The following is a 230,686-nucleotide window of genomic DNA, read 5'->3' as shown; positions in this document are numbered from 1 at the left end:
GCCTTCGACATGCTCGGCGAGGCCCAGGCCTTCAGCAACGAGACCTTCACCACCGAGGCGCTCACCGTCGTGGGCGTGGCCTTCATCGTCATCGCCTACCCCGCCTCCCTCCTGATCCGAGCCCTGGAGCGACGCCTTGTCCGCTGACACCAATCCCGCAGAGAACACCGAACTCCTCGCCAATCCGCCGGTGGACGGCAGTGAACTGATCCGGTTCGACAAGGTCACCAAGCGCTTCGGCGACAACACCGTCCTCGACCGGCTCGACTTCTCCGTCGACTCCGGCAAGCACGTCACACTGATCGGCCCGTCGGGCTCCGGCAAGACGACGATCCTGCGGCTGCTGATGACCCTGACCGAGCCCGACGAGGGCACGATCAGGGTGGGCGGCGACTACCTGACCCACGAGGAGCGGAACGGGAAGCTGGTCCGGGCCGGCGAGAAGCACATCCGTGAGGTCCGCAAGAACATCGGGATGGTCTTCCAGCAGTTCAATCTCTTCCCGAACATGAAAGTGCTGCGCAACATCACCGAGGCTCCGGTCACCGTCCTCGGCCTGTCCAAGGACGAGGCCGAGCAGCGGGCCCGCGACCTGCTCGAACTGGTGGGCCTGACGGAGCACATCGACAAGTACCCGACCCAGCTGTCCGGCGGCCAGCAGCAGCGGGTGGCGATCGCCCGGGCGCTGGCGATGCGACCGCAGGTCCTCCTGCTGGACGAGGTGACCTCCGCGCTGGACCCGGAGCTGGTGGCCGGCGTCCTGGACGTGCTGCGGGACATCGCCCGCACCACCGACATCACGATGCTCTGCGTGACCCACGAGATGAGCTTCGCCCGGGACATCTCGGACCAGGTCCTGATGTTCGACTCGGGTCGTGTCATCGAGTCGGGCCCGCCGGAGAAGATCTTCAGCGAACCGGAGCAGGAGCGGACGCGGGAGTTCCTCAGCGCCGTGCTGTGAGGCTCGGGGAGGGGCGCCACCCCGAGTGGCGCCCCTCCCTCTCCCCCGGCGACCCGCATCACTCGGTGCGCGGAAACCCCCGCCCGGACCCAGGCATGCTGCTGACATATGCCATGGGAGCAACCCCCTTGCCGCGAGGGGGTAATCCCCTCAACACCCCTCCCCACGAGCCGGTTGCCGGATATCGTGGAGGGTGATTCGCTGGCAGGATCAGGGATCACGGCCATGAGGCGACCAGGGGGGAAACCGTGGCGCTGAAGCACGAGCCGACCGTGCCGTACCACTCGGCCCAGGAAGCGTTGCGCGTCCTGGAGACGGTGGCGCGGCACTCCACCGGTGTCACCGACGCCGAACTCGCCCGCCAGACCGGACTCACCCCGGAGCGGCTGACCGCGCTCCTGCGCATGCTGCGCCGCGAGGGCTACGTCGAGCAGATCGCCGACGGGGCGTACGTCACGGGCGACGCCCTGACCCGCCTGGGCTCCGCGCACCATCGCGCGCAGGCCCTGCGCGACCAGCTCCAGCACACCCTCGACCGGCTCCGTGACTCCGTCGGCGCCGCCGTCTACATCAGCCGGTACGTCGACGGCGAGGTCACGATCACCCAGTACGCCGACGGCCCGGCCACACCGTCCGTCAACGAGTGGGTCGACTTCCGCTCCTCCGCGCACGCCACAGCGCTCGGCAAGAGCCTGCTGGGCCAGCTCGACCACAACGGCCGGCGCGACCACCTCTCCCGGCACAAGATGGCCCGGCTCACCTCGCGCACCATCACCAGCGACAAGCTGCTGCTCTCCCGCCTGGAGGCCCAGCCGCCCACCGTCCCGACGCTCGACCTCCAGGAGTACGCGATCGGCACGGTCTGCGCGGCCGTCCCGATCACCGCCGGCTCCATGGCGGGCTGCCTCGCCCTCTCCCTGCCCGTCGAGCACGCCCACCGGCTCCGCCAGGCCGCCGAGACCCTGAACAGGAACGCGGCACCGGTACTGCTGTCGCTCGCGATCTGACGCCCGTCCGACCGTTGGCCCGGCGGGTGCTCCCGGCATGGTCCGGAGCACCCCCGCGGACCGGGTAGTATTTTCTCCGTCGTCAGCCGCCGAAGGCGGAGGACGGGAGTCATGCGCCGCTAGCTCAGTTGGTTAGAGCAGCTGACTCTTAATCAGCGGGTCCGGGGTTCGAGTCCCTGGCGGCGCACCGATGAAGGGCCTCTCGTGACACGAGGGGCCCTTCGGCGTTCCCCCCGGTCCCCATGCTGTCGGCGTCCGCCGTCGTCAGCCGTCGGTACGTCGCCCCGCCCGGCGGCCGCCACCACACCGGATCGGCGCACCGGATCCCCTCCCGCCGCAGCAGTGCCCGGTGGATCTTGTTCGTGGCGGTGACGGGCATCCGCTCCAGGACCCGTACGAACCGGGGCGCCATCTTCGTCCCCAGATCCGGCTGGGCGAGCAGGAACTCGGCGAAACCGAGCGGATCGAAGGATCCCGCCAGCGCCGCCATCACCTGGTCCCCGGTCACCGGATCCGGCACCGCGTAGACGGCCACGGCGGCCGCCCCCTCGTACCGGGCGAGGATGTTCTCGATCATCGCGGCGGCCAGGTTCTCGCCGTCGACGCGGAGCCGGTCGTCGGTGCGGCCCGCGAAGTAGAGGAAGCCTTCGCGGTCGCGGTAGAAGAGGTCGCCGGTCCAGTACTCCCCGTCGGTCCGGCGCCGCTCCGCCTCGGCCGCCGGGTTGCGCCAGTAGCCCTCGAAGGGGTTGGGTCCCCGGTTGACCAGCTCGCCGATCGCCTCTTCGCCGTTCAGCAGCCGACCGGCCGGGTCGAGAACGGCCGGCGGACACTCGGCGCGGGTCTCCCGGTCGAGGACGACGAGACCGGGCGCCGCCCGCCCGACCGCCCCCGCCGGAGTCCCCGGCGACCACTGCACGGCCGCCCCGCCCTCCGAGGAGCCGTACCCCTCCACCAGCCGCACCCCGAACCGTCGCTCGAAGGCCGCCGCGTCCACCGCCCCCGCCTCGGTGCCGAAACCGAGCCGCAGGGTGTGCTCCCGGTCGTCCGGGCGCGGCTCGGTGGCCAGGACGTACTGGATCGCCCGGCCCACGTAGGTGAAGTACGTCGCCCGGTAGCGCCGTACGTCCGCCAGGAACCCGGACGCCGAGAACCGCCGCCGCAGCGCCACCCCGGCCCCGGCCGCCAGCGCGGGCGCCCAGTCGGCGATCACCGCGTTGCCGTGGAACATCGGCATGCAGACGTAGTGCACGTCGTCCCGCCGCACGGAGAAGTGTCCGGCCAGCGAGCGCCCCGCGGCGGCCAGCCGGCCCTGGGTGCAGATCGCCGCCTTGGGCGCGCCGGTCGAGCCGGAGGTGAAGTAGAGGAGGAGCCGGTCGGCGGGGCCGGCCCGGGAGGCGTCGGGGCGGGCGTCCGCGTACGGGGCGAGCAGGTCGTCGTACTCCGGGGTGCCGGTGATCAGCAGGCGGACCCCGGGCAGGTCGAGGCCCCTGAGGAGGGGGAGATGGGTGTGCTCGGTGATCAGCAGCCCGCACTCGGTGTGCAGGATGTCCCGGGCCAGTTCGGGGCCCCGCCGGGTGGGGTTGATCCCGGCGACGGCCGCGCCGGCGAGGGCGGCGGCCGACAGCCAGAGCGGGAACTCCAAGGTGTTGTCCAGCAGGACCCCGACATGGGGCGGACCGCCCGACGGCAGCAGGTCGGCCAGCAGCGCCGCACGGGCGGCGGCACCAGCGGCGACCTGGTGGTGGGTGAGGACGGTGCTCCCGGTGTCCTCGGGATTGCCGGTGCCCTCGGGGTTCCCGGGGTTCTGGCACCACAGCCCGGGACGGTGGTCGCCCCACCGGGCCGCTACGAGTTCGGCGACGGACTCCATGGCGGCGCACGGTAGTTGACGTTCCGTCAGATGTGGAGGGCTACGGCATGAAGTCGTCGGCCTCGGCGAACATCCAGTGGGCGGTGACCATGAAGAAGACGCAGAAGGCGATGGCCACGCCGAGGAAGAGCAGCAGACAGCCCGACTCGGCGAGGAGCCTGCCGCGGGCGGGCGCCTTGGCCGTGGCCTCCTCGGGGTGCCCGGCCGCGTAGTGGACGGTGACGATGTCGCCCTCGATCGTCGTCCCCGGGCCGTTCGCCTCCTCGAAGCGGACGGCCCGGCCCTCGCGGGTGGTGAACTCGTAGACGTGGTGCAGGGTCGTGCTGACCATGGTGTCGCCGCCGCCGCTGGTCGTCGTGTACGACCGCAGACAGCGCGCCTGCGCGGTGAGGCCGCCGTTCCAGGCCCGGGCGACCCGCCGGGAGCGGCGGACCAGCCCGAACACGCCGAACAGCAGGCCGGCGATCATGATCGACGGCACGAGGTAGAAGAAGGCTTCCATGAGCTCCCCCGAGGTCCGGTCGCCGACCTGGTCGTGCCGGCGTGCAGGGAACGTACCCGCGCGCGGACCCGGGGGAGCTCAAGCCATGCTCAGAACGTGACGTCGGAGCAGGCGTAGAACGCGTTGGTCGTGTCGGCGACCGTCCACACCGCGACGATCACGTGACGTCCGCTGAGCCCGGACGGCAGCGTGCCGCTGTGCGAGAGGGTGGACGGGGGCCGCTGACCGCCGTAGGGCACGGTCAGGAACGGGGTGAGGTTGAGGTCGGAGCGGGCCAGGTTGTGGTTCTGGTTCCAGCCCTGCTTGGTGACGTAGTACTTGAAGTCGCTCGTGGCGTGCATGGCGGTGAACTGCCACCGGAAGGTGTAGCTCTGGCCACCGGTCACCTTGGTGGCCGGCCACGCCGCGCCCGAGGGGGTCTTCGGGCTGTCGAGCTGGGCGAAGCGGGTGTTGTTCGCGGAGCAGATCCTTCCGTCGGCCGCGCCGGACGCCGGGAAGCCCTTCGGGCCCTCGACGCTCTGCGGCTCCCACTGGATGTCACCGCAGTTGGGGACGGAGCCGTTCTGGCAGAGCTTCTGCCGGCTGATGGGGAGGTCGGTGTAGCCGTGGCCGCTCGCACCCCCGGCGGTGAGCACGAAGGCTCCCGCCGTGGTGAGTCCGAGCGCGGCGGCGTACCACTTGGTCTTTTTGCGCATGCTGCCGCTCCTGGAGAACGTGGGGAGTTCGGTGAGGAGTTCAGTGAGCTCATGCGTGCAGGTCTAGACCAAGTTCGAGATTATTGCCGTTTCTTGGCTGTGTCCATATCAAAGACGCGTCCGGCCCCCGTCGCGGCCGCCCGCGTCAAGGCCGCCCGTCACGGCCCCTGTTCCCCGCGCCCCGAGCAGAAGGCGACGGTCAGGTCCTTCACCAGCGCCTTGCGTTCGTAGTCGTCGAGTTCCACGAGTCCGCGCATGGTCAGCCGGGTCACCGTGTCCTCCACCGAGTCCACGACCGAGGTCAGCACGCTCGCCCGGTGCTGGGCGTCGAGTGCGGCGATCCGGCGGCGGTGCATCGCGGCGGCGACCTCGGGGGCGTACTCGATCCGCAGCGGCCGCACCGAGAACACCTCCAGTCCGATCGCGCCCGCGTCCTGCGCGACCCGCCGGGTCAGCACCTCCCCCGCCGCCTCCACCGAACCGCGTCCCGCTCCGGGCGTCTCCACCGGGATCCGGGCCAGGGCCGCCTCGACGCACTCGCGCAGATACGTCTCGTGGTCCTCCACGCCGAGCGTGGCCCGCGCGGTGTCCCGCACCCGCCACACCACGAGCGTCACCACCCGCAGCGCGACCCCGCTGCCGTCGGCGGCGGGCAGCGGCTCGCTGCGCCAGTGCCGCAGCCGTACGTCCACCCGGCGGCGCAGCAGCAGCGGGTTGACCCACAGCAGGCCGGTGCGCCGCACGGTCCCCCGGTAGCGGCCGAACAGACCGAGCACCCAGGCCCGTCCGGTCCGCCCGCGAGCCAGACCGCCGAAGCCGAACAGCCCCAGGGCGCCCGCCCCCGCGTACGCCGCCCACTGCGCCGGACCGAGACCGGCGCCCGCGAACTCCGGCAGCCGCAGCACCTGCGAAGCGTGCGACGGCAGCACCCCGGCCCACCAGGAGGCGGCCACACAACCGGCCGCCCCGCACATGCCGGCGAACACCCCCGCCGCGCCGGGCAGCACCCGGGCCGGCCGTTCCGCCAGGTCCGGGTCGACCTGCGCCACCGGGCGGGGCTTGGCCGGCGTCGGCCGGCGCAGTCGCGGCTGCTCGCCGGTGCCCGTCCGGCTGCCCACCACGGCCGCGCCGAGCGGCACGGGCCGCGGCTCGGGCTCGTCCCGGAACAGCAGATGGACGGGGATCTCGGTGGTCACCTCGTTCTGGATGAGCCGAGTGGGTCTGGACGGTCCCTCGGACTCGGGTGTCTGTGAAGTGGTCGTGTTCATTGCGTGCCTCCAGCCTCCGCGCCAGATACGCCATGACAGTGAGATGGATCGAGCGATCAGAGAGGGATCAGGAAAGTGACCGGGCCCCGGCAGGTCCCGAGCGGGTTTCGTGCGGCTGCCGCGCCGGGCCGCGAGAACCGGGCTACGAGAAGAGCCGCCGCCAGGTCTCCGGGCCCGGGTAGCCGTCCGCCGCGCCGCCCCGCCAGCCCTGGGCGCGCTGGAAGGCCTCGACCCCTCGCCGGTCCGCCTCGCCCCAGCGCGGTCCGGGCCCCGTCGTGTAGTACTTGCCGAACCCCTTCTTCACCAGCTGCCTCCCCAGCTGCGTGACGTACGCGTTCTGCGCGCCGGGCCGGAACATGCCCCGGCCGGGGTACGCGGGGACGCGCGGGGACGCGGGCGCGCCGGCCGCCCCGGTCGCGGGATACCCGCCGATCGCGCCGCCGGAGCCCTGGCCGGTGCCGGTCGTCGGGGGCCGTCCGGGGTCGATGTCCCTGCCCCGGCCGGAGATCAGCAGGGCCCAGGTGCTCGGGCCGGGGATGCCGTCGGCGTCGGCGCCGCGCCAGCCCTGGGCCTCCTGGAAGGCCACGGTGGCCCAGCCGTCGGACGCCGACCACCTCGGGCCCGGACCCGAGGCGTAGAAGCGCGCTCCGCCGCGCTCGACGAGGAGCCGGCCGAGCTGGGTGACGTACGGGTTGTTCGCACCGGGTCCGAAGGCCGCCCGCCCCGGGAACGGCGTCGTCGTGGCGGTACCCCCGGCGCCGGGCCTGTTCCCGCCGCCGGTGCTCGTGCCGACCTGTTCCCCGGCGCCGGGAGCGACCGTCGTGAGGCCCTTGTAGCGGTAGGGCACGTAGCGGTCGGAATTGCTCCAGTAGGCGTAGGGAGTGGTCTGCCGGCGCGTGGTCGGGCGGGTCTGCTCGTAGACGAGGTAGTAGCTGTGCGTGTAGTCCGTCCAGCCTCCGAAAATGACGACGTGCGAGCCTTTCTCGGGGTCGGACGGATTGTGGAACAGCAGAATGTCGCCGGGCTGGAGCTCCTCCTTGGTAATCCGTGTCCCGTACTGGTGGAGACTGCCCGTCCACTCGTTGCCGGACAGGTTCCAGGCCTTGGACACGAAGCCGGAGCAGTCCTGCCGGTAACCGTCGTACCAGTAGCTGCTCATGCTGTACGGGACCTCTGCCGAAACCCATTCCTTGGCCCGCCTGATGATGTCCGCCCGGGTCGTCGGGGGCGTTTTCACCGGTCCCGCCAGTCCCCCCGGCCGGGCCGGCTGCCCGGCGGGACCGTGCAGCGGCGCCTTGCCGCCCTGCGGGGTCTCGGGCTCGTCACCTGCGGGTACGCCGGGCCGGTCGGAGGTCTGCGGGGCCGCGAGGGCGGGCACCGCGTGGGCGGCGCCGAGCGCCGCGGCCGCCGCCGTGGCGACGACCACGACACGATGGGCGGCCGGGTGACCGCCGAACCGGGCGGGCGGGGAATTCGACCCCACCCGCCGCCGGGATACGCATCCGGGGCACTCGCAGTCGCTCTCCGGATCGAATTCCTCGAATACCGGAGAGCCCATGCGATTCCCCTCACACTCCAGCTGGAAATGTCCGCGACTGTGCACGTTCGCCAGTTTCTCAACTGTCTTCCCGACGCGCATGCTGACGGTCCGAATGATGTACGCGACACCCGCCCGGCCCAGCGCCGCGGCGGACCGGCGGCCGGGTGGTCCGGGGCACCCCCCAAGGTCCTGTAGAGTTATCCCGTCAGCAGGCGCCGCTAGCTCAGTTGGTTAGAGCAGCTGACTCTTAATCAGCGGGTCCGGGGTTCGAGTCCCTGGCGGCGCACAGACACCGAAGGCCCCTCGCGAAAGCGAGGGGCCTTCGTTCGTATGCGCGCCGGACCGAGCGCGGCCGGCCGGGCCCGCCATTGCCCGTGAGCCGCACCAGCACGGGCCGTGACCGGCGAATCGGCTACTCGACCGGATGACGGTGCGCCTTGCTCCAGGCGATGCGGCGGTCGAGTTCGGTCAGGAGCCCGCCGGCGGCCCAGGTGGCCTGGGGCTCGTGCCCCTGCTCGGCCAGTCGGCGCACCAGGTCGGCATCGACCCGCTGCCCGGCGATGGCTGAATTGACCCGTCTGTCCCATAACCCCCTTGTTCGACCCTGGCATGGGAGCGGCGACTCCCACGAGAGTGCCGGAAAGCGGTCGTCACCGCCGTCCACGGGGTAGAGGAACCCCACAGCCTCCCGCGCCGGTCGCCGGGCTACTCCCGCAGCCCGGGCGCGCGCGGTCGAGGACCTGCCCGGTCGGCGGTTTCGGGGGAGCGGGCCGTCGACCGGGCCAGGTGACGTCGGATCAGACGCCCGTGCCCGTCAGATACGCCGACACGATCACGTTCGCCGTGTAGCTGCGGCTCACCCGGTCGAAGGTGCCGCCGCAGGTGATCAGACGCAGTTCGGCGCGGTCCGGCTGCCGGGGGCCGTAGGCCTGGCGGGCGTCGAAGCGATCGCGCCTGACCACCTCGACGTCGTCGACGGTGAACTCGGCGACCTTCCCGTCGTCGCGGACCACCCGTACCGTCTCGCCGGCCTTGAGCGTGCTGAGCTTGTAGAAGACGGCGGGCCTGGTCTCGGTGTCGACGTGCCCGACCAGCAGGGCCGTGCCCCGGGCGCCGGGTTTCGCGCCGGCGGCGTACCAGCCGACGACGCCCGCCTGGTCGAAGGGCGGCGGGTCGATACCCCCCTCGGGGTCCAGCCCGCGGGCGACGACCGGCGCCTGCACACCCAGGTGGGGGATGTCGATACGTTGCGGCAGCGCCTGCCCCAACGGCTTCGCGGCGGGCGGCAGTTCGGCATCCGGTGGGCGGCCCACCGCGGCCATGTCACCGGTGGCCGGGGCGGATGCGCCGTGCCGTACGTCGGTCACCTCGCGCCCCCACAGCCACAGCCCGAGCAGCAGTACCGCCCAGGCCAGGCCGGTGAGGAAGCGGCCGGAAGAGCGTTCGCGGTCGGACATGCTCAATCCGTCCTGCGTCTCCGGTGCACCCCGCGGAAGACGACGGCGGCCGCGGCGACACCCGCGAGCACCAGCCCGACGACCGCCTGCGCGGTACCGGGACCATGGCCCTCCGCCTGTGCCTCGTCGGCGGCGGCGAGCGGGGCGAGGGCTGCGGTACCGCCGCCGCCGGCGTGCACCGGGGCGACGGGAGAGGCGGGCGTGGACGGCTCGTACGGCTCCGACGACCCGAAGTCCGACGACCTCGACGGCTCCGACGTCCGCGAGGACTCGGCGGGCGACGAGGCGACGACCTTGACACGGCCCTTCACCTTGAAGTCGACGCAGGTGATCTGCACGTCGTAGGTGCCCGCCCCGATCGAGGAGCGGACCCGGGTGTCGCCGACGAGCGTGCCGCCCGCGCCGGCGAGCTGCGCGTCCGCGACGAAGGCGACCGAGGCCGCGGTGGCCGTTCGGCCGCCGCAGCCGCTGACCTTCAGGGTGACCTCGGCGCCGGGTGCGGGCGTGGACGGTGTGATCGAGACGCTGCCGCCTCTGTCCCCGCTGCCTTCGCCCGAGGCGTACGCCGTCGGGATGAGCACCGCGGCGACGGCCGCGACCCCCGCACAGAGAGTGATTTTCAATGAACCCATCGTGAACCTCCAGCTAGATGGAGACTCCCCCGCCGGGGCCCGGCGCGCATCCCCGGGCGGGACATCACTGCTCCGTACGGGTGGCTCACACCGTGTTACGGGTTTCGGAGCTGCGGGTTTCAGATCCGGTCGACGAGATCCGCGATCGAGTCCACGACCTTCGACGGGCGGTACGGGAAGTTCTCGACCTGCTCGGGCCGGGTCAGCCCGGTGAGCACCAGGAACGTCTGCATGCCGGCCTCCATGCCCGCGAGGACGTCGGTGTCCATGCGGTCGCCGATCATCGCGCTGTTCTCGGAGTGGGCGCCGATGGCGTTCAGACCGGTGCGCATCATCAGCGGGTTCGGCTTGCCCGCGAAGTACGGGTGCTTGCCGGTCGCCTTGGTGATCAGCGCGGCGACGGCTCCGGTGGCCGGCAGCGCGCCCTCGGCGGAGGGGCCGGTCTCGTCCGGGTTGGTGCAGATGAAACGGGCGCCGTCGTTGATGAGCCGGACGGCCTTCGTCATCGCCTCGAACGAGTAGGTGCGGGTCTCGCCGAGGACGACGTAGTCGGGTTCGTGGTCGGTGAGGATGTACCCGATGTCGTGCAGCGCGGTGGTCAGACCGGCCTCGCCGATGACGTACGCCGTGCCTTCGGGCCGCTGGTCGTCCAGGAACTGGGCGGTGGCGAGCGCGGACGTCCAGATGTTCTCGATCGGCACGTCCAGGCCCATGCGGCGCAGCCGGGCGTGCAGGTCGCGCGGGGTGTAGATCGAGTTGTTCGTCAGGACCAGGAACGGCTTGCCCGAATCGCGGAGCTTCTTGAGGAAGGCGTCGGCGCCGGGGATCGGTACGCCCTCGTGGATGAGCACACCGTCCATGTCGGTGAGCCACGACTCGATGGGCTTGCGGTCTGCCATGTGCGGGATCTCCCTGCCGTACGCGAACGCGAGTACGCGGTGGCCGCGCCGGTGCGCGGTGCTGCGCCGGCACGCGGTTGCCGCGTGCGCCCCAGCCTAAGCACAGGCCCGATCTTGAGGGAATGGCCGGTGGTGAGGCGTCCACCGGCTGGGATGGCCTCGCTTCAACGGCGCCGCCGGGCCAGTCGGCGGGCCAGCAGCAGGGCCGTCCCGGCGGCGAGGAGACAGGCGGTGGCGCCGACGAGTACGGCGGGTGAGCCGAGGCCGGTGCGGGCGAGTTCCTCGGCCTCGTCGGCGAGGGAGAGCCGGCCGGTGTCCGCGGCGGAGGCGTTCGGGGCGGGAGTGGCGGAGGAGGTGGCGGTGGCGGAGGGGGCGTGAGTCGGAGCGGGGGTGGGGGCGGCCGGGTCCAGGCCGGGGGCGGTGCCGGGATCGGCATCGGGATCAGGGTCGGCATCGGCGTCAGGGGCGGTGCCGGGGCCGGAGCCGGCCTCGACGGCGAAGCGGTAGTCGTTCGACTGTCCGACCCAGTCGCCGTCGTCACCGTGCCGCTGGACGACCGCCGCGTTGGCCGTGATGTCGTTGGGCGCGGTGTCCGAGGTGAGGGCGAGGCGCAGCTTGACGGTGAGGGTCCGGCCGGGGCCCACGGTGAATCCGGGAAAGCCACCGGCACCGTCGGCCTGCCCGTCGGCCTCCCCGGCGGCGGGGGCGTCGGTGGGACCGCCGGTGGGCCCCTCGGTGAAGGCTCCGACCAGTTCGTCCTCGTCGGTGGGATCGAAGTGGACCGGGTGCGGTTGTCCGTCGGCGTAGAACTCCAGGCGCGCCTGGGACGGCTTCAGGGTGCGCCCGGTGTCGACCAGGACGACGACCGGGTGGATCCCGTCACAGGTGAGGCGGGTGGTGTTGGTGAGGTCGAGATACCAGATGCCGTAACCACCCCCGGCCCGGTAGGAGTCCGGACCCCCGTGCAGCCGGGTGGTGAGGGGGAAGTCCGCGCCGTCGGGACCGGCGCAACTCGGGCCGGCCACCGCCTGGGCGGGCGCGGGGAGCAGGGCGGCGGCCACGGCGAGGCAGAGGGAGACAGGCGGGCACAGTCGCATGAACACGTGAGCCTGCACGAGGGAACCCGCCCAGCAGCGACGGCACACCGTACGACCGTACGAATCCCCTCGTTCGGCGGAGGCGGCTCCGATCGGTCTGCTCAGCCGTCCCGCCGTCCGAACACCGGACCCAGCAGCAGCTGTGCCGCGCCCTCCGCGACGGCGCGGGCCCCGCCGGGGGCGAGACGTACCGGCACGGCGCCCTCCCGCGATCCCTCGCGGCGCGCATGGGCCTCGAGGACGACGGCGACCCCCCGGACGAAGGGCTCCGGTGCGGCCATGATGGTGCGCCCGCCGAGCAGGACGGCGTCGATGTCGAGCAGGCCGGCCAGGTTCGCGGCGCCCTCGCCGAGCACCCGCGCCGCCTCGGCCACGTCCCCCCGGTCCATGGCAGCCAGGCACAGCGCCTCGACACAGCCCCGGTTGCCGCAGGAGCAGAGCGGCCCGTCCAGCTGGATGACCTGGTGCCCGAACTCCCCCGCGCCGGTGCGGGCACCCCGGTGCACGACGTCGCCGATCACCAGACCGGCGCCGAGGCCCGTCCCGAGGTACAGACAGGCGAAGGAGCCGCGTTCGCCGCCGACGGCGAGGCCGAGCGCGGCGGCGTTGGTGTCCTTGTCGACCACCACCGGCACGCCGAGCCGGGCCGCCAGCACGTCCCGCAACGGGAAACCGTCCCACTCGGGAAAGCCCGTGACCCGGTGCAGCACCCCGCGCGTATGGTCGAGCGGACCCGGGAGCGCCACCCCGACGCCGAGCGGAGCCGCGAGGGCGCCGCTCCCTAGGGCCTCCGACAGGACCTCCGTCACCTCGCCGAGCAGCGCGTCCAGGACCGCCTCCGCCCCGGCGCCCAGGGACAGCGGGGCACGCCGCTCGCCCACCACGCGTCCGTCGAGGTCGACCAGCACCACCCTCAGTTCGTCCCGGTCGAGGTGGACGCCGACCGCGTGACCGGCCTCGGGGACCAGCCGCAGGACCGTGCGCGGCTTGCCGCCGGTGGACGCGCGCCGGCCGGCCTCCGTCGCCAGTCCCTCCTCCCGCAGCCGGGCGGTGATCTTGCTGACCGCCTGTGGGGTGAGACCGGAGCGTTCGGCGAGCTCCAGCCGGCTGATGCCCTCGGGCCCGGCTGTGCGCAGCAGGTCGAGCACGAGCGCGGCGTTGTGGCTGCGCAGGGCCAGCAGGTTCACGCCCGCGGCCCGGCGCGTCGCGGCATCCGCCGGACGCTCGGGCGCGCGGCCGGTTTCCGGACCCGGCTCATGGTCCGGCGGGAGTCCCCATGCGGACCCCGCGCCGGACCCCGTCGCGGGCTCCGCCCCGGACTCCGGCGGGCGGTCCGTGTCGCCTCCGTCGTTCGTCCTCTTCACCATGCCATTGTCCCTCGCGCTTGCACTTTGGCAACAGCGTTGCCAAAGTGGTCCGCATGACTGGACGCACGACTGACGACACCGGCTCCGAAACAGGCCCCGACACCGGCACCGGATCCGGCACCCACCCGGCCGTCGCCCCGCTCCGCGTGGGCCTGATCGGCTACGGCCTCGCGGGCTCCGTGTTCCACGCCCCGCTGATCGCCGCGACCGAGGGCCTCGCCCTCGACACGGTGGTCACCTCGAACCCCGAGCGGCAGGAGCAGGCCCGCGCCGAGTTCCCGGACGTACGCGTCGCCGCCACCCCCGACGACCTCCTCGCCCGGGCCGACGAGCTGGACCTGGTCGTCATCGCGTCCCCGAACAAGACGCACGTCCCGCTCGCGACCGCCGCACTGAAGGCCGGGCTGCCGGTCGTCGTCGACAAGCCGGTCGCCGGCACCGCGGCCGAGGCGCGCGAGCTGGCCGCCCTCGCCGAGGAGCGCGGACTGCTGCTCTCCGTCTTCCAGAACCGCCGCTGGGACAACGACTTCCTGACCCTCCGCAAGCTGCTCGCCGAAGGCGAACTGGGCGACGTATGGCGCTTCGAGTCCCGCTTCGAGCGGTGGCGGCCGCTGCCGAAGGGCGGCTGGCGGGAGTCCGGTGACCCCGCAGAGATCGGAGGTCTCCTCTACGACCTCGGCAGTCACCTCGTCGATCAGGCGCTGGTGCTGTTCGGCCCGGTGGTCTCCGTCTACGCCGAGGCGGACGTCCGGCGGCCGGGCGCGGAGACCGACGACGACACCTTCATCGCCCTGACGCACGCGAGCGGTGTCCGCTCCCACCTCTACGCCTCGGCGACGACGTCCCAGCTCGGCCCGCGTTTCCGGGTGCTGGGCTCGAAGGCGGGCTATGTGAAGTACGGCCTGGATCCGCAGGAGGCGGCCCTGCGGGAGGGCGCGCGGCCGGACGGCACCCCCGGCTGGGGCACCGAGCCGGCGGAGCTGTGGGGCCGCGTCGGCGCCGGGGAGTCCCCGCTGACCGGCGGCGGACGACCCGAACAGACCCTCCCCGGCGACTACCCGGCCTACTACGCTGCGGTGGCCAGGGCACTGATCGACGGCGGACCCAATCCGGTGACCGCCGCCGAGGCGGCCGCCGCCCTGGACGTACTGGAGGCGGCCCGCCGTTCGGCACGAGACAAGGTGGCGGTGACGCTGTAATGGGAACCCACCAGATGACCCCGAAGTTCACCCCGGAGATCACCCCGACCCTGGAGGAGCTCCAGGCCCAGGAACGCCGGCTGGTCTTCCGCCAGTTCACGAACGACGACGCGTGGGAGCTCGGCTCACTGCTGGTGGAGCTGGCCCGCGAGCGCCAGGCGCCGGTCGCCGTCGACATCCACCGGGCCGGCCAGCAGCTCTTCCACGCGGCCCTTCCCGGTTCGACGCCCGACAACGACGCCTGGATCGCCCGCAAGCGCCGGGTGGTGGAACGCTTCGGCGCCTCCTCCTACCTGGTGGGCTCCCGCTTCCGCGCCAAGGGCACGACGTTCGAGGACTCCTCCCGCCTCGACCCCGACGAGTACGCGGCGCACGGCGGCTCCTTCCCCGTCAACGTGGAGGGCGTGGGCATCATCGGCGCCGTGACGGTGTCGGGCCTGCCCCAGCTGGAGGACCACCGGTTCGTGGTCGAGGTGCTGGAACAGTTCCTGGAGAAGTACCTGAACTGACGCGCCCGCAGGGGCGCGGGTGAAGCGCGCCCGACGGGGCGCGGGGAACTGCGCCCGCAGGGGCGCGGGGAACTGCGCGACCGGCCACGGACCGGCCCGCAGCCGACAACCGACCCGGTTCCCCGCACCCCGGCGGAGCGCTTACGCGTCCTTGAACTCCTGGCGCTGGCGTCCGAGCCCGGCGATCTCCAGCTCCACCACGTCCCCGGCCCGCAGGTACGGCTTGGGCTCCGGCTCGCCCAGGGCGACCCCGGCGGGCGTCCCGGTGTTGATGACGTCCCCCGGGTAGAGCGTCATGAACTGGCTGACGTACCGGACGACCTCCCCCACCGGGAAGATCTGCTCACGCGTGGTCCCGTCCTGCTTCAACTCCCCGTTGACCCAGAGCTTCAGGGAGAGGTCCTGCGGGTCGGCGACCTCGTCGGCCGTCACCAGCCACGGGCCCAGCGGATTGAACGTCTCGCAGTTCTTCCCCTTGTCCCAGGTCCCGCCCCGCTCGATCTGGAACTCCCGCTCCGACACGTCGTGCGCGACGGCGTATCCCGCGACATGCGCGAGCCCGTCCTGCGCCGACTCCAGGTAGCGGGCCGTGCGGCCGATGACGACCGCCAGCTCCACCTCCCAGTCGGTCTTGAGGGACCGGCGCGGCACGAGGACGGTGTCGTAGGGACCCACGACCGTGTCCGCCGCCTTGAAGAAGACGACGGGCTCGGCGGGCGGCTCGGCGCCGGTCTCCCTGGCGTGGTCGTGGTAGTTCAGCCCGATGCACACGATCTTGCCGATCCGGGCCAGCGGCGGCCCGATCCGCAGCCCGGTCGCGTCCAGCACCGGCAGCTCCCCGGACTCGGCGGCCTCCCGGACCCGGCCGAGCGCCTCGTCGTCGGCGAGCAGCGCCCCGTCGATGTCCGGGACGACCCCGGAGAGGTCCCGCAGGGCCCCCTCGGGGTCGAGCAGCGCGGGCCGCTCCGTTCCCGCCGTACCGACTCGCAGCAGCTTCATGGTCACTATCTCCCTCGATCGCGGGGCACCCGTCCGATGGGTGCAGCCATCGGAGGACTGGTCGATCCTCCAAGCTCGCGATTCGGTCCGCAAGCCCCCGTTCACGGACTGGACCGTCACCTGCTCGGGGCCCTCACCTGTACAGAACCGCCCGTTCGAGCGCGCTCCACGTCGTGCTCGTGATCACGTACAGCGCGGCGGCCAGCGGTACCACGGCCACGGTGACCAGCGTGAAGAAGGACAGGAACGGCATGACCTTGGCGATCGTGCCGACCCCGGGCAGCTCCTCACCGCCGCCGACCTGGGGCAGCGGCACCCGCTTCGCCCGGACGAAGTTGAAGGAGGCGACGGCCGCGACGACGGCGAACAGCCCGAGGTAGACCAGTCCGGCCGCGCCGAACACCCCGCCGCCCGCCAGCGCGTCCGCCCAGCGGTCGCCGAGGGGCGCGGCGAACAGCCGATGACCGAGCAGGCCGTTGTCCTCGCCGCCGATCGAGGAGCTGGAGAAGAGGTGGTAGAGCAGGAAGAAGGCCGGTATCTGGCAGAGGCTGGGCAGCAGTCCGGACAGCGGCGACACCTTCTCCTCGGCGTGCAGTTCCAGCACCGCCCGCTGGAGTTTCTCGGGGTTCTCGGAGTGCTTCCTGCGCAGTTCGGCGATCCTCGGCTGCAACGCCGTACGGGCCTTCTGGCCGCGGGCGGCCGCGCGGGACAAGGGGTGCACGAGGAGTCGTACGAGTGCGGTGAACAGGACGATCGCGGCGGCCGCCGCGGTCGCGCCGAACAGGGGGTCGAGCAGGTCGGCGAGCCGCTCGACCAGACTGGCGAAAACGGACATGGGTGGGGAGCCCTCCGGGGGTCTCGTCGTGCCGGGAAACGGGATGACGGCATGACGACCCGCGCGGGTCACCCACGTGAAAGGTGGAGAGCGGCCCTACGCGACGGTCGTCGGGAGGGCGTGGCCGGGCGCCCTGGGCCGGCGGCGGCCGGAGGCGTCGGGGTCGCGTTGCGGCAGGAAGGCCGTACGGCGGGCCCGGTCCCTGATGGCCGTACGCACCCGGGTGGGCGGGACGGCGGGAGCGCTGCGCGCGGCGACGAGGGTGCAGACGGCCAGGGCGGAGCCGGCCGCGGCGGTCGCGGCGAGCGCGACGGCGGCGGAGAGGCTGCCGGCGTCCAGGAGGACGACGTCCAGGAAGAGGAGGAACAGGACGAGGGCGGGACGCGGGACGAACCGACTGCGGATCACTCTCTCCCCCCTTCCCTCCCCGGGCTCCCCGGCGCTCTCCGGTGCCATTTGGCGCCCTGGGACGCTCTTCGGCTCCGGTCTCTGTCTGTTTGTCTGATGTCGGTTATACCTGACCGGCCTCGATCGGCTCCAGCAGCCGTTTGGGCTTCAGCAGCGCCCGGCTGACCGGATCCGCCGGATCGGGGTCGAGCCCCGGCCCCGGCACCATGAGGACGTCCGGGACCGGTACGACAGTTCCGCAGGTGGGACATTCGCCGTACGGAACGTCCCCGATGGCCACCGCCTGGCTGTTCCTCCTCTGGTCCGGCCTGTCCTTCGTGGTCGCCCTCCAGGCCCGCCGGCCGGCAGGCCGGGTCCCGACCCGGGTCCAGCTCGCCCTCGGCCTCACCCTGCACGCGGCGGGCGTCCTGACCATGCTCGGCGCGGTGCACGCGAGCTCCTGGCACCGGATGCTGCCGGGTCTCGTCCTCGCCGGTATCGGCAGCGGCCTCCTAACGCGGCGCTGCCCCTGCCGGCGGTCGAGTCGGTGCCGGCGGCACGCGCGGCGATGGGATCGGGCGCGCAGCAGACACTGCGCTACGTCGGCTCGTGCGCCGGCGTGGCGCTGACCATCGCCATCGCCACCGGAACGGGCGGCGGGCTCGCCCACGGCACCGACGTGGCGATGACGGTGTCGGCGGGCCTGGCGATCCTCGGGGCGGTGGGCGTGCTGGGTGCCCTGGGCGTGGCGCGCACGGCGGCCGCGGCGAGGGGCTTGGCCACGTCGGGTTCCCGGGACCGGACCTGACGGGGCCGACGGCTCACGGCTGACGGCTGACGGGTGACGGCTGACGGGTCTGACGGGTCTGACGGACAGTCACCCCCGAGCCGAGTACTTGTATCAACTCATTGACACAAGATCCGGCTCCCGGCATCTTGTACTCACCACTTGATACAAGTACTCACCGGGGGACCCGACATGCTGGACACCGTTCCACCTGAGCGACTGCTCGCCCGCGCCGACCTCTGCGCCCGCTGGGCCGGGCTGACCCTCGGTGCCGTCGTCGCACAGCAACTGGCGGTGCGGGACAGCGACGACGGCGCCATGACCTTCCTCAGCGCGGTCACCGCGTTCGGACTGTGCGCGGTCGGCGGCGTGCTGCTCGGCGACTCCCTCACCCCCGCCCCCCTCGAAGCGGTCCGCACCGCCAGCCTCGCCCCGCGCCGGGTCCGCGACCACGTACCGCCCCGGATGGCACCCCTGCTGCTCTTCCAGACGGCGTGCCTCGTCGTCCTCCTCGCGATCGGGGCCGCCGCGGCCTCTCCCGACACCATGGGCCGGGCGGGCCGGGCCGTCACCGTGACGTGCCGGGGCGTGACCAGACCCCTCGGCCCCTGGCCCGGCATCTTCTACGCCACCCCGATCCTCGCCTCCCTCGCCCTCGGAACCGCCGCCTGCGTGTGGGCCCTGCGTCGCATCGCCCACCGCCCGGGCGAGAACCAGCAGCGCCACGACCGCTCGTGGGCGATCACCGCGGCCTGGGGACTGCTGGTCTCCAGCCAGCTGCTGCTCGTCCTCGGCATGATCGGCAGGGTGCTGTCCCGTACGACCTGCGCCGGCATGCTGGGCAACGTCACCGCCCTGGTGATCTACCCCCTGGGCCTGCTCAGCCTGTTCTCGCTGGGCTGGTGCCTGTTCACCATCGTGATCCCCCGGGCCGTCGGCGATGAGTGAACCCGCGGTCCGTGTGGACACCACGAGCCAGGTGCCGCCGTTCGAGCAGATCCGAGCCCAGCTCGCCGCCCTGATCGTCACCGGCCGACTGACGGAGGGCGAACGCCTGCCGACCGTGCGCCAGCTGGCCTCCGACCTGGGTCTGGCGCCGGGAACCGTGGCCCGCGCCTACCGCGAGCTGGAGGCCGCCGAGCTGATCCGCACCCGTCGGGGCGCGGGCACCCGGGTGGCGGCGCCCCCGTCCGAGCCGGCCCGTCCCGACCCCGACCAACTCGCCACTCTGGCTCGCGACTTCACCTCCTCCGCCCGCGCCCTCGGCGCGGACACCGAGGCCGTCCTGACCGCCGTACGAGAGGCACTGGAGGAAGGGTCGTAAACCGGGGCGGCAACCGAGGCCGCGATGCCACGGGCGCAGACCCGCGACGCACCGCGCAACCGCCGCCCCCGCCACACCGCTCTACATGACCATGCACAGGACGACCACGCACGGAGCTACCACGGGCAGAGCGACCAGGGGCGAAGCGACCAGGGCGCGGCAACCGCAGCATGCGGAGCAGCCACGGACGCGACGGGCATACCCGTGACAGCCGCTGACGGAACGGCCACGCCCGGAACGGCCACAGGCGCGATGGCCACGCCCGGAACAGCCGCAGGCGCGACGACCGCGCGCGGGATCAGACAGCGGGCAGAAACGTTCGCTCGGCAGTTGGTGCGCTTCGGCCTGCTCCAGGCGCGCTGCTGCGCGTTCGCGGTCGCGCTGCTCGGCGGCATGGCCGTCTCGACACTCCTCCCGTCCCTGCCGGTGACCCGCTACGACCTGCTGCTCGCCTACGGCGTGCTGCTGACCGCCGTCGGTTTCCTGCTCGGCTGGGAGACCCGGCGGGAGGTCGCGGTCGTCGCCGCCTGCCATGTGCTGGGGCTCGCCTTCGAGATGGTCAAGGTGCGTGTGGGGTCGTGGAGTTACCCCGAGCCGGGACTGGCGAAGATCGCCGGGGTGCCGCTGTACGGAGGCTTCATGTACGCGGCCGTCGGCAGCTATGTCTGCCGGGCCCGGCGACTGCTCGACCTGGCCGTCACCGGCTACCGCGCCCGCGCCACCGCCGCGCTGGCCGTGTTGCTGTACCTCAACTTCCTGACCCATCACTGGCTGCCCGACCTGCGACTGCCCCTCGGCGCCCTGCTGCTGGCCGCGACCACGGGAACCTGGGTGCACTACACGGTCGTCGAGCGCCGGCACCGGATGCCCCTGGCGGTGTCCTTCGCGCTGATCGGCTTCTTCCTCTGGCTGGCGGAGAACATCGCCACGTACCTCGGAGCCTGGAGATACCCGTACCAGCTCCACGGCTGGGAACCCGTGTCGGTGTCCAAGTGGGTCTCCTGGGCCCTGCTGATCAGCGTCACCTTCGTCATCTGCGGGACCGGGCGGCGCGACGGCGCGCTAGCCCCGGGGCAGGGTCGCGACGAGCCTGCCCCAGACGACCAGGCGGTACCGGGAGGTGTACTCGGGCGTGCAGGTGGTGAGGGTGAGGTAGCGGCCGGGGGTGTCGTAGCCGTAGGCGGGCTCGGTGAGGGAACGGGGCACGGGCCGGATGACGCCCGAGTCACGGGGTGAGGTCTGCGGCAGGATCTTGTCGACGAGGTAGGTGTAGGTCGCCTTCCTGGTCGCCACCTCCACCTTGTCGCCCTTCCTGAGGCGGTTGAGATAACGGAAGGGCTCACCGTGGGTGTTGCGGTGCCCGGCGACCGCGAAGTTGCCTTCCTGACCCGGCTGTTCGGTGCCGGCGTAGTGCCCGACGTACCCCTTGTTGAGCACGTTCTGCTTGCTGGTGCCCTCGGCGACGGGGACGCGGAGATCGAGCCGCGGGATGCGGAGCACGGCGTAGGCCTGAGAGGAGCGCGGCTCGACGGACGACGCGTTCGCCCCGCCCTGCCCGGTGCCACCGCCGGATACCGAAGGCGCACCCCCGGCCTCGTCGGCCCCGTCCCCGGTGGCGGGGCCGGTCCCGGGTTCGCCGCCGGTACCGCCGGAGTCACCGGTGCCCGTGACGGCCCCCCATTCGCGCTCCAGCGCCTCCACCCTCCGCTCGGCGCCGTCCTTCGCCTCCCGGTTGGTCCACCACAGCTGATGCGCGACGAGGAGCAGCACCAACACCCCTGCCGTGACGAGAACTTCGGCACCGCTCCAGAGCACCCGCCGGTAACGGGCGTGCCGCCGCCTGGTGCTGTGCTGCACAAGGGGGATCCGCTGCCCGAGAAAGCTCCGCCGTACGAGGGGAATCCGCACGCGGGCACCATAAGGGGAGGGGGACAAGGTCTCCAGACCCGTACATACACGGCCCGTTCCCACCCCGCCCGTTCGTCCCCTCGAACCCCTTCCCAGCCCTTTCTCCACAGGTTTGAGAAAGGGCTGTCACAACTCTCGACAACACCACGGACCGCACCCGATGCTTCGTGACGCACTGAGCCTCCAGTGCGCTCACGCACCCGATCGCCGCCGGCAGGGACAACCGGGAGTCGATCGGAACGAGCCGATTGCTCCACGTGATCGAAGCGGAGAAGTGATGATCCGACGCAGGACACTGCTGGCGGCCACGGGCGGCGCGCTCTTCGGGAGCGCCCTCGCGACGGGCACCGCCCACGCCGACGCGACGATTTCCGTCAACCCGTCGACGACGTCCGGAACCTGGGAGGGCTGGGGCACCTCCCTCGCCTGGTGGGCGAACGTCTTCGGCGCCCGGGACGACTTCGCCGACATCTTCTTCACGACCAAGTCGGTGTCCTACAACGGCAAGACCCTCCCCGGTCTCGGCCTCAACATCGCCCGCTACAACCTGGGTGCGTGCAGCTGGAACACGGTCAGCGGCGCCGGCATGGTGGCCTCCGCCAACATCCCGGGGTTCAAGCAGATCGAGGGCTACTGGCAGGACTGGAACAACGAGGACCCCACCTCCTCGGCCTGGGACTGGACGGCGGACGCGGCCCAGCGCGCGATGCTCCAGAAAGCGGTGTCGCGCGGCGCGACGACCGAGCTCTTCGCCAACTCCCCCATGTGGTGGATGTGCTCGAACCACAACCCCTCCGGCGCCTCGGGCGGCGGCAACAACCTCCAGACCTGGAACTACCGCCAGCACGCCTCCCACCTGGCGGCGGTCGCGCTGTACGCGAAGTCGAACTGGGGCGTGAACTTCGCGACGGTCGATCCCTTCAACGAGCCGTCGTCGTCCTGGTGGACCGCGACCGGCACGCAGGAGGGCTGCCACATGGACGCGACCGTCCAGTCGGCCGTACTCCCGTACATGCGCAGCGAGTTGGACAAGCGCGGCCTGACCGCGACGAAGATCTCGGCGTCGGACGAGACGAGCTACGACCTCGCCCGCACCACGTGGAACTCCTTCTCGTCGACGACGAAGGGGTACGTGAACCGGGTCAACGTGCACGGCTACCAGGGCTCGGGCGGCCGCCGCGACCTGCTCTACACCGACGTGGTGACCACGGCCGGCAAGGCGTTGTGGAACTCGGAAACGGGCGACAACGACGGCACCGGCCTGTCGATGGCGAGCAACCTGCTCTACGACTTCCGCTGGCTGCACCCGACGGCCTGGGTCTACTGGCAGGTCATGGATCCGTCGGCGAACTGGGCGATGATCGCGTACGACGCGAGCACCCTGGCGGCGGGCGCGGTCACCACCAAGTACTACGTGATGGCCCAGTTCAGCCGGCACATCCGCCCCGGCATGACGATCCTCGACACGGGCGTGAGCTACGCGGCCGCGGCGATCGACAAGACGGCGAAGCGGCTGGTGATCGTCGCGGCGAACACCTCCACCTCGGCCCAGACCCTGACCTTCGACCTCTCCCGCTTCACGACGGTGACGGGCGGCTCGTCGGGCCTGGTCCCCCGCTGGAACACCGTGACGAGCGGCTCGGGCGACCTCTACACCGCCCGCTCGGACACCTACCTGAGCGGCAAGACGATCAGCGTGCCGTTCGCGGCGGGCGCGGTGCAGACGCTTCAGGTGGACGGGGTGACGATCTAGGGAGCGCGAGCCGGGGGTCGGCCCTGGCCTGCACCTATCTCCTTTTTGTCAGCGGCGGGCAGTACGGTGTCGTGCATGCGCCCCGACACGCCTGCCGAGAACGTCGACCACACCGCCGAAGCGGCACGCCTGGAGCGGACCGCCGGTCTGTACCCCGAGGACGCGGAAGCCCTGCTGTTGCAGGCCGCGGCCCACCTGGAACTGGCCGGCGATCGCCCCGCCGCGACGACCTTGTACGACCGTCTCCTGTCCTCCGCGGAGGGTCCGGAGAACCTGGACGCCCCCCACCTGGTCCGCGCCCTGAAGGCCGCCAACCTGTGGGAGTACGGCCACGAGGCCGAGGCCCGGGCCATCATCGACGGCATCCGGGCCACGGCCCCCCGCGACCCGGCCCCCTGGGTCATCGTCGCGGAGTCGCTGGAAGCCCACGACGAGCTGGAGGCGGCGCAGAAGACGTTCACGGAGGGGGCGACCCTGCTCCTGGCGGACGTGCCGGAACCCCCGCACGCCGCCCACCCGCTGCTCTTCGGCCGCCACCGGGTACGCCGGATGCTGGGCGCGGCGCACGACGAATGGGACCTGCTGGCGGACACCCTCCACTCGCTGCCCGTCTCCCTGGACGAGCTCCACGACCCCAAGCGCGTCTGGTCCCTGGGCTCGGACAACCCGGCGGAACTGGAAGCCGAGATCTCCCGCCTCCGCGCGGAGCTGGGCGCGTACCGGGAGGAACTGTCCCGCCCTTTCCCGGTCGCCGTCCTCCACTGGCCGGCGGACGAACTGGCGGAGCTGATCGCCGCGTACCCGTCCCTGTCGGAGGAGTACCCCTCCCACGGCGAGCACCTGGCCGGCATAGAGGCGTCCCTGACCGAACTGGCCGCCTCGGGCACGGCCAACCTCGGCATCGTCACCGGCACGGTCCCGTCCTACGAGGCCTTCGCAGCCTCGGAGGGCACGTCCCCGGCCGACACGGACCTGCTCCCGCAGTACGCCACGACCTTGGCGGCCCGCGGACGGGCTGTGGGGTGGCCGCCGGAGCGGGGGGCTGCTTGCTGGTGCGGGTCGGGGAACAGCTACGAAGCGTGTCACGGCGCCCCGACGGCCTGATTCTCTGCGCAAGACGATCATCGACCGTGACCACACGCATTCTTGAGGCGAGACGACAGTGAACAGCGTGACGCCTTCCTCTCCCGGCGTCTCGGCCCGCATGAGCAGGCAGGCGAGCAAGGACACCGGTGTCGAGCTGGCGGTACGACGTCTGCTCCACGCGACCGGCATGCGCTACCGCGTGGAGTACCCCGTCCCCGGCATGCCGCGACGGCGGATCGACGTGGCGTTCCCCCGGGCGAAGGTGGCGGTCCTCATCGACGGCTGCTTCTGGCACGGCTGCCCGCTGCACGCCACCCACCCCAAGTCGAACGCGGAGTGGTGGCGGACCAAGCTGGAACGCAACATGGCGCGGGACATGGAGACCACGGAGCACCTCATGGCCGCCGGGTGGGAAGTCCTGCGGTTCTGGGAGCATGAGGCTCCGGAGGATGTGGCCCTTCGCATCGCGGCGGCGGTGACGCACCGAAGGGCCCAACGGGGACGGGTGACGAATCGATGAGCCGGCTGACCTTTGTCGACGTGTGCTCAGGGGCGGGTGGGCTCGGCCTGGGACTGGAGCGGGCGGGCTTCGAGCCGACACTGCTCCTGGACGAGGACGCCAACGCCTGCCGGACCCTACGGACCAACCGACCGTAATGGAATGTGCTGCAAGCGGACCTCATGGACCTCGACCCCAGCGAGCACCCGGAAAGCTACGACGTAGACCTGCTGTCCGCGGGACTGCCCCGGGTGAAGTCCAACGCCACGGCCGCCAGGACGGAGTCGGGCGAGGAGGAACGGCTGCTGACGGCCGCCGTCTACCTCGCCCACGCCGTCAGGCCTCGGGCCCTGCTCCTCGAGAATGTGCCCGCCCTCGCGGACTCGGACAGGTTCCACGACTTCCGTGAGTTCGCCCGGGCCGAGCTGGAGCATCTCGGATACGAGTTCAGCTGGTTCGTCCTCAACGCCGCCGACTTCGCAGGACCGCAAGAGCAAGCAGGGGATTCTGGTGGCTCAAGAAGGGGTGGTTCTCCTCGTTCCGGTCCCCCTCCCCCACGGTGACGGACCATGTGTCGGCCGGCGAGACCCTGGCATCCTCCATGCGGTCGGCTGGTTGGAGGGACGCCGACCGATGGGCGGCCCAGGCGACCTCGGTCGCTCCGACACTGGTCGGTGGGTCGAAGAATCGAGGTGGAGCCGACCTGGAGCCTGCCGGAACCAAACGAAAATGGGAGAAAATGGGGGTGAACGCTCACTCACTGGGCGACGAGATCCCCGGACCGGACTTCGTGTGGTCCCCGGAGCTCGGCAAGGACGGCATGGTGCGGCTCACAGTGAACCAGGCCGCTCTGCTCCAGGGCTTCCCGAAGGACTGGGAGATCGCCGGAAGGAAGACGGCCCGCTACCGGCAGATCATCGGCCACGCCTCCCCGCCGCCGGTGGGCGAGGCGCTCGGGTTGGCGAGCGCCCACGCACTCCGTTCCTGAACGAAGAACTTCCTGGTCAGAGCAGAAATCGCGGGCCCTCCACCGGCCTCACGATACGGACGTAGGCACCTTCCCCGGCCGGCTACACTTTCACCTCATGGCCCGAGCACCTCATCCGGACGCGAAGCAGGATCCGCCCGTCATCGTCGATCTCTTCGCGGGACCGGGTGGCCTGGACATCGCGGCAGAGGTACTCGGAGTACCCAGCATCGGTGTGGAGTGGGAGAAGTCGACCCGAGCGACCCGGCACGCAGCCGGTCTACGCACCACCGAAGTGGGCGACGTGGCGAAGGTGAACCCACTCGACCCCGAAGTTCGCTCGGCCAGCGTCCTCACCGGGGGTCCGCCCTGCCAGACCTACTCGGTGGCGGGCAACCGAGAGGGCCACAAAGCCCTCGAAGAGGTGATGGACCTGGCCGAGATCGTGGGGAACGGCAAGAGCATCGAGGAGCTGGAAAAGGCTTGGGCCGAGGTGGAGCGGAGGGCCCACGAACTGGCCTGGGCCGACGAGCGCACCGGGCTCGTGCTCCAACCGCTTCGGTGGATCGTCGAGAAGAAGCTCAAGGCCGACCCCTACGAGGTGGTGGTGCTGGAGCAGGTCCCCACCGTCCTCCCCGTCTGGAAGAAGTATCGCGAGATCCTTCGCGAACTCGGATATGACGCCGACTGTCACATTCTGCACACCGAGGAGTACGGGGTGCCACAGACGCGTCGTCGCGCGGTGCTGATCGCCCGATACCAGGGGGACGGCAGGGGCCAAGGTGTCGAGTTCCCGCCGCTGACCCATCAGCGCTATCGCAAGGGGGCGAAGCGCCTCCCTGCGGTTCCGGAACCCACGGTGCGGACACAGGCCCTCCAGCAGAGCCCGCTCTTCGACCCCCCGGCGCCAGCCGCCCAGTCGGTGAAGCCATGGGTCTCCATGGGTGACGCGCTCAAGGATTCGCGTTCCACGGACTTCGTGGTCCGCTCCAACTACGGGTCGGGCGGTGACCCCAAGAAGCGAGGACTCCGCGCCTCCGACGTGCCGTCCGCCACCGTCACCGGCAAGGTGCGCCGCAACACGGTGTTCGGCCTCAAGGGCTTCAACGCGGACGGCGAGCCCGAACTGGGTCCGGAACAGGACCGTTTCACGTTCCGCGAGGTCGGTCTGCTGCAGACCTTCCCGGTCGAGTACCCCTGGCAAGGCACCGACGTCGCACAGCAGATCGGCAACGCGATCCCGCCGCTCCTCGCCCTCCACGTCCTGTGCACGGCACTGGGACTGGACGAGAGCCGGAAGGAACGAGCCATCGAGGCGCTGAAGTCCTGGCGCCCTCCCCACCTGTAGGACGAAGGGCTCGGATCAGTCCTCCCTACCTTGTTGTTCGAGATGAGCGAGCCATTCGTAGGGTTGGCTCACCCAGGGGGTCCGGGTGTGGCTTTCAGTTCTCTGCCGTTGGTGGCTACCGAGGTTTCGCCGCCGGGCCCCCACGACGACTCGGCTGCTCATTAGGAATTGCGGCACTGATCGCTCAGTAGGGACTCGACAGCGAGGTCGTCCGTGGTACCTGTACGAACACGACCTGCAGAGAAGCGAGTGACAGCGATCTGGGCCGGTATCGACGCCGGCAAGACCCATCACCACTGCGTGGTGATCGACGACACCGGCCGGCGGCTGCTGTCCCGGCGGGTGGCGAACGAGGAGACAGAACTGCTCCAGCTCCTCGGCGACGTTCTGGACCTAGGCAAGGTGGCGGCCTGCGGCATCGACCTGGCCGACGGCGGGGCCGGCCTCGTGATCGCGGTCCTGCTCAACCACGGCCAGCACCTGCTAAATCCCCGGCCGGGCCGTCAACCGGGCCTCCGAGGGCTACCGGGACGACGGCAAGACCGATACCAAGGACGCCGCGTTCATCGCCGACCAGGCCCGCGTCCGCCGTGACCTGATGCCCCTGCGGCCCAGCGACGAGCTGGTCACCGAGCTGAAGGTGCTCACCGGCCGCCACCGTGACCTCAGCGACGACCGCACGGGAGCCGTCAACCGGCTGCGTGGGCCTATGACGGGATCTTCCTCGGTCTGGAGCGCGACCCCGGCAGCCATCCGTCGCACGGGCGTCAGGCGGCTGGCCGCCTGGCTGCGCAACCGCAAGGTCCGCGGCGCCGACCAGCTCGCCGCCCCAACCGTCCAGGCCGCCGGGAACCAGCACACCGCCGTTCCCAGCGAGAAGATCACCGCTCAGGTCGTGCACTCCCTCGCACGGAAGGTGATGGCCCTCAACGAGAAGATCACCGAGACCGATAAGCTCATCGAGGGCCGGTTTCGCGAGCACCGGCACGCGGAAGTGATCACCAGCATGCCCGGCATCGGGCCCCTGCTGGGAGCCGAGTTCCTCGCGGCCACCGGCGGCGACATGGACGCCTTCGACAGCGCCGACCGCCTCGCCGGGTTCACCGGCGTCGCTCCCGCCGCACGTGACTCGGGCAAGATCAGCGGCAATCTGCACCGGCCCAAGCGTTACAGCCGACGTCTCCAACGCGTCCTCTACACCTCCGCGTTGATCAGCATCCGCTGCTGCGACGAGTCCCGCCGCTTCTACGACCGCAAGCGCGACAAAGGTAAACGTCCAAGCCGTACTCGCGCTCGCCGGCCGACGGGTCAACGTCCGGTGGGCCCTCCTGCGTGACGGACGGTGCTACAACCCCATACCGCCCGTCACGTCCGCCGCTTGACAACTCCATTAGGAATCCTCCGGCCCCTTCTCGCTCTCTTCTTTACCTCGTACGGGCGCGTCCGCGAAATGATCCGTCAAGCGCTCCACCGAATCGTAGGGGGCGCGCTCCTCTCGGCAGGCCCGACAGGGAGAGGGCGGTGGTGCACTGCCATGCCTTCCTCATCCTCAAATCAACCACTCAGCAGTTGTCCACTCCGCCGAGTTCGGCCCACGCGATGGTGGGACGCAGGCCGGAGCGCGCATCGAACTGCGCCCAGCGCCCGCAAACGCGCCCTCTCCGTCCTGCGGTCCCTCTAAGCGTGCGCCGTCCCGGACCGAGCCCGGTCACGCAACGGCGCCTCTGCGGCGAATCGCTCGAACATCCGCGACAGTACCTCGCAGGAGGAACGCCGGGCGGTGCCGTCGTCCGGCCCTCCGGGAAGCCGGTCCCACGGAACCGCCGGTGCCGATTCCGCATCGTCGATCCAGTCGGTGAGTGCGTGGTGGTCGGGCGCCTCGTCCGGAGCGATCACCTCGTACATGAGCGTGCTGCCGGCCGTATTGACTGCCGTACAGAGCGCGTTGACCCGATCCCCGAGTCGTGTGGCCCCCTCGTCGGCCAGCCCTTTGAGGACCCGCACCAGGGCCAGTGCTGTGGGCTTGTGATCGATGACAGCGAGCCGGAGCGCAGTGTTGGTCATGTCCTGATTGCGGCAGGCGATTTCCGCGGGGGTGTAATCAGGCCCGTCCCGGAACATCTCGGCGGCCCACCACAGTCGGGCGAAGGCCTGGCTGTAGTGAGGGCCTACGAATCTGGCGCTGTTGACCTTCCTGGGCGTGCCGTCGCCGGCCTCCCCGGGCGGCATGTGCCGCCACAAGACAAAGTCCGGTGCCACGGCCAACGCCAGGAAGTTCCACAGATCCGGGGTCGCCGCCTCAGCACGGGTCATCCGCAGGGTCGCGTGCAGCCGAGGCGCCAGCCAGGCATCGGCGTCGGTCCGCGCCGCATCAAACCTGTGCATGGCCTCCTCGACGATCTCCCGCACCGGGGCGGCGCTCCACCGGACGGAGTCACTCTCGATCTGCGTGCTCGCCCGGAGAATCGCCACCTGTGGCAGGCCCTCCTGCCCCGCGCGTACCCCATGGGTGAGGAAGGCCGTGCCGAGGTGACCGGGGAGCAGCGCGAGCCGTTCGGGGGGCTCGATGCGGAGTCGGCTCATCGGCTCACTTCCTGGGCACGGGTTACGGCACGGATGGCCGCCGTCAGATTCTTGGGCACCTGGCCGCGTCTTCCGGCTGCGAACTGAATCCGCGACTGGACCTCTGCCCATCCTCGGCCGTCACCTCGACGGCTGTGGGCCTCGCCCAAGGCCTCGGAGAGGGGCAGCCCGGGAAACACCTCGGGAAGCATGGAGCGCAGCACTGACTCCCGCCATCCACCAGGAAAGCGCGGGGTGCCATCTTCATCGCATTCGAGGTCGCTCAGCGCGGAGTGGAACATCGTCGCCCAGGCCTCTCCCGCAATCTGTGCGGCCACCAGTCCCGCGGTTGCCTTCTCCAACGGGCCACGAGCACCGGACAGCAGCTCGGGAAGACCTTCGAAGGACGTGTTGAGCAGGACGGCCGGCACGTCTCCGGTGGTGTCGATCAACCAAGGCGCATCCATGAACGGACGCAGCCACTCCTGCGGACCGTCCCGGAAATCCTCCTCCAGGATCTCCAGATCGCGTTGTCTCGTGGGAGTGCGGGCAAGGAGCTCCACGATCCAGGGCGTATCCGTGGTACCGAGGACACGCCCGTCAACTCCACCGTGACTGCCGACGACACATACGTCCAGGACGGCGCGCGCCACATGCGTGGAGCGGCGTACTCGGACCTCACCTCGCCAATGGGTGTCGTCACGACGGCGTTCCAGACGACTCACTCTGCGGGTGTTGGTGGCTCCCTCGGACAGTACGGCGACGCAGGTGACTCCGGACCATGGGCCGTCGGCCAATTCATCCATGGGGAGGGAGACTTCGAGATCGAGAACGCCTTCGGTCCAGTCGTTCCGCTCGATCTGATGAAGGGCGACGACCTGATCGCATTGGGAGATCAGCGAGAGCTGCAGTGGCTTCCCATCTATGCTCGCCCCTCGGACGGTGACCTCGATCTTCCCCACCAAAGTCGGGTACGCGTACACGGTGCTCACGCAGAAGCCTCCCGTGCCTGTTGGATATCCACGATCACACCGGCCATGGCGGCGGCCACCGGGTGGCTGCCGACAGCCGTGACGCCACCGAAGCGCGCCGACCGCACGTCCGGATCGATGAGCAGCCTGCCGTCGACGATCTCGCAGTTCTCCTTCGCGGACAGTTCCGCCCACTCCAATGAAGGACGCCCCCCTGATCGCACATCGAACTTGACCACCGGCAGTAGCTGCCAACGGTCGTCGCGCTGCGGGACGGTCAGCGTCACGTCCAAGGTCCAGGCCCCGTCTCTGTCCACCTTCCCGACGACCCGGTCCACGAGCGGGTGTCCCTGGCCACGACGACCACTCACCGCGGCGGGCGCATCAAGGCGCAGCAGCCTCCGGAGGACCTCGGATCCGGCCGATTCTTGACCGGCAGTCCGCCGCCCCATCACGCCCCGCAACGCTGCGTCCATGGCCGCGTTGAACTCGGTCAATCGCCGAGGTGCGTTGGCATAGGCGGCGGTGAGTTCCTCTGTCGCCCCCCACCTGTCGTGCTCCGGCGGCTCGGCGGCCCGTAGGAACGCTTCGGCGGCATGGGTCGCCACGCCGTCGTCGCCAGTGGCGAAACCGGCGAGCAAAACAGCCTGGAAGGGGTCCCCTCCCGGCCGCAGGCCGCGCGGACGCCGGGCCGTGACAGTCATCCGAGTGCCGCGCATGCAGGTGATACGGCTGTGCTCCTCGTCCTTGTCGGCGGCTGGAGTGACCAGGAGTACGGCACGGTGACTGTGTCCTTCAGCCCTACGCCCGGCGGCCCGCAGCGGCGGGACGACGAGGGCGACGTCCACGGCGGCGACCTGTCCGGTGGCCGTGAGCTCGTCGACCGTCTCGCCGTCGATGTACGCCCGGAGCGCGTGGGCCAGCGCCGGGTGCCGATCGAGCGGATCGACCCGCTGCTCCGGAACCACAGATTCGCCGTTGCGAAGAGCACGGACCGATGCTTCCAGCACGGCCGACGTCGTACGGCCAGAGGTCATGGCGGCCCAGAAGTTGTCGGCCAGCGCCCGGCTGAGGGCCTCGTGCAGATCTTCCAGGGTGTCGTTGTTGCCGGCCGCGTCGTGGGCGCCGACGACGAGGAAGGAAGTTCCCGGATCGTCGCTGTCCCGATCGAGTCGCAGATCGGCGACGGTACGCTCGTCCGCCCACCAGGAGCGGGAGACACCTTCGTGCTCCTTCTCCGTGTCCGCCTCACCGAGCCATGCAGGCCCTGCGTATGCGACTCCGTCGACCTCTCGCCAAGGAAGGTCGAGACGTCCCACTACCCGACGCGCCGTCCGCCCCTCATGCGTCTCGGACAGGGTGCTGTTGATCAGCACCAGACCCAGCCGACTCGCTGCCCACAGGGTGGCCTTCCCCAGCCCGTACGAACCACCGGCCCGGTCGTTGCTTTTGTGGCTGTCGAGCTGCCGGCGAACCACAGCGGCGTATCGGCCGTCCCCGTACTCGGGCCCAGTCAGCCCCGAGGCGTTGTAGTCGTCCACCCGGAGAAGCAGAAGAGAGGACCCCTCGCGCAACGCCCGTAGCCCCTCGCCGAGGACCCGGCCGACCTTCTGCCGAGACTGTGCCGCCGCCGTGTAATGGGGCTCCAGCTCGTCCCACTTCAGCGCGGAGAGGAAGGAGTGCAGGTGTTCGCCGGTCAGCTCATGCAGGGTGAAGCGCACGCGCACCGGGCGTCGCGGGTCCAGCCGCTCGTCCAGGGAGTTCTGTGTGACCTCCCGGGCCAGCACGGCCAGGTTCGCGTCGAATGCGAAGGCGGCCGCGTTGCCGTACTCCCGACCTCCGTCGTGATGGGCGATCCGGTGATACCAGCCAATCGGTCGGGCCGATCCGACGTCGGCGTCCCTGGTGACCAGGGTGGCAACGTCCGTCTCCAGGATCTCGGCGATCCTGACCATCATCTCCGCCCGCGGCCGTGCCCTGCCGGTGACCCACGCCGACACCGCCGCGCGCGTCAGGTCCCCCAGTTGCTTGGCAAACTCCGCCTGCGAGATCCCCTTGCGGCGCAGCTGGCGCCCAAGCCACAGGCCGAAGTCCTCGGTGTCGTCCTCCATAGCCCCACTTCCCCATCGGTTCCGGGCAGCGTCACGATAGCACCGCGATTGACGTCAACGGCACTGTCAAATTTCAATAGACATACGCGATCGATTCGAGCGCCAGCGAGGGTGGATTGAATTTTCTTCCGATCTTCAGATCGGCACACAAGCTGCGTGCTAGGCTCCTCCTGGGCAACTCCCCACGTGGCAAAGGCCGTTGAGGATGCGCTTGCTCCGGGGGGCGGAGAGCTCTGTCCTCAGACCAGTTGCACAGTTTTGTTTGCATTGCGTCATCCAGTCACGGGCGCTCGTTGGCACGCCCACAGGGAGGGGACCCACATGAACGACGATGAGACCTGGATGGCGTGGTTCATCAAGGAGTACGACAACACGGAGGACCCCGATCTCCGCGCAGAGCTCCTGATGTGTCACGGTATCCACCCCCAGGTCCTCGCGTCGGAGCGGCGGCATCTCGCCCGCCGCGCACAGAGCAAGCCCACGGAGCAGACGACCACCCCCTTCGTCCCGCCCGTGCCCCGCACGTCCCGTGCTACCCGTCGCCCCACCACACCTCGGCGCGCCGGTAGCCCCCGCACCTACCAGATCAAGGTCACCCGCACCAAGAGGATCCGCTCGGCCAAGCGGACCGCGACGGTCGTGACCGTGACGACGACCTTCACCACGATCACGACCGTCACCACGGTCACCACCATCGACAGCTGATCCCCCTCATTCCTCATAAGCTGTCCTGATTTGCTTCAGCCGGGGGTGCCGGCTTCATAACCGGTACCCCCTCCCCCACGGTGTCCTCGGTTCGTTTCTCTCGTTCGAGACAGGTGCCTCATGACCGACCGGCAGTTGGCCGACCCTTCGCTCCCGCCCGTGATCGACACCGTGATCCGACAGTCCTCGACCGTCCTGAAGACGTATCAGGTCGACCCGGGGCTGATACAGGAGCATGCCAACGGTGAGCGCCGTATTACCCAGGGTGGCTACGGCGAAAGGCAATTGCTCGAACTCGTCCAGAACGCGGCGGACGAGATCGCGGCATCACCCGGCGGCAAACTGCACGTCGTCCTGACCGAGAACCACCTCTATTGCGCGAACGAAGGCACCCCGGTCACGCCGGAGGGCGCCGAGACCATCCTGCGCATGAGTGTCTCGCGCAAGCGCGGCGGGCAGATCGGCCGCTTCGGCGTCGGCGTCAAGTCCGTGCTCTCCGTGAGCGACTCGCCCCAATTCTTCAGCGGGAACGGTGCCTTCGGTTTCGGCTTCGACCGGGACTGGTCCACCGCCGAGATCGCCCAGGCCATCGGCCGGCAGGGCGACATTGGAATGGACACCCCGGTGCTCCGTATGGCCCGGCCCCTCGATGTCGAACAGGAGCGCGCCGACGACAACGTGCTCGACAAGCTCCTGCGCTGGGCCACCACCGTCGTCCGCCTGCCCCTCAAGCCCGGTGCGGCAGAGCGTCTCGGACGGGACATCAGCGGGTATAGGAGCCGCAGTGGGCGAGTGACGGAAGCTTTTCCCGCTCACTTCCAGTTGTTCTCCTCCCACGTGGGCCAGGTACTGCTGCACGACGAGCGGACCATGCCGCCCGCACGGCGGGAAATCTCGATCGAACCCAAGGGCATCCACCGCACCCTCAAGGAAGTGGCACGCGGCGCCAAGCAGACCACCGAGCAGTGGAAGGTGTTCTCTGTCGCCCATTCCCCCACCGCCAATGTCGCGGACAGCGCTGGCGAGTTGCACAACCGACCGGTGCTGGAGATCTCTTGGGCTGTGCCTGAATACACCGTCCGCAACGGCCTGTACACCACTCCCGTCGGCAGGGGATCATTCTGGGCGTTCTTCCCGACGAAGTATGAGGTGTCGCTGACAGGCATCCTGAACGCCCCGTGGAAGACAAACGAGGACCGACAGCACCTTCTGGACGGCAGCCCCTTCAACCGGGAGCTGCTGCAGGTCGCGGCCCGGTTGGTGATCGATACCCTGCCCCAACTCGTGCCCACCGAGGACCCTGCCGCATACCTTCCCCTGCTGCCGGGCCGCACAAAGGAGAAGCTCAACTGGGCCGACGATTATTTCCTCCGGCAAGTATGGGAAATAGCTGCCCAGCGCCCCTCGCTACCTGATCAGAACGGTGAACTCCAGGTCCCTCGGGACCTGTTCATCACGCCGTCGGATCTTGACAAGGAATGGGTCCGGATCTGGTCGGAGTACACCGGCCGCCCCACCAACTGGTTGCACGCATCCGTCGACGCCTCCGACACTGCCCTTCGCCGCGGCAAGATGAAGCAGATCCTGGACGCAGCAGGGAAGTCACCCGAAAACGTCAAGGACTGGCTCGAGGCGCTCGTCGCCGACGGCTCCGCAGAGGCCTCGTGCCACGCCATCGAGATCCTGTCGCTGATGGTGCTCAAGGATCAGGCCGCGCGCTTGCGTGGGGACTCCGATCTCACTGCCGAGGCTCGCAGGGCCCGAGTCGTGCTGACCGAGGAGCACGGGGTCGTCGCCCCCGTAGCCGGTGAGATCTTCCACCGGACCTCCGCCGACAGCCTCCGCGATGACATGGTCTACGTCCACCCGTCGATCTCCGAGCGCCCCGAAATGGCGCGGCATCTGCACAACATCGGCATCCGGGTCGCCGATGCGCAGGGACGGTTCGAGGGCGTCCTCGATCAGGGCTTCGACAACTACGACAACAACGCATGGTCGAACTTCTGGATCCTGCTGCGCAGCGCCGGCGGCAGCGCGAACGTCGACCGCATTCGTGCCAAGGTGCCCAGGCCGCTGACGACGCTGCGCGTTCGTACCATGGACGGTCGTTACAGGCTGATGCGCGACTGTCTCCTGCCCGGACCGGTGGTGCCCGGCGACGGAAGCCGCGACGAGGCCATCGCCGTCGACCTGGATTTCCACGAGAGTGACAGAGCGGTCTTCCGCGACCTCGGGCTGTTCGACCGCCCCACCGGGGGATACCGGCCCCAGGAGGAGACATGGTTCGAGGAATTCCGGCGAATCGTCCACGACCAGCACCTCCGCAGTCTGCCGAGCGCCGCTCCCCGACCCAGCATCTCCCGCCTTTCCGTCGAGGGTGCTCCGACGTTGGGACCGCTGCACCTGCTGCCCGCGCTGTCCGAGGAGGGCCGCGCGGCCTTCGTAGCGGCGCTGCCGGCATCCGACATCTCGCAGCACTGGCAGCTGCAGTACGGAACCACCGCCAGTACCCGCAAGGCCGTGATGTCCCCGCTGCGCTGGATGATCTCCAAGCACGGCCTCGTGAAGACCTCCTTGGGACTGACCCGGGTGGCCGAGGCCGTCGGTCCGCAGCTCAAGGCGTTTCGTGCTGTTCTCCCTGTCGCCGAGATCTCGGAGGAGGCGGCGCGAAGGCTCAACATGCCCACGACCTCCGACGAGGTGCCCACCCGGCGTTGGAACAAGCTGTTGGACCTTGTGCTCGAGAGCGAGGACGACGCGTTCATCGGCCGCGCTTACGCCCTCCTGCACAGGGTCGGCTTCGAGTTCCCGGAAGGCGTTCCCACCCGATGCCGCGTGGGAGCTGCCTGGGAGGGACGCCCCGACAGCGAGATCGCCGTCGCGCTGAACGAGGTGGAGTTCAAGGAGCTCGTCCGTGAGCGCCTCCCCGCGCTCCTGGTCACCGACAAGGCGGACGTGGCCACGGCGAAGGAGATGATCGAGGAATGGGGCATGCTCAAGGTCTCCGACGTCATCAGCAGAGAGATCGAGCCCGTCAAGACCGGGCGGGCCGTGTCGCTGTTCGAGGAGTTCACGACGGTCAAGGCCCGCCTCGGTCAGGCGGGCAGCAGCTACAAGATCCAGCGCTGTTCCGAGCTTGAGCAAGTGGTGCGCACACCCATGGGCAGCAAGCGGAAGTCGCTCAAGTTCGCGAGGAAGGGCCAGACCCTTTTCGTACTGGACTCCCTTGACCGGCTGCAGGTTCTGCGCGCCGCCGATGAGGAGTTCAAGTGGGGTTTCGGCATGGCCGGTTGCAGCCAGGCTCTAGCTCTCCAGGACAGGCAGGAGCAGGACCAAGCCCTGCTGGGGCGACTGCGCGCTGTGCGGGAAAGCGAGAGTGTCATCGACAAGATCGCTCTGCTGATCGGTGAGGAAGCCCTGCGTGGCGAACTTCCGCCCGGCCTCATGGAGAGCGAGATCCAGGAGCAGGGCACCGAGCCGAACCTTCGGCGCATCGCTGAGATGGCCTTCAACGCCCACGGTGAAGCGATCCTTCGGGTCCACTCCCGGGATCTTGCTCTGGACTTCCCCACCCGCGCCCCCAGCTCCTTCACCGGGAACACGAAGGCCTTGCGCTTCGTCACCGACCTCGGGTTCCCGGACTCCTTCGCGGGCGCCCAGGTGCCCTCGCTGGAGCCCCGCCTCGAGGTCGACGGTCCGTCCGAGTTCCCTTCCCTGCATCCCTATCAGGAGGAACTCGCGCAGGCGCTGCTCGCTGTGCTGGAGAACCCCATGCCCCAGCGCGGCATGCTCAGCCTGCCGACCGGATCCGGCAAGACCCGAGTCACAGCGGAGGGAGTGATCCGGTGGATCCGTGATCGGAAGGATCTACCCGGTCCGGTCCTGTGGATCGCCCAGACCGAAGAGCTGTGCGAGCAGGCCGTGCAGAGCTGGAAATTTGTCTGGTCGAAGGTGGGTCCCGAGCTTCCCCTGGTCATCAGCCGGCTCTGGGCCTCGAACGAGGCGACGCCCGTCGACGGACGTCCGCACCTTGTCGTCGCCACCGACGCCAAACTGGACAGCTGCCTGGAAAAGGAGGACTACGCCTGGCTGCGGGAAGCAGCCGAACTCGTCATCATCGACGAGGCTCACACCGCGATGTCGCCGCGCTACACACGACTGCTCGAACAGCTTGACCTCACGCACCGCCGTACCGGTCGTCACCTGATCGGACTCACCGCGACCCCGTACCGGAACAATGCGGAACTGACCCGGCTGCTGGTGCAGCGGTTCGGCAACCGCCTCGACACCGGCGTCTTCGACGGCGATCTGTCCGTCGCCATCAAGGGGCTACAACAGATCGGTGTTCTGTCCCAGGTCAAGCACCGAGAGCTGGTGGGCGCCGACATCGCGCTGACGGCGGACGAGCGTGCCCAGTCTGAGAAGTTCTCGACCTTGCCCAAGGGCGCCGAGCAGCGGCTGGCCGAGGACCACGGACGCAGCCAGCGAATCGTCGACGAGATCGCCGCCATGCCCTCCGACTGGCCTGTTCTGGTGTTCGCCACCTCCGTGGCCCACGCGAAGCTGCTGGCCGCCAAGCTCGGTGACCGGGACATCAAGGCCGCCGCGATCGACTCGACCACGCCCCCCAATGAACGCCGTAAGCAGATCGACGACTTTCGCAAGGGCAGGATCCAGGTCCTGACCAACTACGGCGTGCTCACCCAGGGCTTCGACGCTCCGGCCACCCGTGTCGTGGTAGTAGCCCGTCCGACCTACAGCCCGAACATCTACCAGCAGATGATCGGACGCGGTCTGCGCGGCCCGAAGAACGGTGGCAAGGAGAGCTGCCTGATCCTGAACGTGCGGGACAACATCACGAACTTCGGTGAGGAACTCGCTTTCACCGAGTTCGAGTACCTGTGGAACGAGGCCCAGTGACCTTCACCCCGCTCGCCGAGCATCGGCTCACCGCCGCACAGCAGGCCGTGGTGGACCAGCCCTGGGACGCCCGGGTACTGGTCACGGCCGGTGCCGGCGCCGGCAAGACGCACACCCTCGTACGGCGGCTCGACGTGTTGGTGGAGCGCGAGGAACTGGAGGCCGGGGAGATCCTGGTGCTCAGCTTCTCCCGTGCCGCCGTGCGCGAACTCACCGAGCGGATCGAGCGGCACGCCGCCGCCGCGCAGCGGATTCGTGTGCAGACCTTCGACGCCTGGGCCGCAGCCCTGCTCAACCGCGCCTACCCGGACACGGACTGGGGAACATACACCTTCGACGAACGCATCGAGGCCGCCACTGAGGCCATCGACAAGGGGGCGGTCGAGGGCGGCGAGTACCTGCCCGCCCATGTGGTGATCGATGAGGTTCAGGACCTCGTGGGGGTCCGTCGGGAGATGGTCGAGGCCCTGCTCGACCGATTCCAGGAGAACAGCGGCTTCACCGTGGTGGGTGATTCGGCTCAGGCGGTGTACGGATTCCAGGTGTCCGATCCGGATCAGCGGGCCGAGGAGACCGACCGCTTCCTGGCCTGGGTGCGTGCCACCTTCGGTGAGGACCTGGTGGAACTCCACCTGGGCGACAACTTCCGGGCCCGCAGCGAGGCTGCCCGAATGGCCCTGCCCTACGGCGCCCGGTTGCAGCGGCTGCCCCGCGATCGGGCCGTGGCCGCCGCCGAGGCCGAGCGTATCCACGGCGACCTGCGTGCTCTGCTGCTCTCGGCACCGAACTTCGGGAGCCTGGAGGACGAGTTCGTGCTGGCAGCGCTGCGCGACTATCCTGACACCACCACCATCCTGTGCCGCGACAACGGCCAGGCACTGACGTTGTCCGGCATGTTGGCCGAAGCCGATGTCCCCCACACATTGCAGCGGTCGGCGCGCGAGCGCTCGGCCCCTGTGTGGATCGCCGAACTCCTCGCCTCGACCGGCGCCTCCACTCTGAGCCGGGAGCGCTTCGAAGAACTGCTGGTCGACCTGAGAGTCCCTGACGGCAGCACACCGGAGGCGCTCTGGCGGTCGGTGCGCAAGGTGGCGCGGGGCAGCGGCCGCCGCACCGTCGATGTCGTCGGGCTGCACCGGGCACTCGTCGAGGGCCGGCTGCCCGACGAGCTCACTGCGGCTCAGTCGTCCTCGCTCGTGATCTCGACCGTGCACCGGGCCAAGGGCCTGGAGTTCGACCGGGTCCTGATCGTCGAACCACGCGTGCTGAAAGAGCCGGCCCAAGTCCGGAAGAAGAAGTACGACTACGACCCGGCGGCGGAAGCCCGGCTGCTGTATGTGGCCATGACCCGGACCCGGGACGATCTGTACGTCCTGGACGCCCCCAACTCGTGGCTCCTCCGCAAGGACAAGAGGATCGACCGCTGGTACCTGGGTGGTCGCAGCACCTGGGCCCGCAACGGCATCGAGCTGATCGGCTCGGACGTGTCCCACGAGCAGCCTCCGGGCACGGAGGGAATTCACCAGGACGCTGCGGAGGTGTCACGGTACCTCCTGGCCGACGTCACCGCCGGTGCCGAGGCGGAGCTCGTGCTGCTGCACGGCATCCCCGTCGCCGCCGACCAGTCCCCACCGTACGCAGTGGTGGTCGGCGGCCGACAGATCGCGGTGATGTCGGAGCGCTTCCGTACCGACCTGCACCGAATGCTGCGCCGCACCGCGCACTCTGAGGTCGATCGCTGGCCGCCGCTGATCACGGGTATACGGGTCGAATGCGTGGAGAGCGTGGCGGGCAGTCCTGCGGCGACAGACGCCGCCGGGCTGGGTAGGCACGGCGCGTGGGTCGCACCCCGGTTGTGCGGTCTGGGGCGCTTCCACTGGCACACGGACGGACCGAAAGGGAACGAAGGATGAGCGGGTCGACTCACCAGGCACATTACGAGGTGTGCGATTCGCTCCTCGGCGCCCTGCGGCAAGACCTGCTCGGCCCCGTGGGTGGTCCGGACGAGGTTCTCACGGACGATGCGCCAATCACCATGTACCCGATCGGCGTGCTCTTCCCGCGCTCGCAGCCGGACCGGTCCGGTGTCTCGCCCCAAAGTGGTCCGGCCGAACAGGGGGAGCTGGAGTACGAGCGGGACGGGCTCGACGTGGTGTCACTCGGCACCCGTCGAGACATCGAGGAAGGCCCCGGCGATCTGGGCGTCTCGCTGGCGAACGTCCGGATGCCGTCGTCCATCGGTTTGACATTCGCCGTGGACCCGACCGTATCGGGGCGAATTCGATTGACCGTACACACTGCCGTCTACACCCCCGAGGACGCCGAGGGAAACCCGGTGTCCGCCAAGCGGACCGAGGCACGCAGCACGAAGGCCCAGCGGGAACATTGGCGTCGTTCCGCCCTGCGGATCGAACCCGTCGACGTGGACGTCACGCAGTCCGGCCTGCTCGCCCCCTTCGGCCTCCATCCCGGGCTGGAATTGCGTGTACTGGTCCGCCCCCGGTCCGAGTCGGACGGGACGGTGACCGTGACGGCCACGGTCGTCAACAGTCTGCAGGTCGGCCAGTTCGACCTCCGGGACGCGCACTGCTTCTACCAACCGGAGCTGATCGTCACCGCTGAGGACGGCAGCAGCTCCGTGTTCGTGGCACGGCCGACCGCTCTGGACGCGGTCGACTCGGAACATGCGCTGAGCCGCCTCCTGTACCGCCATGCTCCGAGCTTCGCCACCGGCCATGGCTGCGCGGCGCATTGGGACTGGCCGCCACCTCCGGTGGGATCCGTATCGACCGATCGTCCGGCCGTTGCCACCCTGCGGACCGAGTTCGTCCCCTCCCAGGAAGTGTTGCTGACGGACTCCAACCCGGAGATCGACGACAAGGCGCTGGCCATGTACCGGCTGGGAACCGACCCGGCCCACGAGGTCGTCTCGGCCCTTCGTACCTTGCTGAGCGGATACGAGCGGTGGATCGAGACCCAAGAGGGTCAGGCTCGCCTGCTGCACGACACGGAGCACGGCAAGATCGCGGCCGAACAGGTCCGGCTCTGCCGGCAAGCCCTGCGCCGGATGCGCGAAGGTGTGGATCTGTTGGATGACACCGAGCAGCCGAACATTCTGCGCGCGTTCCGGCTGGCGAACCTCGCGATGGCCGACCAGCGGGCACGTACCGCGTGGATCAAGGACGGCAGGTCAGGCGAACCGGACAACCAGGCCGGGCGGTGGCGGCCCTTCCAGATCGCCTTCATCCTGCTCTGCCTGGCCGGGATCGTCGCTCCGGACCACGAAGACCGAAAGGTCTCCGACCTGCTGTGGTTCCCCACAGGTGGTGGCAAGACGGAGGCGTACCTCGGCCTGATCGCCTTCACCACCTTCCTGAGGCGCCTCCGGGGCGGGGATGCCGGGGCCGGCGTCACGGTGCTCATGCGGTACACGCTCCGACTACTCACCCTCCAACAGTTCGAGCGCGCAGCGGCGCTCATCTGCGCGATGGAACTACTGCGGGCAGCCGACCCGGCGAGCCTGGGGCACGAGGAGATCTCCATCGGCATGTGGGTGGGTCGTTCGGCGACCCCCAACACCTTGGCGGTCGCCACGAGCAAGCTGGCCGATCTCGTGCGCAACGAGAATTTCCAGTTGGAGACCGAGAACCCGGTCCAACTGCGCAACTGCCCTTGGTGCGGCGAATCGTTGCGGGCGGCGGACTACTCGGTCGATGAAAGCGCCGTTCGCATGACCGTCAACTGCCCCTCCGGCACGTGCGACTTCCACTGGGGGGGACTGCCGATACACCTCATCGACGAAGCCATCTACGCCCATCGACCGACCTTGGTCATCGCAACGGTCGACAAGTTCGCCTCGATGCCGTGGCGACCCGCGTCGGCGGCCCTGTTCAACCGGGACGTGGACGGAGTGCGACCGCCCGAGCTCATCGTCCAGGACGAGCTCCATCTGATCTCGGGCCCGCTCGGCACGCTGACCGGCCTGTACGAGACGGCCGTGGACGCCTTGGCGGATGGCCCCAAGGTCGTCGCCTCGACCGCGACCATCCGACGCGCCGACGAGCAGGGCACCCGACTGTTCGCCCGTTCGGTGGAGCAGTTTCCGCCCTCGGGCCTCGACTCCCGGGATTCCTGGTTCGCCGTGGAGACGCCACGGGAGCGGAAGGCGGCCCGCCGCTACGTCGGCCTGTTGACCTCCAGCACCAGTCAGGCCACGTTGCTGATCCGGGTGTACGCGTCGCTGCTCCATCGGGCTCACACTCATGATGCTCCGCCTGAGGTGAAGGACGCGTATTGGACCCTGATCGGCTACTTCAACAGCCTGCGACTGCTTTCCGCGGCGGAGCTCCAGGTCCTTGACGACGTCCAAGAGCGTCTGGGACACCTCGCGCTGCGTGACGGAGTCAAAGTACGCCGCGCCGACGCCCTCACAGAGTTGAGCAGCCGGGCGAATTCCAGCGACATCTCCCGCCGGCTCAAGGCCATGGAACGACATCTCCCTATGCCGGACGTACTGGATGTGTTGCTCGCCACCAACATGATCTCCGTGGGAGTCGACGTGGACCGACTGGGGCTGATGGCAGTGATGGGTCAACCGCAGACCACTGCGGAGTACATCCAGGCGACGAGCCGGGTCGGCCGGCAACATCCCGGTCTCGTCGCGATCATGCTCAACTCCACTCGCTCACGGGACCGTTCGCACTACGAGGACTTCCAGAGCTTCCACTCGGCCCTGTACCGCGAGGTGGAGTCCACCAGCGTGACCCCCTTCTCCGCCCGGGCCCGCGACCGAGGACTGCACTCCGTGGTGGTGGCTCTGGCCCGGTTGATGTTGCCGGCCGCACGGGACAACGACGCGGCATCACGCGTGGAGGACTTCGTGGTGGACCTCCGCGAGACGGTCGGTACCCTCGTGCTCGACCGGGTGGCGGTGGTCGAGCCGGCCGAGCTCGAGTCCACCACAGCGGCCTTCGAGGACTTCGTCGGATGGTGGCAGGACGAAGCGCTGGCAAGCCCGAACCTCGTGTACGAGGCTCCGCGCGGCTCCCGCGTGCCCGCCCTCTTGGCCAACTACGACGACGAGTCACCCGACGCCTCGCCGTGGAAGACACTGTGGAGTCTGCGCGACGTCGACGCCTCGTCCACCGTCTTCGAGGAGCGCTGAACCATGAGCCCCGCCCCGCCTCGCACCCGTCGCCGTGGCCTCCCGTCGACCCCGGCCCGTACCGCCCGCAGGCTCGGAGAGATCCGCCGGGCCCAGCTCATCACGACGTACGGCGTCGGAGCCATGATCGCGGTGGAGAACGAGTCCTTCCTCGTCCGCGGCATCGACTCGTGGGACATCTCCGAGGCTCCCGTCATCTCGGAGCCCCGTCTGGCCTGGCAGTTGGGCGTCTCCGGCTTCCGGATGCCACCGGCTCCCGATCCCGACAAGGCCCGGGACGGCGTACGGGCAGTGCGCTTCCCGGAGATGTACTCATGCCCCAACTGCCATCAACTGCAGCCCTTCCGCAAGTTCAACTCGCCCGCCGGTCGGGCCGAGTGCTCGACCTGTCAGGAGAACCTGGTCCCGTCCCGTTTCGTGATCGCGTGCACGCACGGCCATCTGGAGGATTTCCCCTACTGGAAGTGGCTCCATAGGGGCAACCGGACGACATCCGGGGCCTGCGGGGGGCAACTGACGTTCCGGGCCGACGGCTCGACCGCATCACTGCGTGCCGTGTTGATCGGTTGCAGTTGTGGGGTGGAGGAGGTGTCCATGGAAGGGTCGTTCCGACGGCAGGCCCTCAGGGACCTCGGCATCCGGTGTGCCGGCCGTAGCCCCTGGCTCAAGGACGCTCCCGCCGTGAGCTGCCAGGAGCCACCGCGCACCCTCCAGCGCGGTTCCTCCTCGGTGTGGTTCCCGGTCATGTACTCGGCTCTGTCCATCCCCCCGTGGAGCCAAGGCATCGCCAAGATCGTCGCGCCGTACTACGAAATCTTCAAGCATGAGGATGCCGCCTCCATCGAGGCGTACGTGCGCATGCAGAAACTGCTGCGTCACCACCCGGAGTACACCGGGAAGGACGTGGTGGCCGAGGTGGAGCGGAGGCGCACGGCCGAGGCCGCCGCGACGGAGCCGGCCGATGGTACGAAGATCGCCAAGCACGCACGCAACTACCGGCAGGAGATCTACGAGGGCGAGTACCAGAGCCTGTCCACGCCGCACCCCGAGGTCGCGGACCAGGAGCAGGAGTTCGTCTGCGAGCCCCCCACCACTCCGATCGGTGCTCTGCTCTCGTCCCGTGGCCTGGCTCAGGTGATGCTGGTCAAGCGGCTGCGCGAGGTTCGGGCACTGCAGTCGTTCCGGCGCGTGGAGGAACCGAGTCCGGCGGACTCACCACTGCGCGAGGCCGCGATCTCTCTGGACCGGCCTAGTTGGCTGCCGGCTTTCGAAGTGAGCGGTGAAGGGGTGTTCGTTCGTCTCAACCCCGAGCGGCTGCGAGTCTGGGAGCAGGAACCGGGGCAGGTCGCTCGCGCCGCCCGGATCCGGGAAAATCACGAGAGGTTGCTGGCAGCACGCGTCGGCGACTCGGACAAGCCGGTTCCGCCCTCCCCCGCCACGCCCCGTTTTCTCCTTCTGCATGCCCTGGCACACATATTGATCAACGAGTGGAGCCTGGACGGCGGTTACCCGGCAGCTTCCCTTCGCGAGCGGATCTACGGCGAGGAAGACATGGCAGGCGTACTCGTCTACACGGCCACCAGCGACTCCGCCGGCAGCCTCGGCGGCGTCGTCGCCCAGGGTGAACCGGACCGTCTCGAAGGCTCGCTCCGGGCTGCCCTGCACAGAGCAAGCTGGTGCTCTAATGACCCCCTGTGCATGGAGTCCGAGTCGAGCGGCGCGGACAGCCTGAACGTGGCCGCCTGCCATGCCTGTCTACTGCTCCCCGAGACGAGCTGCGAGAACAACAACATCCTGCTCGACCGGGCGGCCCTCGTCGGGACACCGGACGGTCGAGTGCCAGGCTTCTTCACTCGCTGACGCCTTGGCCGTTCGGGGCCGGTACGCCAGCCACCGGATCGGCTCACGTTGCAAGAACTTGCGGACGAGCGCGTCCCGGACGGGGAGTGTCGGCTTAACCTCGCGCTTTCGCGTGCAGGGCGTCCGATGGGTGATCAGAAACGCAGAGAGTACTCCTGACCTGCAACGATGGGACTTTTCTAGGGTCCAGGTCGTCGCCTGAAAGAAGCACTCTCCGGGTGAAGAAGCTGATCGAGACGGTCCGCAAGACCGGCCTGGACCGAGCGATATCGGCGGCGCTCGCACCGTGGCGGTGTCCTCGGGCTGTGCACGATCCAGGCAAGATTGAGCTGGATGTGGCCCTGGCGGTGGCGCGGGGCGGGGACTGCCTGGCCGATGTGGGCATGCTGGCGTTAATGGTCTGATCCGGCCCCACTTTTCCGGGGCGGGTCACACCGGCAGCAAACCCATGGCGATCACCCGGGATCTCCACCACGAGCTTCCTGCCGATGTGAACTCTTACGCCTCGATTGGTGGGGATTACGGAGCACCAACACCACTTGCGCGCAATCTCGGACTGTCGCCTGGTGGGCACAATCCGCTGTAATCCATGGGTACGTCTGGGGGCCGTCCACCCATCCTGGTATTCCAGTGACCACAAACGGAGGGTGACATGCCACTCAGGTTCATCGGCACGACCAGCGAGGACGGCGACTGCCCCACCTTGTACGACATCGAGGGCACGGACGAGATCCTCGTCCAGGGTGAGCGAGAGACCGACCCGGAGCACCTGGTCCAACTGCGGGACGTCAAGGAGTCGGAGACGTTCGTCCGCGTCCCCCGCAACCTGCTGACCCGCTATGCACCCAGGAGCGAAGCCCCCGAACTCCAGCCGTTCTCCTCGGTCTCCGGGCTGTTCCGGGACTTCAAGCACACCGCTTGGCGTCTGGAGACCCGCCGCGGATATGCCTCTGACCGCAACAGTCCCAAGTGGGCCCGATTCCTCGCGGGCGAAGACGTCTCCCGCGATCCGGACAACGCCTGGCGGAAGAACGTCCGTACGCAGACGGCACAAGGCAAGCGGTTCGAGCGTGTGCGCGTCGTCGACGAACCGCTCAGCCAAGGGCAGGAGTTTCTTCTCGCGACCGCGCCCGGCAACATCGCCGCAGGCGAGGACATCCGCAACCTGACTCGCGCCCAGGCACAGGAACTGAGGCTGCCGGAGAGCGACTTCTGGCTCTTGGACTCGAAGGTCCTCGCCCGCTTCGCGTTCGACGACCACGACACCACCCTGGGTGTGTACGTGACCGAAGACTCGGCGGAGGTGCTCGCCGCCTGCCAGGCCAGAGATGCCGCCTGGCATCATGCCATCCGTTTCGGAGACCGTTCCGAAGAGTTCGCCCGGCGGGTACGTTCCAGCATGTGAGCACGGACTTCCAGACCGCCAGAGAAGCCCTGGGCGCGCGACTGCGCGAGCTGCGCGCCGAGGCCGGCCTGGAGGGCAGGCATCTTGCCGCCAAGCTCGGCTGCCAGCCTTCCAAGGTCTCCCGTCTTCAGAACGGCAAACAGACCCCGGCCGCAGCCGACCTGACCGCGTGGGCGTCGGCTTGTGGCAGGCCGGATACCGAGGCCGAACTCCAGGGCCTGCTGGCCGGGCTTGAGATGAAGCAGCGGCACCGCTCCTGGCGACGCCAATTGGCAGGCGGGCACCGAGGCCGCCAGGAGATCGCCGTCCGGCAGACCGAGACCACGAAGTCGATCCGCGGGCTCGAGGTCTCGCGCGTTCCGGGGCTGTTCCAGACGCCGGAGTACGCCCGCGTCATCTTCGACGCCAACGCGGAGTTCCGGGCCATCAAACCAACGACCGAGGCTGCCGTCGAAGCCCGGATGCGCCGCCAAGAGGCCCTGTACGACACGGAGAAGTCGTTCCGATTCCTCGTGTGCGAGGCCGCCCTCTACCATCGCGCATGTCCTGCGGACGTGATGGCCGAGCAACTGGACCGGTTGTACAACCTGGTGGGCCGAAGCCGGATCGAGCTCGGCATCCTGCCCTTCGGTGCGCAGCTCCGGCGCACGGCCCCGCATGCCTTCTGGATCTACGACCGGCGGCTGGTCATCGTCGAAACGATCAGCGAAGAGCTGTGGCTCAACGGCGAGGACGACATCCAGCTGTACGAGAGGGCATGGGACTGGTTGGCCGAGTCGGCCGAGTACGGTGCGCCCGCGCGTCGCCTGATCGGCCGCGCGAGGGCGTCCTTGGCTCTCCCGTAGGCAATCGGCCGCAAGCGTCACACCAGCGTCGGCAATCACGCGCAATCGGCGCGCATACGCACAATTGCGCCGCCTAACGTCCAGGTCATGGTCATCAAGCCCGCCCGGTCCACCCGGCAGGCAGGCCAGGACTGGCTCCTGGCCTGCACTCGAAACCCTTCTGATGTGTGTCGCGCGTGGGCCGCCGAGGAGCTTGCGCGAATTCCCAGCGGGGAGCACTGGCGCGTAGCCGAGGGGCCCTTGCTCCCATCGCTCAGAGCCATGAAACACCTGGGCGGTCGGCGGCTCGGCCCTGTTCTGGTGGATGTGAGGGTGGGGCGGTCCTGGTGGCTTCTGGCTGCGGGTCTCAGTGACGAACTGGACGACGTGCCGCTGTTGACCGTGCACTCGCCGGGCTGGCCGCTCGTCAGTCCACCGGTCCTGTGCCCGATCGGCGAGCGTGGATGGCTGGAGCACCCGGACGGCTCCGGCCACCTCACCGACCCGGCAGCCCTCGGTGTCGCGTTCGGCGTGAGTGAACGGCTTCTCACGGAAGCACTCGCGTGACGACTCCTACAGCCTCCGCAGACACGGCGGCTGACGAGAGTGACAGTCCGACGCTCGGCGAGCTTCTGCTGCGATCGTCGGTCGGTCTGCGCGAACGCGTCGCGGTGCAGGCTCTCGTCGAAGAGCAGGAGCTCCTCGCCCGGGACAACCTGCGTACAGCGCTCGTGACGAAACGCGACGGCGCCATGACCTGCCGGTGGGAAGCCCTTGCCAAGCGCCTCCACACTCTTGGGTTCGACGACAGTGAGCGCGAGTTTCTTGGCTTGGTGCTGTCAATCGTGGGTGCTCGGCGGAGCTCCCTCGCCGCGGTGGAGTACCTCGGCGAGCACCGGTTGCAGATCGTTCTCCAGGCGATGATCCGGTTGGCCGGCACCGACTGGATCGCCATCGGCATGCGGCTGTGAGCAGCCGTCGGCCTTCCGGTTGATCCCACCCTCACTGCTTCCCGCTGCCCACGGCCTTCGCCATGCCACGCGGCGGGTGCAAGCGCCCCTCCCCCCAGCACGCGACAGGCATGCGGCACTCCGGGAGCGGGCTGTCCGAAGTCTTCCGACCGCGAGGTGAACTCATGTTCCACATCACCCTGTTACTCCCCTCCGCACCCTGCGGTTCGGCCTGGTCCAGCAACGGTGCCGGTGCGAAGAAGGTCACGCGATGACTCCCACAGCCAACGCCACCGCGACCCGCACCGGCCGCTCACTCGTCACCGATGTCGAGTTCGAGACTCTCACCGCGTTCTGTGCCGACGAGTACGGCCTGGAGCGCTGTGTCGCCGACCGGGTCGTCGACCAGGCCCTCGCTCTCGTCTTCGTCATGGGGTCGAGCGGTGAGGGCATGAGCATGGCGCCGTCGCAGCAGGTCGACCCCGGGTGGCACACGCTCATCCTGCACACCGGCTGGTACGCCGACTGGTGCGAGCGCAGCTTCGGCTACTTCCTGCACCACCAGCCGAACTCCAAGGTCCGAACGCGCGGGCTGATGGTCGACGTCGTCGGCAGAATCCGGGCCGCGGGCTTCGACGTCGACGAACGGCTGTGGGGTACGGCCGCCGAGTGCAACCCGCCCGCCTGCTGCGGCGACGGCCCCTGCTGCTGAGCGTCCCCGTTCCCTGCCATGCGCGCCGGCCGTCCCCACGGTCGGCCCGCCCCGCCTCACGCCAGAACGGACTCGCGCCCGTGTCTCTGACCGAGCTGACCGCGATCAGCCGCGTGACCGTCTTTCCCCTCGAAGGCCTCAGCGTCGCCTACACCACCCACTCCAGCGACACCCGCGGACTGGGCGACGTCGGGCTCGTCATGGTCGTCGACGATCAGAGCGACGGCGACGAACTGTGGCGGCTGGCACGCGTCCTGGGCGGTCGCCTCAACGTCGGCGACCAGGCCCGATGGATTCTCACCCAGGCGAGCCGCGCCCGGATGGTCATGGCGTACACGGACCTGCCGGACACCTCGTGGACGGCGTACATCCGTCGGCACGTCGGACTCGAGATGCTCTTCGCCAATCACGAATCCTTGATGACCGGCCGGATCACCATGCCGAGGAATCACTGACGTCGGGCTGTTCGACGAGCGGCTGAGGGCCCAACACCGCCAGGAGTTCCAGGCGTTCCGCGTCCTCCGTGCCCGGTTCGGCGGTGTAGATCATGATGCGGAGGTCGGTGCCGGCGACGGTGAGGACGTCGCAGTCCAGGGTGAGGGTGCCCACCTGGGGGTGGTCGACCGTCTTGCGGGAGGCCTCGTGGTGGCCGACGACCCCGGAGTCCCAGAGTTCGGCGAAGCGGGCGCTGTTCGCTCGGAGATCCGCGATGAGCTGGCGTAGACGCCGGTCCGCCGGGTAGCGGCTCGCCGCCGTGCGCAGGTCGGCGGTGACCGCGGCCTCCAGGGCCCGGCGGGACTCCGGTGTGTGGCGGACGCGGCCGCCCGAGCCGAGGAACGCGCGCCAGGCGCCGTTGCGTTCGCGGCCGTGCCGTTCGCCCATGAGGGCTGTGTAGAGCGGGTTGGTGAGGAGCAGCGTCCAGGACGCGTCCGAGACCGCCACCGGTGTGCCCGTCAGGCGGTCCAGCATCCGGTGGACGCTCGGCGCGATGTACGCCGGGACCGTGCCCCGTCCGGGCGGTACGAGGCCCGCGCTGTGGAAAAGGTGCTCACGTTCGGCCGGGGAGACGCGCAGCGCCCGTCCGAGGGCCTCGACGACCTGCTCCGACGGGTTCTCCGCCCGGCCCTGTTCCAGGCGGGTGACGTAGTCGACCGAGATGCCCGCCAGCATCGCCAGTTCCTCGCGGCGCAGTCCGGGGGCGCGCCGGTGGCCGCCCGAGGGCAGTCCCGCCGCCTCCGGCGCGACCCGGTCCCGCCACCGTCGTACCGTACGTCCGAAGTCCGTGCTCGCCATGTCTCCACTGTGCACCGGCCCGGCCGGGTCTTCCTGGTACCGGCGGTCCCAGGAAGACGGGGCTCCTGGCTGCTCCGCCGCCCTCGGCCGCAGCCTGGAGCCATGACAACAACGAACAGGACCACGACACTCGTCACCGGGGGCAACAAGGGGCTCGGTTTCGAGACCGCTCGCCGACTCGTCGGCGCGGGGCACATCGTCTACGTCGGCAGCCGCGACGCCGAGCGCGGGCGGCGGGCCGCCGAACGGCTGGGCGCGCGGTGGGTCCGGCTCGACGTCACCGACGACGACTCCGTCGAGACCGCGGCCAAGGCCATCGAGGCCCACGGCGGCCTGGACGTACTGATCAACAACGCGGGCATCGAGAGCCGGGGCGCCGACAACGGCATCGTCGGTGCCGCGGAGGTCACCGCCGAGCACATGCGTCAGGTGTTCGAGACGAACGTGTTCGGCGTCGTGCGGGTCACCCACGCGTTCCTGCCGTTGCTGCGGCGCTCCGCCGCGCCGGTCGTCGTCAACGTCAGCAGCGGACTGGCCTCCCTGAGCCGCGTCACCGACGCGGGCACCCCGGCGTACGCCTATCCGGGCGTCGCCTACCCGGCCTCGAAGACCACGGTCAACATGATCACCGTGCAGTACGCGAAGGCGTTCCCGGCCATGCGGATCAACGCGGTGGAGCCCGGCTTCACCAAGACCGACCTCAACGGGAACACCGGCGTCCAGAGCGTCGAGGAGGGCGCCGAGATCATCGTCCGGATGGCGCAGGTGGGTCCCGACGGGCCGACCGGCGGGTACTTCGACGCGGCGGGGACACTGCCCTGGTAGCCCACGCCCGCCCCGGTTCGGAGGAGTGTGATCCACGGCACTGGAACTGTCTCCCCCGGGCCGGAGAGGTAGGGGTGTGAGTTCCCACGATGGCGATGACGATGACGATGGCGAGAGCCGTGAGGGTGATGGCCGTGACGACGACGGGCGTGACGACGACGGGCGTGACGACGACGGGCGTCTGCGGGCGCGGGTGCGGGGTGGGGAGCGGGCGGCGTTCGCCGAGCTCTACGAGTTGTACGCGGCGGCCGTGTACCACCACGCCCTCCGGCTGACCGGTGACTGGTCCGTCGCCGAGGAGGTCATGTCGGAGACGTTCCTCGCCGCGTGGCGGGGGCGCGGGGCCGTGGAGGCCGAGGGCGGGTCGTTGCGGCCCTGGCTGTTCGGGATCGCCACCAACAAGGCGCGCAACGCCGACCGGAGTCTTCGTCGTCGGCTCGCCTTTCTCGCCCGGCGGGCCGAGGCCGGAGCCGGTACCGGAGGCGACGACGCCGTCGGTGACTTCGCCGAGGACGTCGTCGGGCGGATCGACGACGCCCGGCGGCTCGCGGAAGTGCGGCGGGTGCTCGGGCGGTTGCGGCGCCACGAGCGGGAGGTCATCGCCCTGTGCGTGTGGGGCGGGCTCGACTACGCGCAGGCCGCGGAGGCGCTCGGCGTGCCCGTCGGAACCGTTCGGTCCCGGTTGTCCCGGGCTCGTGCCCGGCTTCGGGAGATCGTCGAGCGGGAGACCCGGCAGTCCGGGCGTACGGAGCGACGTACAGAACGGCGTACGGAACCCCGCTCCCGCCGCGGAGAGGTAGAGAGCGAGACCGCGTTCGCGGTCCTGCCCATTCAGGAGGAAGCCCGATGAACGCCACTCCCGCCGGGTCCGAGCAGGAGGAGCGCGCGGAACTCGACGAACTGCGGCGGCTGTTGCCGGCCGGTCCCGTCGAGCGGCAGGTGCTGTCTCCCGGGCGTCGCTCCCATCACAAGGACGTTCTGATGCAGCTCATCGACCGCGACCACGAGAGAGGCGACGCCGATTCGCCGGTGCGGCCCCGCCCGCGGCTTGCGCGGCTTCCGCGGCCCGCTCTCGTCGCCGGATCCGTCGCCGTCGCCGTCGCGTTGGCCGTCGGGCTCACCGTCGGCATCGGTGCGGGGCGGGGCGACGGTGGTACGGCGGCCCGGCCCGGTGCGAGCAGTACGGCGGGCGGGGGCGGAAGCCGTGGCGCGGTCGTGATCCTCGACCGTATCGCCGCGGTCGCCCTGCGGACGGACGTCGAGCCCGTGGGCGACGGTCAGTTCGTGTACGTGCGCAGCAGGGGCGCCGGGAACGAGGGCGTCTTCGACGGGCCCGTCGTGCTCGGGAAGATGCACGAGCGGCAGGTGTGGTTCTCGCAGCGGCAGGGGCCCGTGACCGACGTCGGGTTGATCCGCGAGTACGGGCAGGACTGGCCGATCGAGGTCGGTGTGCCGGACGGCACGGATCCGAAGGACGCCGCGGTGCCGGCCGGGTTCGACCGGCCCACGTACGCCTGGCTCGCCGCGCTGCCCACCGATCCCGACGCCCTGCTGAAGCTGCTCTACGCCGATACCCGGGTCGAGGAGGGGGAGGACGAGGATCAGGAGGTCTTCGGCCGGATCGGCGATCTCATCGGCGAGCAGATCATGCCGTCCGCGACCGCGGCCGCGTTCTACAAGGCCACCGCCCGGATCCCCGGCGTGACCGAGGTGGCCGACGCGGTGGACGCCGTCGGCCGGCACGGTATCGCCATCGCCCGGGAGGACACCCGGCACGGCACCCGCACCGAGTGGATCTTCGATCCCGGCACGCTCGACTACCTCGGCGTACGCACCGTCTTCAGCCGGGACACCGAGCGGGCCGAGGCGGGGACGGTCTACGACACCAGTGCGGTGCTGGAGCGGGCCGTCGTCGACAGGAGCGGGCAGGAACCGGGTGAGCGGCGCCGGACCGGGCGAGGCTAGCCCCTGACGCCGGACGGCGCCCCGGCTGCCCGGGAGTTCGGGGGCCGGCGGCCCGGTGCCGGTGGGGGCGGGGCCTGGCACCCCCGGTGGTGCTGGGGCTCGGGGAAGCGTCGGGATGTGGTTGCCTCGGCGCTCCCCCGAGCCCGTCAGGCACCCGTCATCCGCTGAGCTGCCTGCGGTCGCTCCTCGCGCCGCCCGTGATCTGGATACGGCGCGGCTTGGCCTGTTCGGCCACCGGGATGCGCAGGGTCAGAACGCCTGCCTCGTAGGACGCGTCGATGCGGTCCGTGTCGAGGGTCTCGCCCAGGAAGAGCTGGCGGGTGAAGGTGCCGGTCGAACGCTCGGCGACGATCAGCTCAGCTCCCTCGGGGGCGGGGGAACGGCGCTCGGCGCGCACGTTGAGGACATTGCGTTCGACGTCGAGTTCGATCGTCTCCGGGTCGATGCCGGGGAGGTCGAAGTGGACGAGGAACTCGTCGCCCGAACGGTAGGCGTCCATCGCCATCGCCGCGGGGTGGTGGTCGGTGCCTGCGGCGGTGCCGGGGCCGAAGAACTGCTGGGCGAGTCGGTCGAATTCACGGAACGGGTCGGTCCGCATGAGCATCACGGGTCACTCCTTTCCTGGGTGCTGGGTGCGATGCCCTACGCCTTCTTATATAGCTCGCGGGAGGAAAGTTGACAAGCCTCGGCTCATGTTCGTGGTGTCGGCGGGTCCGCGCGTTAGCCTCGGGGCGACCGAGGAGAGGGCAGGCAGACATGGCGAAGGTTCCCAGTGCGGTGATCGCAGCGGGCGGGTTGGTCGGCGGGTACGGCGTGGCCCGGTGGACGAGGAAGCGGCCGCTGGGCGGGGCCGTCCTCGCCGTCGCGGGGGCCGCGGCCGCGCAGCAGTGGCGGCGGCAGGCGGGCGGGAAGGCGGCGGGGGCGCTGACCGTCGCGTACGTCGCCGCCTTCGCGGGGTCGCATCCGCTGGCGAAGAAGGTCGGCGCCTGGCCGTCGGTGTTCGGCGTGGCGGGCGCGGTCGCGCTCGCGTCGTGGGCCGTCGCCGACCGGCGCGCCTGAGCGGAGGCCTGGCTCAGGGCGAAGACGGCGGGTACGGAGGGTAGGGCGTCGAGGGGGCCGAGGGCGCGGCGTACGGCGACGGGGCTCCGTAGCCGGGCTCCTGGCCCGCCACCGGCGCCGTCGGCTCCCACTCCGGATCCGGCGCCCGCCGCGGCTCTCGTCCCAGCGCCGACGTGAACGTCATCCCGTACCGCTGGTCGAGCCGTCGTATCTCCCACACCGACAGAGCCGTCACCGACAGGGGACCGCCCAGCAGGAACGGGTAGAGGACGAGCGGCGGTGCGGCCACTTCGGGGCCGTCCAGGCAGCTCAGGACGAACAGGGACCACACCAGGACCGGGGAGACCAGCGCGGGCAGCAACTCGTGCACATCGCCGACACGGAAGCAGGAGTTGAAGGAGTACCAGACGCAACTCAGCACCGAGAAAGCCCCCATGACCACGAGGACGAGGCAGACGGGGAGGACGAGGACGAGAAACGGCACGAACGCCGCCACCGTGGCGAGTATGCCGTGGGAGTGGATCTCGCTCCACGGGATGATCTCCCCCCGCAGCAGCTTGGCCAGCAGCGTGCCACCGCCACCGGCCATGATCGCGCCGATCAGCAGAGCGCGAAGCGTCTCTCCCGGCGCCTTGAGACGGCTGACGTAGACGCGACGCAGCGGGGGACGCGTCGCGGTGATGAAGACCGCCACGGCGAGAAGACCGGCCACGCAGAGAATTCCGAAACCGGCCACCAGGTCCACCAGCTTGCCCAGGACGAACTCCGCGCGCCCTTCGGCCAGCGGGTAGGACACCAGCATCCATCCCGTCGCCGTGAACCCTGCCAGCGTACGGCCGGACCGGAGCCGTTCGATGACCGGATCCTGGATCCGGCCCGGGCGCGGGTCGGCGGCCCCGGCGCCGATCTCGAGGAACTCGCGAACCGTACGGAACATGCCGTTGAGATCCCTGCCGTCGCTGCTGACCAAGACGTTCGGCGGATCACCTTATACGATCTTTACTCCCTCGGGCTCGGCTGCCGCCAACTGTCCCTGCGTCCCCCTGCGTCCCTCTGTGTCCCTGTGTCCCTCGGGTCCCTCGGGTCCCTCCCCTGACCGGAACGCCCGCCGATACCCCTGGGGGCTGGTGCCGACCACCTTGCGGAAGCGTTCGCGGAATGCCGTCGGGGAGCCGAAACCCGCCTGGGTGGCGATGCGTTCGACCGGGTACGCCGTCGACTCCAGCAGGTACTGCGCGCGCCGCACCCGCGCCCGGTGCAGCCAGCGCAGCGGTGTCGTGCCGGTCTGTTCGCGGAAGCGGCGGTTGAGGGTGCGGGTGCTCATGCCGGCCCGCCCGGCGATCTGCTCCAGGGTCACCTCCCGGCCGCAGTTGTCCTCCAGCCAGGCCAGCACGGGTTCGAGGGTCGCCCCGGCGGGCGTCGGCGGCAGGTCGTGGACGATGAACTGGGCCTGGCCTCCCTCCCGTTCGAGCGGCATGACCGACATCCGGGCCGCCTGCGCGGCGACCGCCGAACCGTAGTCGCCGCGAATCATGTGCAGGCACATGTCGAGGGCCGCGGCGGCGCCCGCCGAGGTGAGGAACCGGCCGTTGTCGACGTAGAGGACGTTCGGGTCGACCGTCACCTTCGGGTAGCGCTCGGCCAGCTCCCGCGCCGCGATCCAGTGCGTCGTCGCGCGCAGTCCGTCCAGCAGACCCGTCGCGGCGAACAGGAACGCGCCGACGCAGACCGAGGCGATCCGGGTGCCGCCCGCCGCCGCGTCCCGCAGGGCCTCCGCGACGCCGATCGGCAGCTCGTCCGGCGGGTCCGCCACCCCGGGCAGGATGATCGTGTCCGCCTCGGCCAGCGCCTCGAGCCCGTACGGCGCCCGCACGGTGAACGCCCCCGCGCTCACCTCCCCGGTGGGGGACGGCGAGCAGACCCTGACCCGGTATGCCGGGCGCCCGTCGGGCAGCCGCGGCCGGCCGAAGGCGTCGATCGGGGCGGACAGGTCGAACGGGACGACCCCGTCCAGGACCAGTACGACGACGGTGTGCATGGCAAAAGAGTAGGTGTACGACGGATTACGGCCACCCCGACCCCCTGGCGAGAACCCGTCGCCTTCTGGCATTTCCGCCGCTTCTGCGGGACGCTCGCGCCGCCTAGCGTCGGTGCGTGACCAAGTTCCTCCTCGCCGTGCACGTCCTCGCCGCGATCGTCGCGATCGGGCCCGTCACCGTCGCCGCCAGCATGTTCCCGCCCGCCGCGCGCCGCGCCCTGGCCGCGCCCGACGACGCCCGCGCGAGCGAGACCGTACGGCTGCTGCACCGCATCTGCCAGGTGTACGCGGCCGTCGGTCTCGCCGTCCCCGTGTTCGGGTTCGCCACGGCGGGCGCGATGGGCGTGATGGGCGACCCCTGGCTGATCGCGTCGATCGTGCTGACCGTGCTGGCCGCGGGTGTGCTGCTGGTCCTCGTGCTGCCCCGGCAGGAGGTGCTCGTCGAGGGCGCGGGGGCACGGGAGACCACGGTTCGACTCGCCATGTTCACCGGGGTGTTCAACCTCCTGTGGGCGACCGTGACGATCCTGATGATCGTCCGGCCGGGGTCGACGACGGGCGCCTGACCCCAAACCGGCCGCCGGCCGCCGGCCAGGTTTTCGTTATCGGCGCGGCCCCTCGTCCGTCTCCCCGGCATGCATCTGCAACCGCACCTGACCCGACCCGGACAGACCGGCCGCGGCCGGATCGGCCGCTACGAGACCGGCAGCCATCAGATCAGCCGCCGCGGCCTGCTGAAGGCCGCGGGCACGGCGGCCGGAGCCGTCGGGGTGGCCGCGGCTCTCCCCGCGGCCCCCGCCGCCGCCGTCGGATACGCGCACCCGGGCCTGCTGCACACCGGTGCCGACCTGGCCCGTATGGCCGCCAAGGTGAAGGCCGGCGCCGCGCCCTACACCGCCGGATACGCCCGGCTCACCGCCAACCGGCATGCGCAGAGCGGCTGGACGGCCAACCCGCAGGCGACCGTGTACCGGGGTTCGGGCTCACCGCAGAACTACACGATCCTCTACAACGATCTCCACGCCGCCTACCAGAACGGTCTGCGGTTCCACGTCAGCGGTGAGAGCGCGTACGCCGACACCGCCGTCGCGATCCTCAACGCCTGGTCGGCGAAGCTCACTTCGCTCGCGGGCTCGGCCGACCGGTTCCTCGCGGCCGGGCTGTACGGCTACCAGGCCGCCAACGCCGCCGAACTCGTCCGCGACCACGCCGGCTTCGAGCTCGAACGCTTCCGGATGATGCTGACCACCGTCTTCTCGCCGCTCAGCGAGAGCTTCCTCGTCGGGCACAACGGCGCCGTGATCACCAACTACTGGCCCAACTGGGACCTCACCGCGATGGCCTGCGTCCTCGCCACCGGCATCTTCTGCGACGACGGCGCCAGAGTGGAACAGGCCGTCGAGTACTTCAAGAGCGGCTCCGGGCTCGGTGCCGTCAGGAAGGCCATCCCCGTGGTGCACGACGACGGTCTCGCCGAGTGGCTGGAGGCGGGCCGCGACCAGGGGCACGCGCTGCTCGGCGTCGGCCTCATGGGCACCTTCTGCGAGATGGCCTGGAACCAGGGCATCGACCTCTACGGCTACGACGACAACCGTTTCCTCAAGGGCGCCCAGTACGTGGCGAAGTGGAGCCTCGGCGGCGATGTCGCCTACACGGCCAACACCCGGGCGAAGGGCGCCGTGGGCGGCTGGTCGGGCAGCGAGACCGCCTCCGGCGCGGCCGGCGTCGACCCGGCGATGACCCGGCCGATCTGGGCGATGATCGCCAACCACTACACCAAGCGCCGGGGGCTGTCCGCGTCCTACCTCACCCGCATCGCCGCCCAGGCGGGACCCGAGGGCGGCGGCGGGGACTACGGACCCAACAGCGGCGGCTACGACCAACTCGGCTTCGGGACACTGGCGTTCACCCGGGACCGGTCGACGACGAGTGCGGGCGGCTCCTCGACCGGTCCGTCCCCCTCGGTGTCCTCCTCCCTCTCCCCGTCCCCGTCCGGTGCCGCGCCATCGGACGCCGCCGCGTCGGGCGGATCGGCCGCGCCCTCCGCCCCGGCGGCGCCGACCGGTACGGAGGCCGCCGCCGCAAAGAGCGGCGGCCTCGCCTCCACCGGCTCCACCGACCTCGTCGCGTGGACCGCGGCCACCGGCCTCACCGCCCTGGCCGGCGGCCTGCTGTTGCTGCGCCGACGGGGCCGGCCCAGGGACGACGCCGAAGGCGGGACCGCGGGCGAGGCCCAGTAGGAGGGGCAGAAGGGGCAGGCAGGAGGGGCAGGAGGCGTCGAGGGCACCCGCGTGGGGCGGCCGCCGGAGCGACCGCGCACCCTCAGGCGGTGGCCTTCCGCGGCCCACCCGGCGTCGGCCCACCCGGAGTCGTCGCCTCGCGTGCCTTCGCCGCCGCCGTCAGCGGCTGGGCGATGTCCTCCAGGGAGCGTCGCTCGGCCTTGACCGCGAGGAACACCGCCACCACACCCGCCGCGCACATCAGCGCCGCGCCGATGCAGAAGGCGAGGACCGTGTCGCCGACCTTGCCCGTGTCGGTGAGCTCGGCGAACAGCAGGGGGCCGCTGATGCCGCCGGCCGCGGTGCCGAGGGCGTAGAAGAAGGCGATGGACATCGCGCGGGTCTCCATCGGGAAGACCTCGGACACCGTCAGATAGGCGCTCGACGCGCCCGCCGAGGCGAAGAACAGCACCGCGCACCAGCAGGCCGTCATCGTCGTCGCGGTCAGCGAGCCCTGGTCGAACAGCCAGGCCGTGCCGAACAGCAGCACACCGGAGAGCAGATACGTCGAGGAGATCATCACCCGCCGGCCCACCGTGTCGAACAGCTTGCCCAGCAGCAGCGGACCGCAGAAGTTGCCGATGGCGATGACGGCGAAGTAGTAGCCGGTGTTGCCGCTCGGCACGTCGAAGAACTTGGTCAGGATCGCGCCGAAGCCGAAGGTGATCGCGTTGTAGAGGAAGGCCTGCCCGATGAAGAGGGAGAAGCCGAGGACCGCGCGGCGCCGGTAGGAGGAGAACACCGTACGGGCGATCTCGACGAAGGAGACGCTGCGGCGCTGGTGGATGGTGAGCTCACCCTCGGCCCGGGGCAGCCGCTCCCCGTTCTCCTCCTCGATCTGCCGTTCGATCGAGGTGACGATCTCCTCGGCCTCCCGGTCCCGGCCGTGGATCAGCAGCCAGCGCGGGCTCTCCGGGACGTGGCGCCGTACGAGCAGGATCACCAGGGCGAGGACGGCGCCCAGCGCGAACGTCAGCCGCCAGCCCACGTCCGCCGCGAAGATGTCCGTGTTCAGCGCGACGATCGACAGCAGCGAACCCGCGACCGCGCCCAGCCAGAAGCTGCCGTTGATGATCAGGTCGACGCGGCCCCGGTACTGCGCGGGGATCAGCTCGTCGATCGCGGAGTTGATGGCCGCGTACTCGCCGCCGATGCCGAAACCGGTGAGGAACCGGAAGAGCAGGAACCACCAGGTGTCGAAGGAGATCGCGGTCAGGGCGGTGGCCGCCAGATACACCGCGAGGGTGATCATGAACAGCTTCTTGCGGCCCCACTTGTCGGTCAGCCGGCCCCAGAACAGGGCGCCGATACAGGCGCCCGCCACGTACAGCGCGGCCGCGATACCGGTGACCTGCCCGGAGGTGATCGGCAGGCCGCTTCCCGGCTCCGACAGCCGGCTCGCGATGTTCCCGACGACCGTGACCTCCAGGCCGTCCAGGATCCACACGGTGCCGAGTCCGAAGACGATGGTCCAGTGCCAGCGCGACCAGGGCAGCCGGTCGAGGCGGGCAGGGATGTCGGTGGTGATCGTGCGGTCCTTCTCGGCCGGCACGGCGGCGTCTGCGCTGGTCATGGGCTCCCTCCTCGGCACGCTCCCCATCGGGCGGCACGCGGATCAGGTTCCCGCGACCGGCCGATTCACGCCCCGAGGGCGCGCGCCACGGTGTAGATCAGCACCCCGGCCAGCGAGCCCACCACGGTGCCGTTGATCCGGATGAACTGGAGGTCGCGGCCGATGTTGGCCTCGATCTTGCGGGTGGTGTGCTCCGCGTCCCAGCCCGCGACCGTGTCGGTGATCAGGGAGGTGATCTCCCTCCGGTACGTCGTCACCACGTGCACCGCCGCGCCCTCGACCCAGCTGTCCACCTTCTCCTGGACCTTGCGCTCGGTGGCCATCCGGGCCCCCAGGGACAGCAGCGAGGCCCGCACCCGAAGCCGCAGCTCACTGCGCTCGTCCTCCGCCGCCGCGACGATCATGGAGCGCACGGCGGTCCAGGCGGACGCGATCAGGTCCTGCACCTCGCCCCGGCCCAGCACCTCGCCCTTGAGCCGCTCCACCCGTGCCCGGGTGTCCGTGTCGGACTGGAGGTCGGAGGCGAAGTCGGTGAGGAACCGGTCGAGGGCGCCCCGGGCCGGATGGGACGGCATGTCCCGCATCTCCCCGCAGAACCGCAGCAGCTCCTTGTAGACGCGCTCACCGATCCGTTTGTCGACGAAACGGGGGGTCCAGCCGGGCGCACCGCCCTCCACCGCGCCCATCACCGAGTCGCCGTGCAGCACCAGCCAGTCGTACGCCCGGGTCACCACCAGGTCCACGGCCCGCCGGTGACCGCCGTCCACGACGACCTTCTCCAGCATCTTCCCGATGCCCGGCGCGATCTCCTGCGCGTCCGCACGCCGCGTGATCGCCTCCCCCACCACCGCCTGCACATCCGAGTCGCGCAGCACCGTGAGCGCGCCCCGCAGCGCCGTCGCCAGCTCGGCCGTCACCCGGTCGGCGTGCTCCGGATCGGCCAGCCAGGCGCCCAGCCGGGTGCCGATGCCGACCGCGCGCAGCCGCTGCCGTACGACGTCCTCGGAGAGGAAGTTCTCCCCGACGAACTCGCCCAGCGAGACGCCCAGTTGGTCCTTCTTGTTCGGGATGATCGCGGTGTGCGGGATGGGCAGGCCCAGCGGGTGGCGGAAGAGTGCCGTGACCGCGAACCAGTCGGCGAGCGCACCGACCATGCCCGCCTCCGCGGCGGCCGCCACATAACCCGCCCAGGGGCCCGCGCCCCGATGGGAGGCCCACTCGGCGAGCACGTACACCACGGCCACGAACAGCAGCAGCCCGGCCGCGGTCAGTTTCATCCGGCGCACCCCGCGCCGCTTCTCCTCGTCGGCGGCGCTGAAGACGGTCATCGTGCGCGCCGCCCCGGTGCCGGCCGGCCGCTCCGCTTCCGTACGATCCATCCGTTCCATCCGTTCCGGTCGACGCCCCGTGCCACCCGTGTCCCGCACGCAGATATTGTCCCTGCTTGACCGACTCCTGGAACGGAACAAGAGTTCCCGGCGTCTCTCAGGTGGGGAGCTCAACGGCGAACTCCTGCGTGAACACATCACCGCATGAACGCTGAACGCATCCACGCATGACCGCATGATCCGGAGCCGCGCCGCTCCCTTCACCGAGGAGAACCCCCAGCATGACCAGGCCACACGTTGGGGGTGTGGGGGTGTCCCCCACAAGACACGGCGCCCTCCTGTCGGCGATCATCGCCCTTGTCGTGGGCCTGTCCGCCGCCATATACGTCTCCGCCGCCTCCGACCACGGTCCCGGACTCGACCCCCGGGCCGTCACCCGCGCCGCGGCACCCGGCCCCGGCAGCGCCGCCCCCATCTCGACGGGCGTCTGGGTCGGCACCTGGGCGGCCTCCCCGGTCAGCGGCGAACCCGGCACCGAGACCGACGGCATGGCCGGCCGCACGGTCCGCAACGTCGTACACACCAGCGTCGGCGGAACGAGTGCCCGCGTCACGCTGTCCAACCTCTACGGCACCGGACCGCTCACCGTGACACACGCCACCCTCGCCGTCTCGGCCGGCGGCGGGAGCGCGGCAGCGGTCCCCGACACGCTGCGCCGGCTCACCTTCGGCGGCGCCACCACCGTCGTCGTCCCGGCCGGCGGGCAGACGGTCAGCGACGCCGTCACCGTCGTCGTCCCGCACGACTCCGACGTCCTGGTCAGCACCTACTCGCCCACCTCCGCCGGGCCGGTCACCTACCACCCGCACGCCCGGCAGACCAACTACGTCGCCGAGGGCGAGTCCACCGAGGACGCCAGCGGCGCCGCGTTCACCGCGGCCGGCGACCGCTGGCGCTACCTGACCGCCCTCGACGTGCTCAGCAACGAGGCCGACGGCACTCTCGTCGCCCTCGGCGACTCCATCACCGACGGCGTCACCTCCACCGCGGGCGCGAACCGCCGCTGGCCCGACGTCCTCGCCGACCGGCTGCGGGCGAGCGTCGCCGCCGGCAGGGACGCGCCCCGCTACGGCGTCGTCAACGAGGGCATCAGCGGCAACCGGGTCCTCACCGACGACTCCCGCCGCGGCGCCGCCGCCGTCAACCGCTTCGAACGGGACGTCCTCGGCCGCACCGACGTCAAGGTCGTCGTCATCGACCTCGGCATCAACGACATCCTGCGCGACCCGGGGCTCGCCGACCCGCAGACCGTCGTGGACGGCCTACGCACCCTCGTCGACCGCGCCCACGCCCACGGCATCAGGGTCGTCGGCACCACCCTCATGCCGTTCCGCGGCCACCGCGGCTACAACGACGGCCGCGAGGACGTACGGCAACGCGTCAACCAGGCGATCCGGGCGGACGGGGTGTTCGACACCGTCGTCGACCTGGACCGTGCGCTGCGCGACCCGTACGACCCGCGCAGCCTGCGCCCGGAGTACGACTCGGGCGACCATCTCCACCCCAGCGACCGGGGCTACCGCAAAATGGCGGAGACCGTCGACCTGGCGAAACTGACGGGAGCGGCACCCGCCCGGCTGTGACATCCGCCGAGCCCCACGCAGGGCTCAGAGCGAGCGGCTCCCGGGACGGGCTCAGTCCTCGTAGCGGCGCTCGCGCTTTTCGTCCCGGGGCCCGGCCGCCGCACCGTGGCCCCGGCCGAGGCCGTGCCCGTGCAGGAGGTCCTTGTGGTCCTCCAGTATCCGGCGGTGGGTCTCCCCCTCGTCGTCCCGGGCCGACGACTGCAGCTCGCGCTTCGCCGCCTTGCGGTCCAGCTTCTCCTGCCGCCGGGCGGCCCGCGTCTTCTTGCGCTCGATGCCGACCCCACCCCAGAAGGCGAACCCGCCGACGACCACCCGCGGCGCGCCCGGGTCACCGGGAACACCGGTCTCCCGCTGGTCGAAGCCGCCCATCACGCCGATCCCGCGGACCACGACCTCGACCCCCGGCGGCACCGTGATCTGCACCCCGCCCATGATCGCGACACAGTTGATCTCGATCTCACCGGCGGCGAAGTTCGCCTCACGCAGATCGATCTCCCCACCGCCCCAGAAGGCGAAGCAGTTGAACCGCCGGGGCGCCGTCCAGCGGCCCCTGCGCTGGAAGCCGGACATCACGGCCACCGCCCAGGCCGACGAACCCTCGCCGCCCACGATCCGCCCGGCCCAACTCCCCTCCTCGATCGGCTCCTTGTGCAGCGACACGACGGGCGGCGGCATGACCCCGGCGACCGGCAGATCCCGGGTGATCGGCGCCAACTCCCCGTACGTGCGCGCCTTGTACGTCTCCTCCAGCCGTTCCTCGAACTCCGTCATGTCGAGCCGGCCCTCCGCGAGGGCGTCCCGCAGGACCTCGGCGACCCGCTCGCGATCGGCGTCGGAGGCACGGAGATCCGGCAGGCCCGGGGCTGCGTCGTCGGTCATATCAGCAGCCTACGAGTTCCCGGGCGCCGGCACTACGGTCTCCCTCGGCGTCTCCCGGTCCTGGTACATCCTGGCGATCACGGCCTCGATGTCCGGCTCCCGCACCGACAGGTCCACCAGCGGATACTCCGCCGCGATCCGGGCGACGAGCGGAGCCGCCGACTCCGACGCCGGGAACGCCAGCCACTGCCTCGGCCCGTCCACCTTCACCACCCGCGCCGCCTCCCCCACCTCGACCGGCGGCAGCTCCCGCTCCAGGTCCACCACCAGCGTCCGCTCGCTCTCCCCCGCCTCGTGCAGCCCGGCCAGCGCACCGTCGTAGACCAGACGACCGTGGTCGATGACCATCACCCGCGAGCACAACTGCTCGATGTCCTGGAGGTCGTGCGTGGTGAGCAGGACCGTCGTGCCGCGCTCGGTGTTCAGCTCGCGCAGGAACTCCCGCACCCGCGCCTTGGAGACCACGTCCAGACCGATCGTCGGCTCGTCCAGATAGAGCACCTCGGGATCGTGCAGCAGAGCCGCCGCGATGTCCCCGCGCATCCGCTGGCCGAGCGACAGCTGACGCACCGGCACCTCCAACAACGCAGACAGATCGAGTAGTTCGACCAGCCGGTCGAGGTTCTCCCGGTAACGGCCGTCCGGGATCCGGTACATGCGATGCATCAGCCGGTAGGAGTCGATCAGCGGGAGGTCCCACCACAGCGTCGTACGCTGCCCGAACACCACCCCTATGCGATGCGCCAGCCGCGTCCGCTCACGGGACGGGTCGATCCCGGCGACCCGCAACCGGCCCCCGCTCGGCGTCAGGATCCCCGTCAGCATCTTGATCGTCGTCGACTTCCCCGCGCCGTTCGGCCCGATGTACCCGACCATCTCACCGCGCGCCACGGTGAACGAGATCGCGTCCACCGCCCGCACCCGCCGCAGCTCCCGCTGCAGAAAACCGGTCCTCCTGCGCACGTCGAAGACCTTCTCGACCCGGTCCACCTCGATGAACGCGCTCTCCGACACCGTCGCACCCTCAGACACGGCTCTCCTCAACTCCCCGTACTCCGATACGTCCGCAGCCCCGCCCGCCACGCCGACCCCGCCACCGCACAGCACGCCACCGCCACCAGCGGCGGAGCGAACGCCGCCCACTCCGGCAGCCCCAGCGGATAGGGCCGCCCCAACACATAGGCCGCCGGTACCCAGTTGACGAACGCCAACGGCAGCACGAACGTCACCCCGCGCACCAGCTCCGTACCGAACACGGTCGGCGGATACTGCAACAACGTCTGACCGCCGTACGTGAACGCGGCCTGCACCTCGGACGCGTCCTGCGCCACGAACTGGAACGCCGCGCCCGCCACGAACACCGCCGCGAAGATCAACCCGCCGCACACCAGCATCACCGGCACCAGCGCCACCTTCGCCGGCGTCCAGTCGACGTCCAGCGCCACCCACGCGTAGCCCAGCACCAGCGTGCCCTGGATCAGCCGGGCCACCCGACGCAGCGCGAACCGGTCCGCGGCGACCTGGGCCAGCACCGGCGCGGGCCGCACCAGCAACGTGTCGAGCGTGCCGTCCCGCACCCGCGAACCCAGCCGGCCCGCCGAACCGATCGACAGGTCGGCGAGCCCGAACGAGGTCGCCGACAACCCGTACAGAAACGCGACCTCCGGCAGCGTGTAACCGCCGAGCACATCCACCTGCGAGAACATCAGCAAGATCGCGACAAAGTCCAGCCCGGTCACCAGCAGACCACCGACCACGGTCAGCACGAACGACACCCGGTAGGCCAGCGTCGAACGGATCCACATCCCGGCGATCAGCCGATAGGCCCGCAACCCCTCCACCAGCCGGCCGCCCTCACCCACCCTGCACCACCACCCGCCGCGTCGCCGCCCCCTGCACCAGCCGGCCCACCGCCAGCAGCACCACCGCCCAACCCGCCTGGAAGACGAACGCGAACAGCGGATCCGTCCGCCCCATCAGCACGTCCGCGGGCATCTGCAGCAACGCCGACCACGGCAGCAGCGTCACGATGTCACCCAGCGGCTGAGGAAACGCGTTGAGCGGCAGCGCCATCCCCGAGAAGAACATCCCGGTGACCATCAGCACCTGCACCGCACCCGTACCGTCCATCAACCAGAACCCGCTCAACGCCACCAGGAACCGGATCCCGAAACTGACCACCATCGCCAGCCCGATCGTCACCGCGAAGGCCAGCCAGATCACCGGATCGTGGGGCAACGCCGCCGGAAAGAACAACGCCCCGAAGACGAACGGCAGCACCCCGCGGCCCAGCAGCTGGAACAACGCCCGCCCCAGATCACCCGCCAGCCACCACGCCTGGAGATCGGCCGGCCGGTACAGGTCGATGGCGACCTCACCCGTACGGATCCGCTCCATCAGCTCGGTCTCGAAACCGCCGCCCTGGATCGCCAGCGTCGCGAACAGCGCCTGCCCCAGCCACACATAGGTGACCGCCTGCGCCTGGTCATAGCCCCCCAGGTGCGGCCGCTCGTCCCACAACGCCAGATATGTGTAGACGAGGATCAGGCCGAAAACGGTATTGGTGAACACCCCCGCGGCCGTCGCCACCCGATAGGTCGCGTACCTTCTGAAACCCCCCGCCGCGACGGTCGCGTACAACCGCGCCGATCCCAAGGCAACCGTCCTCCTCGCCCGCTAGTCACCCTTGGTGCCCTCTTCGACACCGAAGCGCAGGAGCCTAGTGCGCCGCTCCCGCCGCGTGCCACGCGTTTTCCGGGCACGACGTGTGACCGAACGCGCGCCGATTGTCGGGAACGGAAAGCTTGGTGCGAGAGTCTTCAACAGGGGACGCAGAAGGCGTTACGAGGCTTAAGAGGCGTACGGGAACGTACGACGCGAAACAGGAGTCCAGCAACACATGAGTGACGAGCCACAGCCGCAGCAGCCCACCGAGGGCTCGGCACCCGGAGCCCCCGAGGCGGGTGACGGAGGAAGTGGCGAGGAAGGCAAGAAGATGAAGCGACCCAAGCGGACCGGACTGCGCCGGCTCCTGCCCACCTGGCGGATGGTGCTCGGCACGTTCGTCCTCGGCGTCCTCGTGCTCGCCGGACTCTTCTTCCTCGGCTACTCCATGGTCAAGATCCCGCCGGCCAACGCGCTCGCCACCAAGCAGTCCAACGTCTACCTCTACGCCGACGGCACCGAGATCGCCCGCGACGGCACCGTCAACCGCGAGAACGTCGACCTCGCCCAGATCTCCAAGGACGCCCAGCACGCCGTCCTCGCCGCCGAGGACCGCGACTACTACACCGAGTCCGCCATCGACCCCAAGGCGATGCTCCGGGCCGGCTGGAACACCGCCACCGGCAAGGGCAAGCAGTCCGGCTCCACGATCACCCAGCAGTACGTGAAGAACTACTACCTCGCGCAGGAACAGACCGTCACCCGCAAGGTGAAGGAGTTCTTCATCTCCATCAAGCTGGACCGCGAGACCTCCAAGGACGACATCCTCGAGGGCTACCTCAACACCAGCTACTTCGGCCGCAACGCCTACGGCATGCAGGCCGCCGCCAAGGCCTACTTCGGCGTCGAGGCCGCCAAGCTCACCCCCGCCCAGGGCGCCTACCTCGCCGCCCTGGTCAACGCGCCCAGCGAGTACGACATCATCGCCCACCCCGAGAACAAGGCCGCCGCCGAGGCCCGCTGGAACTACGTCCTCGACGGCATGGTCACCAAGGGCTGGCTCAGCGAGTCCGCGCGCACCGGCATGAAGTTCCCCGCGGTCAAGGAGACCTCGGGCGCCGACACCGGCATGTCCGGACAGCGCGGCTACCTCGTCAACGCGATCAAGGACTACCTGCGCGAGAACAAGATCGTCACCCAGGACGAACTCGACGCCGGCGGCTACCGCATCACCACCACCATCGACAAGAAGAAGCAGAACGCCTTCGTCGACGCCGTCAACGACAAGCTGATGAAGAAGCTCGACAAGAAGAACCGCAAGGTCGACACCTACGTCCGCGCGGGCGGCGCCGCCGTCGAACCCAAGACCGGCAAGGTCCTCGCCCTGTACGGCGGCATCGACTACGTCAAGCAGTACACCAACAACGCCACCCGCCAGGACTTCCAGGTCGGCTCCACCTTCAAGCCGTTCGTCTTCACCTCGGCCGTCGAGAACGACTCCGAGACCCAGGACGGCCGCCAGATCACCCCCAACACGATCTACGACGGCACCAACAAGCGCCCCATCCAGGGCTGGTCCGGCGGCACCTACGCCCCCGAGAACGAGGACTACGTCAACTACGGCAACATCGACGTACGCACCGCCACCGACAAGTCGGTGAACTCGGTGTACGCGCAGATGGCCGTCGACGTCGGCCCCGCGAAGGTCAAGCAGACCGCGATCGCGCTCGGCCTGCCCACCGACACCCCCGACCTCCAGCCCTACCCCTCCATCGCCCTCGGCACGGCCAACGCCAGCGTCCTGGACATGGCGGAGGCCTACGCCACCCTCGCCAACCACGGCAAGCACGGCACGTACACCCTGATCGAGAAGGTCACCAAGGACGGCTCCGACGTGGTGGACCTGCCCGAGCAGAAGTCCTCCCAGGTCGTCAGCCGCGAGGCCGCCGACACCACCACCTCGGTCCTGCGCAGCGTCGTCCAGAACGGCACCGCCACCGCGGCCCTCGCCGCCGACCGGCCCGCCGCGGGCAAGACCGGCACCGCCGAGGAGGACACCGCGGCCTGGTTCGCCGGCTACACCGCCGACCTCGCCACCGTGGTCGCCGTCATGGGCCAGGACCCGCAGACCGCCGCCCACAAGTCCCTCAGGGGCGCGATGGGCCTGCCCCGCATCAACGGCGGCGGCGCACCCACCGAGATCTGGGCCCAGTTCACCAAGAACGCCCTGAAGGGCGAACCGGCCACGGACTTCAACCTCCAGATCCAGGAGGGCGGCGAGCAGTCCGCCTACCCCTCGGCCCCGCCCTCCGAGGACGAGCCCACCGACGAGGAGTCCGACGGCAGCTCGCCGGACACCGACGCCACCAAGGGCCAGACGCAGGGCCAGACCCAGGGACAGACGAACGGCGGCACGACCACCGGCGGCAACACCGCAGGCACCACCTCCGGCAGCACCACCGAGGGCGGCACGACGACCGGCAACACGTCCACCGGCACCACCGACGGCGGCACGGCGACCAGCGGAACGACCTCGGGCACCAGCTCCGGCACCACCGCAGGCAACACGTCCACCGGCACCTCCGACGGCGCGACCGGAGACACCGGCAACACGGTGGGCACGACGACCGGCCCCCAGCTGACAGCCACCGGCTGGGACTGACGTCCCTCAGTGACCGCTGGTCGCCTTCAGCCCCACCACGGCGACCAGCAGCAGACACACGAAGAAGATCCGGGCCGCGGTCGCCGGCTCCCCCAGCACCACCATGCCGACCACCGCGGCCCCCGCCGCCCCGATCCCGACCCACACGCCGTAGGCGGTACCGATGGGGAGGGAACGGGCGGCGTACGACAGCAGCAGCATGCTGGCCACGATGCCGGCGCCGGTGAACAGACTCGGGACGAGCCGCGTGAACCCGTCCGTGTACTTCATCCCGACCGACCAGCCGACTTCCAGCAGACCGGCGACGACGAGCAGAACCCAGGCCATGGAAAGACACCTCCGAGACGCGAGCGCGAACGCACTGACACAGCGATGCGTCGTCTTTTCCTGCGGCATCCCGGTACGGCGCGTCTCGTCGGGCTCCTTCCAAACGTAGCAAAGAAACGACAAAAGGGCTGGTGACCATGGTCACCAGCCCTTCTCGCCGACTACATCAGAGGTACAGGCCGGTCAGAGGTACAGGCCGGTCGAGTCCTCCGAGCCCTCGAACCGGTCGGCCGCCACGGCATGCAGATCGCGCTCCCGCATCAGCACGTACGCGACGCCCCGCACCTCGACCTCCGCACGGTCCTCGGGGTCGTACAGCACCCGGTCCCCCGGCTCCACGGTCCGCACGTTCTGCCCCACGGCGACGACCTGGGCCCACGCCAGACGACGACCGACGGCCGCGGTGGCGGGAATCAGAATGCCGCCACCCGAACGCCGCTCACCCTCACCGGTCTCCTGCTTCACGAGCACACGGTCGTGCAGCATCCGGATGGGCAGCTTGTCGTGCGTGGTACTCAGGTCGTCTCTCTTGGCGCTCACACCACTGAACCTACCCCGCGCAGACGCACGAGGAGCGCAGGGGATCAGCCCTTGCGGCGCCGCCCGCTGAACGCGAGCAGCCCCACCACGCCGACGACCACGAGCGTCACCGGCACGACCCGCTCCAGCCGGGGCGCGCCCTCCTCGTTCACGAACTGCGCCCGTACCTCGCTCACGGCACGGTTGACCTGGACGTAGGCCCTCCCGAGCGTGTGATCGACGTTGGCGACGACCTTGGCTTTGGCGTCCCCGACGATGGTCTTCGGATGCACCCGCACCCCGATCTCGTCCAGCGTCTCCGCCAGCACCTCGCGGCGGGCCCTGATGTCCGCCTCGATCTGCGCCGGGGTTCTGGTGTCCGACGTCTCCGCCACGGTAAGGCCTCCGAAGTCAGCTGTGTCTTGTTCTGGACAGTCTGTCAGCTCTGCCCGCCGTCGCACTGTCAGGACCCCCGGTTACGCTGGCCCGATGAGCGAGCGACTCCAGCCCGGGGACGTGGCCCCCGCCTTCACCCTCCCCGACGCCGACGGCAACCAGGTGTCCCTGTCGGACCACAAGGGCCGCAAGGTCATCGTCTACTTCTACCCGGCGGCGCTTACCCCCGGCTGCACGAAGCAGGCCTGCGACTTCACGGACAACCTGGAACTGCTGACCGGCGCCGGGTACGACGTCATCGGCATCTCCCCCGACAGCCCCGAGAAGCTGGGCAAGTTCCGCGACAAGGAGTCCCTGAAGGTCACCCTGCTGGCCGACCCCGAGAAGACCGTCACCGAGGCCTACGCGGCGTACGGCGAGAAGAAGAACTACGGCAAGACGTACATGGGCGTCATCCGCTCCACCATCGTGGTCGACGAGACCGGCAAGGTCGAACGAGCCCTGTACAACGTCCGGGCCACCGGCCACGTAGCCAAGATCATCAAGGACCTGGGCATCTGAGCCCCTCACTCCCCCAGGCGGCCCGCGTCGGAACCCCGACCCGGGCCGCTTCACTTTTCGGGCGTGACTGTCCGATAAACGGTTCGTTACTCCGTACGAGACCACGAACGGGTGGTCGGGGACGGAGGGGGTTCGATGGGCGCGAGCGCATACACCAGGGAACGACTGGAGGAGGCGGCCCGGGGGGCTCGGACGCTGACGGAGGCCTTGGGGAGGCTGGGGGTGGAACCGGGAAGTTCGACGCGGCGCTATGTCCGGGAGCGGATGCGCAAGCTCGGGGTGGATACATCGCACTTCGAGCGGTAGGGGGTGAAGTGGACGCGGGAGATCCTGGAGTCTGCGGTGGCCACCTCGGCGAACATGAGCGAGGTGTTGCGGCAGCTCGGCCTGGAGATCGTCGGCGGGCACCACACGCACATCAGCCGCCGCATCAAGGCGTACGGGATCGACACGTCGCATTTTCAGTTGCAGACCCGGCGGGGTGCAGCACGGCGCCCTCGGACGCCAGAAAAGCTGCTGGTCGAGCAACCTCCGACCGGCGCTCGACGCATCCAGAGCGACCGCCTCAGGTGGGCAATGACAGCCTTGGGCATCTCGGAGCAGTGTGCCCTGTGCCAGGTCGGCACGGTACGGCAAGGGCGTCCGCTACCGCTGGAGGTGGACCACATCGACGGCAACTGGCGAGACAACCGTATCGAGAACCTGCGCTTCCTGTGTCCCAACTGCCACTCGACGACGCCCAATTACCGAGGTCGCGGCAAGGTTCGTACCTCGTGACCAGCGGCACGCAATACACCCGAGAGCGATTGGCGGAGGCCTCCGCACAGTGCTCGAACCTCGAAGAGGTCATCGCCTTCTTCGGCACCCGACCCTACGCACAGCTCAACCGCTACCTCACCCGGCGATTCGCTCACTTCGGCATCGACATCTCGCACTTCAGCGGCTGCGGCAGGCGGCTCCGCCCCACACCCGATGAGTTGCGAGCTGCCATTGGCGAGTCCATGTCCATCGCCGAGGCTCTACGCCGTCCGGAACGCCCGGACAACGGCGGGCAACGCGCGCTGTTGCGTCAGTGGATCGCCGAGGAAGGTCTCGAAACCGCGCATTTCTTGGGGCAAGCCCACCAGCGGGGCAAGACTCGGCCTGACATGTGGAGACGGCCCGCAGAGATCCTTGTCCAGCACGACGGCAAGCGCCGGACCAGGACCTGCCTACTGCGCCGAGCACTGCACGAGGTCGGCGTACCTGAGGCTTGCGCGGACTGCGGCACGGGCCCCGAGTGGCTCGGCAAGCCCATGACCCTGGAGGTCGATCACATCAACGGGGACTGGAGCGATGACCGCTGGGAGAACCCGCGGTTGTTGTGTCCTAACTGCCACGCCGTCACCGACACCTGGTGCAGAGGGGGCGGACGCAGAGCGACCTAGCCCAGTAAAGTAGGCCGCAGCACTGGCGCCCGTACGCCAAGGGCTGAGCGGCAACTTTTAGGTAGTTGTGTCTGTCGGTTCGAATCCGACCGGGCGTACAAAAGAAACAGGCTCTGCACCTTCGATTCCAAGGTGCAGGGCCTGGTTCGTTGGCTCAGCCCAGCAACTCCCGAACCACCGGCACCAGCCCCCGGAATGCCTTGCCGCGGTGGCTGATCGCGTTCTTTTCTGTCGGCGTCAGTTCCGCGCAGGTGCGCGTCTCGCCGGCCGGCTGGAGGATCGGGTCGTAGCCGAAGCCGTTGGTGCCGGTCGGGGTGTGGCGGAGGGTGCCGGTGAGGCGGCCCTCGACGACGCGTTCCGTGCCGTCCGGGAGGGCCAGGGCCGCCGCGCAGGCGAAGTGGGCGCCCCGGTGTTCCTCGGCGATGTCCGAGAGCTGGGCCAGGAGCAGGTCCAGGTTGGCCCGGTCGTCGCCGTGCTTGCCGGCCCAGCGGGCGGAGAAGATGCCCGGGGCGCCGTTCAGGACGTCGACACAGAGGCCCGAGTCGTCGGCGACGGCCGGCAACCCCGTCGCCTGCGCGAGGGCGTGGGCCTTCAGCAGCGCGTTCTCGGCGAAGGTGACGCCGGTTTCCCTGACGTCGGGGATGTCGGGGTAGGCGTCCGCGCCGACGAGGTCGTGGGGCAGGCCTGCGTCGGCGAGGATCGACCTCAGTTCGGTGATCTTTCCGGCGTTGCGGGTGGCGAGGATCAGGCGGGTCATGCGCCCAGTATCCCCAGTTCCGCCCGGCGTCTCCTACGGGGTGCAGACCTTCGTCAGCTCGCCCGCTGCATCGGTGACGGGGCTGAGGTCGGGGGTGTTGTCGCCGTTCTCGACGGCGGTGCGGACGTTGGCGACGGCGGTCTGGAGGTCGTCGACCGCCTTGTTGACGTCGGTGTTGTCCGTCTTGTCGCCGATCTTGTCGAGGTTGTTCTCGATGGAGGTCAGCGACTCCTCCGTCTGTGTGGGGTCGTTCGCGGCGTTCTCCACGGCCTGCTGGAGGTCGGTGACGCTGTCGGCGATGGAGTCGGCGGTCTGGACGCAGTCCAGGGCCTTGTTGACTGCGTCGCAGCCGGTCGCCGTCAGTCCCACGGTGAGGGCGACGGCCGCCGTGGTGGCGGCTATGACGGTTCGGCGACGCCGCTTCGGGCGTCGGCTCGCGGCCGTGGACATCAGTGTGTTCCTCCCCTTGCCAGGCCCAGGAGGCCCCCGTTGGTGTACTGGCCAAGACGCGTCGGCGGGCGTGCCGGTTGCTCGCGCCCGCCACCCCTCTTGGTGTTCCCTTTACTTTTCGAGGACCGTATCAAGTGCCGTGCGCTGGAGGACAGTCAGTTCCGTGCAGCCCAGAACGGCCAGGTCCAGCAGGGAGTTGAGTTCCTCGCGGGCGAACGGCTCGGCCTCGGCGGTGCCCTGGACCTCGACGAAGCGGCCGTCACCGGTGCAGACGACGTTCATGTCGGTCTCGGCGCGGACGTCCTCCTCGTAGCGGAGGTCGAGGAGCGGGACTCCTGCGACGATGCCGACCGAGACCGCGCTCACCGTGCCGGTGAGGGGCTGGCGGCCGGCCTTGACGAGCTTCTTGCCCTGGGCCCAGGTGATGGCGTCCGCCAGCGCGACGTACGCGCCGGTGATGGCCGCCGTGCGGGTGCCGCCGTCGGCCTGGAGGACGTCGCAGTCGAGGACGATGGTGTTCTCGCCGAGCGCCTTGTAGTCGATCACCGCGCGCAGTGAGCGGCCGATGAGGCGGGAGATCTCGTGGGTGCGGCCGCCGATCTTGCCGCGGACGGACTCGCGGTCGCCGCGGGTGTTGGTGGCGCGGGGGAGCATGGAGTACTCCGCGGTGACCCAGCCCTCGCCGCTGCCCTTGCGCCAGCGGGGGACGCCTTCCGTGACGGAGGCGGTGCAGAAGACCTTCGTGTCGCCGAAGGAGACGAGGACGGAGCCCTCGGCGTGCTTGCTCCAGCCACGTTCGATGGTGACGGGGCGGAGCTGTTCGGGGGTGCGGCCGTCGATTCGAGACATGGCGCTGATGCTAGCCGTACCTGCGGAAGGGGCTCCTCCCACGGTGGTGGGAGGAGCCCCTTCGGTGGTGAGCCCTCAGGTGTGAGCGCGAGGGCTCACATCATGTCTTCGATCTCCGCGGCGATCGGGTCGGCGTCGGTGCCGATGACGACCTGGATCGCGGTGCCCATCTTGACGACGCCGTGGGCGCCGGCGGCCTTCAGGGCGGCTTCGTCGACGAGTGAGGCGTCGTTGACCTCGGTGCGCAGCCGGGTGATGCAGCCTTCGATCTCTTCGATGTTGTCGAGGCCGCCGAGTCCGGCGACGATCTTCTCAGCCTTGGTGGCCATGTTCCGTCTCCCTGAATTCCCTGATGCGAACCGCGATGTGAACCGCTTTTCGCAGTAACCCACAGTTGGCCCAACTTCGCGAGCGATTGTGCCGGGTGTGCCGAAGGATGACGTCAGTGATGACGTCGCAGCAAGCCAATCGTCCGTAGCTGGTCTACACCACCTGACAGGCGGTCGCCAAACGATGAGTGCCGAGAGCGCCGAGACCGAGATCAGCCCGGCCCGCCGGCGCTGGCACACCGCGTTCCAGGGCCTGCAGAAGATGGGGCGCAGTCTTCAGTTGCCGATCGCGGTGCTGCCGGCCGCGGGCATCCTCAACAGGCTCGGTCAGCCTGACGTGTTCGGGGACGACGGGCTCGGCTGGACGGACGTGGCGAAGGTGATGGCCGGGGCGGGCGCGGCGTTGCTCGACGGTTCCCTCGGGCTGCCGCTGCTGTTCTGTGTGGGTGTGGCCATCGGCATGGCGAAGAAGGCGGACGGTTCGACGGCGCTCGCGGCGGTGGCGGGCTTCCTCGTCTACTACAACGTGCTGCGGCAGTTCCCTGAGGACTGCGAGCCGGGTTCGAAGGTGATCCCGAACATCGGGTGCCAGGCGACCGACAACACGGTGGGGGCGTTCGCCTACCAGAATCCGGGGGTCTTCGGCGGGATCGTCATCGGGTTGCTGACGGCCTTCTTCTGGCAGCGGTACCACCGCACGAAGCTGGTGGACTGGCTGGGCTTCTTCAACGGCCGCCGGCTGGTGCCGATCATCATGGCGTTCGTGGCGATCGCGTTCGCCGCGCTGTGTCTGTGGGTGTGGCCGCCGATCGGTGACGCCCTGGAGAGCTTCAGCGACTGGCTGGACGGGCTGGACGCGTGGGGTGCGGGCATCTTCGGTGTCGCGAACCGGGCGTTGCTGGTGATCGGTCTGCACCAGTTCCTGAACGTGCCCATCTGGTTCCAGTTCGGCAGTTTCACGAAGCCGGACGGCACCGTGGTGCACGGTGACATCAACATGTTCCTGGCGGGCGACCCGGACGCGGGGCAGTTCACCTCGGGCTTCTTCCCGATCATGATGTTCGCGCTGCCCGCGGCGGCGCTGGCGATCACGCACTGTGCGAAGCCGTCCCGCCGCAAGGAGGTCGGCGGTCTGATGCTGTCCGTGGCGCTGACGTCGTTCGTGACCGGTATCACCGAGCCGATCGAGTACTCGTTCCTGTTCGTCGCGCCGCTGCTGTACGCGCTGCACGCGGTGCTGACGGGGGCGTCGATGGCGGTGACGTGGGGGCTGGGTGTGCACGACGGTTTCAGTTTCTCCGCCGGGCTCATCGACTACGTCATCAACTGGAACCTGGCGACGCGGCCGTGGGCGATCGTCCCGATCGGCCTGTGCTTCGCGGTCGTCTACTACGCGATCTTCCGTTTCGCGATCACGAAGTTCGATCTGAAGACTCCCGGGCGGGAGCCGGAGGAGGAGCTGGAGGACGTCACGAAGGCGTGAGCGGAGGCCTGTGGCGGCCTGCCGCCGCACGGCTCGAGGGCTCTCGGAACTCGGTTCCGGGGGCCCTTTCGCATGCCCCGCGCAGGGCGGGAGGAGGTCCGGGATCCGGCACGGCGCGTAGCGCTCCGGTTGCAGGTTTGACGGGTTCCTTATATCGCCTTCACCGTGCTACAACATGGTCTACACCACTGAGTGGTGTAGACCATCACCGATGGAGGAAGTCTATGAGCACCGCCACCGCGCCCACGGCGGCCCCCTCGAAGAAGTGGGGATCCGGCCTGTTGCAAGGCCTGCAGAAGGTCGGCCGAAGCCTTCAGCTCCCGATCGCCGTGCTGCCGGCGGCGGGCCTGCTGCTCCGGTTCGGCCAGGCCGACGTGCACGACAAGCTGCACCTGCCCGACAAGGTCACGGCGGTGTTCGCGACGGCCGGCGGTGCGATCTTCGACAACCTGCCGATGCTGTTCTGTATCGGTGTCGCGATCGGCTTCGCCAAGAAGTCGGACGGCTCCACGGCACTGGCGGCGCTGGTCGGCTTCCTGGTCTACAGCAATGTGCTGAAGGCGTTCCCGGTCTCCGAGGCCAAGGTCCAGGCGGGCGCGGACATAGCCGCGACCTACAACAACCCCGGTGTCCTCGGCGGCATCGTGATGGGTCTGCTGGGCGCTGTGGTCTGGCAGCGGTTCCACCGCACGAAGCTGGTGGACTGGCTGGGCTTCTTCAACGGCCGCCGTCTGGTGCCGATCATCATGGCGTTCGTCGGCACGGTGATGGGTGTCTTCTTCGGTCTGGTCTGGGAGCCGATCGGTGAGGTCATCTCGAACTTCGGCGAGTGGATGACGGGCCTCGGCGCGTTCGGCGCGGGTCTGTTCGGCCTCATCAACCGCGCGCTGATCCCGGTCGGCATGCACCAGTTCGTGAACACCGTCTCCTGGTTCCAGATAGGCGACTTCACGAACGCGGCCGGCGATGTCGTCCACGGCGACCTCAACCGCTTCTTCGCCGGTGACCCGACGGCCGGCCAGTTCATGTCCGGCTTCTTCCCGATCATGATGTTCGGTCTGCCGGCCGCCGCCCTGGCCATCGCGCACACCGCCCGCCCCGAGCGCCGCAAGGCCGTGCTGGGCATGATGATCTCGCTCGCGCTGACCTCCTTCGTGACCGGTGTCACCGAGCCCATCGAGTTCTCGTTCATGTTCATCGCGCCGCTGCTGTACGCGATCCACGCGGTGCTGACGGCCCTGTCCATGGCGATCACCTGGGCCCTGGGGGTCCACGCCGGCTTCACCTTCTCCGCGGGCTTCATCGACTACGCGCTGAACTGGAACCTGGCCACCAAGCCCTGGCTGATCATCCCGATCGGCCTGGTGTTCGGCGCGATCTACTACGTCGTCTTCCGCTTCGCCATCACGAAGTTCAACCTCCCCACCCCGGGCCGTGAGCCCGAGGAGGAGCTCGAGGACCTCACCAAGGCGTAGGTACGCAGCGCGCCCGCGCAGGACATGCGAAGGCCCCCGGAGCCCTGAACCGCTCCGGGGGCCTTCTGCGTGGTGTCTGCTCTAGATCTCGTACGTCTGCCGTGGCGCGGCCAGTTCCACCGGGCCGTCGAACACCGCGCGGGCGTCCGCCAGGTTGACCCGGGGGTCGGTCCACGGCGGGATGTGGGTCAGTACGAGCTTCCTCGCGCCCGCCCTGCTCGCCGTCTCGCCGGCTTCGCGGCCGTTGAGGTGCAGGTCGGGGATGCTCTCCTTGCCGTGCGTGAAGGCGGCCTCGCACAGGAAGAGGTCGGTGTCGCGGGCGAGGTCCTCCAGCGCGGGGCTGACTCCGGTGTCGCCGGAGTAGGTCAGCGACCTGCCACCGTGTTCGACGCGGATGCCGTAGGCCTCCACCGGGTGCGCCACGCGTTCGGTGTGCACGGTGAACGGGCCGATGTCGAAGGTGGACGGCTTGACCGTGTGGAAGTCGAAGACCTCGCTCATGGAGGAGGCCGACGGGGTGTCGGCGTAGGCCGTGGTCAGGCGGTGCTCCGTGCCCTCCGGGCCGTAGACCGGGATGGGGTCGCAGCGGCCGCCGTCGTGCCGGTAGTAGCGCGCCACGAAGTAGGCGCACATGTCGATGCAGTGGTCGGCGTGCAGATGGCTCAGGAAGATCGCGTCGAGGTCGTAGAGACCGCAGTGGCGCTGCAACTCGCCCAGGGCGCCGTTGCCCATGTCGAGAAGCAGCCGGAAGCCGTCGGCCTCGAGGAGGTAGCTCGAGCAGGCCGATTCCGCGGACGGGAACGACCCCGAGCAGCCGACGACGGTGAGCTTCATGAAGGCGAAACCTCCGCTGGCGGGAAACCGAGAAGTACCGGGTGAGGTCCGGGGGACGGATCGTGGAACGAATGATCGTTACATGGGGCGACGGGGGTCGTGCGGTGCGTCGAGCGTAAGGCGCAAAACCCCGGGTCGCTCCTCCGCCAGGGGCCGTTGTGGGCGAACTCACCTGTGGTGTCACCGGTTCGGCTGGACCGGGGGCACGGGAAGTGGTGATGGGGCGCGCGGCGGCGCTCGCACGCCGGTAACGTCGTCGTATGGACACGTCCTGGTGGCTCGCGCTCGCGGCGGTGATACTGCTCGCGCTGGTCGCGACGCTCGTGGACGGCTGGGGGCGGGGCCGCCGGCCGAAGCGGCGCGGGACCCGGCCGCCGGGCCGGACGACGGGGCGGCCTTCGGGCCGGTCGACCCGGGGCCACGGCTTGGCCGGCCGTCCCCAGCCGGCGGAGATCTGGTGGGCGGACGTGCCGTTCGAGGACGGCCCGGGAGTGAAGGACCGGCCGTGTCTGGTGCTCATGGTGCGCGGTGACCGCGCCACCGTCGCGAAGATCACCAGCAAGTACCACGACGAGCGGGCCGGGGTGATCCCGCTGCCGCCGGGTGCCGTGGGGGACGCGCAGGGGCGGCCGAGTTTCCTGGAGACGGACGAGCTGCGCCAGGTCCGGGTGAGCGACTTCCGGCGCAGGGTGGGTGTGGTGGACCCGGTCCTGTGGGACCAGGTCCGTCACCTGGCTACCTGAAACCCTACGCCCAGAGCTGGCCCTGGAGGGTCTCGATCGCTTCCTCCGTGGTGGCCGCGGTGTAGACGCCCGTGGACAGGTACTTCCAGCCGCCGTCCGCGACGACGAACGCGATGTCGGCGCTCTCCCCCGCCTTCAGCGCCTTCCTTCCGACGCCGATCGCCGCGTGCAGGGCCGCGCCCGTGGAGACGCCCGCGAAGATGCCCTCCTGCTGGAGGAGTTCGCGGGTGCGGGTCACGGCGTCCGCCGAGCCGACCGAGAAGCGGGTGGTGAGGACGGAGGCGTCGTACAGCTCGGGTACGAAGCCCTCGTCGAGGTTGCGCAGGCCGTAGACCAGGTCGTCGTAGCGCGGCTCGGCGGCGACGATCTTCACGTCCGGCTTGTTCTCGCGGAGGAATCGGCCGACGCCCATCAGCGTCCCCGTCGTGCCGAGGCCGGCGACGAAGTGGGTGATGGACGGGAGGTCGGCGAGGATCTCGGGTCCGGTGGTGGCGTAGTGCGCGCCCGCGTTGTCGGGGTTGCCGTACTGGTAGAGCATCACCCAGTCGGGGTGCTCGGCGGAGAGCTCCTTGGCGACCCGGACGGCGGTGTTGGAGCCGCCCGCGGCCGGGGAGGAGATGATCTCGGCGCCCCACATGCCGAGCAGGTCCCGGCGCTCCTGCGAGGTGTTCTCGGGCATGACGCAGACCATGCGGTAGCCCTTGAGCTTGGCCGCCATGGCGAGGGAGATGCCGGTGTTGCCGCTCGTCGGTTCCAGGATGGTGCAGCCGGGGGTGAGGCGGCCGTCCTTCTCGGCCTGCTCGACCATGTGCAGGGCGGGGCGGTCCTTGACCGAGCCGGTGGGGTTGCGGTCCTCGAGCTTCGCCCAGATGCGGACGTCGGCGGACGGCGAGAGCCGCGGCAGGCGCACCAGAGGGGTGTTGCCCACCGCGGCCAGCGGGGAGTCGTAACGCATGGGGTCCGGCGGCCGATCAGGCCATGCCGCCGGCCACGGCCGGCAGGATGGTCACGGTGTCGCCGTCGGTCAGCTTGGTGTCGATGCCGTCGACGAAGCGGACGTCCTCGTCGTTCAGGTACACGTTGACGAAGCGGCGCAGCTTTCCGTCGTCCACGATGCGGGCCTGGATGCCCGTGTGCCGGGTCTCGAGGTCGGTGAACAGGTCGGCGATGGTGTCACCGGTGCCCTCCACCGCCTTCTGACCGTCGGTGTACTGGCGGAGGATGGTGGGGATGCGGACCTCGATGGCCATGGTTCAGGGCTCCTGTCGGAAGGTGTGTGGGCGGCGCGGGTTCGTGCGTGTGTGGCTCCCCCACGCTCGGCTGCGCTCGCGCGGGCATGCCCCCATCGGCTCACGGCCGTACGGCGGCGGGTGGTGCGTCAACAGATGGCGCTGGCGAGCCTGCACAGGTCGACGTGCAGCCGCGCCACGAGCAGTGCGCCCGGCGTCTTCTCGCTCACGTCGTTCAGAACCATGGGCTCATCGTATCGATTCCCGGTCCGGCTCCCGGAATGTGATCCCACATCGCGGACGGCATGGGGCCGGGGAGTGAGATGTCACCGTGCCGCTAGGCCGACGCACGGCGCACCAGGCGGGTGGGGACGATCACGGACGGCCCGTCCGGCGACCCGTCCGGGGTGTCTTCCCGGGCCATCAGCAGCCGGGCCATCAGCCGGCCCATCTCCTCGATGTCCTGGTGGACGGTGGTGAGGGGCGGGTCGGTCGTCTCGGCGATGGAGGTGAGGTCGTCGAAGCCGACGACGGCCACGTCCTCGGGGACCCCGTGCCCGCGCTCCCGCAGGGTCTGCAGGGCGCCGGACGCCATGAGGTCGGAGGCGACGAACACGGCGTCGAGGCCGGGGTGGCGGTCAAGGAGTGCGGCCATGGCGTCGGCGCCGCCCTGCCGGGTGTAGTCGGCCCGCTCGACCAGGGGCGGCGCGCCGGTGTCGCGCAGCACGTCCCGGTATCCGGCCAGCCGGTCCGCGGCGGAGTTCTCCTGGTCGTAGGGCCCGGTGACGGTCGCGATCCGCCGCCGCCCGAGGGCGACCAGGTGCTGGACGGCCAGCCGGGCGCCGCCGCGGTTGTCGCCGTCGACGTGGGCCTGGCCGGGACGCACGGGGTCGCCGTCGCGCAGCAGCGGGCGGCCGCCGAAGACGGCGGGGAGGCCGAGCCGGTCGATGATCTCGGCCAGCCGGTCGCCGGGGCGCAGGGAGAACAGGATCGCGCCGTCGACATGGCCGCCGCCGAGGTAGTCGGCCACGCGCGCGTAGTCGTCGGGTTCCTCCAGGAACAGCAGGACGGCCTGGGCGCCGTGGAGTGCGAGTTCGCGACGGATGCCGCGCAGCAGGAGGTCGAAGAAGGGGTCGATGAAGAGCCGGTTCTCGGGCTGGGCGGCGACCACGGCGACGGCGTTCGTGCGGTGGGTGACGAGTTGCCGGGCACCCTGGTTGGGGACGTATCCCAGCTCGGAGATCACCCGGCGGACCCGCTCGACGACCTCCGCCCGGACCCGGGCCTCCCCGTTGATCACCCGGGACACGGTCGACTTCGAGACTCCCGACTGCCGGGCGACGTCTTCGAGCGTGGGCCGCCGTACGTGCGAGCGTTGCGTCAACACCATCTCCGTTGGGGCGAGTTGTGCGTGCACCTTGCGGAAACGGTAACCGTCGGGCGGGGGCGGCGCCGGGGCCCGCCCTAGACGACCGGCTTGCCCGTCAGTTCCACGCCGGCCGCGCGCAGTTCCTCCAGGGCCCGGTCGGTGCTCTCCTTGGCCACGCCGGCGGTGAGGTCCAGCAGGACCTGGGTGCGGAAGCCCTCCCGGGCCGCGTCCAGGGCGGTGGCGCGTACGCAGTGGTCGGTGGCGATGCCGACGACGTCCACCTCGTCGATCTGGCGGTCCCGCAGCCAGTCGCCCAGCGTGGCGCCGTTCTCGTCGGCGCCCTCGAAGCCGCTGTACGCGGCCGCGTAGGCGCCCTTGTCGAAGACGGCGTCGATGGCGCCGGAGGCGACGGCGGGCGCGAAGTTGGGGTGGAAGCCGACGCCCTCCGTGCCCGCCACGCAGTGCGCGGGCCAGGAGTGCACGTAGTCGGGGTTGTCGGCGAAGTGACCGCCTGGCGCGATGTGGTGATCGCGGGTGGCCACCACATGCCGGTAGCCGGCGGGCGCCTGCCCGATCAGCTCGGTGATGGCGGCGGCCACGTCGGCGCCGCCGGCCACCGCGAGGCTGCCTCCCTCGCAGAAGTCGTTCTGCACGTCTACGACGATCAAGGCGCGGCGCATGGTCGGTGTCCTTCGACTGAGGGTGAAGTAATTGAGCCTAGAGACTTTGTCGGCCCCGCGGGAGGGGGCGTCGCCCGGTGTGCGCCGGGTACACGCCCTAGTTACCCGGCAGGCCCTGTACATACTCCGTGGGAATGACGGGTTCCCCGCGCGACAGCTGGGTCGCGGAGAGGGGCAGGCCGGCGCGGACCGCGATGTGGCGGTCGCGGACGGTGTCCAGGGGCTCGCGGCCGACGACCTCGCCGCCCTTGACCAGCTCGACGAGCAGCTGGTGGCCGGCCAGTGCGGCGGGGACGGCGCCGGTGCCGACGACCTCGGCCTCGGCCACCCCGTGCGCGTCGGGCCGGCGCGCCGCCCACTTGCGGCCGCCGGTGGAGGTCTTGCCGCCGGAGGACTTCTTCGCCACCGGCACCAGCGGTGCCCGCGGGTCGGCGGATCCGGCGCGGGCGACCAGTTTGTAGACCATCGAGCAGGTCGGGTGCCCGGATCCGGTCACCAGCTGGGTGCCGACGCCGTACGCGTCGACGGGGGACGCGGCCAGTGAGGCGATGGCGTACTCGTCGAGGTCGGAGGTGACGACGATCCGGGTGCTCGTCGCGCCGAGCTCGTCGAGCTGCTGGCGCACCCGGTGGGCCACGAGGAGCAGGTCGCCGGAGTCGATGCGGACCGCGCCGAGCTCGGGTCCGGCGACGTCGACGGCCGTCCGGACGGCCTCGGCGACGTCGTACGTGTCCACGAGCAGGGTGGTGCCCCGCCCGAGCGAGTCGACCTGGGCCTGGAAGGCGTCCCGCTCGGTGTCGTGCAGGAGGGTGAAGGCGTGGGCGCTGGTGCCCACGGTGGGGATGCCGTAGCGGAAGCCGGCGGCCAGGTCGGAGGTGGTGGAGAAGCCGCCGATGTAGGCGGCGCGGGCGGCGGCGACCGCGGCCAGTTCGTGGGTGCGGCGGGCACCCATCTCGATCAGGGGGCGCTCGCCCGCGGCGGAGGACATCCGGGAGGCGGCGGCCGCGATCGCGGAGTCGTGGTTGAGGATGGAGAGGATCACGGTCTCGAGGAGCACGCACTCGGCGAAGGAGCCCTCGACGCGCATGATCGGCGAGCCCGGGAAGTAGACCTCGCCCTCCGGGTAGCCCCAGATGTCACCCGAGAAGCGGTATCCGGCGAGCCATTCCAGGGTCTCGTCGTCGACGATGTTCCGCTCGCGCAGGAAGCCGAGGACGTCCGCGTCGAACCGGAGGTTCTCGACGGCGTCCAGGACCCGCCCGGTGCCCGCGACGACGCCGTAGCGCCGGCCTTCCGGCAGCCGCCGGGTGAAGACCTCGAACACGCTGCGCCGTTCGGCCGTGCCCGCTTTCAGGGCTGCCTGGAGCATCGTCAGTTCGTACTGGTCCGTGAAGAGCGCCGTCGACGGAACATCCACCGGCAGCCCAAGGTCCGCTGTGTTCATGGCAATGGATCGTACTCCCTTTTCGTCGGTGTGACGATTTCCCGGATGCGTGGCAGCATGGGCTTGTGACGTCACCCGCTCCCCTTGAGATCGAACGCACCGAGTCGGCGGAGGAGGTCTTCGCCGTACCCGAGCCGGACGTCCCCTGGGTCACGATCGTGCACAACGACCCGGTCAACCTCATGAGCTACGTGACGTACGTCTTCCAGTCGTACTTCGGGTACAGCAAGGACAAGGCCACCAAGCTCATGATGGACGTCCACCACAAGGGCCGCGCCGTCGTCTCCAGCGGTTCGCGCGAGGAGATGGAACGCGACGTGCAGGCGATGCACGGATACGGCCTGTGGGCCACCCTCCAGCAGGACCGGAAGTAGCCTCCCCTCCTATGCCTGGACACTTCGAACCGCTCCCCGGCGGCGGCGCGGCCGTCGCACTCGACGACGTCGAGATCTCCATCATCCGGTCGCTGGCCGTGCAGCTCCTGGAGCTCATCGGCCCCGGCCCGGCCGAGGACGCCCCCGACGACCCGCTCGCCGAGCTCTTCGCCGACGGGCCGAGCGAGCCTCCCGCCGACCCGGTGCTGCGCCGCCTCTTCCCGGACGCCTACACCGACCCGGAGGGCACCCCGGGGCCGGAGCGGGCGGGCGAGCAGAAGGCGCACTCCGCCGAGTTCCGCCGCTACACCGAGAACGACCTGCGGGCCGGCAAGCGCGAGAACGCCCTCACGGTGGTCCGCTCGCTGGACGAGCTGGCCTCCGAGGCGGCCGGCACGGGCGGGGCGGTGCTGAAGCTGACGCCTCAGGAGTCCCAGCAGTGGCTCCGCGCGCTGAACGACCTGCGCCTCGCGATCGGCTCCCGCCTGGAGATCACCGACGAGGACGACACCGATCTCCTCTACCGGCTGCCGGACGAGGACCCGCGCAAGCCGATGGTGATGGCGTACCTGTGGCTGGGCGGACTCCAGGAGACCCTGGTCACGACCCTTCTGCCCTGATTCCTTCGCTTTTTTGTTCGCTCAGAGGACGCTCAAATCCGGATAACGATCGCGTCAACGCGACGGCCGGGAGTGTCCTCTTTGTGTCTCGTTCATCCGCTTCTTCTTGTGTCGTGCGCCACAGCCCTCCCGGGCGATCCATATTGCGGGCGTGATAAATCTTCACGACCGCCCGGCGAACACCACCCGCATGTTCGGCCGGGTGCGCCACCGAGCCGGTTGATCGCCGGCCAGGCATCGCTCCATCAATCCGGGGGGATCGAAACCCGATCCGAGGCCGACGAGAGGCCCGGTTCGGCATGGAGAAAGGCGCACCACACATGACCTCTGAGAAGGTCACTGACACCGCTGTCACTGACACTCCCGAAGAGGGGTACGAGCGCGGACTCGGCAGCCGCCAGGTCCAGATGATCGCGATCGGCGGCGCCATCGGCGTCGGGCTCTTCCTGGGGGCCGGGGCGAACATCGCCAAGGCCGGTCCCAGCCTCATCCTGATGTACGCCCTCGCGGGCGGGATCATCTTCTTCATCATGCGGGCACTGGGCGAGCTGCTGCTCTACCGCCCGGTCTCGGGTTCCTTCGCGGAGTACTCGCGCGAGTTCCTCGGCCCGTTCTTCGGCTACTTCACCGGCTGGACGTACTGGCTGATGTGGGTCGTGACCGGTATGGCCGAGCTGACGGCCGCCGCGATCTACGTCAACTACTGGTTCCCGGCCGTCCCCCAGTGGGTGACCGCACTGGTCTTCCTGGTGATCCTGTTCGGGGTCAACCTGATCTCCGTGAAGCTCTTCGGTGAGCTGGAGTTCTGGTTCTCGATGGTGAAGGTCACCGCGCTGATCGGCATGATCGTCATCGGCCTGGGCGTCCTCACCTTCGGCTTCAGCAGCGCCGGCGACACGGCCGCGGTCTCCAACCTGTGGGCCTTCGACGGCTTCTTCCCCAAGGGCGTCGGCTCGTCCCTGATGACCCTCCAGGGCGTCATGTTCGCCTACCTCGCGGTCGAGCTGGTCGGTGTCACGGCGGGCGAGTCGCAGGACCCGGAGAAGACCCTGCCGAAGGCGATCAACACCCTGCCGTGGCGAATCGCGCTGTTCTACGTCGGCGCGCTCACGGTCATCCTCTGCGTCGTGAAGTGGACGGAGTTCGCGCCGGGCGTGAGCCCGTTCGTCGAGGCGTTCGCGAAGATCGGCATCCCGGCGGGCGCCGGCATCGTGAACTTCGTCGTGCTGACGGCGGCCCTGTCCTCCTGCAACTCGGGCATGTACTCCACGGGCCGGATGCTGCGGAACCTGGCCGACAGCGGCGAGGCCCCCGCGGTCTTCCGCAAGCTGTCGTCGACGAAGACCCCCGCCTTCGGCATCACGGTCTCGGTGCTGTTCATGGGCATCGGCGTGGTCCTGAACTACGTCGTCCCCGAGAAGGCCTTCGGCTACGTCACCTCGGTGGCCACCGCGGCCGGCATCTGGACCTGGCTGATGATCCTGATCAGCCACGTCCTGTACCGCCGCGCGGTCGTCGCGGGCCGGCTGCCGGCCTCGTCCTTCCCGGCCCCGGGCGGCTCGGCGTTCAGCTGGGTGGCCATCGCCTTCCTGCTCTTCGTCACCGGCCTGATCGCGTACGACGCCGACTCCCGGGTCTGCCTCTACGTGATGGCGGGCTGGGCGGTCGCGCTCGGCATCGGCTGGGCGGTCCTGAAGGGCCGCAACCCGGACATCACCGAACGGCGCGAGCCGGAGTTCGAGAAGGTCGGCTGACCGACCGGTCGACCACCCCCGGGACGTCCGGCCGCAGGGAGCACTCGTGGCGCCCCCTGCGGCAGCCGCTCAGGACGTCCGCGATGTGGGCCGTTCCGTACCACTCCCCGGTACGGAACGGCCCCTTTGCTTATCCTGGCGACCATGCTGACCATCACCCAGGCCCTGCACGACCAGATCGTCGCCCACGCGCGCAAGGACCACCCCGACGAGGCGTGCGGCGTGGTCGCGGGTCCGGCGGGCACGGACCGCCCGGAACGTTTCATCCCGATGCTGAACGCGGCCATGTCGCCCACGTTCTACGAGTTCGACTCGGGCGACCTGTTCAAGCTCTACCGCGAGCTGGACGACCGCGACGAGGATCCGGTGATCATCTACCACTCCCACACCGCCACGGAGGCGTACCCGTCCCGCACGGACATCTCGTACGCGAACGAGCCGGGCGCGCACTACGTGCTGGTGTCGACGGCGGACACGGACGGCGGGGGCGAGTTCCAGTTCCGCTCGTTCCGCATCGTGGACGCGGTGGTCACGGAGGAGGACGTACGGGTCGTCGAGGCGTACTGAGGCGCGCACCGCGTTCCGGTGGCGCCCGCGCCTAGGCGGCCGCCGCCGTGCCCCGCAGCAGCGAGCGGATGGGGCGCCACAGCTCCGGTGCGGCCACGACGTCGATCGGGACACCGTTGCCGGGGGCCGTGCGCCAGATCAGGCCGTCCGGGTGGTGGAGCACCGCCGTGACCTCGTCCGGGGTGGGTGGCGCCGCGTTGCCGCGCAGGTAGACGGCCCGCAGGCCCAGGTTGCGGAGCCTGGTCAGGGCTCGGGCCCGGTTCTGGGCGTGGACCAGCACGCGGACGTCCGTGGAGGGGCCCGGCAGGCCCTCTCGGGCGGTGGGGCTGGGCAGGTTCAACGCCACCACCACCATGCCGTCGGGCAGCTTGCAGAAGCCTCCTGCGGCCATGCGGTCACACCCCCGTGCGCGTCGGTATCGAGGTCGTCGCCGGGGCCGGCGCCGAGGTCGCTGTCGATGTCGGTGTCGATGCAGGTGTCAATAAGAAGGGCACAGGAGGCACCTAAACACGATCGGCGGCAACCCGCCAGAGGGGTTGCCGCCGATACGCGTCTGACCTGCTAAAACATCGACTACTTGGTCGACGGACCGACCTTCACCTTGATCGTGGAACCGCTGAGCGGCTCGTTGACGATCTTGATCGAGGTGTTGGTGTCAGTGACCTTGACGCCCGCGAGCGGGGTCGTCGCGTCGTAGTACGTGGACTTGCCGTCGTCGAAGACCGGGACACCCGGACGCGACTTGATCTTGACCGCGACGTCCGCCTTGTGCAGCGTGATCGCGTCCGTCCGGTACCGGCTGAAGGGCGAGTCGAAGCTCTGCAGTCGGGCGTTCATCGCGGAGCCGTCGGCCCACTTCAGCGCGGTCGGGTGCGAGTCGACCGGAAGGATCAGGCCCTCACCCGGGTGCTGGCTGGTGTTGTCGTCCGCCTGCGAGGTGTCCCACTTCCAGATCAGCAGACCGTTCTGGTAGGCGTAGTGCTCCACCCAGTCGGGCCGGGTCGTCGAGAAGCCGAAGTTGTACGGGCCGACCTTGAGGGTCTTGTCGTACGACACGTACTGGCGGTTCTCGGCGATGTAGTACTGGGCGTAGTCGTCCGTGATGGACGCGCCGATCCGGGAGAAGCCGGTCGCCGTCCACGCCGCGTCCGCGGTCTCCGCGTTGTCGGAGAACAGCGTGGCACCGTCCGCCGTCACCTTGATCTCGTCGGCCGCGAAGCCCTTCTGGGCCACGCCGCCGTCGGTGGCGTACCGGAAGCGGAGGCTGATCTTCTGGCCCGCGTAGGCGTTCAGCGGGAAGGTCAGCTTCTGGTAGGCGTCGACCGTGCCGGTGAGGGCGGGCTTGCCGCTGCCGTCGCGCGGGATGGCGCTGCCGTCGGCCAGGGTGCCGTCGACCGGCGTCCAGTTGGCGCCGTCGGTGGAGACCTCGGTGTACAGGTAGTCGTAGTCCTGCTCGATGTCCCACCAGCCGTCCAGGGACAGCGAGGCCGACGTCCTGCCGGTCAGGTCGACCGCGCGGGTCAGGGTGTTGCGCAGGTCGTCGCCGCTGCCGCTCCACCACTGCGTGGCGCCCTCGGCCGGGGCGACCACCTCGGTGGTGACCTCCTTCTCCGGCAACTGGACCACGAGGGCCTGGGCGTTCTTGGTGTTGTACTCCGCGACGCCGAGCGTGTGCGTGGACTTCACGCCCGCCTTGGCCACGTCGTAGTCCAGCCAGCCCAGCTGGAGCTTGTCCCAGGCGTTCATGTCGCCGGGAAGGTTGCCGATGGCCTCCTTGCCGGTGCCGAGCCAGGAACCGGACGACATCAGCGTCCAGAAGCCGGTGGAGTTCTCGCCGCCGCCGGAGGTGTCGTACTCGTCCGGCAGGCCGAGGTCGTGGCCGTACTCGTGCGCGTAGACGCCGAGTCCGCCGTTCTCCGGCTGGATGGTGTAGTCGCCGACCCAGATGCCGGTGTCGCCGACCTGGGCGCCGCCGAGCTTGTTGGTGTCCGGGCCGGTGGAGCCGGCGTCGGTGCCGAAGGCGTACCAGCGGTGTGCCCAGATGGCGTCCTCGCCCTGGGCGCCGCCGCCCGCGGACTCGTCCTCGCCGGCGTGCACGATCTGGAAGTGGTCGATGTAGCCGTCCGACTCGTTGAAGTCGCCGTCGCCGTCGTAGTCGTAGCGATCCCACTGGTCGAACTCGGCCAGCTCCGCCTTGATCTCGGCGGCGGTGGCGCCGGCCGCCTCACGCTCGGCGACCCAGGCGTTGACGCCGTCCTGGACCGCGTACCAGGCGCCGGTGGAGGCGTTGTTGGAGCCGTACCGGGCCTCGTTGTAGGGGACCTTGACCCAGTCGGTCACCTCGCCGTCGACCGAGTAGCGGCCCGAGGACTGCTTCTCGTAGTACTTCTTCAGCGACTCGGTGTTCTTGCCGGTGCCGAAGTACAGCTCCTGGAAGTGCTTCTGGTTGTAGTCCGCCTGCCAGGCGGTGGAGTTGTCCTTGCTGCGGTCCGGCGCGGCTATCTGGTTGTGCAGCGGGCCGGCCGTGCCGCCGTAGCGGCTGTCGACCTGGTCGCCGAACTCGACGAGGATCGTGAAGATCTTGTCGGTCTTCTCGCGGCCGAGCTCGACGTACTTGCTGTCGCCCTTCCGGCTCTTGAGCTGGACGACCTTCGAGCCGTCCCGGTTCTTGACCGATGCCTCGCCGGATATGACCTGCTCGATGGCCTCCTCGCGCTGCGCCTCCTGGGTCTTGCTGAGCGGGCCGTCGAAGTCGTGCTCCTTGGCCTTGGCCGGCTGCGGGTCCTGCCGGTCCACCGCCGGGGCCTTCGCCGAGGTGTTGTCGGCAGCCTGTGCCACGGCGAACGTCGAGAACGTCGCCGAGGCCGCCGCAAGGGCGACGACCGTGGCGGCCGTCCTGAACGTCCAGGATCTACTGGTCACTTGATGTCCTCCCACGCACGCGTCCGGACGCGCGGAAAGGGGGGATCCCTGTCAAGGAAGGTCCGCGCGCTGTTATACGCGTGTAGTCAAGTGACGCCATTTGACTACTGGTTTACGAGAAAAGACAGACCTTGACTTGAACAAGTCAACTGCATTATTGGGAGCGTGTGTTCGCATTGCGGACATGCGACTGTAACGTGACGGAGGCCTCGACAGGCGCGCAGGACAGTCCACTTGATGGACGCCATGACTCCGTGCGCCCCCTGTGCACCGGCACCGTGGGTTAGGTCACGCTTACCGTTCGTTCCGCTCGGGCATGCAGCCGAATAGAGTCGAGACCGCCCCCGCTTCCGAGGACACCGATTGCCATGCCTCGTCCGACTGTCGCACAGCTCACGTACGGTTCCTGCACCGTCATCTGCTCGACGCTCGCCATGCTGCTGCTGTCACAGACGAGTTCGGGCCCCGGCATCGCGGTCGTCGTCGTCGCCGCGGTCGCGCTCGGCGTGCTCGTCGCCATGACGGTGCCGGTGCCGAAGCCGTCCAGGGCCCCCGTGGCCCGCTCCACGACCCGTTCCGTGATCCGACCCGCGGCCCGCTCCACGGCGAGCGTGCCCGCGAGCCGGCCCGAGCCCGTCACCGTTCCCGCGCGCGCCCCCGTGCACGCTTCGGTCCGGGCTTCGGTCGCCTCCGCTTCCGAGCCCGTCCGGGAGCCCACGGCCCCCTGACACACGTGCGCAGAGACGGAGGGCCCGCACCTCGTGGTGCGGGCCCTCCGTCGTGCGCGCGGCCGGCTCACCGCGTGCTGACCACCACCGTCTTGGCCGCCTTGTCGTGCAGACCCTGCTTGTAGGGCTTGTCGAAGTAGCTCCAGCCGCCGCAGATCGCCGTCCACACACAGGCGCAGCAGAAGGCGAACGGCACCCACAGCACCAGGGCGCGGATCAGCGAGGTCTGCGCGGAGGGCGTGGAGCCGTTGTCGAGGTTGGCCACCCGCATGCCGAGCCACTTCTTGCCCAGCGTCTGGCCCGACTTGGCGGTCAGGATCGTGTCGTACGCGACGTACAGGATCGCGGCGAGGAGTTCCCGCCCGAAGGTCTTGCCGAACTCGATGTCGTCCGCGTCCACCGTGTACTGCGCGACCCCGAAGGCCCAGGCCAGCAGGGACACCACGATGAAGACGAGGATCATGTCGATGATCCGGGCCAGCGTGCGCTTGCCGCTGTCGGCGAGCGGGGGCATCCCGGAGAGCGGGTCGGCCGGGTAGCCGCCGTAGGGGTCGCCGCCCTGCGGACCCCCGCCGTACGGACCGCCACCGAAGGGCGGGGGCTGACCCGCCCCACTGCCGTACGGATCGTGCGATGCGTCGTACGGCGAGCCCTGCCCCGCACCGGACGGGGGCTGACCCTGACCGTACGGGGGCTGCGGGGGCTCCTGCTGCGGGGGCCGCTTCCTGAACGGGTCGTCCTCCGGCGGCTCGCCGCCGCCGGAGCCGGGGGGCGGTTCGGTGGTCATGCCCCCGAGTCGACCGCGAACCCGCGGACTCCGCACCCGGCGAGCGGCCGTCCGGGGGACGGGGCGCCCGGACGCGGAGGCACGCAGGTGCGGCCTTACGGGGGTGCGGCCCTACCGCGGCCCTACCGGGGGTGCCGGGTACAGGGGTGTGGGTATCAGCCGGCGACGAACGTGTGCGCCGCCTTGTCGTGCCAGCACTGCCGCCACGGCCTGTCGAACAGGCCCCATACGACGCCCACCACACCGACGACGAGCAGACCGGGCACGCTGTAGACGAGCCAGCGGCTCAGCGCCGCCCGGAAGGACGGGGGTTCGCCGCCCTCGATGTCCCGCACCTGCAGACCGAACAGCTTCTTGCCCAGCGTGCGGCCCCACTTCGCGGTCGGCACGGCTTCGTACACGATCCCGAAGACCAGCAGTACGGCGAGGACGATCCCGAGGTACACCGACGTCGTGCCGTCGAGCAGCCAGACGGTGACGGTCTCTCCGGTGAGCTTGGCGGCGTCGACCTTCGCGGTCACATGGTCGAGGGCCTTCACTCCCAGCGGCACGGCGGCGGCCGCGGTGACGGCCGCGACGACGAGCGTGTCCACGAGCCGGGCTGCCAGTCGCTTGCCGAGGCCCGCGGGACGGGCCTCGGACGCCCGCCGGGCGGCCGCCTGGAAGATGTCGTCGACCGGCGGCTTCCAGGGTGCGACGGGCCCGTCCTCGGCTCCCGCGAGCTGGTGCACCTGCTGCGCCCACGAGGACTGCCCGCCGCCGGGACCGGCGGCCATCGGCACGGCGCCCTGCGGGGACCGCGCCTGGGGGCCGCCGGCTTGCTGGGGCACGCTCGGAGCGCCCTGCTGGGGGCCGGGGGCGGACGCGGGCGCCTGGGCGCCGGGTTGCGCGGCCGGGAACCCCGCGGGGCCCTGCGGAGCCGGAGCCGGAACGGGCGCGGGGGCCGGAACGGGCGCGGGGGCGGGAGCGGGTGCGGGGGCCGGTGCGGCGGCCGCGACGTGGGCCGGGCCCTGCGGGGCCGGGACGCCCGGGGGCTGACCCGCCGCCGCACGGTCGGCGGCCGCCTTGCCGGCTCCGAAGCCGGGCTTGGCGGGGGCGGCGCCTGGTCCGGCCGGCGCCCCGACCGGACCCTGCGCGCCGAAGGCGGCGGAAGCGGCCGGGGCGGCTGGGGCTGGGTCGCCGAACGCAGGGGTCGCGGGGGCTCCAGGGGTCCCGGGGGCCGACGCGGGGCCGGGGCCCTGGGCGGCGGCGGGGAACGCGGGCGCGTTGCCCGCCGGGCCGGGCGTGCCCGTCGGCCGCGCGCCGGACGCGCCGTCCTGGTGGCCGGTGCGCGGGGCCGGCGCGCGGAAGGTGACCGTGCCCTCGTCGGGGACGAGCCCCGGGGGGCCGGAGGTACCGGACGCGGGGGCGGCGCCGCCGCCCGCCGTCGGCCGGCGGAAGACGAACGTACCCCCGGAGACCACGTCCCCGGCGGCGGCGTCTTCCTCCGGTTCCGCGGGCGGGATCGTCGACGTGCCGTCCGTGCTCGTGGACACGCCCTCGGGCTGCGCCGGGGCGGGCGAGGGCACCCTCGGGTCGGCGCCCTGCGGGGCGCCCCAGGAGACCCGGCGGTCCTGGTCGCCGCCGAAGCCGGACTGGTGGGCACGGTCGGCGCCCCACGCGGAGGCGGGCTCGGGACGACCGCCGTACGGGTCCGCCGGTGCCGGGTCCTCGTCGAAGAAGTGCGGGCCGGTCTCCTCCACGGAGGCCTGCGGCGCGCCGGACGGGGGCGTGAGCGGGCGGCCGTCGGAGGGCGCCGGCCGGCTGGTGCCCGGTACCCAGGAGGCACCGTTCCAGTACCGGACGTATCCAGGGATGGACGGGTCCGGGTAGTACCCCTCGCGGGGCCTGTCGTCGCCGGGTGCCGGGGTTGGGGCGCTCATGTCCGTCGTCCCGTATCTGCTCGGGGGTGGGATGGGGGGCTCCACATCTATCAGACCGACGCAAGCCCCACTGCCAGTCCTGTCGGACCCGCCCCTTTCCGGGCAACCCCGTGCACGCTCTTCACACGTTCGGAACGCCCGCCGAAGCCCGGGACCCGAACCCGCCGAAAAAAGTTCTCCGAACCCGCGTAATGGTTCCGGGCCGGGCCGCTCTCCACTCGTACGGGCCCACCGCGGGTCCGCGCGAGGTCCGTCTCGAGAGGGGAACCGACATGCATCACACCGTGGTGGAACGCGAACTGGAGCTCAAGCTGATCCTGTCGCCGGAGCGCAGCATCCCGGTCCCGGCCCGGCTGGCCTACCGCAGCGACGACCCGTTCGCCGTCCACGTCGCCTTCCACATCAACTCCGAGCACCCGGTCGACTGGACGTTCGCCCGTGAACTGCTCGTGGAGGGCGTGTTCCGGCCGTGCGGGCACGGGGACGTGCGGGTGTGGCCGACGAAGGTGGAGGGGCGCAGCGTCGTGCTGATGGCGCTGAGCTCGCCCGACGGGGACGCGCTTCTCGAGGCGCCCGCGGCGCAGGTGTCCGCCTGGCTGGAGCGGACGCTGCGGGTGGTGCCGCCGGGTACCGAGGGTGAGCAGCTCGGCATCGACGACGGCCTGGCCGAGTTGCTCGCCCCGACTCCCGCGGACGACCTGTGGCTGTGCGACCCGTGGCCGTCGGACGAGTCCGTGGACGGGGAGTGAGGCGCGGCCCCGGGTCACGGCCCCGGTGCCGGTCGCGGTCGCCGTCGCGGCGGTGTCAGAACAGTTTGCCGGGGTTGAGGATGCCCAGCGGGTCGAAGGCCGCCTTGACCGCCCGCTGCATCTCCACCCCCACCGGGCCGATCTCGCGTGCCAGCCACTCCTTCTTCAGCACGCCCACGCCGTGCTCGCCGGTGATGGTGCCGCCGAGTTCCAGGCCGAGGCCCATGATCTCGTCGAAGGAGTCGCGGGCGCGCCGGCACTCGTCGGGGTCCGCCGCGTCGAAGCAGACCGTGGGGTGGGTGTTGCCGTCGCCCGCGTGGGCGACGACCCCGATGGTCAGCCGGTGCTTCTCCGCGATGCGCTCGACGCCTTCGAGCATCTCGCCGAGCCTGGACCGGGGCACGCACACGTCGTCGATCATCGTCGTGCCCTTGACGGCCTCCAGGGCGACGAGCGACGACCGCCGTGCCTGGAGCAGGAGTTCGGACTCGGCGAAGTCGTCGGCGGGGACCACCTGGGTGGCGCCGGCCGCCTCGCACAGCGCGCCGACGGCGGCGAGGTCGGCGGCCGGGTCGGGGGTGTCGAAGGCGGCCAGCAGCAGGGCCTCGGTGGTCTCCGGGAGCCCCATGTGGGCCAGCTCGTTGACGGCTCTGACCGTCGTGCGGTCCATGAGTTCGAGGAGGGACGGGACGTGTCCGCCGGCCATGATCCGGCACACCGCGTCGCAGGCGGCGGCCCCGGACGCGAACTCGGCCGCCAGCACCAGCTGCCGCGGCGGCTGCGGCCTGAGCGCGAGGACCGCCCGGACGACGATGCCCAGCGAGCCCTCCGAGCCCACGAACAGGCGGGTGAGGTCGTATCCGGCGACGCCCTTCGCCGTGCGGCGGCCGGTGGTCATCAGACGGCCGTCGGCGAGCACGACGTCCAGGCCGAGGACGTACTCGGCCGTCACCCCGTACTTGACGCAGCACAGCCCGCCCGACGCGGTGCCGATGTTGCCGCCGATCGTGCACATCTCCCAGCTGGAGGGGTCGGGCGGGTAGTAGAGGCCGTGTTCGTTGACCGCGCGGGAGAGCGCGGCGTTGACGACGCCCGGTTCGACGACGGCGATCCGGTCGACCGGGTTGATCTCGATGATCCGGTCCATCTTCGTCAGGGAGAGGACGACGCAGCCCTCGGAGGCGTTGGCGGCCCCGGACAGTCCGGTGCGGGCGCCCTGCGGGACGACCGGGACACGCAGCTCGGTCGCCGTGCGCATGACGTGCTGGACCTCTTCGACGGTGCGCGGCAGCACCACCGCGGCGGGGATGCCGGCCGGGCAGAAACTGGCCATGTCGTTGGCGTAGGCGCCCGTGATGTCCGGGTCGGTGAGGACGGCCTCGGGGGGCAGGCCGACGAGCAGACGGTCGACGAGGTGACGGCTCATGATCACAGGTTCGCACCCGGGGCCATCGGTGTGAACCCCGTCCGCCCGACCCTTCGGCTGACGTCATACGGTCGTCGTACTGACGCACAGTGAGCGCCATGGAGAACAGCGCCATGGAGAACGCAGAGCGCGCCGCCGAAGAGCGCACCGCCCCCGAAGCGGCCGCCGCGGGCGACGCGGCTCCCGCGGCCACCGGCACGGTTTCCCGGTTGCGTCGGCGGCTGCTCGTCGGCTCGCTCGTGGGGTGTCTCGCGCTGGGCGGCGGAGTGCTGCTGTGCCTGCCCGGTGGGCAGCCCGCGGTGCGTCGGGCGCCCGCGGCGGCTCCGGGGGCGCAGGCGGGCACGGCGGTCCGTGCGGGGGTGCCGGCCGCGTTGCCGGATCTGGCGGTGCTGATCGACGAGCGCGAGAGCCGGGTGCGGGCGCATCCACGGGACGCGCGGTCCTGGGCGGTGCTGGGCACGGCCTACCTCGAGCAGGGTCGGCGCACCGCCGATGCCGCCGCCCTGTACCCGAAGGCCGAGCAGGCGTTGCGGACCTCGCTGAAGGTGCGCCCGAAGGCCAACGCCGAGGCCCTCGACGGTCTGGCGGCGCTGGCGAACGCGCGCCGTGACTTCCGGGCGGCCCTGTCCTTCGGCGAGGCCGCGCGCAGGCTGGCGCCGAAGCGCTGGACGACGTATCCGCAGCTGATCGACGCGTACACGGGCCTCGGCGACCACAAGAAGGCCCGCAAGGCCCTCGACTCGCTGACGGCGCTGCACTCCGGTCCTGCCGTGCGGGCCCGGGCGGCGGGCGTCTACTGGGACCGGGGCTGGCGTGAGGACGCGCAGGCCGCGCTGGCCGACGCGGCGGCCGGTGCCTCCTCCCCCGCCGAGCAGGCGGCCTGGCTGGAGCGGGCGGGGCAGCTGGCCTGGGAGCGCGGTGAGCGGGCGGACGCCCTGCGGCACTTCCAGGAGGCGGTCAGGATCGACCCCGACCAACGGGCCGCGCAGGCCGGGCAGGGGCGGGCGCTGGCGGCTCTGGGGCGGACCTCGGAGGCGTTGAACGCGTACCAGGTGGCGCTCGCCAAGCAGCCGTCGCCGGGTTACGCGCTGGAGCTGGGCGAGCTGTACGAGTCGCTTGGGCTCACGCAGGCGGCGCGCGTGCAGTACGACCTGCTGCGGGCCCGGGTGCGGCAGGACGCGACGGGCGGGGTGGACGGGCAGCTGGTGCTCGGCCGGTTCGAGGCCGACCACGGGGATCCGGCCTCGGCGGTACGGCGGCTGCGGGCCGAGTGGCGCCTGCAGCCGGGGATCGCGGTCGCGGACGCGCTGGGCTGGGCGCTGCACCGGGCCGGGGACGACAAGGAGGCGCTGAAGTTCGCCATGATCGCCACCGACCGCGTGCACGGGGGCGCCATGCACAGCGCGCCGTACATGTACCACCGGGGCATGATCGAGCGGGCGCTGGAGATGCCGGGGCCGGCCCGGCGGCACCTCCAGGAGGCCTTGCAGATCAACCCGTACTTCTCGCCGCTGCTCGGCCCGGTGGCCCGGGCGGCGGTGGCCCGGCTGGGCGGCGAACCGGCCCCGGCCGAGCTGCCCGAGTAGGGCTCGCACCGCCACCCTCCGGCACCGCCGCCCACCCCGATCGACGCGTCGCGGGTGCCCGGCGCGTCGCGGGTGATCAGCGCCGTCACGCGTGATCAGAGCCGTTACGGGTTGCCGCGCTACAGGTTGCCGCGCTTCTCCTGCTCGCGCTCGATCGCCTCGAACAGGGCCTTGAAGTTGCCCTTGCCGAAGCCCATCGAGCCGTGCCGTTCGATGATCTCGAAGAAGACGGTCGGCTTGTCCTGGACCGGCTTGGTGAAGATCTGGAGCAGATAGCCGTCCTCGTCGCGGTCGGCGAGGATCTTCAGCTCGCGCAGGGTCTCGACCGGGACGCGGGTGTCGCCGACCCACTCGCCGAGGGTGTCGTAGTAGGAGTCGGGGGTGTCGAGGAACCGGACCCCGGCCGCCCGCATCGTCCGTACCGTCTGCACGATGTCGTTGGTGTTGAGCGCGATGTGCTGGACGCCGGCGCCGCCGTAGAACTCCAGGTACTCGTCGATCTGGGACTTCTTCTTGGCGATGGCGGGCTCGTTGATCGGGAACTTGACCTTGAGCGTGCCGTCCGCGACGACCTTCGACATCAGGGCGCTGTACTCGGTGGCGATGTCGTCGCCCACGAACTCCTTCATGTTCGTGAAGCCCATGACCTTGTTGTAGAAGCCGACCCACTCGTTCATCCGGCCGAGTTCGACGTTGCCGACGCAGTGGTCGATCGCCTGGAAGGTGCGGTGGGCGGGCGGTTCGACGATCGGCTCGGCGACGGCGAAGCCGGGGAGGTAGGGGCCGTCGTAGCCGGAGCGGTCGACGAGGGTGTGGCGGGTCTCGCCGTAGGTGGCGATCGCGGCGAGGACGACGGTGCCGTGCTCGTCCTTCAGCTCGTACGGCTCGGCGACCGAGCGGGCGCCGTGCTCGATCGCGTAGGCGTACGCGGCCCGCGCGTCGGGGACCTCGATGGCCAGGTCGACGACGCCGTCGCCGTGCTCGGCCACGTGCCGCTCGAGGAAGTGGCCGTGGCTGGTGGCGGCCTTGATGACGGAGGTCAGGACGAAGCGGGCCGAGCCGTTGGTGAGCACGTACGAGGCGGTCTCGCGGCTGCCGGTCTCCGGTCCGGAGTAGGCGACCAGCTTCATGCCGAAGGCGGTGGAGTAGTAGTGCGCCGCCTGTTTGGCGTTGCCCACGGCGAAGACGACCGCGTCCATTCCCTTGACCGGGAAGGGGTCGGCCTGCCGGGCGGTGTCGGGAGTGTGGTGTGTGGTCTGCGTCATAGCCGAAGCCTCGCGCCGGGCAGCAAGGTGCGCAATAGTTCGCTTCATGGCTGGGCAATGTGTTCAGCGGTACGGCGGTTTCGACCGGCTTTCTGTACAGGGTGACCATCTCGGAGGCGGGCGGGTATGGCGATCGACCGACTGGACGGCCGGATCATCGTGTTGCTGGCCCGGGAACCGCGCCTGGGGGTGTTGGAGATGTCCCGGCGGCTGGGAGTGGCCCGGGGGACGGTGCAGGCGCGGCTCGACCGGCTTCAGTCGAATGGAGTCATCCGGGGATTCGGCCCCGAGGTCGATCCGGCGGCGCTCGGCTACCCGGTCACGGCGTTCGCCACGCTTCAGATCCGGCAGGGACAAGGAGCCGACGTACGGGCCCACTTGGGGACCGTGCCGGAGGTGCTGGAGCTGCACACCACCACCGGCAGCGGGGACATGCTGTGCCGGCTGGTGGCCCGCTCCAACGCCGATCTCCAGCGGGTGATCGACCTGGTCGTCGGTTTTGATGGCATTGTCCGGGCCTCCACCGCGATCGTGATGGAGAACCCCGTTCCGCTGCGGATCATCCCGCTGGTGGAGCAGGCGGCCGAGGACGACCGGGACAGGCCCTGACCCAGCGGACCTGACCCGGAGCTGGTCCGGGTCGGGTCGACATGGGGCGGTGAGGGCGCGTGAGCTTCTGGGAGTACCTGGGCAACCGTCACCAGCAGTTGCTCACCGACGCCTACCAGCAGGCCAGCCTCGTCTTCCAGTGCATGCTCATGGCGACCGCGATCGGTGTCGTGATCGGGGTCGTCACCTACCGCAGCGGCTGGGCGGGCAACCTCGCCACCCTCGGCACCTCGGCGATCCTGACCGTCCCGTCGCTCGCGATGATCGGTCTGCTGATCCCGCTCGTGGGGCTCGGCGTACCGCCGACGGTGATCGCGCTGACCCTGTACGGACTGCTGCCGGTGGTGCGCAACGCGATCGTGGGGCTGCGCGGCGTCGATCCCACGCTCGTGGACGCGGCCAAGGGCATCGGGATGTCCTCGGCGATGCGGCTGCTGCGGGTCGAGCTGCCGCTGGCCTGGCCGCCGATCCTGACCGGTATCCGGGTCTCGACACAGATGCTGATGGGCATCGCGGCCATCGCCGCCTACGCCTCCGGGCCCGGCCTGGGCAACGAGATCTTCCGCGGCATCGCCTCGCTCGGCAGCAAGAACGCGCTCAACCAGGTCCTGGCGGGCACGCTCGGGATCATCGTCCTGGCCCTGCTGTTCGACGCCGCGTACGTCCTCATCGGACGGCTGACGATTCCCAGGGGGATCCGTGTCTGAGACCGAGTCCGGGGGCGGCGCCCACGGGGCGACGATCGAGCTGGTGAACCTCACCAAGCGCTATCCGGGCAACCCCAACCCCGCAGTCGACAACGTCACCATGGAGATCAAGGCGGGCGAGACCGTCATCTTCGTCGGCCCGTCGGGCTGCGGGAAGTCGACCACACTGAAGATGATCAACCGGCTGATCGAGCCGAGCGGCGGCCGGATCCGGATCGACGGCGAGGACGTCACCGACATCGACCCGGTGAAGCTGCGCCGCAAGGTCGGGTACGCGATCCAGTCGTCCGGGCTTTTCCCGCACATGACGGTCGCGCAGAACATCGCGCTCGTGCCGAAGATGATCGGCTGGCCGAAGGGCCGGATCCGGGACCGGGTGGAGGAGATGCTCGACCTGGTCGGGCTCGACCCCGGCGAGTTCCACGGCCGCTATCCGCGCCAGTTGTCCGGCGGGCAGCAGCAACGGGTCGGTGTGGCACGGGCGTTGGCGGCGGATCCGCCCGTCCTGCTGATGGACGAGCCGTTCGGCGCGGTGGACCCGATCACCCGCGACCACCTCCAGGACGAGCTGATCCGGCTCCAGCACGAGCTGCACAAGACGATCGTGTTCGTCACCCACGACTTCGACGAGGCGATCAAGCTGGGCGACCGGATCGCGGTGCTGCGCGAACGCTCGCACATCGCCCAGTTCGACACCCCGGAGGCGATCCTCACCAACCCGGCGGACGACTTCGTGTCCGGGTTCGTCGGGGCGGGGGCGGCGCTGAAGCGGCTCAACCTGAGCCGGGTACGGGACGTGGAGATCACCGACTACCCGACGGTGACCGTCGACGACCCGCTCCAGACCATCTTCAACAAGCTCCGCTCCAGCGGCACGAACGAGATCCTGCTCCTCGACCAGCGCAGACGCCCCTACAAGTGGCTGCGCCGCGGGGACCTGATGCGGGCCAGGGGCTCGCTGGCGCGGGCCGGAACCCTGGTCAGCGACACGGTGACGAAGGACGCCACCCTGCGGGACGCGCTGGAGGCGGTGCTGACCGACAACACCGGGCGGGTCGCGGTCACCGGGCGGCGGGGCGAGTACACCGGGGTCGTCGACATGGAGACGCTGCTGAACTCCGTGCACGAGCTGCTGGAGGCCGACCGGTTGGAGGCGCTGGAGGCCCAACACGAGCTGGAGGAGGCCCGGGCCGCGCAGACGCACGCGGAACAGGAGGGCCCGGGCGGGGAGGCGAAGGCGTGAGCACCCCCGACCTGCACGAGATCGCCGGCCCGGAAGGGACTCCCGGGCCGCGGGACGAGGCCGAGGACGGGCTGCAGGAGTCCAGGACCCCACCGGCGCCGCCCCGCCGTCGCCTCACCTGGCAGAAACTGACCTTTCTGCCCGCCTTCCTCGTCGCCCTGCTGCTCGCGACCTGGCTGTGGTTCCAGCAGGCGGACCTGGACCCGATCTCGGAGAACGCGCTGTCGAACGGGCAGGTGTCCAAGGCGCTGTGGCAGCAGGTGCAGCTCACGGTGATCTCCACCTTCTTCGTGCTGATCATCGCGATCCCGCTCGGCATCCTGCTGACCCGGGGTTCGCTGCGCAGGGCGACACCGTTCGCGATGGCCGTCGCCAACATGGGGCAGGCGACGCCCGCCATCGGTCTGCTCGCCCTGCTGGTGATCTGGCTGGGCACGGGCACGAAAGCCGCTCTGATCGGCATCATCGCCTACGCGATCCTGCCGGTGCTCGCGAACACCATCGCGGGCCTGAAGTCGAACGACCCGACGCTGCTGGAGGCGGCCCGTGGCATCGGGATGTCCGCGCTGGGCGTGCTCCGCAAGGTCGAGCTGCCGCTGGCCGTCCCGCTGATCCTGGCCGGCGTGCGGACGGCCCTCGTCCTCAACGTGGGCACGGCGACCCTGGCGACCTTCGGCGGGGGCGGCGGCCTGGGCGTGCTGATCACCACCGGCATCACCAACCAGCGCATGCCGGTGCTGGTGCTGGGCTCGATCCTCACCGTCTCGCTGGCACTGCTCGTCGACTGGCTGGCCTCACTGGCGGAAGTGCTGCTGCGGCCGCGGGGGTTGGAGGTGGACTCGTGAAGCGCTCCCGCCCGGTGATCGCCGGGGTGCTGGTGGCACTGACCTGTGGGCCGGCCGGGTGCGGGCTCACCAGCGGCTCCCCCATGGTCGACGACGTCTCGCCCGGGTCGATCGGACAGGGCGAGCCGCTCAAGGGCGCCGATCTCACCGTGACGTCCAAGTCGTTCACCGAGAACCTCATCCTCGGCGCGATGATGGGCATCGCCTTCCAGGCGGCCGGCGCGGACGTCCTGGACCGCACCGGCATCCAGGGCTCCATCGGCTCGCGCGAGGCGGTCAGGAACGGCGACGCCGACGCCATGTACGAGTACACGGGCACCGCCTGGATCACCTACCAGGGCAACAGCGAACCCATCACCGATCCGCAGGCGCAGTGGCAGGCCGTGCACGACGCCGACCTGGAGAACGGCGTGACCTGGCTGCCTCCGTCGAGGCTGAACAACACGTACGCGCTGGCCATGAACCAGGCCAACTTCAAGAAGTACCGCACCAGGACGCTGTCGCAGGTGGCCGCGCTGTCGAAGTCCGACCCGAAGGCCGTGACGCTCTGCGTGGAGAGCGAGTTCGCCAACCGCGCGGACGGGCTGCCCGGCATGGAGAAGGCGTACGGGATGGCCGTGTCGGCGTCGCGGATCACGCAGATGGACACCGGGATCATCTACACCCAGGTCCAGAAGGGGACATGCACCTACGGGGAGGTGTTCACCACCGACGGGCGCATCAAGTCCATGAACCTGGTGGTGATGGCCGACGACAAGAAGTTCTTCCCCAACTACAACGCGGCTCCCGTGATCAACTCCAAGGCGCTGAAGAAGTGGCCGGCGATCGCGAAGGTCATCGACCCGGTGACGAAGAAGCTGGACAACACGGTGGCCCAGGACCTGAACGCCAAGGTGGACGTCGACGGGGAGGATCCCCACCAGGTGGCCCTGGACTGGATGAAGAAGGAGGGGTTCGTGAAGTAGGGGCGAACTCCGCCGGCGGAACGCCGCCGACCGACGCCCCACACCCACGCACCGGACCGAGAGGCATCGCCATGTACATCGAGCACCAGCTCGCCCTGTCCCGCAACGCCGAGCTCCGCGCCCGGGCCGACGCCCACCGCCTCGCCGTCGAGGCCAAGCGCCCGAGCGAACTGCGTAGCCGCCTCGGCCGGACCCTCGTGGAGGTGGGGCTGCGGCTCGCCGCGGCGCCCGGGGCGAACAACCCGGCCGTCGCCTGGTAGCGGACCGCTAACAGCTCGGGACCGAGCCCTTGCCCTTCTCCAGGGCGGTCAGTGCGCTCACCGTGCCCTTCAAGGTGGTGACCGGGATCAGCCGGAGCCCCTTCGGCAGCTCGGACTTGGCGTCGGCGCACTCGGCCTTCGGCACCAGGAACACCGTCGCCCCGTCCCGCCGGGCGGCCTGCGTCTTCAGTGCCACACCGCCGACCGCGCCGACCGTACCGTCGGCCTCGATGGTTCCGGTGCCGGCGATCGTGCGGCCGCCGGTCAGGTCGCCGCCGCTGCCGTCGCCGTCGAGCTTGTCGACGATGCCGAGCGAGAACAGCAGCCCGGCGCTGGGGCCGCCCACGTCGGACAGCTTCAGGGTGACCTTGATGCCGTCGTCCTCGCGGTCGAGGTACTTCAGGGCGGCCTCGGTCGCGGCGTCCTGGGACTGCCGCATCTGCTCGGTGTTGTGCTGCTCGATCTCCTTGGTGCTCTCCCCGCTGGGGTACACGGAGTCGCGCGGCATGATCGCCTGGTCGGTACGGAACCAGCCGTCGACGACGTCGGAGAGGCTGACGTCCGTGTCGGGATTGGTCGCCTCGATCGTCGTCATCCGCAGCTGCCCGCTCGTGTCCCGGACGGGCGCGCCGGTGATCGTGATGACCGGGGTGCCCTTGTTCTCGCCGAGGACGTTCGCCGTCATGCCCGGCTGCGCCACCGAGAACGGCAGCGGCGCGAACGCGGCCGTCGCGAGCAGCGTCACGAGCGGCAGTGCGCAGACGGTGAGGGCCTTGGGGCGTGAGAGGCGTGAGAGCACGAGGTCAATCTAACGTGACGACGAGTTCCGGCTCGCGGCTGGATGTCGTCCGGCCGACCGCGAGCCCCTGCTCCGGCCGCTCCCCGCCCTCCCCCGCCCCTCCCGACACCTCGCCCACACGGCGCAGGCGCGGCGCGCAGGCATGGTGCGCAGGCGCGGTGCGTCAGCGCAGTGCCTCCGCCACCTCCCGCGCCGCGTCCACGACCCGGGGCCCCACCCGCTCGGGCACCGCGTCGGCCAGCATCACCACGCCCACACTGCCCTCGACGCCGGTCACGCCCAGCAGCGGAGCCGCGGCCCCGCTCGCGCCGGCCTCCAGCTCCCCGTGCGTCAGCGTGTAGCCGGGTTCGTCGGCCGGCCGCGCCGGGTTCTGCCGCGCGAAGAGGATCGCCCGGCCGGCGGCGCCACGGTCCAGCGGATGCCGGAACCCTGCCCGGTACGCCACGTGGTAGTCGGTCCAGGTCGGCTCGACGACGGCGACGGCGAGCGCCTCCGTCCCGTCCACCAGGGTCAGATGCGCGGTCGCGCCTATGTCCTCGGCCAGCGACCGCAGCGCGGGCAGCGCGGCCTCCCGTACCAGCGGATGCACCTGGCGGCCGAGCCTCAGCACCCCGAGGCCGACCCTGGCTCGCCCGCCCAGGTCACGCCGTACGAGTGCGTGCTGCTCCAGTGTGGCGAGCAACCGGTACACCACGGTCCGGTTGACGCCCAGTTTGTTGGAAAGTTCGGTGACGGTCAGCCCGTGGTCGGTATCGGCCAGCAGTTTGAGGACCTTCAGTCCTCGATCGAGCGTCTGGGAGGTCTCCGCGGTCACGACGCCCACTCCTTAAGTGGTGAGGTCGGCAACCTCCGTCGCGGCGGATGCGTCACCGAGTCCCGTCAGTGACGCGCGTCAGAGGCCGCCGATCGACAGATGGGCCCGGCGTGTCCGGGCCCAGTCGCTTCACGGCTGCGCTCCGCGGCGGCGCTGCCACGGGGCGTGTGCGTAGCGGGACAGTAGCGAAGCAGGTTCGCTGAGCGGAAGGCTCCGTCCAGAATCCGGTCAGTGGCCGGTATGGACTACTTGCATTTATCCCGATACGTACGGAGCGTGACGTCGTGGCTCGCGCCCCCCGTCAGGGACCGGGGGCCCGGATGAGGCCTCACTTCATCCGGGTCGCCCACTCCTGCACCTTGGCGATGCGCTGCCGCAGCTGCCCCGCCGTCGCCTCCGCGCTCGGCGGCCCGCCGCAGACCCGCCGCAGCTCGGTGTGGATCACACCGTGCGGCTTGCCGCTCTGGTGGACGTACGCCCCGACCATCGTGTTGAGCTGCTTGCGCAGCTCCATCAGCTCCTTGTGCGAGACGACCGGCCGCCGCTCGGCCGGCAGTTCCAGCAGATCGGCCTCGGAGTCCGGTCGCTTCCTGCTGTGCGCGATCTGCTTCGCCTGGCGCTTCTGGAGCAGCATCTGCACCTGGTCGGGCTCCAGCAGCCCCGGGATGCCGAGGTAGTCCTGCTCCTCCTCGCTTCCCGGGTGGGCCTGCATGCCGAACTCGGCGCCGTTGTACATCACCCGGTCGAAGACGGCCTCGGACTCCAGCGCCTCGAAGGCGAACTGCTCCTGCTCGCCGGTGTCCTCATCCTGCTCCTTGTTCGCCTCGTCCATCTCCTGCTCGGACTCGGCGTACGGATCCTCCTCGCCCTCCTTCTTGGGCTTGTCGAGGGCGTGGTCGCGCTCGACCTCCATCTCGTTGGCGAAGGTGAGCAGATCGGGCACGGTCGGGAGGAAGACGGAGGCGGTCTCGCCGCGCCGCCGGGACCGCACGAAGCGCCCGACGGCCTGGGCGAAGAAGAGGGGCGTGGAGATGGTCGTCGCGTACACCCCGACGGCGAGCCGGGGCACGTCGACACCCTCCGACACCATCCGCACCGCGACCATCCAGCGGTCGTTGCTGCCGCTGAAGTCGTCGATGCGGCTGGACGCGCCGGTGTCGTCGGACAGGACGAGCGTCGCCTTCGTCCCGGTGATCTCCCGGATCAGCTTGGCGTAGGCGCGGGCCGACTCCTGGTCGGAGGCGATGACGAGCGCGCCGGCGTCCGGGATGGCCTTCCTGACCTCGGTGAGCCGCTGGTCGGCGGCGCGCAGCACGCTCGGCATCCACTCGCCGCGCGGGTCCAGCGCCGTACGCCAGGCCTGACTGACCGCGTCCTTGGTCATCGGCTCGCCGAGCCGCGCCGCGATCTCGTCCCCCGCCTTGGTCCGCCAGCGCATGTTTCCGCTGTAGGAGAGGAAGATGACGGGCCGGACGACCTGGTCGGCGAGCGCCGAGCCGTACCCGTAGGTGTAGTCGGCGGCCGACCGCCGAATCCCGTCGTTGCCCTCTTCATAGGTGACGAAGGGGATGGGATTGGTGTCGGAGCGGAACGGCGTACCGGTGAGCGCGAGGCGACGGGTCGCGGGCTCGAAGGCCTCGAGACAGGCCTCGCCCCAGGACTTGGAGTCACCGGCGTGGTGGATCTCGTCGAGGATGACGAGGGTCTTGCGCTGTTCGCTCCGGTTGCGGTGCAGCATCGGGCGGACGCCGACGCCCGCGTACGTCACGGCGACGCCGTGGTAGTCCTTGCTGAGCGGGCCCGCGCTGTACTCGGGGTCCAGCCGGATCCCTATCCGCGCGGCAGCCTCCGCCCACTGCTTCTTCAGATGCTCGGTCGGCGCGACCACGGTCACCTGCTGCACGACATGGTGGTGCAGCAGCCAGGAGGCGAGGGTGAGCGCGAAGGTCGTCTTGCCGGCGCCGGGTGTGGCGACGGCGAGGAAGTCGCGCGGCTGCTCCTGGAGGTACTTCTCCATCGCCCCCTGCTGCCAGGCCCGCAGCTTGCTCGCGGTGCCCCAGGGGGCTCGGCCCGGGAAGGCCGGTGACAGGTGGTGGGAGTGGGAGGTGGAGGAAGCGGCGGTGGTAGTCACGGTCTCCGGGTTCGGGGCTCTCGGCTGTGTATGACAACCGGGCCACCCTACCGGCGGCCCGACGCCGTCAACGAGCGAACAAGGCCGGGTCGTACGCGGGTGGGACTCAGGTCACAGAAGACGGGCGGCGCCGGCTCGGCGCGCGAAGCGCGGCAACCGGTCCGCGATCCCGGGCACGTCGAGGACGCCCTGACACACGTCCAGCACGAACCGCTCGGCCTCGTCCACATCGAAGTCCACGTCCAGCGGATGACCGGCCAGGTGCAGATAGACCCAGGTCGCGTACCAGGAGATGCGCTTGTTGCCGTCGACGAGAGCGTGGTTGCGGGCCAGGGACTCCATCAGCGCAGCGGCCTTCCGCCACACGTCCGGGTAGGCGTCCTGCCCGAACACACTCGACCGGGGGCGGGCCAGGGCGGAGTCCAGCAGTCCGTAGTCGCGCACCTCGTCCGCCTCGAGCCGCCGGGTGAGGTTCAGCAGCTCGGGCAGCGTGAGGTAGTGCATCAGGCGAGCCTCCGGTTCAACTCGGCGCTGGCCCGCAGCACGTGCTCGGCGGCCTCCTCGAAGAGCCGCGCGTGCTCGTGCACGGCCTTGAGCACCGCGTCGTGCGCGAAGGCCTGCATGCTGCGTCCCTCCGCCTGGGCGCGCTCACGCAGGGCGTCGAGTTCCTCGTCCGTGAAGCGCAGGTTCAGTCCGGCCATGGCTCGACGGTACCGAGTGGTACCGGCCGGTACCACTCGGTTCTATCGCGATTCCGCCCGCAGCCGCGTCGTCACCCAGGCCCCGAACAGCGCGACGGCCGCCATCGGCAGGAAGACGGCGGCGAAGGCGGCCGGGTGCGAACCGGCGGACGCCGAGCCCGTGGCCGACGCCGACGCCGTATGCGCCACGCTCCCGCCGCCGAGCGCCGCGAAGGCGGCACCTCCCGCGGACAGCAGCAGCACGTTGGACAGCCCGTCCGAGATCTGGAGGGCGGCGGAGTTGGCCCCGGCCTCCTCGGGGGCGGACAGCTTCAGCAGCAGCACGCTCGAGGCGGCGATCACCAGCCCCATCCCCAGGCACCCGAAGCCCCAGGCGACGGCCACGGTCCAGACGGGCACGGAGTGGACCAGGACACTGGGCGCGGTGGCGATGGCGGCAGCCGCCAGCACCATCCCGAGCGCCATCAGCCGCTCCCGGTACGGCTCCGCCCACGGCCGTGACTGCACCCACGACCCCAGTGCCCAGGTCGCCCCGCCGGCCGCGAGCGAGAACCCGGCGAGGGTCGGGCTCAGCCCCCGCTCCGTCACGAGCATCAGCGGCACGAAGGACTCGGCGGCGACGAAGGACCCCGCGGCCACCCCGCGCAGCAGCACGACGGACGGCAGCCCACGGGCCGCCCGCCAGGTGCCGCGCGGGAGCAGCCCGAGCACGGCGGGCACGAGCAGCGCGATGCCCGCGGCGCCGGGGAGGAGGGAGACCGGCCGCAGGTCCTGGGCGGCGTACTGGAGCAGTCCGGCGCCGAGGGAGATCCCGAGGGCGAGCCGGATCCGCCGCCGGTCGAAGGCGCCCGCGGCCATGCCCTCCACGGGGCCGCCCGCCCGCCGCCGTATCTGGGGCAGCGCGAGCGCCAGCGGAAGCACCACGAGGGCGGGTATGCCGAGGAAGACCCACCGCCACCCCAGCTGCTCGGTCACCGCACCGGCGGCCAGTGGCCCGACCACGGACGGCACGACCCAGCAGGCGGCGAACGCGGCCATGATCGCGGGCCGCAGCCGCTCCGGGTAGGCCCGTCCGACGACGACGTACAGGGCGACGATCACCAGCCCCCCGCCGAGCCCCTGCACGGCCCGCCCGAGGATGAACATCCACATGCCCCCGGCGCTCCCGGAGAGGAGCAGCCCGGCCGCGAAGGCCGCGATGCCCCCGCCCAGCGCCCCGAGCGGCCCCCGCCGGTCCGACCACTGCCCGGCGAACACCATCCCGAACAGGCTGGTGGTGAAGTACCCGGAGAACGCGAACGCGTACAACGCCACCCCGTCGAGCTCCCGCGCCGCCACCGGCATCGCGGTACCCACGGCGGTCGCCTCGAAGGCGATGAGCAGCACGACGGAGACGATCCCGATGGTGAGGGCCCGGTGGGAACGCCCCAGAACGGTCCCGCCGGGATCGCCGGGGCCGTCACACGGCACCGCGGCAGCCGCGGCGGAACGGGACGGCAGGTCATCGTCGGCGACACCGGTGTCGCGGGGGTCGAGGGCAGCCATGAGGGCCAGCGTAAGGTCCACAACCGACATTGACCCCTGTCCGAAGACGGGTCCGCGCCCGGGACGATGGTCCTACGACCACCACCGCGCACTCCCGTTTCATGAACGGCGTATGGCAGTCCCATTGCAGCCCTCGCGTTCCCCTTGAGCCCCTCCTCTCCCCACCCGTACGGTCGACCCACCAAGTTCGGAACGGGGCGATCACCCCACTCCCGACCTGGCCGTGTGCCCGAGTGGCTTAGGGACTCGCCTGCAAAGCGAGTTACGCGGGTTCGATTCCCGCCATGGCCTCCGACCGGCCTTACCAGGCAGAACGAAAGGGCGGCACCCCTCGGGGGTGCCGCCCTTTCGTTCTGCCGTCTCGGTTCCCGTCCCGGCCGGCCTCGGAGGTTCGACGACGAGGCGGGGAGCGGCGCAGGACGTACAGGGACACTTCCGCCCCTGCGGACCGGCCAGTGGTCGTTGACGTAATAGTGCGTCGGGTGTGTGCGACGGGACGGCCGGGCGGCCGCGCCGCCACCTCGCGGCGGCCTACCGTGGTGACCTCGCACGTCCCCGCGGTACCTGGATCCGCTCGATCGCCGCGTGCACGCGGCCCGAACGTCCCGAGCGTCCCGAAGGTGCCGCGGCGCACTCGCGGCGTCCGGCCGCCTCCCCACCACGTCACACACGCGGCCACCGGGGCAACACACCTTTCCGTTCCCCCGATTTAACCTACGACCCCTTAACAAGCCCCTCTCTACGCGCGTAACTTGAGCCGACTCCCCCACACCGCCATCGGCCGTACACGACGTACGAGGAGACCTCCAGCGTGTCCAGACCCGTAGGAAACAGACCCCGCCGTGCCGCCTACGCGCTCATCTCCATGGGTGTGGCGAGCGCGTTCGCCATCACCTCGCTGCCCGCCGCCTACGCGACGCCGTCCGCCACCGCGGTGATCTCCGAGGTGTACGGCGGTGGCGGCAACTCGGGGGCCACCCTGACCCGGGACTTCGTCGAGCTGGGCAACGCGGGGTCGGCGGCCTATGACCTGGCCGGGTACAGCGTGCAGTACCTGCCGGGTGCGCCGTCGGCGTCCTCGCTGTGGCAGGTGACCGCGCTGAACGGGTCCGTCGCCCCCGGCGGGCGCTTCCTAGTCGCCGAGGCCGCCGGGACCGGGGGGAGCACCGCGCTGCCCACCGCCGATGCCACCGGGTCCGTCGCCATGAGCGCCACCAGCGGCACCGTCGCGCTCGTCTCCGGCACCACCGCCCTGACGTGCAAGACCGCCGCCGACTGCGCCGCCGACGGCAGGATCGTCGACCTGGTCGGCTACGGCAGCGCCCTCGTACGGGAGGGCAGCGGGCCGGCCACCGGAGCCTCGAACACGGCCGCCGTCGCGCGGAGCGCCGCTCTGGGCGACACCGACGACAACGCCGCCGATCTTTCGGCCGGAACCCCCTCGCCCGTCAACTCCGCCGGACAGACGCCCGGTTCGGGGGACGGCGGCGGGGACGGCGGAGACGGCGGCGGCAATCCGACCACGCCCGGCACCGTCCGCGTCCACGACATCCAGGGCACCACCCGGCTCTCCCCGCTCGCCGGGCAGACCGTCACCCGGGTGCCGGGCATCGTCACCGGGGTGCGGACCACCGGGTCCAAGGGGTACTGGATCCAGGATCCGGCCGCGGACGCCGACTCCCGCACCAGCGAGGGCGTGTTCGTGTACACCGGGTCCGCCACGCCCACCGTCGGCGTCGGCGACTCCGTGCTGGTCAGCGGCAAGGTCAGCGAGTACCACCCGAGCAGCACCAGCCAGTCGGTCACCGAGCTCACCGCTCCGACCGCGACCGTGCTGTCCGGCGGCAACGCGCTGCCCGCCGCCGTCACCGTGGACGCCACCAGCGTCCCCGCCGCGTACATCCCCACCGCCGGTGGCGGCAGCATCGAGTCGTCGGCCCTCGAACCGGCCGTGTACGCCCAGGACTTCTACGAGTCGACGGAGGGCATGCGGGTCGCGTTCTCCGACGCCCGTGTCGTCGGCGCGAGCGACGCGTACGGCGAGCTGTGGGTGACCGTCAAGCCGGACGAGAACGCCACGACCCGCGGCGGGACGCTCTACTCCTCCTACGACCAGCCGAACACCGGTCGGCTGGAGGTCATGTCCCTCGACACCACCACCTCCTTCCCCACCGCCGACGTCGGCGACGAACTGTCCGGCACCACCACCGGACCGCTCGACTACTCGACCTACGGCGGCTACAACGTCCAGGCCACGCAGCTCGGCACCCTGGTCGACAACGGGCTGAAGCCGGAGGTGACCCGTCGGCAGAAGGGCGACGAGCTCGCGGTCGCCACGTACAACGTGGAGAACCTGGACGCGCTGGACGCCCAGGAGAAGATCGACCGGCTCGCGCACGGTGTCGCGGTCAACCTCAACTCCCCCGACGTCGTCGCCCTGGAGGAGATCCAGGACGACAACGGCGCCGCCAACGACGGCACCGTCACCTCCGAGGCCACCCTGAAGCGGTTCACCGACGCCATCCGCGCCGCCGGCGGCCCCCGCTACCAGTGGCGCTACATCGCCCCCACCGACAACCAGGACGGCGGCGAGCCCGGCGGCAACATCCGTCAGGTCTTCCTCTTCAACCCCAAGCGGGTCTCCTTGACCGACCGGGCCGGCGGTGACGCCGTCACGGCCACCAGCGTGGTGAAGACCAGGAAGGGCGCGAGGCTCACCGCCTCCCCCGGGCGCATCGACCCGGCCTCCGACGCCTGGGACAACAGCCGCAAGCCGCTGGTCGGCGAGTTCGTCTTCCACGGTGAGACGGTCTTCGTGATCGCCAACCACTTCACCTCCAAGGGCGGCGACCAGCCGCTGCACGGCCGCTACCAGCCGCCGTCGCGCAGCTCCGAGACCCAGCGCCAGGCGCAGGCGGCCGAGGTGAACACCTTCGTCAAGTCCCTGCTCGCGGCGGACCGGAACGCCAAGACCGTGGTGCTCGGCGACCTCAACGACTACGAGTTCTCCCGGACCGTCACCACGCTCACCGACGGCAAGGTGCTCAAGCCGCTGATCACCACCCTGCCGGCCGCCGAGCGCTACACCTACGTCTACGACGGCAACTCGCAGACCCTGGACCACATCCTCACCAGCCCGGCCGTCACGCACTACGACTACGACGTGGTGCACATCAACGCCGAGTTCGCCGACCAGGCCAGCGATCACGACCCGCAGGTCGTACGGATCGACGTCGGCCGGTGCCGCAGGGACTGACCACGCGGAGCGGGAGAGCCGGTCCGGGCGCGGGGCTACGCGTACAGGCCCCCGCCCGCCTCGTCCTCGAAGACGCCCGGCCAGTACCGCCGGCCGTCGTCCGTGGGGACGGTCGGCACCGGGGCGGGGTCGCAGGCGACGGGGTCGACCGCGGCCAGGGTGCGGGACATCGTCTCGGCGAGCTGGTCGTAGGCCTCGGTCAGCCGGTGCACCGCGTCCAGGGCCCGCTCACGGCGTATCAGCCAGAGGGTGAACGCCAGCGTCGAGATGTCGGCGTTGAGCGGGCGCAGGCCGCGGTCCGGCTCGCTCCAGCTCAGCACCGCGCCCGTGACGCCGTCGACGACCAGGCTGGTGTCCTCGAGAAGATGGCCCAGGCGGATCAGCCGGTCGGCGTTCGCGGGCAGCAGCTCCTCGGTGAGGACACCGCCGCGGTCGTCCGCGTAGTACTCGGCGAGGGTCTGCAACGGCATGTCGGTCTCCAGCGAGAACCAGACGACCTGCTCCGGCAGGCCCACCTCGCGCAGGAAGCGGCGGGTCGGGGCGTGCGTCAGCGCCCTCGGGCAGTCGACGTCCTCGAAGCGGACGACCTCGCCGGAGCCGAACTCCTCGTCCAGGAGCCGGACCGGCAGATCCAGGGCCAGGCCGGACGCCGTGCCCGGGCCCGCCACCAGGGCCAGCGGGCGGATCACCGCGGCCAGCTTCCAGAAGGGGCCGGACGCGCCGCCCGTGTCCCTCGCGCCCTCCTCGAAGACGGCCAGCAGCTGCCGTGAGGCCTGCGCCACCGCCTTCGGCCCGAGCCGGCTCGCGTAGCAGGCGAACTGGCCGCGCAGGGCCGCCAGTTCGTCCACCGCCGTCGCGAAGCGCACCAGCTTCTCCAGGGAGGGCGCGAGCGGGCGGAGGTCCATCAGGTCGGGGCGGTCGTGCAGGAAGTACGTCGTGGAGATCTCGCCCGTCATCCCGTCGAGCAGGACGGACTCCGTCTCCCGGCCGTCGGCGCCCAGGAGTCCGCCTATCACCAGCCGGTCGCACAGCTCCGCCGCCAGGCGGCCGTCGGGGTCGCCCGTGGAGTCCCCGACCGTGCGCAGGCCGTCCGTGCGCAGCGCCTCGAACGTCAGCAGGCCGGCGTCGCCCGGAGTCGCGGGCAGACCGGGGCCGGTGAGCCAGCGGCGCGTCGGCGCGTGCGTGACGTACGGGTACAGCTCGTCCTCGGTGAAGATGATCGTCGTCGTGGCGGTGGTGGTCCTGGTCGTGCCCATCGGGTCCCCCGTGCGGAAAGTTGCGTGCGCCGTCCCACTGCTCCGCAGCCTATGCGGCACCACTGACAACGGCTCTGACCAGCGACAGCGCCCTGCACCCTGACAAGCACCCAGCACACCGGTCCCGCACTGACAGACGTCGGCGGAGCCCCGCGAGTTCCCTTCCCGTCCCGATCGCCCCTCAGGTGAGGTACACGCCGCCCAGCACCACGACCACCGCCGCCACCACGAACAGCGCGATCCAGCCCAGCAGCCTGCCCACGCTCGGCGGGGGTTCGTACTGCCGGGAACCCGGCTCCGGCTCGCTCACCGGTCCGTCACGACCGCCGCCTGGGGCCTTATCGGCAGCCGGTTCACCGGGCGGCCCGTCGCGGCCCGTACGGCGGAGGCGATGGCGGCGGGCGAGGTGACCACCGGGACCGCGCTGGCGGCCTTCGCCCCGAACGGGGCGACCACATCGCGTTCCTCGACCAGCTTGACGATCCGGATGTCCGGGGCGTCCAGGGCCGTGGGCAGCGCGTAGCCGGTGAGGTCGGGGTGGCGGATCAGACCCCTGGGCGTGCGGAGGTTCTCGGTGAGCGCGATCCCGACGCCCTGCGTCACACCGGCCTCGATGCGCGCGGTGAGCTGCGCCGGGTTGAGGATCCGGCCGACGTCCTGGGCGACCGCCAGTTCGACGACCCGGACCGAGCCGAGCTCGATGTCGACGTCCACGACCGCGCGGATCGCGCAGAAGGCGAGGCCGACGAAGGCGTCGCCCTGGCCGGCCGCGTCCAGCGGCTCGGTCGGGTGCGGGCGGCACTGTGCCGTCGCCCACAGCTCCTTGCCGTGCATCTCCTCCGAGACGGTCGTCGACAGGACGCCGTCGTACGAGGTGATCTTGCCGTCCGTGATCTGGAGCAGCTCCGTGGACATGCCGAACTTGTGCGCCAGGGGCTGGAGGAGCTGCGTGCGGACCATCTTCGCCGCGCGCTCCACCGCACCGCCCGAGACCCACGTGTGGCGGCCCCGGCAGCCGGGGCCCGCGGGCGGCTGGTCGGTGTCGACGGGGGCCACGTGCACCTCGTCGACGCCGAGCGTCTCCTGGACGATCTGGCGGGCCAGCGTCGTGAAGCCCTGGCCCGTCTCCACCGCCGCGCACAGGACCGTCGCGACACCGTCCTGGACCTTCACGGTCGCCGTGGAGACCTCGTCGGCCCCCTCCGCGCCCAGCATGTGCACCATGCCGAGGCCGTAGCCGACGCCGCGGCGCACCGCGCCCGGTTCGCCCGCGCCCTCGGGGCCGCCGGGCAGCAGCCAGTCCTCCTCGGGCGTGTCCTTCGGGAGTGCCGGGAGGGGGAATTCCTGGACGGCCTGGAGGAGTTCGGCCACGGGGGCCGGGCAGGTCACCGTCTGACCGGTCGGCAGGACGTCACCGGTCGCCATGGCGTTGCGCAGCCGCAGCTCCGCCGGGTCGACGCCGAGCTTCTTCGCCAGCTTGTCCATCTGCGCCTCGTAGGCGGCGCAGACCTGCATCGCTCCCTCGCCGCGCACATGGCCCGACGGCGGGTTGTTCGTGCGGACCGCCCAGCCCTCGATGAAGGCGTTCGGGACGACGTAGGGGCCGCAGGCGAAGGAGACGGCGGCGGCCAGGGCCTCGGCGGAGGTGTCGGCGTACGCGCCCGCGTCCAGCAGGATCTGCGCCTCGACCTTCACGAGCCGGCCGTCGGCGTCGGCGTGGTGGCGGTAGCGCAGCAGCGTCGGATGTCTGTGGGCGTGGCCGAGGAAGGACTCCTCGCGCGTGGCCGTGAGTTTCACCGGGCAGCCGGTCTTCAGCGCGAGCAGCCCGAGCGGGAGCTGGAAGCCCTGGTCCTCGCGGTCGGCGGTGGCGCCGGGCACCCCGGTGACGACGATCTTCACGCGCTCGGGTTCGAGGCCGTAGCAGGCGGCGGCGGTGTCCCGGTCGGTGTGCGGGTCGGTGGAGGCGAGGTAGAGCTCCACACCGCCGTCGGGACGGGGCACGGCGAGGCCGGCCTCGGCGCCGATCGGGGCGGGGTCGGCGCGGCCGATGCGGTACTGGCCCTCGACGACGACCTCGCCGGCCGCGGACGGGTCGCCGTGGTGCAGCGGGATGTGCCGGATCAGGTTGCCGTCGGGGTGCAGCGCCTCCGCCTCGAAGGCCTGCTCGGGGTCGATCACCGGATCGAGCACCTCGTACTCGACGATGACGGCCGCGGCGGCCATCCGCGCGGTGTCCGGGTGGTCGGCGGCGACGGCCGCGATGGGCTCGCCGTGGTGGCGTACGACGTCGGAGGCGAACACCGGGCGGTCGGCCTTGCCCCGGCCGTGCAGGGCGCGGCCGGGGACGTCCTCGTGGGTGACGACGGCCCGGACGCCGGGCATCTCACGCGCGTGTGACGTGTCGATGGACACGATGCGCGCGTGCGGGTGCGGCGAGCGCAGCACGGCCGCCCACAGCAGACCCTCGGCCCACAGGTCGGCCGCGTACGGGAAGGTGCCCTCCGTCTTGGCGCGCGCGTCGGCGGGCTGCAGGGAGGCGCCGAGGCCGTGCGGGATCGGCTCGGAGGCCGGGGCGGGATCCACGGGCGTCGTCGCGGTGACTGTCTCGTTGCTCACGCCTGGCCTCCGTCCTGGCCCTGTCCGTATGCCGGGTCATGCGGATGGGGCTGTGCAGGGTTCTCGAACGCCGACGGGTGGACGCCTCCGGCGCCCGGTCCCGCCTGGTGCGGGATACGCGCCTCGTCGCCGTCCGTCTCGGCGTCGGCGACCGCCTCGCGTTCGGCGACGACGTCCTGGACGGCCCGCAGGACGCCCCGGTAGCCGGAGCAGCGGCACAGGTTGCCGCACAGGGCCTGGCGGGCCTCCAGGTCGGTGGGGGCCGGGTTGCCCTCCAGGAGGTCGTGCACGGTCATCGCCATGCCGGGCACGCAGAAGCCGCACTGCACCGCACCGCACTTGGCGAGCGCCCGCTGCACGTCCGAGGGCTGTCCGTCGACGGCCAGGCCCTCGACGGTGCGGACCTCGCTGCCGGCGGTGGTGACGGCCGGGACCAGGCAGGAGGCGACGAGCCGTCCGTCGACCTGGACGTTGCAGGCCCCGCACTCGCCCTGCGAGCAGCCGTCCTTGGCGCCCGCGAGGCCGAGCCGCTCGCGCAGGACGTAGAGCAGCGACTCGCCGATCCAGGCGTCGGTGACGGGGCGGTCGGAGCCGTTGACGCGCAGCACGTAGCCGGCGAGGGGGTGTTCCTCGTGGAACGGCGCCGGGGCGTCGTCCGTCTCGTCCGCGGGCTCGTCGGACCCGGCCGGCTCGGCGGCCTCGGTGGATCGCGGGGCGGCTGTGCCGGGGGCCGCGTCCGCCTCGGGAGCGTGCGCGGTGTCCGCGGCGGTGGACCGGTCCTCGGGTGCCTCGGCCGGGCCGCGTGCGGCTCCGTGCGGGGCGCCGGGTTCGGCGGGCGGCTCCGCGGGGCCGTGCGCGGCCTCAGCGGGCTCGTGAGCGGCCTCGTGAGCGCGCCCGGCGTCCTCGGCCGCTTCGGCGGTCCGCTCGGCCTCAGCGGCCCGCTGAGCGTCTCGCCCGGTGTCCTCCAGGGGCCTGTTCGGGGCCACCGTGTACGCCTCGGCGGAGATTTCCGGGGCGAACGTCCCGGTCGGGTGCGTCTGCTGCCCGGTGTGCTCGGCGGTGGGGTGGTGCAGGTCGGGGTCCACGGCCACCGGGCCGTGCTCCGGCGCGTGCCCGAACGCGGACGGCTCCGTCGCCGGCCGCGCGGCCGGGCCGGCCTCGTCGGGGTGCTGCCCCCACACCTGGTCCGGCACGCCGTGGTCCGTCGGTCCCGCCGGTTCCGTCGCCCAGGGCGCGGACGCGCCGCCGGGCAGGGTGGCCGGGGGCGAGCCGCCCCACTGCTCGACCAGCGACGAGGAGGTGAACTCGCCCGACTCGTCGGGCAGGTCGCCGCCCGCGACGGGGATCGACCACTGGCCCGTCACGTCGTGGCCGGGCGCGGACCGCGGTGCGCCCGACGACCCGGAGGTGTCCTCGAAGGCCCACTGGCCGGTCGCGCCGGGGTGGTACGTGAACCGGTCGTCGCCCACCGTCTGCGGGGTGTCCTGCGGAGGCGGCCAGTCGGAGCCGCCCGCCGGGGCCGCCCAGGTTCCGGTGCCGTCCGTGGGGGGCGCCACCGCTATCTGCGGCGGCACGTACCCGTGGCCCGGCGCGGCCAGCGGGCTGTCGCCGCGGGCGGCCAGGAAGGCGTCGATGCCGCCCTCGGGGAGCTTCACGAAGGCGGTCGCGCCGTCGTCGTAGTCCCCCTGGGGCAGCGGGTCCCAGCGGCCGCCGCCCTGCGGCGCGCCCTGGCCCTGCCCCTCGTCCTGTCCGTGTCCGTGTCCGGGTCCGTGCCGGTCGTCGCTCACGACAGCGCCCTCCCCAGTGCTCGTCGGGCCAGCGCGGCGACGGTGCGCCGCAGGTGCAGTACGGCGGGCGGAAGTTCCGGTACGGAGCCGTCCACGCCCGGCACCGGGTCGGGGATGCAGGCGGCGGCGACGTACTCCCCGAAGGCGGTCAGCGCCTCGGGGACGATGGTGCGGCTGTTGTCCCAGTCGATGAGCCGGGCGACCCACTGCTCGGCCTCCAGCGGCCGCAGCGGCATCGGCGCTATGGCCCCGACGGCGCACCTGACGCCACGCCGGGCGGGGTCGAGGACCAGCGCCACGGAGGCCACCGCGCGGCCCGGTCCGGTGCGGCCGGTCGCCTTCAGGAAGATCTGCGGGGCGTGCAGCAGCGGCACGCGCACGTACCCGATGAGCTCGCCGCCGCGCAGCATCTCCATGCCGGCCAGCAGGTGCGACACGGGCATCTCACGGCGGGCTCCGCCCGGGCCCGCGATGATCAGGGTCGCCTCCAGCGCGGCCAGCACGGGCAGCGCGTCGCCCGTGGGGGCGGCCGAGGCGATGTTGCCGCCGAGGGTGCCCGCGTTGCGGATCTGCGGTGGGCCCGCGGCGCGCGCGGCCGCGGCGAGCGCCGGGATCAGGGCGGCGAAGTCGGGGCGGCCCATGCGGGCGTGGGTGAGTCCGGCGCCGAGCAGCGCGTGGCCGTCCTGGTACTGCCAGCCGCGGATCTCGCTGATGCGGCCGAGGCCGACCAGTCCGGTGGGCCTGAGCTGCCCCGAGTTGACGGCGGCCATCAGGTCGGTGCCGCCGGCCACGGGCACGGCGGCGGGCATGGCGGCAAGCGCCGCCACGGCCTCGTCCAGCGTCGTGGGCAGCGTGACGGCCTGCCCCGCCTGCGGTGCGTGCGTGGTCAAAACCGGCTGCCCCTTCCCGCTGCCCCACCTGGTCCCACCTGTGCTGCCGTACGGTACGTGCTGACAGGGCGGACGTGGCAACTCTGGCACATCTTCGCAACACCCGAACGCGGGGGTCCGCTAGGAGGCATTCGCCCACCTCACCGGATAGATGGTCCGTTTTCGTACGGCATCACCGGTGCGCGTGAATTGCCACCCTTCGGGGGCCGTGCCGTGGTTTATCCGGGACGGGCGGTATCACCGGTTGGGCGGCGGGCCGTCGATCGGACGCCCCAGGACACCCGGCCGCCGCTGCCACGGCCGGGGGCCGGCCGGCGGGCGGTAGCCGACGCCCAGCGCGTCGAGACGCTCGTAGTGCGCCTCCATCCGTCGCTCGAAGTCGGCGAAGTCCCGCTCCTTCGGGGCGGGCAGGGCGCTCCAGGCGACCTCGGCGAAGGCGGCGAGCCGGGGGAAGGCCTGATAGTCCACGCGCGCGGAGTCCTCCGTCACCTCGGTCCACAGGTTGGCCTGCGTGCCGAGCACATGCCCCGCCTCCTTCGGTGTCAGTTCCGCGGGAACGGGTTCGAACCGGTAGACGTCCTCCAGGGTGCGCACGAACCCGATGGGAACGGGCTCGTCCGCCCCGCCGTCCTGCCGGTGGTCCAGGTACACCTGCTGCTCGGGACACATCACGACGTCGTGCCCGGCCCGCGCGGCGGCGATCCCGCCCGCGTAGCCACGCCAGGACGACACGGCCGCCCCGTCCGCGAGCCCGCCTTCCAGAATCTCGTCCCAGCCGATCAGCCGACGCCCGCGCGCGGAGAGCCACTTGTCGAAGTGCCGGATGAACCAGGACTGGAGCTGGTCCTCGTCGGCGAGTCCGAGTTCCCCGATGCGGGCCTGCGCGGCCGGCGACCGCCTCCACTCGTCCTTGAGGCATTCGTCACCCCCGACGTGAATGAACTCCGAGGGGAACAGCTCCAGCAGTTCCTCGAAGACCCCCTCGTAGAAGCGCAGGGTGTTGTCGGTGGGGGCGAGTACGTGGGGACTGATCCCCCAGGTGTCCCACACGGGGAGGGCGGTCGTGTCGATGACGTCGGTGTTGCCGAGTTCCGGATACGCGGCGATCGCGGCCTGCGAGTGGCCGGGGAGGTCGATTTCGGGGACCACGGTGATATGCCGCTCGGCGGCGTAGGCGACGATCTCGCGGATGTCGTCCTGCGTGTAGAAGCCACCGTGCGGCTTCTCGTCCCACAGCGGCGAGGCCCGGTGGCCGAATTTCGTGCGCGCCCGCCAGGAACCGACCTCGGTCAGCCGGGGATACCTCTCGATCTCGATCCGCCAGCCCTGGTCGTCCGTCAGGTGGAAGTGGAAGACGTTGAGTTTGTGCGCCGCCATCAGGTCCAGGTAGCGCAAAACCCCGTCCTTGGGCATGAAGTGCCGGGCGACGTCGAGCATCAGGCCGCGCCAGCGGAAGCGGGGCGCGTCCTCGATGATCTGGTGCGGGACGCCGTAGCTGATCCCCGGCCGCACCGGGGCGCGCCGGAAGGCGTGCCGGCCGAGCAGCTGACGCAGCGTCTGCGCGCCCCAGAAGACGCCCGCCGGGCTTCCGCCGCGGATCTCGATGCCCCACGTGGCGAGGACGCTCAGCCGGTAGGCCTCCGGCTCCATCGTGTCGTCCAGAGACAGCCGCAGGGAGTCGCGGACGTCCCGCGGACCGGGTCGCAGGGGCACGCCGAAGGCCGCGCCGAGGGTGGCGCGCAGCCAGCGTTCGGTGCCCTCCGTGCCGGGCGCGGCCCACACGGTGGTGTGCTCGTCGACGAAGACACCGCAGCGCTTGGGGCCGTCGACGGCACGCGGCACGGGGACGAGGTCGACGAGGTCGATCGCAGAAGACACATCAGTCCTTTACCGCTCCGCCCAGTCCGGAGACCAGCCGTCGCTGTACGAGTACGAAGAACACCAGAACCGGAATCGTCATGACCGTGGAACCCGCCATCACACCGCCCCAGTCGGGGTCGTCCGGCTCGTAGAAGACCAGCAAGGCCATCGGCAGGGTCGACTGCGAGGTGTCGCTGATGATGAAGGACTTGGCGAACAGGAAGTCGTTCCAGGCGGAGATGAAGGAAAACACGCTCGTGGCCACCAGACCCGGCAGGACGAGCGGGAAAAGGATCTGCCACAGAAAGCGCGTACGGCTCGCCCCGTCGAGGTACGCGGCCTCCTCCAGTGCCTCCGGAACCGCTTTCACGAATCCTCTCAGCATCCAGATCGCGAAGGGCAGCGAGAAGGCGATGTGGGGCAGGATCAGGGACCCCAGGGTGTTCAACTGGCCGAAGTCCCGCATCAGGAAGAACAACGGGATCGTCAGTGCCTCCACGGGCACCATCTGGGCCACCAGGAACATGATCAGCAGGGTGGTGCGGAAGCGGAACCGGAATCGGGTCACGGCGGTCGCGGCGAGAAACGCGATCACCCCGGAGGCGATCACCACCGCGCCCGCCACGACAAGGCTGTTGAGGAAGTAGCGGCCGAATTCCTGCTGCCCGAGGACGCGCCGGAAGGAATCCAACGAGGGTTCGAGCGTCCACGGCCGTGGCTCGCTCGAACGGATCTCCCCGGCCGGTTTGAAGGCGCCCAACACCATCCAGTAGAGCGGGAAGGCGACGACCACCGCGACCAGCAGCGCACAGGCCTCGGCGGCGAACCGCCACGGACGGGCCACCAGGCCCCGCACAGCACGCACGCTTCCTCCTTTCACAGCTCCTCCCCCTGCCGGCGCAGGAGCCGCAGGTACACCAGCGTGACGGCGAGCAGGATCAGCAGCATCACGACGCCGATCGCCGAGCCGAGGCCGTACTGCGAGGACGCGAAGGCCTGCTGGTAGGCGTAGACGTTCAGGACGAGGTTCTGCCCGGCGATGCCGCCCCCGTTCGTCATCACGTAGATCTGGGTGAAGACCTTGAAGTCCCAGATGACCGACTGGATGGTCACGACCACGAGGATCGGCCGCAGCATCGGGGCCAGCACGGACCGCCAGATCCGCCACTGCGAGGCACCGTCCAGGGCGGCCGCCTCCAGGACCTCGGACGGCACGGAGCGGATCCCGGCGTAGACGGTGACCATCACGAACGGGAAGGAGCACCAGACCACTTCGAGCAGGACGAGGAAGAAGGCGCTGAGCCGGCCGTAGGTCCACGAGTGGTCGCCGAGGCCCAGCAGCCGGTTCACCGGGCCGAAGTCGGGGTCGAACAGGAACAGCCAGACCGTGGAGCCGGTGACCGCGGGGGTCGCCCAGGCGCCCATCGCGGCCAGCATCAGCGCGAGCCGCGGCACGGCACGCACGCGCGTGAGGAGCACGGCGAGCGCGCAGCCGACGGCCAGGGTGGAGACCGCACAGGCCGCCGCGAAGACGACCGTCGACGACAGCACCTGCCAGAACTGGTCGTCGGAGAAGACGTCCGCGTAGTTGCCGAAGCCCCGGAAGGCGGTGGGCTCCCCACCGCTGACCTGGGCCTGGGTGTAGCGGAAGAGCGAGATCAGGCCGAGCTGGTAGACGGGGTAGGCGAGCAGCGCGGCAAGGACGACGAGAGCGGGCGCGAGGTAGAGCCAGGGGGTCCGGCCGGCCCGGCTCCGCCTCCTTCGTGGCGGCGGCGTGGAGGGCGTGGTGCGCTTCTCCACGACCGCCGTGTCGGTCACGGTCACCGGTTCAGCCCACGCTGCCGAACGCGGCGTCCATCTTCTTCGCCGCCTCCGCCGAGGCCGCGGCGACATCCTTCTTGCCGCTGACGACCTCCTGGAACATGGTCGGCAGGACCAGGGAGGAGTCGATCTGCGACCACGCGGGCGACGCGGGCACGAACTTGGTCCCTGCGGTCAGGGTCCGCACGAAGGGCTTCACGAAGGGTTCCTTCGCGGCGGCCTGGTCCCGGACGTCCGTGAACGTGGGCAGGAAGCCCATCGCGTCGAACAGCGAGGCCTGGGTCCTCTTCGAGGCGAGGGCCTCCATGAGCCGGACCGCGAGGGTGCGGTGCGAGGTGCTCTTCAGCACACCGATGTTGTTGCCGCCCGCGAAGGCCGGGGCGATCGAGCCGGGCGTCACACCCGGCAGCGGTACGACGGCGTACTCGCCCTTCACCTTGCCGGCCTCCACGGCCGTGTGGCTGAAGTCGCCGCCGATCGCCATGCCCGCCTTGCCCGCGGCGAACGCGGTGATGGTGTCGTTGCCGCCCATGCCCGCGCACTTGGCGGCGGGACAGTTGTCGTCGGAGAACAGCGACGTGTACGCGGTGATGCCCTTCCGGGCGGCCGCGCTGTCGATGCCGGAGGCGTACGAGCCGCTCTTGCCGGTGGCGAGTTCACCGCCGTTGGCCCACACGAAGGGCATCGCGCCGTAGGTGTAGGCGCCGCCGACCACCAGGCCGTACAACTCGGGCTTCGCGGCGCGGATCTTCCGGGCGGTGGTCGCCAGCTCGGCCATGGTCTCCGGGACGTGCAGACCGAGTTCCGCGAAGACGTCCGTGCGGTAGTACAGGGCGCGCACGCCGACGTAGAAGGGGGCGCCGTAGAGCTTGCCGTCGACGGTGACGGACTGCTTGGCGGTGGGGTCGGTCGCCTTGGCCTCGCTCCAGTCGCCGAAGTCCTCGGTGACGTCCAGGAGTCCGCCGTCCTGGACGTAGCCGGCCGTGTCGGTGTTGCCGTACTCCATGACGTCAGGAGCGGACTTCGGGTCGTTGAAGGCGGCCTTCACGCGCTGGGCGCGGGTGTCCACGGGGATGTACTCGACGTCGACCTTCGCGCCCTCGTGGGCCTTCTCGAAGGCGGCGACGACCGAGTCGACGACCTGCTCCTTGGGCTTGTTGCCGACCTCCTGGAACAGCCAGACACGCAGGGTGCCCGTCTTGTCGTCCGTGTCGGAAGAGGAGTTGTCGGATGTCTGGGGGGCGCAGGCGGCGACGACCAGGGCGGCGGCCGCGAGCGCGGCCAGCCGGGTGGGGAGCTTCATGACGCGATCCTCCGAGCGTTGCAACATATGCAATGACTGTTTCGCTCTGCACAACACATCGGAGGCTAGGGACTGCATGAACACGCCGACAAGAGGTCTCAACCACTCTGTGACCACCTGACGCATCCCGTGCAACGACAAAGGCGACACGTCATGTCAAGACATGACACCGGGATGCCAAAGGCCCCCGGGGCGCGTCACATCGCGCCCCGGGGGCCTCGTCAAGTCCCTGCGGCTACTTCTTGTCGCCGCCCTTGCCCTTGTCGTCGCCGCCGCCCGCCATCGACTCGAAGATCTCCTTGCACATGGGGCAGACCGGGTACTTCTTCGGGTCGCGGCCGGGCACCCAGACCTTGCCGCACAGCGCCACGACGGGCGTCCCGTCGAGGGCGCTCGCCATGATCTTGTCCTTCTGGACATAGTGGGCGTAGCGCTCGTGGTCCCCGTCGCCGTGCGACACCTGCGGCGTCGGCTCTACGAGGGTCCCCGTCCCAGTGCCTCGCTGGGGCTGGGTCTCAGGCTCAAGAGTGCTCATGGCGCCAAGGGTACTGAAACCGGGTACCGAGCTCACACCCGTCAGTTGAGCGACGCGTCGTCCGGATACGTCGCCACCATCGCGAGTTCGCTGCGCTGGCGGCGCAGCACCTCGCGCCAGAGTCTCTCGGGGGCCGGCGAGGAGACGTCGCCGGGTTCGGACTCCACGACGTACCAGGCGCCCTCGCCCAGCTCGTCCTCCAGCTGGCCCGGGCCCCAGCCGGCGTATCCGGCGAAGATCCGCAGGGATCCGAGGGCCGAGGCCAGGAGCTCCGGCGGGGCCTCCAGGTCGACGAGGCCGATCGCGCCGTGCACCCGGCGCCAGCCGAGCGGGGTGCCGTCGACGGCCGTGCCACCGGGGATGACGGCGATCCCGAGGGCCGAGTCGAGGGACACCGGGCCACCCTGGAAGACGACACCGGGTTCACCGGCGAGATCCGCCCAGCCCTCCAGGATGTCGCTCACGCCCACCGGTGTGGGCCGGTTGAGGACGACGCCGAGAGAGCCCTCCTCGTCGTGGTCGAGAAGGAGCACCACCGCACGGTCGAAGTTCGGGTCCGCCAGGGCGGGCGTTGCCACGAGCAGCCGCCCCGTGAGCGAGGACACCTCGGTCATGCCAGACATGATCCCGCATCTTCCCGTGAAGTGGGGAGGCAATGCGGGCACACGGGACGCGCACGGGCGCGGTCCGGGCGCACGGGCCCGCGGGGCGGGCGATGGTGACCCCATGTGCCCGGTGGGAAACGGTTCGTGTTGTGACACAGCTATGACCTACCTGGGTGGTCCCTGGGCTTACGGGACAGGGGTCGTCGGCGATTACTCTGTCTCATCTGGCCCTGCCCCCGACACCAACGGCCCTTGCCCCAATCCACCATCCATGGAACGCGAGATACATGACCGTCAACGGCTCTGACGACGTACTGCTTGTCCACGGCGGCACCCCGCTCGAGGGCGAGATCCGTGTCCGCGGTGCGAAGAACCTCGTACCCAAGGCCATGGTCGCCGCCCTGCTGGGCAGTGAGCCGAGTCGGCTGCGCAACGTTCCGGACATCCGTGACGTGCGGGTCGTCCGCGGCCTGCTCCAGCTGCACGGTGTGACGGTCCGACCGGGCGAGGAGCCGGGCGAGCTGGTGCTCGACCCGACCTACGTGGAGAGCGCCAACGTCGCCGACATCGACGCCCACGCGGGTTCGAGCCGGATTCCGATCCTGTTCTGCGGCCCGCTCCTGCACCGCCTCGGCCACGCGTTCATCCCGGGCCTGGGCGGCTGCGACATCGGCGGCCGGCCCATCGACTTCCACTTCGACGTGCTGCGGCAGTTCGGCGCGAAGATCGAGAAGAGGGAGGACGGCCAGTATCTGGAGGCCCCGCAGCGGCTGCGCGGCACGAAGATCGTGCTGCCGTACCCGTCGGTCGGCGCGACCGAGCAGGTGCTGCTGACCGCCGTCCTGGCGGAGGGCGTCACCGAGCTGGCCAACGCGGCGGTGGAGCCGGAGATCGAGGATCTCATCTGCGTGCTCCAGAAGATGGGTGCCATCATCGCGATGGACACCGACCGCACGATCCGCATCACCGGTGTCGACAAGCTCGGCGGCTACAACCACGCCGCCCTGTCGGACCGCCTGGAGGCCGCCTCCTGGGCTTCCGCGGCGCTGGCGACCGAAGGCAACATCTACGTCCGCGGCGCCCAGCAGCGCTCGATGATGACGTTCCTGAACACCTACCGCAAGGTGGGCGGCGCCTTCGAGATCGACGACGAGGGCATCCGCTTCTGGCACCCGGGCGGCCAGCTGAAGTCCATCGCGCTGGAGACGGACGTCCACCCCGGTTTCCAGACGGACTGGCAGCAGCCGCTGGTCGTCGCCCTGACGCAGGCCACGGGCCTCTCGATCGTCCACGAGACGGTCTACGAGTCCCGCCTGGGCTTCACCTCCGCGCTCAACCAGATGGGCGCCCACATCCAGCTGTACCGCGAGTGCCTCGGCGGCTCCGACTGCCGCTTCGGGCAGCGCAACTTCCTGCACTCGGCGGTCGTGTCGGGCCCCACCAAGCTCCAGGGCGCCGACCTGGTCATCCCCGACCTCCGCGGCGGCTTCTCGTACCTGATCGCCGCCCTCGCGGCCCAGGGCACCTCCCGGGTCCACGGCATCGACCTCATCAACCGCGGCTACGAGAACTTCATGGAGAAGCTCGTGGAACTGGGCGCGAAGGTCGAGCTGCCGGGCAAAGCACTCGGCTGACCCGGGCTGATCCTCGTCCGACGTCCGTCCGGGCCGGCAGAAACCGGCCCGGACGGCGCCTGAGGCCACGTGTGAGCGCACAACGATGGGGCGGCACCCGGAAAACCGGGTGCCGCCCCATCACGTTGCCTACGCGCCGTACACCGTCCGGTGAGGCGTAGACGGCAAGGTCACTTGCCCTTTGCCGCTTCCTTGAGCTTCGAGCCCGCGGAGACCTTGACGCTGTAGCCGGCCGGGATCTGGATCGGGTCGCCGGTCTGCGGGTTGCGGGCGGTGCGAGCGGCACGGTGGGTGCGCTCGAAGGTCAGGAAGCCGGGGATCGTGACCTTCTCGTCGCCCTTGGAGACGATGTCGCCGACGACCTCGGCGAACGCGGCCAGCACTGCGTCGGCGTCCTTGCGGGTCACCTCGGCGCGGTCGGCCAGCGCGGCCACCAGCTCACTGCGGTTCATGTTGTTACTCCCGTGTTCTTCTTGCCGTTGCGGCGTGCCACGCGGCGGAGCCGCATGTTGGGCACAGCGAAGTCGTTGTGCACGCGCCCAGAGACGCATCCTGCCCCTACCAGCGGCGCGAAAGCCAATCCGGCACCCGCTCGGAGCCGTGAGACAACCCTTGGGAGTCACACGAAGGGCGGTTGGGTCGGGCGCAACCCTAGAGGGCCGTCCGCGGCGCGAGGTTCCGCGACGCGCCGTTGCGGGGGCCACCGTGGCGATCCTCACAGCCTCCGCCACGGGGATCTTGACGGCCCCCGACCACTCGGATGCCCCGACCTACGAGGCTGACACTCCCGCGGCCTTCGCGGCCTCCCGCACCGCACCCGCGACCGCGCCGGCGACCTTGTCGTTGAAGACGCTCGGGATGATGTAGTTCGGGTTGAGCTCGTCGTCGCTCACGACGTCCGCGAGGGCCTTCGCGGCGGCGAGCATCATCTCGGTGTTGACGGTGCGGGACTGTGCGTCCAGCAGGCCGCGGAAGACGCCCGGGAAGACCAGCACGTTGTTGATCTGGTTGGGGAAGTCGGAGCGGCCGGTGGCCACGACGGCGGCCGTCTGGCGGGCGATCGCCGGGTCGACCTCGGGGTCCGGATTCGCGAGCGCGAACACGATCGCGTCGTCGGCCATGGCGGCCACGTCGTCGCCGTCGAGGACGTTCGGGGCGGAGACGCCGATGAAGACGTCCGCGCCGCGCACGGCCTCCTTCAGGGTGCCCGTGAGGCCCTCGGGGTTGGTGTTGTCGGCGATCCAGCACAGCGCCGAGTCCGGGGCCGCGTCGACCAGGTCCGCGCGGTCCGCGTGGACGACGCCGTGGATGTCGGCGACGACCGCGTTCTTCACGCCGGCCGCGAGCAGCAGCTTGAGGATGGCGGTACCGGCCGCGCCGGCGCCGGACATGACGACCCGCACGTCGCCGATGCCCTTGTTCACGACACGCAGGGCGTTCGTGAGGGAGGCGAGGACGACGATCGCGGTGCCGTGCTGGTCGTCGTGGAAGACGGGGATGTCGAGGGCCTCGCGCAGCCGGGCCTCGATCTCGAAGCAGCGGGGGGCGGAGATGTCCTCGAGGTTGATGCCCGCGAAGCCGGGGGCGATGGCCTTGACGATCTCGACGATCGCGTCGGTGTCCTGGGTGTCCAGGCACAGCGGCCAGGCGTCGATGCCGGCGAACCGCTTGAAGAGGGCCGCCTTGCCCTCCATGACCGGCAGCGCGGCCTTCGGGCCGATGTTGCCGAGGCCCAGCACGGCCGAGCCGTCCGTCACGACCGCAACGGAGTTGCGCTTGATGGTGAGGCGGCGGGCGTCCTCGGGGTTCTCGGCGATCGCCATGCAGACGCGGGCCACGCCGGGCGTGTAGATCATCGAGAGGTCGTCACGGTTGCGGATGGGGTGCTTGGACGCCATCTCGATCTTGCCGCCGAGGTGCATCAGGAACGTACGGTCGGAGACCTTGCCGAGGGTGACGCCCTCGATGCCGCGCAGCTGCACGACGATCTCGTCGGCGTGGGCGGTGGAGGTGGCGGCGATGGTGACGTCGATGCGGAGCTTCTCGTGGCCGGACGCGGTGACGTCGAGGCCGGTCACCGAGCCTCCGTGGGACTCCACGGCCGTGGTGATCTGGGAGACCGCCGTTCCGCTCGCGGGCACCTCCAGACGGACCGTGATCGAGTAGGAGACGCTGGGCGCCGTTGCCATGGCCGACTTCCTCTGCACTGCTGGGTCGCGGGTTTGCCGTCCGATCGTCGCACCTACCGACGAGTACATGAAAGCCGCCCCGGATTGCGATCGTTTTGTTCTCAATCAAGTCGGTGGGGGCGCCGGGAGGGGTCGTGAGGGGCAATGAGAGAGGCCCACATCACAGGTGATGTGGGCCTCTCTCGCGTTCACGACACCGGCCCGCCATGCTCGCCTCGCGGCAAGTGGTCGCTCGTAGCGACGAAGGTTGGGCCCGGGGGCTTGGATCGAGCCGGTGTCACGACCAGGCTAACAAACGGATGGCCGAAGACCATTCCCGTCCGGGGAGTTCACAGGAAACGGTCAGCTGTTCAGTCCCTCAGAAGGTCCGGGACGCCGTTCGCGTCCGGCTCGTCGCGGTCCCCGGAGACGACCGTGAGCTGCTGCGTCGCCCGGGTGAGGGCCACGTACAGCACCCGCAGGCCGGCCGGGCTCTCGTCCGCGATCTCCGCCGGTGAGACGACGACCGTGGCGTCGTACTCCAGGCCCTTGGCCTCGAGGCTGCCGAGGGCCACCACCCGGTCGCCCAGCCCGGCGAGCCAGCGTCTCGCCTCCTCGCGGCGGTTCATGGCGACGACGACGCCGACGGTGCCGTCGACCCGCTCCAGAAGCCGCCCGGCCTCCGCGCGGACGGTGGCGCCCAGGGTGTCGGTGACGGCCTCGAAGCGCGGCACGATCCCCGTCGACCTGACCGCCGACGGGGATTCGGCTCCGGGCATGGCCAGGGCCAGCACCTTCGCGGCCAGCTCGGCGATCTCGGCCGGGTTGCGGTAGTTCACGGTCAGCTGGAAACGGCGGCGCGGGCGGGTGCCCAGGGCCTCGTCGCGGGCCTCGGCGGCCTCGTCGGGATCGGACCAGGAGGACTGGGCCGGGTCGCCGACGACCGTCCAGGTGGCGTGCCGGCCGCGGCGGCCGACCATGCGCCACTGCATCGGGGTGAGGTCCTGGGCCTCGTCCACGATCACGTGCGCGTACTCGGTGCGCTCCTGGGCGAGCCGCTCGGCGCGCTCGCGCTGCGTCTCCTCGCGCCCCGGCATCAGCTCCTCCAGGCCGGTGAGCTGGTCCAGCGGGTCGTACTCGCGCCGCTTCTTCGGGCGGAACGGCGCGCCGAGGATCGCCTCGAGCTCGTCGAGCATGGCGATGTCGTGCACCGAGCGGCCGTCCCGCTTGAGGGCGCGGGCGACCTTGCGGACCTCGCCGGGGTTGAGGATGCGCCGGGCCCAGCGGCCGAGCCGCCGTTCGTCGGCCATGGCCGCGAGGACGGCCTGCGGGGTCAGCTCGGGCCACCAGGCGTCGAGGAAGGCGATGAACGCGTCCTCGGTGGTCACGTCCTCGTCGAAGGAGGAGCGCAGCTCGGCCGCGAGATCGGGGTCGCTGTGCCGGCCGGCCGCGCCGGAGCGCTCCCACAGGGCGTCCAGGAGCAGTTTGCGGGCGCGGGGACGCAGGAGGTTCACCGGGGCGGTGCCGCTGAGGGCACTCTGCCGGACCCGGTCCAGGTCGGCGGCCTCCAGCTCCAGACGGCGGCCGAAGGCGACGACCCGCAGCCGGGTCGGTGTCCCGGTGGACGCGGGGGTCTCGCCGGACTCCTCGTCGGGGTCGCCGAAGGCCATCTGGGCAGCGGCCCGGCCACCGCTCTCCAGCGCGCCGCGCGCCGCCTTCCGCAGCACCTTGAGCATCCGGTACGACCCCTTGGCCCGGGCCACCGCCGGGGAGTCGTACAGGGTGGCCTCGGCGCCGTCGACCAGGGAGCCGATGGCGCGGATGGCGACCTGGCCCTCCTCGCCGAGCGAGGGCAGGACGCCCTCGGTGTACGCCACGAGCAGCGGCGTGGGCGAGACGATCAGGATGCCGCCCGCGTACCGGCGCCGGTCCTGGTAGAGCAGATAGGCGGCCCGGTGCAGTGCGACGGCGGTCTTTCCGGTGCCCGGCCCGCCCTCGACGTAGGTCACGGAGGCGGCGGGGGCACGGATCACCAGGTCCTGCTCGGCCTGGATGGAGGCGACGATGTCGCGCATGGTGTGGCTGCGGGCCTGTCCGAGGGCGGCCATGAGGGCGCCGTCGCCGATGACGGGCAGTTCGCCGCCGTCCAGGACCGCCTTCAGCTCGGGACGCATCAGGTCGTCCTCGACGCCGAGGACGCGACGGCCCTTCGAGCGGATCACCCGGCGCCGTACGACGCGCCCCGGGTCGACCGGGGTCGACCGGTAGAACGGCGCCGCGGCCGGTGCCCGCCAGTCGATGACCAGCGGGGCGTATTCGGAGTCGAGGACTCCGATACGGCCGATGTGGAGCGTTTCGGCGATGTCGGCGGTGTTGTCGGGGCGGACGGCCCCCTCGGCGGGCTCGACGGCGGTGTAGGCGCCGTCGGGGCCCTTCTTGCCGTCCTTCCCGGCGAGCAGGTCGATCCGCCCGAACAGGAAGTCCTCGAACTCGTTGTTGAGCCGGTTGAGGTGGACGCCGGCGCGGAACACCTGGGCGTCCCGCTCCGCGAGGGCCCCGGGCGTGCCGACCTGCCCTCGCTTGGCCGCGTCGTGCATCAGGAACTCCGCCTCGTGGATCTTCTCCTCAAGGCGCCGGTACACCCGGTCGAGGTGTTCCTGTTCGATGCCGATCTCTCGGTCCCGCACCGAATCCGGCGCGGTGTGCCGAACCGATCCGACCGCGGTTTCCTGCTGTGCCTGAACGGCCACCGGGCCCCCTTCTGACGTGCTGGGCAGCCGTCAACCGTACGCGAAGGGGACCCCGTGTAGGAAGTTACGCGTCGATCTGGACGAGCTTCTTGCCGTCGAAGGTCATGACCTCGAAGTGGTCGATCTCGTTGGTCTTGAAGGCGGCGCCGCCCACGACGTAGAGCGGGTTCTTGGCCTGCTCGGTCTTGGCGTTCGCGATGCCGTAGCCCCACTCCGGGACCGACCAGGAGGAGACCGTCTCGCGCTCGCCGTTCTTGCCGACGGCGATGAGCGAGCACTTCTCCGGGCCCGTGACGTTCTTCAGCTCGACGCCGATCTCCGTGCCCCACGCCTTCTCGCCCATGGCGACGGTCGCGGAGACCTTGGAGGCGGAGTCGGTCGCGGAGACCCGGTCGCCGAGCGTCGCGAAGGTGTCCTTGGCCGCGTTGGCCGACTTGGTGGAACTCGCCTCGGTGCTCTTGGTGCCGCTGTCGCCGCCGGTCGCCGCCAGCACGGTGAGGGGGCCGCCGATGATCAGCGCGGCCGCGGCCGCCACCAGGAAGAACGAGCGGCGGCGCTTGACCGCGCGGCGCTCGGACACCTCGTCGACCAGCCGTTCCGCGAGCCGCGGGCTGGGACGGGCGGACAGGGACTCCCCGATCGCGGGGGTGCCGGTGCCCGGCAGGTCCGCGAGGGCGGCCAGCATGGGTTCCATGCCGGCGAGCTCGTCGAGCTGCTGGGCGCACCACTCGCAGCCGGCGAGATGCATCTCGAAAGCGGTTGCTTCGGCGTCGTCGAGAATCCCGAGGGCGTAGGCGCCGACGGTCTCGTGTTCGCTCGGGCTCGGAGATCCCGCAGATCCCTGCATGGGTCCAGACATACCCGAACCACCTGCTCCGAATCCCCCGTAAACGCTCATCACGCCGTCACCCCCCGCTCCTCCAGAGCCAGCTTCATCGACCGCAGGGCATAGAAGACCCGTGAGCGCACGGTGCCGCTGGGTATCCCCAGCGTCTCGGCCGCCTCGTTGACGGTACGCCCCTTGAAGTACGTCTCGACGAGCACCTCCCGGTGGGCCGGGGTCAGGTCGTCGAGCGCGTCGGACAGCGTCATCAGCCACAGCGCCTTGTCGATCTCGTCCTCCGCAGGAATGACCTCCAGCGGCGACGGGTCGACCTCCTGCGGCCGGGCCTGCCGGCTGCGGTGGCCGTCGATGACGATGCGGCGTGCGACCGTCACCAGCCAGGGGCGTACAGATCCGGTCGCACGATTGAGCTGACCGGCGTTCTTCCAGGCACGGATGAGCGTCTCCTGTACGACGTCCTCGGCGCGCTGCCGGTCTCCGGCAACCAGGCGCAGGACATACGCAAGCAGGGGTCCGGCATGCTCCCGATACAGAGCACGCATCAGCTCCTCGTCAGGTTCCGAGGGCTGGGACATGCGATGTCGGGCCCTCGATCCACGTTCATTGGCCACGGCCGCATCCTTGCGCACGCCCACCTCCGGTGTCCGGGGGTTCCCCCAGTCGGTCGCTCGACGACGGGTACGCAAGCGGGGTGTTGAGCGTTCAAACCGAGGAGACACTTTTCTTCGGGGTGTCATGACGAGCGGGGACATGGCGGCACATTCCCACCGCTTTTTCTTTACGTTTTCGCCACATCGACAAGATCATGCCGACTGCCCGGCGCGCGGCTCAGGTAAACGGCGTGTAATCGAAATCACTTCGACAGTCGGCCGGCGGCGCCTCCACGAAAGCCGCATACCCGGCAGGGGAGTTACGTCCGCGAGGCGAGCGCCGCCCGCCGACGGTGTCGCGCCACCCGCTCCCGGTTCCCGCAGACCTCACTGGAACACCAACGGCGCCGGCGCCCCCGGGACATGTCGACATAGACGATCGGGCAGTTGTCCCCCGCGCACTGCCGCAGGCCCGCCCGGGCGACGGGATCGGTGAGCAGCTCTACCGCGTCCCGGGCCACGGCGGCCAGCAGCGCGACACACGCCGGCGGTCCGGCCAACTCGCGCACGAGCCCACCGTCTTCGCCGCGCACGGCACGCGGGGCCGGGGGAACGGCCCGGGCGGCGTCGTTGACGCGGGCCAGGGCGAGGTCGTACGACCCGGCGTCGTGGCGGGTGAGCCAGCCGTGCACCAACTGTCCGGTGTTGCGACGCAGTTCGCGAAAGGCGGGCGGCCAGGAGGCGTCGGCATGGGTGAGCGGGGTGTCCGGCGGGACGAGTCCGCAGCCGCGGATCCACGCACACAACGGCGCGACGGCGTCGAGCCGTTCGAGGGGATGCGCGGTCGCGAGCAGGTCGAGACAGATCCGCCCGGCGTCGAACCGGAGCTCGTCCATGCGCGTGTCACCGCCAACCGAGGGGCACTGCTCGGGAATCCGTCTCTTCACAGTGCCAGCGCCGGGGGCCAATCACCAGCCCGTCCGGCGATTGAGGACGAGGCCCTTTCGGGGCCGAAGCAGGGGCCCGGGGGCGGCAGCCCCCGGTGACGCGGCTCCTGGCCGGACCGGCTCCGGTGCCGATACGGCCCGCCTACTCGTCGGCGTACTTCGCGTCCGCGGCCGGGTCCAGCGCCAGCCGGTACCCCCGCTTGACCACCGTCTGGATCAACTTCGGCGCCCCGAGGGCCGTCCGCAGCCGGGCCATCGCCGTCTCGACGGCATGCTCGTCCCGCCCGGCACCGGGCAACGCCCGCAGCAGATCGGAGCGCGGCACGACCCACCCCGGCCGCCGGGACAGCGCCCGCAGCAAGGACATTCCCGCCGGCGGCACCGGTTTCAGGGACCCGTCCACCAGCACCGCGTGGCCCCGGATCTCCACCCGGTACCCGGCGATCGGCAGCGCCCGGGCCCGCGACGGCAGCTCCTGGCACAGCAGCTGCACGAGCGGCCCGAGCCGGAACCGCTCCGGCTGGACGGTGTCCACGCCGTGCCCCTGGAGCGGCAGCGCGGTGACCGGACCGACGCAGGCCGGCAGCACATCGTGGGCGAGGGCGGTGAGCAGCTCGGGCAGCAGGCCGCGTTCCTCCGCACGCGACAGCAGGGACGCGGCGGCGGGCGCGGAGGTGAAGGTGATCGCGTCCAGTCCGCGGGAGACGGCCGCGTCGAGGAGCCGGTCGAGCGGCGAGACGTCCTCCGGCGGCATCCACCGGTAGACGGGCACCCCCACGACCTCGGCGCCCGCGACCCGCAGCGACTCCACGAACCCGGGCAGCGGCTCACCGTGCAGCTGGACGGCGACCCGGCGCCCGTCGACGCCCTCCTCCAGGAGCCGGTCGAGCACCTCCGCCATGGACTCGCTGGACGGCGACCAGTCCTCCGTCAGCCCCGCGGCCCGCACGGCACCCTTGACCTTGGGACCGCGGGCCAGCAGCTCGACGCCGCCCAGCTTGTCGAGCAGCTGCTCGCCGAGCCCCCAGCCGTCGGCGGCCTCGATCCAGCCGCGGAAGCCGATGGCCGTGGTGGCGACCACGACGTCCGGCACCTGGTCGATGAGCTCCTTCGTGGCGGCGAGCAGCTCACCGTCGTCGGCGAGCGGCACGATCCGCAGGGCGGGCGCGTGCAGCACCGCCGCCCCTCGCCGCTGGAGCAGCGCGCTGAGCTCCTCGGCCCGGCGCGCGGCCGTCACGCCCACGGTGAAGCCCGCGAGGGGACCGTGCTCGACGGCGCCCTGAGGGCCGGCATCGGATCGCTGCTGTTGCTCGTACATAACTCTCGTCCCGCTCGAGTCCCGTTTGCACCTACATGCCGACGAGCCTGTCAACGGTGCGTGACAGGCTCGGTTCGGCCACGTGTCGCCGGTGTTACGTCACACCTCGGCGTAGCTGAGCTGCTGCTTCGCCTCGGAAGCGGTGCTTCCTGCCGTGATCCTGCCGGTCGGGCGGCGAAGGTATACGGCCCAGGTGACCCCGAAGCACGCCGCGTAGAAGGCGAGGAAGGCGACGAAAGCGCCGGTCCCGGAACCGTAGGACAGGAAGGACTGCCGGAAGGCCAGGTTGATCGCGACACCGCCGAGCGCGCCGACCGCGCCGATCAGTCCCATGGACGCACCGGAGAGACGCCGGCCGTAGGCGGCCGCCTCCTCGCCCTCCAGCCCCTTGGCCACGGCCTTCGCCTGGAAGATGCCGGGGATCATCTTGTACGTCGACCCGTTGCCGAGGCCGCTGAGCACGAACAGCACCACGAAGACGGAGACGAAGAGCGGCAGCGACTTCTGCATGCTGGCGAAGACCAGGAGGGCGGTGGCGGCGGCCATGCCGACGTAGTTGTACAGGGTGATGCGGGCACCGCCGTAGCGGTCGGCGAGCCAGCCGCCGACGGGACGGATGAGGGAGCCGAGCAGCGGGCCGATGAAGGTGAGGTAGGCCGCCTGCAGGGGCGTCCGGCCGAACTGGTTCGTCAGGACCTGCCCGAAGGCGAAGCTGTAGCCGATGAACGACCCGAAGGTGCCGACGTAGAGGAAGGACATGATCCAGGTGTGCACGTCCTTCGCGGAGTCGATCGCCGCGCCGGTGTCGTTCTTCACGGAGGCCAGGTTGTCCATGTACAGAGCGGCGAGGGTGGCGGCGATGACGATGAGCGGGATGTAGATCCCCAGCAGCACGCGGGGTCCGCCGCTGGCGCCGATGACGGCGAGGGCGATCAGCTGGATCACCGGCACGCCGATGTTGCCGCCGCCCGCGTTGAGACCGAGCGCCCACCCCTTCTTACGGAGCGGGAAGAAGGCGTTGATGTTGGTCATGGAGGAGGCGAAGTTGCCGCCGCCGATGCCCGCGAGCAGGCCGACCAGCAGGAACGTGTTGAACGAGGTCCCCGGGTCCATCACCGTGAACGCGGCGATCGTGGGGATCAGCAGCAACCCGGCCGAGATGATCGTCCAGTTCCGGCCGCCGAAGACCGCGACGGCGAAGGTGTAGGGCACCCGCACGACCGCGCCGACCAGCGTCACCATCGACGTCAGCAGGAACTTGTCGGCCGGGGTGAGACCGTACTCCGGGCCCATGAAGAGCACGAGCACGGACCACATCGTCCAGATCGAGAACCCGATGTGCTCCGAGAGGACGGAGAAGAGGAGGTTGCGGCGGGCGATCTTCTCGCCCTTCTCGTTCCAGAAGGCCTCGTTCTCCGGGTCCCACTCCTCGATCCAGCGGCTCCCCTTCTTCGTGGGGGGCGGGGATGCGGGGGCTGTACTCGGGGCTGTCATGACGCCTCCACGGTGCTCCGGGGCTGGGGTGGTTCGGGGGGATGAGCGGTGATGAGTCCCGAAGGTAGGGAGGGCGCGTTTCCACGCTGTGGCTGTGGGTGACCGGAAAGGAACGTTGCTCTCACCTTGCGCGGAGGGCCGGTGAGAGGTTACGCGTATCCGAAGCGCCCCCACCCCCGGCCGAACCGGGGGTGGGGGCGCATCCGTCGAGGCCCGCGGGGCCCTTCAGTGGCAGACGAACTCCTTGTTGGCGGTGCTCCCGCTCAACGTGCAGGTCTGACCGCGGACCGCACCGGCCGGGTCGTGAGCGGTGAGGTCCCAGGTCCCGGCGTTGCGGCTCAGGGCCGCGTACCCGAAGACCCCTCCCTGGGTGACGGAGTGATTCACGGACTGCAGCGGCATCCCGACCGACTTTCCGATGACGCCGGCGTCGTTCGGCCCCTGCTCCAGGGGGGCTCCCCCGGAGAAGCCCACCGTCACCTGCGGTGGCCGCGTGGTGTTGAAATCGATCATCTGGTAGAGGTGCGCATGGCCCGAGACCACCATGCGGATGTTGTCCGCCAGCCGCCCCAGGGCCGTACCGGCGACGGCCCTCTGGAGGACCGGGGTGAACGTCTCCAGCGGTGGGCCGGCCGATCTCACCATCCACACGGGCTTGTGGGTGACGACGAAGTAGTCGTGGCCGGTCTGCTGCGCCGCGGCCTGGTTCACGGTTTCGAACTGCCGGGTGTAGATCGCCTGCTGCGCGAGGCTTCCGCTGTCGGCCGGGTCGGCGAACGAGGAGTCCACGTTGAGAAGGTGCAGGACACCTGCCCTGATCTCCACCGGATCGGGGTAGAGGGAGCACGATCCGTTGGCTCTGAGTTCGTCGGCGAGGTAGCGGAACCACGCGGCCCCCGCGCCGCCCGTCGCGGGTGGGGTGCGGCAGTCCTCGTGGTTGCCCCGCGTCAACACGACCGGCGCCACGGCCAGCAGCCTCTCCGCCGGCCTGAAGAAGTCGGCGACCACACAGGCCCAGGTGAATCTGTCCGCCGAGGTCGTGCAGCCCGGATTCGCCGCCTTGTCGTTGGCCTGAGCCGGGTCGTCACGGTAGAGGTAGTCGCCGACATGGATCACGAGGTCCGGTTGTGTCACCGTGGCCGCGCTGTTCGCGATCTGCGGGAACGGCCAGCCGGTCTGGTGGTCGGCGCAGTCCTGATCGGGACCCGCCGTCGTGACGCGGCACCCCGAGTCGCCGATGACGCCGATGGTGCCGGGGCGGGTGTTCGCGGTCCAGTTCGGCAGCGGAAGCTCACGGTTCGCGGGGTGCAGCACGGCCGCGGCGATCGTCGACTGCGCGAGCACCGCGTTGTAGGCCCCGAGGGGCACGACCAACTCGCACACCGTGGTGGGGAACTGCGGCGGCGCGGGACGGCTCAGCAGCCGCATCCGGTAGGCGGTCCGCACGATGCCCATGGTGTACCGCACGGACGGGCACGTACCGGAGGTGTCGGTGGTCACATAGCGGACCTGGGCACCCCGGCTGGTCAGCTGGGTCCATGCCCACGCCTCACCGTTGGGGTTGCCGGCCCCTGGCGGCGGAGCGGTCGGCCCCGGCGGCTTCGGGCCTTCGCCGTAGGACGGGGTCCCTGGCGGAGGGCTCGCCCCCGGCGGCTTCGGCCCTCCGCCGTCGGACGCGGTCTCCGCGAGGGCCGTCCCGACCGAGAGCGCCGCGGTCAGCACTCCCGTCATGGCCAGAACGATGGTCCGGCGCATCCTGCTCACGTTCCTCCATCCCGAAGCCCTGGGCTCCGACCCGTCCGGTCGACGGGCATACCGGGCCATACTCACCAGGGCTTCGGAGGGACGCACCCCGAACCGGGCGAACGGCGTACGGCGGTGTGCGGCGGCCTGCAGCGCTGCACGGAGGCGCACACGGGGTCCGGTTCGGGGGCCGAAGGTGCCGTTCAGGACCGGTGGGTTCAGGACCGGTGGGTTCCGGCGCCGACCCGGCCGTCCGGCCACAGGCGTGGCCTGCGGCGGGCCGCCAGATCCTCCACCCAGCCGAAGCAGATCACGCAGGCCGCGGTGAGCAGCCAGATGGCCGGCAGCTGCGGCCACGGGCTCTCCAGGACCCAGGAAGCGTTCGTCTCCAGCCAGGAGACGCCCCACAGCCGGTCCCACAGGGCCTCCACGACCCCGATGCAGACGTTGTGCCACAGGTAGATCGTCACGGCACGGGAGTTGAGCAGGGTGATCAGCCGGTCCCAGCGGCGCAACCCGGCCGGCCACTCGGACCAGGACGGGCTGAGGTGCAGGAGCAGCAGCACCGCGGCGAAGGACCACAGGGACTGGGCGAAGGGCATGTCGTCCAGGTCGTGGCCCTCCCTGAGGTCGTGGGTCAGGGTGTACCAGAGGCCGATTCCCGCCACCGCGGGCGCCAGGGACGGCACCACGTAACGCGGCAGGCGACGCAGCACGCCCTCCTGGTGCGCCATGCCCAGCAGCCAGCACGCGCCGAACGTGCCGAAGTCGCTGAGCTGGGCCTCCAGCCGCCAGCCCGGTACCGACAGCGCGCCGAACTCCAGGGCGGCGGACAGCGCGACGGGCGCGAGGATCGTCGGCCAGGGCAGCCGGCGCAGGGCACGCAGCAGGAACGGGGAGAGCAGCACGAACCAGAGGTAGGCGCGGAGGTACCAGAGGGGTACGCCGAGGTCGCCGGCCCATCCGTCGCTGATCAGCCCGTGCACACCGGGCAGAGCCTCGCCGTACGGCGGGTCGCTCAGCGGCAGGATCCAGTAGGCGAGGTGGAGCCACCACCAGCCGGGGTGCCCCTCCTCGTCCGGGCTCCAGCCCGCCACCAGCATGCCCGTCACACCGACCGCGCCCAGCAGCCACAGCGGGGGCAGCAGCCTGCGCAGCCGGCCTCGTACGACTCCCAGCGCGGGACGGGCGGCCAGCGAGCGGGCCATGAGGTTGCCGGCGAGCGCGAACATCACGCCCATGGAGGGGAAGAGGATGGGCAGCCAGGCCCAGCCCATCAGGTGGTAGAAGACGACCCGGAAGAGGGCGATGGCCCGGAGCAGGTCGAAGTAGCGGTCCCGGCCACCGCCCTTCTTCCCGGCACCTTTCTCCTCGGCGCCCTGCTGCCCTGAACCTTGCTGCCCTGAGCCCTGCTGCTCGGAACCCTGCTGCTCGGGCACGGTGGTCCGGGCCGACGCGTGGGGCAGTTCGGGCAACTCGGCCGTGGTGTCCGTCGGGTGGGTGCTCATCAGGCCGCTCCTCCGTCCGCGGTCGCCGCCGCCACGCCGGGCGGGGCCGCCACCTGGCCCTTGCGACGGAGTTTCTGCCAGCGCAGCCGGCCGCCGGTGAGGGCGGTGATCCAGGACTGGAGCAGGACGATGTACATCAGCTGGCGGTAGAGGAGTTGCTGGAGCGGGAGCGAGATGAGGGGGGTGAGGCGCTCGCGGTCCAGGACGAAGGCGTACGCCGCGCAGCCCGCCTGGACGGCGAGGACGCCGAACCAGGCCGCGATCGTCTTGCCGGTCGGGCCGAAGAGCAGGCCGTAGACGAGGAAGAGGTCGATGAGGGGGGCGAGGAGCGGGGCCACCACCATGAAGAGGGAGACGAGCGGGAGGCCGACGCGGCCGAAGCGGCCCGACGGCCCGCTCTCGACGATGGCGCGGCGGTGCTTCCAGATCGCCTGCATGGTGCCGTAGCACCAGCGGTACCGCTGCGACCACAGCTGCTGGACGGACTCGGGCGCCTCGGTCCAGGCGCGCGCCTTCTCCGCGTAGACGACGTGCCATCCGTCCCGGTGGATGGCCATGGTGATGTCGGTGTCCTCGGCGAGGGTGTCGTCGCTCATGCCGCCGACCCGGTCGAGCGCGCCGCGCCGGAACGCCCCGACGGCCCCCGGAATGGTGGGCATGCAGCGCAGGACGTCGTACATCCGGCGGTCGAGGTTGAAGCCCATCACGTACTCGATGTGCTGCCAGGCGCCGATCAGGGTGTCCTTGTTGCCGACCTTGGCGTTGCCGGCGACCGCGCCGACCTTCGGATCGGCGAAGGGCTGGACGAGTTCACGGACCGTGGAGGGCTCGAAGACGGTGTCGCCGTCCATCATCACGATGAGGTCGTGCCGAGCGTTGGCGATACCCCGGTTGAGGGCCGCGGGCTTGCCCGCGTTGAGCTGCCGGACGACGCGGACGCCGGGCAGGTGCAGGTCCTCGACGATACGGGCGGTGCCGTCGCTGGAGCCGTCGTCGATGACGACGATCTCGATCGGGTGCTCGCTCTTCATCAGCGAACGCACCGTGCTCTCGATGCACTTGGCCTCGTTGTAGGCCGGGACGAGCACCGAGGCCGGTTCGGTGACGGGCGCGTCGGGCCCCCAGACGAAGCCTTTGCGGCGGGTACGGCGGGTGTGGATCGCGGAGAGCAGGAGCATCAGCCCGAAGCGGGCGAAGACCAGGACGCCGATGACGGCGAGGCCGACGACCAGGACGGCGGTGATGTCGTCCGAGGCCTCGACCAGGACGACCCAGGCCTTGCCCTTCCACAGGTCGAGCCCGGTGGCCGGGGTGTGCGCGCTCGGGGCCGCCAGGGCCTCGGTGAGGTTCTCGAACGTGTAGCCCTTGCCCTGGAGTTCGGGAAGGTAGGTGTCGAGGGCCCGGACCGTCTGGTGGCGGTCGCCGCCGGAGTCGTGCATGAGGACGATCGCGCCCTTGCCGCCCTGCGGCGTGGAGTTGCGGATGATCTCCCGGACCCCGGGCCTGCGCCAGTCCTCGCTGTCGGCGGTGGTGAAGACGGTGAGGTAGCCACGGGTGCCGACGAACTGCGTGACCGGCCAGGAGGCGTTGTCGAGGGCGTCCGTGCTGGAGGAGTAGGGCGGCCGGAAGAGCGAGGTCCTGATCCCCGCGGCGCCTGCCAGGGCCAGCTGGTTCTGGGTGAGCTCCCAGTCGATGCGCTTCTTCGACTGGTAGGAGAGGTCGGGGTGGTTGAAGGTGTGCAGTCCGATCTCGTGGCCCTCGTCCACCATCCGCCGGACCAGGTCCGGGTAGCGGGAGGCCATGGTGCCGGTGATGAAGAAGACGGCGTGCGCGTGGTGCTTCTTCAGGACGTCGAGGACCTCGGGGGTCCACTTCGGGTCGGGCCCGTCGTCGAAGGTGAGCACGATCCGGTGGTCCGGCACGCCGAGGCTGGTCTGCTGCCCGTTCCGGGTGTCGACGACCGGGCCACCGTCGAGCACCTTCTGCGGCACCTTGTCGGCGGCGGCCTCGGGGCGGATGCGGTGGTCGGCGAGGATCTCGCTGTGCACATAGCCGCGCAGCATCAGCATCGCCATCATCGCGACGAGCACGACGAGCGGCAGCAGGTGACGCAGCCGGAGCGACACGAGACGCCGGCGTTCGGGTGACGGCGCGGCATGCGCGGAACCGCCCGCCGCGTGCCCCGGGGCGCGGCCCCGGCCCTGCCTCGGGCCGGACCGCCGGCCGGGGGACCGCCGCCCACCGCCGCGCGGGCCGCCGGCCGACTCACCTCCCGGCGCGTCCCCCGGCGACGGTGAAGCGGACGCGGCGTGGCCGCCGGACGAGTGCGCGGGCTGCCCGACAGCTGACCGTCGGGTCGAGCGGCGGCTGGTACGTGGTGCCATGAGAGGTGGTTCTCCGGGGACGAGGTCGGGCGAGGTACGCGCCGCGAGCTGAAGCGGCGAGGAGCGAGCGTCAAGACATCGCTGACAGGTGCGGACTTCATGTGCCGGGCCCCGTCACGTCGGGGCCGCCGGGTCGGGCTGTCGGGTCAGGTGCTGCCAGGTCGGGACTGTCACGTCGGGGCCGTTGCTCCGGGACCGTCAGGTCGGGACCGTCAGGTCGGGACCGTCAGGTCGGGACCGTCAGGTCGGGTTGTTTCCGGGCCGGTTGTGCGGGGCCCCGCGATGCGGGCCGGACGATCCGGGCCAGGGGCGGACCGGAGGGTCCGGGTCCCGGGGGCCGGTCACGGAGGCGGGAGCCCGGGTCCCGGCGCGGTGGCGGAGCCGTGGTGGAACGACGACGGCCGCCCTCCGCCCGCGTGACCGGAGCACCGGTCCGGTGGCCGAGAACTGCCGCCCCCCCCAGGACGGAAGCCCAGCCCTGGTCTCTGATGGCCGAAGCGCAGGCCCGGCCGCTGAAGACCGGAACCTCGGTCCCGAGCCCGGAGTGCTGAAAACCCGTCCCGACCCAGGTGGCCGAAGCACCGGTCCCGGCCCGGGCACCAAAGCTCCAGCCCCTGCCCAGGTGCCCCGGGCGCAGCCGCTGCGGCGGTCGGCGGTGTGGTGGTGTTCGTCCGCCGCCGCTCCAAGCCGGACCCGGCGGCGGGGTTCACCGTGCGCCGAGGCCGGGGGCGTCCGTGAGGCCGGTCGGCCGGCGGCTCGCACGGGTCCCGTTCAGGCTGCCGGGGTCGATGCCGCCGGGACCGGTTCCGGCGGGCCGTCGGCGACCGTGGTGGAGGCCCCGCCGGCCGGGGACGGCTCGGAGGACGCGGAAGGAGAGGCGGCGGGCGAGGACGCCGGCGGCGGCGTGGACGGCGGCGGTGCGACCACCGGGCTGCTCGGGCCGGGCGCCGAGGAGCCCGTGGCCGTCGCTCCGGTGCTGGGGCGGGCGGCCCCGCTCGCCGAGGGCCGCGCCGCCGTGGACGCCCTGCCCGACGGAGCCGCGCTGCCCGACGCACCCGGCGCCGTACTCGCGCCCGGCTTGCCCGGCATCGTGCCGGACGCGGTCGCGGTGGCACCCGAGCCGCCCGGAACCGTGCCGCCGGGAACCCCGTGGCGCGGGCTCGCGGACTTGTCGGGCGCCGACGTGCCGTCCACCTTGCCCGCCGCCGGCTTCTCGTCGGCCTGGCCCGGCACCGGGACCGGCAGCCAGGGCGCGCCCGCGTTGCCCGAGAGCAGCGCGGCCACGATGACGACGGCGTACGCCCCGCAGACGGTACCCACGACGATGCCGATGCGGCGGAACGTACGGCTGCGCCGGCCCGACTCGTCGACGAACACCGGGACGTCGGAGGCGGCATCGGAACCGTCGGGTCGCCCCTTCTTCAGGGCGTCGAGCTGGACGGTCACCTCGGCCGGGTCGCTCGTCTCCCCGTCGGCGCCGCCGGGCTCCTCTCCCCAGGGGTCCCGGAGATCGCTCGACCGTTCGTTTTCGGAAAGTCCGTTCGAGGTGGTCGAGGCCGACAGGAGACCGCTTTCCCTCGGTACGTCCATCAACGACCGGTATCTGGCGCTTTCCCCCGCCATGGCCGTCAGAGGCTGCCCCCCGACCCCTGCCAGACTCTGGGATCCCGGCCCCACGACCGGCACATCCCGGGTCGGCGATGCCGCCGCCGGCCACTCCGGTTGGGCGTCTTCTCGCCAATTCTTCATGTGCGTACTTCCCCCCACGGAACTGTTCCGGGTGCGCCGACGACCCTGAGCGCACGCCGATGAACCGGGCCCCCACCCAGCTCTCGCGCCCCATTTATCCCATTGCGCTCAGGTCTACGAATCTAGCGCAGGCTTGGGCCCTGTGTTCGCGATGTGTCATACATGGACAGAATTCACGCCCTTGTCCATGGCTGGAAACCACTCCTGGCCAGGCCTCGGCGGTCGCACTCGATCACCGCGATCACGAAAGTGATCCATCGATGCGCATCGCGGATCGAGGCGGTCAGCCCGTTTCGTTGCACAAGCGGCATACCGGTACAAAAGGACCGCTCCGAGAGGGCGGCGAGGAGCCATCCCAGGCATGGCCGGAAAGTTCACTGGCGCCAACACCGGATTGCCCGTTTTCCCCACGCGCCCCATTGACGTGACCACAGCAGCCACATAACTTCCCCCGTCGAAGCGCTTCGACGTCACCCATCGAATCGATTCGATGGACGCACCGTGACGCCCTCAGATCCATCCGACTCCCTTGGAGGCACAGGATGTTGCCGGCACGAAGGCGTGTGATGGCACGACGGGGAACGGCCAGCGCGGCAGCGGTCCTCGCCGGATCTCTGCTCCTGGCCTCCTGCGGCGGCTCGGACGGCGGCGGCTCCTCCGACGCCAAGACCCTGCGGCTGTGGCACTACGAGGCCCCGAACAGCGCGATGGGCGCGGCCTGGACAGCGGCGATCAAGGAGTTCGAGGCCCAGCACCCGGGCGTGAAGGTGGAGTTCGAGGAGAAGAGCTTCGACCAGATCCAGAAGACCGCCCCGATGGTCCTCAACTCCTCCGACGCGCCCGACCTCATGGAGTACAACAAGGGCAACGCGACGGCGGGCCTGCTCTCCAGGCAGGGGCTCCTCACCGACCTGTCCGCCGAGGTGACGAAGCGCGGCTGGGACAAGCTGCTCAGCCCGGGCGTGCGCACCACCAGCAGGTACGACACGAACGGCGTGATGGGCTCCGGCAAGTGGTACGGCGTGCCCAACTACGCCGAGTACACGATGGTCTACTTCAACAAGGACCTGTTCGCGAAGTACCGGCTCACCGAGCCGAAGACGTTCGACGACCTGGTCGCGGCGATGGACACCTTCGCCGAGCACAAGATCACCCCGCTCGCCAACTCCGGCGCCGAGTACCTGGCCCAGCAGTACGTCTACCAGCTGGCCCTGTCCAGGGCGGACCGCTCCTGGGTCGACTCCTACGAGCTGTACCAGGGGAAGACCGACTTCCACGACGCCGCCTGGACGTACGCGGCCGACACCTTCGCCGACTGGGTGAAGAAGGGCTACATCGGCAAGAGCTCCACCAGCGCCAAGGCCGAGGACGCGGGCCTCTCCTTCCTCCAGGGCAAGGCACCGATCCTGTTCTCCGGCAGCTGGTGGTACGGCCGCTTCCAGGACGAGGCGACGTTCGACTGGGGCACCACCCTGTGGCCCGGCTCGAACCTCACGCCGGGCTCCGGCGGCAACCTGTGGGTCGTCCCCAAGAGCGCCCACAACAAGGAGCTCGCCTACGACTTCATCGACATCACCATGTCGAAGAAGATCCAGAACCTGCTCGGCAACAAGGGCGGCGTCCCGGTCGCGGCGGACACCGCCGCCATCACCGACCCGAAGTCCAAGGAGCTCATCGCCAACTTCAACACCCTGTCGGGCCGCGACGGCCTGGCCTTCTACCCGGACTGGCCGGTCCCCGGCTTCTACGACGTCCTCGTCTCCGAGACCCAGAAGCTGATCACCGGCAGCGAGAAGCCCGACGGCTACCTGGACGCGTTGCAGGAGGCGTACGACAAGGGCGTACCGAAGACATGACGGTGACCGTCGAACGCGGCGGGCGGGTGACGGGCAAGCAGGACAGGTCCTTTCACCCGCGCCGGGCCCGCGATTCCTACGCGCTGTTCCTGCTCCCGGGCGCCCTCGCCTTCCTCGCCGTCGTCATCGTGCCGTTCCTGATGAACACCGGGGTGAGCCTCACCGACTGGCAGGGCGTGGGCAGCCCCGAGTGGGCCGGACTCGCCAACTACCGCGAGCTGCTGGACGACGCGGAGTTCTGGGAGAGCTTCCGGCACAGCCTCTTCATGGTCGTCGCGATGGCGGCGCTCCCCACGGCCGTCGGACTGGTCCTGGCCGCCGCCCTGTTCGACTACGTCGGCAAGCACTTCGGCAGCCGGACGGCGGCCGTCCTGCGGGCCTGCTTCTACCTCCCGCAGGTGCTGCCGATCGCGGTCGCCGGCATCGTCTGGAGCTGGATCCTCGCGCCCGACGACGGCTCGCTCAACGAGCTGCTCCGGGCCGTCGGTCTCGGCTCCTGGCGGCAGGACTGGCTCGGCGACCCCGACCTCGCCCTCTACAGCGTCATGGGCGTGATGGTGTGGGTGCAGCTCGGCTTCCCGCTGGTCGTCTTCATGGCGGGACTTCAACGCGTCGACCCGCAACTGTACGAGGCGGCCGAGCTGGACGGCGCCGGCTGGTGGCGCCGCTTCGCGCACATCACGCTGCCGCAGATCCGCCCGGAGATCTACGTCGTCCTGACGTGGTGCACGATCGCCGCGCTCAAGGTGTTCGGCGCGGTGTACGTCCTGACGAAGGGCGGCCCCGGCGGCGCGACGAACGTCCCCTCCTACTTCTCCTTCGCCACGTTCTTCGAGAAGACGCAGGTCGGCTACGGCGCCGCGATCTCCACCGTGCTCACCGTGATCATCCTCGCCCTCTCCCTGGTCGGCCTGCGGCTGCAGACCCGGGCGCAGGACGCGGAGGAAGGACTCCGCACATGAAGGCCGTACGAGCCCTGCGCCGCTACCCGGTCCTCCTGGCCCTCTGCCTGGCCGCCCTCTTCATGATCGTCCCGTTTCTGGTCGTCGCCCTGAACGCGGTCAAGTCCCCGGCGGAGTACGCGCGGAACGGGCCGTTGAGCCTGCCCGACGGCCTGTACCTGGACGGTCTGAAGGACTTCTGGGAGCGTGTCGACTACAACCGCAAGCTGCTGAACTCGGTCCTGATCAGCGGCTCGGTGGCGGTGGCGGCGGTGGTCCTGTCGGTGCTGAACGCGTACGCGATCGGCATCGGGCGGATCAGGGGACGCACCTGGGTCCTGGCCTTCTTCGTGCTGGCCAACATGCTTCCGCAGGAGGCGCTGGTCTACCCGGTGTACTACCTGAGCAAGCAGGCCGGCCTGTACGACACCCGGCTGAGCGTGATCATCGTCTTCACGGTGATCCAGGCGGCCTTCGGCACCTACCTGCTCTCCGCCGTGCTGAGCCGGTTCCCGCGCGAGATCATCGAGGCGGCCCGGATCGACGGCGCCGACAAGTGGCAGGTGCTGTGGCGGATCGTCGTCCCCGTCAGCCGGCCCACCCTCGGTGTGCTGCTGGTCTTCTTCTTCGTCTGGACGTGGAACGAGTTCCTGCTCCCGCTGGTCATGCTGATCTCCAACGACAACCAGACCGTGTCGGTGGCCCTCGGTGTCCTCCAGGGGCAGCGCCTGATGGACGCCACGATGACCAACGCGGCCGCCCTCCTCGGCGTACTCCCGGCCCTCGTCTTCTTCCTCGTCTTCCAGCGGACCCTCACGCGCGGTATCGCCGTGGGTGCCGTGAAGTAGTGAGGACCGAGCAGTAAGGACCCCCACCCATGAAGTTCACCGACGGTTACTGGCTGCTGCGCGAGGGCGTCACCGCCGCCCACCCGGCCGAGGTCCTCGACGTCGTCGAGTCGGACGGCGCCCTGGAGATCCACGCGCCTACCCGGCCCATCCGCAGCCGCGGCGACCTGATGACGGGACCGGTCATGACGATCACCGCCCACACCCCGATGCCCGACGTCGTCGGCCTCACCCTCACCCACTTCACGGGCGAGCGGCCCCGCGAGCCGGCCTTCGACCTCACCGAGGCGGAGCCCGCCCCCCTGCTGTCCTACGACGACGCGTACGCGACCCTGACCTCCGGCGCGCTCTCCGTGAAGGTCGCCCGTTCCGGCCCCTGGCACGTGGAGTTCCTCGCCCACGGCCGCACCCTCACCTCCAGCGGCCCCAAGGGCATGGGCATCATGCGGGACGCGGCCACCGGCGGCCACTACCTGCGCGAGCAGCTCAACCTGGGAGTGGGGACCTCCGTCTACGGCCTCGGCGAACGCTTCGGCCCGCTGGTCAAGAACGGCCAGGTCGTCGACATCTGGAACGCCGACGGCGGCACGGCGACCGAACAGGCCTACAAGAACGTGCCGTTCTACCTCACGGACGCGGGCTACGGCGTCTTCGTAGACCACCCGGGCAAGGTGTCCTTCGAGGTCGGCTCGGAGGCCGTGTCCCGCGTCCAGTTCAGCGCCGAGACACAGGAGTTGACGTACTACGTCATCCACGGCCCCACCCCGAAGGACATCCTCCGCAAGTACACCGCCCTCACCGGCCGCCCCGCACTCCCGCCCGCCTGGTCGTTCGGCCTGTGGCTGTCGACGTCGTTCACCACCTCCTACGACGAGGAGACGGTGACCTCCTTCATCGAGGGCATGCGCGAGCGCGAGCTCCCGCTCTCCGTCTTCCACTTCGACTGCTTCTGGATGCGGGAGTTCAACTGGTGCGACTTCACCTGGGACCCACGGGTGTTCCCCGATCCGGAGGGCATGCTGGCCCGGCTGAAGGCGAAGGGCCTGCACGTCAGCGTGTGGATCAACCCGTACATCGCCCAGCGGTCGCCGCTCTTCGCCGAGGGCAGGGCGCTCGGCCATCTGCTGAGGCGGCCGGACGGGAGCGTCTGGCAGTGGGACCTGTGGCAGCCCGGCATGGCCCTCGTGGACTTCACCAGCCCCGCCGCCCGCGAGTGGTACGCGGCCAAGCTGGAAGCGCTGCTCGCGCAGGGCGTCGACTGCTTCAAGACCGACTTCGGCGAGCGCGTCCCGGTCGACGTGACCTGGTCCGACGGCTCGGACCCGGAGCGGATGCACAACTACTACACGTACCTCTACAACCGCACCGTCTTCGACGTGCTGCGCAAGCACCGGGGCGAGGGGGAGGCGGTCGTCTTCGCGCGGTCGGCGACGGCCGGCAGCCAGCAGTTCCCGGTGCACTGGGGCGGTGACTGCGAGGCGACGTACGAGTCGATGGCGGAGTCGTTGCGCGGCGGGCTGTCCCTGGGCCTGTCCGGATTCGGCTTCTGGAGCCACGACATCGGCGGCTTCGAGGGCACACCGACACCGGCGCTGTTCAAGCGCTGGCTGGCCTTCGGCCTGCTGTCCTCGCACAGCAGACTGCACGGCAGCTCCTCGTACCGGGTGCCCTGGCTGTTCGACGAGGAGTCGGTGGACGTGGCCCGGCACTTCACCCGGCTGAAGCTGCGGCTCATGCCCTACCTCTACGAGGCCGCCCGCGTCGCCCACGAGGAGGGCACGCCGATGATGCGGGCGATGGTGCTGGAGTTCCCGGCGGATCCCGGCTGCGCGCACCTGGAACGGCAGTACATGCTCGGCCCGGACCTGCTGGTCGCGCCGGTGTTCAGCGACGCGGGGGACGTGACGTACTACGTCCCCGAGGGCACCTGGACCCACTACCTCACCGGGCGGACGGTGACCGGGCCGCGCTGGATGCGCGAACGCCACGGGTTCCTCGGCCTGCCGCTGCTGGTGCGGCCGGGCGCGGTCCTCCCGGTGGGCGCCCACGCCGACCGGCCGGACTACCCGCACGCCGACGGGGTCACTCTGCGCACCTACGGCCTGGAGCGCGGCGCCCAGGTGACGGTACGGGTCGGGGACGTGACCTTCACCGTCGTACGGGAGGGGGACACCCTGCGGGCGTCCGCGAGCGACCCCTCGGCGCCATGGGCGCTGGCGGCCGGGGACCGGGTCGCGCGGGCGGCGGCGGGCACCGGCTTCCTGACCCTGGAGACCGCGGACGACCGGGAGCAGGCCTGATGGTGAAGATCACCGATGTGGCGCGGCACGCCGGGGTCTCCCCCAGCACGGTGTCCTACGCGCTGAGCGGCAAGCGCCCGATCTCCGAGGAGACCCGGCGGCGGGTCGAGGAGGCCGCCCGCACGCTGGGCTACCGCCCGCACGCCGGCGCCCGGGCGCTGGCCAGCAGCCGCTCCAACGTGCTGGCGCTCGTGGTGCCGCTGCGGGCCGGCATCCATGTCCCGGTCGTCATGCAGTTCGCGGTGTCCGTGGTGACGGCGGCCCGGCAGCACGACCACGACGTGCTGCTGCTGACCCAGGAGGAGGGCGAGGAGGGGCTGCGCAGGGTCGCGGACACGGCCCTGGTCGACGCGCTGATCCTGATGGACGTCCAACTCCACGATCCCCGGCTGCCGTTGCTGCGCTCCTTGGACCGGCCGTCCGTGATGATCGGTTTCCCGCTCGAGGCCGACGGGCTGACCTGCATCGACCTCGACTTCAGGGCGGCGGGCGAACGGTGCGTGGAACATCTGGCGCAGCTCGGGCACCGGGTGGTCGGGCTGGTCGGGTCGCCGCCGGAGGTGTACGTGCGCGGGACGGCCTTCGCGCAGCGCGTGGTCCAGGGGTTCACCGCGGCCGCCGACCGGGTGGGGCTCGCCTCCGCCGTCCACCCCTGCGAGGCGACCCCGGCCGCCGCCCGCCGGGTGGCGGAGCGGCTGCTGCGCGAGCAGCCCGCGTTGACGGGGGTGGTGGTCCACAACGAGGCGGTCCTGGAGCCGCTCGTCGACGCGTTCGAGCAGCTGGGACTGCGGGTCCCCGGCGACCTGTCGGTCACGGCGATCTGCCCGGACGAGCTGGCCGCGGGGCTCCGGGTACCGGTCACCTCCATCGCGCTGCCGTCGGCGGAGGTGGGTGAGCGTGCGGTGGAGCTGCTGATGCGCAAGCTCGACGGCGAGACCGTACCCGAGGCGACCCTGCTGCCTCCCGCGCTGACCCCGCGGGCGAGTACGGCGCCGCGGACGGTCAGTCCACGCTGACCGGGTTGCCGAGGCGGGTCCCCAGGAGCGCGCAGGACACACCCTGGACGCCTTCGTAGCCCACGGTCCGACCGGGTGCGAGTTCCCGGGCGAGGCGTTCGGCCAGCGTCTCGCCCTCCTCGTGCAGGCGCAGGAACGCGGCGTCCCAGCGGAAGTCGTCGCGGTCGGCCAGCCAGGTGTTCATGGCCGTGTCGATGCCGGTCGCCCAGGCGGACAGGTCGGCGACCAGGGCGGCGGACAGGCCGAGGGCGGCCCGAGGGTCGTCCGGGGCGAAATCGTCGTAGAGACCCCTGCGGAGGGGGCGCGCACGGTATTCGCCCAGGAGCGTGATGTGCGGCGGGTCTTCCACCGGGCCTCCCTCTTCACGGCCTTGTACGGCCTGCACGACAAGAACCCCGCCGCTCGGGAGCGACGGGGTTCCTGTTCACATGGGATGAGTGGAGATGGCGGGAATCGAACCCGCGTCCAACGGTGCAGAATCAGGGCTTCTCCGTGTGCAGTTCGCTTCGATTTTCTCGGCCCCGGTGATCACGCGAACAAGTCGCCGACGGGCCCAGTCACTGTTTGATTTCCCATCCGACCCCGTGACCGGGCCAGATGGTTTAGTTCCCTAGATTATGCCAGGATCCGGGCCGGGAACACTCCCGGGCTGACACCCTTTAGGGTCCTACATCACTGCTTATTAGGCAGCGAGGGCGTAGGACTGGGAATCGCTCTTGGTATTGGCGATTATTTTTTGCGACATATGGTTTACGAGATCATTGCCGCTTCCTCGACACGCTTCCCCTGCTTCAACAGTCGCTGTCGAAACCGATCATCCCCATGTTGATTTTTCAATCCCTCCGGAGAGGGCTCGTGCCTGCTGTGAGGCACAGGTGCCATCGTACGTGACCAACGCACGACGGTGCCACTGTATTCCCCGCGAGCTCCGTCTCCGAGCCGTCCCGGTGGCTACGGGCGCCGGGTGCGGCGGTCACGCGTGCCGCTGCCTGCGCTTCGCCGCCGCGATCACCCGGTCCGTCTCACGGCGGTCCTGCTGCTCGCGCAGGGTCTGCCGCTTGTCGTACTCCTTCTTGCCGCGCGCCAGCGCGATCTCGGCCTTCGCCCGGCCGTCCTTGAAGTAGACGGCCAGGGCCACGATCGTGTGGCCCGTCTCCTCGGACTTCACCGCCAGCTTGTCGATCTCCTCGCGGTGCAGGAGCAGCTTGCGCTTGCGGCGCGCGGAGTGGTTGGTCCAGCTGCCCTGGAAGTACTCGGGGATGTGCGCGGCGTGCAGCCACGCCTCGTTGCCCTCGATCTGGACGAAGGCGTCGGTCAGCGAGGCGCGCCCCTCGCGCAGCGACTTCACCTCGGTGCCGGTGAGGACGAGACCGGCCTCGTAGACATCGATGATCGCGTAGTCGTGCCGGGCCTTCTTGTTCTGCGCGACGATCTTGCGCTTGCCGTCCTTGACCTTGCCGGACGCGGCCGCCCCGCCCTGCTTCGGCTGGGACTCCTTCGGTACGTACATTCCCTTGCTCATAGTGCAGCCAGTTTCGCACCCGGAGGCCCACTGAGGGAAAGCCGATTACGCGGCGGTCGCTCAGGGCGCGTCCCCGAGGCCGCTCAGCACGGTCTCGGCCCGCTCCAGCGCCCCGTCGTCCGCCTCCAGGTCGGGGGTGATGCCCCGGCCGTCGACACCGTGACCGGAGGGGGTGCGGTAGTGCCCGACGGTCAGCTCGGCGACGGAGCCGTCGGGCAGCCGGCTCGGCATCTGGACCGAGCCCTTGCCGAAGGTGCGGGAGCCCACGACGACCGCGCGGCCACGGTCCTGGAGGGCGCCGGTGAGCAGCTCGGCGGCGCTCATCGTGCCGCCGTCGACGAGTGCGACCAGGGGGCTGGTGGTGTCGCCGCCGCCCTCGGCGTGCAGGGCGCGCTGGTCACCGTCGACGTCGTAGGTGGCGACCAGGCCGCCGTCGAGGAAGGCGGAGGCGGCGGAGACGGCCTCGGTGACCAGGCCGCCGGAGTTGCCGCGCAGATCGAGGACGATCCCGGCCCCTGCCGGGGTCCGGCGGACGGCGCTGCGCACGCTGTCACCGACACCCTTGGTGAACGCGGCGACGGTGATGACGGTGGTGTCGTCGGAAAGCCGGTGGACGGTGACGGAGTCCGTGGAAAGGAGCGCCCGGCGCAGGCTCTCGGTCCACGCGCGCGTGCCGCGCTCCAGGCCCAGACGGACGGAGCTGCCGGCGGTCGCGCCCGTGGCGTCACCGCGGAGTAAGGAGACGACGTCGGTGACCGGGAGGCCTTCGACGGAGCGTCCGTCCACGCTGCGCAGCCGGTCGCCCGCGCGGATCCCGGCGGCGGCCGCGGGCGATCCCGACTGCACCTTGGTCACCTCGATCCGGCCGTCCCCGTCGCCTCGGGCCTCCAGGCCGACGCCGGTGTACCGGCCGTCGAGGGACGCCTCGAACTCCTCGTACTCGCCCTCGGAGTAGACGGCCGCCCAGCGGTCCCCGCTGCGGCTGACGGCGCGCTCGGCGGCCTCCATCGGGGACTTGCCGTCCGCGGCGGCCTCCTCGGCGGCCCGCGTCACGTCCTCGGAGTGGCCGGCGGGGGCCGGGGAGGGGGCGGCGCCCGAGGCGCCCCGCCCGCCCTGCGCGGGGTCGCCCGGCAGGGATCCGGTGGCGGCGCCGGCGACGAGCACGCTCGCGAACACCAATGTCAGGGCGGCCCCGCGGCCGAAACGGCGGGGCTGACAGAACAGGTCACGGCCTGACATGGCGGTGAGTCTAGGGGAACGCGAAGGGCCGTACGGTCGGTTGGCCGTACGGCCCGCGGGGCGTGCGTCACACCTTCAGGTACTTGCGCAGCGCGAAGAACGCGGCCAACGCGGGCATCAGCAGGCTCGTGGCGAGGATGAGCGGCAGCTTCGTCAGCACCGCGTCCCAGCCGATGAAATTGATCAGGTTCAGCTTCTCGGACAGGGCCAGGCCGTTGTCGATGATGAAGTACCGGGCGATCACCAGGAATCCGCAGGCGACCGTGCCGCCGATCAGCCCGGCGACCGCGGCCTCGGCGATGAACGGCGCCTGGATGTAGAAGCCGGAGGCGCCGACGAGCCGCATGATCCCCGTCTCACGCCGCCGGCTGAAGGCCGAGACGCGCACGGTGTTGACGATCAGCATCAGCGCCACGACGAGCATCAGCGCCATGACCGCCCGCGCCGCCCAGTTCATGCCGTTGAGCAGCCCGAAGAGGTTGTCCAGGATGCCCTTCTGGTCCTGCACGGACTGCACGCCGTCGCGCCCGTCGAAGGCGGTCGCGATGACCTGGTACTTCTCCGGGTCCTTCAGCTTGATGCGGTACGACTCCTGCATCTGGTCCGGCGTGAGGGAGCTGGCCAGCGGAGAGTCGCCGAACTGCTCCTTGTAGTGCTTGTACGCGTCGTCCTGCGACTCGTACGTCACCTTCTCGACGACCCCCATCTTGTCGAGGTCGGACTTGATCTGCTTCTTCTGGTCCGCGGTGACCGCGCCCTTGGCGCAGTTCGGGTCGGACTCGGCGTCGCTCTTGTTGCAGAGGAACACCGAGACGTTGACCTTGTCGTACCAGTAGCCCTTCATCGTGCTGACCTGGTCGCTCATCAGGAGCGACCCGCCGAAGAGCGCCAGGGACAGGGCGACGGAGACGACGACGGCGAAGGTCATCGTCAGGTTGCGGCGGAGACCGACACCGATCTCCGACAGTACGAACTGGGCGCGCATGGCGAGTTGTTCAGGCCTTTCCGGGGACGTCCGCGAGAACGGGGGCGATGGCGGGGGCGGTCAGTGCTGGTAGCCGTAGACGCCGCGCGCCTGGTCGCGGACGAGGCGGCCCTGCTCCAGCTCGATGACGCGCTTGCGCATCTGGTCCACGATGTTCTGGTCGTGCGTGGCCATCAGCACGGTCGTGCCCGTCCGGTTGATCCGGTCGAGCAGCTTCATGATGCCGACGGAGGTCTGCGGGTCGAGGTTGCCGGTGGGCTCGTCCGCGATCAGCAGCTTGGGCCGGTTCACGAAGGCGCGAGCGATGGCGACGCGCTGCTGTTCACCGCCGGACAGCTCACCGGGCATCCGGTCCTCCTTGCCACCGAGCCCGACGAGGTCGAGCACCTGCGGCACGGACTTGCGGATCTCGCCCTTCGACTTCCCGATGACCTCCTGCGCGAAGGCGACGTTCTCCGCCACCGTCTTGTTCGGCAGCAGCCGGAAGTCCTGGAAGACCGTCCCCAGCTGGCGGCGCATCTGCGGCACCTTCCAGTTGGAGAGGCGCGCGAGATCCTTGCCCAGGACGTGCACCTGACCGTGGCTGGTCCGCTCCTCGCGGAGGACCAGCCGCAGGAAGGTGGACTTGCCGGAGCCGGAGGATCCCACGAGGAACACGAACTCGCCCTTCTCCACCTCGAGGGAGACATCCCTGAGTGCGGGGCGGGTCTGCTTGGGGTAGACCTTGGAGACGTTGTCGAATCGGATCACGGGTGCACCACGGGTCGCCGGGGGTAGATGAGCGTGACCATACGCGAACCGGGGAGGGCGGCGCAGGCGTCGCGAGGGGTTGAGTGGGGCTTGTGCGTTTTTGTACGGGACTTTGTACGCCCCCCGCTCTCCGGGTGGGCCGCGCGGCCCACGGAGGAACCTGGCACAGTGGAGGGGGAACGTTCCCGTTCCCCGAAGCGTTGTGTACGTGGAACCGGTGCTAGGAGGGCGAGCGCATGACGTACGACCGGCTGGTGTGCGCTAACTGCGCCGCGCCCGTGAGCGAGGGCCGGTGCCCGGTGTGCCGCGCGAACCGCGAGCGGCTGCAGCAACAGGACAACTTCTTCGCGGGGCTGAACCCGATGGCGCTGATCGCGCTGCTCGCGGTGCTGGTGGCAGCGCTGGCGCTGCTGGCCCACCAGACCGCGTAACCCCCGGACACGCACGGAAAGGGGCCCGGAGCTGATCGCTCCGGGCCCCTTCGCGTGTACGTCACGTGCGGACGCGACTACCTGACGTCAGGCAGCGGCTCCGTCACGGCCGGCCGCGAGGCGCGGCAGCACCCGGAAGCCGATGCCGCCGGCGATCATCGTGGCGGCACCGATGATCAGGAAGCTGGTCTGACCGGCACCGGTCTCGGCGAGCTCCTTGCCACCACCCTGCGCGCTGGTGTCGGCGGCGGAGTCCGAGGTGTCGGTCAGCGCGGAGCTGCCCTCCTCCTGGGTGGAGGTGCCGTCGGTGTCGGTGCCGGTACCCGCGGAGGTGCTGCCCTGCGAGGACGAGCCCGACGAGGTGCTGCCCTCGGAGGACGAGCCCGACGAGGTATTGCCCTCGGAGGACGAGCCCGACGAGGTGTTGCCCTCGCTGGAGCTCCCGGAGGACGTGTTACCCGAGGACGTGTTGCCGTTCGAGGTACCGGTCGAGGTCCCCGTCGAAGTACCGGTGGACGTGCCCGTCGAGGTACCGGCAGAGGTACCGGTCGACGTACCCGCCGAAGTGCCGGTGGACGTACCCGCCGAAGTGCCGGTGGACGTACCCGCCGAAGTACCCGTCGACGTGCCGGCGGACGTACCGGTCGAGGTACCCGTGGACGTACCCTCCGAGGTTCCGGTGGACGTACCCTCCGAGGTTCCGGTGGACGTGCCCTCGGACGTACCCGTCGAGGTGCCCTCCGACGTACCCGTGGACGTACCCTCCGAAGTACCGGTGGACGTGCCGCCGGGCTCGCACTCCGGGGTGATGATGATGGTGCAGTCGCCCTCGCCGACGGTGGCGACGACACTCGTGTCGACAAGAGCGTCGTCGTCGGCCGAGGCGACGCCGGCGACCGTCAGCGAGGCGCCCGCGGCGATCACGGCGCCGGCGGCTATCCGCGCGAACCGGATCCGCGTCTTCTTGGTCATATAGCTGCTACCCCCAGTAGCTGAATCGTCGATGAGGCCGCGCCCGGGGCCGTGATCGACGGAGGTAGCCGAGCTGTAGCTGAAGCCCCCGGTTCACATGCGCCCCAGAGATACGCATGCCACACTGCACCTTCCCCACTTTTCAAAGCATCGTCAAGGTCGTTGCGTACGCAATGTCCAAGTCGGGGCGCTTTGCGTGTCGTTGGTGCTGTGAATGTGATGTAAAAAGCAACCGCCCCTGAATCAGGGGCGGTTGCCTTGTCGACAAAGTTACTTCTCTTGCTGCTTGCGCCAGCGAATTCCGGCTTCCAGGAACCCGTCGATCTCACCGTTGAACACGGCCTCGGGGTTACCGACCTCGAACTCGGTGCGCAGGTCCTTGACCATCTGGTACGGGTGCAGGACGTACGAACGCATCTGGTTGCCCCAGGAGTTGCCGCCGTCGCCCTTGAGCGCGTCCATCTTGGCCTGCTCCTCCTGCCGGCGCCGGTCGAGCAGCTTGGCCTGGAGGACGTTCATCGCGGACGCCTTGTTCTGGATCTGCGACCGCTCGTTCTGGCAGGAGACGACGATGCCGGTGGGGAGGTGGGTGAGGCGCACCGCGGAGTCGGTGGTGTTCACGCCCTGGCCGCCGGGGCCGGAGGACCGGTAGACGTCGACCCGCAGTTCGGACTCGTCGATCTCGATGTGGTCGGTGGTCTCCACCACGGGGAGGATCTCGACACCCGCGAAGGAGGTCTGCCGACGCCCCTGGTTGTCGAAGGGGGAGATCCGCACGAGCCGGTGCGTGCCCTGCTCCACGGAGAGGGTGCCGTAGGCGTACGGGATCTGCACGGCGAAGGTGGTCGACTTGATGCCGGCCTCTTCGGCGTACGACGTCTCGTAGATCTCGGTCTTGTAGCCGTGCTGCTCCGCCCACCGCAGGTACATCCGCTGGAGCTTCTCCGCGAAGTCGGCGGCGTCGACGCCACCGGCCTCGGCACGGATGTTCACGAGCGCCTCGCGGGAGTCGTACTCACCGCTGAGCAGCGTACGGACCTCCATCTCGTCCAGCGCCTTCTTGACGGAGGTGAGCTCGGACTCGGCCTCGGCGAGGGTGTCCGGGTCGTCCTCCTCCTGGGCCATCTCGAACAGCACGGAGAGATCGTCGATCCGGCTGCGCAGCGCGTCCGCCTTCCTGACCTCGGCCTGGAGGTGGGACAGCTTGCTGGTGATCTTCTGCGCCTCGTCCGGGTTGTCCCACAGGGACGGCGCGGCCGCCTGCTCCTCGAGCACGGCGATATCTGCCCTCAGCTTGTCGAGGTCCAGAACGGCCTCGATCGACTCCATGGTCGAGGAGAGGGACTTGAGCTCTTCGGATACATCGACGACTGCCACGCCTCCAGCGTAACGGCTCCGGCATCCGGCGAGCTCCGGTGGACGCCGACCATGAGCGTCACGCCCTGTGCGTTCGACACTCGCGCGACCTGACACGCGGCAGCCGACGGCGGACCCCGTTGACGTCAGGACCTCTCGCGCTTGATCCATTGGACCATGATCGCCGACCCGAGCAGTAGCCCTCCGAAAAATGCGGACCACGGGACACTCCGCGGCATATCAATAAGAGGGCTGATCAACCAAAACACACCCGATAGCAGTACCCATCCACCTACGAGCAGCAAGACGTGCATTTGCGGTGACATGGTTTCCGCTTCAGCCTGCCGGGCTTGTTGCCGCGCCCCATGGAACCTACCGATTCTCTCGTAGTAGGCATGCTGCGATCGCGTGAGTCGACAGACAGCCCAGCAGAAGAATCCCACACCGATGCCGGTCAGGGCGGCCTGTAGCAGCACCACGGGATCACCACTGCCAGACAGAGCCAGCGCGACCAACACCGTCATCACCGCTCCGCAGATCACACCGGCCCGCACGGGGTGACGAGCCATTGCCACCTCGAAACGAGTGGGAGGCTGCCCCGATCCGACGAAGCGATCGAACGTCAGCAACACCCTTCTCCAGTCCCGCATGACCAGACCTCCTTTTGGAACCCTTTCTTTGGGTCCCGCACCCGAGTCGACCGGCAGCATCATCCCACCGGCATGTCATGGACAAGCACAGCCGACCGTCCCTTTCGTGGATCCGCGTCCTGCCGCTGCAGCAGGACGCGGATCCACGAAAGGTCGATCATCCGCCGAGGAGGTTCGCAAGTTCCCGGTTCGACGCCCACCGAGCTGAAAGCGGCGCGACGAACCGGTTTGCACCGAAGGAGAAGACCGTCAGCACACCCTGCGTGACGGCTGCCTCAGCGTAGCCCGTATATGTCTTGTTCTCTTCGTCGGACAGGGCGTAGTCGATCGCCCCGGAGACCATCGCAGCCACCACCACGCATCCGGCCACTGCCACGGCACCGGTGAAGAACGTGCACGCCGACCCCAGGAGTACGCCGACCACCGGCCCTGCGACCTTTTTGAGGCTCCCAAGGGTCTTGTCCCAGAAACTTTCTTTCCCGAGTTGCTTCTTATAGGTCTTCTGCACATCCTTCATACAGCCGGTACTACCCTTTGCTCGACTCGCATAGCAACCGAAGAAGCTTGTGGCGGCTTCTTGCAGTTCCTTCATTTTCTCATCGTTCGCCATTCCCTCGATCCACGTCTTGGCTTCCCCATTTCCAAGATAGACACTGCCGCGATAGCCAAGGTCCTTTGTCAGCCACTCGACCACCTTCGGGTCCAGCTTGAGGCGTTCCTTCTCCGTGACGGACTTGCCGTTCCCGGAACCCAGAATGGATCCGTCACCTACTGCCGTTCCCTTGGTGTAGTCAGTCTTGCCCGTTTTTTTGTCATAGCCGACGGCGTCCTGGGTCGCCTTGTCGCAGTACTCCAGCGAGTACTGGCACGAATTGGGCCGCGAGCCGATCTCGGTTCCGGTCGGATCCCAGAACGTGACCGGGTTCTGGGCTCCGTAGCTGTACCCGTTCAGCGTCTGCGGCGCCTCGAGCTGAAGTACCGGGTCGACACTGAGGAACTGGCCGAGGGTCGGGTCGTACTCGCGGGCTCCGATGTGGGTCAGGCCCGTGCCGGTATCGCGGGCCTGACCAAGGAATCCCTTGTCGTCCGGCCAGGAACCGGAGGCGGTCTTAGCCCGGTCTTGACCGAAGGGCGTCGTGTAACGCTTGGTGAAGGTCTGGTTCGTGTCCGGGTTGAGCGCAAGGCTGGAGGTGCCGTGGTGGTCGCCTGTGAGATAGGTGACCTTGTCGGTACCGGATTGATTGGACCGGACGGCGGCCGTGATGCCACTGGCCGAGTAGTAGCGCTGGGCCCAGGTGGTGCCATCGGCCCGCAGGTGGAGTTCGGTGGCGCCGGCGTACAGGACCCGTTCACCGTTCTCGGCCGTACGGATCAGCAGGGTGCCGGAAGCGTCGTAGAGGTAGTCGGTCGACGCATTGTTCTCCGTCAGCTTGGCCAGCCTGCCCTCGTCGGACCAGGCCAGGCTCTGGGCGCTGGTGGCCCCGGGACGACTGGTGGTGTTCCCGGTGGCGTCGTAAGCGTAGGCGCGCTCCGGGGCGGTGCAGTCCGTGCCGGTCGTGGTGCCGGTCAGGGTGTGGGGCTGCGCGGACTTGGTGTAGCAGTAGGTCGTCTTGGTGTCGCGGGTGCTCTGGTGCGCCGTCTCACTGGTCCGCTGGCCGGCGTCGTTGTAGGTGTAGCTCGTCCAGTACGGTGCCGGGCCCGACAGGCTGGTGGCACTGCGGGCGTCGGCGCAGTTCTGGGAAGCGGGGGTCCAGGTTTCGGTGAGGCGTTGGTGGCCGTCGTAGGCGAAGCACTGGGTGTCCGCCGAACCGGAGCCGCCGAGCGTTGTCGGGTCGCTGATCGACGTGACGTTGCCGGTCTGGTCGTAGCTGTAGTTGAGGTCCTGAAGCATGTAGCCGTGGGTCTGGTCCGTGACATGGCTGCGGGCCAGGCGGCCGGTGCCGTCCTCGTAACGGTTGGTGACATAGACACTCTTGTTGTCGCTGCCGCCTGCGCCCAGCGTCAATTGTTGCGGCTGGGAGAGCGCGGAGTAGGAGACGTCGAGCACACCGCCGATGGTGGCCAGGTTGCCCAGGTCGTTGTAGGTGAAGTCGATCGTCTCCGACTCCAAACCGCCCATCGCGGGCTCGCTGCTGTTCTGCAAGGTGCCGTCGAGGTTGTAGTAGGCCTCGGACTTCAGCACGGCCGCCTGGCCCGCCTTCACGAACGGGTCGGAGGCCGGCAGTTCGAGTTGGGTCGTCGTGGCCCGGCCCAGGCTGTCGTAGGCGGTGACGGTCTGGGTGTACGCGGCGCCTGTCTTGCCACCCACGTAGCGGGTTGCCGAGGTGGGCAGGCCCTTCAGTACCGTGTCATAGGTGTACCCGGTGAGCTGGTTGGCATCCGTCCGTGCGCCTGTCCAGGTGCCGGTGACCCGGCTCAACTCGTCGTAACCCACGATGATCGACTTGCCGCGCGCGTCCGTGGTCTTGGTGACTCGGTCCAAGGCGTCGTACTCGGTGCTCGTCGCTCCCTTGTCGGGGTCCTTGGCGCCGGTCTGGCGGCCGGAGAGGTCGTAGTCGTACGACCATGCGGCGCCGTCCGGCCCGGTGATCGTCTTCTGCTTGCCGTCCAGGGTGTAGGTGAACTTCGTGGAGGCGTATGAGGCACCAGGACTCGTCCCGAAGGCCGTGTCGGTGGGGCTCGTGCTCTCGTAGGAGCGGGTTTCCGTCGTCTGTCCGCGCACGTCGGTGATGGTGCGTTGGGCTGATCCGCCCTGAAGGGCGGTCGTCGCCACGGAGTCGCCGGTGTAGCTGGTACTCATGGACCATTTCTCGACACCGAGCACATACAGCGTGCTGGTGGTCGCTCGGCCCGCTCCGTCGAACACCGTGCCCGTCTGCTTCGGGGCCTCACCGTACTCGGCTCGTGTGTAGGTGCCGTTGGGGGTGCTGGTGGTGTCGAAGATGTCGGCGTACGTCTCGTAGGCCAAGCCTCGGGTGTCGTAGCGGGTGTCCGTCAGCAGACGGCCGCCCAGTGGAGTCGGCGACTGGATCTGCAGCGGGCGCAGGAGCGAGTCGTACAGCGTGTAGCTGGTGTTGTACGTCTTGCCGTCCTTCTTGAGGGTCGAGGTCGATACCCAGGACGGCTTCAGGTTGTCCAGGTGGTAGGCGAAGGTCACGTTGGCCGCGTCAGAGCCTCTGATCCGGTTGGGCAGCCAGACAGCGGTGACCCGCCCCAGAGCGTCGTAAACGCTCTCGGTCTTGCTGTTGCTTCGGTCGTAGGTGCGCAAGGTCAGACCACGCCGTGCGTCCACGAAGTTGATCGTCTTGAACTGCGTTGGCGCGGCGTCGGTGACGACGGTCCTGGTCAGCGGGCCCGCGTCGATCGGCGTGTACGCCGTCGTGGTGCTCTTGCCGTCCGCGTTCGTCACACTCAGGGGACGTCCCAGGACGTCGTACGTGGTGGTCGCCGTCGTCTGCCAGCCCGAGGGGAGCCTGTAGCCGTTGAGGTCCGGCGTCGCTGCGTAGCCGTTGGCTCGGCCGGTCCAGGTCTGCTGGCCCTTGGTCGGCTTCTGCACGGCCGACCACGTGGTGGCATTCGCCGTGTCGTAGACGACCGCCGTGTCCGTCAGGACGTCACCTCGGGTGTCTTTGGTCGCCGGTAGCGTCAAGGCGGTGTCCGCCGTCGCACATGTGTCGGCAACCGTGCGGGTACGCGAGACCAGGTTGATCAAGCCGGCCTCGGTGTTGCGGGCGTACCAGGTGCGGGTGCAGGTCTCGTCGTCGCCCTTGCCTACCTGGCCGGAGTCCTCGACAGTGACCGGCAAGCCGTAGCTGTCGAAGGTGGTGGCAGTCTGCCGCTCGCGCCATGTCTGGGATGCCGACAGGTACGTGTAGGCGTGCGTCTTCTGGGTTCGGACGTAGCGGGCTACGTGATCACCGGCATCGGGCGCTGTCTGTCGGGCGGTCTCCTGTGACCAGGGGTCCTTCATGGTTGCCGAAATCGCGGTGGTGCCGTCGTAGGTGACCTGTTCGCGGAGCTGTCCGGCGTACTGATCGCTGTCGGTGAGCGTGGCGGCTCCGAGGGCCGGAGCGCTGAGGGGGGCGACGGAGGCCGTCTTGGTGGTGCCGTCCTTGTTCTTGTCGCCGTGCATGCCCTGCATGTAGAGGGAGACAGTCCTGGAGCGGGTGACGTCCGTCGCACCGGTCCACGCGGTGACCTGGCGGTAGCCACGCCAGTCCGACCATGTGCGCTCGTCGGCCGGTGCGAACGGGTTGTCGCTGTAGTGCCAGGCCGCGCCGCTGTAGGAGTAGGCATGTTCAACCGTCTCGTTGGCCGCCGCCGGGTCGGAAACGGTCACCGCCAGCACGCGGTACTTGTGGAACCAGTCGATCGACGCGTTCTCACCACCGTTGATGCGCCAGAACTGCGGAAAACACGAACGTGTGTTGGTGTCCGGAGCCGCGCCTGCCACCTCGCTGCGTACACACTCCTCGCCCGACAGCGTCACTCTGGTGATCGCCCCCGTCTCTGAGGTGATCGTCGAGATGCGCGCCCGGGTCAGGGGCAGAATGTCGTCCGTGGCATCGACCCGGTTGGGGCGCATCTGGTAGGTGAACGAGGTCGGGTCGAGCCCGATCGCCGTGTCGTCGGCCTTGCCGGTCCGCTTGAGGGACTTCAAGGTCAGCATCTGGTCGGAGCTGTCGCCGATGTCCCCACCGTCCAGGTACTGCTGGACCATGTCCCAGGAGTCCACCGGGTCGTAGACGGCCGTGGTGGCGTTGTAGGAATAGGTGTCGATCCCGGTCAGGCGTTTGCGGGAGAAGAAGGACGGGCCGGTTGCCTTGCACTCGGCGTCTCCGCTCGAGCAGATCGCGTCGAATGGAACATCCGGCCAGTTGTCCGCAGTGTCCTTCGTGAGGCTGGAGCAGTCGGTGGCAGTACAGCGCTCGGCGTGGGTGAAGGTGGCCTTGGCGTCCGCCTTGTCGGTGAACAGCGCCCCGGCGCGCAGACCGTACTCGACGCGAGTCAGATACCCGCCGCGTGTGTAGGCCGCGTTCGCCGTGGTCGCCTTGTTCTTCTTGTAGGAGTTCGACTCCTTCGTGTACCAGTACGTGGACGCGTTGCCGCGTGTGTCCTCGACCAGGTCGAGGTTCCACCGCCACGCCTGGGTGAGCGACCGGTCCGCGAACGTGTCGCCGGCGGAGTAGCCCGGCTCGCCCGAGTCGTCACCGAACACCGGTACTGTCCATACGGAGTTGGTGCGCTGGGTATCCGCACCAGCCAGCTTGTTCATACCGAAGACGTACTTCTTGCCGTCGCCCGTCGTCACGGTCCAGTACTCGCCGTCGTCGTCGCCGTTGTCCCCGCCCGTGGAGCGGGTGACCTTGGAGGCGTCGTCGTTCTCCAGACGCCACTGGCCACCCTCGCCGTCCTTGACCAGACGAGTGGACTTGCCGTTCAACACCAGACGGGCATTGTCGTACTTCCAGCAGAGGTCGAAGACGTCCGCGTGCCCGTCGTCGTCACAGACACCGTACGAGCGCTCGATGTAGGACTCGGTGAGCGTGAAACCCTCACCGACCGCCGAGCCCTGGTTGTTGGTCGCCGCGGTACGGCCGTCCACGCTGCCCGAGTCGTACGACAGCGACAGCGGCGGCACCGGCCCCGCTGCAGCCGGCGGCATCGTGAAGTCGTACGACCACGTGAAGGAACCCGCGCTGTTCCCCGACTGCCAGGAGGACGACTCCGAGAGCGGGGTGGCGGAGTAGTCTCCTGCCCCCTTGGGCGACTGACCGGAGCCCGTACCGGTCGCGGTGACGGCGAGCACGGTGGCAGTCGTTGTGCTGTCGGCGTCCCGCAAGAGCTGCGTGGACCGGCCAACGATGGATTCAGCAAGGCGAACCTTGGCCGACACCGAATGATGCGTGGAGTCGTTCTGCGACGAAAGCGGGAGCTGTTTACGGCACTCCGGCTTCTGCGGTGCCGTCAGGACGCAGGCCGGCAACTGTACGAGCTTCAGCCGCTGGGACCAGTCACCGCCGATGGCCGAGGCGAAACCACCGTAGTCAACGGTCACTTCAGCGCTGCCCGCCGTGGCTGCCTCGGCGGTCAGCAGCACGCCGGTGATTCCGGCTTCTCGGGCGGCCTTTTGATCCAGCACAGTGACACGTGCAGTACCGGAGGCGGCATGGCCTCCGGCTTGCGGTAGGAGGGACACGGGCAGACCGTTCGCCTTCGCCACGACCGTCTTGCCGGCCGTCAGGACAATTGTCGCCTCGCCTTCCCCGGGCCACTTCGCCTGTCGTTCAGCCTGCGCCTGTTCGGCCTGGTCAGCGTTGGCCTTCTGCTCCCGGGCGACCTGTTCCCGGACCTTCTTCGCGCCCGGCCCCTTGACTACCTTCACGTCGCTGACACGGGGCTTCGGCACATCAGGGCGGCCGAGTCCCTCCGATCCCGCGGCTTCGGCCGCCTGCGCCACAGCCACAGGCACGACAAGTGCCAAAGCCAGCGACTGCAACAGAAGCCGGCCGGCACGATACCGACCACTCCTGCGCCATCTTGAGGTGCCCACGCCAAATACCATCGCTTTTCGTCCCCCGCCCAGTCCCGTGAGAGATGTACGTCAAGTCGTTCTCAGGCCGTCACACGACGCCCGTCGATTCCGGGGGGGGGGAGGGCAGTCGAGAGCCGCCCTCCCCCACTGCCCGTCAGTCGCCGACGCTCTCGTCCAGTTGCTCGCTACTCGCCATGGCGCCGGCCCAGACCCGCGCCTCCCAGACCCGGCCGGGCAGGTAGTGCTTCCAGGCACCGGCGACGAAGCCCCTGCCGATCGTGAAATCGCCGCTGCCGAGCTTGACCGTGAAGGCTTGAGCACTGCCGTTCTGGTTGTGCCCGAGGTAGAGGCTGATCGTCCCGTCCAACGGGTCGTAGATGCCGGTCAACCGCACTGGGCTGTCCAATTCGGCGACATCGTCGGAGGCAACGGCCGAGAAGCTGCCGTCATCATTGAGTCGCCCGAATTGCCACCTACCGACCGGGACGGTCCGCTCTTCCATCGCCTCCTCGTCCCATACGGTCTGTTTGCCGGTCAGCTGGTAGAAGAATCCCCACGCGGACCCGTCCGCGGTGCGCTGCCCCAACACCTGTCCGATGTAGCCGACATCCTTGGCAAGGATCTCCGCGGCATCCAATTGCACCAAGGTCGTCACCGTGAACGATGCGTGCTCGTACACCAAGGGGCCTGCTGTGGTCGCCGCGCCGTCGACCCCGTCGAACACGATGGCGCCGTCCTTCAGCGACGCACCGCCTGTCAGTGCCAGACTCTTGCCGTACCCGGAAGTACTGTCGGGAACAGTCGTGCCACTGCCACGTTCCGCGTTCCAGTCCGCCACCAACTCGACGCCGGCGAATTCCCCGCCGGACACCATCAGCTGGGACTCTTCGGCAATCTCCTGTGCCGTCAAGGCACGCTGCCAGACGGCGACTTCATCGACCGAACCTTGGAAGTAGTAACCGGGGCCTGTGCTGAACTGATGCCGACCGAAGTCCAGTGGCCCGGTCGACGGGTAAGAGCCCTCCACGCTCTGGCCCTGGTACTGCCTGCGGCCGTCCACGTAGAGCTGGAGCTTGCCCGTCGCCGGATCGTAGGTAGCGGCCAGGTGCGTCCATACGCCGACCTGCGCCGGATAGGCCGCGAACTGACCGGTGTACAAGTCGGTTGCACCCGGCTGACGGATAGCAAAGCACCAGGTCTTCTTACTGACGTCGTACTCTAGGAGGAACGGGCTACTGACGCTGTCCTTCGTCGATAGCACTGCGGCACTGCGGTCGTCACGTTCCAGCCGCACCCAAGCGGAGAGCGTATAGGCCGAGCGAGTCTCGAGAACCGGGGCACTCGTCTGTGCGTAGGCAGTGGACCCGTTCAGGGACAATCCCCTATCAGTGATCGGCGTCTCCAGGGGAAGCCCCTGAGAGTCACGGGTGATCAGCCCACGGCGGCCTCTGTCGTCCCGCGCTGCCCCACCGCCCAGCGTGGCGTTGTCCGCGCCGTCGGTTGTCGCCGAGTCCAGTGCAGCGCCGCTCGCCTCGCCAAAATTCCACCGCCCGACCGGCCCGTCGCCGGCGCTCACCAGGAAATCGACCGCCATCTCCGCGCCGAAGCGGCCGGTGCCGACGTTGTCCTTGGCTCGCACGTACAACGTGGTCAGGCCCGCCTTTTCCGGCGTGACAGCGACCGATGCCGTCAAGCCCGCCTGGTCGGCCGACCAGGCGTCCGCACTGGACAATCTGTACTGGTAGGCGGCGATGTTCGTCTCACCCGACGCAGGCGCGAACGTGAACGTGCCTTTCACGCCCGGTCCGCCCTGCCCCGCACAGGCGTTGGTCGTGCACTCGGTGTACGGGGAACCGAAGGTCACCGTCGGCGCCTTGGGCGCAGTCGGATCGACCTTGAAGTAACAGGGCGTGCTGTAACCGGAGTTAAGGCGGTTGGTGCCGTCCTCGTAGTAGGAGAGGGTCAGCGCTCTCAGTCGGTACAGGACACCCTCCTGCAGCGTCGGCAGGCTCCTCGACTGCTTGACCAGGTTCCCCACATAGCCAGATGTCGGGCCGTCGATGTCAGTGTGGGCGAGCGTCCATGCTGTGCCGTCGTACTTCTCCGTCCGCCAGCGGATCCGGAGATTCGCCCCGACCGAACCGCCCACAGCGGTTCGTGGCTTGCCCTGTACCAGCGGCGTCGGGTCGGACACCACGTTCGGAGACGCCGAACTGGTCGAGCACACGTAGGAAGAGCCCGTGACCGCGCCGACCTCAGTGGGCGTGGCCGGCAGGCCCACGTACTTCACCGCAATCACGGCGTCGTTCCTGAACCGTTTCCACGCCGAGGCATCGGTCTCGTCATGTGCCCGGACCTCGAGCGTCAGCATGGAGAACTTGCCCGCCGCGAAGTTCTTCACCGTCGGCGTCAGGTTCTCGTTCGTCTCCTCCGCGCTGTCGTTGAACTCGATCGGCGCGTCCGGCAAATCCGGATCGCACAACGAGCCACGACCGGCCGAGACATTGCGGTCCACCATCAGGTCCAGTTCCGCCGGACGCGTCGACCACGTGGTGGAGGAAGAGATGTTGTTCGTACGAACCAGATCCACCCAACGCGGGTCACACTGGAACGCCCACGGCTCCGTCACCCGAAACGTGGCGTCCAGGATGTTCTTACCCTTCAGACTGGCTGGCGAGAACTCGAAGTAGAGTCGCTGTACGTACCCAGGACCGCAGTAGTAGCCGTTCCAGGTACCGCACTTACCGACGCCCTTCCCAAGATCGTCGTCGCCGTTGCCCCAGCCGTACGACTCATAACCGTCGCTGCGCAGCAGCGTGCGCTCCGACTCGCCCCACGTGATGGTCGGGTCGATGAACAGCGGGAACGCCGACGCCTTGGATTCGGTGAGCATCTCCGCGTCCGGAACCACCGACAGCGAGTCCTTGGTGACCGCGACATCCATACGGGCCACGTTGTCGCCCTGTCCAGGCTCCGATCCGGAACCCGAAGGCGCCGTTTCCGAGGGGTCGGCCGACCCCACCTCACCGCTGCCTGGCGGTTCAACCGTCATCAACTGCGTCTGCGTGCCGGAAGGCGAACCCGCCGAGTCCCACATCTGGGCCGGCGGCGCCTTGAACACCGTACGGCCACTGTCGTCCACGGCCGCGAGGTTGCCGGACGCCCCTTCGCGCACGTCCAAGCCCACGGCATTGAGCCCGAACGTGAGCTTTTTCAGCCCCTCGTTCGCCGCTGCTTCGGCCGTTTTGACCACGAACACCGGCTGGAAACTCTCCGGAGTCGTGTTCACCTTCAGGTCCACGCCCGGCAGTACTTCCGCGTACAGAGCACTGGTCCCGTCCAGCTGCGGCGCCGGAAGCGTTCCCGGCCACCGCAGTTCGAGCGACTTCCCCTCGTCCTCGATCCGGGCCAGCGGCGCCTTCGCGCCCCCGCCCGAGAAGGCAATGTCCAGCGCTGCGGCCTTGGGACCCACCAGACCGTCGGAACGCTTCCCCAGCGTTGCATCCGGTGCCTGCCAGCCACCATCCGGCTTCGCCACACGAACCGGAACCACCGACTCCTGCAACGTGAAGGTGAGGCCATCGGGATTCGCATAGACCGTTGTCCGCTCCGAACGCTCCCCCGTCACCTCCACCGGCCGACCCGACTCCTTGGCCTCCGCCGACGCCTGCTGCCCCTCGGACAGCGGGGTGGCCTCCGAGGGAGAAGCAGACGCCTGTGGAGCGGGCGTGACCAGAATCGCCAATAGGGCGGCGAAGGCAGCCGTCGCGGCCCCAGATCTCCCCCATCGGACATGCGCATGACATCTCGCTGACCGCCTGCTGCCCCGTTTGCCCTGCACTGAGATGCGCCCCCCACAGTCACATGATCCTCAAGTTCTCCACATCCAAAGGCTCTCCATCACCTCCCGTCAAGGCGGCATCACCATGCGCAGCGCCCTTTGTCGTACCGAGAATCTCCTGCGCCACTGGTAGATCCGGCAGGCATGACACGGGGAGACGTCTCAAAATCGAACACCAGAACAGGGCGAGCCTCCCGTTCAGGCCCTCTCTGACGGTGGACACACCGATTTCCGAGCTGGCGACTCCGGGTGTCGATGTCGGCTACGGACACGGTCCGGTGCTCGTCGAACACCGCCTTGCGGGATGCCGGGACCGGCTCCCCGCAAGGCGATGTGGCCCGAAACTGCCACCTTCCCCAGCCGGACCGACTCCCGGCCCGCTCACCGGAAGGGCATCCGGCAAGCCGCCGCTCAGACACCGGCGAGCGGAGGCATTCCGGGCGGTGCTTCTACGGCGTTGCAGGTGAGGACGTACTCGTCGTGTCCTGCGGAGTCGCCCCCGCGTCGTCACCGGAGGTGGCCGCCCAGGTGCCGATCCCCGCCGCCGCGGCCAGCGCCACCGCTGCCACGCCCAGCGTGATCCGCCGCCGCCGGGTGGCGGAACGGTTCCGTGCCGAGCCGGGCCGCGGCGCGCCCGCCGCCCTCGGCACCCGTGCCGTGCCGTGCGCCCCGCCCGCCAGCTCGTCCGGCGCGGGCACCCGCATCGACGTGTGGGTGTCCCGGTTGGAGTCCGGCTTCGCGCCGGGCACCAGCGGGACCGACCCGCGCCGCACCCGCCCGGAGGGCGCCGCGGGCGAGGACGCGGAGGGCGCGGTCTCGGCCGGCTCGCCCTCCCCCTCCTCCTGCTCCGGGTCCGGCTCGTCGACGTCCAGCGGCGGCATCCCGGCCAGCGTCGGCAGCTGCTCCCGCAGCCGCGCGGCCAGCTCGGACGCCCGCAGCCGGGAGGCCGGCGCCTTCGCCAGGCACTGCACGAGAAGCTGCCACAGCTCGTCCGTGATGCCGGGGAGCGGGGCGACGGACTCCGTGACGTGCCGGCGCAGCACCGCGCCGGGGTGGCCGCCGCCGAACGGGGTGAAGCCCGCGAGGAGCTCGTACAGCACGGTCGCCAGGGCGTAGATGTCCACCGAGGCGCGCGGCGGCAGGCCCTCCACGATCTCCGGCGCCAGATAGTCCGGCGTGCCGATGATCTTCGTGGCGCGGGTCCGTTTGGGGGTGTCGATCAGTTTCGCGACGCCGAAGTCGGTCAGCAGCGCGCGGTGCGAGCCGCCGGGGCCGAGCGGACCCTGCATGTCGAGCAGGATGTTCTCGGGCTTCACGTCCCGGTGGACGATCCCGGCCGCGTGCGCGGCGGCCAGTCCCTCGGCGATGTCCGCGACGATCGCCACGGCGGCCTCGGGCGCGAGCCGTCGGTCCCGTTCGAGGCGGGTGCGCAGGTCCGTGCCGCGGACGAGGTCCATGACCAGGGCGAGGTCGTTGCCGTCGACCACCAGGTCCCGTACGGAGACCACGTGCGGGTGCTCCAGGCCGAGCAGGGCCGTGCGCTCCTGCACGAAGCGGCCCACGAGCTCCTCGTCGGAGGCGAGGTCCTCGCGCAGCAGCTTGACGGCGACGGGCCCGTCCGGTCCGTCGCCCAGCCACACCGTGCCGGCGCTGCCCCGTCCCAGGATCTGGTGGGCGGTGTACCGGCTGCCGATCTTCCGTGCCAAGGCTGCTCCTACAGACGCGTGTTGCCCATCAAAGTACGCGTCCGAGGAGCCAACCTTCACCGCGGAGACGGAAATCACCCGCCGGATGTCGACAAGTACACAAACTCACGGTCAGAACCGGAGCCCGTGGCGCTCGCCGCTGTCTCAGTTGCCCGTGCCGCCCGTGCCGCTGCCGCCCGAGTCGGCCAGCTCGCCGATCCAGCCGGTGACGTCGTTGAACCAGCCGCTGATCAGCTGCCAGTAGTTCTTGCCGGTGCCGATCCAGCCCTGGAGCGGGCTCAGCTCCCAGATCAGCCATCCGGCCACGAACAGGATGACGATCGTGAACAGACAGCCCTTCAGGCAGCCCAGCCCGGGGATCTTCATCGGGTTGGCACTGCGCTGCCTCGGCTCCCGCGGCTGCCGGGGTTCCGGCTCCGGCCGCTGCCTCGGCTGCTGCTGGGGCGCCGGCGCGTACCGCTGGGGCTGGTGCTGCGGCTGCTGGTGCTGCGGCGCGTACTGCGGCTGCTGCTGCCCCGGGTAGCCGTATCCGGGCGGCTGCTGCTGGCGCTGCTGAGGCCGCTGCTGCTGGTTCTGCTGCGGATACGGCTGCTGCGGCTGCTGCTGGCGGGAGACCTGCCGCTGGGGGCGGCGACGCAGCGGGTCCTCGCCGGGGTCGAGGTACTGCTGGACCTGCGTCGGCTCGTTGCGGTCGCGGGCGGCCCGCATCTGGGACTGCCAGGGATGCGGCTCCTGGCCCTGCTGACCCTGCTGGTGCGGCGGCACCGGCGGCAGGACGGCCGTCGGATCGGCGGCGCCCGCGGGACCACCGGTGTGCGGCAGCACGGCGGTGGGGTCGGCGGCACCGGCCGGACCGCCGGTGTGCGGCAGGACGCTGGTCGCGGCGTTCGGGTCGTAGGCGCCGCCCGGCACGGTCGCGGGCGTCGGATCGGGCGCGAGGAGGTGGCCGACGCCGTCGGCGGCGGCGATCTGCATCGAGTTCGCGTGCACCCCGATGCCCTCGGCGACGATGCGCAGCCCGCGCGCGAGGTTCTCGGCGCTCGGCCGGTCGTCGGGGTTCTTGCGCAGACAGCGCTCGATGACCGTCCAGAGCGGGTCGGGGACCGTGGACGGGCGGCGCGGCTCGGCGTTCAGGTGCTGGTGCAGGACTTCGAGGGCCGAGCCGCCGGAGAACGGCGGCCGCCCGGTGACCAGCTCGTACAGCAGGATGCCGGCGCCGTAGATGTCCACGGCCGAGGTCTGCGGACGGCCCTCGGCGGACTCCGGCGCGACGTACGCGGGCGTGCCGACGAACTCGCTGGTCCGGGTCAGGCCCGGGGAGTCGGCGAGGCGCGCGATGCCGAAGTCGGTGAGCAGCGGGTGCATCTGTCCGCCGTTCTGCATCAGCAGGACGTTGGCCGGCTTCAGGTCGCGGTGCACGACGCCGTCGGCGTGGCTGGCGGCGAGCGCGTCGGCGACCTGGGCGGTGAGCAGAGCGGCGGCGACGGGCGTGAAGGGGCCGTTCTCGCGCAGGTAGCGGTGCAGGTCGGGGCCGTCGACGAGGTCCATGACCAGCGCCAGCAGATCGCCCTCGACCACCAGGTCGCGGACCCGGACGATGTTCGGGTGGGTCAGGCGCAGCAGCACCGAACGCTCGCGCAGGAAGCGCATCACGACGTCGGGGTCGTTCGCGAGCTCCTCCTTGAGGACCTTGATCGCGACGGTCTCCCCGGGCTGGCCGGCCACGGCCGCCTCGGCGCCCGCGGTCTCGCGCTGGCGCGCTCGCCAGACGGTGCCCGTGGCGCCGCGTCCGAGCGGCTCCTCGAGCAGGTACTTGCTGCCGACTGGCCGCACGTCACGCGCTCCCTGCTGCTTGCTTGCCTGTCCTGTCCGTGTTCCGACCCACTGTAGTGCCGCAGTGCGGACACCGGGCTGTCGTCTTCGTCCGAAGGAAAGACGCTCGGCCCGGTCTTCCTGGTTGCCGGCGGCGGACGTGACCGATCTCAACTGATCGTCGGCGACGCACTTGTCAGGCACTTTTGCGGGCAGAGCCGACCAATCAAGATCACTTGTCCCCGGGTGTGGGGCGCGTTGTCAGTGACAGGTGCGAGGATGCCTTCAGTACTGGCCGCTGTGCTCGTGTGGGGTGGGGGGAAGTCCGCGCCCGTGCAGAAGGGACCGCTGACGGCGATGCAGATCCGGCTGACCGTCGTAGACCCGACGGCCCCGCCCTTCCCCGCGCCGGGCTCCGCTCGCGCCGGGGGAACCCAGGCGCGGGCCCGCACCGCGAGCTGCGACGTGCTGGTCACGGCGCCCGCCGGCACGGCTCTGGCCGCGGTGGCGTCCGCGCTGGCCGCGGCGGTCTCCGGGGAGGGTGCCCCGTCGGCCTCCTCCGCGGCGGCGGTCGTGCTCTACGCGGGCGTGGAGCGGCTCGACACCCAGCGCTGCACGCTCGGCGAGCCGCCGCTGATCGACGGCGCCGTGCTGTCCCTCGGCGCCCCGGCCGACCCCGAACCGCATCCCGAGGTCGACGAAGCCCCTGCCCGTCTGCACGTGGTGGCCGGGCCCGACGCGGGCGGGGTCCATCTGCTGCACGGCGGTCAGGTCCGCGTGGGCCGCTCCGCCGACGCCGACGTGCCCCTCGACGACCCGGACGTCTCGCGCCTGCACTGCACGGTGACGCTCTCCCCCGAGGGCCGCGTCACGGTCGCCGACCTCGGCTCCACCAACGGCACCACCCTGGACGGCGCCCAGGTACAGGACCGTCCCGTCCGCCTCGCCCCCGGCGCCCTGCTGCGCGTCGGCGAGTCGGCTCTGCGCCTGGCCCCGCCGGGCGGCCCGGGTCCCCGGGCGACGACCACTCCGGACGGCGAGGGCCATGTCCGGGTGCCCTGCGCGGGTACGGACCCGGCGGCGGGCGAGGGCCCGTCCGGCGGGAGCCCCGGTCCGGCCGCGGGCGCGGCACACGCGCGTGCGGCGGGCGGCGGCGCGGGCGACCGGGAAGGCCCCTCCGCCCCGACCGGCCACGCCTACGGCACGGTGGACTGGAACGGCGCGTCGGAGGGCCGGGGCGGGCGGACGCGCGGCGCCGGGGAAAACCGTGCGGCGCCTGCGGTGGTGCCCGGCCAGGGCACGGCGCCGCGCATCGAGAGCCGGCGCGGCGGCGAGACACGCGCGGGGGACCCCGCGCGCCGCAACCCGCCCGGAGCGGCTGCTCCCGGTGGTGTGTCGGGAGCCCGTGAAGGTTCCTCGGCCACCCACGCCGGCCGCTCGGGCCTCGGCTCGTTCACGGGGCCGTACGACGACGTCCGGGGACCGCACGGCGCGCCGGAGGACGCGGGCACCCCGCACCGTCCCGCCGTCTCCGCTCCCCACCCCGCCGCCCCGTCCGGCCCTTCGTCCCACGCTTCGTCCGTCTCCCCGGCCGCGTCCCCCTACGACGACGCCCCCGAAGCCGATCCGCGCGCGGCCTCCCGCCGCAAAGGCACCCCGCTGCGCGGCACCGACGTGCCCCCGGGCGTGCGCAAACGCGGCGGTCTCTCCGCGTGGGCACGCCGGCTGGCCGGCGGTCGCGGCGACACGCAGGACACGGACACCCCCGGGACCTACGAGGAGGAGGAGGCCGCGGCGCAGTCGTACCCGTCGGCCGCCGCGTCCCCCGCGCCCGAGACCTGGCCGGACCCGGCCGCGCTGCTGCTGACGGCGCTGGGCCCCGGCCCCCGGCTGTGGGAACGCGGACCGGGGCACCCCGAGGCGCTCACCGTGCGGCTCGGCACCGCCGACCGGCCGGCGCCCGACGGCTCGGGCCTGCTGCCCGCCGTACCGGTGACGACGGGGCTGCGCGAGGTCGGCGCGCTCGGTCTGGCCGGGCCGCGCCCGCGACTGTCCGGGCTGGCGCGCGCGGTGCTGGCGCAGCTCGCCGCGCTGCACTCCCCCGACACCCTGGAAATCGTCCTGATCAGTACGGACCGCGCGCGTTCCGAGGAGGAGCGCGTCGCCGAGTGGTCCTGGCTGGGCTGGCTGCCGCAGCTCCGCCCGGGGCACGGACAGGACTGCCGTCTTCTGCTCGCCTACGACCGCGACCAGGCCACGGCCCGCGCCGACGAGTTGCTGCGCCGTCTGGAGGACCACCTGACCGACAGCGCGGGCGGCCCGAGCGGTGCGAGCGGTACGGGACCGGCCCAGGTACCCGCGCCCCGCGGCGCCGGCCGCCGGCCCTCCTGGGCCGTGCCGGACGAGACCGAGGACGGCGGCTTCCTCGGCCCGTACACCGTGGTCGTCGTGGACGGCGATCCCGGCGGCGCGGACCTGCGCGAGGCGGTGACCCGGCTGGCGGTGGCCGGACCGCGCGCCGGGATACACGTCGTCTGTCTGGCCGAGACGCCCGCCGCCTCCCCTTCCTCTCCGGTGACCGAGACCTACGAAGCGGCCTGCGCGACGACGCCCACCTTCCGCGCGTGCGGAGCCGTCGCGCTGCTCAGCGGGGACGTGGCGACGGCGCTGCGGCTGCTGCGGGTCGCGCCGGCCGGGGCGGAGACGGAGCGGCCGGGCCCGGTGGGACCCGGCACGGTCGGCGCGGTGGACGCGGTCTCCCTGGCCTGGGCCGAACGCTTCGCGCGGGCCCTCGCGCCGCTGCGCCCGGACGGCGCGGGCGGCGGCGAGCGGCCCACGCGGGTGTCGGCTCCGCTGCCCCAGTCGGCCCGGCTCCTGGACAAGCTGGGCCTCGCGCGGGCCACACCCGCCTCGCTGATGGCCCGCTGGGCGGACGCGGCCGACGACGCCGAGGCGCTCGGCGGACGGGCGTGGGCCGTGCTCGGCGCGGGGCCGCGCGGACCGGTCGGCGTGGACCTGGTCGCCGAGGGCCCGCACCTGCTGATCGAGGGCCCGACGGGCAGCGGGCGTACGGAACTGCTGCGGGCGGTCGTGGCCTCGCTGGCCGCCGCCGAGCGGCCGGACCGGCTGGGCATCATCCTGCTGGACGGCCGCGACACCGTCGGCAAGGGCGGCGGCGGTCACGGCGACGGCCTGCGGATCTGTACGGACGTACCGCACGTCACCACCCACCTCACCGCCAACGACCCGGTCCGCATGCGGGAGTTCGCGCAGTCACTGAGCGCCGAGCTGAAGCGGCGGTCCGAACTGCTGGGCCGTTCCGGCTTCGTGGAGTGGCACACGCAGCGCGCGGTGTCCGGCCGTATCGTCCCGCAGCGCACCCCGAACGCCGCGTCCCAGGGAGCCGGGCTCGGCGGCGGCTCCACCGGCGGCGCCGCCGACATCGAGGCCCCGCCCAGCACCACGCTGCGGCTGCGCCCGGGAGCGGCCGCCCGGCAGCGGGCCGAGGCGACGCCCCCGCTGCCCCGTCTGGTGGTGGTCGTCGACGACCTGGACGCTCTCGTCTCCCCCGCCCTCGGCTCCCCGGGCCGGCCGGCCGCCGGCTCGGTCATGCGCGCGCTGGAGGCGGTGGCCCGCGAGGGCGAGCGGCTCGGCGTGCACCTGGTGGCCGCGGCAGGTCCCGGGGGCCGTACGGCGGAGTCGGAACCGGCCCGGCTGTCCACCGTTCGGATCACTCTGGACCCGCCGGGTTCCGGCACGGACGAACCCGCGCCGGGCCGCGGCCGGCTCAAGGGCGCGGACGGCCGCCTCACCCCCTTCCAGGGCGGCCGCGTCACGGGCCGCATCCCCCGTACGGCGACGCTGCGCCCCACGGTGGTCCCCCTGGAGTGGCAGCGCATGGGCGACCCCCCGGCCCGTCGCCCGGTACGGGAACTGGGCAACGGCCCGACGGACCTGGCCCTGCTGGCCAGCGCCCTGGAGCGAGCCGCGCGGCAGCTCAGCCCGTCCGGAGGCGCACCCGCCGGAGGCGCGTGAGGCGAGGCCCCTCCGGGAGAGGCCGGCCCGGGCGGCTCAGGAAACAGGTGACCGGAACGGGTGACCGGGGGCCACCGCCCCCGGTCACCCGTTCCGGTCCCGCCCGCGCCGGGCCACGCACCGCCCCCGCATCGAGAATCACGCGCCTTGCGATCACGACGCGGTCACGATCCCCCGCTTGACGGCACAGGCGCCCTTGCCGAGCCCAGGCACCCGGCGTAGACCAGTGCTCACGGGACAGCGCTCGAACGTTCACGAGTCGACGAGGACGAAGAACGGGGCAGTGATGCGCAGCACGAGCAACACCATCCGGACACGCAGGACCGTGAAGGCGGCCGCCACGCTCCTGGCGGGGGCGCTCGCGCTCTCGCTCACGGCGTGCGGCAGCGACGACGACAAGAGCGGCGGAAGCGAAAGCAGCACCGGAGGCAAGGAATCCGGCGGCACCCTCACCCTCCCCAAGCTCGACGGCACCACGCTCGAAGTGGCCGCCGTATGGACCGGCACCGAACAGGCGAACTTCAAGAAGGTCCTCGCCGAGTTCGAGAAACGCACCGGCGCGAAGATCACCTTCGTGCCCGCCCAGGACCCGATCATCAACTTCCTCGGCTCGAAGATCGCGGGCGGCTCACCACCGGACGTCGCGATGCTGCCGCAGCCCGGCGCCATCAAACAGGCCGCCGACAAGGGCTGGGCCAAACCGCTGGGCGCCGAGGCCCAGGCGGAGCTCGCGAAGAACTACTCGCAGGGCTGGCAGGACATCGGCAAGGTGGGCGACAAGCAGTACGGCGTCTACTACAAGGCCGCCAACAAGTCGCTGATCTGGTACAACGCCAAGGTCTTCGAGAACGCGGGCGCCTCCGACCCCGCGACGTGGAAGGACCTGCTGACCACCGCGCAGACGGTGTACGACTCCGGCGTCACCCCGTTCTCGATCGGGGGCGCCGACGGCTGGACCCTCACCGACTGGTTCGAGAACGTCTACCTCTCCCAGGCGGGCCCGGAGAAGTACGACCAGCTCGCCCAGCACAAGATCAAGTGGACGGACCCCTCCGTGAAGGAGGCGCTGACCACCCTGGCCCAGATCTGGGGCAAGAAGGACTGGGTGGCGGGCGGCGCGAGCGGTGCGCTCCAGACCGAGTTCCCCGCTTCGGTGACCCAGACCTTCACCGGCGGCGAGCAGCCGAAGGCGGCCATGGTCTACGAGGGCGACTTCGTCCAGGTCAACATCGCCGACACCAAGTCGAAGGTCGGCACGGACGCCAAGGTGTTCCCGTTCCCGAAGGTCGGCGACACCGCGCCGGTGGTCTCCGGCGGTGACGCGGCCGTCATCCTGAAGGACTCCAAGGGCGCGCAGGCGCTGGCGACCTTCCTGGCCTCGCCGGACGCGGCGGAGATCCAGGCGAAGCTCGGCGGCTATCTCTCGCCGAACAAGAACGTCGACGTCTCCGTGTACCCGAACGAGGTTCAGCAGACGATCGCCAAGGCGCTGATCGCGGCCGGCGACGACTTCCGCTTCGACATGTCCGACCAGGCCCCGCAGGCCTTCGGCGGCACCCCCGGCAAGGGCGAGTGGAAGGACCTCCAGGACTTCCTGAAGAACCCGACGGACGTGGCCGGCACCCAGGCGAAACTGGAGTCGGACGCGGCAGCGGCGTACGGGAACTGACGCGGAGATGGCGACGCCCGCGGCGGCGGGGGCTCCCGGGGCCCCCGCCCCTCCTCGCTCGCGCAAGAGTGTGACCGGCACCCGAAGGACCGTGGCCGCGCTGTTCCTGCTGCCCGCCCTGGTGCTGCTCGGCGCACTCGTGGTCTACCCGATCGGGTACTCGGTCGTGCGCAGTTTCTACGACCAGTCCGGCGACGGCTTCGCCGGTGTGGACAACTACAAGGCCCTCTTCACGGACGAGGGCATCCGTACCGCCCTGAAGAACAACGTGATCTGGGTGGTGTTCGCGCCCACCGTCGCGACCGCGCTCGGTCTCATCTTCGCGGTGCTGACCGAACGGGTGCGCTGGGGCACCGCGTTCAAGCTGGTCGTCTTCATGCCGATGGCGATCTCGATGCTCGCCGCCGGCATCATCTTCCGGCTGGTCTACGACCAGGACCCGGACAAGGGCGTCGCCAACGCGGTGTGGGTGGGCGCCCACGACACGTTCGCCGAGTCGTCGGCGTTCCCGAAGGCCCACCCGGGCCGCGACTCGCCGCTGCGACCGCAGGACGGCGGCTTCATCACCAAGGCCCCGGTCCGCACCGGCGTCCCGGTCGCCCTTCCGCTGGTCGGCGTGGCCCCCGACCAGATGCCCGGCAGCGCGGAGAAGGCCGTGCAGGCGCGGCCCGAACAAGGGGAGATCACCGGGACCGCCTGGCAGGACTTCACCCGCGGCAAGGGCGTCGGCACCCTCGGCGCGCCCGACCCGTCCGAACTGGGCTACGCCGGAATGAAGATCGAGGCGGTGAAGGACGGCAAGGTGGTGGCCTCGACGAAAGCGGCCGACGACGGCACCTTCACGCTTCCCGCCAAGGCCGACGGCACCCAACTCCGGCTGCCCGCGAGCAACTTCAAGGAGGCGTACAACGGTCTGGACTGGCTCGGCCCGTCGCTGGTCACGCCGGCCATCATCGGCTCGTACATCTGGATGTGGGCGGGCTTCGCGATGGTGCTGATCGCGGCCGGCCTGGCGGGGATTCCGCGGGAGCTGCTCGAAGCGGCCCGGGTGGACGGCGCCAACGAGTGGCAGGTGTTCCGCAGAGTCACCGTCCCACTGCTGGCGCCGGTCCTCGCGGTCGTCGCCGTCACCCTGATGATCAACGTGCTGAAGGTCTTCGACCTGGTCTTCATCATCGCCCCCGGTTCCTCGCAGGACGACGCGAACGTGCTCGCCCTGGAGCTGTACCGCAAGGGCTTCTCCGAGGACCAGCCCGGCATCGCCAGCGCCATCGCGGTGTTCCTGCTGCTGCTGGTGATCCCGGTGATGTGGTTCAACGTGCGTCGGCTCAGGCGGGAGGTGCGGCGATGACGGGGACGACGGGGACGAAAAAGCGGCTCGAGTGGGTCATGGAGAAGCTCAACGGCGGGCTGGTGCGCGCCTTCCTGATCGTCGTCGGCCTGTTCTGGCTGGTGCCGACCATCGGGCTGCTCATCTCCTCGCTCCGCTCCCCCGAGGACATGAGCGCCGACGGCTGGTGGAACGTGTTCAGCGAGCCGTCCCAACTCACCTTCGACAGCTACCGGAAGCTGCTGGAGAATGGCGACATCACCAGCTCCCTGGTCAACACCGTGCTGATCACGGTGCCGGCGACGGTCCTGGTCGTCGTCATCGGCGCGCTCGCGGGTTACGCGTTCGCGTGGATGGAGTTCCCGGGCCGGGACTGGTGGTTCCTGGGCGTCGTGGGACTGCTGGTGGTGCCCGTGCAGGTGGCGCTCATCCCGATCGCCGAACTGTTCGGCAAGATCGGCCTGTTCGGGAACATCCTGGGTGTGATCCTGTTCCACGTCGGGTTCGGACTGCCCTTCTCGGTGTTCCTGCTGCGGAACTTCTTCGCGGAGATCCCGCGCGAGCTGCTGGAGGCGGCCCGTCTCGACGGAGCCGGTGAACTGCGCCTGTTCGCCCGTGTCGTGATGCCGCTGGGCGCCCCCGCGATCGCGTCCCTGGGCATCTTCCAGTTCCTGTGGGTGTGGAACGACATGCTGGTCGCGCTGGTGTTCACCAACGCCGACAGCCAGCCGATCACGGTCGCGCTCCAGACACAGGTACGGCAGTTCGGCAACAACATCGACGTGCTCGCGCCCGGCGCGTTCATCTCGATGGTGATCCCGCTGGCCGTGTTCTTCGCGTTCCAGCGGCAGTTCGTGTCCGGCGTGATGGCGGGCGCGGTCAAGTAGCCGCGCGGGCAGTCGGCCGGCAGCCGGTCAAGTGGCCGGTGGAGCAGGGGCGGGCCGGGTCATCGGCCCGCCCCTTTCCGTTCACCCGCAATCCCCCGTATGCCGTACGAACCGTAACCAATTCACTCCATCGGCCGTTCCCGGGCAAGGCCCTGTCTTCCGTCCGCGCCGACCCATGGATGTGCCTTGCCCAGGTTCAGTGTCATCGTCCCCGCGTACAAGGTTCAGGCGTACCTGCACGAGTGCCTCGAATCGGTGCTGTCCCAGTCGTTCGCCGATCTCGAACTGATCGTCGTCGACGACCGTTCGCCGGACGCCTGCGGCGAGATCATCGACGAGTTCGCGGCCCGCGACACGCGAGTGCGCGCCGTGCACCTGCCGGAGAACGTCGGCCTGGGGCAGGCCCGCAACGCCGGGCTGGAGCGGGCGACCGGCGACTACCTGCTGTTCCTGGACTCCGACGACACGCTCACCCCGGACGCGCTGCGCGCCATCGCCGACCGGGTGAAGGAGACGGACGAGCCGGACGTCCTGGTCTACGACTACGCGAGCACGTACTGGTCGGGCGAGACCGTACGCAACCAGTTCGCGGCGCAGCTCTCCGAGGAGGGCACCGCGCCCTTCCGGCTCGAGGACCGCCCGGGGCTGCTCAGGGTGCTGATGGTGGCCTGGAACAAGGCCTACCGGCGGGAGTTCGTCGAGGGCGTGGGCCTGACGTTCCCGTCCGGCTACTACGAGGACACCCCGTGGACGTACCCGGCGCTGATGGCCGCGGAGTCGCTCGCGACGCTCGACCGGGTCTGCGTGCACTACCGCCAGCGCCGCCGGGGCAACATCCTGTCCACCACCAGCCGGGGCCACTTCGACGTCTTCGAGCAGTACGACCGGGTCTTCGCGTTCGTCGAGCAGCGGCCCGAACTCGCGCACTGGCGGCCGGTGTTGTTCCGCCGCATGGTCGACCACCTCTCGACGGTCTTCACCAAGCGCGACCGGCTCCCGCGCGGTTCACGCGCCGAGTTCCTGCGCAGGGCCCGCGCCCACTACCGCCGTTACCGCACCCCGGGTGTCCCGGTCCCGCTGCGCTCCCGGCTGCGCCACACGCTGGTCCACTTCGGCGTGCACCGCACCTACCGGGTGCTCCAGGCGTCCATGACCGTGCGCAGGCGCACCCACAAGGCCGTCTCGAAACTCGCCCGCGCGCTGCGGGCGGGCGTCCTCCAGGCCCACTACCGGGTCCAGTTGAAGCTGCCGCTGCGCGCCGACCGGGCCGTGTTCGCCGCCTACTGGGGCCGCGGGTACAGCTGCAACCCGGCCGCGCTGGAAGCCGCGTTCCGTACTTTCGCGCCGCAGGTGCGCACGGCGTGGATCGCCCGCCCCGAGCATCGGTCGGCCGTCCCGCCGGGCCCCCGCCAGGTGCGTCCCGGGACGGCCGCCTACTGGACGGCGCTGGCCCGCTCCAAGTACCTGGTGAACAACGTCAACTTCGACCGGCGGCTGGTCAAGCGCCCCGGCCAGGTCTTCGTGCAGACCCAGCACGGCACGCCCCTCAAGCACATGGGCCTCGACCTCCAGGAGCGCCCGGCGGCCGCGCGCGACATGGACTTCGCCGAGCTGCTGAGGGGCGTCGACAAGTGGGACTACGTCGTGTCGGCCAACCGCCACACCACCCTCACCTGGGAGCGCGTCTACCCCGGGCGCTACGAGACCCTCGAGTACGGCTATCCCCGCAACGACGTCTTCCAGCGGGCGACCTCGGCGGACGTGGCCCGGCTGCGCGAGTCCCTCGGCATCCCCCGCGACACGGTCGCCCTCCTCTACGCGCCCACCCACCGCGACTACCGCCGCGTCCAGCGCTCCCACCTCGACCTGGAGCGGGTCCTGCGCCGGCTGGGGCCCCGCTTCGTGATCCTGGCCCGCGCCCACTACTGGCAGGAGGCGCCGGCCGGCCGGCCGGTGGCGGGCGTCATCGACGTCACCGACCACCCGAGCGTGGAGTCCCTCTGCCTGGCCTCGGACGCCCTGGTCACCGACTACTCGTCCCTCATGTTCGACTACGCCGGCCTGGACCGCCCGATCGTGATCCACGCCGACGACTGGGAGGCCTACGAGGCGGCCCGCGGCACCTATTTCGACCTGCGCGGCCGCCCGCCGGGCGCGGTCGCCCGCAGCGAGGACGAACTGATCGACATCTTCGCGACCGGTCACTGGCGCGGCTCCCGTTCCACCCAGCTGCGGGCCGCGTTCCGCGAGCGGTTCTGCCCGTACGACGACGGCCGCGCCGCCGAGCGCGTCGTGCGGCGGGTGGTGCTGGGCGAGACGCGGCTGCCCCCGGTCGTGCCGCTCGCCGAGCGCCATCCGGTGCCGTCGGCCGCCGCCTCGGCGACGATGCCCGCGGGGCGCCCGGCGCTCGCCCATGTGCCGCCGCCCGCCGGCCCGGTACTCCCCGTCACCGACCGACGCTGAACCCCGCCAGCCCTCAGGGGAGTTGCCATGCCCTCCGGCTCGTCACGGCCCACCCCGACCCGGCCGTCCGGCCGGCGGCCGGCCGGGCGCCCCGCCCGTACCGCCCGAAGAACCCCGCTGTAGACCGACCGCCCCGGACCCACCGCCCCGGACCCACCGCCCCGGACCCAGCGCTGTGGACCGTCCGCCGCAACGACAGAGAAAGAGCAGCATGCCCCGCTTCAGCATCATCGTCCCGTCCCATGGGGTCGCGGGCCGGTTGTCCCTGGCGCTGGACTCCGTCCTGGCCCAGTCTTTCGGCGACTTCGAGCTGATCCCGGTCAGCGACGCGCCCGGCACCCCGGCCGCGGCCCTCGCCGCCGGGTACGCGCGGCGGGACTCCCGGGTGGCCCCGGTGCACTCGCCACCGTCCGCCGGGCTGAGCGGCGCGCGCAACACCGGGATGCGGGCGGCGACCGGCGCGTATCTGCTGTTCCTCGACGGTGACGACGTCCTCGCCCCGGGCGCCCTGGCGACGCTGGACGCCCGGCTGACCGAGACCGGCGACGTCGACGTGCTGTACACCGAGCACGAGCGCACCCCGTGGTGGGAGGGCGAGCCGGCCAACCCGGCCGCCCCGCTGCTGGCGGGGACACCGAAGGGCGCCTTCTCCCCCGCCGAGGCCCCGCACGTCACCGGCGTGCAGCTGCCCGCGTGGGGCACGGTCTACCGGCGCTCCTTCGTCGCCGGGCACCGGCTCACCTTCCCCGACGGACACTTCACGGACGTCGGCTTCGGCGGCCTGGTCACCGTGCACGCCGAGCGGATCGCGGTGCTGCGCTCGGTCGTCGTACGGCATCTGCTGCGGCGGCAGGGCAACCGGCTGAACCTGCCCGGCGCACACCATCCGGAGCTCCTGGACCGGATCGAGGCGGTGCTGACCCGGGCGGCCGAACGCGGGTTGTCCGGGGACCGGTCGGGTGCCCTCTTCGAGCAGCTCTTCGCGGCCGTCCTGAGGACGGCCGCGCATCCGGCCCGGCTGACCGGGCGCCGTCGCCGGGCCTTCTTCCGCCGCGCGGGCCGGCTGTACCGGCGCCACCGCCCGGCCGGTTTCCGCGGGCCGGGCGGCAGCCTGGGGGTGCAGCACCGGCTGCTGGCGGCCGGGGCGTACACCGCGTTCCGCGCCCTGCGCGGCGCCAACCGGAAGGCCGCGGGCGCCGTCGAGCGCCTCCCGCGTCCCCAGGGCCTGCGCACCCGCCTGCTCTACCGGCGCCGGCTGCACCGCCGTATCGACCCGAACCTGGCGGTGTACTGCGCCTACTGGGGGCGCGGCTACGCGTGCAGCCCGGCCGCGATCCACGCCAAGGCCGCCGAACTCGCCCCGCACATCCGCTCGGTGTTCCTCGTCGAGGCCGACCAGGCGCACGCGATGCCGGACGGCGTCGACCACGTCGTCATCGGCAGCCGCCGCTACTGGGAGGTCCTGGCCCGCGCCAAGTACCTGATCAACAACGCCAACTTCGCGGAGGGCGTGGTCAAGCGCGAGGGCAGTGTGCATGTGCAGACCCAGCACGGCACCCCGCTCAAGAAGATGGGCGTCGACCAGTCCACGTACCCGGTCGTCGCCGCCGCCACCGGCTCCTTCACCAAGCTGCTGGGCCGCGTGGACCGCTGGGACTACAACCTCTCCTCCAACACCCACTCCACCCAGATGTGGGAACGCGCCTTCCCGGGCTCCTACGAGCAGCTGGAGTACGGCTATCCGCGCAACGACGTCTTCTACACGGCGACCGCGGCCGACGTGGCCCGGGTCCGGCGGGAGCTTGGGGTACCGGAGGGCAGCACGGCCGTCCTGTACGCGCCCACCCACCGCGACTACCACACCGGTTTCGAGCCGGGCCTGGACCTGGAGGCCTTCTGCGAGGCGGCCGGCGAGGACGTGGTCGTGCTGCTGCGGGCGCACTACTTCTACGACGGGGGCGGCCGACGCGGCACCGGCCGGGTCATCGACGTCACCGGTCACCGCTCCTCCGAGGAGGTCTGTCTGGCCGCCGACGCGCTGGTCACCGACTACTCGTCGATCATGTTCGACTACGCCAACCTGGACCGTCCGATCGTCGTGTACGCCGACGACTGGGACGTCTACCGGGAGACCCGGGGCGTCTACTTCGACCTGCTGGAAGCCCCGCCGGGGCCGGTCGCCGGCACGCCCGAGGAGCTGGCCCGGTTGTTCCGCGACGGCTCGTACGCGGACTCCGGGTCCGCCGCCCGCCGGGCCGCGTTCCGGTCCCGTTTCTGCCAGTTCGACGACGGCCGGGCCGCCGAGCGCGTGGTGCGCCGGGTGCTGCTCGGCGAGCCGCCGGAGGCGATCGAGCCCGTGCGGCCGCTCGCCGAGCGCGTCCCGGCCCCCGCCGCCTCCACCCTCGTAAGGAGCTGACCTCCGCAGTGCCCCGCTTCAGCATCATCGTCCCCTGTTTCAAGGTGCAGGGCTTCCTGCGCGAGTGTCTCGACTCGGTCCTGGAGCAGTCGTACCGGGACATCGAGGTGATCGCCGTCGACGACCGCTCGCCCGACGGCTGCGGCGCGATCCTCGACGAGTACGCGGCCCGCGACGACCGTGTCCGGGTCCTGCACCTGCCGCAGAACGCCGGCCTCGGCCGCGCCCGCAACGCCGGTATGCCGCTCGCGGGCGGCGACTACCTGTTCTTCCTCGACAGCGACGACACCCTCACCCCGGGCGCGCTGCGCGCGATGGCCGACCGGCTGGACGAGAGCGGCGATCCGGACGTGCTGGTCTTCGACTACGCGCGCACCTACTGGTGGGGCGGCACCCGCAGGAACGCCCTGGCCCACATCCTCGCGGAAACGGGCGACGGTACCTTCACGGCCGTCGAACACCCGGAGATCCTCGACCTGTTGATGGTCGTGTGGAACAAGGTCTACCGGCGGGAGTTCGTCGAGAAGAACGACTTCTCCTTCCCGCCCGGCTACTACGAGGACACCCCCTGGACGTTCCCGGTCATGCTCAGCGCGGAGCGGATCGCCACGCTGGACCGGATCTGCCTGAACTACCGCCAGCGGCGGCAGGGCAACATCCTGTCCACCACCAGCCGTAAACACTTCGACATCCACGACCAGTACGAGCGGGTCTTCTCCTTCGTCGACTCGCGCCCCGCACTGGCGAGTTGGCGGCCCTATCTGCACCGCAAGATGGGCGAGCACTGTCTCGACATCCTCGCCAAGCCGGACCGGCTGCCGCCGTCGGACAAGGGCGAGTTCTTCCGCCGTACGGCCGAGCTGTTCGCCCGCCACCGGCCCGCCGGTGAGCCGGTGCCCGCCGAACTCCGGGTTCTGGAAGGCGGATACACGGCCTACCGGATCAAGCGGAGGGCCGGGCAGACGGGCCGGGAGTTCGTCCGGCGCGGCGGGCAGGCGGGCCGGGCGGCTGCCGGGCGGCTGCGCCGGGGTCCGGACGCCCTGCGCGGGCATCGCCCGGTGGACCCGCACCTCGTCCTGTACTCCGCGTTCTCGCACCGGGGCGTGCTCGGCGATCCCGGAGCCGTCTACGAGAAGGCGCGGGAGATCGCACCGCAGCTGCGCGGGGTGTGGGTGGTGCGCGACGAGGAGACGGCCGAGCGGCTCCCGGCGGGCGTGGAGCACGTGCTGCTCGACTCCCCCGCCTACCGCCGGGTCGGCGCGCGGGCCGGCTTCTTCGTCAACAACGTCAACTGGCCCGGCACCCTGGCCAAACGGCCGGGCAGCGTCCACATCCACACCCACCAGGGCACCCCGCTGAAGTACATGGCGGCCGACCTGCTCCAGCGGCCCGGCGCCCGGCACGGCGTGGACGTGCCGCAGATGCTGCGCCGCGCCGACCGCTGGGACTACAGCCTGGTCGCCAACCAGCACTCCGAGCTGGTGTGGGAGCGGGCGTACCCGTGCCACTTCACCTCGGTGCGGACCGGAAGTCCGCGCAACGACGTGCTGGTGAACGCCGGTGCGCAGGCCGGTCTCGCGGTCCGCGCGCGGCTCGGGATCCCGGCCGGTCACACGGTCGTGCTGTACGCGCCGACCCGCCGCGAGTACGTGCGCGGCGGGCACGTCGACCGGCTCGACCTGGCCCGGCTCGCCGCCGACCTGGGCGAAGGGCACACCCTCGTCGTACGGCTGCACCCGTCGCTGGCGACCGGTCCGGCGCGCGGGGCGGGCCTGGCCGACCTGCATCGGCGCGGGGTGCTGGTGGACGCGACGGACGAGCCGCGGGTCGAGGACGTCATGCTCGCCTCCGACGTCCTGGTCACCGACTACTCGGCCCTGATGTTCGACTACGCCAACCTGGACCGGCCGATCGTCGTCCACGCCGACGACTGGGCCGCGTACACGGCGAGCCGGGGCGCCTACTTCGACGTCACCGCCGACGCGCCCGGCCAGGTCTCGCGCACCTACCGGGAGCTGGCCTGGCTGCTGACCTCCGGCAGCTGGCGCGACGAGGAGTCGGCGCGGCTGCGGGCGGGCTTCCGGGAGCGGTTCTGCGCCTACGACGACGGGCGGGCCGCCGAGCGGGTCGTCCGGCGGCTGCTGCTGGGCGAGGAGCTCCCCGAGGGGCTCGCCGCCGTCCCGAAGGTTCCCGGACCGGCCGGCGCCCGCGATCTGCTCGCGTCGACGTGACACCGCCCCTGCGGCCGCGCACCTGGGTGCTGGTCCTGGTCGCCGTGTTCGCGCTGCTCCAGCTCGCGAACGTGACCGGCCGGGACACCCCGGACAGCAAGAACTACCTGTCGTACGCACTGAGTCTGCGCGGTGAGGGCAAGCGCGAGGCGGCGGCCGTGACCATCGCCTACGTCTGTGCGGGCGAGGCCTCGATCGCGGCCCGCCGGCAGAGCGTGGACGTGCTCCGCTTCGACGATCCCGACCCGGGCCGCCGGGTCACCGCCGAGTGCCGCGAGCGGGAGTGGCGCACCGTCGACGCACGGCTCAAGGCAGGACAGACCGGCGGGCACACCGTGCCGTTCATGCCGGAGCGCTTCATGCGGATCTTCGAGGCGCGGCCCGGCTACCCGGTGTTCCTGCTGCCGTTCGTCACCCTGTTCGGCGTGACCTGGGGCGTGTGGCTGGCGGGGGTCGCGGTGACGGCGGCGGGCGGGGTGCTGGTGTTCCTGATCCTGCGCACCCGGCGCGCGCCGACCTCCGTCTGTCTGACCGGGCAGGCCCTGTACTACGTGCTGCCGTGCGGGACGACCGCCATGCGCCCGATGACCGAGGGCCTGATGCTGGCGCTGACGCTGGCGGCGGTGTGGGGGTGCGCGCTGGCACTGGACGACGAGGTGCGGGCGGGGGCGTGGCTGGTCGGCGGTTCGCTGGCCGCCCTGTTCACCGTCAAGCACTCGCAGGCGCTGTTCCTCGGGCTGTGTCTGGCGGGCGCGGGCGCGCTGATCGCCGTACGGCGCCGGCGACGCGGCCGGCCGCCGGGGCGGGGGGTGGTCGTGGTGGCCGTGGCGGGTGGTTTCGGGGTGCTGGGGACGCTGGTACTGGCGAGGCTGCTGCACTATCCGTCCGAGTCGGAGAGCCTCCAGGATCTGCTGACCCGCCACTTCGACCGGCCGGACCGCACGCAGGTGTGGCCGGAGTTCCTGCGTCTCCAGGGGAACTTCTGGGTGGAGTGGCTGCGCCGGCAGCTGTGGGAGCCGCTGTTCGTGGCCGCGCTGGCGGCCGGGGCTTGGGGGGTGGCGCGGGGGCGGCGGCGGGCGTTCGGCGTCTTCGTGCTCGGCGCCGCCTGCACCGGGGTCCTCACCCAGGCCGGGCACCCGGACATCGGCATCTGGGGCGACCGGTTGATCGTGCTGGCGTGGCTGCTGCCGGTGCTGGGGGTGCCGCTGCTGCTCGAGCCCGTGCTGCGGGGGCGGGTGGCCCTGCCGGCCCAGGAAGGCGCCGATCGGGCTCACTCCTTGAGGTGACTTTCGGCAAGGGCGTTGACCGGACGGGAAGATACGGCCAATGCCCCTCTTTGCCCAGCTCGGACCCCGGTACGGTGCGCTGTCGCGCTCCCTGCCCGGTTCCCTGTTCGACTCCCTCCCCGGCGCGGCCCGGTCCGGTGCGGCCGGATGCGGTGCGACCCGATCCGGTGCCGTCCGTTGAGCACCGGGGTCCAGACCCGGCGGCCCACGCTCGGTGCGACGGCGCTGCGCGGCGGGCGGGGGTGGCGGCCGACCCCGTACCAGGCCCTCGGCTTCCTGTTCTGGCTGCTGATGTCGCTGGCGTACTGGCGGGTGCCGCAGTGCTGCGACGCCGGCCAGCACGCGGCGGTCGTCGAACGCCTGAAGGACCGTCTGCTGAACCCGCGGCACCCGATGGGCGACCTGCCGGGCGCGGGCAGCCCCTACTACTCGCCGTACGCGGTGGCGGAGGGCGCTTTCGCCCGGGTGAGCGGGCTGACGGGCTGGGCGGTGCTGCGGGTCGCCGGACCGGTGAACCTGGTGGTACTGCTGACCGGCATCGGCCGCTTCACACGCGTGCTGACGCCGAGACCGTGGGCGCCGGTGCTCGCACTGGCGGCGATGACGCTGCTGTGGGGCACCGAACGGGCCTGGTGGAGCGGCTACCTGAGCCTGATGTCGATGACCGGCAACCTCGGCTACCCGTCCACCTTCGCCATCGGGCTCACCTTCTGGGCGTGGGCCCTGGCGGGCACGCGCGCGCGTGACGCACGCCGGGTGCGCTACGTGGGTCCGAGCGGGCTGCGCGGCTACACGGGGTACGTGACCCTCGGCGCGCTGTACGGGGTGATCCTGCTGGTGCATCCGATCACGGCGATCGCGGCGGTGACCGGGGGCGCGGCCTTCGTCGTGGGGTGGCAGCGGGGGTGGCGGGCCGCGGTGGCCGCCCGGTGGGCGGTGGCGGGGGCCGTGGCGCTGCTGGTGGCCGCTCTCTGGCCGTACTTCGACGTGTTCGAGCTGGCCGGGGACGGCAGCGTGGACGCGATGCACCGGCGGCTGTACGACGATCTGCCGGGCCACTTCTGGCTGGCGCTGCCGGGGGTGCCGGCGCTGTGGGCGCGGGGCCGCCGCTCGGTGCGCGACCCGCTGGTGCTGATGTTCGCCCTGGAGTGCCTGGTGGTGGCGTACGGCTTCGTCAGCGGCCACTACACCTGTGGGCGGATCCTCGGGCTCACCCTGGTGCCGCTCCAGTTCGCCCTGGCCGTGGAACTGGCGGCGCCCCGGCCCTGGCGGGTGGGGCGGCGGGTGCTGTGCGCGGTCGCGACCGGCGCGGCCTGCCTCGGTTTCCTCACGGTGCAGGCGGGTGCGGTCGTGCCGCGCGCGCTGGACCCGGTCGGCTTCGAGCCGCCGCCGAGCTGGCCCGCGTACGACTGGGCCGCGCGGCATATCGGGCCCGGGGAAGTGGTGGTCACCGACGGGTACTACGCGGTCCACACGATCGCCGGGTACGGGCCGAACCTGGCGGCGCCGGCCTGGCCGGACGCGGCCCTGGACGAACGGGAGCGGCTACGGCGCCTCGACGACGTCCGTACCTATCTCTCCCTCGGGTCGACCCGCGCCGAGCGGGTGGGGATCGCCCACCGCTACCGCATCCGCTGGCTGCTGCTGACGCGCTGGCACCCGGTGCCCGAGGAGGCCGTGGTGGTGGCGTGGAGCCGGCGGACGGGGGAGGTGCTGGCGCGGGTCGGGACCCGCTGAACCGCCCGGAAGCGGTCGGCGACTACTCGATGACGAGGTCGACCTCGATGTTGCCGCGGGTGGCGTTGGAGTAGGGGCAGACCTGGTGGGCGGTCTCGACCAGCTTGCGGCCGGTCGCCTCGTCCAGGCCCTCGGGCAGCTCGACGCGCAGCGTCACCTTGAGGCCGAAGCCCTCGCCCTGCTTGCCTATGCCGACCTCGGCGGTCACGGCGGCGTCGGTGACGTCGACCTTCGCCTGGCGTCCGACGAGACCGAGGGCGCTGCCGAAGCAGGCCGCGTAACCGGCGGCGAAGAGCTGCTCGGGGTTGGTGCCCTGACCGTTGCCGCCCAGCTCCACCGGCGGGGCCAGCTGGAGGTCGATCCTGCCGTCGGAGGAGACGGCGCGACCGTCGCGGCCGTGGGTGGCGGTGGCGACTGCGGTGTAGAGCGCGTCCATGGATGAACCATCCCTCTCGGAAGTCGTGTCGGGGGGTGGCCGGCCCTCGCGCTGTTCGCGTCCGGACCGCCTCACGGAGATAAGTAGAGCACACAATTCAGTTGTGCACAACTAAATGGCTCGCTGGAGCTACCCTGGAGACATGACCGCTACGCCCACACCCGCAGCGCAGGAGAACGCCGAGGAGAACTGGCTCCGTCTGGACAGCCAGATCTGCTTCTCCCTGCACGCCGCCTCGCGCGCCTTCAACGGCGTGTACCGCGTGATCCTCAAGGAACTCGGGCTGACCTACCCGCAGTACCTGGTGCTGCTGGTCCTGTGGGAGCACGGCGAACTGCCCGTCAAGAAGCTCGGCGAACACCTCCGCCTCGACTCCGGCACACTCTCCCCGCTGCTCAAGCGGCTGGAGTCGGCCGGCCTGGTGCGCCGGGAGCGCAGCGCGCGCGACGAGCGCTCGGTGGAGATCCGGCTCACCGAGGAGGGCACGGCCCTGCGCGAGCGGGCCCTGCGGGTGCCACGCCGGATCGTTTCGGCGACCGGGTTCGACCTGGACGAGATCAGGGACCTGCGCGAACACCTCGACCAGCTCACCTCGGCCCTCGACGCGGCGGCCCTGGAGGAGGAGCCGGAGCGCGGATGACGGGCCGGGCCCTCACGACGCGATGGCGGTGACGGACCGTTCGCGAACCCCCCGCGTTTCCCCGAGTTTCCCCGAGTTTCCCCGAGTTCCCCGTCGACCCGGGTCAGGCGTTGTTGAGGTACGCCAGCACCGCCAGCACCCGCCGGTGGCCGCTGTCGCTCGGGGGGAGGCTCAGCTTCAGGAACACGTTGCCGATGTGTTTGCTGACGGACCGTTCGGTGATGACGAGGGTGTCGGCGATGGTGGTGTTGTCGCGGCCCTCGGCCATGAGCTTCAGCACCTCGCGCTCGCGCGGGGTGAGCGAGACCAGTGGTGAGTCGCGACGGCGGGACATCAGCTCCGTGACGACCTCGGGGTCGAGAGCCGTACCGCCGGAGGCGACCCGCTCCAGGGCGTCGAGGAACTCGTCCACCCGGCCCACGCGGTCCTTCAGCAGATAGCCGACCCCGCTCGCGCCCCCGCCCAGCAGCTCGGCGGCATAGGACTCCTCGACGTACTGGGAGAGCACCAGCACCGGCAGGCCGGGAATCCTCTCGCGGGCCTCCAGCGCGGCCCGCAGCCCCTCGTCGCGGAAGCCCGGCGGCATCCGCACGTCGAGCACCGCCACGTCCGGCCGGTGCCACAGGAGCGCCGGCAGGACCTCGGGGCCGGAGCCGACGACGGCCACGACCTCGTGCCCGGCCGATGTCAGCAGCAGGACCAGGCCCTCCCTGAGCAGGGCATTGTCCTCGGCCATCACGATCCTCATGCCACCTCGGCTCCCGTCACGGCGTCCGCGCGCCCCTTACAGCGCCTTGATCGCCTCGGTGGTCGCACGAGCCAGCGCGCCCAGGTAGCCCTTGGGCAGCTTCGGGCTGCGGATCACGACCGAACGCCAGTAAAGCGGACCCGAGATCAGATCGAGCGCCAGCTCCTCGTTCAGCCCCGCGCGGACCTCGCCGCGCCGCTCCGCCGCCGCCACGATCTTCAGGGCGACCTCCTCCTGCCCCTGCTTCAGCGCTTTCTGCAGGGCCTCGGCGATCTCCGGGTTGCGGGCCGCCTCGGCCTGGAGGTCGGGGATGATCTGCGAGGCCACCGGATGCCGCAGGGCCCGGGAGGTCACCTCGTAGAGCATGCGCAGGTCGCCCTCCAGACTGCCCGTCTCCGGGGCCGGCAGGCCCTGCACGGCGATCACCGAGACGATGTCGAGGACCAGGTGCAGCTTGGAGCGCCAGCGCCGGTACACCGCGGTCTTGCCCACCCCGGCCCGCCGGGCGATCCCCTCGATGGACATCCGCGCGTAGCCGACGGTCGCGAGCTCCTCGAACACGGCGGCCCTGATGGCCTCCGTCACGTCCTCGCGGAGCACGGCCGCGCCCGCGGGGGCCCGGCGGCGCGGGCGCACCTGGGGTCCATCGGCGTTCGTCGCGTTCGTCGTCATACGGACCAGCATAGGGCGTTACGACGAAACGGTTGCGTTCCGACGACGAATCGGCCTACTCTCACGTTGCGACGATACGGTCCCGTCCCGACGTAAGAAAACGTAAAGAAAAGCGTAAGGAAACGTCGAGCGGCCCACGGAAACGCCGCCGCCCGCACCCTTCCCCCGAGCGAAAGCAGCGGATGTGAGTCAGGTCCTCCACACACCGCCCCAGACACAGGCCGCCCCCCACGGCGACCTCGCGGCTCTGGCCGCCCGTCACGGCCTCACGGTCAGCGGCGCCCGCCCGTCCCTGCCCGAGTACATCCGCCAGCTCTGGGCGCGCCGCCACTTCATCACCGCGTTCGCCACCGCCAAGCTCACCGCCCAGTACAGCCAGGCGAAGCTGGGCCAGGTCTGGCAGGTGATGACCCCGCTGCTGAACGCGGCGGTCTACTACTTCATCTTCGGTGTCCTGCTGGAGACCAAGAAGGGCGTGGCGGACTTCATCCCGTTCCTGGTCACGGGCGTGTTCGTCTGGACGTTCACGCAGAGCTCGATCATGGCGGGCACCCGGGCCATCGGCGGCAGCATCGGACTGGTGCGGGCCCTGCACTTCCCCCGGGCCGCCCTGCCGATCTCGTTCTGCCTCCAGCAACTCCAGCAGCTGCTGTTCTCGATGGCCGCCCTGCTGATCATCCTGTTCGCCGTGGGCGTGCCGCCGGCGCTGTCCTGGGTCCTCGTCCTTCCGGCCCTGACACTCCAGTTCGTCTTCAACGCCGGCGTCTCGATGATCCTGGCCCGGCTCGGCGCGAACACCCCGGACATCTCCCAGCTGATGCCGTTCATCCTGCGCACCTGGATGTACATCTCGGGCGTGATGTGGAGCATCGACAACCTGCTCGAGAAGCACCAGGGCATGCCGACCTGGGTCGCCGACCTGCTGCGGGCCAACCCCGCCGCCGTCTACATCGACCTGATGCGCTTCGCGCTGATCGACAGCTTCCACGCGAGCCAGCTGCCGCCCCACGTGTGGCTGGTCGCGACCGGCTGGGCGCTGCTCGCCGGCGTCGGCGGCTTCATCTACTTCTGGAAGGCTGAGGAGACGTACGGCCGTGGCTGAGAACGCAACGCGCACCGCGCCCACCGCACCCACCGAGCCCGTCGACGAGCGGGCCCCCACCGTCATCGCGGACGGCGTCGACATCGTCTACCGGATCAACGGCACCGGCAGCGGCCGGGGCAGCGCGACGGCGGCCCTCAACCGCATCATCCGCCCCCGGCAGGCCCAGAAGGCCGCCGGCATGCGCACGGTGCACGCCGTCAAGAACGTCACCTTCGTCGCCTACAAGGGCGAGGCGATCGGCCTCATCGGCACCAACGGCTCCGGCAAGTCGACGCTGCTGAAGGGGATCGCGGGCCTCCAGCCGGTGGAGAACGGCAAGATCTACACCGACGGCCAGCCCTCCCTCCTCGGCGTCAACGCGGCCCTGATGGGCGACCTGACCGGCGAACGCAACGTCTACCTGGGCGGGCTCGCCATGGGGATGACGCGCGAGCAGATCAAGGAGCGCTACCAGGAGATCGTCGACTTCTCCGGCATCAACGAGAAGGGCGACTTCATCTCGCTGCCGATGCGCACCTACTCCTCCGGCATGGGCTCCCGGCTGCGCTTCTCCATCGCCGCCGCCAAGGACCACGACGTACTCCTCATCGACGAGGCACTGTCGACCGGTGACGCCCGGTTCCAGGCGCGCTCGGCGGAACGCATCCAGGAGATGCGCGCGCACGCCGGCACCGTCTTCCTGGTCAGCCACAGCAACGCCGCGATCCGCGAGACCTGCGACCGGGTGCTGTGGCTGGAGCGCGGCGAGCTGCGCATGGACGGCCCGACCGAGGAGGTCCTCGAAGCGTACGAGGCGTTCACCGGCGACAAGAAGAAGGCCAAGCCCAAGCCGAAGCCCGCCTGACGGAACGGCGGAAGCACCGGACGGACCGGACCCGACAGGGGGTGCCCCCGAGCCTCGACGGCTCGGGGGCACCCCCTGTTTCCCGTGTTTCCGGGGATTTCCCGGGTTTCTACGAGTGCGTCCGCAGCAGCGTACGCATCGTGCGCATGGCCACCGACAGGTTGGCCAGGTCGAACGTCTCCGAGCTCTGGATCTCCTCCAGCGTGGTGCGCGCCCGGCCCAGGATCGCCGCGTTCTTCTCGTCCCACGCCTTGAAACGCTGCTCGGGCGTCGAGGTGCCGTTGCCGGCGGCCAGCACGTCCGCCGTCAGCGCCGCGTGGGCCGCGTACAGGTCCTCGCGGATGGAGGCACGGGCCATGGACTGCCAGCGGTCGGCACGCGGCAGCTCGATGATGCGGTCCATGAGCTGGGCGATGCGCAGACGGTCGGCGAGGTCGTAGTAGACCTCGGCGACGTCCAGCGGGTCCCGCCCCATGCGGTCGGCCACCGAGACGATGTCCAGCGCCGGGAAGGCCGAGGAGAACCCGGCCACCCGGGTGGCCAGCTCGTCCGGGACACCGGCGTCGGCCAGCTCGTCGTGGATCCGCTGCCACCACTCCAGGTCCGCGCCCCGCAGCAGCTTCGTCAGCTGCGACCACACCTGCTCGACGCGCTCGGCGAAGAAGTCGACGGTCTCGGCGAGCTGGAGCGGCTGCGGCCGGTTGTTCAGCAGCCAGCGCGTACCGCGCTCGACGAGCCGCCGCGAGTGCAGACGGATACGGGTCTGGACGTCGGCCTCGACCCGGTTGTCGAGTTCCTCCACCGCGTCCCAGACCGGCGCCGAGCGGAAGATCGCCCGGGCCGCGGTCTGGGCCCGCACGATCTCCTCCAGCGAGGCGCCGGTCTCCTCCCGCAGCCGGTGCAGATACGTCGTACCGCCGGTGTTGACCGTGTCGTTGACCAGGACGGTCGTGGTGATCTCGCGGCGCAGCGGGTGGCTGTCGATCCCCTCGGGGAACCGCTCGCGCAACGCCGTCGGGAAGTACGCGTGCAGCAGGCTCCGCAGGTACGGGTCGTCGGGCAGCGAGGTGTGCAGCAACTCGTCCGACACCGTGATCTTCGTGTAGGCCATCAGGACGGCCGTCTCCGGGCTGGTCAGACCCTGGCCGGCGCCGAGACGCTCACGGATCTGCCGGTCGGTGGGCAGGAACTCCAGGGCCCGGTCCAGGTGCTTCTCCCTGACCAGGTGGCGCATGAAGCGCTGCTGGGCGTGGAGCATGTCCTTGGACTGGGCGAGGGCGTTGGCGATCGCCGTGTTCTGCGCGTAGTTGTTGCGCAGGACGAGAACGCCGACCTCGTCGGTCATCTCCGCGAGCACCTTGTTGCGCTGCTTGACGGTCATGTCGCCCTCGCCGACCAGACCGTTGAGCAGGATCTTGATGTTCACCTCGTGGTCGGAGGTGTCGACGCCCGCGCTGTTGTCGATGGCATCCGTGTTGATCTTGCCGCCGTGCAGCGCGAACTCGATCCGGCCGAGCTGGGTCAGGCCCAGGTTGCCGCCCTCACCGACGACCCTGACGCGCAGATCGGCGCCGTCCACCCGGATCGGATCGTTGGCCTTGTCGCCGACGTCGGCGTTCGACTCCGCACCGGACTTCACGTACGTGCCGATGCCGCCGTTCCACAGCAGGTCCACCTGCGCCCGCAGGATCGCCTTCATCAGGTCGGCCGGGGTCAGCTTGGTGACGGCCGCCTCGATGCCCAGCGCCTCGCGGATGTGGGCGTTGACCGGGATCGCCTTCGCCGTCCGCGGGAAGACACCGCCGCCGGCCGAGATCAGGTCGCCGTTGTAGTCGGCCCAGCTGGAGCGGGGCAGCTCGAACAGCCGGCGGCGCTCGGCGTAGGAGGTCGCCGCGTCCGGCTTCGGGTCGATGAAGATGTGCCGGTGGTCGAAGGCGGCGATCAGCCGGATGTGCTCGCTGAGCAGCATGCCGTTGCCGAACACGTCACCCGACATGTCACCGACGCCGACGACCGTGAAGTCCTCGGCCTGGGTGTCCACACCCAGCTCCCGGAAGTGCCGCTTCACCGACTCCCAGGCACCGCGGGCGGTGATGCCCATGCCCTTGTGGTCGTAGCCGGCCGAGCCACCGGAGGCGAAGGCGTCGCCGAGCCAGAAGTTGTACGACTGCGCGACCTGGTTGGCGATGTCGGAGAACGTCGCCGTGCCCTTGTCGGCGGCGACCACCAGGTAGGTGTCGTCCTCGTCGTGCCGCACGACGTCGGCCGGCGGCACGACCTCCCCGCCGACCAGGTTGTCGGTGATGTCGAGCAGCGCCGAGATGAACGTCTTGTAGCTGGCGATTCCCTCGGCCAGCCACGCGTCACGGTCCACGCCCGGGTCGGGCAGCTGCTTGGCGACGAAGCCGCCCTTGGCGCCGACCGGCACGATGACGGTGTTCTTCACCATCTGCGCCTTGACCAGGCCGAGCACCTCGGTACGGAAGTCCTCCCGCCGGTCGGACCAGCGCAGACCACCGCGCGCGACCTTCCCGAACCGCAGGTGCACGCCCTCCACCTGCGGCGAGTACACCCAGATCTCGAACGCGGGCCGGGGCGCCGGCAGGTCCGGGATGGCCTGCGGGTCGAACTTCATGGACACGTAGTCGTGCGGCTCGCCGCCCGCGCGCTCCTGGAAGAAGTTCGTCCGCAGGGTCGCCTTGATGACCGTGAGGAAGGACCGCAGGATCCGGTCCTCGTCGAGCGAGGCCACCTCGTCGAGGGCGGCGTCCAGCTCCTCGAGCAGCGCGTCGACGATCTCGTGCCCGGCACGCTGCCGGTCCGGCGACATCCGCGCCTCGAACAACGACACGAGCAGCCGGGTGGTGTGGACATTGGTCCGGAGGGTGTCCTCCATGTAGTCCTGGCTGAACGTGGACCCGGCCTGGCGCAGGTACTTGGCGTACGCGCGCAGCACCATCGCCTGCCGCCAGTGCAGCCCGGCGCCCAGCACCAGCGCGTTGAACCCGTCGTTCTCCGCCTTGCCGGTCCAGGTCGCCGAGAACGCCTCCTGGAACCGCTCACGCCCGTCGTCACCGAGGTCGCCCCCGGGACCCGCCAGCGACTGGGGGATCCGCAGACCGAAGTCGTAGATCCAGGCGTTGCTTCGGTCCGAGCAGCGCAGTTCGTACGGCCGCTCGTCGATCACCTCGACACCGAGCCGGTTCAGGACCGGCAGCACCGCCGACAGGGAGATCGCGTCACCCTTGCGGTAGATCTTGAAGCGACGCTCGCCGGGCGCGGCACCCACCGGCTCGTACAGGCTGAGCGAGAAGTTCCGCTCCTCGGTGAGCCGCTCCAGATGGCACAGGTCGGCGACGGCGGAACGCGGGCTGTGGTCGGCCTTGTAGCCCTCGGCGAAGGCACTGCCGTAGCGCCGCAGCAGCTCCGCGGCCCGCTCCTCGCCGAGCTCGGCCGTGAGCGCCTCCTGGAACGCGTCCGCCCAGGAACGCGCCGCCTCGACGAGCCGCGCCTCGATGCGCTCCTTGTCGGCGTCGGACAGCTCCGGCAGCTCGGTGCCCTGCGGGACCCGCACGACGAAGTGCAGCCGGGACAGGATCGACTCGGTGTTCCAGGCGGTGAAGTCGACGTTCGTCCCGCCCAGCTCCTCCTTGAGGATGTCGATGATCCGCAGCCGCACGCCCGTGGTGTACCGGTCGCGGGGCAGGTAGACGATCGCCGAGTAGTAGCGCCCGTACTCGTCCTGCCGCAGGTACAGCCGCAGCCGCCGCCGTTCCTGGAGATACAGCACGGACGTGACGATCGACCGGAGTTCGTCCACCGGCGTCTGGAAGAGCTCGTCGCGCGGGTAGGTCTCCATGATCTGGAGCAGGTCGCGCCCGTCGTGGCTGTTGGGCGAGAACCCCGCGCCCTTCAGCACGGCCTCGACCTTGCGCCGCACGACCGGCACCCGCACCACGGACTCGGTGTACGCGGCGGAGGAGAACAGCCCGAGGAAGCGCCGCTCCCCGACGACGTTCCCGTCCTCGTCGAACTTCTTCACACCGACGTAGTCGAGGTAGGAGGGCCGGTGCACGGTGGCCCGGCTGTTCGCCTTGGTCAGCACCAGCAGCTTGTGCTCCCGCGCCTTGGCGCGGGCGTCGGCGGGCAGCCGCTCGAAGGAGGGGCTGACGGGGTGGCTGTCGGCGTCGGCGTGATGCGGGTCGGAGCGCAGAATGCCGAGCCCGGTCCCGGGAACGGCGGTGAGGGAGTCGTCCCCGCGCAGCTGGTACTCCCGGTAGCCGAGGAACGTGAAGTGGTCGGCGGCCAGCCAGCGCAGCAGCTCACGGGCCTCGTCGACCTCGGGCCGCGCCAGATCACCGGGGACGGGCTCCTCCCGGAGGTGATCGGCGACCCGCAGCGCGGTGTCCCGCATCTTCTCCCAGTCCTCGACGGCCTCCCGCACGTCGGACAGGACGCGCACCAGGTCGGCGGTGATCTGCTTCAGGTCGGCCCGGTCGGTCTCACGGTCGATCTCGACGTGGATCCACGACTCGACATGCCCGTCGTGCGGCAGCTCCCCCGCAGCGGGCGGGGTGCTGAGCACCTCGATGAGCTTGCCGGCCACATCACGCCGCACGACGACCTGCGGGTGGATGACGAGGTGGATCCCCCGCCCCTGCCGGGTCAGCTCGTTGGTGACGGAGTCGACGAGGAACGGCATGTCGTCGGTCACGACCTCGACGACCGAGTGGCTGCACGTCCACCCGTTCTCCTCGACGGTCGGCGTGTGGACCCGTACGTTGGCCGTCCCCTGCGGCCGGTTCTCGGCCAGCCGGTAGTGCGAGAGCGCGGCTCCGAAGACGTCGACCGGGTCACGGCCGTTCAGGTCCTCCGGGGCGGTGTGCAGGTAGTAGCGCTGGAGGAACGCGAGGAGGGAGGCGTGGTCCGGGGTCCCCGGAGTACCGCCACCCTCGCCCGTCGTCCCAGTCGGTAGATGCCCCCCGACCGGGCTGTTCTCAGCGACCCGCGCCGCCCTCTCGAGCAGCTCGGCCTTGGCTTCGTCCAGCTTGGTCTGCATTGTCCTCTGGCTCCTGTCGCGCGCCGTTGCGTGACGTAGAAGGAAGTACGTGAAGTACGGTCTCTTCCCCTGCGGCTCGACGCCACGGCCCGGGGTCTCCGGTCTGTTCCGACGCTATGCCGCAAGGTGAGATGAGCGGGGGGTTATCAGCCATTCTCGACACCACTCCCGGGTGTGACGCTGCTCTCCGCGCCAGGTGCATCCGGGGGGTGCACGGCGTCCTGGGGGCCCTCTCGGCCCCGTCCCGCCCGCGCCGACCAGCGTCCGCCGCCCGGCTGCGGAGATGGTCCGCACACACCGGGCGCAGGGCGGAGGCAACAGTGCCCCCGCAAGCTATCGCGCTGATCACGCCACCAAGGCTATCGCCCCTCCCGGGCCTCCCGTCATGAGCCGTATGTGTACAAAACCCAGCCCAGAACTTTGCCGATCTGCACAGAGGCAAAACGGGGGGTGACGTGGGAAGGGGGCGGCCGGAGCCCCTGGGGGTGCAGGGGACGCAGTCCCCGCCGGGGCGCAGGGGCGGAGCCCCTGGGATGGGCAGGGGACGCAGTCCCCGCCGGGGCGCAGGGGCGGAGCCCCTGGGATGGGACGGGTAGGGGCGGCGGGGGCGAGAAAAGTCGACGCCGACCCCACCGCGCGGGACGCTGAAAGCGCCCCCTCTTGGCAAGCCCACCCCCAAGAGGCACGTTGCCCAGAGCAACGCCCGCCCGAGAGGAGCCGCCCACCATGTCCACGAAAATCCTCATCGTCACCGGCGACGCAGCGGAATCCCTGGAAGTCCTCTACCCCTACCAGCGCCTCCGCGAGGAAGGCTACGAGGTCCACATCGCCGCCCCCGCCCGCAAAAAGCTCCAGTTCGTCGTCCACGACTTCGAACCCGGCTTCGACACCTACACCGAGAAGCCCGGCTACACCTGGCCCGCCGACCTCGCCTTCTCCGAGGTCGACCCCGGCCAGTACGCCGCCGTCGTCATCCCCGGCGGCCGGGCCCCCGAGTACCTCCGCAACGACCCCGAACTCCGCAAGATCCTCAAGTCGTTCTTCGACGCCGACAAACCCGTCGCCCAGATCTGCCACGGCCCCCTGCTCACCGCGGCCGCCGACGCCCTCCGCGGCCGACGCGTCACGGCGTACCCGGCCCTGGAGCTCGACATGCAGTCGGCAGGCGCCACCTTCCAGGACGCCGAGGCCGTGGTCGACGGCGCCCTGGTCTCCGCCCGCGCCTGGCCGGACCACTCGGCCTGGATGCGCGAGTTCCTGAAGGTGCTCCGCACGAAGGCACCAGTGACGTGACCCGACCCGCACGGGTGCGGCGCCCCCAGGACGCCATAGGGCGCCCCAGGACACGACACGACGCCGCACCCGGCCCGCGAACCCCTACGCAGCCGCAGCCAACCGCCCCGCGGCCTCCACCGCCTCCCCCAGCGTGTCCACCACGGGCACCCCCACCACCTCTAGGCTGGCCCGGCTGTGCGACCCGCCGGTGTACAGGACGGCGCGCGCGCCCACATGCAACGCGGCCACCGCGTCATCGGCGGCATCCCCGATCACCACCGTGCGCGCCGCCTGCACGCCGGTCAGCGCCTCCAGGTGCCGCACCATGTGCTCGGCCTTACTGCCGCCGGAGGGCCCGGTCCGCCCGTCGACCCGTACGAAGTGCGGCTCGATCCCGAACCCTCGGACCAGCGGCACGAGTTCATCGTGCACGTACATGCTCAGCAGGGACTGACTGTGCCCCGCCGACCGCCACCCCGCGAGCAGCTCCACCGCACCCTCGGTGAGCCCGCACCCCACCCGGTGCTCGGCGTAGTACCGGTGGAAGACGTCGTCCATGACCTCCCACTCGGCATCGGTGGGCAGCCTGCCCATCAGCCGCTCGTAGAACTTCGGCACCGGAACGCAGTACAGCGCCCGGTACCGCTCCAACGTGATCGGCTCCAGCCCCAGCTCGACGAATGCCGCGTTCGTCGCCCCGATGATCGCGTCGTTGTCGTGGAACAGCGTCCCGTTCCAGTCCCAGACGATGTGCGCCGCTTCCTGCTTCCCCATACCCGCAAACGTACCCGCCCCCACCGACAATCAAGTGACCGGCCGAAGCGGCGCCCCACCCCACCGGACCAGGCACGCCGACGGCTCGGGGCAGCTCGACGGGCCGGCACGCCCACAGATCGGCCCGCCCTCGGGTCCGCACGCCTGCAGATCGGCCCGCCCGCAGATCGGCAACCGGCAGCCGACCGAGCGAATTCAGTCGCCCGACCCCACCAGAGTCGGGATCTCCTGCCTGGCGAACCACAACAGCTCATGGTCCTCGGCCCCGTCGACGACGAACTGCGCGTCGTCGTCCCCACCGTCCGCCGCAACGACCGCCTCCGCCGCGGCGGTCACGTCCGCCTCGGCCTCACCGGCGTCGAGATGCACCGCGGCCACCTTGGCCAGCGGCACGCCGCCCGTCACCCGGACCTCACCCAGCGCCGCCGGATCGAGCCCCCGGTCGGGGTCCGCGGCGGCCGCGCGGTCGGGTACGTCGACGGCGACCACGACCCGGCGCCGCGGGGCGCCCGGATCCGCCGCGAGCAACCGCAGCGAGGCGAGCGCGGCCCTGCTGAGCGCCGCGTACTCCAGCTCCTCGATGTCGTCGGAGACGTACCACTCGCGCAACGCGGGCGTGACGGCGTACGCGACGAGCGGCCCCGACCCCAGCTCACCCGTCTTGTGCGCCTCGGCGAGACCGGGGAGGGTCAGGGGGACGTAGACGCGCATGGCTGGCCGCTCTTTCGTGGTCGCGGGCTCGGACTCGGTGCCCCGGGGAGGAGACGGTTCCGCGTCTCCCCGAGGGCCTTCAGGATACGTGCGGCCGTCCCCTTTCGGGCCCCTGTCCGCACCCCCGGGACCGTCAACCCCGAGCCACGATACTCACCCGGCCCGCCCCCGCAGCACCGGGCTTCCACCACCCCCCACCACCCCTGATAGGTGAACCTCCCACCCCTCCACCGAGGGCTCTCCGCTTCCTTGCCGTCACGCACCGCGACCACGTACAAGATCCACAACGGCAAGTTACCGACCGGTAGAGCCGAGCCCACCGAACGGGGACACCCATGCACAAGGTCATGACGAGGACGCAGCACCACCCCGGCACCCGCCCTCCCGGCCGACGCGACACCCGCCGCCCCGCGGGCGCCCCACCCCGCACCCCGAGCGGCGGCGCCCCCCGTACGGCACCCGGCGGCGGCCGCCCACCCGGTCCCCCCGGCACCGCCTCCCCCACCCGCACCCGCCCCACCGACGGCCGCCCCGCAACCCCCCAGTCCCTCACCCACCACCCGACCCCCCGACCCGGTTCCGGCACCCCCACCAAGGCCACCGAGGCCCCCACCGGCTCCCCGACCGTCCCCGCCCGGACCCAGATCCAGACCCAGACCCCCCGCCGCCCCGTCTCCCAGCCTCGCCCCACAGACCTCTTCGCCGACCGCCTCCTCGCGGTCCTGACCGGCCGGCGCCCCGTGCACTTCATGCTCCGGCACACCCTCGGCCACGCCTACGACGACCTGGCCCACCTCGCCGAACGCGGCCCCCTGCGCACCACCCGGGGCGCCCGCCCCGTCGTCCGGGACATCGGCTACTACGTCCCCCGCCCCGGCGCCATCGAGGCCTTCGCCCGCATCGGTGCCGGCGACCGCCTACGGGCCATGGCCTTCCGCCTGGAACTCGGCACCGACCACCGCTGGCGCTGCACCGCGGTGGAACTCGACGGCACCCGCAGGCCCCGCCCCCAGGACGACTGAACCGCATCAGAACCGCCCGACGGCAAAGGGCCGGGCCACCCGAAGGTGACCCGGCCCTCAAGCCACTACGAAGCCCACAGCGCCGTCACGTCATACGGCACACACGTCACGCCACACCGTCACGCATCACACGTCCCGGTCCGGCGGACAGGGCGCCCCGAAGACACCCCGCCGCAGGCGGACGCGCCCTACTTCTTCCGGCGCCGACCGGCCTTCGCCTGCTTGCGACGCTCCGCGCGCGTGAGGCCATCGGCCTCCGAGCGCACCGGCTCGTCCTCGTCACTGTCGAAGTCGCCCTCGATCGTGCCGCCCTCGCCGTCCACCGTCGGAGCCGAGAAGTGCAACTGACGACGCTGCGGAGCGTCCAGACCCTTCGCCCGGATCTCCGGACGCGAACCCGCCTGCGCCGGCACCACGTCCTGCTTCTCCATGTCGACCGGCGCGGCATCCGCCACCGGGACCTCCTCGACCTGCTGCTCGACCTGGACCTCCAGGTTGAACAGGTAGCCGACGGACTCCTCCTTGATGCCGTCCATCATCGCGGAGAACATGTCGAAGCCCTCGCGCTGGTACTCGACCAACGGGTCCTTCTGCGCCATCGCGCGCAGACCGATGCCCTCCTGGAGGTAGTCCATCTCGTAGAGGTGCTCGCGCCACTTGCGGTCCAGGACCGACAGCACGACCCGCCGCTCCAGCTCACGCATGATCTCGGAACCGAGCTGCGACTCCCGCGACTCGTACTGCTCGCGGATGTCGTCCTTGATGGACTCGGAGATGAACTCGGCGGTCAGACCGGCCCGGTCACCGGCCGCCTCCTCCAGCTCCTCGACGGTGACCTTCACCGGGTAGAGCTGCTTGAAGGCGCCCCACAGCCGGTCCAGGTCCCAGTCCTCCGGGAAGCCCTCGGCGGTCTCCGCGCCGACATACGCGTCGATCGTGTCGTCCATGAAGTGGTGGATCTGCTCCTGAAGGTCCTCGCCCTCCAGAACGCGGCGCCGCTCACCGTAGATGACCTCACGCTGACGGTTGAGCACCTCGTCGTACTTCAGGACGTTCTTACGCGTCTCGAAGTTCTGCTGCTCCACCTGCGACTGCGCGGACGCGATCGCGCGCGTGACCATCTTGTTCTCGATCGGCACGTCGTCCGGCACGTTCGCCATCGACATCACGCGCTCGACCATCTGCGCCTTGAACAGCCGCATCAGGTCGTCACCCAGCGACAGGTAGAAACGGGACTCGCCCGGGTCGCCCTGACGGCCGGAACGACCGCGCAGCTGGTTGTCGATACGACGCGACTCGTGCCGCTCGGTACCCAGCACGTAGAGGCCGCCCAGCTCCTTGACCTCGTTGAACTCGGCCTTGACCGCCTGCTCGGCCTTCTCCAGAGCGGCGGGCAGCGCGGCGGCCCACTCCTCGATGTGCTCCTCGGGGTCGAGGCCACGCTGGCGCAGCTCCGCCTCCGCGAGGTCGTCGGGGTTGCCGCCGAGCTTGATGTCGGTACCACGGCCGGCCATGTTGGTGGCGACCGTCACGGCACCCTTGCGACCGGCCTGGGCGACGATCGACGCCTCACGCTCGTGGTGCTTGGCGTTCAGCACCTCGTGCTGGACACCCCGCTTGGAGAGCTGCTGCGACAGGTACTCGGACTTCTCGACCGACGTCGTACCGACGAGGATCGGCTGGCCCTTCTCGTGCTTCTCGGCGATGTCGTCGACGACCGCCTCGAACTTCGCGACCTCGGTGCGGTAGATCAGGTCGGACTGGTCCTTACGGACCATCGGCCGGTTCGTCGGGATCGGGACCACGCCGAGCTTGTAGATCTGGTGGAACTCGGCGGCCTCGGTCATCGCCGTACCGGTCATGCCGCAGAGGCCGGGCTGTTCCTTCTCGTTGTGGTCGTGGCGCTTGTAGAGGCGGAAGAAGTTCTGAAGGGTGATCGTGGCGAGCGTCTGGTTCTCGTCCTTGATGTCCACCCCTTCCTTCGCCTCGATCGCCTGGTGCATGCCCTCGTTGTACCGGCGGCCGGCGAGGATACGGCCCGTGTGCTCGTCGACGATCATGACTTCGCCGTCCATGACGACGTAGTCCTTGTCCTTCTTGAAGAGCTCCTTCGCCTTGATGGCGTTGTTCAGGTAGCCCACCAGAGGGGTGTTCACCGACTCGTAGAGGTTGTCGATGCCCAGCCAGTCCTCGACCTTGCTGACACCGGCCTCGTGAATGGCGACCGTGCGCTTCTTCTCGTCGACCTCGTAGTCGCCGGTCTCCTCGATGCCCTTGAGCGGGTTGCCGGCCTCGCCCTTCTTCAGGCGCGTCACCAGCTTGGCGAAGTCGCCGTACCACTTGGTGGCCTGGTCCGCCGGACCCGAGATGATCAGCGGCGTACGCGCCTCGTCGACCAGGATGGAGTCGACCTCGTCGACAATGGCGAAGTTGTGGCCGCGCTGGACCAGCTCGTCCTGCGCCCACGCCATGTTGTCGCGCAGGTAGTCGAAGCCGAACTCGTTGTTCGTGCCGTACGTGATGTCGCACGCGTACATCTCACGGCGCTGCGCCGGCGTCATGTTGGCGAGGATGCAGCCGACTTCCAGGCCCAGGAACTTGTGGACACGACCCATCATCTCGGAGTCGCGCTCGGCCAGGTAGTCGTTGACCGTGATCAGGTGGACGCCCTTGCCGGACAGCGCGTTCAGATACGCGGGCAGCGTGCCGACGAGCGTCTTGCCCTCACCGGTCTTCATCTCGGCCACATAGCCGAGGTGCAGGGCGGCACCACCCATGATCTGCACGTCGTAGTGACGCTGACCGAGGACACGCTTGGCGGCCTCGCGCACAGTGGCGAACGCCTCGGGCAGCAGGTCGTCCAAGCTCTCACCGTCGGCGTACCGCTGCTTGTACTCATCGGTGAGGGCCCGCAGCTCGGCGTCGGAGAGGTCGACGAAGTCCTCTTCGATGGAGTTGACCTGGTCCGCGATGCGGTGCAGCTTGCGCAGGATCTTGCCTTCGCCTGCACGCATGATCTTCGAGAGGACGGACACGGGGGTTGGTCTCCTTGCCGGTCGGGCCTGGGACGGTCGGTTTCCAGTGGACTTGCTGAGCAACGGCCATCGTATGCGAGGACCCCGCCACCCCGGGAGGCCTGCCGCGACGAGGACCACACACTGCTGCGCACCTGCTCCAAAATCTTCTTCAAAGGGGACAACGGCCGGGCCCCGCCGATGGTGCCGCGTCCGCCGGACGAATTGCGCGAATTGTGATCACGCGCTCACACACCGCAAAAAGATGGCGCCCGCCGGGACACCCCGCGCAGAATCGGCCGATGGAGCCCGAGCCCGTCACCCTCACCACCCCCCGCCTCGTCCTGCGCCCCCTCGACCCGCAGGACACCGACGCCGTGTACACCGCCGCCCAGGACCCCGACATCCAGCGCTGGACCACGATCCCCTCCCCCTACCTCCCCGAGCACGCCCGAAGCTTCACCGAACTGCTCGCCCCGGAGGGCTGGGCGAGCGGCTCCATGTTCACCTTCGGCGTCTTCCTCCCCGACGGAGCCCTCACCGGCGTCCTCAGCCTCACCATGCGCTCCCCCGGCACGGCCGAGGTCGGCTTCTGGGCGGCCAAGGAACACCGCGGCCACGGCTACACCACCGAGGCCACCCTCACCGCGGCCCGCTGGGCCTTCACCACCCTGCCCGTCGACCGCCTCGAATGGCGGGCCGAAATCGGCAACACCGCCTCCCGCACGGTCGCCGAGAACGCCGGCTTCACCCTGGAAGGCACCCTCCGCTCGGCCATCGCCAACAAGGGCGTACGCCGCGACTGCTGGCTGGCCTCCCTGCTCCCGTCGGACCTGGGACTGCCCTCGACAGCACCGTACGTTCCGGCACCCTCCGGCCCGTCCGGGGCGTCCGGGGCGTCCGGGGCGTCCGGGGCGTCCGGGGCGACAACCAGCCCGTCCGGCGTTTGAGGACGAGGCCGTCCAGGCCGAAAGCGGGGGCCCGGGGGCGCAGCCCCCAGGGACGGGAAGGGTAGGGGCGGCGGCGGGGGCGAAACCCGCGGCGAAGCCGCCCTCGATCGCACCCCGAACCCTCAAACCCCCAGCTCACCCCGCACTGTCAGTCCCACCCCCTATCGTGCGAGCCATGACGACCCCGCGCCCCGACACCACCCTCTCGGCAGACGAAGCCCGCCGCATCGCCCTACGCGCGCAGGGCTTCCTCGGCACACCCGACCGCAGGGCCGGAGTCCGCGGCGTCCTCCGTCACCTCGGCGCGGTCCAGCTCGACACCATCTCGGTCCTGGCCCGCTCCCACGAGCTGATCCCCTACGCCCGCCTGGGAGCGGTGGGCCGCAGGACGATCGAGGACGCGTACTGGAAACCCGAGTCCGCGGGCACGCCCGCGGCACGACCGCACGCCTTCGAGTACTGGTCCCACGCCGCCTGCATCCTCCCCATCGAGGAATGGCCCCACTTCGCCTTCCGCCGCCGCGCCTACCGCGCCCGCCCGCACTGGAACCACGCTCTCCCGGACGGCACGTACGACCAGGTCATCAAGCAGCTCCGCACCGAAGGCCCCCTCACCGCAACCGAGTTGGGCGGCGCGAAGAAGACCAGCGAATGGTGGGACTGGTCCGGCACCAAGGTCGCCGTGGAACGCGCGCTGATGTACGGCGAGGTGGTCTGCGTCGAGCGCCGCGGCTGGAAGCGCGTGTACGACCTCGCCGAACGCGCCGTCCCCGCCGACCTGCTGCACGACGAGCTGGACGACACCGAGTGCCTGCGCCGCCTCGTCCGCCTGGCCGGCCAGTCGCTCGGCGTGGGCACGCGCGCGGACATCGCCGACTACCACCGCCTCAAGGGCGAGCAGGTCGACACCGTGATCGCCGACTCGGGCCTGGTACCGGTCACGGTCGAAGGCTGGGGCAAGCCCGCCTGGGCCGACCCGGCGGCTCTGGAAACACCCCCGCGCGGCCGCCACCGCACCACGCTCCTGTCCCCCTTCGACTCCCTGATCTGGGAGCGGGCGCGCACCGAGCGGATCTTCGGCTTCACCCACCGGCTGGAGGCCTACGTCCCCAAGCCGAAGCGGATCCACGGCTACTTCGCGATGCCGGTCCTGGCCGGCGGCCGGCTCGTCGGCCGCGTGGACCCGGCGCGCGAAGGCCGCACCCTGATCGCCAGGCAGGTCACTCTGGACGGCCCGAAGGCGGTCCCGGCGGTGGCCCAGGCCCTGCTCGAGGCGGCGACCTGGGTGGACTGCACGGACGTACGCGTCGAGCGGGTGGACGCCCCTGACCTGCGCGATCCCCTCGCCCGAGAGCTCACCCGCGCACTGGCCTGACCCGGACCGCGCCGCGTCGGAGCCGGGCTGGTCAGCGGATCTCGAGAATCTTCTCCCGCATCGCGTAGACGACCGCTTCCATCCTGGAGTGCAGCTGAAGCTTCTCCAGGATGTTGCGCACATGGTTCTTCACGGTGTTCTCGGAGATGAACAACTCCTTGGCGATGTCACGGTTGTTCATTCCCGTGGCGACCAGCTTGAGCACCTCCAGCTCCCGGTCCGTCAGCCGCGGCGCGGGAACGAGGCGACGCTCGTCGGTCCGCTGGATCATCGACTTGAACTCGGTGAGCAGTTTCGACGCCATGGAGGGACTGATCTGTGACTGCCCGTCGGCGACCGCGCGGATCGCGGTGGCGACCTCGTCCGTGGAGATCTCCTTGAGGAGATAGCCGGTCGCGCCCGCCTTGATCGCCTCGTAGAGGTCGGCCTCCTCGTCGCTGATCGTCAGCATGATGATCTTCGCGCTGGGAGCCACCTCCTTGATGGAGGTGCAGGCCTCGATACCGCCGCGCTTGGGCATCCGTACGTCCATCAGCACGATGTCCGGCAGCAGGTCGGCCGCCTTGTCCACGGCCTCGGCGCCGTCACCCGCCTCGCCGACTACCTGGATGTCCTCCTCGGCCGCGAGCACGATCTCCAGTCCGCGGCGGAACAGGGCGTGATCGTCCACGACAAGGACTCTGATCGGCTCCTTGCGTGAGGTGCCCCCGTCCGGGCCCATGCCGACGACGCCGTCGTCGGCATCGTCGTCCCGCATCGGTCCGAAGCTGTCCGCCATCGTTCCTCCCCCTGAAGGCTGTGGCCGTGGTCCTGTGCCGTCGCCAACCCAAGGCAGCGGCCCACCGGTTGAGCCGCCCTGGCCATGATTCCATGCCCGGACGACAACGCGGTGACAGAGTGGTGCCCGAAGGGGTCGCACACGGGTGCCCCTGGGGGCGCACACAGCGCTCCAGGGGCACACCGCTCAGCTGTCACCGGGCAGCGTCAGCCGCCCAACGCGCCGCCCGCCTCGGGCGCGTGCGCCTGGGTCACCATCGGGTCGGTGTCGAGGTAGATCACGCCGTAGTCGTAGGCGTGCCGCCGGTAGACGACGCTGGGCTGCTTGGTCTCGGAGTCGACGAACAGATAGAAGTCGTGTCCGACCAGTTCCATCTCGTAGAGGGCCTGGTCGAGAGTCATCGGAGCGGCGACGTGGGTCTTCTCGCGCACTACGAGGGGGCCGTCGCCCTGCACCTCCAGCGAGCCGATCCGCTTGGTCGGCACGCTGTCCGACTCGTCGGCGGGGACGGGACGGCCGTTGCCGTTGAGCGTCGCCACACCGGGGACGTAGTCGGAAACCTCCGCCGCGGAGATCCTGCGGGCGCCGCGGCGCGTGTAACGCTTGTCGTGCTGCTTGCGCAGCTGGGCATCCAGCTTCTCCGCCGCCAGGTCGAGCGCCGCGTACGGGTCGCTGGCGGCCGCCTCCGCCCGGATCACAGGGCCGCGGGACCGGAGTGTGATCTCCACTCGGTCGCACCGGTCGGCCTGTCGGGGGTTGGGCTCCTTGGACACCTCCACGTCGAGGCTGATCACCTTGCCGTCGAGCTTCTGGATCTTCTCCAGGTTCAGCTTGTCGGCCACGTGCTTGCGGAACCGCTCGGGCACCTCGGTCTTGCGGCCCTTGACGACGATGTCCACGCAGAACTCCGTTCCCGGATCACTCCGCTTCGGTGCGGAGCGTCTCCCTTTTGCACCAGGTTCCGGTGAGCACCGGAACCTCGGACTCGGTGACTTTCCACCTCCTCCTCCCCCATGGGCGAGATCTACACCCCAGGTGCTGCGGAAGATTTCGAAAACCGCAGCACGGCATTCAGATATGAGAGGTGTGGCCTGCGGCTTTCCCTCACAACCGAACATATCTCGCCCGGACGGATGTCGTCACCCTCTACTGCGGCGTACCTCCGTTCAGGCGAATTGGCCCTCTCATTACCTGCAACGACGCAAGTTCTCACTCAGTTCCGGTTTATTTCGAAAGAGTCCGGCGACGCGGCGACCACGGCCGCGCAGAGCACGTCACCGGCTCCGCCGGCGTCGTCCAGAGCTCTCACCGACACCCCGTCCACGCCTGTCACCTCCGCTCCCGACAGCTTCTTACTGTCTTCCCGAGTCCTACCCACGTACCCGGCCGTCGCCCCTTCACCACACAACGCACCCTTCGCCTCCTCCTCACACCGGCCACTCTGCCCCTGTCCCGCCCGCTGCGCCGCCTCAGCCACCCGCACCGCCCGCACCGCCCGTGCGGCCTCCGCCAGCGAGGCGCCCGTCGTCACCACGTCGTCCACGAGAACCACCGGCCCACCGCACAGCACCCGCGCACCCCCAGGCACCACCGTCAGCGCGCCCACCAGGTTGTCCAGCCGCTGCCGGGAGCCGAGCCCCGACTGGTCGGCCACCGCCCGCCGCTGCCGCAGCACCGCGGCCACCCGCGCCGGCACCCCCACCCGCCGCAACTCACCGGCCGCCGCCAACGCGATCCGCCGAGCCGGATCATGCCCACGCGCCCGCACCGTGGCGCGGGTGGAGGGGACGGGGACGAGCAGGAGATCTCCGGGGGTCCGGGGGCCCTCCCCCTCCCCCCACCCCACCTCCCCCACCCCCGCCCGCACAGCCCCCGCCAACGCCGCGCCCAGCGGTCGCGCCAGTGCCAGCGCGCCGCGTTCCTTGTGGGCCAGCAGCGTCGCCCGTACCTCGTCCGCGTACCGGGCCGCCGCGTGGACGGCGGGCAGCCCTGGCGGTTCCGGCACCGGACGGACCCGGAACGGCTCGGCCCCGCCCAGCGCCGCACGGCAGGGCGGGCAGAGCACCGTACGCGCACTTCCGCAGCCCCCGCACTCGGCGGGCAGCACCAGGCCGGCGAGTTCCTGCCACCACCTGCGAACGCCTTCCACGTGCACTACTGTGCCGACGCCGGAGGCGGCCCGCCACCCCTGTGGAAAACCGCCCGGGGCGCCCTGTGGAAAACTCTCGGGAAGCCGGCCGAAGGCACCTGAAACGATCGGAACGCCAAAAAGGGCAGCCGGAAAAGAGCACTCAAGAAACCCCGGGCCCCAATGGGAGAAGGGGTCCGGAAGTTCCCCCCGAACCCCCGGCCCACTCCGGCCACCCGGGTTACACACCCCGGGCCGCCTCAAACCGCCCGAGCCGCCCCGCACCCCCGCCGCAAACCCCGATCCCCACGCTCCGCTCCGGGGCTCCGGGGCTCCGGGGCTCCGGGGCTCCGGGCGGGCAAAGATCACCCGGGGTAGAACGCGGCCGAGGCGGTCTCCTTCAGCGTCCGCCACCCGCTTCCGCCGGGCAGCCACAGCAGCCCTTCCTTGGAGGTCGCGAAGAGCGGGATCTCACTGTCCTCGGAGGCGGCGATGCTCGTGACCTCCGTGAGGCCGGGGAGCGTTCCCGCTTCGGGCACCGAGCCGTCGCACTGCATGTACTGCACCTGCTGCACGCCGCCGGCCTCGCGCCCGACGACCACGAGCCGGCTGTCCCCGGCCCACGACATGGCCGTGACCTGTTCCAACTCCGGTGTCGCGGAGCGCAGTTCCTGGAGCGACACGGACGCCTGCTCGCCGTTGCCCGGGCCGCGTTCGATCCGGCCGATGAACAGGGACTGCTTGCCGCCCTTGTCGACGATGAGCGCGATCCGTACCCCGTCGGCGGCCACCCGTACGGCGTTGATACGGCCGTCGAGTCCCGGAGTGAGCACCTCCAGCGGCTGGCCGGCACCCTTCTCCAGCAGGAGCAGCCGAGGCGCGGCGGGGTCGCGGTCGGCGACCCACAGGTCGCCCTGGGTGTCCCAGCTGGGGGTGGTGAGCCGGTCGGTCTCCGTCTTGCCCTTGCTCTGGAGGACGGGGTCGCCGATGGAGCTGCCGGAGACGGTGGAGGTGACGTAGAGCGCCTTGCCGTCGAGCGCGACTCCCGCGGCGCTGTGTTCGTCGCGGGACACGGCCACCGAGCGCAGTGCCTTGGCGCCGTCGCCGAGCGCTCCGGGCACGGGGTCGGCCTTGGTGTTGCCGCTGCCGCTCGTCATCCGTTCGAGGCGGTGCTGGCCGTCGATGAAGTACAGGTAGCCGGGGTTGCTCTCGGAGCCGCGGGCGGCGACGGCCGCGGCCCGTTCCTCGGTGAGGGAGCACAGTTGGGTGCCGCCCGCGCGCAGCGCGATCTCGTCGACGGCGGGGGTCAGGCTGCGGAGGGAGAACAGCAGCTGGGCCGCCATCTCGTCGCACTTGCCCTGTCCGATGTGGGCGGCCTTGTCGTTCAGCGGGACGGTGAGCTTGTTCTGGTCGTCGGGGGTCAGTGCGGTGACGCCCTTGGGGAGCGCGGTCCCGGTGGGGAAGCTGGATCTGACGACGGGCCGGAGCCAGCTGGTGGGGCCCGTGAGCACGGAGCGCACCATCTGCGTCATCGGGTCGACGCGTTCACGGACGTAGACGGGGTCGGCGACGGCCATGGGCTGTCGGGAGCCGGCGGAGCCGTCGGCCGTGGTGTTGGAGGCGAAGTAGTACTTGTTGACGGACACGTAGTTGCGCTGGAAGTCCGACCTGCCCATGACGACGCCCTGGGGGAGGGCGTCGATGCGCCACTGCCCGTTCTTCTTGTCGCGGCCGAGGTGGACCACCTGGCCGTAGTCGCCCGAGGCGGGTGCGTACGACTGCTGTGCGTCGACGGTGGCGACCCGGGTGCCGGTGAGGGTGTACGAGTAGTCGTCGCCGTCGTCTCTGGTCCCGGTGGGCCCGGCATCGGTCGCCGGCCCGTCCGTGAGGACCGTCGTGGACCGTTCCGGCTCCCATTTCTGGGCGGCTTTCTCGGTCAGGTACTGCCGTGCCGTCGCGTAGCCGGGGTCGTCGCTGGTGAGCGCTTCGAGGAAGCCCTGGACGATCTCCAGTGGCTGTGCGTCGTCCCGGGGCGGCATCGCGAACACCCGTACCTGGGTGTCCTGGCGCGGTGTGGATTCGACGCCGCGCAGATCCCCGCTGTCGGGCATCGAGGCGCACCCGGCCAGCAGGACGACGCCACAGGTGGCGTACGCCACCGCGCGCCCCGGCGTGCGCCGGGTTCCCCCCTCGCGCCACTCAGCGCCCACGAAATGCCTCCCCTTGCTCGTTCGAGCCCTCCGCTCCGGCTCTGTGCCGGTCCGAAGTCCCCCTCAGTGCCGTTTCACGCGTGTCACGCGTGTCACGCGTGTCACGCGTGTCGGCCGCGTCACCGGTGCCGGCCACACCCCCGGTACCAGCCGCTTCCGTCCGCTCCGGGTTCTCGCCGCGTCCTGCGCCGGCTTCCCCAGCGGCCCCACCTGCGCCGACTGCCCCGGCTGCCCCCACAGCCCGCGGCTCGTCCTCCCCGCGTCCGCCGCCGCCTCCGCCGCTGCCCGCGCCCGGGGCTGGGCGGGGCACCACGCGCGCGCCGTTGCCCGGCAGCGCCGTCGGGTCGGCCGTGGGGGCCGAGGCGCCCATCCGGGGCGTGAGCTGGCTCCGGGCGGCCGACAGCTGTTCGCCGGCGGGCTGCATCGGCACCGTCGCGCTCTTCTGGCCGCCGCCGCGCGGCAGACCGGCTTCGTCGAGGGCTCCCCGGTTGCGGCGGGAGTCCTTGGGCTCGAGCGGTATCGGCGAGCCCCTCAGCGGTTCGTCGGCGGTCCTGGGCAGCGTCAGCCGGAACTGCGAGCCGCCGCCGGGCTCTCCCCAGGCCTGCAGCCAGCCGCCGTGCAGTCGTGCGTCCTCCAGGGCGATGGACAGCCCCAGACCCGTACCGCCGGTGGTACGCGCGCGTGCCGGGTCGGCCCGCCAGAACCGGCTGAAGACACGGGTGGCCTCGCCGGGCTTGAGGCCGACTCCGTAGTCGCGCACGGCGATCGCGACGGCCCCGCCCGCGGCGGCCAGCTTGACGATGACGTCCTTGCCCTCGCCGTGTTCCACGGCGTTGACCACCAGGTTCCGCAGCACCCGCTCCACCCGCCGGGCGTCGGCCTCGGCGACGACGGGCTGCTGGTCGCCGATGACGCGTACGGTCGTCCCCTTGCGTTCGGCGAGCGGCGCGGCCCCGCTGACGACCCGCCGGACGACCTCCCTGAGGTCGATCGGCTCGGCCTCGAGGGCGGCGGCGCCGGCGTCGAAGCGGCTGATCTCCAGCAGGTCCGCGAGGAGTGTCTCGAACCGGTCGAGCTGGTCGGCGAGCAGTTCGGCGGACCGCGCGGTGATGGGGTCGAAGTCGACCCGGGCGTCGTGGATGACGTCGGCGGCCATGCGGACGGTCGTCAGCGGCGTCCGCAGTTCGTGCGAGACGTCGGACACGAACCGTCGCTGCATCCGCGACAGGTCCTCCAGTTGCTGGATCTTCAGCTGGAGGTTCTGGGCCATCTTGTTGAAGGCCTCACCGAGGCGTGCGATGTCGTCCTCGCCGGTGACCTTCATCCGTTCCTGCAGTCGTCCGGCGGAGAGCCGCTCGGCGATCCCGGCGGCCATCCGCACCGGCGTGACGACCTGCCGCACCACGAGCCAGGCGATGGCGCCGAGGAGGACGACGACGAACAGCCCGGCGGTCGCCAGCGTCCCCTTGACCAGGCTCAGCGACTTCTCCTCCTGGGTGAGCGGGAAGAGGTAGTACAGCTCGTACGGATCGCCGTTGGGGTCGTTGACCTGCTTGCCGATGACCAGGGCCGGCTGGGATTCCTTGTCGTTGAGGTAGATGATCCGGGAGTAGCTCTGCGCCGCACCGGTGCTGCTGTAGACCTGCTCGCGCAGCTTCTCCGGGACGCTCTTGTCGGGGTCGACGAAGCCGGAGGCACGCGGCCCGCGGGCGACGCCGCTGACGTCGCCGGGGGGCAGGGTGACCACGTCGAAGGCGCCCTGGCCGCCGCTGGACAGCGACAGGACGAGCTCGCTCATCCATTCGATGACGTTCTGCGAGGCGCCGCCGTCGGCCGGGGTCCCGTCGGCGGCGGCAGCGCTGGCGGCCTCGTCGGCCTTCTGCTTGGCCACGGCGAATCCGCCGGTGGCCTGGCTCTGGGACGCCTTCACCTTGGCGTCCAGCAGCCCGTTGCGCACCTGGCCGATGACGACGAAGCCCAGCAGCAGGACGACGCCCAGCGACATCAGCAGTGTCGTGACGACGACCTTGAGCTGGATGTTGCGCCGCCACAGCCGCATGACGGGCAGCAGCGGCCTGCGCACCCAGCGCAGCAGCAGCCGCAGGACCGGGCTGCCCTGCACCCCGCCCTGCAACAGGCCCCCTTCGAGGAGGCGTGCGAAGCGTGAACCCGGCGTCCTACGGCCGACAGGCCGCTCCGGACGGGCCCCGGAACGACCGGGGGCCGAAGCGGCACTGTCTCCGGACATGTCAGCTCGGTCCTGCCTTGTATCCGACACCACGGACGGTCACCACGATCTCCGGCCGCTCCGGGTCCTTCTCGACCTTGGAGCGCAGTCGCTGTACGTGCACGTTCACCAGGCGGGTGTCGGCGGCGTGCCGGTAGCCCCACACCTGCTCGAGGAGGACCTCGCGGGTGAACACCTGCCAGGGTTTGCGTGCCAGTGCGACCAGCAGGTCGAACTCCAGCGGCGTCAGCGCGATCGACTGGCCTTCCCGCTTCACGGAGTGACCGGCCACGTCGATGACGAGGTCGCCGATGGCGAGCTGTTCCGGCGCCGGCTCCTCGGACCTCCGCAGCCGGGCCCGGATCCGGGCGACCAGCTCCTTCGGCTTGAACGGCTTCACGATGTAGTCGTCGGCGCCGGACTCCAGTCCGACGACGACGTCGACGGTGTCGCTCTTCGCCGTGAGCATCACGATCGGCACTCCGGACTCCGCCCTGATCAGGCGGCACACCTCGATGCCGTCCCGGCCGGGCAGCATCAGGTCCAGCAGCACCAGGTCGGGCTTCGCCTCACGGAAAGCGGCCAGCGCCTTGTCACCGTCGGCCACGAAAGACGGCTCAAAACCTTCACCACGCAGCACAATGCCGAGCATCTCGGCCAGTGCGGTGTCGTCGTCGACGACAAGGACTCGTCCCTTCATAAACGACATCATCCCATTCTCATAACAGTGAAGGCGGCGCAGGTGAGAAGGCTCACCGGCCAGTGACGATAGTCGTACGGGGCGGTCACTGTCTGCCCCGGTCCTCCGACGTCGGTGTCAGCGCTGATGTCAGCCTGTCCGGACAGGCTGACTCGCGGCGACCCTTCGCACGGACGTCGTGACGCAGAGGTATCCCTCGCGGCCGTCGCGTGACGACGCGGGCTCCGAGCGGCCGGAGTGAGCCGAGTGAGGGAACGCCTCAGGCCCCGAGCGGGCCGAGGGAATGCCTCGGGCTCCCGAACGGGCTGGTGGCATCGGCCGGGCGGGGAGCCCCCACGCGCGCGCCGCCCGGAACGCTCCTACGGTTGAACGAGGACGTGGCTCCCGCGGATGCCCGTTTCCGTCCGCCTCCGCCGCGCACACCCCCTCGGCGTCCCAGACGCCATAAGGAGGCCCATTCAGCATGTCCACAGCATCCGACACCCCGGTCCTGGACACCCTCGCCGCCATGACCGTCGACTCTCTCGAACGATGCGGTCTGCCCCCGGACACGCTCATCCTGACGCGCATCGCTGCGCTCGCGGCCTCGGACGCGCCCCCCATCTCCTACCTCGCCCACATCGACCCCGCGCTCAGGGCCAACCTCACCGCCGCCCAACTGCAAGACGTCCTGGTCGCCATCGCCCCCATCGTGGGCACAGCCCGTGTGATGACGGCAGCGGGCAACCTCGCCACAGCGCTCGGCATCGCCATCGCGGTGGCCGACGCGGAGATCGAGGCCGAGATCGAGGCCGGGAGCTGAAGGCTCAGCCCGCAGCGGTCATGGTGCGCCCGTCGTTCCGCCGCTGCGGCCCTCGGCTTCCGGGGGCCCCGGCGGCTACTGCCCTGCTCGACAGCCGACACCAAAAGCCGGACCGCGAGGCCGACCGGCAGCAGATGCGTCGTCATCTGTCCCGTGGCCGGCAGCCGGGCCGATTCGCTGCGCGGGCTGCGGTTCGCTGCGCGGGCCGATGTCGCCGAAACCGACCGTGCTGAACACGGTCACCGTGGAGTACAGCGCGTCGGATCTCGACAGCGGGTCGCTGAAGCTGTCCGACGCGCTGTGGTCCATCGGGAAGTACGCCGTCGCGAACAAGAGCAGGCCCCCTCCGCCCTCATCGCTCCGGAACCGTCCCAGGACGGGCGGGCCACCTGAACCCACGGCCGTCGGTGGTGTCGACTGGCGCAGAAAATCGAACACATGATTGAATTTCGCCATGCGACCGTTCCCCGACGATCTCGTCCAAGCACAGCAGGAGTGGAGCGCCACCTACCGCCAGCTCGCTGCCAGGCCCGGTCGCACCGAGCTGCGGCGGCGTCTGCGTCGACTGTCTGCTCAGGTGCTCTACCACCCCTATTGGCAACAACGGCGTCCCAGCCCCTCCGCGTGGCGGGAACTGCGGCACCTGGGCGACTCGGCAGCCGATGTCCGCCGGCGGCTGACCGGATGACATACAGGAACGCAGGGCCGCACGCCCCGGACGACCCTGGGGACGACACTTCCGGACCGAGCCGCGTGACCGTGCATCCGCCCTCCCCCACGGGTGGCCGTCGCGTTCGCGTGGACGGCGAGATGCTCGGGGTCGCGCACAGCGTCGTCGACGTCGCGGAGTTCCTCCGTCGCGCAGGACTGGAGATCGACCCAACCGAGGTGAGGGCTTCACCCTGGATCGACTGGCGTGGCGCCGGACCCGAGCACTGGGGCCCCGAGCCGAACAACTGACGCATCACGGTTGTGGAGTCCTACGTCCCTCCCTCGGCGCCCACACTCACCGACCAAGATCGATCGCAGATCGGCCCCACTAGGGTCGAAGGCATGACGACCCCCCTTGCCGGCAGTGCCTTCGACTCGCTTCGCCTCGACGCCGTGCCCGACCAGGAGGCGTTGCGCCGGGTCTACGAACTCCCCGGTGACGCGGCCGTGCGGAAACAGATGACCGAACTCACCGGGCAGACCCGGCGGTTGATCGGCTGCTCATCGTTGGTCCTGGTCGCCAGCGCGGATGCCGAGGGCAACTGCGACGTCTCCCCGCGCGGCGGCCCCGCCGGGTTCGTCGCCGTCCTGGACGAACGGACGGTGGCGATACCGGACGCGACCGGCAACAAGCGTCTGGACACCCTGCAGAACGTCATCGCCACCGGACGGGCCGGGCTGCTGTTCGTCATTCCGGGGCGCACCACGACGCTCAGGGTGAACGGCCGGGCCTGCGTCTCCACCCGCCCAGAGCTGCTGTCGCAGCTGACCGCCGTGGGCAAGCCGCCGGCCAGTGCGCTGGTGGTGGGGATCGAGGAGGTCTACCCGCACTGCCCCAAGTCGCTGCTGCGCAGCGGGGCCTGGAAGCCCAAGGAGTGGCTGTCGGCGGACGCGCAGCCGGCCTCGGCCGAGGTGACGCTGGCCCAACTGCGGAGGCCGGAGCTGACGATCGCCGACATCGAACAGGCGGAGGCGGACTCGCTGAAGTACCGGTACGAGTAACGGACCGCCCTGCGATCGCTGAACCACCAGCCTCCCGAACCCCCGGCCCGGTCCGCCCCAAGCTCTGGCGCCAAGGAACCGCGCGGGGCCGAACAGGCGCGCACAGGACGAAGGGGCCATGCCGCCGAGCGGGCGCTGCGGGCCTTCTCAGCGGCTCTCACGGCCGCCGTCGTCGAAGACATCGACCTGCCCCGGAACGCGACCGAGCTCGTCCACGTGCGGGCGACCACGACCAGCGACCGCGGCACCAGAGCGCCGGGCGCCCGCGGGAGCCGGAGGCCGCAGCGGGCCTGGGAACCGCCGCTTGGTGCCACAACGGTGAAGGAAAGGCAGCTGAGCAGGGTGGCAGGTGAGCAGGGTCACCGGCCGGCGGCGACGGTCGTACGGGACGGTCACTGTCTGCCCCCCGCCCTCCGGCGCCACTGCCGCCGCCGTCGCCGACAGCGGCAGCGGTCCTCGCGGGAAATCTGCGTGCGGCCCCACCCCGTCCAGTGGTGGGATGCGCCGCATGAGCGACCCGCTGTGCGACCGCATCGAGCGGTACTACGCCACCGTGCCCCTGCTGTTCGCCGACGCCGAGGACTTCGGCCCCCTGCGCCTGTTCGTACGGAAGGAGCCCGGCGCCCCGTACTACGGCGGCCCGAGCCACGCCCAGCCCACCGGCGCGGCCCCCGTGGGCGCCGCCGACATCGCCCGGGTGCGCGCCCGGCAGCGTGAGCTCGGTGTGCCGGAAGCCTTCGAATGGCTGGCCGAGTCGGCACCCGCGCTGCGGGCCCGGATCGAGACCGCCGGCCTCCCGGTGCTGCGACGGCCGCTGATGGTCCTGCCGCCCCAGCACCCGCTGCCTCCGCAGCCCCTGCCGGACGGCGTCACACTGCGCGCGCTGACCGCGGACGACCCCGCCCTGCCCGCGGCCCTCGCCCTCCCGCACCTGGCCTTCGCCAAGGAGCCCCCCACGGCGCGGCCCGGCCTCGCGGCGGGCCCGGCGGACCGGGCGGAGCTGTCGAGGCTGGCCGAGGCCCTCACCGTGGACGGCACGGTGGCCGCGGTCCGTGCCACGATCCGCGCCGGGCACAAGACCCTCGTCGCCGCCCTCGCCCCGGACGGCACCCCCCTGGCCACCGGCCACTACCACCCGGCAACCGCCGCCACGGAGATCGGCGGCGTCGGCACCCTTCCCTCCGCCCGCCGCCAGGGACTGGCCGCCGCCGTGACAGCGGGCCTGGTCGCCCACGCCCGCGCCCACGGCGTCGAGACGATCTTCCTCGCCTACGCGGAGGAGACCGTCGCCCGCATCTACGCCCGCCTCGGCTTCCGCCCGGCGGGCACCACCCTCCTGATCGCCGACCAGCCCGCCCGCTCGTAGACCCGAGCCCGGCTCAGGCGGCGGGCCGACGGCCGACCGACGGGTGGTCCACGGCCGACCGGCGGGTGATCGACAGCCGACCGACGGCCGACCGACAGTCGATCAAAGAGCCGCCCCCGCCTCTCCCCGGCGCGCCCTGCCACACAGTTCCGCAAGCGCGTCGGCCGTCACCGGCGAGGCCACGCCCTCCTCCGTGACGATCGCCGTCACCAGCTCGGGCGGCGTCACGTCGAACGCGGGGTTGTACGCCTGGGTCCCCAGCGGCGCCACCGGAATCCCGCCACCCGCTCCCGTCACCGGCGCCTGGGCCGCCATGGCCTCCGTCACCTCGAACCCGGGGCGCTGCTCCACCTCGATGGACGCCCCGTCCGGCGTCTCCAGGTCCACCGTCGTCACCGGCGCCACCACGATGAACGGCACATGGTGGTACCGCGCCAGCACCGCGAGCGGGTAGCTCCCCACCTTGTTCGCCACCGACCCGTCGGCCGCGATGCGATCAGCCCCGATCAGCACCGCGTCCACCTCCCCCGCCGCGAACAGCGAGCCCGCCGCGTTGTCGGTCAGCAAGGTGTACGCCATGCCGTTGCGGGCCGCTTCGTAAGCCGTGAGGCGGGCCCCCTGGAGCAGCGGACGCGTCTCGTCCACCCACAACCGGCGAAGCCGGCCCACCCGGTGCGCCGCGAGCGCCACCGCGAACGCCGTCCCCTCCCCGCCCGACACCAGCGCGCCGGTGTTGCAGTGCGTGAGGACACGATGCCCGCCGCCCGGCAGCAGCTCGTCGAGGAGCGTCAGCCCGTGCCCGGCCATCCGGACGCTGGCCTCGGCGTCCTCCCGGTGGAGTTGCCGCGCGGCCGCCAGCGCGGCCTGCGCGCCCTGCGCCGGATCGCCGCCGTCGGCGAGTTCCGCCCGGTACGCGGCCCGGGCCCGGCGCACACCGACCGACAGGTTCACCGCGGTGGGGCGGGCGCCCGCGAGCGCGTTCGCGGCCTCGTCCACGTCGAACCCGCGCGCGGCGGCGAGCGCGACACCGTACGCCCCGGCGATCCCGAGCAACGGCGCCCCGCGCACGGCCAGCGACCGGATCGCCTCGACCAGCGCGGACGCGTCCGTACACACCAGTTCGACTTCCTCTGCCGGCAGTCTCGTCTGGTCGAGAAGGACCAGCACGGGACCTTCCGGCAGCTCCTCCCAACGGATCGCAGGAATCTCGGCCGGCCGCTTGTCCTCGCCGGAATGCGCGTACTGATCAGCCATGCGGTCAGTCTGCCCCCGATCCGGCGGACAATTGAAGGTGTGCAGCCCATACCGCGGCCGGTCAACCGATGAGCACCCCATGGCACGATGGCTCCCAACCTGCCGCCGCGACCGCGGACGGGCACCGTGAAGGAGCGACGATGAAAGACACTCCGGGCTGGGCCTCGCCCGGATCCGCCCCGTCCGACGGACAGGAGCCCGGCGCGTCCCACCCCGCCGAGCCCACGGACCGCCCCGCCGGCGCCCAGCCCGCGGACCAGCCGGACGCGAACCCGCAGGGCCCCGGCACGAAGTGGTCCAAGGAACAGCCGCCGCCCGGCCCCGGCCAGTGGTCCGCGCCCGCAGGCGCCCCGAACCCGGGCCGCGACGCGGGCCAGACCCCGCCGCCCCCACCGCCTCCGCCGCCAGGACCCGGCTGGGGCACCTACCCGCCCGCCGGACCCGGCGGCACATACCCCGGCGGCGGCCCCGCGGGCCCCGGACGGGGCGGCTACGGCGGTTACGGCGCTCCCGGCGGCTGGGGTGCCGGCTGGGGCGGCCCCCCGCCCGCGGCGAAGCCCGGTGTGATCCCGCTGCGCCCGCTCGCGGTGGGCGAGATCCTCGACGGCGCCGTCGCCACGATGCGCACCTACTGGCGCACGGTCCTGGGCATCTCGCTGACCGTCGCCGTCATCACCCAGGTCTTCGTCGTCCTGTTGCAGGGCCTCATCCTGGACGCCGCCACGGACACGAACGCGCTCGGCGACGCGAGCGCCACCGCCGACGAGCAGCTCAGCGCCATGGGCGACGCCATGCGCGCCTCCGGCCCCGTCCTCGTCATCACCCTCATCGGCACCATCACGGCGACCGCCCTGCTCACCGCCGTCACCAGCCGGGCGGTGCTCGGCAAACCGGTCACCCTCGGCGAGGCCTGGCGCGACGCCCGCCCCCAGGTGCTCAAGCTGTTCGGCCTGATCTTCCTGCTGATGCTGATCGCCGTCGCCATCGTCCTCGTATGCCTGCTGCCGGGCATCCTCGTGAGCGCCGCCGGAAACTCCGACGCGGGGGCCGCACTCAAGGCCTTCGGCATCCTCGGTTCGATCGTCCTGGTGCTGTGGCTGCTGATCCGCCTCTCCCTCGCCTCGCCCGCGCTGATGCTGGAGAAGCAGAGCATCAAGAAGGCGCTCGGCCGTTCCGCGAAGCTCACCCGCGGCTCCTGGTGGCGGGTCTTCGGCATCCAGGTGCTCGCCCTGATCATCGCGAACGTCGTCGCGACGATCGTCGTCGTCCCGTTCGCCCTCCTCGGCGCCGCCGTGAGCGACGGGGGCATCAGCGGCATGGTCGACGCGAGCAGCGACTACGGCTGGACCTACCTGATCATCAGCGGCATCGGTTCGGTCATCGGCTCCATGATCACCTTCCCGATCTCGGCGGGCGTCACCGTGCTCCTCTACGTCGACCAGCGCATCCGCCGCGAGGCCCTCGACCTCGACCTGGCCCGCGCCGCGGGCCTCCAGGACTACGGCACCCCCTCCGCCGGCACGACCTCGGGGAGTTGATGCGGTGAGCCTGGCGGGGGGAGTTCTCACAGCGGTACCGCTCCCGGGCACCCTGCCCGCGGCGGTACCGCTGCCCGGCATCGACGACACCGCCCCGGCGGCCCTGCCCGGCGTCGCCGACAGGGCCGTGGCAGCCCTGCTGCGGGCGGGGGACAGCGCCGTGCTGTCCCTGTCCGCCCGCTCGGACGACCAGCCGCCCCTCACCGTCCCGCGCGACCCCGCGCGGGAGGCGGCACGCCGTGAACTGTCCAAGGACCTGTACCACCAGAACGACCCCAGCCTGTTCCAGCGCGCCCTGGACACCCTCTGGGACTGGATCGGCGACCTGTTCGACACCGCCTCGACCGCCACCCCCGGCGGCACGCTCGGCCTGGTCGTCGTCCTCCTGGCCCTGGCAGCCGTCGTGGGCGCCCTGTGGTGGCGCCTGGGCTCCCCTCGACGCCGACCCACAACCGCCTCCGCCCTCTTCGACGACCGTCCCCGCAGCGCCGCCGAACACCGCGCGGCCGCCGAGGCACACGCCGCCCAGGGCCACTGGAACCAGGCCGTCCAGGAACGCATGCGCGCCGTCGTCCGCTCCCTCGAGGAACGCGCCCTCCTCGACACCCGCCCCGGCCGCACGGCCGACGAGGCCGCCGCCGACGCCGGCCGCACCCTGCCCGCCCACACCGACCGACTTCGCGCCGCCGCCCGCGACTTCGACGACGTGACATACGGCGGCCGCCACGCCACCCAGCAGTCGTACGGGCGCATGGCCGAACTCGACCTCGACCTGGAACGCACCAAGCCCCGGCTGACGGCGAGCACCACCCACACCGCGGCCCACACCGCCCGCCGGGGAGCCGCCGAATGACGACCGAGGCCACGCTCCCGTCCACCTCGGCCTCGCCCACCGCCCTGCGGCTGTGGACCCGCGCGCGAGGCGTCACGCTCGCGCTCGTGCTGCTCCTGGCAGGGGCAGTCACCCTCGCCGCGCTCCAGTCCGACGCCCGCCACGGCGCCCTCGACCCACGCTCCGCCGACCCCTACGGCAGCCGCGCGACAGCCGAACTCCTCGCCGACCGCGGTGTGTCCACCCGCGTCGTCACCACCCTGGCCGAGGCCCGCGCCGCGGCGCGCCCCGACACCACGCTCCTGGTCGCCGCCCCGGACCTCCTGACGGAACGTCAACAGCAAGACCTGCACTCGGCGATCGCCGGCTCGGGCGGCCGTACCGTCCTCGTCGCCCCCAGCGGCTGGTCCGTGGGAACCCTCGCCCCCGGCGTGACCGCGGACCCCGCCAACAGCCGCGGCTCCGCGCTCTCCCCCGACTGCACGCTGCCCGCCGCCCGCCGCGCCGGCACCGCGCAGACCGGCGGCATCCGCTACACCACCCGCCATCTCGACGCCGACAAGTGCTACCCCAGCGAACGCCTGGCCACCCTGCTGCGCATCCCGGACACCTCCGGCGACGGCGACACCGTGGTCCTCGGCGCGCCCGACATCTTCTACAACAACCGCCTCGACGAAGAGGGCAACGCCTCGCTCGCCCTCCAACTCCTCGGCTCCCACAACCATCTGGTCTGGTACCTCCCCTCGCTCTCCGACACCTCAGCCACCGACCAGGACGACGAAAAGAGCTTCTTCGACCTGCTCCCCGGCGGCTGGCTCTGGGGCACACTCCAGCTGTTCTTCGCGGCAGTCCTCGCCGCCCTCTGGCGGGCACGCCGACTCGGCCCCCTCGTGCCCGAGAAACTCCCCGTGGCGATCCGCGCCTCCGAAACCGTCGAAGGCCGCGCCCGCCTCTACCGCAAAGCCAACGCCCGCGACCGCGCGGCCGCCGCTCTTCGCTCCACCACCCGCACCCGCCTCGCCCCTCTCCTGGGCGTCGCCGTCACCCAGGCGCACGCGCCAGAGGCACTCGTCCCCGCCCTGTCCGCCCACCTCCACGGCGACGGACAGTCCCTGCACTCCCTCCTCTTCGGCCCACCGCCAGGCGACGACGCGGCCCTGATCGCGCTCGCCGACCAACTCGACGCCCTCGAAAGAGAGGTACGCCGTCCATGATGGACCCGACCACTGACAGCGCCGGGAACACCGGGGACCCGGGCCGCGCCCGCGCCTCCCTGGAGGCCCTGCGGGCCGAGATCTCCAAGGCCGTGGTCGGCCAGGACCCCGCCGTGACAGGCCTTGTCGTCGCCCTCCTCTGCCGCGGACACGTTCTCCTCGAAGGAGTCCCCGGAGTGGCCAAGACATTGCTCGTCCGCGCCCTCGCCTCCGCGCTCGAACTCGACACCAAGCGCGTCCAGTTCACCCCCGACCTCATGCCCAGCGACATCACCGGCTCTCTCGTCTACGACACCCGCACCGCCGAGTTCTCCTTCCAGCCCGGCCCGGTCTTCACCAACCTCCTCCTCGCAGACGAGATCAACCGCACCCCGCCGAAAACCCAGTCCTCCCTCCTCGAGGCCATGGAGGAACGCCAGGTCACGGTCGACGGCACCCCGCGCCTGCTCCCCGACCCGTTCCTGGTGGCGGCGACCCAGAACCCCGTCGAGTACGAGGGCACCTACCCCCTGCCCGAAGCCCAACTGGACCGCTTCCTCCTCAAACTGACGATCCCGCTCCCCTCCCGCCAGGAGGAGATCGACGTCCTCACCCGCCACGCCGACGGCTTCAACCCGCGCGACCTGCACGCCGCCGGCGTACGCCCCGTCGCAGGACCGGCCGACCTCGAAGCGGCCCGCGCCGCCGTCGCCAAGACGACGATCTCCCCCGAGATCACGGCCTACGTCGTCGACATCTGCCGCGCCACCCGAGAATCCCCCTCCCTCACCCTGGGCGTCTCCCCCCGGGGCGCGACCGCCCTCCTCGCCACCGCCCGCGCATGGGCCTGGCTCACCGGCCGCGACTACGTCATCCCCGACGACGTCAAAGCCCTCGCCCTCCCCACCCTCCGCCACCGCGTGCAGCTCCGCCCGGAAGCCGAGATGGAAGGCGTGACGGCCGACTCCGTCATCAACGCGATCCTCACCCACGTCCCCGTACCCCGCTGATGGCCCTCACCGGACGCACCGCACTCCTCGCGGCTCTCGGTTCCCTCCCCGTCGGCATCTGGGACGCCGGCTGGGCGGGCATCCTCGCCGTCAACGCCCCCCTGGCCCTGGCCTGCGCCTGCGACTTCGCCCTGGCCGCCCCGGTACGCCGACTGGGTCTGACCCGCTCCGGCGACACCTCCGCCCGCCTCGGCGACCCGGCGGACATCACCCTCACCGTCACCAACCCGTCCCGGCGCCCCCTGCGCGCCCACCTCCGCGACGCCTGGCCCCCCAGCAGCTGGCAACCAGGAACCGAGACGGAGGCATCCCGCCACCACCTGACGGTCCCGCCCGGCGAACGCCGCCGCCTCACCACCCGCCTGCGCCCCACCCGCCGCGGCGACCACCAGACCGACCGCATCACGATCCGCTCCTACGGCCCCCTCGGTCTCTTCTCCCGCCAAGGCACCCACAAGGTCCCCTGGACGGTACGCGTCCTCCCTGCGTTCACCAGCCGCAAGCACCTCCCGTCGAAACTGGCCCGCCTACGCGAACTGGACGGCCGCACCAGCGTCCTCACCCGCGGCGAAGGCACGGAATTCGACAGCCTGCGCGAATACGTTCCCGGCGACGACACCCGCTCCATCGACTGGCGCGCCACAGCCCGCCACTCGTCGGTCGCGGTCCGCACCTGGCGCCCCGAGCGCGACCGCCACATCCTCCTCGTCCTGGACACCGGCCGCACCTCCGCAGGCCGTGTCGGCGACGCTCCCCGCCTCGACGCCTCCATGGACGCGGCACTGCTCCTCGCCGCGCTCGCATCCCGCGCCGGCGACCGAGTCGACCTCCTCGCCTACGACCGCCGAGTACGCGCCCTGGTCCAGGGCCGAACAGCGCGCGACGTCCTCCCGTCCCTGGTCAACGCCATGGCCACCCTCGAACCCGAACTCGTCGAGACGAATGCCCGTGGCCTCACCGCCACAGCCCTCCGTACGACGCCCCGACGCTCCCTCATCGTCCTCATGACCACGCTGGACGCCGCCCCGGTCGAGGAGGGCCTCCTCCCCGTCCTCCCGCAGCTCACCCAGCGCCATACGGTCCTGGTCGCATCGGTCGCCGACCCTCACATCGCCCGAATGGCCGCTTCCCGCGGCAACGCCGAGGCGGTGTACGAGGCGGCGGCGGCAGCCCAGGCCCAGACAGAACGTCATCGCACAGCCGACCAACTCCGTCGGCACGGCGTCACCGTCGTCGACGCAACACCGGACCGACTGGCCCCCGCACTCGCGGACGCATACCTGGCACTAAAGGCAGCGGGCCGCCTTTAAAAACAAAAGGGCTCTCTTAAAAGAGAGCCCGCTAAAACGCATCATGTCCCAAACGCAGAAACCCCCGCACCGTGAGGTGCGGGGGTTTCCCGTAATATTTGTTCGGCGGTGTCCTACTCTCCCACAGGGTCCCCCCTGCAGTACCATCGGCGCTGTAAGGCTTAGCTTCCGGGTTCGGAATGTAACCGGGCGTTTCCCTCACGCTATGACCACCGAAACACTATGAAACTGTCCAGCCGCACCATACCGTGACCATGGCATGGGGCTGTTCGTGGTTTCAGAACCAACACAGTGGACGCGAGCAACTGAGGACAAGCCCTCGGCCTATTAGTACCAGTCAGCTTCACCCATTACTGGGCTTCCACATCCGGCCTATCAACCCAGTCGTCTACTGGGAGCCTTAACCCCTCAAGGGGGTGGGAATACTCATCTCGAAGCAGGCTTCCCGCTTAGATGCTTTCAGCGGTTATCCCTCCCGAACGTAGCCAACCAGCCATGCCCTTGGCAGAACAACTGGCACACCAGAGGTTCGTCCGTCCCGGTCCTCTCGTACTAGGGACAGCCCTTCTCAATATTCCTGCGCGCGCAGCGGATAGGGACCGAACTGTCTCACGACGTTCTAAACCCAGCTCGCGTACCGCTTTAATGGGCGAACAGCCCAACCCTTGGGACCGACTCCAGCCCCAGGATGCGACGAGCCGACATCGAGGTGCCAAACCATCCCGTCGATATGGACTCTTGGGGAAGATCAGCCTGTTATCCCCGGGGTACCTTTTATCCGTTGAGCGACGGCGCTTCCACAAGCCACCGCCGGATCACTAGTCCCGACTTTCGTCCCTGCTCGACCCGTCGGTCTCACAGTCAAGCTCCCTTGTGCACTTACACTCAACACCTGATTGCCAACCAGGCTGAGGGAACCTTTGGGCGCCTCCGTTACTCTTTAGGAGGCAACCGCCCCAGTTAAACTACCCATCAGACACTGTCCCTGATCCGGATCACGGACCCAGGTTAGACATCCAGCACGACCAGAGTGGTATTTCAACGACGACTCACCGTGAACTGGCGTCCACGTTTCAAAGTCTCCCACCTATCCTACACAAGCCGAACCGAACACCAATATCAAACTGTAGTAAAGGTCCCGGGGTCTTTCCGTCCTGCTGCGCGAAACGAGCATCTTTACTCGTAGTGCAATTTCACCGGGCCTATGGTTGAGACAGTCGAGAAGTCGTTACGCCATTCGTGCAGGTCGGAACTTACCCGACAAGGAATTTCGCTACCTTAGGATGGTTATAGTTACCACCGCCGTTTACTGGCGCTTAAGTTCTCAGCTTCGCCACAACGAATTGTGACTAACCGGTCCCCTTAACGTTCCAGCACCGGGCAGGCGTCAGTCCGTATACATCGCCTTACGGCTTCGCACGGACCTGTGTTTTTAGTAAACAGTCGCTTCTCGCTGGTCTCTGCGGCCACCCCCAGCTCGAGCAGCAAGTGCTCTCACCAGACGTGGCCCCCCTTCTCCCGAAGTTACGGGGGCATTTTGCCGAGTTCCTTAACCATAGTTCACCCGAACGCCTCGGTATTCTCTACCTGACCACCTGAGTCGGTTTAGGGTACGGGCCGCCATGAAACTCGCTAGAGGCTTTTCTCGA

General features: G+C 70.5%; 184 protein-coding genes, 4 tRNA genes, 2 rRNA genes, 1 other RNA gene, 8 pseudogenes and 1 riboswitch (2 of these 200 running past the window's edge). Of the genes and pseudogenes, 92 read left to right on the top strand and 107 right to left on the bottom strand.

The features are described from left to right. From ehuD to OHU34_RS26315, 4 genes are all read left to right on the top strand, one after another. Nucleotides 1-147, top strand: partial view of an ectoine/hydroxyectoine ABC transporter permease subunit EhuD gene (gene ehuD / locus OHU34_RS26330; protein ID WP_020132278.1) — the final stretch only. Its footprint begins 501 nt before the window's first position; 147 of the gene's 648 nt are visible here — the last part of the coding sequence; its start codon lies off the left edge, out of view; the stop codon is at nucleotides 145-147. Beyond that, on the top strand, nucleotides 137-961 hold the full coding sequence (gene ehuA, locus OHU34_RS26325) for an ectoine/hydroxyectoine ABC transporter ATP-binding protein EhuA (protein ID WP_020132277.1): 825 nt from the start codon (nucleotides 137-139) through the stop codon (nucleotides 959-961). Before ehuD ends, ehuA begins: the two co-directional genes overlap by 11 nt. Before the next feature lie 248 nt (nucleotides 962-1,209). Next, nucleotides 1,210-1,968 (top strand): IclR family transcriptional regulator, encoded by a 759-nt coding sequence (locus OHU34_RS26320; protein ID WP_230195628.1) that lies wholly within the window; start codon nucleotides 1,210-1,212, stop codon nucleotides 1,966-1,968. A gap of 113 nt (nucleotides 1,969-2,081) precedes the next feature. Beyond that, nucleotides 2,082-2,155: transfer RNA gene (locus OHU34_RS26315), tRNA-Lys, on the top strand. On the opposite strand, the pseudogene OHU34_RS26310 reads toward OHU34_RS26315, so the two are convergent. From OHU34_RS26310 to OHU34_RS26290, 5 genes and pseudogenes are all read right to left on the bottom strand, one after another. Next, nucleotides 2,121-3,838, bottom strand: a pseudogene (locus OHU34_RS26310) (AMP-binding protein). The gene OHU34_RS26315 and the pseudogene OHU34_RS26310 sit on opposite strands and share 35 nt — an antisense overlap. A gap of 40 nt (nucleotides 3,839-3,878) precedes the next feature. Beyond that, nucleotides 3,879-4,340, bottom strand: a complete 462-nt coding sequence (locus OHU34_RS26305) for a DUF3592 domain-containing protein (RefSeq protein ID WP_142264495.1) — start codon at nucleotides 4,338-4,340, stop codon at nucleotides 3,879-3,881. Between the two features lie 89 nt (nucleotides 4,341-4,429). Beyond that, nucleotides 4,430-5,035 carry a lytic polysaccharide monooxygenase gene (locus tag OHU34_RS26300; RefSeq protein ID WP_020132274.1) on the bottom strand — a complete coding sequence of 202 codons (606 nt, stop codon included), beginning with the start codon at nucleotides 5,033-5,035 and terminating at the stop codon, nucleotides 4,430-4,432. Between the two features lie 158 nt (nucleotides 5,036-5,193). Next, entirely contained in the window at nucleotides 5,194-6,303 is a 1,110-nt protein-coding gene (locus OHU34_RS26295; protein WP_142264496.1) for an SPFH domain-containing protein, read from the bottom strand. Between the two features lie 142 nt (nucleotides 6,304-6,445). Further along, nucleotides 6,446-7,861 (bottom strand): peptidoglycan-binding protein, encoded by a 1,416-nt coding sequence (locus OHU34_RS26290; protein WP_142264497.1) that lies wholly within the window; start codon nucleotides 7,859-7,861, stop codon nucleotides 6,446-6,448. 194 nt (nucleotides 7,862-8,055) lie between these two features. On the opposite strand from OHU34_RS26290, the gene OHU34_RS26285 reads away from it, so the two are divergent. After that, a tRNA-Lys gene (locus OHU34_RS26285) sits at nucleotides 8,056-8,129 on the top strand. 511 nt (nucleotides 8,130-8,640) lie between these two features. Here the strand turns inward: OHU34_RS26285 and OHU34_RS26280 are convergent. The 5 genes from OHU34_RS26280 to OHU34_RS26260 all read right to left on the bottom strand — a co-directional run bounded on the left by OHU34_RS26280 (nucleotide 8,641) and on the right by OHU34_RS26260 (nucleotide 13,295). Further along, nucleotides 8,641-9,300, bottom strand: coding sequence for a class F sortase (locus tag OHU34_RS26280; RefSeq protein WP_142264498.1), 660 nt, complete (start codon nucleotides 9,298-9,300; stop codon nucleotides 8,641-8,643). Between the two features lie 2 nt (nucleotides 9,301-9,302). Continuing rightward, on the bottom strand, nucleotides 9,303-9,932 hold the full coding sequence (locus tag OHU34_RS26275; RefSeq protein ID WP_230195626.1) for a hypothetical protein: 630 nt from the start codon (nucleotides 9,930-9,932) through the stop codon (nucleotides 9,303-9,305). Between the two features lie 119 nt (nucleotides 9,933-10,051). Next, entirely contained in the window at nucleotides 10,052-10,831 is a 780-nt protein-coding gene (locus tag OHU34_RS26270) for an HAD-IIA family hydrolase (protein WP_054240181.1), read from the bottom strand. A gap of 164 nt (nucleotides 10,832-10,995) precedes the next feature. Further along, nucleotides 10,996-11,928, bottom strand: a complete 933-nt coding sequence (locus OHU34_RS26265) for a hypothetical protein (protein WP_142267855.1) — start codon at nucleotides 11,926-11,928, stop codon at nucleotides 10,996-10,998. 101 nt (nucleotides 11,929-12,029) lie between these two features. Further along, complete coding sequence (locus OHU34_RS26260) at nucleotides 12,030-13,295, bottom strand: ROK family protein (protein ID WP_405768590.1); 1,266 nt, start codon at nucleotides 13,293-13,295, stop codon at nucleotides 12,030-12,032. Nucleotides 13,296-13,348: 53 nt separating this feature from the next. On the opposite strand from OHU34_RS26260, the gene OHU34_RS26255 reads away from it, so the two are divergent. Both OHU34_RS26255 and OHU34_RS26250 read left to right on the top strand, forming a co-directional pair. Next, nucleotides 13,349-14,494: a Gfo/Idh/MocA family oxidoreductase gene (locus OHU34_RS26255; protein ID WP_230195625.1), complete on the top strand. Its 1,146-nt coding sequence runs from the start codon at nucleotides 13,349-13,351 to the stop codon at nucleotides 14,492-14,494. After that, on the top strand, nucleotides 14,494-15,003 hold the full coding sequence (locus OHU34_RS26250) for a heme-degrading domain-containing protein (protein WP_020132265.1): 510 nt from the start codon (nucleotides 14,494-14,496) through the stop codon (nucleotides 15,001-15,003). Before OHU34_RS26255 ends, OHU34_RS26250 begins: the two co-directional genes overlap by 1 nt. A 141-nt stretch (nucleotides 15,004-15,144) precedes the next feature. Here OHU34_RS26250 and OHU34_RS26245 read toward each other — a convergent pair whose 3' ends face one another. The 4 genes and pseudogenes from OHU34_RS26245 to OHU34_RS26230 all read right to left on the bottom strand — a co-directional run. Next, on the bottom strand, nucleotides 15,145-16,002 hold the full coding sequence (locus OHU34_RS26245; protein ID WP_142264500.1) for a fumarylacetoacetate hydrolase family protein: 858 nt from the start codon (nucleotides 16,000-16,002) through the stop codon (nucleotides 15,145-15,147). A 133-nt stretch (nucleotides 16,003-16,135) separates the two neighbouring features. Beyond that, on the bottom strand, nucleotides 16,136-16,837 hold the full coding sequence (locus OHU34_RS26240; protein WP_142264501.1) for a membrane protein insertase YidC: 702 nt from the start codon (nucleotides 16,835-16,837) through the stop codon (nucleotides 16,136-16,138). Between the two features lie 96 nt (nucleotides 16,838-16,933). Then, nucleotides 16,934-17,293, bottom strand: a complete 360-nt coding sequence (locus tag OHU34_RS26235) for a DUF6412 domain-containing protein (protein ID WP_142264502.1) — start codon at nucleotides 17,291-17,293, stop codon at nucleotides 16,934-16,936. Nucleotides 17,294-17,348: 55 nt separating this feature from the next. Continuing rightward, a pseudogene (locus tag OHU34_RS26230) lies at nucleotides 17,349-17,504 on the bottom strand (transcriptional regulator); the annotation flags it as partial. 1 nt (nucleotide 17,505) lies between these two features. Between OHU34_RS26230 and OHU34_RS26225 the strand changes: the two are divergent. The 4 genes and pseudogenes from OHU34_RS26225 to OHU34_RS26210 form a co-directional block, all read left to right on the top strand. Then, a pseudogene (locus OHU34_RS26225) lies at nucleotides 17,506-18,032 on the top strand (MFS transporter); the annotation flags it as partial. A 171-nt stretch (nucleotides 18,033-18,203) separates the two neighbouring features. After that, the gene (locus OHU34_RS26220; protein WP_142264503.1) at nucleotides 18,204-18,959 is read left to right on the top strand and encodes a hypothetical protein; all 756 of its coding nucleotides are present in this window, start codon (nucleotides 18,204-18,206) and stop codon (nucleotides 18,957-18,959) included. After that, nucleotides 18,952-19,335, top strand: coding sequence for a GntR family transcriptional regulator (locus OHU34_RS26215; protein ID WP_020132258.1), 384 nt, complete (start codon nucleotides 18,952-18,954; stop codon nucleotides 19,333-19,335). Before OHU34_RS26220 ends, OHU34_RS26215 begins: the two co-directional genes overlap by 8 nt. Before the next feature lie 24 nt (nucleotides 19,336-19,359). Beyond that, nucleotides 19,360-20,304: pseudogene (locus tag OHU34_RS26210) on the top strand (DUF817 domain-containing protein); the annotation flags it as partial. Nucleotides 20,305-20,397: 93 nt separating this feature from the next. On the opposite strand, the gene OHU34_RS26205 reads toward OHU34_RS26210, so the two are convergent. Beyond that, nucleotides 20,398-21,243: a class E sortase gene (locus OHU34_RS26205; RefSeq protein ID WP_405768585.1), complete on the bottom strand. Its 846-nt coding sequence runs from the start codon at nucleotides 21,241-21,243 to the stop codon at nucleotides 20,398-20,400. Between the two features lie 277 nt (nucleotides 21,244-21,520). On the opposite strand from OHU34_RS26205, the gene OHU34_RS26200 reads away from it, so the two are divergent. From OHU34_RS26200 to OHU34_RS26175, 6 genes and pseudogenes are all read left to right on the top strand, one after another. Then, on the top strand, nucleotides 21,521-22,996 hold the full coding sequence (locus OHU34_RS26200) for a beta-1,6-galactanase (RefSeq protein WP_405768583.1): 1,476 nt from the start codon (nucleotides 21,521-21,523) through the stop codon (nucleotides 22,994-22,996). A 75-nt stretch (nucleotides 22,997-23,071) separates the two neighbouring features. Beyond that, entirely contained in the window at nucleotides 23,072-24,100 is a 1,029-nt protein-coding gene (locus OHU34_RS26195; RefSeq protein ID WP_405768580.1) for an SEC-C domain-containing protein, read from the top strand. A 100-nt stretch (nucleotides 24,101-24,200) separates the two neighbouring features. Beyond that, entirely contained in the window at nucleotides 24,201-24,602 is a 402-nt protein-coding gene (locus OHU34_RS26190; protein WP_405772382.1) for a very short patch repair endonuclease, read from the top strand. Beyond that, nucleotides 24,599-25,569 (top strand): annotated as a pseudogene (locus tag OHU34_RS26185) (DNA cytosine methyltransferase). Before OHU34_RS26190 ends, OHU34_RS26185 begins: the two are co-directional and overlap by 4 nt. 97 nt (nucleotides 25,570-25,666) lie before the next feature. After that, nucleotides 25,667-26,896 carry a DNA cytosine methyltransferase gene (locus OHU34_RS26180; protein ID WP_405768578.1) on the top strand — a complete coding sequence of 410 codons (1,230 nt, stop codon included), beginning with the start codon at nucleotides 25,667-25,669 and terminating at the stop codon, nucleotides 26,894-26,896. A 249-nt stretch (nucleotides 26,897-27,145) separates the two neighbouring features. Beyond that, nucleotides 27,146-28,278 (top strand): annotated as a pseudogene (locus OHU34_RS26175) (IS110 family transposase). 295 nt (nucleotides 28,279-28,573) lie between these two features. Here the strand turns inward: OHU34_RS26175 and OHU34_RS26170 are convergent. From OHU34_RS26170 to OHU34_RS26160, 3 genes are read right to left on the bottom strand one after another with little or no spacing between them, the layout of a single operon-like run. After that, nucleotides 28,574-29,479, bottom strand: a complete 906-nt coding sequence (locus OHU34_RS26170) for a DUF6339 family protein (RefSeq protein ID WP_405768575.1) — start codon at nucleotides 29,477-29,479, stop codon at nucleotides 28,574-28,576. After that, nucleotides 29,476-30,450: a hypothetical protein gene (locus OHU34_RS26165; protein WP_405768573.1), complete on the bottom strand. Its 975-nt coding sequence runs from the start codon at nucleotides 30,448-30,450 to the stop codon at nucleotides 29,476-29,478. The genes OHU34_RS26170 and OHU34_RS26165 overlap by 4 nt, the downstream gene beginning before the upstream one ends. Beyond that, nucleotides 30,447-32,540, bottom strand: coding sequence for a helix-turn-helix domain-containing protein (locus OHU34_RS26160; protein WP_405768571.1), 2,094 nt, complete (start codon nucleotides 32,538-32,540; stop codon nucleotides 30,447-30,449). Before OHU34_RS26160 ends, OHU34_RS26165 begins: the two co-directional genes overlap by 4 nt. A gap of 321 nt (nucleotides 32,541-32,861) precedes the next feature. On the opposite strand from OHU34_RS26160, the gene OHU34_RS26155 reads away from it, so the two are divergent. The 12 genes and pseudogenes from OHU34_RS26155 to OHU34_RS26100 all read left to right on the top strand — a co-directional run bounded on the left by OHU34_RS26155 (nucleotide 32,862) and on the right by OHU34_RS26100 (nucleotide 49,535). Next, nucleotides 32,862-33,245 (top strand): hypothetical protein, encoded by a 384-nt coding sequence (locus tag OHU34_RS26155; protein WP_405768568.1) that lies wholly within the window; start codon nucleotides 32,862-32,864, stop codon nucleotides 33,243-33,245. 120 nt (nucleotides 33,246-33,365) lie between these two features. Then, nucleotides 33,366-38,165 (top strand): DEAD/DEAH box helicase family protein, encoded by a 4,800-nt coding sequence (locus OHU34_RS26150; protein WP_405768565.1) that lies wholly within the window; start codon nucleotides 33,366-33,368, stop codon nucleotides 38,163-38,165. Continuing rightward, entirely contained in the window at nucleotides 38,162-40,078 is a 1,917-nt protein-coding gene (locus OHU34_RS26145; protein WP_405768563.1) for a UvrD-helicase domain-containing protein, read from the top strand. Before OHU34_RS26150 ends, OHU34_RS26145 begins: the two co-directional genes overlap by 4 nt. Beyond that, nucleotides 40,075-43,329 carry a helicase-related protein gene (locus tag OHU34_RS26140; RefSeq protein ID WP_405768561.1) on the top strand — a complete coding sequence of 1,085 codons (3,255 nt, stop codon included), beginning with the start codon at nucleotides 40,075-40,077 and terminating at the stop codon, nucleotides 43,327-43,329. Before OHU34_RS26145 ends, OHU34_RS26140 begins: the two co-directional genes overlap by 4 nt. A 3-nt stretch (nucleotides 43,330-43,332) precedes the next feature. Next, complete coding sequence (drmB, locus tag OHU34_RS26135; protein ID WP_405768559.1) at nucleotides 43,333-45,189, top strand: DrmB family protein; 1,857 nt, start codon at nucleotides 43,333-43,335, stop codon at nucleotides 45,187-45,189. Nucleotides 45,190-45,407: 218 nt separating this feature from the next. Continuing rightward, a pseudogene (locus tag OHU34_RS26130) lies at nucleotides 45,408-45,578 on the top strand (IS1380 family transposase); the annotation flags it as partial. A 263-nt stretch (nucleotides 45,579-45,841) separates the two neighbouring features. Further along, nucleotides 45,842-46,594 carry a DUF6879 family protein gene (locus OHU34_RS26125; RefSeq protein ID WP_405768557.1) on the top strand — a complete coding sequence of 251 codons (753 nt, stop codon included), beginning with the start codon at nucleotides 45,842-45,844 and terminating at the stop codon, nucleotides 46,592-46,594. Beyond that, complete coding sequence (locus OHU34_RS26120) at nucleotides 46,591-47,439, top strand: helix-turn-helix transcriptional regulator (RefSeq protein ID WP_230195610.1); 849 nt, start codon at nucleotides 46,591-46,593, stop codon at nucleotides 47,437-47,439. Before OHU34_RS26125 ends, OHU34_RS26120 begins: the two co-directional genes overlap by 4 nt. A gap of 87 nt (nucleotides 47,440-47,526) precedes the next feature. Next, nucleotides 47,527-47,985 carry a hypothetical protein gene (locus OHU34_RS26115; protein WP_230195609.1) on the top strand — a complete coding sequence of 153 codons (459 nt, stop codon included), beginning with the start codon at nucleotides 47,527-47,529 and terminating at the stop codon, nucleotides 47,983-47,985. After that, entirely contained in the window at nucleotides 47,982-48,389 is a 408-nt protein-coding gene (locus tag OHU34_RS26110) for a hypothetical protein (protein ID WP_230195608.1), read from the top strand. The genes OHU34_RS26115 and OHU34_RS26110 overlap by 4 nt, the downstream gene beginning before the upstream one ends. A 250-nt stretch (nucleotides 48,390-48,639) precedes the next feature. Continuing rightward, entirely contained in the window at nucleotides 48,640-49,080 is a 441-nt protein-coding gene (locus OHU34_RS26105) for a hypothetical protein (protein WP_230195607.1), read from the top strand. 80 nt (nucleotides 49,081-49,160) lie between these two features. Continuing rightward, the gene (locus OHU34_RS26100) at nucleotides 49,161-49,535 is read left to right on the top strand and encodes a hypothetical protein (RefSeq protein ID WP_405768553.1); all 375 of its coding nucleotides are present in this window, start codon (nucleotides 49,161-49,163) and stop codon (nucleotides 49,533-49,535) included. On the opposite strand, the gene OHU34_RS26095 is transcribed toward OHU34_RS26100, so the two are convergent. Then, on the bottom strand, nucleotides 49,513-50,373 hold the full coding sequence (locus tag OHU34_RS26095) for a helix-turn-helix transcriptional regulator (RefSeq protein ID WP_405768550.1): 861 nt from the start codon (nucleotides 50,371-50,373) through the stop codon (nucleotides 49,513-49,515). The two genes, OHU34_RS26100 and OHU34_RS26095, sit on opposite strands and share 23 nt — an antisense overlap. A gap of 102 nt (nucleotides 50,374-50,475) precedes the next feature. Between OHU34_RS26095 and OHU34_RS26090 the strand changes: the two genes are divergently transcribed. The 3 genes from OHU34_RS26090 (at nucleotide 50,476) to OHU34_RS26080 (ending at nucleotide 53,163) form a co-directional block, all read left to right on the top strand. Beyond that, a complete protein-coding gene (locus OHU34_RS26090) occupies nucleotides 50,476-51,198 on the top strand; it encodes an SDR family NAD(P)-dependent oxidoreductase (RefSeq protein ID WP_405768548.1) in 723 nt (240 codons plus the stop codon). 181 nt (nucleotides 51,199-51,379) lie between these two features. Beyond that, on the top strand, nucleotides 51,380-52,048 hold the full coding sequence (locus tag OHU34_RS26085) for an RNA polymerase sigma factor (protein WP_405772379.1): 669 nt from the start codon (nucleotides 51,380-51,382) through the stop codon (nucleotides 52,046-52,048). Further along, nucleotides 52,045-53,163, top strand: a complete 1,119-nt coding sequence (locus OHU34_RS26080) for a CU044_5270 family protein (protein ID WP_405768545.1) — start codon at nucleotides 52,045-52,047, stop codon at nucleotides 53,161-53,163. Before OHU34_RS26085 ends, OHU34_RS26080 begins: the two co-directional genes overlap by 4 nt. Before the next feature lie 157 nt (nucleotides 53,164-53,320). Here the strand turns inward: OHU34_RS26080 and OHU34_RS26075 are convergent, their stop codons facing one another. Next, entirely contained in the window at nucleotides 53,321-53,767 is a 447-nt protein-coding gene (locus OHU34_RS26075; RefSeq protein WP_200839915.1) for an Hsp20/alpha crystallin family protein, read from the bottom strand. Nucleotides 53,768-53,919: 152 nt separating this feature from the next. On the opposite strand from OHU34_RS26075, the gene OHU34_RS26070 reads away from it, so the two are divergent. Then, on the top strand, nucleotides 53,920-54,222 hold the full coding sequence (locus tag OHU34_RS26070; RefSeq protein ID WP_142264526.1) for a hypothetical protein: 303 nt from the start codon (nucleotides 53,920-53,922) through the stop codon (nucleotides 54,220-54,222). 13 nt (nucleotides 54,223-54,235) lie between these two features. On the opposite strand, the gene OHU34_RS26065 is transcribed toward OHU34_RS26070, so the two are convergent. Both OHU34_RS26065 and OHU34_RS26060 read right to left on the bottom strand, forming a co-directional pair. After that, entirely contained in the window at nucleotides 54,236-55,159 is a 924-nt protein-coding gene (locus OHU34_RS26065; RefSeq protein ID WP_230195604.1) for a hypothetical protein, read from the bottom strand. A 51-nt stretch (nucleotides 55,160-55,210) separates the two neighbouring features. After that, nucleotides 55,211-56,260 (bottom strand): GlxA family transcriptional regulator, encoded by a 1,050-nt coding sequence (locus OHU34_RS26060; RefSeq protein WP_142264528.1) that lies wholly within the window; start codon nucleotides 56,258-56,260, stop codon nucleotides 55,211-55,213. A gap of 116 nt (nucleotides 56,261-56,376) precedes the next feature. Between OHU34_RS26060 and OHU34_RS26055 the strand changes: the two genes are divergently transcribed. Next, nucleotides 56,377-56,826: a hypothetical protein gene (locus tag OHU34_RS26055; RefSeq protein WP_054240195.1), complete on the top strand. Its 450-nt coding sequence runs from the start codon at nucleotides 56,377-56,379 to the stop codon at nucleotides 56,824-56,826. Nucleotides 56,827-56,895: 69 nt separating this feature from the next. Continuing rightward, nucleotides 56,896-58,500: an alginate lyase family protein gene (locus OHU34_RS26050; RefSeq protein WP_405768540.1), complete on the top strand. Its 1,605-nt coding sequence runs from the start codon at nucleotides 56,896-56,898 to the stop codon at nucleotides 58,498-58,500. Between the two features lie 82 nt (nucleotides 58,501-58,582). Here the strand turns inward: OHU34_RS26050 and OHU34_RS26045 are convergent, their stop codons facing one another. Together OHU34_RS26045 and OHU34_RS26040 are read right to left on the bottom strand one after the other, a co-directional pair. After that, nucleotides 58,583-60,112 (bottom strand): MFS transporter, encoded by a 1,530-nt coding sequence (locus OHU34_RS26045; RefSeq protein ID WP_405768538.1) that lies wholly within the window; start codon nucleotides 60,110-60,112, stop codon nucleotides 58,583-58,585. A 65-nt stretch (nucleotides 60,113-60,177) separates the two neighbouring features. Beyond that, the gene (locus OHU34_RS26040) at nucleotides 60,178-61,500 is read right to left on the bottom strand and encodes a DUF445 domain-containing protein (RefSeq protein ID WP_405768535.1); all 1,323 of its coding nucleotides are present in this window, start codon (nucleotides 61,498-61,500) and stop codon (nucleotides 60,178-60,180) included. Between the two features lie 221 nt (nucleotides 61,501-61,721). Between OHU34_RS26040 and OHU34_RS26035 the strand changes: the two genes are divergently transcribed. After that, nucleotides 61,722-63,083 (top strand): SGNH/GDSL hydrolase family protein, encoded by a 1,362-nt coding sequence (locus OHU34_RS26035; RefSeq protein ID WP_405768534.1) that lies wholly within the window; start codon nucleotides 61,722-61,724, stop codon nucleotides 63,081-63,083. A 51-nt stretch (nucleotides 63,084-63,134) separates the two neighbouring features. Here the strand turns inward: OHU34_RS26035 and OHU34_RS26030 are convergent, their stop codons facing one another. From OHU34_RS26030 to OHU34_RS26015, 4 genes are read right to left on the bottom strand one after another with little or no spacing between them, the layout of a single operon-like run. Continuing rightward, a complete protein-coding gene (locus OHU34_RS26030; protein WP_142264532.1) occupies nucleotides 63,135-63,962 on the bottom strand; it encodes a DUF1707 domain-containing protein in 828 nt (275 codons plus the stop codon). A 9-nt stretch (nucleotides 63,963-63,971) separates the two neighbouring features. Further along, nucleotides 63,972-64,994: an ATP-binding cassette domain-containing protein gene (locus OHU34_RS26025; protein ID WP_230195598.1), complete on the bottom strand. Its 1,023-nt coding sequence runs from the start codon at nucleotides 64,992-64,994 to the stop codon at nucleotides 63,972-63,974. Nucleotides 64,995-65,002: 8 nt separating this feature from the next. Next, nucleotides 65,003-65,767, bottom strand: coding sequence for an ABC transporter permease (locus tag OHU34_RS26020; RefSeq protein WP_230195643.1), 765 nt, complete (start codon nucleotides 65,765-65,767; stop codon nucleotides 65,003-65,005). A 49-nt stretch (nucleotides 65,768-65,816) separates the two neighbouring features. After that, nucleotides 65,817-66,617, bottom strand: a complete 801-nt coding sequence (locus OHU34_RS26015) for an ABC transporter permease (protein ID WP_405768531.1) — start codon at nucleotides 66,615-66,617, stop codon at nucleotides 65,817-65,819. Between the two features lie 244 nt (nucleotides 66,618-66,861). Here OHU34_RS26015 and OHU34_RS26010 point away from each other — a divergent pair, with 244 nt between their 5' ends. Beyond that, nucleotides 66,862-69,288 carry a transglycosylase domain-containing protein gene (locus tag OHU34_RS26010; protein ID WP_405768528.1) on the top strand — a complete coding sequence of 809 codons (2,427 nt, stop codon included), beginning with the start codon at nucleotides 66,862-66,864 and terminating at the stop codon, nucleotides 69,286-69,288. A gap of 6 nt (nucleotides 69,289-69,294) precedes the next feature. Here the strand turns inward: OHU34_RS26010 and OHU34_RS26005 are convergent, their stop codons facing one another. The 3 genes from OHU34_RS26005 to OHU34_RS25995 form a co-directional block, all read right to left on the bottom strand. After that, on the bottom strand, nucleotides 69,295-69,615 hold the full coding sequence (locus OHU34_RS26005) for a multidrug efflux SMR transporter (RefSeq protein WP_015660107.1): 321 nt from the start codon (nucleotides 69,613-69,615) through the stop codon (nucleotides 69,295-69,297). 44 nt (nucleotides 69,616-69,659) lie between these two features. Then, a riboswitch (guanidine-III (ykkC-III) riboswitch) is annotated at nucleotides 69,660-69,735 on the bottom strand. A 63-nt stretch (nucleotides 69,736-69,798) separates the two neighbouring features. Continuing rightward, a complete protein-coding gene (locus OHU34_RS26000; protein ID WP_372481747.1) occupies nucleotides 69,799-70,101 on the bottom strand; it encodes a co-chaperone GroES in 303 nt (100 codons plus the stop codon). Nucleotides 70,102-70,199: 98 nt separating this feature from the next. Continuing rightward, on the bottom strand, nucleotides 70,200-70,529 hold the full coding sequence (locus tag OHU34_RS25995; protein ID WP_405768525.1) for a DUF3618 domain-containing protein: 330 nt from the start codon (nucleotides 70,527-70,529) through the stop codon (nucleotides 70,200-70,202). Nucleotides 70,530-70,623: 94 nt separating this feature from the next. Here OHU34_RS25995 and bcp point away from each other — a divergent pair, with 94 nt between their 5' ends. From bcp to OHU34_RS25975, 4 genes and pseudogenes are all read left to right on the top strand, one after another. Continuing rightward, nucleotides 70,624-71,091 carry a thioredoxin-dependent thiol peroxidase gene (bcp, locus tag OHU34_RS25990; RefSeq protein WP_054240203.1) on the top strand — a complete coding sequence of 156 codons (468 nt, stop codon included), beginning with the start codon at nucleotides 70,624-70,626 and terminating at the stop codon, nucleotides 71,089-71,091. Nucleotides 71,092-71,226: 135 nt separating this feature from the next. Then, nucleotides 71,227-71,868 (top strand): annotated as a pseudogene (locus OHU34_RS25985) (HNH endonuclease signature motif containing protein). Then, nucleotides 71,865-72,518, top strand: coding sequence for an HNH endonuclease (locus OHU34_RS25980; RefSeq protein WP_405768523.1), 654 nt, complete (start codon nucleotides 71,865-71,867; stop codon nucleotides 72,516-72,518). Before OHU34_RS25985 ends, OHU34_RS25980 begins: the two are co-directional and overlap by 4 nt. A gap of 25 nt (nucleotides 72,519-72,543) precedes the next feature. After that, nucleotides 72,544-72,616 (top strand) — tRNA-Leu (locus OHU34_RS25975). A 56-nt stretch (nucleotides 72,617-72,672) separates the two neighbouring features. Here the strand turns inward: OHU34_RS25975 and rdgB are convergent. The 4 genes from rdgB to OHU34_RS25955 form a co-directional block, all read right to left on the bottom strand. After that, entirely contained in the window at nucleotides 72,673-73,275 is a 603-nt protein-coding gene (gene rdgB / locus OHU34_RS25970; RefSeq protein WP_142264539.1) for an RdgB/HAM1 family non-canonical purine NTP pyrophosphatase, read from the bottom strand. Between the two features lie 33 nt (nucleotides 73,276-73,308). Further along, on the bottom strand, nucleotides 73,309-73,725 hold the full coding sequence (locus OHU34_RS25965) for a hypothetical protein (RefSeq protein WP_142264540.1): 417 nt from the start codon (nucleotides 73,723-73,725) through the stop codon (nucleotides 73,309-73,311). A gap of 111 nt (nucleotides 73,726-73,836) precedes the next feature. Then, on the bottom strand, nucleotides 73,837-74,574 hold the full coding sequence (rph, locus tag OHU34_RS25960; RefSeq protein ID WP_142264541.1) for a ribonuclease PH: 738 nt from the start codon (nucleotides 74,572-74,574) through the stop codon (nucleotides 73,837-73,839). Between the two features lie 95 nt (nucleotides 74,575-74,669). After that, the gene (locus OHU34_RS25955; protein WP_020132213.1) at nucleotides 74,670-74,903 is read right to left on the bottom strand and encodes a glucose PTS transporter subunit EIIB; all 234 of its coding nucleotides are present in this window, start codon (nucleotides 74,901-74,903) and stop codon (nucleotides 74,670-74,672) included. 184 nt (nucleotides 74,904-75,087) lie between these two features. On the opposite strand from OHU34_RS25955, the gene OHU34_RS25950 reads away from it, so the two are divergent. After that, on the top strand, nucleotides 75,088-76,386 hold the full coding sequence (locus OHU34_RS25950) for a PTS transporter subunit EIIC (protein WP_142264542.1): 1,299 nt from the start codon (nucleotides 75,088-75,090) through the stop codon (nucleotides 76,384-76,386). A 224-nt stretch (nucleotides 76,387-76,610) separates the two neighbouring features. After that, nucleotides 76,611-77,861, top strand: a complete 1,251-nt coding sequence (locus OHU34_RS25945; protein WP_142264543.1) for a PTS transporter subunit EIIC — start codon at nucleotides 76,611-76,613, stop codon at nucleotides 77,859-77,861. An 81-nt stretch (nucleotides 77,862-77,942) separates the two neighbouring features. Here the strand turns inward: OHU34_RS25945 and OHU34_RS25940 are convergent, their stop codons facing one another. Further along, nucleotides 77,943-78,695, bottom strand: coding sequence for an MBL fold metallo-hydrolase (locus OHU34_RS25940; RefSeq protein ID WP_142264544.1), 753 nt, complete (start codon nucleotides 78,693-78,695; stop codon nucleotides 77,943-77,945). A 260-nt stretch (nucleotides 78,696-78,955) separates the two neighbouring features. On the opposite strand from OHU34_RS25940, the gene OHU34_RS25935 reads away from it, so the two are divergent. Further along, entirely contained in the window at nucleotides 78,956-79,438 is a 483-nt protein-coding gene (locus tag OHU34_RS25935) for a type II toxin-antitoxin system PemK/MazF family toxin (RefSeq protein ID WP_142264545.1), read from the top strand. Between the two features lie 4 nt (nucleotides 79,439-79,442). On the opposite strand, the gene OHU34_RS25930 is transcribed toward OHU34_RS25935, so the two are convergent. The 6 genes from OHU34_RS25930 to OHU34_RS25905 all read right to left on the bottom strand — a co-directional run bounded on the left by OHU34_RS25930 (nucleotide 79,443) and on the right by OHU34_RS25905 (nucleotide 84,160). After that, nucleotides 79,443-80,393, bottom strand: a complete 951-nt coding sequence (locus tag OHU34_RS25930) for a PLP-dependent cysteine synthase family protein (RefSeq protein WP_020132208.1) — start codon at nucleotides 80,391-80,393, stop codon at nucleotides 79,443-79,445. 16 nt (nucleotides 80,394-80,409) lie between these two features. Next, complete coding sequence (locus tag OHU34_RS25925; RefSeq protein ID WP_054240212.1) at nucleotides 80,410-80,688, bottom strand: MoaD/ThiS family protein; 279 nt, start codon at nucleotides 80,686-80,688, stop codon at nucleotides 80,410-80,412. Nucleotides 80,689-80,816: 128 nt separating this feature from the next. Then, on the bottom strand, nucleotides 80,817-80,912 hold the full coding sequence (locus OHU34_RS25920; RefSeq protein ID WP_020132206.1) for a putative leader peptide: 96 nt from the start codon (nucleotides 80,910-80,912) through the stop codon (nucleotides 80,817-80,819). Nucleotides 80,913-81,004: 92 nt separating this feature from the next. Beyond that, on the bottom strand, nucleotides 81,005-82,057 hold the full coding sequence (locus tag OHU34_RS25915) for a LacI family DNA-binding transcriptional regulator (RefSeq protein ID WP_405768517.1): 1,053 nt from the start codon (nucleotides 82,055-82,057) through the stop codon (nucleotides 81,005-81,007). Nucleotides 82,058-82,131: 74 nt separating this feature from the next. Further along, complete coding sequence (locus OHU34_RS25910) at nucleotides 82,132-82,716, bottom strand: isochorismatase family protein (protein ID WP_020132204.1); 585 nt, start codon at nucleotides 82,714-82,716, stop codon at nucleotides 82,132-82,134. Nucleotides 82,717-82,813: 97 nt separating this feature from the next. Then, on the bottom strand, nucleotides 82,814-84,160 hold the full coding sequence (locus OHU34_RS25905) for a nicotinate phosphoribosyltransferase (protein WP_230195593.1): 1,347 nt from the start codon (nucleotides 84,158-84,160) through the stop codon (nucleotides 82,814-82,816). A gap of 65 nt (nucleotides 84,161-84,225) precedes the next feature. Between OHU34_RS25905 and clpS the strand changes: the two genes are divergently transcribed. The 4 genes from clpS (at nucleotide 84,226) to OHU34_RS25885 (ending at nucleotide 87,475) form a co-directional block, all read left to right on the top strand. After that, entirely contained in the window at nucleotides 84,226-84,534 is a 309-nt protein-coding gene (clpS, locus tag OHU34_RS25900; protein ID WP_020132202.1) for an ATP-dependent Clp protease adapter ClpS, read from the top strand. A gap of 11 nt (nucleotides 84,535-84,545) precedes the next feature. Continuing rightward, the gene (locus OHU34_RS25895; RefSeq protein ID WP_142264549.1) at nucleotides 84,546-85,154 is read left to right on the top strand and encodes a DUF2017 domain-containing protein; all 609 of its coding nucleotides are present in this window, start codon (nucleotides 84,546-84,548) and stop codon (nucleotides 85,152-85,154) included. A gap of 320 nt (nucleotides 85,155-85,474) precedes the next feature. Further along, nucleotides 85,475-86,908, top strand: a complete 1,434-nt coding sequence (locus OHU34_RS25890; RefSeq protein WP_142264550.1) for an amino acid permease — start codon at nucleotides 85,475-85,477, stop codon at nucleotides 86,906-86,908. Between the two features lie 144 nt (nucleotides 86,909-87,052). After that, nucleotides 87,053-87,475, top strand: coding sequence for a Mov34/MPN/PAD-1 family protein (locus tag OHU34_RS25885; RefSeq protein WP_020132199.1), 423 nt, complete (start codon nucleotides 87,053-87,055; stop codon nucleotides 87,473-87,475). A gap of 31 nt (nucleotides 87,476-87,506) precedes the next feature. Here the strand turns inward: OHU34_RS25885 and OHU34_RS25880 are convergent, their stop codons facing one another. Together OHU34_RS25880 and OHU34_RS25875 are read right to left on the bottom strand one after the other, a co-directional pair. Beyond that, nucleotides 87,507-87,866 (bottom strand): hypothetical protein, encoded by a 360-nt coding sequence (locus OHU34_RS25880; RefSeq protein WP_142264551.1) that lies wholly within the window; start codon nucleotides 87,864-87,866, stop codon nucleotides 87,507-87,509. Between the two features lie 182 nt (nucleotides 87,867-88,048). Further along, a complete protein-coding gene (locus OHU34_RS25875) occupies nucleotides 88,049-90,397 on the bottom strand; it encodes an immune inhibitor A domain-containing protein (protein ID WP_142264552.1) in 2,349 nt (782 codons plus the stop codon). A 368-nt stretch (nucleotides 90,398-90,765) separates the two neighbouring features. On the opposite strand from OHU34_RS25875, the gene OHU34_RS25870 reads away from it, so the two are divergent. Further along, entirely contained in the window at nucleotides 90,766-91,125 is a 360-nt protein-coding gene (locus tag OHU34_RS25870; RefSeq protein ID WP_020132196.1) for a hypothetical protein, read from the top strand. Between the two features lie 67 nt (nucleotides 91,126-91,192). Here the strand turns inward: OHU34_RS25870 and OHU34_RS25865 are convergent, their stop codons facing one another. Next, nucleotides 91,193-91,912, bottom strand: coding sequence for an RDD family protein (locus OHU34_RS25865; RefSeq protein ID WP_142264553.1), 720 nt, complete (start codon nucleotides 91,910-91,912; stop codon nucleotides 91,193-91,195). Between the two features lie 155 nt (nucleotides 91,913-92,067). Next, nucleotides 92,068-93,834, bottom strand: a complete 1,767-nt coding sequence (locus tag OHU34_RS25860) for an RDD family protein (protein WP_405768511.1) — start codon at nucleotides 93,832-93,834, stop codon at nucleotides 92,068-92,070. 272 nt (nucleotides 93,835-94,106) lie between these two features. Between OHU34_RS25860 and OHU34_RS25855 the strand changes: the two genes are divergently transcribed. Further along, nucleotides 94,107-94,583, top strand: coding sequence for an SsgA family sporulation/cell division regulator (locus OHU34_RS25855; RefSeq protein WP_142264555.1), 477 nt, complete (start codon nucleotides 94,107-94,109; stop codon nucleotides 94,581-94,583). Nucleotides 94,584-94,638: 55 nt separating this feature from the next. Here OHU34_RS25855 and OHU34_RS25850 read toward each other — a convergent pair whose 3' ends face one another. Then, a complete protein-coding gene (locus tag OHU34_RS25850) occupies nucleotides 94,639-96,009 on the bottom strand; it encodes an FAD-binding oxidoreductase (RefSeq protein WP_052183890.1) in 1,371 nt (456 codons plus the stop codon). A 98-nt stretch (nucleotides 96,010-96,107) separates the two neighbouring features. Between OHU34_RS25850 and OHU34_RS25845 the strand changes: the two genes are divergently transcribed. Next, nucleotides 96,108-97,595 carry a lipopolysaccharide assembly protein LapB gene (locus OHU34_RS25845; RefSeq protein ID WP_142264557.1) on the top strand — a complete coding sequence of 496 codons (1,488 nt, stop codon included), beginning with the start codon at nucleotides 96,108-96,110 and terminating at the stop codon, nucleotides 97,593-97,595. A gap of 119 nt (nucleotides 97,596-97,714) precedes the next feature. On the opposite strand, the gene hppD is transcribed toward OHU34_RS25845, so the two are convergent. Further along, a complete protein-coding gene (gene hppD / locus OHU34_RS25840) occupies nucleotides 97,715-98,860 on the bottom strand; it encodes a 4-hydroxyphenylpyruvate dioxygenase (RefSeq protein WP_142264558.1) in 1,146 nt (381 codons plus the stop codon). 126 nt (nucleotides 98,861-98,986) lie between these two features. Between hppD and OHU34_RS25835 the strand changes: the two genes are divergently transcribed. The 6 genes from OHU34_RS25835 to OHU34_RS25810 all read left to right on the top strand — a co-directional run bounded on the left by OHU34_RS25835 (nucleotide 98,987) and on the right by OHU34_RS25810 (nucleotide 103,489). After that, nucleotides 98,987-99,469, top strand: coding sequence for an Lrp/AsnC family transcriptional regulator (locus OHU34_RS25835; protein WP_142264559.1), 483 nt, complete (start codon nucleotides 98,987-98,989; stop codon nucleotides 99,467-99,469). 59 nt (nucleotides 99,470-99,528) lie between these two features. Then, nucleotides 99,529-100,176, top strand: a complete 648-nt coding sequence (locus tag OHU34_RS25830) for an ABC transporter permease (protein ID WP_020132437.1) — start codon at nucleotides 99,529-99,531, stop codon at nucleotides 100,174-100,176. Continuing rightward, nucleotides 100,169-101,419, top strand: coding sequence for a betaine/proline/choline family ABC transporter ATP-binding protein (locus OHU34_RS25825; RefSeq protein WP_142264560.1), 1,251 nt, complete (start codon nucleotides 100,169-100,171; stop codon nucleotides 101,417-101,419). The genes OHU34_RS25830 and OHU34_RS25825 overlap by 8 nt, the downstream gene beginning before the upstream one ends. Beyond that, the gene (locus OHU34_RS25820) at nucleotides 101,416-102,264 is read left to right on the top strand and encodes an ABC transporter permease (protein ID WP_372481744.1); all 849 of its coding nucleotides are present in this window, start codon (nucleotides 101,416-101,418) and stop codon (nucleotides 102,262-102,264) included. The genes OHU34_RS25825 and OHU34_RS25820 overlap by 4 nt, the downstream gene beginning before the upstream one ends. Then, nucleotides 102,261-103,229 carry a glycine betaine ABC transporter substrate-binding protein gene (locus tag OHU34_RS25815; protein WP_405768505.1) on the top strand — a complete coding sequence of 323 codons (969 nt, stop codon included), beginning with the start codon at nucleotides 102,261-102,263 and terminating at the stop codon, nucleotides 103,227-103,229. The genes OHU34_RS25820 and OHU34_RS25815 overlap by 4 nt, the downstream gene beginning before the upstream one ends. A gap of 71 nt (nucleotides 103,230-103,300) precedes the next feature. Then, on the top strand, nucleotides 103,301-103,489 hold the full coding sequence (locus OHU34_RS25810; RefSeq protein WP_142264562.1) for a hypothetical protein: 189 nt from the start codon (nucleotides 103,301-103,303) through the stop codon (nucleotides 103,487-103,489). Between the two features lie 7 nt (nucleotides 103,490-103,496). Here the strand turns inward: OHU34_RS25810 and OHU34_RS25805 are convergent, their stop codons facing one another. From OHU34_RS25805 to OHU34_RS25780, 6 genes are all read right to left on the bottom strand, one after another. Continuing rightward, on the bottom strand, nucleotides 103,497-104,288 hold the full coding sequence (locus OHU34_RS25805) for a S16 family serine protease (protein ID WP_142264563.1): 792 nt from the start codon (nucleotides 104,286-104,288) through the stop codon (nucleotides 103,497-103,499). Between the two features lie 163 nt (nucleotides 104,289-104,451). Beyond that, nucleotides 104,452-105,102 (bottom strand): IclR family transcriptional regulator, encoded by a 651-nt coding sequence (locus OHU34_RS25800; RefSeq protein ID WP_020132430.1) that lies wholly within the window; start codon nucleotides 105,100-105,102, stop codon nucleotides 104,452-104,454. 328 nt (nucleotides 105,103-105,430) lie between these two features. Continuing rightward, nucleotides 105,431-107,233, bottom strand: coding sequence for a DEAD/DEAH box helicase (locus OHU34_RS25795; RefSeq protein WP_142264564.1), 1,803 nt, complete (start codon nucleotides 107,231-107,233; stop codon nucleotides 105,431-105,433). 111 nt (nucleotides 107,234-107,344) lie between these two features. Further along, nucleotides 107,345-107,737 (bottom strand): type II toxin-antitoxin system death-on-curing family toxin, encoded by a 393-nt coding sequence (locus OHU34_RS25790; RefSeq protein WP_142264565.1) that lies wholly within the window; start codon nucleotides 107,735-107,737, stop codon nucleotides 107,345-107,347. Further along, entirely contained in the window at nucleotides 107,737-107,934 is a 198-nt protein-coding gene (locus OHU34_RS25785; RefSeq protein ID WP_142264566.1) for a hypothetical protein, read from the bottom strand. Before OHU34_RS25785 ends, OHU34_RS25790 begins: the two co-directional genes overlap by 1 nt. A gap of 42 nt (nucleotides 107,935-107,976) precedes the next feature. After that, nucleotides 107,977-109,479: an MFS transporter gene (locus OHU34_RS25780; protein WP_142264567.1), complete on the bottom strand. Its 1,503-nt coding sequence runs from the start codon at nucleotides 109,477-109,479 to the stop codon at nucleotides 107,977-107,979. Nucleotides 109,480-109,698: 219 nt separating this feature from the next. Between OHU34_RS25780 and OHU34_RS25775 the strand changes: the two genes are divergently transcribed. Continuing rightward, nucleotides 109,699-109,770, top strand: a tRNA-Cys gene (locus tag OHU34_RS25775). Between the two features lie 574 nt (nucleotides 109,771-110,344). Beyond that, nucleotides 110,345-112,735: a lamin tail domain-containing protein gene (locus OHU34_RS25770; protein ID WP_405772375.1), complete on the top strand. Its 2,391-nt coding sequence runs from the start codon at nucleotides 110,345-110,347 to the stop codon at nucleotides 112,733-112,735. Nucleotides 112,736-112,770: 35 nt separating this feature from the next. On the opposite strand, the gene OHU34_RS25765 is transcribed toward OHU34_RS25770, so the two are convergent. The 11 genes from OHU34_RS25765 to OHU34_RS25715 all read right to left on the bottom strand — a co-directional run bounded on the left by OHU34_RS25765 (nucleotide 112,771) and on the right by OHU34_RS25715 (nucleotide 125,417). Beyond that, on the bottom strand, nucleotides 112,771-113,991 hold the full coding sequence (locus OHU34_RS25765; RefSeq protein ID WP_405768502.1) for an SUKH-4 family immunity protein: 1,221 nt from the start codon (nucleotides 113,989-113,991) through the stop codon (nucleotides 112,771-112,773). A 181-nt stretch (nucleotides 113,992-114,172) separates the two neighbouring features. Then, nucleotides 114,173-114,301 (bottom strand): hypothetical protein, encoded by a 129-nt coding sequence (locus OHU34_RS25760; protein ID WP_268267489.1) that lies wholly within the window; start codon nucleotides 114,299-114,301, stop codon nucleotides 114,173-114,175. Beyond that, the gene (locus OHU34_RS25755; protein WP_230195579.1) at nucleotides 114,298-116,607 is read right to left on the bottom strand and encodes a xanthine dehydrogenase family protein molybdopterin-binding subunit; all 2,310 of its coding nucleotides are present in this window, start codon (nucleotides 116,605-116,607) and stop codon (nucleotides 114,298-114,300) included. The genes OHU34_RS25760 and OHU34_RS25755 overlap by 4 nt, the downstream gene beginning before the upstream one ends. Next, nucleotides 116,604-118,394, bottom strand: coding sequence for a 2Fe-2S iron-sulfur cluster-binding protein (locus OHU34_RS25750; protein WP_405768499.1), 1,791 nt, complete (start codon nucleotides 118,392-118,394; stop codon nucleotides 116,604-116,606). The genes OHU34_RS25755 and OHU34_RS25750 overlap by 4 nt, the downstream gene beginning before the upstream one ends. Beyond that, a complete protein-coding gene (locus OHU34_RS25745; RefSeq protein WP_020132417.1) occupies nucleotides 118,391-119,284 on the bottom strand; it encodes a xanthine dehydrogenase family protein subunit M in 894 nt (297 codons plus the stop codon). The genes OHU34_RS25750 and OHU34_RS25745 overlap by 4 nt, the downstream gene beginning before the upstream one ends. A gap of 237 nt (nucleotides 119,285-119,521) precedes the next feature. Further along, the gene (locus OHU34_RS25740) at nucleotides 119,522-121,162 is read right to left on the bottom strand and encodes a beta-N-acetylhexosaminidase (RefSeq protein WP_142264572.1); all 1,641 of its coding nucleotides are present in this window, start codon (nucleotides 121,160-121,162) and stop codon (nucleotides 119,522-119,524) included. A 1-nt stretch (nucleotide 121,163) separates the two neighbouring features. Further along, on the bottom strand, nucleotides 121,164-122,009 hold the full coding sequence (locus OHU34_RS25735; protein WP_054240240.1) for a carbohydrate ABC transporter permease: 846 nt from the start codon (nucleotides 122,007-122,009) through the stop codon (nucleotides 121,164-121,166). 11 nt (nucleotides 122,010-122,020) lie between these two features. Next, on the bottom strand, nucleotides 122,021-122,968 hold the full coding sequence (locus OHU34_RS25730) for a carbohydrate ABC transporter permease (protein WP_405768496.1): 948 nt from the start codon (nucleotides 122,966-122,968) through the stop codon (nucleotides 122,021-122,023). A gap of 4 nt (nucleotides 122,969-122,972) precedes the next feature. Next, on the bottom strand, nucleotides 122,973-124,268 hold the full coding sequence (locus OHU34_RS25725) for an extracellular solute-binding protein (protein WP_230195576.1): 1,296 nt from the start codon (nucleotides 124,266-124,268) through the stop codon (nucleotides 122,973-122,975). A 235-nt stretch (nucleotides 124,269-124,503) separates the two neighbouring features. Then, a complete protein-coding gene (locus tag OHU34_RS25720; RefSeq protein ID WP_078616040.1) occupies nucleotides 124,504-124,803 on the bottom strand; it encodes a DUF3039 domain-containing protein in 300 nt (99 codons plus the stop codon). 41 nt (nucleotides 124,804-124,844) lie between these two features. Beyond that, a complete protein-coding gene (locus tag OHU34_RS25715) occupies nucleotides 124,845-125,417 on the bottom strand; it encodes a YqgE/AlgH family protein (protein WP_142264575.1) in 573 nt (190 codons plus the stop codon). A 278-nt stretch (nucleotides 125,418-125,695) separates the two neighbouring features. Between OHU34_RS25715 and murA the strand changes: the two genes are divergently transcribed. Then, nucleotides 125,696-127,042, top strand: coding sequence for a UDP-N-acetylglucosamine 1-carboxyvinyltransferase (gene murA / locus OHU34_RS25710; protein WP_020132410.1), 1,347 nt, complete (start codon nucleotides 125,696-125,698; stop codon nucleotides 127,040-127,042). 170 nt (nucleotides 127,043-127,212) lie between these two features. Here murA and OHU34_RS25705 read toward each other — a convergent pair whose 3' ends face one another. From OHU34_RS25705 to OHU34_RS25650, 12 genes are all read right to left on the bottom strand, one after another. Then, nucleotides 127,213-127,494, bottom strand: a complete 282-nt coding sequence (locus tag OHU34_RS25705) for an HU family DNA-binding protein (RefSeq protein WP_004000874.1) — start codon at nucleotides 127,492-127,494, stop codon at nucleotides 127,213-127,215. Between the two features lie 318 nt (nucleotides 127,495-127,812). Beyond that, a complete protein-coding gene (locus tag OHU34_RS25700; RefSeq protein ID WP_142264576.1) occupies nucleotides 127,813-129,231 on the bottom strand; it encodes an NAD-dependent malic enzyme in 1,419 nt (472 codons plus the stop codon). Nucleotides 129,232-129,581: 350 nt separating this feature from the next. Then, nucleotides 129,582-131,960 (bottom strand): HelD family protein, encoded by a 2,379-nt coding sequence (locus tag OHU34_RS25695; RefSeq protein WP_405768491.1) that lies wholly within the window; start codon nucleotides 131,958-131,960, stop codon nucleotides 129,582-129,584. 64 nt (nucleotides 131,961-132,024) lie between these two features. Continuing rightward, nucleotides 132,025-132,819 (bottom strand): anti-sigma factor family protein, encoded by a 795-nt coding sequence (locus OHU34_RS25690; protein WP_405768488.1) that lies wholly within the window; start codon nucleotides 132,817-132,819, stop codon nucleotides 132,025-132,027. Nucleotides 132,820-132,857: 38 nt separating this feature from the next. Beyond that, entirely contained in the window at nucleotides 132,858-133,379 is a 522-nt protein-coding gene (locus tag OHU34_RS25685; RefSeq protein WP_010039908.1) for a sigma-70 family RNA polymerase sigma factor, read from the bottom strand. A 335-nt stretch (nucleotides 133,380-133,714) separates the two neighbouring features. Further along, nucleotides 133,715-134,290 (bottom strand): ABATE domain-containing protein, encoded by a 576-nt coding sequence (locus OHU34_RS25680; protein ID WP_142264579.1) that lies wholly within the window; start codon nucleotides 134,288-134,290, stop codon nucleotides 133,715-133,717. A 193-nt stretch (nucleotides 134,291-134,483) separates the two neighbouring features. Then, on the bottom strand, nucleotides 134,484-135,659 hold the full coding sequence (locus OHU34_RS25675; protein WP_020132405.1) for a uroporphyrinogen-III synthase: 1,176 nt from the start codon (nucleotides 135,657-135,659) through the stop codon (nucleotides 134,484-134,486). 99 nt (nucleotides 135,660-135,758) lie between these two features. Beyond that, a complete protein-coding gene (locus OHU34_RS25670) occupies nucleotides 135,759-137,153 on the bottom strand; it encodes a NarK/NasA family nitrate transporter (protein WP_142264580.1) in 1,395 nt (464 codons plus the stop codon). 225 nt (nucleotides 137,154-137,378) lie between these two features. Then, nucleotides 137,379-138,908, bottom strand: a complete 1,530-nt coding sequence (locus OHU34_RS25665; protein ID WP_405772371.1) for a metallophosphoesterase — start codon at nucleotides 138,906-138,908, stop codon at nucleotides 137,379-137,381. Between the two features lie 206 nt (nucleotides 138,909-139,114). After that, nucleotides 139,115-140,404, bottom strand: a complete 1,290-nt coding sequence (locus tag OHU34_RS25660; RefSeq protein ID WP_230195573.1) for an acyltransferase — start codon at nucleotides 140,402-140,404, stop codon at nucleotides 139,115-139,117. Continuing rightward, nucleotides 140,404-142,482 carry a bifunctional polysaccharide deacetylase/glycosyltransferase family 2 protein gene (locus tag OHU34_RS25655; protein ID WP_230195583.1) on the bottom strand — a complete coding sequence of 693 codons (2,079 nt, stop codon included), beginning with the start codon at nucleotides 142,480-142,482 and terminating at the stop codon, nucleotides 140,404-140,406. Before OHU34_RS25655 ends, OHU34_RS25660 begins: the two co-directional genes overlap by 1 nt. Nucleotides 142,483-143,559: 1,077 nt before the next feature. Continuing rightward, nucleotides 143,560-144,378 carry a hypothetical protein gene (locus tag OHU34_RS25650; RefSeq protein WP_142264582.1) on the bottom strand — a complete coding sequence of 273 codons (819 nt, stop codon included), beginning with the start codon at nucleotides 144,376-144,378 and terminating at the stop codon, nucleotides 143,560-143,562. A 725-nt stretch (nucleotides 144,379-145,103) separates the two neighbouring features. Between OHU34_RS25650 and OHU34_RS25645 the strand changes: the two genes are divergently transcribed. The 5 genes from OHU34_RS25645 to OHU34_RS25625 are packed head-to-tail and all read left to right on the top strand — an operon-like array spanning nucleotide 145,104 to nucleotide 151,498. Further along, nucleotides 145,104-146,393, top strand: coding sequence for an extracellular solute-binding protein (locus OHU34_RS25645; protein WP_142264583.1), 1,290 nt, complete (start codon nucleotides 145,104-145,106; stop codon nucleotides 146,391-146,393). Next, nucleotides 146,390-147,355: a carbohydrate ABC transporter permease gene (locus tag OHU34_RS25640; RefSeq protein WP_142264584.1), complete on the top strand. Its 966-nt coding sequence runs from the start codon at nucleotides 146,390-146,392 to the stop codon at nucleotides 147,353-147,355. Before OHU34_RS25645 ends, OHU34_RS25640 begins: the two co-directional genes overlap by 4 nt. Beyond that, nucleotides 147,352-148,182 (top strand): carbohydrate ABC transporter permease, encoded by an 831-nt coding sequence (locus OHU34_RS25635; RefSeq protein WP_142264585.1) that lies wholly within the window; start codon nucleotides 147,352-147,354, stop codon nucleotides 148,180-148,182. The genes OHU34_RS25640 and OHU34_RS25635 overlap by 4 nt, the downstream gene beginning before the upstream one ends. A 29-nt stretch (nucleotides 148,183-148,211) precedes the next feature. After that, entirely contained in the window at nucleotides 148,212-150,482 is a 2,271-nt protein-coding gene (gene yicI, locus OHU34_RS25630) for an alpha-xylosidase (protein ID WP_230195572.1), read from the top strand. Next, nucleotides 150,482-151,498 carry a LacI family DNA-binding transcriptional regulator gene (locus OHU34_RS25625; RefSeq protein WP_200839700.1) on the top strand — a complete coding sequence of 339 codons (1,017 nt, stop codon included), beginning with the start codon at nucleotides 150,482-150,484 and terminating at the stop codon, nucleotides 151,496-151,498. Before yicI ends, OHU34_RS25625 begins: the two co-directional genes overlap by 1 nt. Here the strand turns inward: OHU34_RS25625 and OHU34_RS25620 are convergent. The 6 genes from OHU34_RS25620 to ftsE all read right to left on the bottom strand — a co-directional run bounded on the left by OHU34_RS25620 (nucleotide 151,485) and on the right by ftsE (nucleotide 155,994). Beyond that, nucleotides 151,485-151,847, bottom strand: a complete 363-nt coding sequence (locus OHU34_RS25620; RefSeq protein WP_230195570.1) for a hypothetical protein — start codon at nucleotides 151,845-151,847, stop codon at nucleotides 151,485-151,487. The genes OHU34_RS25625 and OHU34_RS25620 overlap by 14 nt on opposite strands. An 86-nt stretch (nucleotides 151,848-151,933) precedes the next feature. Further along, nucleotides 151,934-152,320, bottom strand: a transfer-messenger RNA (tmRNA) gene (ssrA, locus tag OHU34_RS25615). Nucleotides 152,321-152,471: 151 nt separating this feature from the next. Beyond that, nucleotides 152,472-153,020 carry an SsrA-binding protein SmpB gene (smpB, locus tag OHU34_RS25610; RefSeq protein ID WP_037736523.1) on the bottom strand — a complete coding sequence of 183 codons (549 nt, stop codon included), beginning with the start codon at nucleotides 153,018-153,020 and terminating at the stop codon, nucleotides 152,472-152,474. Between the two features lie 60 nt (nucleotides 153,021-153,080). After that, entirely contained in the window at nucleotides 153,081-154,259 is a 1,179-nt protein-coding gene (locus OHU34_RS25605; protein ID WP_142264588.1) for a S41 family peptidase, read from the bottom strand. 67 nt (nucleotides 154,260-154,326) lie between these two features. Further along, nucleotides 154,327-155,244, bottom strand: a complete 918-nt coding sequence (gene ftsX, locus OHU34_RS25600; RefSeq protein ID WP_020132391.1) for a permease-like cell division protein FtsX — start codon at nucleotides 155,242-155,244, stop codon at nucleotides 154,327-154,329. A 60-nt stretch (nucleotides 155,245-155,304) separates the two neighbouring features. Beyond that, nucleotides 155,305-155,994, bottom strand: a complete 690-nt coding sequence (gene ftsE, locus OHU34_RS25595) for a cell division ATP-binding protein FtsE (RefSeq protein ID WP_020132390.1) — start codon at nucleotides 155,992-155,994, stop codon at nucleotides 155,305-155,307. Between the two features lie 236 nt (nucleotides 155,995-156,230). On the opposite strand from ftsE, the gene OHU34_RS25590 reads away from it, so the two are divergent. Beyond that, entirely contained in the window at nucleotides 156,231-156,425 is a 195-nt protein-coding gene (locus tag OHU34_RS25590) for a hypothetical protein (protein WP_020132389.1), read from the top strand. A gap of 87 nt (nucleotides 156,426-156,512) precedes the next feature. Here the strand turns inward: OHU34_RS25590 and OHU34_RS25585 are convergent, their stop codons facing one another. From OHU34_RS25585 to OHU34_RS25555, 7 genes are all read right to left on the bottom strand, one after another. Continuing rightward, complete coding sequence (locus tag OHU34_RS25585; protein WP_405768477.1) at nucleotides 156,513-157,397, bottom strand: hypothetical protein; 885 nt, start codon at nucleotides 157,395-157,397, stop codon at nucleotides 156,513-156,515. A 270-nt stretch (nucleotides 157,398-157,667) separates the two neighbouring features. Then, nucleotides 157,668-158,774 carry a peptide chain release factor 2 gene (prfB, locus tag OHU34_RS25580; protein ID WP_054240261.1) on the bottom strand — a complete coding sequence of 369 codons (1,107 nt, stop codon included), beginning with the start codon at nucleotides 158,772-158,774 and terminating at the stop codon, nucleotides 157,668-157,670. 125 nt (nucleotides 158,775-158,899) lie between these two features. Continuing rightward, the gene (locus OHU34_RS25575) at nucleotides 158,900-159,403 is read right to left on the bottom strand and encodes a hypothetical protein (RefSeq protein WP_405768475.1); all 504 of its coding nucleotides are present in this window, start codon (nucleotides 159,401-159,403) and stop codon (nucleotides 158,900-158,902) included. 157 nt (nucleotides 159,404-159,560) lie between these two features. Beyond that, a complete protein-coding gene (locus tag OHU34_RS25570; RefSeq protein WP_405772368.1) occupies nucleotides 159,561-165,902 on the bottom strand; it encodes an RHS repeat-associated core domain-containing protein in 6,342 nt (2,113 codons plus the stop codon). Between the two features lie 190 nt (nucleotides 165,903-166,092). Continuing rightward, entirely contained in the window at nucleotides 166,093-169,683 is a 3,591-nt protein-coding gene (locus tag OHU34_RS25565) for a LamG domain-containing protein (RefSeq protein ID WP_405768466.1), read from the bottom strand. 545 nt (nucleotides 169,684-170,228) lie between these two features. Further along, nucleotides 170,229-171,485 carry a serine/threonine-protein kinase gene (locus OHU34_RS25560; RefSeq protein WP_405768464.1) on the bottom strand — a complete coding sequence of 419 codons (1,257 nt, stop codon included), beginning with the start codon at nucleotides 171,483-171,485 and terminating at the stop codon, nucleotides 170,229-170,231. Nucleotides 171,486-171,629: 144 nt separating this feature from the next. Next, nucleotides 171,630-173,318 (bottom strand): serine/threonine-protein kinase, encoded by a 1,689-nt coding sequence (locus tag OHU34_RS25555; RefSeq protein ID WP_405768461.1) that lies wholly within the window; start codon nucleotides 173,316-173,318, stop codon nucleotides 171,630-171,632. 336 nt (nucleotides 173,319-173,654) lie between these two features. Between OHU34_RS25555 and OHU34_RS25550 the strand changes: the two genes are divergently transcribed. The 9 genes from OHU34_RS25550 to OHU34_RS25510 all read left to right on the top strand — a co-directional run bounded on the left by OHU34_RS25550 (nucleotide 173,655) and on the right by OHU34_RS25510 (nucleotide 191,351). Continuing rightward, nucleotides 173,655-177,332, top strand: a complete 3,678-nt coding sequence (locus OHU34_RS25550) for an FHA domain-containing protein (protein ID WP_405772365.1) — start codon at nucleotides 173,655-173,657, stop codon at nucleotides 177,330-177,332. A gap of 286 nt (nucleotides 177,333-177,618) precedes the next feature. Beyond that, nucleotides 177,619-179,001, top strand: a complete 1,383-nt coding sequence (locus OHU34_RS25545) for an ABC transporter substrate-binding protein (protein ID WP_142264592.1) — start codon at nucleotides 177,619-177,621, stop codon at nucleotides 178,999-179,001. Between the two features lie 7 nt (nucleotides 179,002-179,008). Continuing rightward, nucleotides 179,009-180,352, top strand: a complete 1,344-nt coding sequence (locus OHU34_RS25540; RefSeq protein ID WP_405768459.1) for a carbohydrate ABC transporter permease — start codon at nucleotides 179,009-179,011, stop codon at nucleotides 180,350-180,352. After that, nucleotides 180,349-181,218 (top strand): carbohydrate ABC transporter permease, encoded by an 870-nt coding sequence (locus OHU34_RS25535; protein WP_142264594.1) that lies wholly within the window; start codon nucleotides 180,349-180,351, stop codon nucleotides 181,216-181,218. Before OHU34_RS25540 ends, OHU34_RS25535 begins: the two co-directional genes overlap by 4 nt. Before the next feature lie 186 nt (nucleotides 181,219-181,404). Further along, nucleotides 181,405-183,681 (top strand): bifunctional glycosyltransferase family 2 protein/CDP-glycerol:glycerophosphate glycerophosphotransferase, encoded by a 2,277-nt coding sequence (locus tag OHU34_RS25530; protein ID WP_142264595.1) that lies wholly within the window; start codon nucleotides 181,405-181,407, stop codon nucleotides 183,679-183,681. A 211-nt stretch (nucleotides 183,682-183,892) separates the two neighbouring features. Beyond that, the gene (locus tag OHU34_RS25525) at nucleotides 183,893-186,097 is read left to right on the top strand and encodes a CDP-glycerol glycerophosphotransferase family protein (protein WP_405768458.1); all 2,205 of its coding nucleotides are present in this window, start codon (nucleotides 183,893-183,895) and stop codon (nucleotides 186,095-186,097) included. An 8-nt stretch (nucleotides 186,098-186,105) separates the two neighbouring features. Further along, the gene (locus OHU34_RS25520) at nucleotides 186,106-188,328 is read left to right on the top strand and encodes a bifunctional glycosyltransferase/CDP-glycerol:glycerophosphate glycerophosphotransferase (protein WP_230195562.1); all 2,223 of its coding nucleotides are present in this window, start codon (nucleotides 186,106-186,108) and stop codon (nucleotides 188,326-188,328) included. Nucleotides 188,329-188,336: 8 nt separating this feature from the next. Beyond that, nucleotides 188,337-189,614 (top strand): glycosyltransferase family 39 protein, encoded by a 1,278-nt coding sequence (locus OHU34_RS25515; RefSeq protein WP_200839918.1) that lies wholly within the window; start codon nucleotides 188,337-188,339, stop codon nucleotides 189,612-189,614. 177 nt (nucleotides 189,615-189,791) lie between these two features. Then, nucleotides 189,792-191,351, top strand: coding sequence for a hypothetical protein (locus tag OHU34_RS25510; RefSeq protein ID WP_142264598.1), 1,560 nt, complete (start codon nucleotides 189,792-189,794; stop codon nucleotides 191,349-191,351). Nucleotides 191,352-191,373: 22 nt separating this feature from the next. Here OHU34_RS25510 and OHU34_RS25505 read toward each other — a convergent pair whose 3' ends face one another. Next, entirely contained in the window at nucleotides 191,374-191,787 is a 414-nt protein-coding gene (locus OHU34_RS25505; RefSeq protein ID WP_020132372.1) for an organic hydroperoxide resistance protein, read from the bottom strand. A gap of 142 nt (nucleotides 191,788-191,929) precedes the next feature. Here OHU34_RS25505 and OHU34_RS25500 point away from each other — a divergent pair, with 142 nt between their 5' ends. Continuing rightward, on the top strand, nucleotides 191,930-192,427 hold the full coding sequence (locus OHU34_RS25500; protein ID WP_020132371.1) for a MarR family winged helix-turn-helix transcriptional regulator: 498 nt from the start codon (nucleotides 191,930-191,932) through the stop codon (nucleotides 192,425-192,427). 103 nt (nucleotides 192,428-192,530) lie between these two features. Here OHU34_RS25500 and OHU34_RS25495 read toward each other — a convergent pair whose 3' ends face one another. Together OHU34_RS25495 and OHU34_RS25490 are read right to left on the bottom strand one after the other, a co-directional pair. Further along, on the bottom strand, nucleotides 192,531-193,175 hold the full coding sequence (locus OHU34_RS25495) for a response regulator transcription factor (protein ID WP_142264600.1): 645 nt from the start codon (nucleotides 193,173-193,175) through the stop codon (nucleotides 192,531-192,533). Between the two features lie 36 nt (nucleotides 193,176-193,211). Further along, a complete protein-coding gene (locus OHU34_RS25490; RefSeq protein ID WP_142264601.1) occupies nucleotides 193,212-193,859 on the bottom strand; it encodes a TetR/AcrR family transcriptional regulator in 648 nt (215 codons plus the stop codon). A 172-nt stretch (nucleotides 193,860-194,031) separates the two neighbouring features. Between OHU34_RS25490 and OHU34_RS25485 the strand changes: the two genes are divergently transcribed. Together OHU34_RS25485 and OHU34_RS25480 are read left to right on the top strand one after the other, a co-directional pair. After that, a complete protein-coding gene (locus OHU34_RS25485) occupies nucleotides 194,032-194,949 on the top strand; it encodes an ABC transporter permease (protein WP_020132368.1) in 918 nt (305 codons plus the stop codon). Beyond that, a complete protein-coding gene (locus OHU34_RS25480) occupies nucleotides 194,942-195,796 on the top strand; it encodes an ABC transporter ATP-binding protein (protein WP_142264602.1) in 855 nt (284 codons plus the stop codon). Before OHU34_RS25485 ends, OHU34_RS25480 begins: the two co-directional genes overlap by 8 nt. A gap of 109 nt (nucleotides 195,797-195,905) precedes the next feature. Here the strand turns inward: OHU34_RS25480 and OHU34_RS25475 are convergent, their stop codons facing one another. Continuing rightward, a complete protein-coding gene (locus OHU34_RS25475; protein ID WP_142264603.1) occupies nucleotides 195,906-200,855 on the bottom strand; it encodes an NAD-glutamate dehydrogenase in 4,950 nt (1,649 codons plus the stop codon). Nucleotides 200,856-201,581: 726 nt separating this feature from the next. On the opposite strand from OHU34_RS25475, the gene OHU34_RS25470 reads away from it, so the two are divergent. Further along, entirely contained in the window at nucleotides 201,582-202,148 is a 567-nt protein-coding gene (locus OHU34_RS25470; protein ID WP_142264604.1) for a DJ-1/PfpI family protein, read from the top strand. Nucleotides 202,149-202,232: 84 nt separating this feature from the next. Here OHU34_RS25470 and OHU34_RS25465 read toward each other — a convergent pair whose 3' ends face one another. Together OHU34_RS25465 and OHU34_RS25460 are read right to left on the bottom strand one after the other, a co-directional pair. Beyond that, entirely contained in the window at nucleotides 202,233-202,904 is a 672-nt protein-coding gene (locus OHU34_RS25465; protein ID WP_142264605.1) for an HAD family hydrolase, read from the bottom strand. A 195-nt stretch (nucleotides 202,905-203,099) separates the two neighbouring features. Then, entirely contained in the window at nucleotides 203,100-203,615 is a 516-nt protein-coding gene (locus OHU34_RS25460; RefSeq protein WP_142264606.1) for a DUF6912 family protein, read from the bottom strand. Between the two features lie 335 nt (nucleotides 203,616-203,950). Between OHU34_RS25460 and OHU34_RS25455 the strand changes: the two genes are divergently transcribed. Beyond that, a complete protein-coding gene (locus tag OHU34_RS25455) occupies nucleotides 203,951-204,637 on the top strand; it encodes an Rv3235 family protein (protein WP_142264607.1) in 687 nt (228 codons plus the stop codon). Nucleotides 204,638-204,825: 188 nt separating this feature from the next. Here OHU34_RS25455 and secA read toward each other — a convergent pair whose 3' ends face one another. Then, nucleotides 204,826-207,672, bottom strand: coding sequence for a preprotein translocase subunit SecA (gene secA / locus OHU34_RS25450; protein ID WP_020133045.1), 2,847 nt, complete (start codon nucleotides 207,670-207,672; stop codon nucleotides 204,826-204,828). A 281-nt stretch (nucleotides 207,673-207,953) separates the two neighbouring features. Between secA and OHU34_RS25445 the strand changes: the two genes are divergently transcribed. Both OHU34_RS25445 and OHU34_RS25440 read left to right on the top strand, forming a co-directional pair. Continuing rightward, complete coding sequence (locus OHU34_RS25445) at nucleotides 207,954-208,601, top strand: GNAT family N-acetyltransferase (RefSeq protein WP_230195560.1); 648 nt, start codon at nucleotides 207,954-207,956, stop codon at nucleotides 208,599-208,601. Between the two features lie 175 nt (nucleotides 208,602-208,776). Beyond that, a complete protein-coding gene (locus tag OHU34_RS25440; protein WP_142264609.1) occupies nucleotides 208,777-209,976 on the top strand; it encodes a winged helix-turn-helix domain-containing protein in 1,200 nt (399 codons plus the stop codon). A 31-nt stretch (nucleotides 209,977-210,007) separates the two neighbouring features. Here the strand turns inward: OHU34_RS25440 and OHU34_RS25435 are convergent, their stop codons facing one another. From OHU34_RS25435 to mtrA, 6 genes are all read right to left on the bottom strand, one after another. Next, entirely contained in the window at nucleotides 210,008-210,754 is a 747-nt protein-coding gene (locus OHU34_RS25435; RefSeq protein ID WP_020133042.1) for a response regulator transcription factor, read from the bottom strand. 206 nt (nucleotides 210,755-210,960) lie between these two features. Next, nucleotides 210,961-211,653, bottom strand: coding sequence for a ribosome hibernation-promoting factor, HPF/YfiA family (gene hpf / locus OHU34_RS25430; protein ID WP_230195559.1), 693 nt, complete (start codon nucleotides 211,651-211,653; stop codon nucleotides 210,961-210,963). 314 nt (nucleotides 211,654-211,967) lie between these two features. Then, the gene (locus tag OHU34_RS25425; protein WP_405768452.1) at nucleotides 211,968-212,903 is read right to left on the bottom strand and encodes a ComF family protein; all 936 of its coding nucleotides are present in this window, start codon (nucleotides 212,901-212,903) and stop codon (nucleotides 211,968-211,970) included. 344 nt (nucleotides 212,904-213,247) lie between these two features. Further along, nucleotides 213,248-215,092 carry an LpqB family beta-propeller domain-containing protein gene (locus OHU34_RS25420; protein WP_142264612.1) on the bottom strand — a complete coding sequence of 615 codons (1,845 nt, stop codon included), beginning with the start codon at nucleotides 215,090-215,092 and terminating at the stop codon, nucleotides 213,248-213,250. Then, complete coding sequence (gene mtrB / locus OHU34_RS25415) at nucleotides 215,082-217,340, bottom strand: MtrAB system histidine kinase MtrB (RefSeq protein ID WP_405768450.1); 2,259 nt, start codon at nucleotides 217,338-217,340, stop codon at nucleotides 215,082-215,084. The genes OHU34_RS25420 and mtrB overlap by 11 nt, the downstream gene beginning before the upstream one ends. Before the next feature lies 1 nt (nucleotide 217,341). Next, nucleotides 217,342-218,031 carry a two-component system response regulator MtrA gene (gene mtrA / locus OHU34_RS25410; RefSeq protein ID WP_187281934.1) on the bottom strand — a complete coding sequence of 230 codons (690 nt, stop codon included), beginning with the start codon at nucleotides 218,029-218,031 and terminating at the stop codon, nucleotides 217,342-217,344. A 451-nt stretch (nucleotides 218,032-218,482) separates the two neighbouring features. Here mtrA and OHU34_RS25405 point away from each other — a divergent pair, with 451 nt between their 5' ends. After that, nucleotides 218,483-218,821, top strand: coding sequence for a carboxymuconolactone decarboxylase family protein (locus tag OHU34_RS25405; protein ID WP_054240282.1), 339 nt, complete (start codon nucleotides 218,483-218,485; stop codon nucleotides 218,819-218,821). 75 nt (nucleotides 218,822-218,896) lie between these two features. On the opposite strand, the gene OHU34_RS25400 is transcribed toward OHU34_RS25405, so the two are convergent. Continuing rightward, nucleotides 218,897-219,277, bottom strand: coding sequence for a potassium channel family protein (locus OHU34_RS25400; protein ID WP_142264614.1), 381 nt, complete (start codon nucleotides 219,275-219,277; stop codon nucleotides 218,897-218,899). Between OHU34_RS25400 and OHU34_RS25395 the strand changes: the two genes are divergently transcribed. From OHU34_RS25395 to OHU34_RS25380, 4 genes are all read left to right on the top strand, one after another. Then, nucleotides 219,276-219,509 carry a hypothetical protein gene (locus OHU34_RS25395; RefSeq protein WP_142264615.1) on the top strand — a complete coding sequence of 78 codons (234 nt, stop codon included), beginning with the start codon at nucleotides 219,276-219,278 and terminating at the stop codon, nucleotides 219,507-219,509. The two genes, OHU34_RS25400 and OHU34_RS25395, sit on opposite strands and share 2 nt — an antisense overlap. A gap of 65 nt (nucleotides 219,510-219,574) precedes the next feature. After that, on the top strand, nucleotides 219,575-219,781 hold the full coding sequence (locus OHU34_RS25390) for a hypothetical protein (protein WP_142264616.1): 207 nt from the start codon (nucleotides 219,575-219,577) through the stop codon (nucleotides 219,779-219,781). Between the two features lie 93 nt (nucleotides 219,782-219,874). After that, a complete protein-coding gene (locus OHU34_RS25385) occupies nucleotides 219,875-220,534 on the top strand; it encodes an MSMEG_1061 family FMN-dependent PPOX-type flavoprotein (protein ID WP_230195554.1) in 660 nt (219 codons plus the stop codon). A gap of 499 nt (nucleotides 220,535-221,033) precedes the next feature. Then, complete coding sequence (locus OHU34_RS25380; protein ID WP_405768445.1) at nucleotides 221,034-221,900, top strand: GNAT family N-acetyltransferase; 867 nt, start codon at nucleotides 221,034-221,036, stop codon at nucleotides 221,898-221,900. Between the two features lie 102 nt (nucleotides 221,901-222,002). Here OHU34_RS25380 and mtnA read toward each other — a convergent pair whose 3' ends face one another. Next, a complete protein-coding gene (mtnA, locus tag OHU34_RS25375) occupies nucleotides 222,003-223,154 on the bottom strand; it encodes an S-methyl-5-thioribose-1-phosphate isomerase (RefSeq protein WP_054240285.1) in 1,152 nt (383 codons plus the stop codon). 140 nt (nucleotides 223,155-223,294) lie between these two features. Between mtnA and OHU34_RS25370 the strand changes: the two genes are divergently transcribed. The 5 genes from OHU34_RS25370 to OHU34_RS25350 are packed head-to-tail and all read left to right on the top strand — an operon-like array spanning nucleotide 223,295 to nucleotide 229,037. Further along, on the top strand, nucleotides 223,295-224,692 hold the full coding sequence (locus OHU34_RS25370) for a glycerophosphoryl diester phosphodiesterase membrane domain-containing protein (protein WP_405768442.1): 1,398 nt from the start codon (nucleotides 223,295-223,297) through the stop codon (nucleotides 224,690-224,692). Between the two features lie 4 nt (nucleotides 224,693-224,696). Then, nucleotides 224,697-225,545, top strand: coding sequence for a DUF4129 domain-containing protein (locus tag OHU34_RS25365; protein WP_372481741.1), 849 nt, complete (start codon nucleotides 224,697-224,699; stop codon nucleotides 225,543-225,545). Next, a complete protein-coding gene (locus OHU34_RS25360; protein ID WP_142264620.1) occupies nucleotides 225,542-226,738 on the top strand; it encodes a DUF4350 domain-containing protein in 1,197 nt (398 codons plus the stop codon). Before OHU34_RS25365 ends, OHU34_RS25360 begins: the two co-directional genes overlap by 4 nt. Then, on the top strand, nucleotides 226,738-227,727 hold the full coding sequence (locus OHU34_RS25355; protein ID WP_142267870.1) for a MoxR family ATPase: 990 nt from the start codon (nucleotides 226,738-226,740) through the stop codon (nucleotides 227,725-227,727). Before OHU34_RS25360 ends, OHU34_RS25355 begins: the two co-directional genes overlap by 1 nt. Continuing rightward, on the top strand, nucleotides 227,727-229,037 hold the full coding sequence (locus OHU34_RS25350; protein WP_230195549.1) for a DUF58 domain-containing protein: 1,311 nt from the start codon (nucleotides 227,727-227,729) through the stop codon (nucleotides 229,035-229,037). Before OHU34_RS25355 ends, OHU34_RS25350 begins: the two co-directional genes overlap by 1 nt. A 100-nt stretch (nucleotides 229,038-229,137) precedes the next feature. Here the strand turns inward: OHU34_RS25350 and rrf are convergent. Continuing rightward, nucleotides 229,138-229,254: ribosomal RNA gene (gene rrf / locus OHU34_RS25345) — 5S ribosomal RNA — on the bottom strand. A 90-nt stretch (nucleotides 229,255-229,344) separates the two neighbouring features. After that, a 23S ribosomal RNA gene (locus tag OHU34_RS25340) occupies nucleotides 229,345-230,686 on the bottom strand; it runs 1,781 nt beyond the window's last position.

The organism is Streptomyces sp. NBC_00080, assembly GCF_045041255.1.
Taxonomy (GTDB): Bacteria; Actinomycetota; Actinomycetes; order Streptomycetales; family Streptomycetaceae; genus Streptomyces; species Streptomyces coriariae.
Note: the sequence above shows the minus strand (reverse complement) of the source record. Positions and strands in the feature narration are given on the sequence as shown.

Coding starts and splice junctions, on each gene's coding strand:
- OHU34_RS26305 (WP_142264495.1), bottom strand. CDS start 4,340: ATGGAAGCCTTCTTCTACCTCGTGCCGTCGATCATGATCGCCGGCCTG.
- OHU34_RS26300 (WP_020132274.1), bottom strand. CDS start 5,035: ATGCGCAAAAAGACCAAGTGGTACGCCGCCGCGCTCGGACTCACCACG.
- OHU34_RS26295 (WP_142264496.1), bottom strand. CDS start 6,303: ATGAACACGACCACTTCACAGACACCCGAGTCCGAGGGACCGTCCAGA.
- OHU34_RS26290 (WP_142264497.1), bottom strand. CDS start 7,861: ATGGGCTCTCCGGTATTCGAGGAATTCGATCCGGAGAGCGACTGCGAG.
- OHU34_RS26280 (WP_142264498.1), bottom strand. CDS start 9,300: ATGTCCGACCGCGAACGCTCTTCCGGCCGCTTCCTCACCGGCCTGGCC.
- OHU34_RS26275 (WP_230195626.1), bottom strand. CDS start 9,932: ATGGGTTCATTGAAAATCACTCTCTGTGCGGGGGTCGCGGCCGTCGCC.
- OHU34_RS26270 (WP_054240181.1), bottom strand. CDS start 10,831: ATGGCAGACCGCAAGCCCATCGAGTCGTGGCTCACCGACATGGACGGT.
- OHU34_RS26265 (WP_142267855.1), bottom strand. CDS start 11,928: ATGCGACTGTGCCCGCCTGTCTCCCTCTGCCTCGCCGTGGCCGCCGCC.
- OHU34_RS26260 (WP_405768590.1), bottom strand. CDS start 13,295: ATGGTGAAGAGGACGAACGACGGAGGCGACACGGACCGCCCGCCGGAG.
- OHU34_RS26255 (WP_230195625.1), top strand. CDS start 13,349: ATGACTGGACGCACGACTGACGACACCGGCTCCGAAACAGGCCCCGAC.
- OHU34_RS26250 (WP_020132265.1), top strand. CDS start 14,494: ATGGGAACCCACCAGATGACCCCGAAGTTCACCCCGGAGATCACCCCG.
- OHU34_RS26245 (WP_142264500.1), bottom strand. CDS start 16,002: ATGAAGCTGCTGCGAGTCGGTACGGCGGGAACGGAGCGGCCCGCGCTG.
- OHU34_RS26240 (WP_142264501.1), bottom strand. CDS start 16,837: ATGTCCGTTTTCGCCAGTCTGGTCGAGCGGCTCGCCGACCTGCTCGAC.
- OHU34_RS26235 (WP_142264502.1), bottom strand. CDS start 17,293: ATGGCACCGGAGAGCGCCGGGGAGCCCGGGGAGGGAAGGGGGGAGAGA.
- OHU34_RS26220 (WP_142264503.1), top strand. CDS start 18,204: ATGCTGGACACCGTTCCACCTGAGCGACTGCTCGCCCGCGCCGACCTC.
- OHU34_RS26215 (WP_020132258.1), top strand. CDS start 18,952: ATGAGTGAACCCGCGGTCCGTGTGGACACCACGAGCCAGGTGCCGCCG.
- OHU34_RS26200 (WP_405768583.1), top strand. CDS start 21,521: ATGATCCGACGCAGGACACTGCTGGCGGCCACGGGCGGCGCGCTCTTC.
- OHU34_RS26195 (WP_405768580.1), top strand. CDS start 23,072: ATGCGCCCCGACACGCCTGCCGAGAACGTCGACCACACCGCCGAAGCG.
- OHU34_RS26190 (WP_405772382.1), top strand. CDS start 24,201: ATGAGCAGGCAGGCGAGCAAGGACACCGGTGTCGAGCTGGCGGTACGA.
- OHU34_RS26180 (WP_405768578.1), top strand. CDS start 25,667: ATGGCCCGAGCACCTCATCCGGACGCGAAGCAGGATCCGCCCGTCATC.
- OHU34_RS26170 (WP_405768575.1), bottom strand. CDS start 29,479: ATGAGCCGACTCCGCATCGAGCCCCCCGAACGGCTCGCGCTGCTCCCC.
- OHU34_RS26160 (WP_405768571.1), bottom strand. CDS start 32,540: ATGGAGGACGACACCGAGGACTTCGGCCTGTGGCTTGGGCGCCAGCTG.
- OHU34_RS26155 (WP_405768568.1), top strand. CDS start 32,862: ATGAACGACGATGAGACCTGGATGGCGTGGTTCATCAAGGAGTACGAC.
- OHU34_RS26150 (WP_405768565.1), top strand. CDS start 33,366: ATGACCGACCGGCAGTTGGCCGACCCTTCGCTCCCGCCCGTGATCGAC.
- OHU34_RS26140 (WP_405768561.1), top strand. CDS start 40,075: ATGAGCGGGTCGACTCACCAGGCACATTACGAGGTGTGCGATTCGCTC.
- drmB (WP_405768559.1), top strand. CDS start 43,333: ATGAGCCCCGCCCCGCCTCGCACCCGTCGCCGTGGCCTCCCGTCGACC.
- OHU34_RS26125 (WP_405768557.1), top strand. CDS start 45,842: ATGCCACTCAGGTTCATCGGCACGACCAGCGAGGACGGCGACTGCCCC.
- OHU34_RS26115 (WP_230195609.1), top strand. CDS start 47,527: ATGGTCATCAAGCCCGCCCGGTCCACCCGGCAGGCAGGCCAGGACTGG.
- OHU34_RS26105 (WP_230195607.1), top strand. CDS start 48,640: ATGACTCCCACAGCCAACGCCACCGCGACCCGCACCGGCCGCTCACTC.
- OHU34_RS26095 (WP_405768550.1), bottom strand. CDS start 50,373: ATGGCGAGCACGGACTTCGGACGTACGGTACGACGGTGGCGGGACCGG.
- OHU34_RS26090 (WP_405768548.1), top strand. CDS start 50,476: ATGACAACAACGAACAGGACCACGACACTCGTCACCGGGGGCAACAAG.
- OHU34_RS26080 (WP_405768545.1), top strand. CDS start 52,045: ATGAACGCCACTCCCGCCGGGTCCGAGCAGGAGGAGCGCGCGGAACTC.
- OHU34_RS26075 (WP_200839915.1), bottom strand. CDS start 53,767: ATGCTCATGCGGACCGACCCGTTCCGTGAATTCGACCGACTCGCCCAG.
- OHU34_RS26070 (WP_142264526.1), top strand. CDS start 53,920: ATGGCGAAGGTTCCCAGTGCGGTGATCGCAGCGGGCGGGTTGGTCGGC.
- OHU34_RS26065 (WP_230195604.1), bottom strand. CDS start 55,159: ATGTTCCGTACGGTTCGCGAGTTCCTCGAGATCGGCGCCGGGGCCGCC.
- OHU34_RS26060 (WP_142264528.1), bottom strand. CDS start 56,260: ATGCACACCGTCGTCGTACTGGTCCTGGACGGGGTCGTCCCGTTCGAC.
- OHU34_RS26050 (WP_405768540.1), top strand. CDS start 56,896: ATGCATCTGCAACCGCACCTGACCCGACCCGGACAGACCGGCCGCGGC.
- OHU34_RS26045 (WP_405768538.1), bottom strand. CDS start 60,112: ATGACCAGCGCAGACGCCGCCGTGCCGGCCGAGAAGGACCGCACGATC.
- OHU34_RS26040 (WP_405768535.1), bottom strand. CDS start 61,500: ATGGAACGGATGGATCGTACGGAAGCGGAGCGGCCGGCCGGCACCGGG.
- OHU34_RS26035 (WP_405768534.1), top strand. CDS start 61,722: ATGACCAGGCCACACGTTGGGGGTGTGGGGGTGTCCCCCACAAGACAC.
- OHU34_RS26030 (WP_142264532.1), bottom strand. CDS start 63,962: ATGACCGACGACGCAGCCCCGGGCCTGCCGGATCTCCGTGCCTCCGAC.
- OHU34_RS26020 (WP_230195643.1), bottom strand. CDS start 65,767: ATGTGGATCCGTTCGACGCTGGCCTACCGGGTGTCGTTCGTGCTGACC.
- OHU34_RS26010 (WP_405768528.1), top strand. CDS start 66,862: ATGAGTGACGAGCCACAGCCGCAGCAGCCCACCGAGGGCTCGGCACCC.
- OHU34_RS26005 (WP_015660107.1), bottom strand. CDS start 69,615: ATGGCCTGGGTTCTGCTCGTCGTCGCCGGTCTGCTGGAAGTCGGCTGG.
- OHU34_RS26000 (WP_372481747.1), bottom strand. CDS start 70,101: ATGCTGCACGACCGTGTGCTCGTGAAGCAGGAGACCGGTGAGGGTGAG.
- bcp (WP_054240203.1), top strand. CDS start 70,624: ATGAGCGAGCGACTCCAGCCCGGGGACGTGGCCCCCGCCTTCACCCTC.
- rdgB (WP_142264539.1), bottom strand. CDS start 73,275: ATGACCCGCCTGATCCTCGCCACCCGCAACGCCGGAAAGATCACCGAA.
- OHU34_RS25965 (WP_142264540.1), bottom strand. CDS start 73,725: ATGTCCACGGCCGCGAGCCGACGCCCGAAGCGGCGTCGCCGAACCGTC.
- rph (WP_142264541.1), bottom strand. CDS start 74,574: ATGTCTCGAATCGACGGCCGCACCCCCGAACAGCTCCGCCCCGTCACC.
- OHU34_RS25955 (WP_020132213.1), bottom strand. CDS start 74,903: ATGGCCACCAAGGCTGAGAAGATCGTCGCCGGACTCGGCGGCCTCGAC.
- OHU34_RS25950 (WP_142264542.1), top strand. CDS start 75,088: ATGAGTGCCGAGAGCGCCGAGACCGAGATCAGCCCGGCCCGCCGGCGC.
- OHU34_RS25945 (WP_142264543.1), top strand. CDS start 76,611: ATGAGCACCGCCACCGCGCCCACGGCGGCCCCCTCGAAGAAGTGGGGA.
- OHU34_RS25940 (WP_142264544.1), bottom strand. CDS start 78,695: ATGAAGCTCACCGTCGTCGGCTGCTCGGGGTCGTTCCCGTCCGCGGAA.
- OHU34_RS25935 (WP_142264545.1), top strand. CDS start 78,956: ATGGACACGTCCTGGTGGCTCGCGCTCGCGGCGGTGATACTGCTCGCG.
- OHU34_RS25930 (WP_020132208.1), bottom strand. CDS start 80,393: ATGCGTTACGACTCCCCGCTGGCCGCGGTGGGCAACACCCCTCTGGTG.
- OHU34_RS25925 (WP_054240212.1), bottom strand. CDS start 80,688: ATGGCCATCGAGGTCCGCATCCCCACCATCCTCCGCCAGTACACCGAC.
- OHU34_RS25920 (WP_020132206.1), bottom strand. CDS start 80,912: ATGGTTCTGAACGACGTGAGCGAGAAGACGCCGGGCGCACTGCTCGTG.
- OHU34_RS25915 (WP_405768517.1), bottom strand. CDS start 82,057: ATGGTGTTGACGCAACGCTCGCACGTACGGCGGCCCACGCTCGAAGAC.
- OHU34_RS25910 (WP_020132204.1), bottom strand. CDS start 82,716: ATGCGCCGCGCCTTGATCGTCGTAGACGTGCAGAACGACTTCTGCGAG.
- OHU34_RS25905 (WP_230195593.1), bottom strand. CDS start 84,160: ATGAACACAGCGGACCTTGGGCTGCCGGTGGATGTTCCGTCGACGGCG.
- OHU34_RS25895 (WP_142264549.1), top strand. CDS start 84,546: ATGCCTGGACACTTCGAACCGCTCCCCGGCGGCGGCGCGGCCGTCGCA.
- OHU34_RS25890 (WP_142264550.1), top strand. CDS start 85,475: ATGACCTCTGAGAAGGTCACTGACACCGCTGTCACTGACACTCCCGAA.
- OHU34_RS25885 (WP_020132199.1), top strand. CDS start 87,053: ATGCTGACCATCACCCAGGCCCTGCACGACCAGATCGTCGCCCACGCG.
- OHU34_RS25880 (WP_142264551.1), bottom strand. CDS start 87,866: ATGGCCGCAGGAGGCTTCTGCAAGCTGCCCGACGGCATGGTGGTGGTG.
- OHU34_RS25870 (WP_020132196.1), top strand. CDS start 90,766: ATGCCTCGTCCGACTGTCGCACAGCTCACGTACGGTTCCTGCACCGTC.
- OHU34_RS25865 (WP_142264553.1), bottom strand. CDS start 91,912: ATGACCACCGAACCGCCCCCCGGCTCCGGCGGCGGCGAGCCGCCGGAG.
- OHU34_RS25860 (WP_405768511.1), bottom strand. CDS start 93,834: ATGAGCGCCCCAACCCCGGCACCCGGCGACGACAGGCCCCGCGAGGGG.
- OHU34_RS25855 (WP_142264555.1), top strand. CDS start 94,107: ATGCATCACACCGTGGTGGAACGCGAACTGGAGCTCAAGCTGATCCTG.
- OHU34_RS25850 (WP_052183890.1), bottom strand. CDS start 96,009: ATGAGCCGTCACCTCGTCGACCGTCTGCTCGTCGGCCTGCCCCCCGAG.
- OHU34_RS25845 (WP_142264557.1), top strand. CDS start 96,108: ATGGAGAACAGCGCCATGGAGAACGCAGAGCGCGCCGCCGAAGAGCGC.
- hppD (WP_142264558.1), bottom strand. CDS start 98,860: ATGACGCAGACCACACACCACACTCCCGACACCGCCCGGCAGGCCGAC.
- OHU34_RS25835 (WP_142264559.1), top strand. CDS start 98,987: ATGGCGATCGACCGACTGGACGGCCGGATCATCGTGTTGCTGGCCCGG.
- OHU34_RS25810 (WP_142264562.1), top strand. CDS start 103,301: ATGTACATCGAGCACCAGCTCGCCCTGTCCCGCAACGCCGAGCTCCGC.
- OHU34_RS25790 (WP_142264565.1), bottom strand. CDS start 107,737: ATGCACTACCTCACGCTGCCCGAGCTGCTGAACCTCACCCGGCGGCTC.
- OHU34_RS25785 (WP_142264566.1), bottom strand. CDS start 107,934: ATGGCCGGACTGAACCTGCGCTTCACGGACGAGGAACTCGACGCCCTG.
- OHU34_RS25780 (WP_142264567.1), bottom strand. CDS start 109,479: ATGGCTGCCCTCGACCCCCGCGACACCGGTGTCGCCGACGATGACCTG.
- OHU34_RS25770 (WP_405772375.1), top strand. CDS start 110,345: ATGGGTGTGGCGAGCGCGTTCGCCATCACCTCGCTGCCCGCCGCCTAC.
- OHU34_RS25765 (WP_405768502.1), bottom strand. CDS start 113,991: ATGGGCACGACCAGGACCACCACCGCCACGACGACGATCATCTTCACC.
- OHU34_RS25725 (WP_230195576.1), bottom strand. CDS start 124,268: ATGAAGCTCCCCACCCGGCTGGCCGCGCTCGCGGCCGCCGCCCTGGTC.
- OHU34_RS25720 (WP_078616040.1), bottom strand. CDS start 124,803: ATGAGCACTCTTGAGCCTGAGACCCAGCCCCAGCGAGGCACTGGGACG.
- OHU34_RS25715 (WP_142264575.1), bottom strand. CDS start 125,417: ATGACCGAGGTGTCCTCGCTCACGGGGCGGCTGCTCGTGGCAACGCCC.
- murA (WP_020132410.1), top strand. CDS start 125,696: ATGACCGTCAACGGCTCTGACGACGTACTGCTTGTCCACGGCGGCACC.
- OHU34_RS25705 (WP_004000874.1), bottom strand. CDS start 127,494: ATGAACCGCAGTGAGCTGGTGGCCGCGCTGGCCGACCGCGCCGAGGTG.
- OHU34_RS25700 (WP_142264576.1), bottom strand. CDS start 129,231: ATGGCAACGGCGCCCAGCGTCTCCTACTCGATCACGGTCCGTCTGGAG.
- OHU34_RS25690 (WP_405768488.1), bottom strand. CDS start 132,819: ATGTCTGGACCCATGCAGGGATCTGCGGGATCTCCGAGCCCGAGCGAA.
- OHU34_RS25685 (WP_010039908.1), bottom strand. CDS start 133,379: ATGTCCCAGCCCTCGGAACCTGACGAGGAGCTGATGCGTGCTCTGTAT.
- OHU34_RS25680 (WP_142264579.1), bottom strand. CDS start 134,290: ATGGACGAGCTCCGGTTCGACGCCGGGCGGATCTGTCTCGACCTGCTC.
- OHU34_RS25675 (WP_020132405.1), bottom strand. CDS start 135,659: ATGTACGAGCAACAGCAGCGATCCGATGCCGGCCCTCAGGGCGCCGTC.
- OHU34_RS25670 (WP_142264580.1), bottom strand. CDS start 137,153: ATGACAGCCCCGAGTACAGCCCCCGCATCCCCGCCCCCCACGAAGAAG.
- OHU34_RS25665 (WP_405772371.1), bottom strand. CDS start 138,908: ATGCGCCGGACCATCGTTCTGGCCATGACGGGAGTGCTGACCGCGGCG.
- OHU34_RS25660 (WP_230195573.1), bottom strand. CDS start 140,404: ATGAGCACCCACCCGACGGACACCACGGCCGAGTTGCCCGAACTGCCC.
- OHU34_RS25655 (WP_230195583.1), bottom strand. CDS start 142,482: ATGATGGCGATGCTGATGCTGCGCGGCTATGTGCACAGCGAGATCCTC.
- OHU34_RS25650 (WP_142264582.1), bottom strand. CDS start 144,378: ATGGACGTACCGAGGGAAAGCGGTCTCCTGTCGGCCTCGACCACCTCG.
- OHU34_RS25645 (WP_142264583.1), top strand. CDS start 145,104: ATGGCACGACGGGGAACGGCCAGCGCGGCAGCGGTCCTCGCCGGATCT.
- OHU34_RS25640 (WP_142264584.1), top strand. CDS start 146,390: ATGACGGTGACCGTCGAACGCGGCGGGCGGGTGACGGGCAAGCAGGAC.
- OHU34_RS25635 (WP_142264585.1), top strand. CDS start 147,352: ATGAAGGCCGTACGAGCCCTGCGCCGCTACCCGGTCCTCCTGGCCCTC.
- yicI (WP_230195572.1), top strand. CDS start 148,212: ATGAAGTTCACCGACGGTTACTGGCTGCTGCGCGAGGGCGTCACCGCC.
- OHU34_RS25625 (WP_200839700.1), top strand. CDS start 150,482: ATGGTGAAGATCACCGATGTGGCGCGGCACGCCGGGGTCTCCCCCAGC.
- smpB (WP_037736523.1), bottom strand. CDS start 153,020: ATGAGCAAGGGAATGTACGTACCGAAGGAGTCCCAGCCGAAGCAGGGC.
- OHU34_RS25605 (WP_142264588.1), bottom strand. CDS start 154,259: ATGTCAGGCCGTGACCTGTTCTGTCAGCCCCGCCGTTTCGGCCGCGGG.
- ftsX (WP_020132391.1), bottom strand. CDS start 155,244: ATGCGCGCCCAGTTCGTACTGTCGGAGATCGGTGTCGGTCTCCGCCGC.
- OHU34_RS25590 (WP_020132389.1), top strand. CDS start 156,231: ATGACGTACGACCGGCTGGTGTGCGCTAACTGCGCCGCGCCCGTGAGC.
- OHU34_RS25585 (WP_405768477.1), bottom strand. CDS start 157,397: ATGACCAAGAAGACGCGGATCCGGTTCGCGCGGATAGCCGCCGGCGCC.
- OHU34_RS25575 (WP_405768475.1), bottom strand. CDS start 159,403: ATGCGGGACTGGAGAAGGGTGTTGCTGACGTTCGATCGCTTCGTCGGA.
- OHU34_RS25550 (WP_405772365.1), top strand. CDS start 173,655: ATGCAGATCCGGCTGACCGTCGTAGACCCGACGGCCCCGCCCTTCCCC.
- OHU34_RS25545 (WP_142264592.1), top strand. CDS start 177,619: ATGCGCAGCACGAGCAACACCATCCGGACACGCAGGACCGTGAAGGCG.
- OHU34_RS25540 (WP_405768459.1), top strand. CDS start 179,009: ATGGCGACGCCCGCGGCGGCGGGGGCTCCCGGGGCCCCCGCCCCTCCT.
- OHU34_RS25535 (WP_142264594.1), top strand. CDS start 180,349: ATGACGGGGACGACGGGGACGAAAAAGCGGCTCGAGTGGGTCATGGAG.
- OHU34_RS25525 (WP_405768458.1), top strand. CDS start 183,893: ATGCCCCGCTTCAGCATCATCGTCCCGTCCCATGGGGTCGCGGGCCGG.
- OHU34_RS25505 (WP_020132372.1), bottom strand. CDS start 191,787: ATGGACGCGCTCTACACCGCAGTCGCCACCGCCACCCACGGCCGCGAC.
- OHU34_RS25500 (WP_020132371.1), top strand. CDS start 191,930: ATGACCGCTACGCCCACACCCGCAGCGCAGGAGAACGCCGAGGAGAAC.
- OHU34_RS25495 (WP_142264600.1), bottom strand. CDS start 193,175: ATGAGGATCGTGATGGCCGAGGACAATGCCCTGCTCAGGGAGGGCCTG.
- OHU34_RS25490 (WP_142264601.1), bottom strand. CDS start 193,859: ATGCTGGTCCGTATGACGACGAACGCGACGAACGCCGATGGACCCCAG.
- OHU34_RS25475 (WP_142264603.1), bottom strand. CDS start 200,855: ATGCAGACCAAGCTGGACGAAGCCAAGGCCGAGCTGCTCGAGAGGGCG.
- OHU34_RS25470 (WP_142264604.1), top strand. CDS start 201,582: ATGTCCACGAAAATCCTCATCGTCACCGGCGACGCAGCGGAATCCCTG.
- OHU34_RS25465 (WP_142264605.1), bottom strand. CDS start 202,904: ATGGGGAAGCAGGAAGCGGCGCACATCGTCTGGGACTGGAACGGGACG.
- OHU34_RS25460 (WP_142264606.1), bottom strand. CDS start 203,615: ATGCGCGTCTACGTCCCCCTGACCCTCCCCGGTCTCGCCGAGGCGCAC.
- OHU34_RS25455 (WP_142264607.1), top strand. CDS start 203,951: ATGCACAAGGTCATGACGAGGACGCAGCACCACCCCGGCACCCGCCCT.
- OHU34_RS25445 (WP_230195560.1), top strand. CDS start 207,954: ATGGAGCCCGAGCCCGTCACCCTCACCACCCCCCGCCTCGTCCTGCGC.
- OHU34_RS25440 (WP_142264609.1), top strand. CDS start 208,777: ATGACGACCCCGCGCCCCGACACCACCCTCTCGGCAGACGAAGCCCGC.
- OHU34_RS25435 (WP_020133042.1), bottom strand. CDS start 210,754: ATGGCGGACAGCTTCGGACCGATGCGGGACGACGATGCCGACGACGGC.
- mtrB (WP_405768450.1), bottom strand. CDS start 217,340: ATGTCCGGAGACAGTGCCGCTTCGGCCCCCGGTCGTTCCGGGGCCCGT.
- mtrA (WP_187281934.1), bottom strand. CDS start 218,031: ATGATGTCGTTTATGAAGGGACGAGTCCTTGTCGTCGACGACGACACC.
- OHU34_RS25405 (WP_054240282.1), top strand. CDS start 218,483: ATGTCCACAGCATCCGACACCCCGGTCCTGGACACCCTCGCCGCCATG.
- OHU34_RS25395 (WP_142264615.1), top strand. CDS start 219,276: ATGCGACCGTTCCCCGACGATCTCGTCCAAGCACAGCAGGAGTGGAGC.
- OHU34_RS25400 (WP_142264614.1), bottom strand. CDS start 219,277: ATGGCGAAATTCAATCATGTGTTCGATTTTCTGCGCCAGTCGACACCA.
- OHU34_RS25385 (WP_230195554.1), top strand. CDS start 219,875: ATGACGACCCCCCTTGCCGGCAGTGCCTTCGACTCGCTTCGCCTCGAC.
- OHU34_RS25380 (WP_405768445.1), top strand. CDS start 221,034: ATGCGCCGCATGAGCGACCCGCTGTGCGACCGCATCGAGCGGTACTAC.
- mtnA (WP_054240285.1), bottom strand. CDS start 223,154: ATGGCTGATCAGTACGCGCATTCCGGCGAGGACAAGCGGCCGGCCGAG.
- OHU34_RS25370 (WP_405768442.1), top strand. CDS start 223,295: ATGAAAGACACTCCGGGCTGGGCCTCGCCCGGATCCGCCCCGTCCGAC.
- OHU34_RS25360 (WP_142264620.1), top strand. CDS start 225,542: ATGACGACCGAGGCCACGCTCCCGTCCACCTCGGCCTCGCCCACCGCC.
- OHU34_RS25355 (WP_142267870.1), top strand. CDS start 226,738: ATGGACCCGACCACTGACAGCGCCGGGAACACCGGGGACCCGGGCCGC.
- OHU34_RS25350 (WP_230195549.1), top strand. CDS start 227,727: ATGGCCCTCACCGGACGCACCGCACTCCTCGCGGCTCTCGGTTCCCTC.